199 protein-coding genes, 7 tRNA genes, 2 pseudogenes and 1 riboswitch (1 of these 209 cut by a window edge) are annotated in these 230686 nt (G+C 70.5%); of the genes and pseudogenes, 63 read left to right on the forward strand and 145 right to left on the reverse strand.

Features of this window, described 5'->3' with window-relative positions:
• Window positions 1-441: 441 nt before the first annotated feature.
• Window positions 442-891: a PTS sugar transporter subunit IIA gene (locus EHO50_RS00010; protein WP_128427522.1), complete on the forward strand. Its 450-nt coding sequence runs from the start codon at window positions 442-444 to the stop codon at window positions 889-891.
• A gap of 82 nt (window positions 892-973) precedes the next feature.
• On the forward strand, window positions 974-2644 hold the full coding sequence (gene ptsP / locus EHO50_RS00015) for a phosphoenolpyruvate--protein phosphotransferase (RefSeq protein WP_128427525.1): 1671 nt from the start codon (window positions 974-976) through the stop codon (window positions 2642-2644).
• A 71-nt stretch (window positions 2645-2715) separates the two neighbouring features.
• Here the strand turns inward: ptsP and EHO50_RS00020 are convergent, their stop codons facing one another.
• Both EHO50_RS00020 and EHO50_RS00025 read right to left on the reverse strand, forming a co-directional pair.
• Window positions 2716-3609 (reverse strand): hypothetical protein, encoded by an 894-nt coding sequence (locus EHO50_RS00020; protein WP_128427527.1) that lies wholly within the window; start codon window positions 3607-3609, stop codon window positions 2716-2718.
• Window positions 3610-3757: 148 nt separating this feature from the next.
• Entirely contained in the window at window positions 3758-5725 is a 1968-nt protein-coding gene (locus tag EHO50_RS00025) for an acetoacetate--CoA ligase (protein ID WP_128427530.1), read from the reverse strand.
• A 211-nt stretch (window positions 5726-5936) separates the two neighbouring features.
• On the opposite strand from EHO50_RS00025, the gene EHO50_RS00030 reads away from it, so the two are divergent.
• Window positions 5937-8303, forward strand: coding sequence for a glycoside hydrolase family 31 protein (locus EHO50_RS00030; RefSeq protein WP_128427532.1), 2367 nt, complete (start codon window positions 5937-5939; stop codon window positions 8301-8303).
• A gap of 2 nt (window positions 8304-8305) precedes the next feature.
• Here the strand turns inward: EHO50_RS00030 and EHO50_RS00035 are convergent, their stop codons facing one another.
• Both EHO50_RS00035 and EHO50_RS00040 read right to left on the reverse strand, forming a co-directional pair.
• Complete coding sequence (locus EHO50_RS00035) at window positions 8306-8842, reverse strand: NUDIX domain-containing protein (RefSeq protein ID WP_128427535.1); 537 nt, start codon at window positions 8840-8842, stop codon at window positions 8306-8308.
• 50 nt (window positions 8843-8892) lie between these two features.
• On the reverse strand, window positions 8893-9699 hold the full coding sequence (locus EHO50_RS00040) for a M15 family metallopeptidase (RefSeq protein ID WP_128427537.1): 807 nt from the start codon (window positions 9697-9699) through the stop codon (window positions 8893-8895).
• 157 nt (window positions 9700-9856) lie between these two features.
• Between EHO50_RS00040 and EHO50_RS00045 the strand changes: the two genes are divergently transcribed.
• From EHO50_RS00045 to glpK, 5 genes are all read left to right on the forward strand, one after another.
• A complete protein-coding gene (locus EHO50_RS00045; protein ID WP_128428896.1) occupies window positions 9857-10282 on the forward strand; it encodes a Zn-ribbon domain-containing OB-fold protein in 426 nt (141 codons plus the stop codon).
• Window positions 10279-11469, forward strand: a complete 1191-nt coding sequence (locus EHO50_RS00050) for a lipid-transfer protein (protein ID WP_181449529.1) — start codon at window positions 10279-10281, stop codon at window positions 11467-11469. The genes EHO50_RS00045 and EHO50_RS00050 overlap by 4 nt, the downstream gene beginning before the upstream one ends.
• Window positions 11470-11635: 166 nt before the next feature.
• Window positions 11636-13288, forward strand: a complete 1653-nt coding sequence (locus tag EHO50_RS00055) for a GGDEF domain-containing protein (RefSeq protein ID WP_128427543.1) — start codon at window positions 11636-11638, stop codon at window positions 13286-13288.
• Window positions 13289-13771: 483 nt separating this feature from the next.
• Window positions 13772-14497 (forward strand): MIP/aquaporin family protein, encoded by a 726-nt coding sequence (locus EHO50_RS00060; RefSeq protein WP_128427545.1) that lies wholly within the window; start codon window positions 13772-13774, stop codon window positions 14495-14497.
• Window positions 14498-14519: 22 nt separating this feature from the next.
• Window positions 14520-16031: a glycerol kinase GlpK gene (gene glpK, locus EHO50_RS00065; protein WP_128427548.1), complete on the forward strand. Its 1512-nt coding sequence runs from the start codon at window positions 14520-14522 to the stop codon at window positions 16029-16031.
• A gap of 127 nt (window positions 16032-16158) precedes the next feature.
• On the opposite strand, the gene EHO50_RS00070 is transcribed toward glpK, so the two are convergent.
• From EHO50_RS00070 to EHO50_RS00090, 5 genes are read right to left on the reverse strand one after another with little or no spacing between them, the layout of a single operon-like run.
• Window positions 16159-16764: a GTP-binding protein gene (locus tag EHO50_RS00070; protein ID WP_128427550.1), complete on the reverse strand. Its 606-nt coding sequence runs from the start codon at window positions 16762-16764 to the stop codon at window positions 16159-16161.
• Window positions 16745-20398: a hydantoinase B/oxoprolinase family protein gene (locus EHO50_RS00075; protein ID WP_128427552.1), complete on the reverse strand. Its 3654-nt coding sequence runs from the start codon at window positions 20396-20398 to the stop codon at window positions 16745-16747. The genes EHO50_RS00070 and EHO50_RS00075 overlap by 20 nt, the downstream gene beginning before the upstream one ends.
• A 24-nt stretch (window positions 20399-20422) precedes the next feature.
• A complete protein-coding gene (locus tag EHO50_RS00080) occupies window positions 20423-20818 on the reverse strand; it encodes a DUF742 domain-containing protein (RefSeq protein ID WP_128427555.1) in 396 nt (131 codons plus the stop codon).
• A 9-nt stretch (window positions 20819-20827) separates the two neighbouring features.
• Window positions 20828-21265 carry a roadblock/LC7 domain-containing protein gene (locus EHO50_RS00085; RefSeq protein ID WP_128427557.1) on the reverse strand — a complete coding sequence of 146 codons (438 nt, stop codon included), beginning with the start codon at window positions 21263-21265 and terminating at the stop codon, window positions 20828-20830.
• On the reverse strand, window positions 21262-24108 hold the full coding sequence (locus EHO50_RS00090) for a sensor histidine kinase (RefSeq protein ID WP_128427560.1): 2847 nt from the start codon (window positions 24106-24108) through the stop codon (window positions 21262-21264). The genes EHO50_RS00085 and EHO50_RS00090 overlap by 4 nt, the downstream gene beginning before the upstream one ends.
• A gap of 421 nt (window positions 24109-24529) precedes the next feature.
• On the opposite strand from EHO50_RS00090, the gene EHO50_RS00100 reads away from it, so the two are divergent.
• The 4 genes and pseudogenes from EHO50_RS00100 to EHO50_RS00110 all read left to right on the forward strand — a co-directional run bounded on the left by EHO50_RS00100 (window position 24530) and on the right by EHO50_RS00110 (window position 27926).
• Window positions 24530-25177: a hypothetical protein gene (locus EHO50_RS00100; protein ID WP_128427565.1), complete on the forward strand. Its 648-nt coding sequence runs from the start codon at window positions 24530-24532 to the stop codon at window positions 25175-25177.
• A gap of 444 nt (window positions 25178-25621) precedes the next feature.
• Window positions 25622-26015: pseudogene (locus EHO50_RS44760) on the forward strand (N-methyl-L-tryptophan oxidase); the annotation flags it as partial.
• Window positions 26016-26075: 60 nt separating this feature from the next.
• On the forward strand, window positions 26076-26270 hold the full coding sequence (locus EHO50_RS00105) for a hypothetical protein (protein ID WP_128427568.1): 195 nt from the start codon (window positions 26076-26078) through the stop codon (window positions 26268-26270).
• A 96-nt stretch (window positions 26271-26366) separates the two neighbouring features.
• A complete protein-coding gene (locus tag EHO50_RS00110) occupies window positions 26367-27926 on the forward strand; it encodes an APC family permease (protein ID WP_128427571.1) in 1560 nt (519 codons plus the stop codon).
• A gap of 63 nt (window positions 27927-27989) precedes the next feature.
• Here the strand turns inward: EHO50_RS00110 and EHO50_RS00115 are convergent, their stop codons facing one another.
• From EHO50_RS00115 to EHO50_RS00130, 4 genes are all read right to left on the reverse strand, one after another.
• Window positions 27990-32762, reverse strand: a complete 4773-nt coding sequence (locus EHO50_RS00115; protein WP_128427573.1) for a coiled-coil domain-containing protein — start codon at window positions 32760-32762, stop codon at window positions 27990-27992.
• A 66-nt stretch (window positions 32763-32828) separates the two neighbouring features.
• Entirely contained in the window at window positions 32829-33710 is an 882-nt protein-coding gene (locus EHO50_RS00120; protein ID WP_128427576.1) for a hypothetical protein, read from the reverse strand.
• 52 nt (window positions 33711-33762) lie between these two features.
• Window positions 33763-35289: a hypothetical protein gene (locus tag EHO50_RS00125; RefSeq protein WP_128427578.1), complete on the reverse strand. Its 1527-nt coding sequence runs from the start codon at window positions 35287-35289 to the stop codon at window positions 33763-33765.
• An 82-nt stretch (window positions 35290-35371) separates the two neighbouring features.
• Window positions 35372-36064: a GntR family transcriptional regulator gene (locus EHO50_RS00130; RefSeq protein WP_128427581.1), complete on the reverse strand. Its 693-nt coding sequence runs from the start codon at window positions 36062-36064 to the stop codon at window positions 35372-35374.
• Between the two features lie 130 nt (window positions 36065-36194).
• On the opposite strand from EHO50_RS00130, the gene EHO50_RS00135 reads away from it, so the two are divergent.
• From EHO50_RS00135 to EHO50_RS00155, 5 genes are read left to right on the forward strand one after another with little or no spacing between them, the layout of a single operon-like run.
• The gene (locus tag EHO50_RS00135; RefSeq protein ID WP_128427584.1) at window positions 36195-37493 is read left to right on the forward strand and encodes an MFS transporter; all 1299 of its coding nucleotides are present in this window, start codon (window positions 36195-36197) and stop codon (window positions 37491-37493) included.
• A 29-nt stretch (window positions 37494-37522) separates the two neighbouring features.
• The gene (locus tag EHO50_RS00140; RefSeq protein ID WP_128428897.1) at window positions 37523-38338 is read left to right on the forward strand and encodes a putative hydro-lyase; all 816 of its coding nucleotides are present in this window, start codon (window positions 37523-37525) and stop codon (window positions 38336-38338) included.
• A 30-nt stretch (window positions 38339-38368) separates the two neighbouring features.
• The gene (locus EHO50_RS00145) at window positions 38369-39127 is read left to right on the forward strand and encodes a LamB/YcsF family protein (RefSeq protein ID WP_128427588.1); all 759 of its coding nucleotides are present in this window, start codon (window positions 38369-38371) and stop codon (window positions 39125-39127) included.
• Window positions 39124-39741, forward strand: a complete 618-nt coding sequence (locus EHO50_RS00150) for a 5-oxoprolinase subunit B family protein (RefSeq protein ID WP_128427590.1) — start codon at window positions 39124-39126, stop codon at window positions 39739-39741. Before EHO50_RS00145 ends, EHO50_RS00150 begins: the two co-directional genes overlap by 4 nt.
• Window positions 39738-40607: a 5-oxoprolinase subunit C family protein gene (locus tag EHO50_RS00155; protein WP_128427593.1), complete on the forward strand. Its 870-nt coding sequence runs from the start codon at window positions 39738-39740 to the stop codon at window positions 40605-40607. Before EHO50_RS00150 ends, EHO50_RS00155 begins: the two co-directional genes overlap by 4 nt.
• A gap of 240 nt (window positions 40608-40847) precedes the next feature.
• Here EHO50_RS00155 and EHO50_RS00160 read toward each other — a convergent pair.
• From EHO50_RS00160 to EHO50_RS00185, 5 genes and pseudogenes are all read right to left on the reverse strand, one after another.
• A pseudogene (locus EHO50_RS00160) lies at window positions 40848-41687 on the reverse strand (SGNH/GDSL hydrolase family protein); the annotation flags it as partial.
• Window positions 41684-42871, reverse strand: coding sequence for a glycosyltransferase (locus EHO50_RS00165; protein WP_128427599.1), 1188 nt, complete (start codon window positions 42869-42871; stop codon window positions 41684-41686). The pseudogene EHO50_RS00160 and the gene EHO50_RS00165, both read right to left, overlap by 4 nt.
• Window positions 42872-42879: 8 nt before the next feature.
• Entirely contained in the window at window positions 42880-44010 is a 1131-nt protein-coding gene (locus EHO50_RS00170; protein ID WP_128427601.1) for a glycosyltransferase family 4 protein, read from the reverse strand.
• Between the two features lie 210 nt (window positions 44011-44220).
• Entirely contained in the window at window positions 44221-45639 is a 1419-nt protein-coding gene (locus tag EHO50_RS00175; protein ID WP_128427604.1) for a HEAT repeat domain-containing protein, read from the reverse strand.
• Between the two features lie 301 nt (window positions 45640-45940).
• A complete protein-coding gene (locus tag EHO50_RS00185; protein WP_128428898.1) occupies window positions 45941-46333 on the reverse strand; it encodes an ankyrin repeat domain-containing protein in 393 nt (130 codons plus the stop codon).
• A gap of 368 nt (window positions 46334-46701) precedes the next feature.
• Between EHO50_RS00185 and EHO50_RS00190 the strand changes: the two genes are divergently transcribed.
• Window positions 46702-46896 (forward strand): hypothetical protein, encoded by a 195-nt coding sequence (locus EHO50_RS00190; protein ID WP_004002760.1) that lies wholly within the window; start codon window positions 46702-46704, stop codon window positions 46894-46896.
• Between the two features lie 40 nt (window positions 46897-46936).
• The gene (locus tag EHO50_RS00195) at window positions 46937-48571 is read left to right on the forward strand and encodes an ABC transporter ATP-binding protein (protein ID WP_128427606.1); all 1635 of its coding nucleotides are present in this window, start codon (window positions 46937-46939) and stop codon (window positions 48569-48571) included.
• A gap of 121 nt (window positions 48572-48692) precedes the next feature.
• Here the strand turns inward: EHO50_RS00195 and EHO50_RS00200 are convergent, their stop codons facing one another.
• Window positions 48693-50192 carry an SCO1417 family PLP biosynthesis transcription factor gene (locus EHO50_RS00200; protein ID WP_128427609.1) on the reverse strand — a complete coding sequence of 500 codons (1500 nt, stop codon included), beginning with the start codon at window positions 50190-50192 and terminating at the stop codon, window positions 48693-48695.
• 64 nt (window positions 50193-50256) lie between these two features.
• Here EHO50_RS00200 and yczE point away from each other — a divergent pair, with 64 nt between their 5' ends.
• The 4 genes from yczE to EHO50_RS00220 all read left to right on the forward strand — a co-directional run bounded on the left by yczE (window position 50257) and on the right by EHO50_RS00220 (window position 53836).
• Window positions 50257-50973, forward strand: a complete 717-nt coding sequence (yczE, locus tag EHO50_RS00205) for a membrane protein YczE (protein ID WP_181449530.1) — start codon at window positions 50257-50259, stop codon at window positions 50971-50973.
• Window positions 50970-51740, forward strand: a complete 771-nt coding sequence (locus tag EHO50_RS00210; protein WP_128427612.1) for a glycerophosphodiester phosphodiesterase family protein — start codon at window positions 50970-50972, stop codon at window positions 51738-51740. The genes yczE and EHO50_RS00210 overlap by 4 nt, the downstream gene beginning before the upstream one ends.
• A gap of 57 nt (window positions 51741-51797) precedes the next feature.
• Window positions 51798-53183 (forward strand): MFS transporter, encoded by a 1386-nt coding sequence (locus EHO50_RS00215; RefSeq protein WP_128427614.1) that lies wholly within the window; start codon window positions 51798-51800, stop codon window positions 53181-53183.
• A gap of 278 nt (window positions 53184-53461) precedes the next feature.
• Window positions 53462-53836, forward strand: a complete 375-nt coding sequence (locus EHO50_RS00220; RefSeq protein ID WP_003977404.1) for an RNA polymerase-binding protein RbpA — start codon at window positions 53462-53464, stop codon at window positions 53834-53836.
• A gap of 218 nt (window positions 53837-54054) precedes the next feature.
• Here EHO50_RS00220 and fxsA read toward each other — a convergent pair whose 3' ends face one another.
• The 4 genes from fxsA to EHO50_RS00240 form a co-directional block, all read right to left on the reverse strand.
• Window positions 54055-54609 (reverse strand): FxsA family membrane protein, encoded by a 555-nt coding sequence (gene fxsA, locus EHO50_RS00225; protein ID WP_128427616.1) that lies wholly within the window; start codon window positions 54607-54609, stop codon window positions 54055-54057.
• A 119-nt stretch (window positions 54610-54728) separates the two neighbouring features.
• Window positions 54729-55547: a polyprenol monophosphomannose synthase gene (locus EHO50_RS00230; protein WP_128427618.1), complete on the reverse strand. Its 819-nt coding sequence runs from the start codon at window positions 55545-55547 to the stop codon at window positions 54729-54731.
• 561 nt (window positions 55548-56108) lie between these two features.
• Window positions 56109-57722 carry an amidohydrolase gene (locus EHO50_RS00235; RefSeq protein ID WP_128427621.1) on the reverse strand — a complete coding sequence of 538 codons (1614 nt, stop codon included), beginning with the start codon at window positions 57720-57722 and terminating at the stop codon, window positions 56109-56111.
• Between the two features lie 58 nt (window positions 57723-57780).
• Window positions 57781-58221, reverse strand: a complete 441-nt coding sequence (locus EHO50_RS00240; protein ID WP_016434164.1) for an Lrp/AsnC family transcriptional regulator — start codon at window positions 58219-58221, stop codon at window positions 57781-57783.
• A 267-nt stretch (window positions 58222-58488) separates the two neighbouring features.
• Here EHO50_RS00240 and EHO50_RS00245 point away from each other — a divergent pair, with 267 nt between their 5' ends.
• The gene (locus tag EHO50_RS00245) at window positions 58489-58926 is read left to right on the forward strand and encodes a hypothetical protein (protein WP_128427623.1); all 438 of its coding nucleotides are present in this window, start codon (window positions 58489-58491) and stop codon (window positions 58924-58926) included.
• Between the two features lie 46 nt (window positions 58927-58972).
• Here EHO50_RS00245 and EHO50_RS00250 read toward each other — a convergent pair whose 3' ends face one another.
• The 3 genes from EHO50_RS00250 to EHO50_RS00265 form a co-directional block, all read right to left on the reverse strand.
• Window positions 58973-60079, reverse strand: coding sequence for a phosphotransferase family protein (locus EHO50_RS00250; RefSeq protein WP_128427626.1), 1107 nt, complete (start codon window positions 60077-60079; stop codon window positions 58973-58975).
• 12 nt (window positions 60080-60091) lie between these two features.
• On the reverse strand, window positions 60092-61201 hold the full coding sequence (locus tag EHO50_RS00255) for an Rv3169 family protein (protein ID WP_484422061.1): 1110 nt from the start codon (window positions 61199-61201) through the stop codon (window positions 60092-60094).
• 350 nt (window positions 61202-61551) lie between these two features.
• Window positions 61552-62724, reverse strand: a complete 1173-nt coding sequence (locus EHO50_RS00265) for an acyl-CoA dehydrogenase family protein (RefSeq protein WP_128428901.1) — start codon at window positions 62722-62724, stop codon at window positions 61552-61554.
• Between the two features lie 341 nt (window positions 62725-63065).
• Between EHO50_RS00265 and EHO50_RS00270 the strand changes: the two genes are divergently transcribed.
• Entirely contained in the window at window positions 63066-64316 is a 1251-nt protein-coding gene (locus EHO50_RS00270; protein WP_128427631.1) for a glycoside hydrolase family 18 protein, read from the forward strand.
• 55 nt (window positions 64317-64371) lie between these two features.
• Here the strand turns inward: EHO50_RS00270 and EHO50_RS00275 are convergent, their stop codons facing one another.
• From EHO50_RS00275 to EHO50_RS00295, 5 genes are all read right to left on the reverse strand, one after another.
• Window positions 64372-65031 (reverse strand): TetR/AcrR family transcriptional regulator, encoded by a 660-nt coding sequence (locus EHO50_RS00275; protein ID WP_128427634.1) that lies wholly within the window; start codon window positions 65029-65031, stop codon window positions 64372-64374.
• A gap of 148 nt (window positions 65032-65179) precedes the next feature.
• The gene (locus EHO50_RS00280) at window positions 65180-65320 is read right to left on the reverse strand and encodes an SCO1431 family membrane protein (protein WP_128427637.1); all 141 of its coding nucleotides are present in this window, start codon (window positions 65318-65320) and stop codon (window positions 65180-65182) included.
• 70 nt (window positions 65321-65390) lie between these two features.
• On the reverse strand, window positions 65391-66761 hold the full coding sequence (locus EHO50_RS00285) for a peptidase C39 family protein (protein ID WP_128427640.1): 1371 nt from the start codon (window positions 66759-66761) through the stop codon (window positions 65391-65393).
• A 248-nt stretch (window positions 66762-67009) separates the two neighbouring features.
• Window positions 67010-68551 (reverse strand): amino acid permease, encoded by a 1542-nt coding sequence (locus EHO50_RS00290; RefSeq protein ID WP_128427642.1) that lies wholly within the window; start codon window positions 68549-68551, stop codon window positions 67010-67012.
• Window positions 68552-68588: 37 nt separating this feature from the next.
• On the reverse strand, window positions 68589-69542 hold the full coding sequence (locus tag EHO50_RS00295; RefSeq protein ID WP_181449531.1) for a hypothetical protein: 954 nt from the start codon (window positions 69540-69542) through the stop codon (window positions 68589-68591).
• 242 nt (window positions 69543-69784) lie between these two features.
• Between EHO50_RS00295 and EHO50_RS00300 the strand changes: the two genes are divergently transcribed.
• Entirely contained in the window at window positions 69785-70405 is a 621-nt protein-coding gene (locus tag EHO50_RS00300; RefSeq protein ID WP_128427644.1) for a uridine kinase family protein, read from the forward strand.
• Between the two features lie 430 nt (window positions 70406-70835).
• A complete protein-coding gene (locus EHO50_RS00305; protein WP_128427646.1) occupies window positions 70836-72701 on the forward strand; it encodes an AAA family ATPase in 1866 nt (621 codons plus the stop codon).
• A 1152-nt stretch (window positions 72702-73853) separates the two neighbouring features.
• On the opposite strand, the gene EHO50_RS00310 is transcribed toward EHO50_RS00305, so the two are convergent.
• From EHO50_RS00310 to EHO50_RS00350, 9 genes are all read right to left on the reverse strand, one after another.
• Window positions 73854-74942 carry a hemolysin family protein gene (locus tag EHO50_RS00310; protein WP_128427649.1) on the reverse strand — a complete coding sequence of 363 codons (1089 nt, stop codon included), beginning with the start codon at window positions 74940-74942 and terminating at the stop codon, window positions 73854-73856.
• Window positions 74939-76264: a hemolysin family protein gene (locus EHO50_RS00315; protein WP_128427652.1), complete on the reverse strand. Its 1326-nt coding sequence runs from the start codon at window positions 76262-76264 to the stop codon at window positions 74939-74941. The genes EHO50_RS00310 and EHO50_RS00315 overlap by 4 nt, the downstream gene beginning before the upstream one ends.
• Window positions 76265-76488: 224 nt before the next feature.
• Complete coding sequence (locus EHO50_RS00320; protein ID WP_128427654.1) at window positions 76489-76947, reverse strand: PH domain-containing protein; 459 nt, start codon at window positions 76945-76947, stop codon at window positions 76489-76491.
• 19 nt (window positions 76948-76966) lie between these two features.
• Window positions 76967-77818: an ATP phosphoribosyltransferase gene (hisG, locus tag EHO50_RS00325; RefSeq protein ID WP_128427657.1), complete on the reverse strand. Its 852-nt coding sequence runs from the start codon at window positions 77816-77818 to the stop codon at window positions 76967-76969.
• A 48-nt stretch (window positions 77819-77866) separates the two neighbouring features.
• Complete coding sequence (locus EHO50_RS00330; RefSeq protein ID WP_031486114.1) at window positions 77867-78139, reverse strand: phosphoribosyl-ATP diphosphatase; 273 nt, start codon at window positions 78137-78139, stop codon at window positions 77867-77869.
• A gap of 34 nt (window positions 78140-78173) precedes the next feature.
• The gene (ribH, locus tag EHO50_RS00335; RefSeq protein WP_126390041.1) at window positions 78174-78659 is read right to left on the reverse strand and encodes a 6,7-dimethyl-8-ribityllumazine synthase; all 486 of its coding nucleotides are present in this window, start codon (window positions 78657-78659) and stop codon (window positions 78174-78176) included.
• Window positions 78660-78685: 26 nt separating this feature from the next.
• Entirely contained in the window at window positions 78686-79984 is a 1299-nt protein-coding gene (locus tag EHO50_RS00340) for a bifunctional 3,4-dihydroxy-2-butanone-4-phosphate synthase/GTP cyclohydrolase II (RefSeq protein ID WP_128427659.1), read from the reverse strand.
• Window positions 79981-80622 carry a nicotinamide mononucleotide transporter family protein gene (locus EHO50_RS00345; RefSeq protein WP_128427662.1) on the reverse strand — a complete coding sequence of 214 codons (642 nt, stop codon included), beginning with the start codon at window positions 80620-80622 and terminating at the stop codon, window positions 79981-79983. The genes EHO50_RS00340 and EHO50_RS00345 overlap by 4 nt, the downstream gene beginning before the upstream one ends.
• On the reverse strand, window positions 80619-81236 hold the full coding sequence (locus EHO50_RS00350; RefSeq protein ID WP_128427664.1) for a riboflavin synthase: 618 nt from the start codon (window positions 81234-81236) through the stop codon (window positions 80619-80621). The genes EHO50_RS00345 and EHO50_RS00350 overlap by 4 nt, the downstream gene beginning before the upstream one ends.
• A gap of 146 nt (window positions 81237-81382) precedes the next feature.
• Window positions 81383-81513, reverse strand: a riboswitch (FMN riboswitch).
• Between the two features lie 402 nt (window positions 81514-81915).
• Here EHO50_RS00350 and EHO50_RS00355 point away from each other — a divergent pair.
• Together EHO50_RS00355 and EHO50_RS00360 are read left to right on the forward strand one after the other, a co-directional pair.
• Window positions 81916-82806, forward strand: coding sequence for an RNA polymerase sigma-70 factor (locus tag EHO50_RS00355; protein WP_128427667.1), 891 nt, complete (start codon window positions 81916-81918; stop codon window positions 82804-82806).
• Between the two features lie 183 nt (window positions 82807-82989).
• On the forward strand, window positions 82990-83757 hold the full coding sequence (locus EHO50_RS00360; RefSeq protein WP_128427669.1) for an SDR family oxidoreductase: 768 nt from the start codon (window positions 82990-82992) through the stop codon (window positions 83755-83757).
• A 1072-nt stretch (window positions 83758-84829) separates the two neighbouring features.
• Here EHO50_RS00360 and EHO50_RS00375 read toward each other — a convergent pair.
• Window positions 84830-86386, reverse strand: coding sequence for an ROK family transcriptional regulator (locus tag EHO50_RS00375; RefSeq protein WP_128427672.1), 1557 nt, complete (start codon window positions 86384-86386; stop codon window positions 84830-84832).
• Window positions 86387-86506: 120 nt separating this feature from the next.
• On the opposite strand from EHO50_RS00375, the gene EHO50_RS00380 reads away from it, so the two are divergent.
• Window positions 86507-87721, forward strand: a complete 1215-nt coding sequence (locus EHO50_RS00380) for an MFS transporter (protein WP_128427675.1) — start codon at window positions 86507-86509, stop codon at window positions 87719-87721.
• 109 nt (window positions 87722-87830) lie between these two features.
• Window positions 87831-88445: a dihydrofolate reductase family protein gene (locus tag EHO50_RS00385; RefSeq protein WP_128427677.1), complete on the forward strand. Its 615-nt coding sequence runs from the start codon at window positions 87831-87833 to the stop codon at window positions 88443-88445.
• Here the strand turns inward: EHO50_RS00385 and EHO50_RS00390 are convergent.
• The 4 genes from EHO50_RS00390 to EHO50_RS00405 all read right to left on the reverse strand — a co-directional run bounded on the left by EHO50_RS00390 (window position 88390) and on the right by EHO50_RS00405 (window position 92480).
• Entirely contained in the window at window positions 88390-89709 is a 1320-nt protein-coding gene (locus EHO50_RS00390) for a CynX/NimT family MFS transporter (protein ID WP_246100980.1), read from the reverse strand. The genes EHO50_RS00385 and EHO50_RS00390 overlap by 56 nt on opposite strands.
• A gap of 82 nt (window positions 89710-89791) precedes the next feature.
• Window positions 89792-90967, reverse strand: a complete 1176-nt coding sequence (locus EHO50_RS00395) for a hypothetical protein (protein WP_128427679.1) — start codon at window positions 90965-90967, stop codon at window positions 89792-89794.
• A gap of 183 nt (window positions 90968-91150) precedes the next feature.
• On the reverse strand, window positions 91151-91900 hold the full coding sequence (locus tag EHO50_RS00400; protein ID WP_128427681.1) for an isochorismatase family protein: 750 nt from the start codon (window positions 91898-91900) through the stop codon (window positions 91151-91153).
• A 1-nt stretch (window position 91901) separates the two neighbouring features.
• On the reverse strand, window positions 91902-92480 hold the full coding sequence (locus EHO50_RS00405; protein ID WP_128427683.1) for a cysteine hydrolase family protein: 579 nt from the start codon (window positions 92478-92480) through the stop codon (window positions 91902-91904).
• A gap of 173 nt (window positions 92481-92653) precedes the next feature.
• Here EHO50_RS00405 and EHO50_RS00410 point away from each other — a divergent pair, with 173 nt between their 5' ends.
• Window positions 92654-93643 (forward strand): GlxA family transcriptional regulator, encoded by a 990-nt coding sequence (locus EHO50_RS00410; protein WP_128427686.1) that lies wholly within the window; start codon window positions 92654-92656, stop codon window positions 93641-93643.
• Window positions 93644-93649: 6 nt separating this feature from the next.
• Here EHO50_RS00410 and EHO50_RS00415 read toward each other — a convergent pair whose 3' ends face one another.
• Window positions 93650-94789 (reverse strand): glycoside hydrolase family 6 protein, encoded by a 1140-nt coding sequence (locus EHO50_RS00415; protein WP_128428904.1) that lies wholly within the window; start codon window positions 94787-94789, stop codon window positions 93650-93652.
• Between the two features lie 172 nt (window positions 94790-94961).
• Here EHO50_RS00415 and EHO50_RS00420 point away from each other — a divergent pair, with 172 nt between their 5' ends.
• Window positions 94962-95648 (forward strand): DUF5995 family protein, encoded by a 687-nt coding sequence (locus tag EHO50_RS00420; protein ID WP_128427689.1) that lies wholly within the window; start codon window positions 94962-94964, stop codon window positions 95646-95648.
• Window positions 95649-95736: 88 nt separating this feature from the next.
• Complete coding sequence (locus EHO50_RS00425) at window positions 95737-96666, forward strand: LLM class F420-dependent oxidoreductase (RefSeq protein ID WP_128427692.1); 930 nt, start codon at window positions 95737-95739, stop codon at window positions 96664-96666.
• 23 nt (window positions 96667-96689) lie between these two features.
• Here EHO50_RS00425 and EHO50_RS00430 read toward each other — a convergent pair whose 3' ends face one another.
• Both EHO50_RS00430 and EHO50_RS00435 read right to left on the reverse strand, forming a co-directional pair.
• A complete protein-coding gene (locus EHO50_RS00430) occupies window positions 96690-98390 on the reverse strand; it encodes a flavin monoamine oxidase family protein (RefSeq protein WP_128427695.1) in 1701 nt (566 codons plus the stop codon).
• 58 nt (window positions 98391-98448) lie between these two features.
• Window positions 98449-99237 carry a carbon-nitrogen hydrolase family protein gene (locus tag EHO50_RS00435; RefSeq protein ID WP_128427698.1) on the reverse strand — a complete coding sequence of 263 codons (789 nt, stop codon included), beginning with the start codon at window positions 99235-99237 and terminating at the stop codon, window positions 98449-98451.
• A gap of 308 nt (window positions 99238-99545) precedes the next feature.
• On the opposite strand from EHO50_RS00435, the gene EHO50_RS00440 reads away from it, so the two are divergent.
• Window positions 99546-100118 (forward strand): Repetin, encoded by a 573-nt coding sequence (locus EHO50_RS00440; RefSeq protein ID WP_128427702.1) that lies wholly within the window; start codon window positions 99546-99548, stop codon window positions 100116-100118.
• Here EHO50_RS00440 and EHO50_RS00445 read toward each other — a convergent pair.
• Window positions 100087-101283, reverse strand: coding sequence for an MFS transporter (locus EHO50_RS00445; protein WP_128427705.1), 1197 nt, complete (start codon window positions 101281-101283; stop codon window positions 100087-100089). The two genes, EHO50_RS00440 and EHO50_RS00445, sit on opposite strands and share 32 nt — an antisense overlap.
• Before the next feature lie 276 nt (window positions 101284-101559).
• Between EHO50_RS00445 and EHO50_RS00450 the strand changes: the two genes are divergently transcribed.
• Window positions 101560-102039 carry a hypothetical protein gene (locus tag EHO50_RS00450; RefSeq protein WP_128427707.1) on the forward strand — a complete coding sequence of 160 codons (480 nt, stop codon included), beginning with the start codon at window positions 101560-101562 and terminating at the stop codon, window positions 102037-102039.
• Window positions 102040-102094: 55 nt separating this feature from the next.
• Here the strand turns inward: EHO50_RS00450 and EHO50_RS00455 are convergent, their stop codons facing one another.
• From EHO50_RS00455 to rpe, 6 genes are all read right to left on the reverse strand, one after another.
• Window positions 102095-102547: an Lrp/AsnC family transcriptional regulator gene (locus tag EHO50_RS00455; RefSeq protein WP_015661832.1), complete on the reverse strand. Its 453-nt coding sequence runs from the start codon at window positions 102545-102547 to the stop codon at window positions 102095-102097.
• Window positions 102548-102557: 10 nt separating this feature from the next.
• The gene (locus EHO50_RS00460; RefSeq protein WP_128427710.1) at window positions 102558-104027 is read right to left on the reverse strand and encodes an amino acid permease; all 1470 of its coding nucleotides are present in this window, start codon (window positions 104025-104027) and stop codon (window positions 102558-102560) included.
• A gap of 421 nt (window positions 104028-104448) precedes the next feature.
• Entirely contained in the window at window positions 104449-105891 is a 1443-nt protein-coding gene (locus tag EHO50_RS00465) for a GuaB1 family IMP dehydrogenase-related protein (protein WP_164904770.1), read from the reverse strand.
• 131 nt (window positions 105892-106022) lie between these two features.
• Window positions 106023-106337 (reverse strand): barstar family protein, encoded by a 315-nt coding sequence (locus EHO50_RS00470; RefSeq protein WP_128427715.1) that lies wholly within the window; start codon window positions 106335-106337, stop codon window positions 106023-106025.
• A 79-nt stretch (window positions 106338-106416) separates the two neighbouring features.
• On the reverse strand, window positions 106417-107460 hold the full coding sequence (locus tag EHO50_RS00475) for a sugar-binding transcriptional regulator (protein WP_128427718.1): 1044 nt from the start codon (window positions 107458-107460) through the stop codon (window positions 106417-106419).
• Between the two features lie 78 nt (window positions 107461-107538).
• Window positions 107539-108225, reverse strand: coding sequence for a ribulose-phosphate 3-epimerase (gene rpe / locus EHO50_RS00480; RefSeq protein WP_128427721.1), 687 nt, complete (start codon window positions 108223-108225; stop codon window positions 107539-107541).
• A 134-nt stretch (window positions 108226-108359) separates the two neighbouring features.
• On the opposite strand from rpe, the gene EHO50_RS00485 reads away from it, so the two are divergent.
• Window positions 108360-110579 carry an MMPL family transporter gene (locus EHO50_RS00485; protein WP_128427724.1) on the forward strand — a complete coding sequence of 740 codons (2220 nt, stop codon included), beginning with the start codon at window positions 108360-108362 and terminating at the stop codon, window positions 110577-110579.
• A gap of 125 nt (window positions 110580-110704) precedes the next feature.
• On the opposite strand, the gene EHO50_RS00490 is transcribed toward EHO50_RS00485, so the two are convergent.
• Window positions 110705-112141 (reverse strand): RsmB/NOP family class I SAM-dependent RNA methyltransferase, encoded by a 1437-nt coding sequence (locus EHO50_RS00490; RefSeq protein ID WP_128427727.1) that lies wholly within the window; start codon window positions 112139-112141, stop codon window positions 110705-110707.
• Window positions 112142-112277: 136 nt separating this feature from the next.
• Entirely contained in the window at window positions 112278-113210 is a 933-nt protein-coding gene (gene fmt, locus EHO50_RS00495; RefSeq protein WP_128427729.1) for a methionyl-tRNA formyltransferase, read from the reverse strand.
• 316 nt (window positions 113211-113526) lie between these two features.
• Between fmt and EHO50_RS00500 the strand changes: the two genes are divergently transcribed.
• Entirely contained in the window at window positions 113527-114069 is a 543-nt protein-coding gene (locus tag EHO50_RS00500) for a hypothetical protein (RefSeq protein WP_128427732.1), read from the forward strand.
• Between the two features lie 218 nt (window positions 114070-114287).
• Here the strand turns inward: EHO50_RS00500 and EHO50_RS00505 are convergent, their stop codons facing one another.
• Window positions 114288-116444 (reverse strand): primosomal protein N', encoded by a 2157-nt coding sequence (locus EHO50_RS00505; RefSeq protein WP_128427735.1) that lies wholly within the window; start codon window positions 116442-116444, stop codon window positions 114288-114290.
• Window positions 116445-116776: 332 nt separating this feature from the next.
• On the opposite strand from EHO50_RS00505, the gene EHO50_RS00510 reads away from it, so the two are divergent.
• The 4 genes from EHO50_RS00510 to EHO50_RS00525 are packed head-to-tail and all read left to right on the forward strand — an operon-like array spanning window position 116777 to window position 121858.
• Window positions 116777-118084, forward strand: a complete 1308-nt coding sequence (locus EHO50_RS00510) for a helix-turn-helix domain-containing protein (RefSeq protein ID WP_128427738.1) — start codon at window positions 116777-116779, stop codon at window positions 118082-118084.
• Window positions 118085-118140: 56 nt separating this feature from the next.
• Window positions 118141-118854: a toll/interleukin-1 receptor domain-containing protein gene (locus EHO50_RS00515; protein WP_128427741.1), complete on the forward strand. Its 714-nt coding sequence runs from the start codon at window positions 118141-118143 to the stop codon at window positions 118852-118854.
• Entirely contained in the window at window positions 118851-120755 is a 1905-nt protein-coding gene (locus EHO50_RS00520) for a hypothetical protein (protein ID WP_128427743.1), read from the forward strand. The genes EHO50_RS00515 and EHO50_RS00520 overlap by 4 nt, the downstream gene beginning before the upstream one ends.
• The gene (locus tag EHO50_RS00525; protein ID WP_128427745.1) at window positions 120752-121858 is read left to right on the forward strand and encodes a hypothetical protein; all 1107 of its coding nucleotides are present in this window, start codon (window positions 120752-120754) and stop codon (window positions 121856-121858) included. The genes EHO50_RS00520 and EHO50_RS00525 overlap by 4 nt, the downstream gene beginning before the upstream one ends.
• Before the next feature lie 63 nt (window positions 121859-121921).
• Here the strand turns inward: EHO50_RS00525 and metK are convergent, their stop codons facing one another.
• From metK to pyrR, 13 genes are all read right to left on the reverse strand, one after another.
• The gene (gene metK / locus EHO50_RS00530; protein ID WP_128427747.1) at window positions 121922-123130 is read right to left on the reverse strand and encodes a methionine adenosyltransferase; all 1209 of its coding nucleotides are present in this window, start codon (window positions 123128-123130) and stop codon (window positions 121922-121924) included.
• Window positions 123131-123369: 239 nt separating this feature from the next.
• Complete coding sequence (coaBC, locus tag EHO50_RS00535) at window positions 123370-124572, reverse strand: bifunctional phosphopantothenoylcysteine decarboxylase/phosphopantothenate--cysteine ligase CoaBC (protein WP_128427749.1); 1203 nt, start codon at window positions 124570-124572, stop codon at window positions 123370-123372.
• A 118-nt stretch (window positions 124573-124690) separates the two neighbouring features.
• Window positions 124691-124963, reverse strand: coding sequence for a DNA-directed RNA polymerase subunit omega (rpoZ, locus tag EHO50_RS00540; protein ID WP_003988945.1), 273 nt, complete (start codon window positions 124961-124963; stop codon window positions 124691-124693).
• 84 nt (window positions 124964-125047) lie between these two features.
• On the reverse strand, window positions 125048-125605 hold the full coding sequence (gene gmk / locus EHO50_RS44470) for a guanylate kinase (RefSeq protein ID WP_128427752.1): 558 nt from the start codon (window positions 125603-125605) through the stop codon (window positions 125048-125050).
• Window positions 125606-125664: 59 nt separating this feature from the next.
• Window positions 125665-125988 (reverse strand): integration host factor, encoded by a 324-nt coding sequence (locus EHO50_RS44475; RefSeq protein ID WP_003977346.1) that lies wholly within the window; start codon window positions 125986-125988, stop codon window positions 125665-125667.
• A 320-nt stretch (window positions 125989-126308) separates the two neighbouring features.
• Window positions 126309-127154: an orotidine-5'-phosphate decarboxylase gene (pyrF, locus tag EHO50_RS00555; protein ID WP_128427754.1), complete on the reverse strand. Its 846-nt coding sequence runs from the start codon at window positions 127152-127154 to the stop codon at window positions 126309-126311.
• Window positions 127151-128266, reverse strand: coding sequence for a quinone-dependent dihydroorotate dehydrogenase (locus tag EHO50_RS00560; RefSeq protein WP_128427757.1), 1116 nt, complete (start codon window positions 128264-128266; stop codon window positions 127151-127153). The genes pyrF and EHO50_RS00560 overlap by 4 nt, the downstream gene beginning before the upstream one ends.
• A gap of 51 nt (window positions 128267-128317) precedes the next feature.
• Window positions 128318-131626, reverse strand: coding sequence for a carbamoyl-phosphate synthase large subunit (gene carB, locus EHO50_RS00565; protein WP_128427759.1), 3309 nt, complete (start codon window positions 131624-131626; stop codon window positions 128318-128320).
• Window positions 131619-132776, reverse strand: a complete 1158-nt coding sequence (carA, locus tag EHO50_RS00570; RefSeq protein ID WP_128427762.1) for a glutamine-hydrolyzing carbamoyl-phosphate synthase small subunit — start codon at window positions 132774-132776, stop codon at window positions 131619-131621. The genes carB and carA overlap by 8 nt, the downstream gene beginning before the upstream one ends.
• A complete protein-coding gene (locus tag EHO50_RS00575) occupies window positions 132773-133360 on the reverse strand; it encodes a PH-like domain-containing protein (protein ID WP_181449532.1) in 588 nt (195 codons plus the stop codon). The genes carA and EHO50_RS00575 overlap by 4 nt, the downstream gene beginning before the upstream one ends.
• Entirely contained in the window at window positions 133357-134643 is a 1287-nt protein-coding gene (locus tag EHO50_RS00580) for a dihydroorotase (RefSeq protein WP_128427765.1), read from the reverse strand. The genes EHO50_RS00575 and EHO50_RS00580 overlap by 4 nt, the downstream gene beginning before the upstream one ends.
• 5 nt (window positions 134644-134648) lie before the next feature.
• A complete protein-coding gene (locus EHO50_RS00585) occupies window positions 134649-135629 on the reverse strand; it encodes an aspartate carbamoyltransferase catalytic subunit (RefSeq protein ID WP_128427767.1) in 981 nt (326 codons plus the stop codon).
• Between the two features lie 78 nt (window positions 135630-135707).
• A complete protein-coding gene (pyrR, locus tag EHO50_RS00590; protein WP_128427770.1) occupies window positions 135708-136277 on the reverse strand; it encodes a bifunctional pyr operon transcriptional regulator/uracil phosphoribosyltransferase PyrR in 570 nt (189 codons plus the stop codon).
• A 254-nt stretch (window positions 136278-136531) separates the two neighbouring features.
• Here pyrR and bldD point away from each other — a divergent pair, with 254 nt between their 5' ends.
• Complete coding sequence (gene bldD / locus EHO50_RS00595) at window positions 136532-137035, forward strand: transcriptional regulator BldD (RefSeq protein ID WP_004002691.1); 504 nt, start codon at window positions 136532-136534, stop codon at window positions 137033-137035.
• A gap of 170 nt (window positions 137036-137205) precedes the next feature.
• On the opposite strand, the gene nusB is transcribed toward bldD, so the two are convergent.
• The 19 genes from nusB to EHO50_RS00695 form a co-directional block, all read right to left on the reverse strand.
• Complete coding sequence (nusB, locus tag EHO50_RS00600) at window positions 137206-137640, reverse strand: transcription antitermination factor NusB (RefSeq protein ID WP_128427773.1); 435 nt, start codon at window positions 137638-137640, stop codon at window positions 137206-137208.
• Window positions 137641-137642: 2 nt separating this feature from the next.
• Window positions 137643-138209: an elongation factor P gene (efp, locus tag EHO50_RS00605; RefSeq protein WP_062722568.1), complete on the reverse strand. Its 567-nt coding sequence runs from the start codon at window positions 138207-138209 to the stop codon at window positions 137643-137645.
• 51 nt (window positions 138210-138260) lie between these two features.
• Window positions 138261-139367, reverse strand: a complete 1107-nt coding sequence (locus EHO50_RS00610) for an aminopeptidase P family protein (protein WP_128427776.1) — start codon at window positions 139365-139367, stop codon at window positions 138261-138263.
• Between the two features lie 190 nt (window positions 139368-139557).
• Window positions 139558-140469 carry a Pro-rich N-terminal domain-containing protein gene (locus EHO50_RS00615; RefSeq protein WP_128427778.1) on the reverse strand — a complete coding sequence of 304 codons (912 nt, stop codon included), beginning with the start codon at window positions 140467-140469 and terminating at the stop codon, window positions 139558-139560.
• Between the two features lie 192 nt (window positions 140470-140661).
• Window positions 140662-141753: a 3-dehydroquinate synthase gene (aroB, locus tag EHO50_RS00620; RefSeq protein WP_128427780.1), complete on the reverse strand. Its 1092-nt coding sequence runs from the start codon at window positions 141751-141753 to the stop codon at window positions 140662-140664.
• Complete coding sequence (locus EHO50_RS00625) at window positions 141750-142265, reverse strand: shikimate kinase (RefSeq protein ID WP_128427783.1); 516 nt, start codon at window positions 142263-142265, stop codon at window positions 141750-141752. Before EHO50_RS00625 ends, aroB begins: the two co-directional genes overlap by 4 nt.
• On the reverse strand, window positions 142262-143446 hold the full coding sequence (gene aroC, locus EHO50_RS00630) for a chorismate synthase (RefSeq protein WP_128427785.1): 1185 nt from the start codon (window positions 143444-143446) through the stop codon (window positions 142262-142264). The genes EHO50_RS00625 and aroC overlap by 4 nt, the downstream gene beginning before the upstream one ends.
• 184 nt (window positions 143447-143630) lie before the next feature.
• Window positions 143631-143972, reverse strand: a complete 342-nt coding sequence (locus EHO50_RS00635; RefSeq protein WP_128427788.1) for a hypothetical protein — start codon at window positions 143970-143972, stop codon at window positions 143631-143633.
• A gap of 51 nt (window positions 143973-144023) precedes the next feature.
• Window positions 144024-144863 carry a shikimate dehydrogenase gene (locus EHO50_RS00640; protein WP_128427791.1) on the reverse strand — a complete coding sequence of 280 codons (840 nt, stop codon included), beginning with the start codon at window positions 144861-144863 and terminating at the stop codon, window positions 144024-144026.
• On the reverse strand, window positions 144844-146553 hold the full coding sequence (mltG, locus tag EHO50_RS00645) for an endolytic transglycosylase MltG (RefSeq protein WP_128427793.1): 1710 nt from the start codon (window positions 146551-146553) through the stop codon (window positions 144844-144846). Before mltG ends, EHO50_RS00640 begins: the two co-directional genes overlap by 20 nt.
• 124 nt (window positions 146554-146677) lie before the next feature.
• Entirely contained in the window at window positions 146678-147142 is a 465-nt protein-coding gene (ruvX, locus tag EHO50_RS00655; protein WP_128428906.1) for a Holliday junction resolvase RuvX, read from the reverse strand.
• Window positions 147143-147177: 35 nt separating this feature from the next.
• Window positions 147178-149850, reverse strand: coding sequence for an alanine--tRNA ligase (gene alaS, locus EHO50_RS00660; protein WP_128427796.1), 2673 nt, complete (start codon window positions 149848-149850; stop codon window positions 147178-147180).
• Window positions 149850-150209, reverse strand: coding sequence for a hypothetical protein (locus EHO50_RS00665; RefSeq protein ID WP_128427799.1), 360 nt, complete (start codon window positions 150207-150209; stop codon window positions 149850-149852). Before EHO50_RS00665 ends, alaS begins: the two co-directional genes overlap by 1 nt.
• A gap of 7 nt (window positions 150210-150216) precedes the next feature.
• A complete protein-coding gene (locus EHO50_RS00670; protein WP_128428907.1) occupies window positions 150217-150663 on the reverse strand; it encodes a DUF948 domain-containing protein in 447 nt (148 codons plus the stop codon).
• Between the two features lie 226 nt (window positions 150664-150889).
• Complete coding sequence (rpsD, locus tag EHO50_RS00675) at window positions 150890-151504, reverse strand: 30S ribosomal protein S4 (RefSeq protein WP_015661793.1); 615 nt, start codon at window positions 151502-151504, stop codon at window positions 150890-150892.
• 302 nt (window positions 151505-151806) lie between these two features.
• Window positions 151807-153162, reverse strand: a complete 1356-nt coding sequence (locus EHO50_RS00680; RefSeq protein ID WP_128427801.1) for a replication-associated recombination protein A — start codon at window positions 153160-153162, stop codon at window positions 151807-151809.
• Window positions 153163-153230: 68 nt separating this feature from the next.
• Window positions 153231-153887, reverse strand: a complete 657-nt coding sequence (locus EHO50_RS00685) for a vitamin K epoxide reductase family protein (protein WP_128427804.1) — start codon at window positions 153885-153887, stop codon at window positions 153231-153233.
• Between the two features lie 187 nt (window positions 153888-154074).
• Window positions 154075-155337 carry a histidine--tRNA ligase gene (hisS, locus tag EHO50_RS00690; RefSeq protein WP_128427806.1) on the reverse strand — a complete coding sequence of 421 codons (1263 nt, stop codon included), beginning with the start codon at window positions 155335-155337 and terminating at the stop codon, window positions 154075-154077.
• A gap of 11 nt (window positions 155338-155348) precedes the next feature.
• Window positions 155349-156056: an MBL fold metallo-hydrolase gene (locus tag EHO50_RS00695; protein ID WP_128427809.1), complete on the reverse strand. Its 708-nt coding sequence runs from the start codon at window positions 156054-156056 to the stop codon at window positions 155349-155351.
• Between the two features lie 181 nt (window positions 156057-156237).
• Here EHO50_RS00695 and EHO50_RS00700 point away from each other — a divergent pair, with 181 nt between their 5' ends.
• Both EHO50_RS00700 and EHO50_RS00705 read left to right on the forward strand, forming a co-directional pair.
• Window positions 156238-157062, forward strand: coding sequence for a peptidylprolyl isomerase (locus tag EHO50_RS00700; RefSeq protein WP_128427812.1), 825 nt, complete (start codon window positions 156238-156240; stop codon window positions 157060-157062).
• Window positions 157063-157197: 135 nt separating this feature from the next.
• Window positions 157198-158427, forward strand: a complete 1230-nt coding sequence (locus tag EHO50_RS00705) for a DUF349 domain-containing protein (protein ID WP_128427814.1) — start codon at window positions 157198-157200, stop codon at window positions 158425-158427.
• Between the two features lie 90 nt (window positions 158428-158517).
• Here EHO50_RS00705 and relA read toward each other — a convergent pair whose 3' ends face one another.
• From relA to ruvC, 8 genes are all read right to left on the reverse strand, one after another.
• Window positions 158518-161052: a GTP pyrophosphokinase gene (gene relA, locus EHO50_RS00710; RefSeq protein ID WP_128427816.1), complete on the reverse strand. Its 2535-nt coding sequence runs from the start codon at window positions 161050-161052 to the stop codon at window positions 158518-158520.
• A gap of 580 nt (window positions 161053-161632) precedes the next feature.
• Window positions 161633-162172 (reverse strand): adenine phosphoribosyltransferase, encoded by a 540-nt coding sequence (locus EHO50_RS00720; protein WP_128427819.1) that lies wholly within the window; start codon window positions 162170-162172, stop codon window positions 161633-161635.
• Window positions 162169-163287, reverse strand: coding sequence for a protein translocase subunit SecF (gene secF / locus EHO50_RS00725; protein WP_128427821.1), 1119 nt, complete (start codon window positions 163285-163287; stop codon window positions 162169-162171). The genes EHO50_RS00720 and secF overlap by 4 nt, the downstream gene beginning before the upstream one ends.
• 1 nt (window position 163288) lies before the next feature.
• Window positions 163289-165028: a protein translocase subunit SecD gene (gene secD, locus EHO50_RS00730; protein ID WP_128427824.1), complete on the reverse strand. Its 1740-nt coding sequence runs from the start codon at window positions 165026-165028 to the stop codon at window positions 163289-163291.
• 131 nt (window positions 165029-165159) lie between these two features.
• On the reverse strand, window positions 165160-165657 hold the full coding sequence (gene yajC / locus EHO50_RS00735; protein WP_128427826.1) for a preprotein translocase subunit YajC: 498 nt from the start codon (window positions 165655-165657) through the stop codon (window positions 165160-165162).
• 175 nt (window positions 165658-165832) lie between these two features.
• Complete coding sequence (gene ruvB, locus EHO50_RS00740) at window positions 165833-166903, reverse strand: Holliday junction branch migration DNA helicase RuvB (RefSeq protein ID WP_128427828.1); 1071 nt, start codon at window positions 166901-166903, stop codon at window positions 165833-165835.
• An 88-nt stretch (window positions 166904-166991) separates the two neighbouring features.
• Window positions 166992-167597: a Holliday junction branch migration protein RuvA gene (gene ruvA / locus EHO50_RS00745; RefSeq protein WP_128427829.1), complete on the reverse strand. Its 606-nt coding sequence runs from the start codon at window positions 167595-167597 to the stop codon at window positions 166992-166994.
• Window positions 167594-168136 carry a crossover junction endodeoxyribonuclease RuvC gene (gene ruvC, locus EHO50_RS00750; protein WP_128427830.1) on the reverse strand — a complete coding sequence of 181 codons (543 nt, stop codon included), beginning with the start codon at window positions 168134-168136 and terminating at the stop codon, window positions 167594-167596. The genes ruvA and ruvC overlap by 4 nt, the downstream gene beginning before the upstream one ends.
• Window positions 168137-168455: 319 nt before the next feature.
• Between ruvC and EHO50_RS00755 the strand changes: the two genes are divergently transcribed.
• On the forward strand, window positions 168456-168761 hold the full coding sequence (locus tag EHO50_RS00755) for a hypothetical protein (RefSeq protein WP_128427831.1): 306 nt from the start codon (window positions 168456-168458) through the stop codon (window positions 168759-168761).
• A gap of 100 nt (window positions 168762-168861) precedes the next feature.
• On the opposite strand, the gene EHO50_RS00760 is transcribed toward EHO50_RS00755, so the two are convergent.
• The 7 genes from EHO50_RS00760 to pgsA all read right to left on the reverse strand — a co-directional run bounded on the left by EHO50_RS00760 (window position 168862) and on the right by pgsA (window position 174889).
• Window positions 168862-169614 (reverse strand): YebC/PmpR family DNA-binding transcriptional regulator, encoded by a 753-nt coding sequence (locus EHO50_RS00760; protein WP_128427832.1) that lies wholly within the window; start codon window positions 169612-169614, stop codon window positions 168862-168864.
• A 48-nt stretch (window positions 169615-169662) separates the two neighbouring features.
• Window positions 169663-170271, reverse strand: coding sequence for a pyridoxal 5'-phosphate synthase glutaminase subunit PdxT (pdxT, locus tag EHO50_RS00765; RefSeq protein WP_128427833.1), 609 nt, complete (start codon window positions 170269-170271; stop codon window positions 169663-169665).
• Window positions 170272-170295: 24 nt separating this feature from the next.
• On the reverse strand, window positions 170296-171201 hold the full coding sequence (pdxS, locus tag EHO50_RS00770) for a pyridoxal 5'-phosphate synthase lyase subunit PdxS (protein ID WP_128427834.1): 906 nt from the start codon (window positions 171199-171201) through the stop codon (window positions 170296-170298).
• A gap of 127 nt (window positions 171202-171328) precedes the next feature.
• Window positions 171329-171871: a LemA family protein gene (locus tag EHO50_RS00775; protein ID WP_128427835.1), complete on the reverse strand. Its 543-nt coding sequence runs from the start codon at window positions 171869-171871 to the stop codon at window positions 171329-171331.
• Between the two features lie 200 nt (window positions 171872-172071).
• On the reverse strand, window positions 172072-173256 hold the full coding sequence (locus tag EHO50_RS00785; RefSeq protein WP_128427837.1) for a glycosyltransferase family 4 protein: 1185 nt from the start codon (window positions 173254-173256) through the stop codon (window positions 172072-172074).
• Complete coding sequence (locus EHO50_RS00790) at window positions 173253-174179, reverse strand: phosphatidylinositol mannoside acyltransferase (RefSeq protein ID WP_128427838.1); 927 nt, start codon at window positions 174177-174179, stop codon at window positions 173253-173255. The genes EHO50_RS00785 and EHO50_RS00790 overlap by 4 nt, the downstream gene beginning before the upstream one ends.
• Window positions 174176-174889 (reverse strand): phosphatidylinositol phosphate synthase, encoded by a 714-nt coding sequence (pgsA, locus tag EHO50_RS00795; RefSeq protein ID WP_128427839.1) that lies wholly within the window; start codon window positions 174887-174889, stop codon window positions 174176-174178. The genes EHO50_RS00790 and pgsA overlap by 4 nt, the downstream gene beginning before the upstream one ends.
• Window positions 174890-175192: 303 nt before the next feature.
• Here pgsA and EHO50_RS00800 point away from each other — a divergent pair, with 303 nt between their 5' ends.
• Window positions 175193-177391, forward strand: a complete 2199-nt coding sequence (locus EHO50_RS00800) for an elongation factor G-like protein EF-G2 (RefSeq protein WP_128428908.1) — start codon at window positions 175193-175195, stop codon at window positions 177389-177391.
• A gap of 208 nt (window positions 177392-177599) precedes the next feature.
• The gene (locus tag EHO50_RS00805) at window positions 177600-179261 is read left to right on the forward strand and encodes a hypothetical protein (RefSeq protein ID WP_128427840.1); all 1662 of its coding nucleotides are present in this window, start codon (window positions 177600-177602) and stop codon (window positions 179259-179261) included.
• Window positions 179262-179398: 137 nt separating this feature from the next.
• Here EHO50_RS00805 and EHO50_RS00810 read toward each other — a convergent pair whose 3' ends face one another.
• Window positions 179399-179947, reverse strand: a complete 549-nt coding sequence (locus EHO50_RS00810; RefSeq protein WP_128427841.1) for an HIT family protein — start codon at window positions 179945-179947, stop codon at window positions 179399-179401.
• 78 nt (window positions 179948-180025) lie between these two features.
• Here EHO50_RS00810 and EHO50_RS00815 point away from each other — a divergent pair, with 78 nt between their 5' ends.
• Window positions 180026-180685 (forward strand): potassium channel family protein, encoded by a 660-nt coding sequence (locus EHO50_RS00815; protein ID WP_128427842.1) that lies wholly within the window; start codon window positions 180026-180028, stop codon window positions 180683-180685.
• 31 nt (window positions 180686-180716) lie between these two features.
• On the opposite strand, the gene thrS is transcribed toward EHO50_RS00815, so the two are convergent.
• From thrS to EHO50_RS00830, 3 genes are all read right to left on the reverse strand, one after another.
• Window positions 180717-182693, reverse strand: coding sequence for a threonine--tRNA ligase (thrS, locus tag EHO50_RS00820; RefSeq protein WP_128427843.1), 1977 nt, complete (start codon window positions 182691-182693; stop codon window positions 180717-180719).
• Window positions 182694-182932: 239 nt separating this feature from the next.
• Window positions 182933-184162 carry a hypothetical protein gene (locus EHO50_RS00825; protein ID WP_128427844.1) on the reverse strand — a complete coding sequence of 410 codons (1230 nt, stop codon included), beginning with the start codon at window positions 184160-184162 and terminating at the stop codon, window positions 182933-182935.
• Window positions 184159-184725: a DUF4365 domain-containing protein gene (locus EHO50_RS00830; RefSeq protein WP_062707797.1), complete on the reverse strand. Its 567-nt coding sequence runs from the start codon at window positions 184723-184725 to the stop codon at window positions 184159-184161. The genes EHO50_RS00825 and EHO50_RS00830 overlap by 4 nt, the downstream gene beginning before the upstream one ends.
• A gap of 168 nt (window positions 184726-184893) precedes the next feature.
• Here EHO50_RS00830 and EHO50_RS00835 point away from each other — a divergent pair, with 168 nt between their 5' ends.
• Window positions 184894-185622, forward strand: a complete 729-nt coding sequence (locus EHO50_RS00835; RefSeq protein ID WP_128427845.1) for a 3'-5' exonuclease — start codon at window positions 184894-184896, stop codon at window positions 185620-185622.
• A 59-nt stretch (window positions 185623-185681) separates the two neighbouring features.
• Here the strand turns inward: EHO50_RS00835 and EHO50_RS00840 are convergent.
• Together EHO50_RS00840 and EHO50_RS00845 are read right to left on the reverse strand one after the other, a co-directional pair.
• Window positions 185682-185753: transfer RNA gene (locus tag EHO50_RS00840), tRNA-Val, on the reverse strand.
• 60 nt (window positions 185754-185813) lie between these two features.
• Window positions 185814-186275, reverse strand: coding sequence for an SRPBCC family protein (locus EHO50_RS00845; protein WP_128427846.1), 462 nt, complete (start codon window positions 186273-186275; stop codon window positions 185814-185816).
• 99 nt (window positions 186276-186374) lie between these two features.
• Between EHO50_RS00845 and EHO50_RS00850 the strand changes: the two genes are divergently transcribed.
• Complete coding sequence (locus EHO50_RS00850; protein WP_128427847.1) at window positions 186375-188831, forward strand: SCO7613 C-terminal domain-containing membrane protein; 2457 nt, start codon at window positions 186375-186377, stop codon at window positions 188829-188831.
• A gap of 69 nt (window positions 188832-188900) precedes the next feature.
• On the opposite strand, the gene EHO50_RS00855 is transcribed toward EHO50_RS00850, so the two are convergent.
• From EHO50_RS00855 to EHO50_RS00885, 7 genes are all read right to left on the reverse strand, one after another.
• Window positions 188901-191636, reverse strand: coding sequence for an exo-rhamnogalacturonan lyase family protein (locus EHO50_RS00855; RefSeq protein ID WP_128427848.1), 2736 nt, complete (start codon window positions 191634-191636; stop codon window positions 188901-188903).
• A gap of 98 nt (window positions 191637-191734) precedes the next feature.
• A complete protein-coding gene (locus EHO50_RS00860) occupies window positions 191735-192334 on the reverse strand; it encodes a hypothetical protein (RefSeq protein WP_128427849.1) in 600 nt (199 codons plus the stop codon).
• A 16-nt stretch (window positions 192335-192350) separates the two neighbouring features.
• Window positions 192351-193223 (reverse strand): carbohydrate ABC transporter permease, encoded by an 873-nt coding sequence (locus tag EHO50_RS00865; protein WP_128427850.1) that lies wholly within the window; start codon window positions 193221-193223, stop codon window positions 192351-192353.
• Window positions 193220-194176 (reverse strand): carbohydrate ABC transporter permease, encoded by a 957-nt coding sequence (locus EHO50_RS00870; RefSeq protein ID WP_128427851.1) that lies wholly within the window; start codon window positions 194174-194176, stop codon window positions 193220-193222. The genes EHO50_RS00865 and EHO50_RS00870 overlap by 4 nt, the downstream gene beginning before the upstream one ends.
• A 14-nt stretch (window positions 194177-194190) precedes the next feature.
• Window positions 194191-195477, reverse strand: coding sequence for an ABC transporter substrate-binding protein (locus EHO50_RS00875; RefSeq protein WP_128427852.1), 1287 nt, complete (start codon window positions 195475-195477; stop codon window positions 194191-194193).
• A gap of 542 nt (window positions 195478-196019) precedes the next feature.
• Window positions 196020-196091 (reverse strand) — tRNA-Val (locus tag EHO50_RS00880).
• A gap of 88 nt (window positions 196092-196179) precedes the next feature.
• Window positions 196180-196638: a TIGR02611 family protein gene (locus EHO50_RS00885; RefSeq protein ID WP_128428909.1), complete on the reverse strand. Its 459-nt coding sequence runs from the start codon at window positions 196636-196638 to the stop codon at window positions 196180-196182.
• A 191-nt stretch (window positions 196639-196829) separates the two neighbouring features.
• Here EHO50_RS00885 and EHO50_RS00890 point away from each other — a divergent pair, with 191 nt between their 5' ends.
• Window positions 196830-197243 (forward strand): SsgA family sporulation/cell division regulator, encoded by a 414-nt coding sequence (locus EHO50_RS00890; protein WP_004002642.1) that lies wholly within the window; start codon window positions 196830-196832, stop codon window positions 197241-197243.
• Between the two features lie 382 nt (window positions 197244-197625).
• Entirely contained in the window at window positions 197626-198186 is a 561-nt protein-coding gene (locus EHO50_RS00895; RefSeq protein WP_128427853.1) for a CGNR zinc finger domain-containing protein, read from the forward strand.
• Window positions 198187-198297: 111 nt separating this feature from the next.
• Here the strand turns inward: EHO50_RS00895 and EHO50_RS43850 are convergent, their stop codons facing one another.
• Together EHO50_RS43850 and EHO50_RS00900 are read right to left on the reverse strand one after the other, a co-directional pair.
• Window positions 198298-198450: a hypothetical protein gene (locus tag EHO50_RS43850; RefSeq protein WP_164904719.1), complete on the reverse strand. Its 153-nt coding sequence runs from the start codon at window positions 198448-198450 to the stop codon at window positions 198298-198300.
• 154 nt (window positions 198451-198604) lie between these two features.
• The gene (locus tag EHO50_RS00900; RefSeq protein WP_128427854.1) at window positions 198605-199048 is read right to left on the reverse strand and encodes a hypothetical protein; all 444 of its coding nucleotides are present in this window, start codon (window positions 199046-199048) and stop codon (window positions 198605-198607) included.
• A 265-nt stretch (window positions 199049-199313) separates the two neighbouring features.
• Here EHO50_RS00900 and EHO50_RS00905 point away from each other — a divergent pair, with 265 nt between their 5' ends.
• On the forward strand, window positions 199314-199838 hold the full coding sequence (locus tag EHO50_RS00905) for a DsbA family protein (RefSeq protein WP_181449533.1): 525 nt from the start codon (window positions 199314-199316) through the stop codon (window positions 199836-199838).
• Between the two features lie 53 nt (window positions 199839-199891).
• Here EHO50_RS00905 and EHO50_RS00910 read toward each other — a convergent pair whose 3' ends face one another.
• The 3 genes from EHO50_RS00910 to EHO50_RS00920 all read right to left on the reverse strand — a co-directional run bounded on the left by EHO50_RS00910 (window position 199892) and on the right by EHO50_RS00920 (window position 202653).
• A complete protein-coding gene (locus tag EHO50_RS00910) occupies window positions 199892-200716 on the reverse strand; it encodes a GNAT family N-acetyltransferase (protein WP_128427856.1) in 825 nt (274 codons plus the stop codon).
• A gap of 72 nt (window positions 200717-200788) precedes the next feature.
• Window positions 200789-201610, reverse strand: a complete 822-nt coding sequence (locus EHO50_RS00915; protein WP_128427857.1) for an aminotransferase class IV — start codon at window positions 201608-201610, stop codon at window positions 200789-200791.
• Window positions 201607-202653, reverse strand: a complete 1047-nt coding sequence (locus tag EHO50_RS00920; RefSeq protein WP_128427858.1) for a chorismate-binding protein — start codon at window positions 202651-202653, stop codon at window positions 201607-201609. Before EHO50_RS00920 ends, EHO50_RS00915 begins: the two co-directional genes overlap by 4 nt.
• 178 nt (window positions 202654-202831) lie before the next feature.
• On the opposite strand from EHO50_RS00920, the gene EHO50_RS00925 reads away from it, so the two are divergent.
• From EHO50_RS00925 to EHO50_RS00945, 5 genes are all read left to right on the forward strand, one after another.
• Window positions 202832-202904, forward strand: a tRNA-Gly gene (locus tag EHO50_RS00925).
• A 39-nt stretch (window positions 202905-202943) separates the two neighbouring features.
• Window positions 202944-203017, forward strand: a tRNA-Cys gene (locus EHO50_RS00930).
• Window position 203018: 1 nt separating this feature from the next.
• Window positions 203019-203090 (forward strand) — tRNA-Val (locus EHO50_RS00935).
• 19 nt (window positions 203091-203109) lie between these two features.
• Window positions 203110-203181: transfer RNA gene (locus tag EHO50_RS00940), tRNA-Val, on the forward strand.
• Between the two features lie 46 nt (window positions 203182-203227).
• Window positions 203228-203299: transfer RNA gene (locus EHO50_RS00945), tRNA-Val, on the forward strand.
• A 53-nt stretch (window positions 203300-203352) separates the two neighbouring features.
• Here the strand turns inward: EHO50_RS00945 and EHO50_RS00950 are convergent.
• The 4 genes from EHO50_RS00950 to EHO50_RS00965 all read right to left on the reverse strand — a co-directional run bounded on the left by EHO50_RS00950 (window position 203353) and on the right by EHO50_RS00965 (window position 206305).
• Window positions 203353-203655: a TFIIB-type zinc ribbon-containing protein gene (locus EHO50_RS00950; protein ID WP_128427859.1), complete on the reverse strand. Its 303-nt coding sequence runs from the start codon at window positions 203653-203655 to the stop codon at window positions 203353-203355.
• A gap of 80 nt (window positions 203656-203735) precedes the next feature.
• Window positions 203736-204776 carry a phosphotransferase gene (locus EHO50_RS00955; protein WP_128427860.1) on the reverse strand — a complete coding sequence of 347 codons (1041 nt, stop codon included), beginning with the start codon at window positions 204774-204776 and terminating at the stop codon, window positions 203736-203738.
• An 856-nt stretch (window positions 204777-205632) separates the two neighbouring features.
• Window positions 205633-205830, reverse strand: coding sequence for a hypothetical protein (locus EHO50_RS00960; RefSeq protein WP_128427861.1), 198 nt, complete (start codon window positions 205828-205830; stop codon window positions 205633-205635).
• 235 nt (window positions 205831-206065) lie between these two features.
• Window positions 206066-206305, reverse strand: coding sequence for a hypothetical protein (locus EHO50_RS00965; RefSeq protein ID WP_062702992.1), 240 nt, complete (start codon window positions 206303-206305; stop codon window positions 206066-206068).
• A 196-nt stretch (window positions 206306-206501) separates the two neighbouring features.
• Here EHO50_RS00965 and EHO50_RS00970 point away from each other — a divergent pair, with 196 nt between their 5' ends.
• Window positions 206502-207905: a serine/threonine-protein kinase gene (locus tag EHO50_RS00970; RefSeq protein WP_164904771.1), complete on the forward strand. Its 1404-nt coding sequence runs from the start codon at window positions 206502-206504 to the stop codon at window positions 207903-207905.
• Between the two features lie 70 nt (window positions 207906-207975).
• Here the strand turns inward: EHO50_RS00970 and EHO50_RS00975 are convergent, their stop codons facing one another.
• The 10 genes from EHO50_RS00975 to EHO50_RS01020 form a co-directional block, all read right to left on the reverse strand.
• Window positions 207976-208368 (reverse strand): NUDIX domain-containing protein, encoded by a 393-nt coding sequence (locus EHO50_RS00975; RefSeq protein ID WP_128427863.1) that lies wholly within the window; start codon window positions 208366-208368, stop codon window positions 207976-207978.
• 11 nt (window positions 208369-208379) lie between these two features.
• Entirely contained in the window at window positions 208380-209198 is an 819-nt protein-coding gene (locus EHO50_RS00980) for a TrmH family RNA methyltransferase (protein WP_128427864.1), read from the reverse strand.
• A gap of 76 nt (window positions 209199-209274) precedes the next feature.
• Window positions 209275-210507, reverse strand: a complete 1233-nt coding sequence (gene cobA, locus EHO50_RS00985) for a uroporphyrinogen-III C-methyltransferase (RefSeq protein ID WP_128427865.1) — start codon at window positions 210505-210507, stop codon at window positions 209275-209277.
• 229 nt (window positions 210508-210736) lie between these two features.
• On the reverse strand, window positions 210737-215080 hold the full coding sequence (cobT, locus tag EHO50_RS00990) for a nicotinate-nucleotide--dimethylbenzimidazole phosphoribosyltransferase (RefSeq protein ID WP_128427866.1): 4344 nt from the start codon (window positions 215078-215080) through the stop codon (window positions 210737-210739).
• Window positions 215081-215448: 368 nt separating this feature from the next.
• Window positions 215449-216660: a precorrin-6y C5,15-methyltransferase (decarboxylating) subunit CbiE gene (cbiE, locus tag EHO50_RS00995; protein WP_128427867.1), complete on the reverse strand. Its 1212-nt coding sequence runs from the start codon at window positions 216658-216660 to the stop codon at window positions 215449-215451.
• A 115-nt stretch (window positions 216661-216775) separates the two neighbouring features.
• Window positions 216776-217408 (reverse strand): GNAT family N-acetyltransferase, encoded by a 633-nt coding sequence (locus EHO50_RS01000; RefSeq protein WP_128427868.1) that lies wholly within the window; start codon window positions 217406-217408, stop codon window positions 216776-216778.
• A gap of 142 nt (window positions 217409-217550) precedes the next feature.
• On the reverse strand, window positions 217551-218384 hold the full coding sequence (locus EHO50_RS01005) for a MetQ/NlpA family ABC transporter substrate-binding protein (protein WP_128427869.1): 834 nt from the start codon (window positions 218382-218384) through the stop codon (window positions 217551-217553).
• Window positions 218385-218452: 68 nt separating this feature from the next.
• Entirely contained in the window at window positions 218453-219178 is a 726-nt protein-coding gene (locus EHO50_RS01010) for a methionine ABC transporter permease (RefSeq protein WP_128427870.1), read from the reverse strand.
• The gene (locus tag EHO50_RS01015; protein WP_164904720.1) at window positions 219175-220218 is read right to left on the reverse strand and encodes a methionine ABC transporter ATP-binding protein; all 1044 of its coding nucleotides are present in this window, start codon (window positions 220216-220218) and stop codon (window positions 219175-219177) included. The genes EHO50_RS01010 and EHO50_RS01015 overlap by 4 nt, the downstream gene beginning before the upstream one ends.
• Window positions 220219-220603: 385 nt before the next feature.
• Window positions 220604-221251 carry an HAD-IA family hydrolase gene (locus tag EHO50_RS01020; RefSeq protein ID WP_128427871.1) on the reverse strand — a complete coding sequence of 216 codons (648 nt, stop codon included), beginning with the start codon at window positions 221249-221251 and terminating at the stop codon, window positions 220604-220606.
• Between the two features lie 155 nt (window positions 221252-221406).
• On the opposite strand from EHO50_RS01020, the gene EHO50_RS01025 reads away from it, so the two are divergent.
• Both EHO50_RS01025 and EHO50_RS01030 read left to right on the forward strand, forming a co-directional pair.
• The gene (locus EHO50_RS01025; protein ID WP_128427872.1) at window positions 221407-221766 is read left to right on the forward strand and encodes a hypothetical protein; all 360 of its coding nucleotides are present in this window, start codon (window positions 221407-221409) and stop codon (window positions 221764-221766) included.
• A 1-nt stretch (window position 221767) separates the two neighbouring features.
• Entirely contained in the window at window positions 221768-222190 is a 423-nt protein-coding gene (locus tag EHO50_RS01030) for a hypothetical protein (RefSeq protein WP_128427873.1), read from the forward strand.
• Here EHO50_RS01030 and EHO50_RS01035 read toward each other — a convergent pair.
• From EHO50_RS01035 to EHO50_RS01045, 3 genes are all read right to left on the reverse strand, one after another.
• Complete coding sequence (locus EHO50_RS01035) at window positions 222180-222677, reverse strand: GNAT family N-acetyltransferase (protein WP_128427874.1); 498 nt, start codon at window positions 222675-222677, stop codon at window positions 222180-222182. The genes EHO50_RS01030 and EHO50_RS01035 overlap by 11 nt on opposite strands.
• Before the next feature lie 45 nt (window positions 222678-222722).
• Window positions 222723-223232: a sigma-70 family RNA polymerase sigma factor gene (locus EHO50_RS01040; RefSeq protein ID WP_128427875.1), complete on the reverse strand. Its 510-nt coding sequence runs from the start codon at window positions 223230-223232 to the stop codon at window positions 222723-222725.
• Between the two features lie 74 nt (window positions 223233-223306).
• Window positions 223307-224479, reverse strand: a complete 1173-nt coding sequence (locus EHO50_RS01045) for a glycerophosphodiester phosphodiesterase (RefSeq protein ID WP_128427876.1) — start codon at window positions 224477-224479, stop codon at window positions 223307-223309.
• Between the two features lie 370 nt (window positions 224480-224849).
• Here EHO50_RS01045 and EHO50_RS01050 point away from each other — a divergent pair, with 370 nt between their 5' ends.
• The gene (locus EHO50_RS01050; RefSeq protein WP_128427877.1) at window positions 224850-225524 is read left to right on the forward strand and encodes a lysophospholipid acyltransferase family protein; all 675 of its coding nucleotides are present in this window, start codon (window positions 224850-224852) and stop codon (window positions 225522-225524) included.
• Between the two features lie 94 nt (window positions 225525-225618).
• Here EHO50_RS01050 and EHO50_RS01055 read toward each other — a convergent pair whose 3' ends face one another.
• From EHO50_RS01055 to argH, 5 genes are all read right to left on the reverse strand, one after another.
• Window positions 225619-227142, reverse strand: coding sequence for an MFS transporter (locus EHO50_RS01055; RefSeq protein ID WP_128427878.1), 1524 nt, complete (start codon window positions 227140-227142; stop codon window positions 225619-225621).
• On the reverse strand, window positions 227139-227690 hold the full coding sequence (locus EHO50_RS01060; protein WP_220096409.1) for a TetR/AcrR family transcriptional regulator: 552 nt from the start codon (window positions 227688-227690) through the stop codon (window positions 227139-227141). Before EHO50_RS01060 ends, EHO50_RS01055 begins: the two co-directional genes overlap by 4 nt.
• Window positions 227691-227792: 102 nt before the next feature.
• Window positions 227793-228764 (reverse strand): aldo/keto reductase, encoded by a 972-nt coding sequence (locus tag EHO50_RS01065; protein ID WP_128427880.1) that lies wholly within the window; start codon window positions 228762-228764, stop codon window positions 227793-227795.
• An 86-nt stretch (window positions 228765-228850) separates the two neighbouring features.
• Window positions 228851-229681, reverse strand: a complete 831-nt coding sequence (locus EHO50_RS01070) for an alpha/beta fold hydrolase (RefSeq protein WP_246100981.1) — start codon at window positions 229679-229681, stop codon at window positions 228851-228853.
• A gap of 190 nt (window positions 229682-229871) precedes the next feature.
• Window positions 229872-230686 carry the 3' portion of an argininosuccinate lyase gene (gene argH, locus EHO50_RS01075; RefSeq protein ID WP_128427882.1) on the reverse strand. Its footprint extends 616 nt past the window's final position, so the window shows 815 of its 1431 coding nt (coding positions 617-1431); its start codon lies beyond the right edge, outside the window — the gene reads right to left on this strand; it ends in the stop codon at window positions 229872-229874.

Raw genomic sequence — 230686 nt, forward strand, 5'->3', positions numbered from 1 at the left:
CTGATGGCCGGAGACGGGGTATCAACATATCTGGCGTTGATTTTTGGCACGCTGTTGAGTTCTCAAGGAACGGACGCTTCCTTTGTACTCACCCTCTCGGGCTTTCCTCCGGGCGCTTCCCTTCGGTGTTCCAAACTCTATCAGTGTTTTTCCGGCTCTCTGACCACCGTTCTGCGGACATGCAGAAGGTGACCCCGAGATAGGATCTGACAAGTTTGGGTGCTGCCAGGCCTGGACGCGTATCGCGTCGCTCAGCCCCAAGCAGGAGTACGACTGTACACGCGGCCGCGGAGCGGGTGCAAATCGGTTTGAGGTATGGTCTAGACCACTCCGAAGTGCTCGCGCGGAACCTGCACTTCATGTGACATACCCTGCTGAACAGTGTGCCGCCCGCACAGGCAGCGACGGCCCATATCGATCTCCACCCCTGGGAGGCTTCCCATGACCACCGTGACGTCCCCACTGGCAGGACGCGCCGTCGGACTGGCATCCGTGCCGGATCCGGTCTTCTCCGGGGCCATGGTCGGCCCGGGCACCGCGATCGACCCAGTTCGTGAACCCTCCGAAGCCGTATCGCCCGTGGACGGAGTCATCGTCTCTCTCCACCCGCACGCCTTTGTCGTTGTCGACGAGCAGGGGCACGGTGTGCTCACTCATCTCGGTATCGACACCGTGCAGCTCAACGGCGAGGGTTTCGAACTCCTCGTGAACAAGGGCGACACCGTGACGCGCGGCCAGGGCATCGTGCGCTGGAACCCGGTAGCCGTCGAGGCAGCCGGTAAGTCCCCGGTGTGCCCGATCGTGGCCCTCGAGGCCACGGCCGAGGCCCTCTCCGATCTGCGTGACGACGGCGATGTGAAGGCCGGCGACAGTCTCTTCCTCTGGAAGTGAGGTCGGCGCCGTCGTATGGCGGCAAGTAGGCACGACAACCACCGCGGCGGCGGGACCCGCCGCACTAACGGAGACGGGTGAGATGGAGACAACGCTGCGAGGCGTCGGCGTGAGTCACGGTGTGGCGATCGGCGAGGTTCGGCACATGGGAACGGCGGTCCTCGAGCCGCCTGCCAAGCAGATTCCGGCCGAGGAAGCGGAGCGTGAACAGGGGCGCGCTCGTAAGGCCGTGGAGGCTGTGGCAGCCGACCTGATGGCGCGCGGCAATCTGGCTGGGGGCGAAGCCCAGGCGGTGCTCGAGGCACAGGCCATGATGGCCCAGGACCCTGAGCTGATGGCGGATGTGGACCGGCGTATCGCCGTCGGCAGCACGGCCGAGCGCGCCGTGTACGACGCTTTCGCCGCGTACCGCGAGCTGCTGGCGGGTGCCGGCGAGTACCTTGCCGGTCGCGTGGCTGACCTCGACGACGTGCGGAATCGTATCGTCGCTCGTCTGCTCGGGGTCCCGATGCCGGGTGTCCCGGACAGCGACGAGCCCTATGTCCTTGTGGCGCGCGATCTCGCCCCGGCGGATACGGCCCTGCTGGACCCGACCCTCGTTCTCGGCTTTGTCACCGAGGAGGGCGGGCCGACCAGTCACAGCGCGATTCTGGCGAGGGCGCTCGGTGTGCCGGCCGTGGTCGCGCTGCCGGGTGCCGGTGAGCTCGCCGAGGGCACGGTCATCGCCGTGGACGGCAGCACCGGCGACATCTTCGTGAACCCGAGCGAGGAGAAGAAGGCGGAGCTGGAGGCGGCTGCGGCCGCGCGCAAGGCCGCGCTCGCGGCGTCGACGGGTCCGGGTGCCACCGCCGACGGCCACAAGGTGCCGCTGCTGGCCAATGTCGGGGGTCCGTCCGACGTCCCGGCCGCTGTTGAGGCGGGCGCTGAAGGTGTCGGTCTGTTCCGTACCGAGTTCCTCTTCCTCGACGACAGTAAGAAGGCGCCGTCGGAGGAGAAGCAGGTCGAGGCCTATCGGCAGGTTCTCGAGGCCTTCCCCGAGGGTCGTGTCGTCGTACGTGTGCTGGACGCGGGCGCGGACAAGCCGCTGGACTTCCTGACGCCGGCCGATGAGCCGAACCCGGCGCTGGGTGTGCGCGGTCTGCGGACGCTGTTGGACCACCCCGAGGTGCTGCGCACCCAGCTGACGGCACTGGCGAAGGCGGCGGAGGGGCTTCCCGTCTACCTCGAGGTCATGGCCCCGATGGTGGCGGACCGTGCCGATGCGAAGGCGTTCGCCGACGCGTGCCGTGCGGCCGGGCTGCAGGCGAAGTTCGGTGCGATGGTGGAGATTCCGTCGGCCGCGCTGCGGGCGCGTTCGATTCTGCAGGAGGTCGAGTTCCTGTCGCTGGGAACGAACGACCTCGCGCAGTACACCTTCGCCGCAGACCGTCAGGTGGGTGCGGTGTCCCGGCTGCAGGACCCGTGGCAGCCCGCTCTGCTCGACTTGGTCGCGCTGTCCGCCGAGGCGGCGAAGGCCGAGGGCAAGAGCTGTGGCGTTTGTGGTGAGGCGGCGTCCGATCCGCTGCTGGCGTGTGTGCTGACCGGTCTGGGTGTGACCTCCCTGTCCATGGGTTCGGCGTCGATTCCCTATGTCCGGGCGACGCTGGCGAAGTACACGCTGGCGCAGTGCGAGCGTGCCGCTGCGGCTGCGCGGGCGACGGACAGCGCCGAGGAGGCGCGCAATGCGGCTCAGGCGGTGTTGTCCGGCGAGTAGCCGATGCGGGACGGCCGGCACGCCGGTTTGTGAGGGGCGCTCCACCTGCGGGTGGGGCGCCCCTCCGGCGTTCAGTGGTGGTGTCCCGGCGGCGCTTCCTCACTTCCGAGATCCGGTGGCACGCAGTAGTCGACGCCTGATTCCGGGGAGATGAGGTCGCCGGACTCGATGTCGGTGCAGTAGGCGTCGAATACCTCGCCCGCGGTGAGGGGTTCCAGCCCGTCTCCGCGCAGGCGCCATCCGTAGATACGGTCGGATGTGTCGGGGGCGCTGGTCCGCATCACGAGTCCACCGGGGCTCTGGGTGGCGATGCCGAGGGCCAGGACGGTCGTGAACTCCAGGGCTTCGGCCTCGTCGAGGTGGGTGGCGCCCTGGGCGTCTTCGTCGGCGTGCAGGACCGCGACAAGTGTTTCCGGGGGCCCCGTGACGCTGCAGACGAGGTGTCGGTTGCCCGGCTGGGCCGTATCCAGGATGCGGACGAGGAGGTTCGATGCACGGGTGAAGGCCGCACGGCCGATGTCCTCGCCGCAGGTGGCGCAGGCGCCGAGTCGTGCCAGGAGTGTGGACGCGTACTCCCACGTGGCTTGTCGGACGGCTTCGTCGACGAGGGCCGGGACGAGGTCTGCGAGGGACTGGCCCTCGTAGGGGACGGTGGGTCCGGTGGCCGCGAGTTCGGCGGTGAAGCGGGTGCGGCTCGACGGGATGTCGGGGTCGAGGCCCGTTTCCGCGCAGAACTCGGCGTATTCGTCCGGGTCGAAGAGGGCGATCGTCGTATGGCTGCCTTGGGAGGCCCGTGTCCTGAGGAGGGCCTCCATCTGTTGCAGATAGATCTTGTGGTCGTCGAACGTGAAGCTGCGGTAGCGCCGCATGGCACGGAAATCGTGCTCGTCGGTCAGCAGGCCGATCGTGCCGGCGATCTCGCGGCGCAGGATGCGTCGCATCGTCTGGTGGTCGGTGTGCACCATGTCTCCCCCTGTGCGCAGTCGATCAATGCTCACTCACAGTAACCGTGAGCACTGACAACGCCGTCTGTGCAAGGGGACAAAGAGCTGGGCAAGGCGAGCTCACGCAGGTCACAGCGGCTCCGACACCGTGACCTGCACATGACTCCCGTCAGGCTCGCTTGCGGGCGAGCTGCTCGTAGAAGTGCAGAAGGTCGAGGTTGTCGATGGAGCCCGGGTTGACTGCCTTTTCCAGCGGTGTGCCCTGGAGAAGGCGCTTGACCGGGACCTCGATGCGCTTGCCGGTGAGGGTGTGTGGGACGCCGGGGACCTCGATGATCTCGTCTGGGACGTGACGTGGTGAGAGCTGTTCGCGGATGGTCTGCTTGATTCGGCTCAGGAGGGTCTCGTCGAGCACGGCTCCGGGGGCCAGGTGCACGAACAAGGGCATCCAGTAGCCGCCGTCGGGCTGCTCGATGCCGATGACGAGGGATTCCTTGATCTCGGGGAGGCGCTCCACGGCTTCGTAGATGTCGGCCGAACCCATGCGCACGCCCTGGCGGTTGAGTGTCGAGTCGGAGCGTCCGTGGATGACGACGGAGCCGCGTGAGGTGACGGTGATCCAGTCGCCGTGGCGCCATACGGCGGGGTATGTGTCGAAATAGCTGTCGTGGTACCGGCTGCCGTCGGGGTCGTTCCAGAAGTAGATCGGCATGGACGGCATGGGGTTGGTGACGACGAGCTCGCCCACCTCGTCGACGAGGGGTTTGCCGCTGGGGTCCCAGGACTGCAGGTCGGTGCCCAGGCTGGGCGCTTGGAGCTCGCCGACGTACACCGGCAGGGTGGGCACGGCTCCAGCGAAGCAGGAGCACACGTCCGTGCCGCCGCTGACGGAGGCGATCCAGAGGTCGTCGCGGACCTCGTCGTGCAGCCAGCGGAACCCGTCGGGCGGCAGGGGTGAGCCGGTGGTGGCGACGCACTGCACCTTGGTGAGGTCGAAGTCGCGTGCAGGGTGCACGTCGGCCTTGCGGCAGGCCATGACGTACGCGGCCGAGGTGCCGTAGAGGGTGGCTCCCGTGCGTTCGGCGACTCGCCATTGGGCGCCCGTGTCGGGATAGCCCGGGCTGCCGTCGTAGAGGACGATCGTGGTGCCGGTGAGGAGGCCGGAGACGAGGAAGTTCCACATCATCCAGCCCGTCGACGTGTACCAGAAGAAGCGGTCTTCGGGGCCCAGGTCGCAGTGCAGGCCGAGTTGTTTGAGGTGCTCGACGAGGATGCCGCCCTGGGACTGGACGATGGCCTTGGGGAGGCCGGTGGTGCCGGAGGAGTAGAGCACCCACAGGGGGTGGTCGAAGGGCACCTGGTCGAAGACGGGTTCCTCGTCGGCGGCGGTGAGGGCCGACCACTCCAGTGCGCCTTCGGGGGCCTCGGTGCCGAGCAGGGGAATGTGCACCACGGCGCGCAGGGTGGGCAGCTCGCGGCGCAGTTCGGCGACGGTGTCGCGGCGGTCGTGCTCCTTGCCGCCGTAGCGGTAGCCGTCGACGGTGAACAGGACGACCGGTTCGACCTGCTGGAAGCGGTCGAGGACGCTGCGGGCGCCGAAGTCGGGGGCGCAGGAGGTCCATACGCCGCCGACTGCGGCGGTGGCGAGGAGGGCGACGACGGCCTGCGGGATGTTCGGGAGGTAGCCGCTGACGCGGTCTCCGGGGCGTACGCCGAGGGCGCGCAGCTCGGCGGCGAGGGAGCCGACCTGGCGGCGTAGCTCGGACCAGGTCACGGGGCTGGGCTGGTGGGATTCGTCGACGTACAGGAGGGCGGGTTCCTCAGCACGGGTCGCGGCGGCGCGCAGGGCGTGCTCGGCGTAGTTCAGGGCCGCGCCGGGGAACCACTCGGCGCCGGGCATCGAGCGGTCGCCCAGCACGCGCGCGTAGGGGGTGGAGAAGCGTACGTCGAACCACTCCGTGACGGCTTTCCAGAAAGTGTCCAGCTCGTCGACCGACCAGCGGTGCAGGGCCGCGTAGCCGCCCTCGGCGGGTGCGCCGTGGCTTTCGGCGGCCCAAGCCTGGAACTTGCTGACCCGAGCCTGGGCGATGCGTTCCGGATCTGGCTGCCAGAGCGGCTGGGGGTTCACGGTCGACATGGGGCGGCTCCCGGACTGTGCGCGTCGTGTGCGTCCTCCGCGCACGGCGGGGTGTGCGCGTGACGCGGATGACACGGACGATGCCATGTGATCGACTTCTGCACCAGGGTGCGCCCCACACAGTCCGTGTCGTGAAGATGTGGTCCCGGCACAGGTGAACGGCAGTTGAACGGCACGCGTGTGTGGGGCGGTCAATGGCAGGCTGAGCAGCATGGACGGTCGTGACCTGGTGCGTTCGATGAAGGTGGTCGGTTCTGTGGGAGCGGCCCAGGGGTTGCGTACCGTACGGGCGGCGTGGCGCCGGAGGCGTGTCGACGCCGCGGGGTTGCCGCCTCGGGGCGCCGAGCGGGCTCGGGTGCCCGGGCCCGTGCAGGAGGTGCGGCCCGGTCCGGGCGGCGGTGTCATCCGGTTCAGCCGGTCCGAGCTGCGCATCACCGTCGCCGCGAACGGCGCCGTCTTCTGGGGCTGGGACGGGGCAGCTCCCGAACCGTCGTACGCGCTCGCGGGCCGCTGCCCGGAACCGGATCCCCGGGCGATGCTGGAGCCCGACAAGGACGGTGGCTGGCGGGTCGTGGCCGAGCGGGTGACCCTCGTCATCTCGCGGCACGGCACGGTGGAGGTGCAAACGCCCGGTGGAGTGACGCTCCGCCGTGATCTGCCGCCGCGTTGGTGGGAGCCCGTGGACGGTGGGGCGGCACGGTGGATGCAGCGGTCGGAGGTGGCCGCGGACGCACGCTTCTTCGGGCTCGGGGGACGGGCGTCGGGGCCTCGGCTGAAAGACGGAAAGTACCGGCTGTGGAACACCGACCCCGGCCGCGCCTTCGGCCCTGGCGACGACCCCCTGTACATCACCATGCCCGTGCAGCTGGTGGTGGCCGATGCGGGCACTCACCTGATGTTCCACGACACGTCGTGGGACGGCACGGTGACGCTGCGGCAGGGCGAGGAAGGTGCCGGCTCAGGGCATGACCGGGCGGGGACCAGCGAACTGCGGATGGACGGCGGTCCGCTGCGCTGCTGGGTGATGGTGGGCACTCCCGCGCGCGTGCTGCTCGTCTGGGCGTCTCTCACCGGTGCGGCGGCACTGCCGCCCGCGTGGGCGCTGGGGCACCATCACGCGCGGTGGGGCTTCGGCAGCGAGCAGGAGGTGCGGCGGATCGCTTCGGGCTACCAGGAGCGGGACCTGCCGCTGGACGCGGTCCATCTGGACATCGACCACTACGACGAGCACCAGGTGTTCACGGTCGACCAGGAGGGCTTCCCCAAGCTGCCGCAGCTCGCCGAGGAGTTGCGGCGGGACGGCATCCGCCTGGTGTCGATCGTCGACCCTGCGGTCAAGGCCGCGCCGGGCAATGCCGTGTACGACAGCGGGACGGCCGAAGACGCGTTCGTCAGGGACGCCTCGGGGCAGCTCGTGCGGGGAGTGGTCTGGCCCGGGGAGGCGGTCTTCCCGGACTTCACGCACGCGCGCGTGCGGCAGTGGTGGGGTGGCCTCTACGAGGAGCGGCTGGCACAGGGGTTCTCGGGTTTCTGGCATGACATGAACGAGCCGACCTCGTTCGCCGCCTTCGGGGAGTCGACGCTGCCGCGTTCGGCCCGGCACTCCCTCGAGGGGCGGGGCGGTGACCATCGGGAGACGCACAACGTCTATGGCCTGTGCATGGCGAGGGCAGGCTACGAGGGCGTTCGCGAACTGGCGCCCGAGGAGCGGCCCTTCGTCTTCTCGCGCTCCGGATGGGCCGGCATGCAGCGCTACGGGGGGACCTGGTCCGGGGACGTGGCCACGGGCTGGCCCGGGCTGCGAGCGTCGCTGTCGCTGGTGATGGGGCTCGGGCTGTGCGGGGTGCCGTACTCGGGGCCGGACGTCGGCGGCTTCGACGGGAGTCCGGCGCCGGAGTTGTATCTGCGGTGGTTCCAGTTGGCCGCGTATCTACCGCTGTTCCGCACGCACGCGAGTCTGCGCGCGGGGCGCAGGGAACCGTGGGAATTCGGCTCCGAGGTGCTGGAGCACGCGCGCGTAGCGCTCGTCGAGCGTCGGAGGCTGCTGCCGTACTTCGTGACGCTGGCGCATCTGGCCCGGCACACCGGGGCGCCTTATGTACGTCCGCTGTGGTGGTCGGCGCCCGACGACCGCGCGCTGCGCGACTGTGAGGATGCGTTTCTGCTGGGCGACTGCCTTCTGATCGCGCCGGTGCTGGATCCGGGAGCGGACCGGCGAGCGGTACAGCTGCCCCGCGGACGCTGGTACGACACGGCGACGGAGCAGGTGTACGAGGGGCCGGGGCAGGTTCTCGTCGACGCACCCCTGTCTCGGATCCCGGTGCTCGCGCGCTCGGGCGCCGTCGTCCCCGTACGAGGGGACGACGGCGGGCTGGAACTGGAGGTGTGGGCGCCCGCCCAGGGACGTACCGGGGGCGGGCTGGTGGTGCCGGATGCGGGTGACGGCTGGGACGAACCGGAGATCGAGCGTTACGTCACCCGCTGGGAGGGCCGGAAGCTGGTCGTCGAGCGGGAGCTTGATGACGGCGTGATCCCGTCACCTCATCCGGTGCGCATACGAGGGCTCGGCGAGCGTTGAGGTCAGACGTAGCGGCCCTCGAAGAACGCCCGGACGGCCAGCGTGTGCAGCGGGAAGGCCAGTTCCTCCGGCCTGCGCAGGAGGTGCCAGCCTTCGGTCTCGTCCGTGGCGGCCGACGTCGGCAGGCGGTCGGCGGGCCGTTCCGGCAGGAGGCCGAACAGCAGCAGATGCCCGTCGGGAGAGCTCATCGCGTCGACGAGGCGTACGTCGCGGCCGGCCGCATCGATGCCGGTCTCTTCCTTGAGTTCGCGGACGACGGCCTGCCGCCAGTCCTCACGGTCGTCGATGTAGCCGCCGGGCAGGGCGATGCCTCCGCGCGCGGGGGCAACGGTTCGGGTGATGACGACCAGGGCGGTGCCCTTCGTGTCGTACACGGGCTGGAGTGCGATCGCTACCGGAAGCGGGTTGCGGTAAGCCACGGTGCCGCACGCCGGGCAGGTGCGGGGCCAGCCGGAGACGCCCTCTCCGTAGGGCGCGCCGCAGCTCGAACAATGGGAGTCTGCAGCGGAGTTGGGGGCGGAGTGCTGAGTTTCGGACACGCGGCGGACTGTATCCGATCAGTGGAAGGGCGTCTTCCGGGGGCCGGTCACTACTGCCGTGTAAGGGATTTCCTGGAGACCGGGAAGTCGAAGTAGGTGTCCGGATAGGGCTCCGGCTTGTAGGTGTAGTGCCACCACTCTTCGGCGAGGTTCACGAACCCGAGGGCTTCGAGGGTGCTCTTGAGCAGCAGCCGGTTGGCGCGCTGTTCGCCCTGGATGCGCTGGTCGAGGGTGTGGGAGAGGGTGTCGAAGCAGTCGAAGCCGGTGCCCATGTCGACGGAGTTGTCGGGAAAGCGCTCGCCCTGGGGTGCGTAGCAGGGCACAAGGGGCTCTCCTGGGACGTACGGCCTGGTGGGCTTTGCGGGCAGCCGGACGATCGTCAGGTCCATGGTCGAGCCGCGGCTGTGGCCGGATTTCTCGGCGATGTAACCGTCCACGAACAGACGGGTCTTGTCGACGTTCGGGTAGAACTCGTCCTTCGTGGTCTGGTCGTCGAGGTCCTCGGCCCAGCGCACGAAATGGTCGACGGCGCGCTGCGGCCGGTAGCAGTCGTACACCTTGAGCGTGTAGCCCTGGCGCAACAGCTGCTTCTGAGCCTTGTGGAGCGCTTCGGCGGCGGGTCGGGTGAGGATGCAGAGGGGCTGTCGGTAGCCGTCGATGCGCTCGCCCACGAAGTTGTGGGGGGTGAAGTACCGCATCTCCTGAACGATGGTGGGGTCCACGGTTCTCAGCGCCACGAAGTCCTTCGGCGCTTTGGGCTCGGTCTTCGCCTGGGCGGCGTGGGGGGCGACGGTCACGGCCAGCACGGTGGCGAGCGTGGTGACCAGTCCTCGTACCGCGGTCGAGAGTCGTGTCATGTCTTTTGCATCTATCAGGAATGTGTTCCGCCGGGGAAGTGATCGGATGCAGTCCACCCGTAAGGCCGTCCTGCCGGTTTCCGGTTGCCCGTGGCACACTTCTGACGTCCCGTCAGATCTGTTGCCAGGAGGGGCTATGCCACGCACGCGCACGCCTGTGGTCGCCGGGTGGTTCGCCGGTGACGGGGACGACTTCCGGCTCCTCGGCACCCGTTGCTCGAACTGCACCTCGGTCTTCTTTCCGCGCGAGGACGCCCACTGCCGCAACCCGGGCTGCGCGGGCGGCGATCTGGAGGAGGTTCCGCTGTCGCGGCTCGGGCGCGTCTGGTCGTACACGGACAGCCGGTATCGACCTCCGTCACCCTATGTGACCGATCCGGAACTTCCGTGGGAGCCGTACGCGTTGATCGCTGTGGAGCTGGAGTCCGAAGGCCTCGTGGTGCTGGGGCAGGCGGTTCCCGGGGTCACCGTCGCCGATCTGACGGTGGGCATGGAGGTGGAGGTCGTTCCCGGCGTGCTCCATGAGGACGCGGAGACGATCTGGACGACCTGGCAGTGGCGGCCGACGGGGGTGGCGGAATGACGGAAGAGGTGGCGGTGCTCGGCGCGGGCATGCATCCCTGGGGCAAGTGGGGGCGCAGTTTCGTCGAGTACGGGGCCGCGGCGGCCCGCGCGGCACTCGCCGATGCGGGACTGGAGTGGCGGGACATCGGGTCGATCGTCGGTGCGGACACAGTGCGAGGCGGCTATCCGGGGTATGTCGCCGGGGCCACGTTCGCGAAGGCGCTGGGCTGGCAGGGCGCCCGGGTCACGAGCGTGTACGCGGCGTGCGCGTCCGGGGCGCAGGCCGTCAACACCGCTCGGGCACAGATACTTTCGGGGCTCGCCGACGTGGTGCTCGTAGTGGGCGCCGATGCGGCCCCCAAGGGCTTCTTCCGGCCCGCGGGCGGTGACCGGCCCGACGATCCGGACTGGCTGCGTTTCCGCGTCCTCGGTGCGACCAATCCGGCGTACTTCGGGCTGTACGCGCGCCGGCGGATGGCCGTGCACGGGGACACACCCGAGGACTTCGCGCAGGTCAAGGTGAAGAACTCCGCACTGGGTGCGCTCAATCCGTATGCGCGCTACCGCAAGCGGGTCACCGCCGAGGAGGTCGCCGCCTCTGCGGTGGTCGCCGATCCGCTGCGGCTGCTCGACATCTGCGCGACCTCGGACGGTGGGGCGGCGCTCGTGCTGGCCGGCATGGAGTTCGCGCGTCGGCACGGGGCCCGGGATCCGGTGCGGATCCGGGCGGTGTCCACCGTGACGCCGCGGTACCCCAACACCGTCCTGGATCTGCCCGACATGGCGACGGACTCCTTGGTGGCGGTGCAACCGGCGGCCGAGACGTTCCGGGAGTCGATCGCGCGCGCGGCCTACGAGGAAGCGGGCATCGGCCCCGAGGAACTCTCTTTCGCGGAGGCGTACGACCTGTCCACGGCCCTGGAGTTGCAGTGGTACGAGGATCTGGGGCTGTGCGGCGCGGGAGAGGCTGCGAAGCTGCTGCGGGAGGGTGCGACGGCGCTGGGGGGACGCATACCCGTGAATGTGAGCGGCGGGCTGGCCTCCTTCGGAGAGGCGGTGCCGGCCCAGGCGATCGCCCAAGTATGCGAACTCACCTGGCAGTTGAGGGGCACCGCCGGTGACCGGCAGGTCGCCGGGGCGCATGTGGGGATCGCGGCGAATCAGGGGCTGTTCGGGCACGGCTCGGCGGTGATCGCGGTGCGGTGATCGCGGCGGTGCTACGGACACGAGCGTTCGGCTCTACGAGCGTGGTGTCGCCGTCGTACGAGCAAGGAAGGTGAGGCCTGTCTACGCTGTGTGACCCACCCGGAATGCTGCGTGAACGTCTCATGAACTGGGCTCGGGCCTCTGCCGGCGGCGAGATCATGCTCCCGTGCCCTCCTGGACGGATACTCTCCGCTTCGCTTTTCAGCCGGTGGTCAATCTGACGACCGGAGGAGTCGCGGGGCTGGAGATACTCGCCCGCCCGGAGACCGGCGACGTCCTGGCCGAGGCCCGCCGCGATCCCGAACTCGACGGCCAACTCGCCGTGTTGGCGTTCCGTACGGCGGCTCGCAAGGAGACCTTACTGCCGCTGTACGTCAACGTTTTCGCCGGCACCCTCGCCGACCTGGGCGGACTGACACCGCTGCACGACGCCGTGCGCGCTGCGGGGCGGCTGCCGTGGGAGGTGACGATCGACGTCGGTCCGCCGTACACGCACGTGCCCCAGCACGCGCTACTGGAGGCCATCGGCGCATTGCGGGACCAGGGGTTCCGGATCAGCGCGGACGGCATCGGCGACGGGGACGTGCCGCTGCGGTTGCTCACCGACATGACACCGGACCTGGTGAAACTCGACGCGTCCCTGCTCCCTCGGCCGGCGGCGGTGCGGGGGATGCGGACGCTGTGCGAGCAGTTGGGAGCGCTCCTGTGCGTCGAGGGCGTGGAGACGGAACTGCAGTGCGCGTCCGCACGGTCGGCCGGCGCGCAACTGGCTCAGGGTGAGTTGTTCGCTCCACCGGCACGGCTGCCTGCAGCGGAGGTATACGTTCCGCCACGCTCCCCCGGACTGGCGGTGACGCCGCGCTCGGGGCCGTCGGTGCGGGAGTTCGTGCGGCCGGCCGCACTGCTGCCCGCCACCGCGTCCGCGGGCCAGGTGCGAGCGCTGCTGACCGGTTCGCCGGACGTGTCCGGGGTGCTGCTGGTGGACAGGAACGGCGTCCCGGTGCGGTCGGTGCACCGCTCCCGGTTCCTGCTGTCGATGTCGGGGCGGTACGGCCATGCCCTGTATGCCGACCGGCCGGCGGCCAAGCTGGGGGATCCGCCGCGCACGGTGGGCGTCGACGCCACCGCGTGGGAGGTGCTTGACGTGGTCGCGGTCGGCGACCGGGACCGTACCTCGGACGATGTGGCCGTGGTCGACCGGTACGGCCGGTGCGTGGGCGTCGTACGGCTCGCGGACCTCGTACGGGCCCTCGCCGAGACCCGGGTCGAGGAGGCCGCGGGGCTCAATCCGCTGACGCGGCTGCCCGGTTCGGACGCGATCACCGATGAGGTGGACCGGCGGATCGCGGACGGACGGACGTTCGCGCTGAGTTGGCTGGATGTGGACCACTTCAAGCAGGTCAACGACGGGGCCGGGTTCGCGGCGGGCGACGAGCTGATCCGGTCGGTCGGACGGGCGCTGCAGCACGCGGCGTCCGGCAGTACCCGTGTGGGGCACATCGGCGGAGACGACTTCCTGGTGCTCGCGGATCCGGAGGGGCTCAATCCGCTGGCCGCTTCCGTGCTGGACGCGCCCTGGTCCGCAGGTGGCCGTCCCGTCACGCTTTCCCTGGCCACGGTCCTGTGCGAGGCCGGGAGCGTGACGGACCACCGCCAGGCGGCCGCCTGTCTGGCCCCGCTGAAGAAGGCCGCGAAGTCACTGAGCGGGGCGAGCTGGGTGCTGGGCCGCGCGGGGCTGTCCGGGCACGAGGTCCTGCGTGGGGAGGAGGCGGCGACGGCCCCGGCCGAGTGGGCGGTGGCGGACCCGAGCAGGGGGTGAGACGCTTTCCCTACGAGGTCGTCGGAGGCCGAAGGGCGTCCGTGCGGCCTCACCACAGCCATGGTCTTCGACCCCTGCCGGGTTCAGCGGGAACTGGCCTCCCCGCCGGCCTCAGCAGAGCCTCGGAGTCCGTCCCACCTCCGATCGGGCGTGCCACGAGCCGCGTGGGCGACGGTCCAGGACCCGTCGGTGCGCCCCCAACCATTGGCGTCGGCGACCTTGACGCCCCCTGGACGCCGGTGAACACTTCCCGGTGTCGGTCGACATCGCCGTACATTCTCGGCGTATCCACGCACTGCGCCGCGCGGTTCCACCTGGACCATGGCTCCCTTCCCCCACGGGCGAGTCGGCTGCGACGGCACGCTCGTCACGGACGCCGGGCGGGGCGCGGGACCTCCCTGCCTTCGGCTGAAGTCGCCGTGGGAAACGCACCCCGCACGGAGAACCGGGGCCGATCGTCCCGGCCAGGCCCTAGGAGCCGCCATGAGCAACGGAGACATATTCCTCGGTGAGGTCATCGGAACCGCGATCCTGATCCTCTTCGGGGCCGGAGTCGTCGCCGCCGTCGTACTCAACTATTCGAAGGCGAAGGACGCGGGGTGGGTCGTCATCGCGTTCGGCTGGGGATTCGGCGTGATGGCCGGCGCATACACCGCGGCACCGCTGTCCGGCGGACAGCTCAACCCGGCCGTGACGATCGGTATCGCCATCGACACCGGGGAATGGGACAAGGTCCACATCTACATCGCCGGCCAGATGGTCGGCGCGATCCTCGGTGCGGTGCTGTGCTGGCTGGTCTACTTCGCGCAGTTCCAGGCCAACGCCGACGAGGACATCGCTCAGCCAACCCTCGGGATCTTCTCCACCGCGCCCGCGATCCGCAATGTCGTGGCCAACCTCATCACCGAGATCATCGCGACGATCGCGCTGGTGCTGCCGATCCTCGCCTTCGGCCTGACCAAGGGGCTCGGCGTGTCCGGCACCGCGATTCTGATCGTCTCGTTCCTGGTGGTCGGCATCGGTCTGTCGCTCGGTGGTCCCACCGGATACGCCATCAACCCGGCCCGTGACCTGGGCCCTCGCATCGTCCACGCCCTGCTCCCGATCCCCAACAAGGGCACCTCGGACTGGGGTTACGCGTGGATCCCGGTGGTGGGACCGCTGATCGGCGGTGTGCTGTCCGGGCTCATCTTCAACGCAGCCTTCTGAAGGAACCGACGAAGGGGACGTCATGACGGACAAGTTCGTCGCCGCTATCGACCAGGGCACGACCTCGAGCCGCTGCATCATCTTCAACCAGGACGGCGCCATCGTGGCCGTCGACCAGCGCGAGCACCGCCAGATCTTCCCCAAGCCCGGCTGGGTGGAGCACGACGCCACGGAGATCTGGTCCAAGGTGCAGGCCGTGGTCGCCGGGGCGATCGCCAAGGCGGGGCTGCGCGCCGACCAGCTCAGCGCCCTGGGCATCACCAACCAGCGCGAGACGACGGTCCTGTGGGACCGCGCGACGGGCAAGCCGGTGCACAACGCGATCGTGTGGCAGGACACGCGTACTGCGGCGCTGTGCAACCAACTCGGTGGTTCGGATGGGCAGGATCGTTTCCGCGAGCAGACCGGGTTGCCGCTGGCCAGCTACTTCTCCGGCCCGAAGGCGGCCTGGCTGTTGGACAACGTGCCCGGCCTCAGGGCCCGCGCCGAAAGTGGCGAGATCGCCTTCGGCACCATCGACTCCTGGCTGATCTGGAACCTCACCGGCGGCACGGACGGCGGGCACCACGTCACCGACGTGACGAACGCCGGGCGCACCATGCTGATGAACCTGGAGAGCCTGCAGTGGGACTCCTCGATCCTGTCCGCCATGAACGTGCCCGAGGCCATCCTGCCGGAGATCAAGTCCTCTGCCGAGGTGTACGGCACCGCTGTCGGGCAGCTGTCCGGTGTGCCGGTCGCCTCGGCCCTGGGCGACCAGCAGGCGGCAGTGTTCGGGCAAGCCTGCTACGACGTGGGCACGGCGAAGAACACGTACGGCACGGGCAGCTTCCTGCTGCTCAACACGGGCAACCGGCCGGTGCCGTCGAAGAGCGGGCTGCTGACGACCATGGGCTACAAGATCGGCAGCGAGGCGCCCGTGTACTGCTTGGAGGGGTCGATAGCGATAACGGGCGCGCTGGTCCAATGGTTCCGGGACCAGCTCGGCATCATCCGCACCGCCGACGAGATCGAGTCCCTGGCGGCAAGCGTCGAGGACAACGGAGGCGCGTACATCGTGCCCGCCTTCTCCGGCCTGTTCGCCCCGTATTGGCGCTCCGACGCGCGCGGTGTCATCACCGGACTGACGCGGTACGTCACCAAGGCGCACCTCGCGCGGGCGGTGCTGGAGGCGACGAGCTGGCAGACGCGCGAGGTCGTGGACGCCATGTATCAGGACTCCGGGGTGCAGATCACGACCCTGAAGGTCGACGGCGGCATGACGAAGAACAACCTGCTCATGCAGCACCAGGCGGATGTGCTCGACGTGCCCGTGATCCGGCCCAAGGTCTCCGAGACGACCTGTCTGGGTGCCGCCTACGCGGCAGGACTGGCCACGGGCGTATGGAACGACCTGGACGAGCTCAAGGCGCACTGGGCGAAGGACGCCGAGTGGACGCCCTCCATGACTGCCGCCGTGCGTGACCGCGAGTACCACAACTGGCACAAGGCGGTGGAGAAGAGCTTCGGCTGGCAGGAGGACGGCGACAACTGAGGGAGACGGCGAGAGCCGTGATCGGTGCACGCGTGCGTGCGCTCCGCTCGAGCCACGCGCGCGTGCCCTTGAGCCGCGGCTCGTACCCCGGTCGGCGGGGGTACGGGCCGCACCCCTGCGTCGGGCTTCAGGTGCTCACCGTCTGACGGCGGTCCGCCTGGTAGGCCATCGCGTGCTGGACGACGCCGATGAGGGTCTCCTTGACGGACTCCCGGTCACGGGCGTCGCACAGCAGCAGCGGTACGCCGTCGTCGAGATCGAGGGCCTGCCGGATGTCCTCCGCCGGGTAACGGGCGGCTCCCTCGAAGCAGTTGACGCCGACGAGGAAGGGTATGGAGCGCCGTTCGAAGTAGTCCACGGCCGCGAAGCAGTCCTCGAGACGGCGGGTGTCGGCGAGGACGACGGCGCCGAGCGCGCCCTCCGAGAGCTCGTCCCACATGAACCAGAACCGCTCCTGGCCGGGCGTGCCGAAGAGGTACAGCACCAGGTCCTCGCGCAGCGTGATGCGGCCGAAGTCCATGGCGACGGTGGTGGTGCGCTTGCCCTCGACACCGCTCGTGTCGTCGACCGGGCGCCCGGCCTCGGTGAGCAGTTCCTCGGTACGCAGCGGCCTGATCTCGCTGACCGCGCCGACGAGGGTGGTCTTGCCCACGCCGAAGCCGCCGGCCACCAGGATCTTGAGCGTGACGGGCTCGACCGGAGGCTTCCCGCGCTCAGAACGCCCGAAGATCATCGATCTCTTCTCCTGCTTGATGGGGGTCGCGCGACGGTGGGCCGTAGCCTCCGCCGCCGGGGGTTTCGATGACGAGTACGTCGCCGGGGCCGACGTCGGCCGAGTCGCTTCCGGCGAGTTCGGTGATGGTCCCGTCCGCGCGTTCGATGCGGTTGGCTCCCAGCGCGCCGGGGTCGCCGCCCGCCATGCCGTACGGCGGGACCCTGCGGTGCTGGGACAGCGTGGAGACGGTCATGGGCTCGTGGAACCGGATGCGGCGCACGGCGCCGTCCCCGCCGCGCCATTGCCCGGCGCCGCCGCTGCCGTGCCGTACGGCGAACTCGTCGAGCTGTACCGGCAGTCGCCACTCCAGCACTTCGGGATCGGTGAGCCGCGAGTTGGTCATGTGGGTCTGTACGACGGGCGCGCCGGGGAAGCCGTCGCCCGCGCCGGATCCGGAAGCCACGGTCTCGTAGTACTGGTGGCGTTCGTTGCCGAAGGTGACGTTGTTCATGGTGCCGGAGCCCTCGGCCTGGACGCCCAGTGCGGCGTAAAGGGCGCCGGTGATCGCCTGGGACGTCTCCACGTTGCCCGCGACGACCGCCGCCGGGGGTTCGGGAGCGAGCATGGAACCGGGCGGCACGATGATCTCGAGGGGGCGCAGGCAGCCGTCGTTGAGCGGGATGTCGTCGGCGACCAGGGTGCGGAAGACGTACAGGACTGCCGCGTTGACGACCGAGAAGGGGGCGTTGAAGTTCGTGGCCAGCTGGGGGGAGGTGCCGGTGAAGTCGACGGTGGCGGAGCGGTTCTCGCGGTCCACGCGCACGCGTACCCGGATGACGGCGCCGGAGTCGGTCTCGTAGGCGTACTCGCCGTCGTCCAGGGCGTCGATCACGCCGCGTACTGCTTCCTCCGCGTTGTCCTGGACGTGCCGCATGTACGCCTGGACGACGTCGAGGCCGAAGTTCTCGATCATGCGGGCGACTTCGTCGACGCCCTTCTGGTTGGCCGCGATCTGGGCGCGCAGATCGGCGAGGTTGGTCTTCGGGTTGCGGGAGGGGTAGGGCGCCTCGGTGAGCAGGCGCAGGGTCTCCTCCTCGCGGAAGCGGCCATTGTCGGCCAGCAGCCAGTTGTCGAAGAGGATTCCCTCCTCCTCGATGGTGCTGCTGTCGGCGGGCATGGAGCCGGGGGCGATGCCGCCGATCTCGGCGTGGTGGCCGCGTGAGGCGACGTAGAAGAGGATTCCGGGCTCACCCTCCGTGTTCGCTGTGCTGTCCGTGTCGAAGACCGGGGTGATCACGGTGACGTCGGGCAGGTGGGTGCCGCCGTGGTACGGGTCGTTGACGGCGTACGTGTCGCCGGGGCGCATCCGGGAGCCGCGGCGTCGGATGACCTCCTTGACGCTGGTGCCCATCGAGCCCAGGTGGACGGGGATGTGCGGGGCGTTGGCCACCAGGTTTCCGTCCGGGTCGAAGAGCGCGCAGGAGAAGTCCAGGCGTTCCTTGATGTTGACGGACTGGGCGGTGGACTCGAGGCGGGCGCCCATCTGTTCGGCGATGGACATGAAGAGGTTGTTGAAGACCTCGAGGAGAACCGGGTCGGCTTCTGTGCCGATCTCGGAACTCTGCGTAATCGCCGCGCGTTCCATGACCAGATGCCCGTCGTCGGTCGTCGCGGCTTGCCAGCCGTCGTCGACGACGGTCGTCGCACTGGCCTCGGTGATGATCGCCGGGCCGGTGACGGTCTGGCCGGGAGGCAGGTCCTCGCGGCGGTGGAGGGGTACGTCGCGCCAGGTGCCGCCCGTGTGGAGGCGGACGGTCTGCGGGGTGGCCGGGCTGCCTTCAGGGGTGGCTTCGTAGGGGGCGAGAGCGGAGAGATCGGGGGGTTCGGTGATGCCAGTGGCTTCGACGGAGAGGGCTTCGACAACGATCGGGCGGTCGAGGGTGAAGGAGTACGTGGCGCGATGACGTTCTTCGAAGGCGCGCCTCATCCTGTCGGGCTCGGTGAGTTCGACGATGAGGGTGGTGTCGGTGCCGTCGTAGCGGAGTTGCGCGCGGCGGGTGACCTTGATGTGGTCCTCGGGGACGCCCTCGTCGAGGAGTTCGGTGCGGGCAGCGGATTCGAGGTCGTCCGCGGTCTTCAGGACACCGGGCATGGAGGTGGCCTCCAGGGGTGCCTCGGCGGACTGTTCACGCATGGCCGTGGTGTCGGCGAGGCCGATGCCGAGCGCGGAGAGGACGCCGGCCATGGGCGGGACGAGGACGGTGCGGATGCCGAGCGAGTCGGCGACCATGCACGCGTGCTGGCCGCCCGCACCACCGAAGGTGGTGAGGGCGTAGCGCGTGACGTCGTGTCCCTTCTGGACGGAGATCCGCTTCACGGCGTTGGCGATGTTGGCGACCGCGATCTGCAGGTAGCCCTCGGCGACCTGCTCGGGGGTACGGTCGTCGCCGGTCTGCTCGCGGATGTCGCGCGCGAGGGCGGTGAAGCGCTCACGGACGAGGTCGCTGTCGAGGGGCTGGTCACCCTCGGGGCCGAACACCTTGGGGAAGTGGGTGGGTTGGATGCGGCCGAGCATGACGTTGGCGTCGGTGACCGCGAGCGGGCCGCCGCCCCGGTAGCAGGCGGGTCCCGGGTCCGCGCCCGCCGAGTCCGGCCCTACGCGGTAGCGGGAGCCGTCGAAGTGCAGGACCGAGCCGCCGCCTGCCGCGACGGTATGGATGTCCAGCATGGGGGCGCGCAGGCGGACGCCGGAGATCTGTGTGGTGAAGACCCGTTCGTACTCGCCGGCGAAGTGCGAGACATCGGTGGAGGTGCCGCCCATGTCGAAGCCGATGACGCGGTCGAAGCCGGCGAGCTGCGACATGCGTGCCATGCCGACGATGCCTCCGGCGGGGCCGGAGAGGATGGCGTCCTTGCCGCGGAACTGCCCGGCTTCGGCGAGACCGCCGTTGGACTGCATGAACATCAGCCGTACGCCTTCGAGTTCGTCGGCGACGTGCTGGACGTAGCGGCGCAGCACGGGCGAGAGGTAGGCGTCGACGACGGCGGTGTCCCCGCGCGGGACGAGTTTCATCAGAGGGCTGACCTCACTGGACAGCGAGATCTGCGGGAACCCGATGCGGGCGGCGAGGTCGCCGACGGCTTGTTCGTGGGCGGGGTGGAGGTGGCTGTGCATGCAGACCACGGCGACGGCACGGATCCCGTCGTCGTACGCCTCCCGAAGGGGCCCGGCGAGGGCGTCCAGATCGGGAGCGTGCAGGACGGTACCGTCGGCGGCGATGCGTTCGTCGATCTCGACGACTCGTTCGTAGAGCAGCTCGGGGAGCTCGATACGGCGGGCGAAGATGCGGGGCCGGTTCTGGTAGGCGATGCGCAGGGCGTCGCGGAAGCCGCGGGTGATGACCAGCAGGGTTCGCTCGCCCTTGCGCTCGAGAAGGGCGTTCGTGGCGACCGTCGTGCCCATTCGGACCGCCTCGATGGGCTGGTCCTGGGAGCCGTCCAGCAGTTCGCGTACGCCCGCGACGGCCGCGTCGGAGTATCGCGCCGGGTTCTCCGACAGGAGTTTGTGGGTCAGCAGACGGCCGTCCGGGCGTCGCGCGACGATGTCCGTGAAGGTGCCGCCACGGTCGACCCAGAACTGCCAGCCTGTCACGTCACTACCCCGCTTCCACGCCGCTCACAGCGCCCGCAGGCCGTTGATCACGTCGCGCAGAATACTCTCGTCCACCAGCTCGGCAGGCGGTACGGGCCGGTTCACATGGACGAATTCCCCGTCCACGAGATCCCCGATGAGGACCCGTACGACGCCGATGGGCAGATCGAGCTCGGCGGAGAGTTCGGCAACGGACTGCGGGGCGTCACGGCACAGATCGACGATGTCCACGTGCTCAGGGGACAGCATCGAGTCCGCTTCCGGATCGTCCGCGTGCTGTTCCGCCACGACCACCGCGATCAGGTCGAGTCGGTGCTGGGCCGCACTGGTGGTGCGGCCGCGTGTCATGGCGTACGGACGGACGACCGGCCCGGCCTCGTCGTCGAACCAGTGGCTTCTTCCCTGACCGTCAGCGCTCATGCCATCCCACTACCCGCCCGAGGACAGATCGGTGCGCGGAGCGGTTCCCAGATGCACGCCGACCCGCTTGACGAGGAGCGTCATCTCGTACGCGACCAGCCCGACGTCCGAGTCGGCGTCCGAGAGTACGGCGAGGCAGCTGCCGTCGCCTGCGGCCGTCACGAACAGGAAGGCGTCATCGAGCTCGACGACCGTCTGCCGGACGTTGCCCGCCTCGAAGTGGCGGCCCACGCCCTTGGCGAGGCTGTGGAATCCCGACGCGACGGCGGCCAGGTGCTCGCTGTCCTCCCGGGTCAGGTCCTTGGACACCCCCGTCGGCAGGCCGTCGCCGGAGAGCACGAGGGCCTTACGGATGCTGGCGACGCGGTCCACCAGGTCGTCGAGGAGCCAGTTGAGCTCGCCGGACTGGTTGGTCGCGGTGTGGCCGGTCGCCTTCGGTGCGGTCATCGACCGTCCCCCTTAGTCATTCCTTGTGCTGTGCCGCTGTGGGCGTCGTCGCCCGCGGCGTTCTCCTGGCGGCCGCGCTGCCAGCCGCGCTGGAGCGATGCCATCCGGCTGCGTACCTCGTCCGCGTCGCGCTCGACGAGTTCCGTGCTCTCCTCGGTGCGCCGAGCGGGGCCCTGCTTGAGCTGCGGAGCCAGGCTGGCCTGTCGTACGCGCCGGGGCAGGGGACCCGAGCCTGAGCCGCTCTCCCGCTGTGCCGCAGCCGTGCTCGCAGCGGAGTGGCCGGGCCCACTCGATGCGATCGCGGCACGCCGCGTGCGCCTCGGGAGGGCTGCGGGCTCCGGCGGCTCGCCTCGGTCGTGCGCGGCGCTGGGCGGTGTGTCGGCGCGGTCGCCGATCCGGTCCTGGGCACCGGTCAGCTCGCCGCGGGGTCCAGTACCGCGGCGACGGGTCGGCAGCGGGGCGAGGCCGTTCGGCTCAGGGCGGCTCGGGCCTGCCGAAGGCTCCGCGTCCGTCTCCTCTCGCCGGGAACGCTGCTCGGTGACCGGGCGCCCGTGCGAACTGACCAGCTTGGGCGTCCGACGGCGGGGCAGCGGGACCGGAGCGCTCACGTCGTCGTCCGTGTCGGACCGGTCCGGTCCGCCGTGGATGCCGGAGACCGGGTGTTCGCCGAGCGAGCCCGGGGCCTCGTCCTCCACATGGGCGAGAGCGCGGCGCGGGCGGAAGAGGCCGCCGCGTTCGCTGTCCTCGTCTTCGAGCGGGTCCGGGAAGTCGCTGAGCGCGTCCAGGTCGACGGGGGCCTCCAGCTCGACCGGGCCGTCCAGGAGCGAGGCGGGCAGGCCGGGCACGCGGGCCGGCACATGGGCGAGGGCGGCGCGACGCGCCTCCTCCAGCTCGGCCTCCTTCGACGGAGTGGGCCGGTCGAGACGGAACCCGATGCCGTTGGTGTCCGGGACGTCGTCCGTGAGCAGCGCGTCAGGGATGAAGACGACGGCTGTGGTGCCGCCGTACGGCGACGGCTGCAGCGAGACCCGGACGTTCTGCCGTTGGGCGAGCCGGCTGACCACGAACAGGCCCAGCCGGTCGGTGTCGGACAGCTCGAACTCGGGCGTCTCGGCGAGCCGGAGGTTGGCGTCGAGCAGGGCGTCGGCCGCCATGCCCAGGCCTCGGTCGTGGATCTCGAGGGTGAAACCGTTGGCTACGCGCTCACCCAGGACCTGGACCGCGGTGTGCGGCGGGGAGAACACCGTGGCGTTCTCCAGCAGTTCGGCCACGAGGTGCGTGAGGTCCGCGACGGCCGGTCCGGTGACAGCGACGCGGGGCAGACGTCGGACCTCGATGCGCTCGTAGTCCTCGACCTCGGCGACCGCGGCGCGTACGACGTCCATGAGCTGGACGGGCTTGCGCCACTGTCGGGAGGGGGCAGCGCCGGAGAGGATCACCAGGCCTTCGGCGTGCCGGCGCATACGGGTGGTCAGGTGGTCGAGGCGGAAGAGGTCGGCGAGTTCGTCGGTGTCCTCGGTCCGGCGTTCCATGGTGTCGAGGAGGGTGAGCTGCTTGTGGAGGAGGACCTGGCTTCGGCGGGCGAGGTTGACGAAGACCTCGGCGACACCGGCGCGCAGTTCGGCCTGCTTGACGGCGGCCTCGACGGCGGCGCGCTGCAGGGTGTTGAGGGCCTGGCCGACCTCGCCGATCTCGTTCTTGTCGTATTCCAGTCGTGGGACCTCGGTCTCCACGTCGACCTGTTCGCCGGAGGAGAGGCGGCGCATCACACTGGGCAGGCGCACGCCGGATGCCTCGTGGGCCTCCAGTCGCAGCTGCCGCAGATCGCGGATGAGGCCGCGGCCGATGCGCACGGACAGGAAGAGCGAGAACAGCAGGGCGAGCAGCCCGAGGACACCGGCGACGGCGGCCTTGAGGATGACACCCATCGCGACAGGGCTGACGCGGTCCTGATAGCGGGCGCCCGCCTCGTCGTTGAGCTTGCTGAGCTCGTCGAGGACGCTGCCGGCGGCGGTGTCCCAGCTCTTGGCGTCGACCCTGCTGGGCCTTCCTGCCTGGGACAAGATGACGGCCTGTTCGGCGACGCGCAGTGGAGCAGTGGAGGCGTTGTCCCAGAAGCGCTCGTAGCGTTCACGCTCGGACGAGGGCAGGTCCGACAGGCTGATGTCGTACATGAGGGTGCGCTGGGCCACGAGGTCGGAGACGGCGCGTATCTCTTCGCGGGACAGCTTCCCGACCACCAGGGCGGAACTCAGCAACGCGTCCTCGCGAGAGAGCAGTTCGCGGGCGCGGGTCACGTTGAGCAGGGCGCGGGCCTGCTTGTCCATCGCCACACTGTCGATCCCGTCGAGGGAGCCCAGCAGGGCGTAGCAGGGGTCGACGAGCCGGTTGTACAGGCCGAGGGCCTGGGAGCGGGTCACCGTTCCGTCCTCGACGCTGCGGCGCAGGGAGTTGATGCCGTCGAAGGCGTCCAGGACGGCATTGAGACGCTCGGCGTCGCCCTCGTCCATCCCGTCGCGGACGTCGGGGTCCTTGGCGTTCTTGCGGATCTCGGCTACGGCGGCGTCGGTGGCGCTCCGGGTTTCCCGCAGCGCGGACAGTGCGTCCGAGGCCCGGCGGTCGGCGAGATAGACGAGAGCCTGGCGGCGTTCCTGCTGCAGGACACGGACGGCGTCCTCGGTGGAGTAGCCGATCTTCTCGACGAGGGACGACACCGTGAACAGCTGGGCCACACCCCGCCCCGTGAGTACCGTGGCGAAACCCCAGATCGCGGTCAGGGACACCAGCGGCACGAGAAGCAGCGCCACCATCTTCCGGCGGATCGACTTCCCGCGAAAGCGCATGGCCTCCCCCAGCTCAAACCCCCATTGGTCAGGGGGCACACATGTGCGTCAACAATTGGCGCGAGCCTACTACCGACGCACAAGTAACTCGAAGAGCCATCCGGAACCTGAACTTCCGCACCGGCGACGAGACATGGGGAGTTGTCCGGCCATTGCGGGAGATTGCCTCCCCTGATCCCGGGGCGCCGCCGAGGACGGATCCGGCCGGTCTCCCAGGCCAGTTGGCCAGAAATTTATCTTCCTCGGGAATCTTCGGTACGCGTCGATCGTCCTTCTCTATGGGAGATGGGGGCGGAATGAGCCACAGGAGCCGCATCCAGTCCCCGGGCGGCGTAAAACAGCGCAAGCCGGGCAGCCACTGGGGAGCCGCGTCTTCGGACACGGGGCAAGCGGTCTGCTGGCGGTGGGGAGTGACACGGTGATGGGCACGGCGGAGCGGCGCGTAGCGCCCGAGGACGAGGCGGCTGCGCGTGTGACGGCGCGGCGCGGCCCCGAAGCACTGGATCGCGACATTCCGGCGGGTGGAGGCCGAGAGACGGGTAGCCGTGATGTTCCGGCGGTCACAAGTGCGGTGACGACGGATCAGCACGATGTTTCGGCCGGCTCCGGTGGCAAGGCAGCGACGGCCAGAAGCCTGGCCGGGGCTGCCGACGGCGGGGCGGCACCGGAGTGGTCGGCATACCGGCCGTTGTGGGTCGAGGAGCCCGCCCGGCGGCGCAGGATGCCGGATCCGGTGCGGACGGCTTCGGTGCGGGCGGTGCTGATCATCGCGGTGACGCTGATACAGGCGATGGTGGCCTTCCTGTGCACCCTGGCGGGGTCGTGGCTGGCGTTCCCGATGGTGATCAGCAGTGTGGTCAGCACGGTGGTGGCGACCTGGGGCGCGCTCGACGTCTGGGTGACCCGCCAGGTGTGGAACCAGCGCAATGGAGTGGTCTCGACACCGAGCAGCACAGCGCGCATCCTGCGACGCGAGCGGCGCCGGGTTCGACGCCAGACGCGGGAGGCCGAGCGGGCTCAGGAGCGAATACGCCGACGGGGCGGGGCCAGCCAACTGTCGCACTCCTGAACGTGGTTGAACGACCCAGCACCGAGGGCTGAGGAGCGGCTCCCAGGGAGCCTGCCGAGCCAAGCCGGGCCTGCCGAGCCAAGCTTGGGTCGGGCCGAGTGTCGGTCCGGGCCGCCGGGTCCGTTGAGCAGTCCCGCAGCGGCAGGCCCGAGGCCACTCCGAGGGGGCCACCCCGGACGCCGGAGTTCGACCATGATCGGCCGTGGTTGGTTGCTCCGCGGACCAGCGCGCGCCGCGCGTGGGCGGTCCACGGAGGGGACGGCGGTCTTCGTACGGCTACACGCTGGGCCGCTGTGCCGCGTACGCGTGGCCGCCTGCCCTGTCCTGCCCTGGCAACTGGTGCCCCGTGCACATCGAGTACTTCGGCGAGAAGGTGCCGCCCACGTCGCCGAAGAGCCGATCTTCGACCCCGAGATGACCCGCATCCGTCGATAGGGGATGCCGGTGTCCCGCTCCTACGACGTGATCGTCATCGACCTCGGCGGCATGGGTAGCGCCACCGCCCACCACATCTCCTCGCGCGGCCCCCTCGTGCTCGGCCTGGAGAAGTTCGGCTCGGTACACAACCGCGGCTCCAGCCACGGCGGTTCACGCAGCACCCGGCAGCCGTACTTCGAGGACCCGACGTACCTCCCGCTGCTACTGCGCGCCACGAGCTGTACGACGGGGCTGGGGGCGCCGCAGGCCGGGACACCGCCACCTCCGCGGCAGCCTTATGGTCGGACGCTCCGGCAAGCCGACCGTCTTCGGCTCACTGCGCTCGGCCCCAACAGTGGGACTGCGGACTGCGCACGAGATGGTGGATGCCCACGCGATCCGCCGCCGCCTCCCAGCCCTCGCGTGGCGAACATGGTCGACCTGATCCCGTGTCCCGCCAACGGCTTCCTGGCCAGGGTCATTGCAAGCAGCGAGCGGCAAGGGCACGGTGCGGGCGATCGGCACCGGCGGCCACGCCTCGACCAGGGGCTTTGCCCGGCCCAAGGCATCGCACGAGATCATGTCGCGCACTCGGAGCCTCGGAGCGGCGGAGTACCACGAGGCGAAGCACATCTGGCGCAACGCCAATACCTCTCCGCAGGGGTGGTTCGCCTGACTCGCGGGTAGCAGCAGGTTCATCACCCGTCCTTGATCCCGGCTCCCCGCAACGAGCCACTCCCCTCCCTTTCCCCGGTCCCCGAGGAGTCCGCTCATGTCGACCATGGAGCAACCAACCAGTCCACGCAGTCACGACGACGCCGAACTCGCCGAGTTCGGCTACAAACCCGAACTCAAGCGCACCCTCGGCAACTTCCACACCTTTGCCGCCGGGATCAGCTACATCTCGATCCTGACCGGCACGTTCCAGCTGTTCTACTTCGGCTACGGCAGCGGCGGCCCCGCCTACTGGTGGTCTTGGCCGATGGTGTTCGTCGGCCAGTTCATGGTTGCCCTCTGTTTTGCCGAGCTGGCCGCCCGCTATCCCGTCGCGGGCTCCGTCTACAACTGGTCGAAGAAGATAGGCAATCCGCATCTGGGCTGGCTCGCCGGCTGGATGATGTTGATCGCGTCCATAGTGTCCATCTCGGCCGTGGCGCTGGCCTACCAGTTGACGCTCCCCCAAATCTCGTCGGCCTTCCAGATCGTGGGGGACGGCACCGGCAAGTACGACGTGGCGACCAACGCGGTCATCCTGGCCGCGGTGTTGATCCTCTTCACCACCTTGGTGAACGCCTTCGGCGTCAAGTTGATGGCGAGGATCAATACGGCGGGCGTGTTCATCGAGTTGATCGCCACTGTCGTACTGATCGTCCTGTTCGCCATCCACATCACCCGCGGCCCGCAGGTGGTCATGGAGACGAACGGCACCGGTGCGGGCTACGGCACCGGATACCTGGGCGCGTTCCTTGTGGCCTCGCTGGCGTCCGCGTACGTCATGTACGGCTTCGACACGGCGTCCTCCCTCGGTGAGGAGTGCCTGGACCCGTCTCGCAACGCGCCGCGCGCCATCATCCGCGCCATCGTGGCCTCCTTCGTCCTCGGCGGCCTGATCCTGCTGCTCGCGCTGATGAGCGTCTCCAGCCTGAAGGGCGAGAAGTTGTCCACGGACGGCCTGCAGTACGTCGTGCTCAACGTCCTCGGCCCCACGGCTGGCAAGGCGATGCTGTGGTGCGTACTGATCGCCGTGACGGTGTGCGCTCTGGCGGTCCACACGGCGGCGATCCGGCTGGCGTTCGCGATGGCCCGGGACAACAACCTGCCGGCGTCCTCACTGCTGGCGAAGGTCAGCCCTCGCTTCCAGACCCCTGTGCTGCCGACCGTGATCATCGGGGTCCTGGCCCTGGCCATCCTGGTGGTCAACATCCGCCAGCCGCAGATCTTCACCGTCGTGACCAGCATCGGCATCATCATGATCTACCTCGCCTACCTCGGTGTGACCGCGCCGATGCTGGTGGCGCGGCTGCGCGGCAAGTGGCGGCCCGCGGGCGACGGCAAGTTCTCCCTGGGCCGGTGGGGGCTGCTGGTCAACATCGTCGCCGTGGTGTGGGGCGCGGGCATGACGCTCAATCTGATCTGGCCGCGCGCCTCGGTCTACAACGCAACGGCCCCGTACCACTGGTATCTGCAGTGGGGCGCGGTGCTGTTCGTCACCGTCATCGCGGGCGGCGGCTTCGCCTACTACTGGTTCGTCCAGCGGCACCGGACGGGCGTCCTCGCCGAGCACAGCCTGGAGGGCGCGGCCACGCCGACCAAGGAGGTCAACTCGCCGTGAGTTTCGGCGAATTCAAGCTCTACCGCCCGTCCGGCACCGTGAAGAGGGACGCGGACAGCTCGGTCACGTTGTCGGTGCGGGCCGTTTGAACATCCGTGTCGCCGTGATCTCGCTGTGCCCCGCTTCCCCCGCCTGGGGCTGCTGCGGCAGTCCCGGGCGGAGGTGTTCCTCCACGCTGATGTACTTCAGTCCCGCCCTGAGGTCGGCGTCGTTGCGCAGTCGGATGACCAGCGGGAACTCTGCCAGCGCTGTCGTGTCGAACAGGCCGGTGGTGTACAGGAGTTGGACGCCGAGTGCGTCCGACACGGCTCGCTGGAGCTCCAGCAGATACGTCGCGTTGGCGCGCCCGATCGGGTTGTCCAGGAACAGTGTCCCGGCGTGCCGGTGCTTGTCGCGGCCCCGGTCGTTCGACCGTAGCGCCGCCATCGTGCAGTACAGCGCGATGGCGGCCGTGAGCAGCTGGCCACCGGAGAACACATCGCCCATCTGTCCGACGGGCACTCGCTCGGCACGCAGCACGGCGTCCGGCTTCAGGATCTCGACGGCGACGCCCTTCGGCTGGAGCGCAGCGGCAACACCCCGAAGCAGCAGGGACATGCCGTCCCGCCGCAGGTCGGAGTTCTTCTTCACCGCCGCCCGTGTCGCCTCGTCGATGACCTCGCCCAGCCGTTCGGTGAGCGTGGCCTGGTCGGGCTCCTCGAAGCGGATGCGCAGGAACTCCTGGCCGGACCACTCGCCGAGCCCCTCGGGCAGCCGGGAGAGCCGCTGGGCGGACCTCAGGGTGGCCAGCGCCGACTCGACCAGGCCCCGGAGCCGGTCCACGATCGAGTCCCGGTTCCGCTCCAACTGGGCCAACTCATCGGTGAGCACGCGGAGTCGGGGCGCGAAGGCGTCCGCCCATTTCTGCGCGTGCTCGGGCAGCGCGGAGGCGGGCAGTTCGCGGATCTGCTGGCGAGCGGGGGTGCGGACCTGCTCGTAGCGCGTGGAGTTGGCGTGCCGTACGAGCACGTCACTCGCCTCGCGTACGGCGCCCTCGGCGGCGGAGAGGTCGGCGGCGCAGCCGCGCAGCGAACGGCGGGCCTCCGCGGCGGATTGGCGGGCCTCGTCGAGGCTGCCGGGGTACGGCTCGGTCTCCTCCTGCTCCTCCTCCAAGGTGTGCTCGCGCAGCAGGTCCCGCAGCATCGCGGCGATCTCGTCGAAGCCGCCGGCCGCGTCCTCGGCGGCGCGGTGCGCTTCGAGGAGCTCCGCATGTGCCTCGCGGGCCTGCGTCAACGCCTCGGTGCGGGAGGCAAGTTCGGCGGTCGCCGTGCGCAGCAGTGCCTGCGCGTGCTCGGCATCGCGCGGCTGGAGTTCCTCGGAAAGCTCGGTGTGCGCTTCGCCGTCCTCGGGAGCGTGCCGCTCGGCCTCGCCGCGCAGCCGGCCGAGTTGCTCGCTCGCGCTGGACATGCGGGTCTCCAGGAGCTGGACCAGCTCCTCCGCGCGCGCGGCGGCCGCTTGCCGGGAGGGCCCGTCGGAGCCGTCGGGTGATTGAAGGAGCTGTTCGGCCCGGGTACGGACCTTGTTGCTGAGCCGGTCGAGTTCCGCGCGCGCCGCGCTCTCGTCGCTCTCCGCGCGGGCCTGCTCGGCGCGCAGATCGGCGCCCACACCGACCTTCTCGTACACCTGGGAGGCGGCCCGGTACGCCTCACGCAGGGCGGGCAGGGACGCCTTCGGGGCGTCGGCGCCCGTGTCCGGTACGTCGTCCGGGGCGCCCGCGATCTCCGAGCGCTCGGCGCGCAGGGCGCGCGCGGTGCGGCGCGCGTCGTCGGCGGCGCGCTGGGCGGCACGGCGGTCCTCGTCGGCGGCGCGGGCCCGTTCCAGGCAGGTCTGGGCGCGGGCCTCGGACTCGGTGGCTTCGTCGGCGAGTTCACGCAGCTTGACCTGCCAGCCGGCCCGCTCGCGCAGCCGGAAGGCCAGCCCGGCCAGGGCGTCTGCGGCGCGCCGCGCCTTCTGTGCGGCCTCCTGCCGCTCGTCGCGCACCTGGGCGGCCTCGGCGGCGGCTTCGTCAGCCTCGGCCCGTACTGTCCGCGCCTCGGCCAGCTCGGCCTCGGACTCCTCGGCGAACGCGCGCGCCTCCCGGGCCGCCTGCGCCAGCTCGACCAGCCGCCCGGCGGGACAGCCGGTCCGCCACGAGGCGAGCCGTGCCGCCAGCTCTCGGTCCTTGCCGAGCCGCGCGGCGAGCGTGCGGATCTCCTCGTCCCGCTCGGTCGCCCGGGCGCGCAGCGCCTGCCGCTCCTCGTCGGCGGCATGCTCGTCGTGCATGGCGGGGTTCGGCGGTACGAGGAACACGTCGGGAGAGGGGCCGTGCTGGGAATCCGGCGCCGGGGTCGGAGCGAGCAGGGCGGCTGCCGTACCGACCGCCACGGCCGACCGGGGCAGCAGTGCGGCGTCGCTCAGCACCTCGCGGGCACGCGCATGCGTGTCGGGGTCCGTGATGATCACGCCGTCGACCAGTTCGGGTCTGGCGGCCAGCACGCGCGCGTGGTCGGTGGGGTCGACCGCCTGGGCGAGGTAGCGCCAGCCCGGCAGCGCGGGGATGCCCTGCTCGCCGAGGAACTCCACGGTGGCCAGCACGTCAGGGCCGGGCGGCAGCAGCCCGCCGTCACCGAGCGCGCCGAGGATCCGGGCGTCGTCGGCGGCTGCCGTACGCAGGTCGAAGAGCTGCCGCTCGGCGGTGGAGACGCCGTCGTCGAGCAGCTCGCGCAGTTCGTCGGCGAAGCGGTCGAGTTCCTCAGGCGTGAGGGTGCCGTCGGTGAGGGGGTGGGAAGCGTTGGGGTCGGCGGGCCCTCCGGCGCCGGCGCTGCCCGTCCGGGCGCGCGACGCCGTGTCGGAGCCGGTCCGCAGGTCGTCCCCTGCGGCCGCCGCCCCGGCCTGGGCATCGACCGCCCTGCCGGACTCGCCGTCCCCTCCCGCCCGGGGCGCGGGCACTACGGCCCGCTCCGCGCCCGAGGTTGACGGCAGGCTCAGCAGCTCGGCCAGCCGCTCCTCCCCCGCCAGCGCCTCGGCGAGGCGCTGTTCCGCCTCGTACGACCGCTCCGCCGCCGTGGCCGCATCCGCCGCGCGAGCCGCCGTCAACTCCGCGCGGGACTCGGTCGAGGCAGCCTCACGCGCGTGCTCCGAGGCTCGCCGGGAGGCCTCGCGCGCGGTGTCCCAGGCGGCGACGGCCGTCTTCTCGGCGTCGCTCGCGGCGAGGGCCGCGCGGGCCGGGTCGGCGTCGGGTGCACTGTCGTCCAGCCACCCGGCGCGCACGGCCTCGGCGGTCTCCTGCTCGACCTCGGACAGCCGCTGCCGCAGATGCCCCACCTCGCTGCGGGCCCGCTGTGCCTCGGTGGCGGCGGCGGTGGAGTCCCGGTACGCGGACTCGCTGACCTCCTGGAGCGCGGCGGACCGCTCCTCCCCCTCGTTGGCGAGGGTCTCGGCGCTCTCCGCGGCCGAGTGCAGGGCCCGTACGAGATCGACGGCGGCCTTGGCGCGAGCGGCGAGCGCGGGGGCCGCGTCCCGCTCGGCCTCCTGGATCGCGGCGGCCACGCGTGCCACGCGGTCGGCGGCGGCGCGGTGTCGCAGGGCCGTCTCGGCGGCCTGCCAGGCGGAGTGCAGCGTGCGTGCTTCGGCGAGCTCGCGCTTCTGGGCGGCCGCCGACTTCTCGGCCGCGGCGAGCGCCAACGAGGCGTGGCGGTAGGCGAGTTCGGCGGCGATCAGGGCGCTGCGCTCGCGCGCCGCCTCGGAGTGGGTGACGGCGTACGCGGCGGCGGTGACCCGCTGCGCGAGGTCGCCCGCCCGGACCCGCTCCTGGACACCGCGCGCGGACAGCCGCCGGGCCAGGGTCCGCGTCCGCCGCTCGGCGCCGGCGTGGATGTCACGCGCGCGTGAGCGTGCGTCGGCGGCTTCGACGATCCGTCCGAGCAGGTCGACGGACCCGGCGGTGAAGTCCCGCTCGGCGATCAGCTCGGCGCGTCGGCCCAGCTTGTTGCCGAAGCCGCTGACCAGGTCGGCGAGGCCGTCGGTGTCACGCGTGTCCGTCACGGCCCGCAGCAGCAGGTCGGTGAAGTCGGAGTCCTTCTTGACCGCGAAGAGGCCGGCGGCCTCACCCTCGTCGGCGTTCATCTCCCGCTGGTAGCGGAAGAGCTCGGGGTCGAGGCCGAGGTCGCCGAGGTGCTCGATCCAGCGGTCGTGGATCTCCTCCCAGTGCACCTCCAGATGCGGATACGCCTTGCCCGCCTCCGTGATGGCGTCCCGGAAGCCCTTCATGGTGCGGCGGCGCCCCTGCGCCCCCGACTGGCCCTCGACGGGCGGCCGTACGGAGGTGGCCTCGGCGACGGGCAGGTTGTCCAGGCTCAGCCCGGGCCCCGGGCGGAAGGAGTACCAGGCCTCGGCGAACTTCCGCGGGTCGTTGGAGACCTGGCGCCCGCGCCACTCACTCACCTTGCCGACCACGACGCACTCACCGGTGAGCGTGTGCTGCCACTCCAGCGCGACATGCCCGCAGTCGTCGGCGAGCAGGAACTTCCGCAGCACACCGGAGCTGGCGCCGCCGAGGGTGTTGCGGTGGCCCGGCAGCATCACGGAGAAGATCAGCTTGAGCAGGACCGACTTCCCGCCGCCGTTCTCCAGGAAGAGCACCCCGGCGGGCGCGGGCCGACGCGGCGGACCGACGGGCTCCTCCTCGAAGAACTCCGCCTGCGTCGGGGCGGGGTCGGGCACGGGCTCGCCGACACCGCGCAGGTCCAGCACGGTGTCGGCGTAGCGCGCACCGGCCGGTCCGATGGAGTAGAGGCGGACCCGGGACAGCTCGTACATGGCGGACTCTCGTAAGTCTTCGTCAGATCAGGGAAGTTCGGGGGCGGGGAGCGAGGGGCGACGGCGTCAGGCGGAGTGGAACGGCAGCCCGGCGTCGGCCACCAGCTCCAGGTCGTCCGTGTCCTCGGCGGGCAGCAGGCTCGGCGTGCCGTCGGTGACCGGGACCACGCCCAGCTCCAGCAGCTCGGCCATGGCGGCAGTGCCCGCCATGTCACGCACCTGGAGCTGGTAACGAGCCGTCGTGCGGTACGTGCCGCCGTTGTCGTCGCCGGTGCGCTGCAGGAACCCGGAGTCGGTGAGGAAGGCGGCCGCCTTGCCGACGATGCCGGTGGTCGAACCGGCGAGTCTGCGCGCGTCCTTGGTGGCGCCGGTCGCGCTGCGTCTCACCCAGATCCGCCAGGCGGCCTCCAGCCCGGGGGCGTCCGTCGCCGGATCGGTGTTCTCGCCCTGCTCCTCGGCACGCTCCTCCAGCCGTCGGCAGGCCTGGCGTACGAAGGCGTCGACGCCGTTGACCGTCACGCGCCCGATGTAGCCGTCGTCGGCCAGGTCCTCGGGCCGCGGGAACGCCATGGCGGCGATGGCGAGATGGGCCAGCCCGTGCAGGAAGCGGTCGCTGCCGTCGGCGGACGTACGACGTGCGTAGTCGCCCATGCGGACGGCGAACACGGAGTCCTCGGCGGCCGTCACGGCCATCCCTGCGCGCGGGGACACCTCCAGCACGACCAGCCCCAGCCCGGCGGCCACGGCGTCCGCGAGCCGTGCGAACGGGGGATCCTCCCGGTATCGCCGCAGCAGCTCCGTGTACTCCTGATCCCGCGCGGGCTGCAACTTGGGCTGCAGCCCGAAGGCGACCAGCCGAGCCGCGTCGGCGGCATCGGCGGGGGTGACGGCGGCGGTCGCCGACGGGGCGGCGGCCTCCGGCTCACTCCGATCGACGTGCTCGGTCACGGCTTCGGCTCCTTGGTGGGGTGTTGCTCATACGTACGGTTCTCGGCGCGGCTCATGCTGCTTCCGTTCTGCCGGCGGCCATCCCCGCCGCATCCAGCAGAGCCGTCCCCACGATCAGGTCGGCCCCGCCGAACTCGGGATCGTCCAGCTCCGTCCCGTCGTCCACGGCGAAGAGCAGCTTCTCCTCGCCCTGGCGATAAGCCGTGCCGACCGGCGGGCTGGCTGCATGAACTGCCAACAAGGCGACCAGGTACGGCAGATCAGGGTCCTGGCGCCGCGCCTGGGCCAACAGCCCGGACAGCCGCCGCGGAGCATCCGCCGGCAGATCCAGCAACTCCATCGCGGCCGCCAGCTGCTCCTCGCTGAACCGGCTGTCGTCCGGCGTCGCGATGAGGTCGGGCTCGGGCATCTCGGCGCCCAGGTGCTCCCGCTCCACGGGCGGCGTCAGCAGTATGTCGACGAGATCGGCGACCCGCACGGACACCGGCGTACGCATGCCCGTACCGCGCGCGAAGAAGGCGTCCGTGACCCGGACGGACTGCTCCAGGGGCAACGGCAGGACAGGAGCCAGGAGGTGCCCGTACAGGTCTGTCCCCGACGTCGTCATGGGCGCCGCGAAGGCCTGCCGGTCCTGCTCGGCGCGGAACAGCGGCCCGGCCTCCAGCAGCCGGGACTGCAGCTGCGTGTGCCGTCGGATGCAGTCCTTGACGATGTCGACGAGCTCGGCGGCGCGGCGCTTGTGCTCCGGGTCCTCGGTCTCGTCGCGTGCCTTGCGGATGTTGGTGAGGATCGCGTTCTCATGGCGGTACCGGTCGGCGACGTGGTCGAGTGCCTCGGCGATCATGTCCGGTACGGCGTTCAGCCAGTCGACCGCGCGGACGTTGCGCCGGGTCGCGTCCAGAGCCCTGCGGAGCGTCTCCGAGTACTGCACGGTCCGGTAGCGGGCCTGCTCGGCGGCCAGCTGCGCGTCGGCGAGCCGGCCGCGGTTGATCAGCACCTCCAGCTTGACCTCGGCGGCGATCTGCGCGCTGGTGACGTCGGTGTCGAGGGCGCCGACGAGAACGTTGACCGCCTCGTCCGTCGTACGGAGATACACCGTCCCTCCCGGGCCGGGCACCTCCTCGATCAGCTTGAAGTCGTAGTCACGGCGGACATAGCTGCCGTCCGACGCGAACGTGCCGTATACGGCCCGGAAGCCTCGGTCCACACTCCCGACGTTGATCAGGTTCTCGAGGACCCAGCGGGCCACGCGCTCGTGCTCGGCGACGGGGCGCTGCGGGGCCTGGGCGGCGATGCGCGGGATGAGGCGGGCGACGATCTGGTCGTGGTCGGCGCCCGTGTCGAAGTCCATGTTGAGTGTGACCAGGTCGATGGCGGCGAGTGCCACCTCCGCCATGCCGTACACCGAGTACTCGCCCGCGAGGTTGGCCTTGCGCGCGTCGAGGTCGTGCAGCGGCGCGGTGCAGGCGAGCGCGCGCAGCCGCCGCGCCAGCCCCTCGTCGGCGGCCGGGCCCGGAGCTGGGCGCGGCCCCGCGCTGAGCTGGGGCGGAACACGGTCCGTCGATGCAGGCGAAGTCACGGTGCACAGACTAGGTCCTGGGTCTGACATCGACCCAAACGAACGCGTTGCGCCGGGGAAGCCGGAATTGCAGGTCGTGCGGCTACGGGGCGCTCACCCGCCGCCGGTAGACCTCCACGACCCGCTCCAGCGAGTCGTCGAGATAGACCGCGAGCACCTTCTCGGCCTCACCCTTGTCGCCCGCCTCCAAGGCCCGGAGGATCTCCCGGTTGCGCGCGAGGTATGGCTCGTGCAACCGCTGCGGATCGTCGACGACGTGGAAGGCCAGACGTAGCTCCGCGAAGACGCTGCGCATCAGCTCGTCGGTACGGGCGCTCCCGGCGAGGGAGACCAGCTCCCGGTGGAAGTGGATGTTGGCCGTCCCCAGCCCTTTCCAGTCACCTTCGCGCACCGCGCGCTGCCCTTCGGCGACGGCTTGCGCGGGACCCTCCAAGGGGTACGGCGGCTCGCCGAGCCCGCGGACGACGGCGCATTCGACGAGCCGCCGGGTGCGGTAGATGTCCTCGACGTCCTCCACCGTCAGGACCCGTACGAACACGCCCCGGTTCAGCTCGTGGACGAGCAGCCGTTCGTGGGTGAGCAGCCGGAACGCTTCGCGCAGTGTGTTGCGGGACACACCGAGCGCCCCTCCGATGCTGTCCTCCGACAGCCGGGTGCCGGGCGGGAAGAAGCCCTCGGCGATGCGGCTTCTGAGGATGTCCGAGACCCGCTCCGCCGTGCTCGTGCGCCCCAGGAGGGCACGGTCGTCGGCCAGTCCGCCCAGCTGCTCTGCCATGCCCGGAATTCAACCGCAGACACGAGAACGAAACAACACGGGTATTGAAGGATCGTTCAACGATCCTCTACCTTACTGCTCACCGTTCAGCTCAGTTCCGCACCCTCCGTCCCCCCTCTGCGAGGTGCCCATGAGCACGACCCCTCCACCGCAGGCTCTGACAGACGCCCACCCCACCACTGACGAACGCGCCGCCGACGACGGCGCGTTCGCATGGCTGCGCGCACTGGGACCGCGCGGCCGCCGCGCCTTCGCGGGCGCTTTCGGTGGGTATGCCCTGGATTCGTACGACTACTTCACCCTGCCGCTGAGCATGGTGGCGCTGGCCGCGTACTTCGGCCTGGACAGTGGCCAGACCGGCCTCTTCACCACCGTCACGCTCGTGGTCTCCGCGATCGGCGGTGCCCTCGCAGGCGTGCTGGCCGACCGGATCGGCCGGGTCAAGGCGCTGATGATCACCGTGATCACCTACGCGGTCTTCACCGTCGCCTGCGGTTTCGCGCCCAACTACGAGACGCTGCTGGTCTTCCGTGCCCTCCAGGGTCTCGGCTTCGGCGGCGAGTGGGCGGTCGGCGCGATCCTGGTCGCCGAGTACGCGAGCGCCAAGCACCGGGGGCGCACGCTCGGCGCGATCCAGAGCTCGTGGGCCGTCGGCTGGGCGCTGGCCGCGATCATGTACACCCTGGTCTTCTCGCTCGCCGACGACGATCTGGCCTGGCGCGTGATGTTCTGGACCGGCGCTCTGCCCGCGTTGCTCGTCATCTGGATGCGGCGCCGGGTGCACGACGCCCCCGAGGCGGTGGCCGTCCGCGAACAGAGCGCCGAGAAAGGCTCCTTCACCGCGATCTTCAAGCCCGGCCTGCTGCGTACGACGATCTTCGCGGGGCTGCTTTCCACCGGCGTCCAGGGCGGCTACTACACCCTCGCCACCTGGGTGCCGACCTATCTGAAGACCGAGCGCGAGCTGTCGGTGGTCGGCACCGGCGGCTATCTGACGTTCCTGATCTCGGGTGCCTTCATCGGCTACCTGACCGGCGGTTACCTCACCGACCGGCTGGGTCGGCGGCGCAACATCTGGCTCTTCGCGCTGCTGTCGGCGGCCTGCATCCTGGCGTACGCGAATATCCCGGACGGCGCCAACACCCTGCTCCTGGTGCTCGGTTTCCCGCTCGGGTTCTGCATGTCGGCGATCTTCAGCGGCTTCGGGTCCTACCTGAGCGAGCTGTACCCGACGGCGGTGCGCGGCACGGGACAGGGCTTCACGTACAACACCGGCCGCGCGGTGGGCGCCGTCTTCCCCACCACGGTCGGCTTCCTGGCCGACAGCTGGGGCGTGGGCGGCGCGCTGGTCTTCGGCGCGATCGGTTACGGCATCGCCGCGCTGGCCCTGCTCGGGCTGCCGGAGACGCGCGGGAAGGAGCTGGTGTGAACCGTTCGCAGGACCGCGCGCTCACCCTCGTGACCGAAGACCGCCCGCTCACCCTCGTCGACGAGCACGCGCACGCGTGGAGCCCGAAAACCGCGCGCGCCCGCTTCCGGGAGGGCCTCACGGGCCCCACGGCCGGGGTCGCGGCGGGCCACACCCAGGTCAACCTGATCTCGGTGCCCGCCGACTGGGCGTACGACATGCTGCTGTTCTGCCAGCGCAATCCCAAGCCGTGCCCGGTGCTCGACGTCACGGACGCCGGTTCCTGGTCCACCGTTCTCGCCGACGGCGCCGACCTGCGCACCGATCTGCCGCGCTACCGGGTGTGGCGGGACGGCGAGTTGGTGGAGGAGCCGACGGATGTGCGAGCGCACTGGCGCGGCGACCTGGTGTCGTTCCTGATCGGCTGCAGCTTCACCTTCGAGTGGGCGCTGACCGAGGCGGGCGTCCCGATCCGCCACATCGAGCAGGGCCGCAACGTCCCCATGTACGTGACCAGCCGCCAGTGCCGACCGGCGGGGCGGCTGCACGGCCCGATGGTGGTGTCCATGCGCCCGGTGCCGCCGCAGCACCTGGCCGCGGCGCTCCGGGAGACCGGCCTCCTCCCGGCGGTGCACGGCAGCCCCGTGCACTGCGGCGAGCCCTCGGCGCTGGGCATCACGGATCTCGGCCGCCCCGACTTCGGCGATCCGGTGGACGCCGAACCGGACGACATCCCGTTGTTCTGGGCCTGCGGAGTGACCCCGCAGGCCGCCGTGATGGCCTCGCGCCCGCCGTTCGCCATCACGCACGCACCGGGCCAGATGTTCCTCACCGACGCGCGCGACGAGCAGTACCGCATCGCTTGAAAGCGCCTGACACGAGAGACAGAAGGATCCATGAGCTCGATCGATCTCAACGCCGACCTGGGCGAAGGCTTCGGCCGCTGGCAGCTCACCGACGACGAACGGCTGCTGTCCGTCGTCACCAGCGCCAACGTCGCCTGCGGCTTCCACGCCGGGGACGCGGCCACCATGCGGCGCGTGTGCGAGCAGGCGGCCGAGCGCGGGGTGCGGATCGGCGCCCAGGTGTCCTACCGGGACCTGGCGGGGTTCGGGCGGCGCGCGATGGACGTGCCGCCCGCCGAGCTGGCGGCCGAAGTGGCTTACCAGATCGGCGCCCTGGAGGTCTTCGCGCGAGCGGCGGGCACGCGCGTGTCGTACGTCAAACCGCACGGTGCGCTCTACAACCGCGTCGTGCACGACGAGGAGCAGGCCGGCGCGGTCGTCGACGGCGTGCTCCTCGCGGACGCCACGCTTCCCGTGCTCGGCCTGCCCGGCTCTCGGCTGCTGGAGCTGGCCGCCAAGGCCGGACTTCCAACCGTCACGGAGGCGTTCGCGGACCGCGCGTACACCGACCAGGGCACGCTCGTGCCGCGCGGCCAGGACGGCGCCGTGGTCACCGACCCGGAGGCCGTCGTGGAGCGCTCGGTGGGCCTGGCCCGCTCGGGCGTGGTCACCTCCCGCGCCGGGACGCAGATCGAGGTACGCGCGCGTTCCCTGTGCCTGCACGGAGACACGCCCGGCGCCGTCGAGCTGGCCCGCCGGGTGCGGGCGCGGCTGGAGGAGTCGGGTGTCCGGGTGGAGGCCTTCGTATGAGGGCGCTGCCCGTCGGCGACGACGCCCTGCTCGTCGAGGTGGCCTCGGGCGAGGAGGCCCAGGCACTGCACGCGGAGCTGCTTCGGCGCCGTACCGAGGGCTCGTTGTCGGTCCGCGAGATCGTCCCCGCGGCCCGGACCGTGCTGCTCGACGGCCTCACGGACCCGGCCCGCCTGGCCTCCGAACTGACCAGCGCCGAAGTCCCGCCCGCTCCCCCGCACGCGCGTGACGTCGTCGAACTCCCGGTCCGCTACGACGGCCCGGACCTGGCCGAGGTCGCCGCGCACTGGGGCGTCAGCCCGCACGAGGTGACCCGGATCCACGCGGGCACCGAATTCAGCGTCGCATTCTGCGGTTTCGCCCCCGGGTTCGGCTATCTCACCGGCCTGCCGCCGCGCTACGACGTCCCGCGCCGGGCCACTCCGCGAACGGCCGTACCGGCAGGTGCGGTGGCGCTGGCGGGCCCGTACACGGGCGTGTACCCGCGTTCGTCGCCGGGTGGCTGGCAGCTGATCGGCACCACGGACACCGTGCTGTGGGACCACACGCGCGTGCCGGCCGCGTTGCTGTCACCGGGCACGCGCGTGCGCTTCGTTCCGGTGGGGAGCTCATGACCGACCGCGCGCTCTCCGTCGTACGCGCCGGGGCGCTCACCACCGTCCAGGACCTCGGTCGCCCCGGGCATGCCCACCTCGGCGTGCCCCGGTCGGGGGCGCTGGACGGGCCGGCGGCGGCGCTGGTCAACCGGCTGGTCGGCAATGCCCCCGAGGCGGCAGTCCTGGAGACCACGCTCAACGGCTGCACGGTGCGGCCTCGTTCGGCGGTAACCGTGGCGGTGGGCGGCGCGCCCTGCCCCGTCACGGTGGACGGGCGCCCGGTCGCCTGGGGCGCTGCGGTGCGCGTGCCCGCCGGTGCGCTCCTGGACGTAGGCGCGGCCATCTCCGGTGTACGCAGCTATGTGGCCGTCTCCGGCGGCATCGCCGTCGAGCCGGTCCTCGGCAGCCGCTCCACGGACCTCCTGTCCGGCCTCGGCCCGCCGCCCCTCACGGACGGCGCGGTGCTGCCCCTGGGCCAACCGGCAGAGCTTCACGCACGCGTGGACGTCGCCCCGCAGCCGGCGCCCCCGGCCGAACTGGTCCTGCGCGTGACGCCGGGCCCGCGCGACGACTGGTTCACCCCCGCCGCAGTGCATGTCTTCACCTCCCGCCTGTACAGCGTCTCCCCCGCGAGCAACCGCATCGGGCTGCGCACCGAGGGCCCCGCCCTGGAACGGGCCGTGACCAGCGAACTCCCCAGCGAGGGCGTCGTCCTGGGCGCGGTCCAGGTGCCGCCCGACGGCCGGCCGGTCGTGTTCCTGGCCGACCACCCGACGACGGGCGGCTACCCGGTGATCGCCGTCGTCCGCGCGGCCGACCTCCCGGCAGCCGCCCAGGCGGTGCCGGGCACCCCCGTCCGCTTCGTGGCCGTACGCCGTCGCTGACTCCCGCCACGCGCGCGTGCGTTACGCCGCCTCCGGTGCGGGCTGCTGCTCCGGGACCGAACGCTGTCCGGGCACCGACAGCCCTTCGGGCAGACACCGCTGCCCCGGCACGGACCGCTGCCCCGGCGTCGGCCAGCGCTCCGGCGACGGCCAGCGCTCCGGCGACGGCTGATGCTCGGGCAAGGGCATCTGATACTCAGGCAAGGTCTTCGGATCCGACACCGGCCGATGGCCGGGCGACGGCATCGGCTCCGGCGCCGACAGCGAGGCCAGCGCCCTGGACACCGCCTGTGCCGCACGCAGGTCCAGCCGCCCGCTGGTGCCCTTCGCGCGGTGCCGCATCTCGGTGGCGGCGAGGCGCAGCAGCTGGGGCAGCAGGTCGTTGCACCGCCGGATCACCCATGCGGTGCCCGCGGTGGCCAGCCACAGCAGGCTCGCCGACTTGGTGGGCGGCGGGAACTCGGGCTCGGGCGAGGGCGCCGGCTGAGTCGCGATGCCCCTGTGCGCCAGCATCGCGTGGAAGCGCAGGGCGATCTGCCGGTGCCCGCGCTCTCCGGGATGCAGCCGGTCCGAGCTCCACATCGTGCGTTCCATGATCCAGGCGTCGTCGACCGCGTGCAGATGCACCACCCCGTACCGTTCGGACAAGGTGTGGACCACCGTGTTCACGGCCCGCTGCCTCCGAGCCAGCGGGTTGCCCAGGACCGCGGGCAGTCCCAGCATCGTGCCCGGGTCGGGCAGGCAGGCCGTGAGCAAGGCCGTGCCCTGCCGGGTGAAGGACGCGTAGACCTTGTCGAGGCGTTCGGCGATCTTCTCTATGTCGAAGGTGCTGCGCAGCGTGTCGTTCACGCCCACCAGGACGGACGCGACGTCCGGGCGCAGGGCCAGCGCGGCGGGCAGCTGGGTCTCCAGCACGTCCCGCGTCTGTGCCCCGCTGACCGCGAGGTTGGTGAACTCGGCGGACGGCTCGGACAGCCCGCCGGCGAGCAGCGCGGCCCAGCCGCGCCACCCGTTCCCCACGGGATCGCCCACCCCCTCGGTCAGCGAGTCCCCGAGGGCGACGTAGCGGAGCGGTCTCATGCCGCCCCCTCCGCACGCGCGAAGGGACGCACCGGCACCGCCGCGTCGTGCGCGGTGAGGAAGGCGTCCACCGCCGTGCCCCATCCGAAGCACTCGGCACGCGCGCGTGCCGCTTCCCGCCGCTCGCGTTCGGGACGGTCGAGCAGCATCTCCACGGCGTCCGCGAAGGCGTCCCCGTTGTCCGCCGCGGTGGCCCCGGCGGAGCCGATCACCTCCGGCAGCGCGGACGACGCGCTCGCCACCACGGGCGTACCGCAGGCCATGGCCTCCAGCGCGGCGAGCCCGAAGGTCTCGGCGGGCCCGGGAGCCAGGCAGATGTCGGCGGAGGCCTGGAGGGCGCCGAGCAGGCTGCGGTCGGCGACATGCCCGAGGAAGGTCACCGGCAGGTCGCGCTCCTGCGCCCGCTGTTCGAGCCGCGCCCGCAACGGGCCGTTCCCGGCCACCACGAGCACCGCCCGCACACCGCGTCCGCGAAGCGACTCCAGGGCGTCCAGCGCGGTGCCGGGCCGCTTCTCCACGGAGAGCCGGGAGCACATCACGAGCAGCTTCTCGTCGGCACGCGCGTGTGTCTCACGCAGCGCGGCGTCGCGCAGGGTGGGACGCCGGTTCATCAGGTCCACGCCGAGCGGTGCCCGTACGACGTTGCGGGCGCCGATCCGCACGAACTCCCGCTCGGCGAACTCGGTGGTGCACACGACCTTCGAGTACGTGTGGGCCGTACGGACGTTGAGCGCGTCGGCGGCGCGCCGGGACAGGTTCTCCGACAGGCCCCAGGTGCGCAGCACACCGTCGGCGGTCTCGTGGGAGACCATCACGGCGGGGACCCGGGCACGGCGGGCCCACCTGCCGGTCCAGCGCAGCGTCGTACGGTCGGAGACCTCGAGGCGGTCGGGGGCGAGCTCCTCCAGGAGCGCCGCGACCCGCCGCTTGTCGACGAGCACGCGGTAGCCACCTGTGCCGGGCAGCATCGGGCCGGGCAGGGTGATCACGCGGCCCTGCTCGGTCTCGCAGTCGCTGTACTTCTCGCCCGGCACGACGAGGACGGGGTCGTGGCCCGCCAGCTTGAAGCCCTTGCCGAGCTCACGCAACGCGGTACGCAGCCCGCCGGAGGCGGGGGCGACGAAGTTCGCCAGCCGGACGATGCGCAGCGAGGTGTTCGCCGAAGTGTGCGTCCTGGTGTTCATCGAGGTGTTCACACCGCCACCGCCGGCCTCCGTGCCTTGAGCACGGCCTCGTAGTGGGTGATGAGCTGGTCGCCGATGGTGGCCCAGGTGCGGCCCTCGACCGTGGCGCGTGCGGCGGACGCGTACGCGGCCCGCAGCGCGGGGTCGGCGGCCAGGGCCCGCACGGCGTCCCGTACGGCGTCGGCGTCGCGCGGCGGCACCAGGAGCCCGGTGCGGCCGTGGTCGACCAGGTCCAGCGGTCCACCGGCGGCGGGCGCGACGACCGGCACACCGCTCGCCATGGCCTCCTGCACGGTCTGGCAGAAGGTCTCGAACGGGCCTGTGTGGGCGAAGACGTCGAACGAGGCGAAGATCCGGGCGAGGTCGTCCCCGCCGCGGCGGCCCAGGAAGACCGCGCCGGGCAGCGCCTCGGCGAGAGCGGGCTGGCTCGGCCCGTCGCCGACGATCACGACCTTCACGCCCGGCAGGCCGCACACGCCGGAGAGCAGCTCGATGTGCTTCTCCGGGGCGAGCCGCCCGACATAGCCGACGATGATCTCGCCGTTCGGGGCGAGTTCGCGGCGCAGCGCCTCGTCACGGAGTTCGGGGCGGAAGCGGGCGGTGTCCACGCCGCGTGCCCACAGCTTGAGCCGGGGCACCCCATGGGTCTCGAGATCGCGCATGGACGCGCTGGACGGGACGAGGGTGAGGTCGGCGGCGGAGTGGACGGACCGTATGCGCCGCCAGGCCGCGGCCTCGCCGGCACCCATGTAAGTGCGGGCATATCCGGCCAGGTCGGTCTGGTAGACGGCGACGGCGGGGATGCCGAGCCGGGCGGCGGCGGCCATGCCGCGGACGCCGAGGACGAAGGGGCTGGCCAGGTGCACGATGTCGGGCTGGTGCTGGATCAGCGCGGCGGCGAGGCGCCGGCTGGGGAGCGCGACCCTGACCTGGGGATAGCCGGGGAGCGGGAGGGAGGGGACATGGACGACGGGGCAGGGCGCCAGAGAGGCGGCTGCCTTGTTCCCGGGGGCGGGGGCCGGGGCGACGACGATGGGGGCGTGACCGCGATCGACGAGGTGTCGGGCGGTCTGGAGCGCGCAGTGGGCCACGCCGTTCACATCGGGGGGAAAGGATTCGGTCACGATGACGACTCGCATACCGGTGTTGTCGCCGCACTGGACGTGGCCGCGTCAAAGTGGATCTTTCCGAACGACAAACGTCCCATGAGCGTTCCGCTGCGCCCCCGAGCGGGTCAGGTCACGTCCATGCGCACCCGACCCGCAGGTCATCCGGAGTTCACCCGGCAGGCGGATCTCCGCGACATTCACAACCCGAACACATGTCCCACCCTCCTTGAAACCCGGTGATCAGCCAGTGGTCGCGTCCGGCCCGAACCGGCTGCGTACGGCCGTCTGGACCTCGTCCTCCTCGGCCGGGTCGGCGGCGAGCCGGCGCAGTCGCTCGACCACCCGCGTGTCGCCGGTCTCCGCGTGCCGGGCGGCGATCTCTCGGGTGGACTCCTCGCAGTCCCAGAGGCACTCGACGGCGAATCCGGACGGGAACGAGGGGTCGGTTGCGGCCAGGGCACGAGCGGTGCGGCCGCGTAGATGCGAGGAGGCGGTCTCGCGGTAGATATGGCGCAGCACGGGGGCGGCGCAGGCGATGCCGAGCCGTCCGGTGCCGTCGACGAGGGTCCACAGGGTGGGCGCGTCGGGGCCGTCGCCACGTACGGCCTCTCGTAGGGCGGCCAGGACGAGGTCCTTGTCCTCGGCTCCGCCCCGGCAGGCGAGCATGCGTCCGGCGGCGGCGCCGAGCGGGTCGGGCCGTCGGGCCCAGCCACGCGCGCGGTCGACGGCGGCGATGCTGCGCATCCGCTCGAAGGCGTCGAGGGCGGCCTCCACGACGGCCGACGATCCGGTGATCACAGCCGCCTCGATCAGATCGAGGGCGCCCGGATCGTTGCTGTCGGCGAGGTAGCGCAGGGCGGTGCAGCGGGCTCCGTCGGTGCCGTCCTTGGCGGCGGCGACGATCTCGGGCCGGTCCTCGGGGCCCGCGACGGCCATGAGGCACCGAGCGGCGGGCACATGGAGTGCGGCTCCGCGCTCGAGACCCTGCTGGGCCCACTCGAAGACCGCCTGCACGCTCCACCCCGGACGGGGCCCGGTAGGTCGCATCTGCCGCTGCCAGCGGTCGAAACAGCCGGCCTCCTGAGCGGCACGCACGCGCGTGGCGATCGATTCGCGCGGATCCTCGGCCCACAGCCGCCACGGCCGTGGCTCAAAAGCATCGCGTACGACGGCGGCCAACTCGGCCTCGCCCTCGGGATCGGCCGGGAACCGCGCCAGGACGGGCGCGGCGAGGGCACGCAGCCCGGCGTCGTCGTCCCTGAGCGCCAGTTCGTCCAGCGCCCAGGCCCAGTTCGAGCCCGCTGCGGCATACCTGCGCAGCAGTTCGAGGGCGTCCCGCCTGCCGTAGGAGGCGAGGTGACCGAGGACGGCCAGGGCCAGGCCCGTGCGTGACTCCTCGGTGTCGAGGGCGTCCTCGACGTCGAAGAGGTGCGCCTCGATCTCGTCCAGCTCGCCGTTCAGGTCGAGGTAGAGACGGGCGTAGTACAGGGAGCGGTTCTCCACCTGCCAGTCGTGGCGGGGGTCCCGCAGCACACAGTGGTTCAGAGCCGCGAGCGCCTCGGCGCGCGGCGCGGTGAGCGCGTGCAGTGTGCCGTCGCCGCGACCCCGCTGGAGCAGGCCGAGCAGCGTACCGCTGGGCGCTATGACCGGTTCGAACATGGGAAACAGCCTCACATCAAGCGTCGACGCAACCGGGGATCTTGCTTCACCTGGCCGCGTGACAACACGTCGGGGCGCCCGCCGTTTCCTGCTTGCTGTAGACCATTTTCCTCTGCCTCTCGTCAGTGGCCCTCGCGGACCGCATCACGGCCCGCGCGGTGCGGCAACACCTGCCCAGCCATCGCGTCCGTGAATCACGACGTCATGATGACTCGGCACTTCCATCTGCCGCGACCGAAATTTCGGCGGCCCTGTACCGCCTCCCCCGTTTTCCGTGTTTTAGCTGGTCAGAAAGCTCGGCTCAGTGCACGCCGAACAGTTCGAGCAGTTCCGTCTTGCCGAACATACGGGCCGTGTCAACGGCCGACGGGGTGCCCGCGGCCGGGTCGGCACCGGCCTCCAGCAGCACCTTGATCACTTCCGTCGCACCCTTGAAGACGGCACCGGCGAGGGGAGTCTGGCCCAGGTCGTTGACACGGCCGGCCTCGGCACCCCGGACGAGCAGGGCGCGCACCGCGTCGGCGTGGCCGTGGTAGGCGGCGAGCATCACGAGGGAGTCGCCGCGGTCGTTGGTGAGGTTGGCCGGAACACCGGCGTCGACATACGCCACGAGCGCCTCCGTCTGCCCCTGCCGGGCCAGATCGAAGATCTTGGTCGCCAGCTCCACGACCTCGGGGTCGGGGGCTTCAGTCATCGGCGGACCGCCTCTCACTACGAACACGGGGACTGCGGGAACCACAGGCACTACGGAACTACAGGTACTACGGGAACTGCGGGCACTACGGGAACTGCGGGGAGCACGGGTACGGCCGGCGAGCGGTCTCGGCCGTACGAGTGATTCGCCAGGGTACTGGCTCGCGCGGCACATGACCCGATGCGTCCGCGGCAAAGATCATCGCAGACACGGCAGGACGCAACGGCCCTGCTCATCCGATCAGCGACACTCCGCCATCAGAAGGAAATCTGCCGAATTTCACCCAGTTGCACCTTTTATCGTATGGATACATCCTGTGAGCCTGGAAGTACTCATGGTGACTGTCCCCACCAACCAGGAGCGCTCACATGATCCTCTCCATCTCAGGCGTCGTTCTGCTCGGCATCGTCGTCTTCATCTTCTTCCGCAAGGACGGACTGAAGGCGTCGCACGCCCTCATCTCGGCTCTGTTCGGCTTCTATCTGGCGAGCACCGCCATCGCCCCGAGCATCAAGGCCGGCGGCGAGAGCCTGGCAAGCCTTTTGGGCGGCATCCAGTTCTGACGCCGCCTCTCCCGCCCGTACGCACCACCAGGAGACAGCAGTGGCCCGCCGCCCCCTCCCCCGCATCCTGAGCACAGGCAGCGCGCAGATCGCCCGGAACCGGGAGCTGGCCCGGGCGCAGATCGCCCGAAGCCGGGAGCTGGCCCGGACGGCGGCCGACAGCGCCTCCGACGTCCTCCACCCGTTGATCACGATCACCCGTGGACTGCGCCGGCTGGCCTCGGCCGGGCGGCGCAAGTGGGCCGACACCCCCAAGGACAGGCGTGGACCGCTGCTGTTCCTGGTGGCCTCGGTGATCCTGGTCGTGGCACTGGTGCCGTACGGGCCGCTGCTCGCCGTCATCACCCTGATGGCGGCGGCAGCCTGGCAGGGCCGCGACCGGGGGCCGTCGACGCCCGACGGGCCCGACGAATCGCAGACGGAGCGGCTGAGGTCGCTGTACGAGGCGCTGGTCCCGTACTTCTCCGCCGCCGAGGACCCTGCACCGCTCTACGCCCACGGCGGCGAGTGGGAGAAGGCCTTCCCGGAATACGAGTTCGACGGCACGGGACGCGTCAGCAGTCTGCTGATCCGCTACCCGGCCTACTTCACCGACGGCGAGGCCCAGGCCCGCGCGCGGATCGAGCATCTGCTGACCACGAAGTCCGGCCGTGGCCGCGAGTACCACTTCGCCTGGGACGAGGAGGGCAACGAGCTCACGGTCACCGTCCTCGCCCCGCTGCCCACCGGCGTCGCCGCCCAGCGATTCGTCACGAGCCCCGGCGAAACGGTGCTCGGCTTCACCGACCCGACACAGGTCCAGCGCAGGCTCCCCCTCACCTTCGGCGCGGAACAGCGCGACGTTCCGCCGGTCGTCTGGCGCACCGGCATCCGCTCCACCGAGCCCCACCTGCTCGTCATCGGCCAGCCCGGCAGCGGCACCTCGACCCTGCTGCGCTCGATCGCCCTGCAGGCCCTGCAGTACGGCGACGTCGTCATCGTCGAGGGCGGCAGCACCGGCGAGTACGCCTGCCTGATCGGACGGGACGGCGTCCTGGCCGTCGAGTGCGGGCTGGCCGGGGCGCTGGCGAGCCTGGAGTGGGCCGCTACGGAGACGGAGCGACGCCTGATCGCCACCAACCGGGCCCGTCAGATCGGCAACCCTCCGCCGGAGGACACCAAGCGCCCGCTGTGGATCCTCCTGGACCGCCCGACCGCGTTCTCCCACCTCGCCGCCGCGGACGACCGCAAGGACCCGCAGTCCCTGCTCCAGGTACCCCTGCGGCACGGCCGGGCGGCGGGCGTCACGGTGGTCGTGGCCGACCAGTGGGACAGCATGGACGCGCTCAGCGATGCCGTACGGCAGCACACACGCGCGCGTGTCGTGCTCGGCCCCGCGACGGCGCAGCAACTGGAGTCGGTCCTGGGCGCTCCCCCGCACACCACCCCGGTCGCCGACGTCCCACCCGGCCGCGGCTATGCCCGCCTGGGCACGGGCCCGGTCCACCGCCTCCAGGTCCCGGCGACCCCGGACCCGTACGACGACGCCACCAGCGAGGCCCACCGGCAGGCGGTACTGGACCTGTTGCCGGCGCGGACGACGCCGCTGGAGGCGGAGCCGCTGGGAAGGCTGGAGAAGACGGAAGAGACGCCGGAGCCGGTGCCGGCGGACGCTGTGGTGGCCGAGACTTCGTAAGGTCGGCGCAGTTGGGGGCAAATCGTGCCGCTGGGGCGGCGCCCGCCCCGAAGAAGGGCGGAACCCCGCCGGCGCCGGGCTGCGCGACCCACCACCGCCCGGCCCTCAACGCCGGGCGCCGTCACGCAACGAACGGCCGCACGGACTCCCCCGCCCCCGTCACCCCGCTCTCCACCAACCGTGCCGCCGCCGCCAACCTCACCGCGGCCTCCTCCGCCACCGCACCCCCCACGGTGAACGGCAGCCGCACATACCCCTCGAAAGCGCCGTCCACCCCGAACCGAGGCCCGGACGGTACCCGAACCCCGACCCGCTCCCCGACTTCGGCGAGCCGCGATCCCGACAGGCCGCCCGTCCGCACCCACAGCGTGAGTCCGCCCCTCGGCACCTCGAACTCCCACTCGGGCAGCTCCCGCCGTACGGCCGCGACGAGCGCGTCCCGGTTCTCCCGGGCCTGGCCACGCCGCAGCTCCACGGCCTGCTCCCAACCCCCCGTGCCGAACAGCCAGTTCACGGCCAGCTGCTCCAGCACAGGCGTCCCCAGGTCGGCGTACGCGCGCGCGGCCACGAGGCTGCGGATCACATCCGGAGCCCCCCGCACCCAGCCGATCCGCATCCCGGCCCAGAAGGCCTTGCTGGCCGACCCGACGGTGATGACGGTCGACCCGGCGGGGTCGAAGGCGCACACCGGTCGCGGCATCTCGAGAACGTCATCGAGCCACAGCTCGGTCATCGTCTCGTCGGCGACGAGCACCGTTCCCGCCGACCGTGCCGCGTCCACCAGCCGCCGCCGCTGGTCCTCGTCGGCCAGCGCCCCGGTCGGGTTGTGGAAGTCGGCGACGACATAGGCGAGCCGGGGCGCGGCCTCGCGCAGCACCTGCCGCCAGCGGTCCACGTCCCAGCCGGCCAGCCCCTCGGCCATGGCGACGGGCACGAGCCGGGCGCCCGCCTCCCGCATCAGCTGGAGGATGTTGGCGTACGACGGTGACTCGACGGCGATCCGCTCACCGCGGCCCGCGAACAGATGGCAGATCGCGTCCATGGCACCCATCGCGCCGGTCGTCACCATGATCTGCTCGGGCATGGTCGCGATCCCGCGCGCCGTGTACCGGTCGGCGATCATCGCGCGCAGCGCGGGCAGCCCGGCCGGATAGTCGCCGTGGGTGTGGGCGTACGGGGGCAGCTCCTCCAGGGCGCCCTGGACGGCACGGGTCAGCCACGGCTCGGGCGCGGGCAGCGCCGCGGTGCCCAGGTCGATCATGGAGCCGAGTGCCTCGGGCGGCAGGGGCTCCAGACCACGGGCGGGCAGCGGGTTCCCGGCCGGTACGGCGGTCCAGCTCCCGGCCCCGCGCCGCGACTCCAGGAACCCCTCGGTGCGCAGCGCCTCGTACGCGGCGGCCACGGTCGTACGGCTCACCGACAGGGCGAGGGCCAGCTCACGCTCGGCGGGCAGCCGCGCGGCGACCGGGACGCGCCCCTCCAGTACGAGCAGTCGGATGCCGTCGGCCAGGGACCGGTACGCGGGCGGGCGCTTGGTGCCGGGCCCGGCGGGGCGGTCCTGCTGGGAGGTGAGGAGCCGGGCGAGTTGCGCGGCCCCCACTACGGAAGTCCACTGCGCCATGATTTCCAGTCCACCTTCCCCGAATTGGCCATGGATGGTGTTGCTTACCAAGCCACAGGGTGTCATGCATCAGTCCACTACCACCACAGGGGGGCACGTCTTGTCCACGCAGGGGCATCCCACAGAGCGGTTCACACAAGGGCATCTCATACGGCGGCTGTCACAGCTCTACGTCGGGCTCGCGCTGTACGGCGCGAGCTCGGCGCTGCTCGTCGAGGCGGGCCTGGGTCTGGAGCCCTGGAACGTGCTGCACCAAGGCCTCGCCGAGCTCACCGGCCTGACCATCGGCGTCGTATCGATCTTCGTCGGCGCGGCGGTGCTGCTCCTGTGGATCCCGCTGCGCCAGCGCCCCGGCCTCGGCACCGTCTCCAACGTCTTCGTGGTCGGCATCGCCATGGACGGCACACTCGCCCTCGTCCCCGAGGCGCACACCCTGGCCGTACAGATCCCCCTCCTCGTGACCGGCATCGTGCTCAACGGTGTGGCCACCGGCCTCTACATCGCCGCCCGCTTCGGCCCGGGCCCCCGGGACGGCCTCATGACCGGCCTGCACCGGCGCACCGGCCGCTCGATCCGCCTGATGCGCACGGCCGTGGAGATCACGGTCGTGGTGACCGGCTTCGCCCTGGGCGGCACGGTCGGTGTGGGCACCGTCCTGTACGCGGTGTCCATCGGCCCGCTCGCCCAGCTCTTCCTGCGCGTGTTCGCCGTCCCCTCGGCATCGGACGGCAGCGCGGTCGTTGCCACCGGGCAACCCCGGCGCGCGATACTGCGTCCGTGAGCACCACGCGGATACGCCACCCCTACCTCGACCACCCCGGCCCGATCCCCTTCGCCCACCGGGGCGGGGCGGCGGACGGCCTGGAGAACACCGTGCTGCAGTTCCGGCGGGCGGTCGACATGGGCTACCGGTACATCGAGACCGACGTCCACACCACGCGCGACGGCAAGCTCGTCGCCTTCCACGACTCGACGCTGGACCGGGTGACGGACGGGGCGGGCCGGATCTCGGACCTGCCCTGGGGCGACGTACGGCACGCGCGCGTGGCGGGCAAGGAGCCGGTACCGCTCTTCGAGGAGCTCCTGGAGACCTTCCCCGACGTGCGCTGGAACGTCGACCTCAAGGCGGAACCGGCGCTCCACCCCTTCCTGGAGCTGATCGAGCGCACCAACTCCTGGGGCCGGATCTGCGTCGGCTCCTTCTCCGAGGCCCGCGTGATCCGCGCCCAGCGGCTGGCCGGGCCCCGCCTCGCGACGTCGTACGGCACCCGGGGTGTGCTCAATCTGCGGTTGCGCTCGTGGGGCGTGCCGGCCGCGCTGCGCCGCTCGGCGGTCGCCGCCCAGGTTCCCGAGACACAGTCCGGGATCCAGGTGGTGGACCACCGCTTCGTACGGGCCGCCCACGCGCGCGGGCTTCAGGTGCACGTGTGGACCATCAACGATCCCGATGCGATGCACCGGCTCCTGGATCTGGGAGTCGATGGCATCATGACCGATCACATCGACACATTGCGCAAGGTCATGGAGGACCGCGGCGTCTGGGTCTGACCCCCGTCCCCGTCTCCACCCGCGCGCGGGATCATCACGGGGAAGCGAGGGCGCGGGGTGGGCACCGGAACCGTGCGGACAGAGTCGGCCGACGAGGCCGCCGGGCGCCGGCGCGAGCAGCGCGGCTGGTACTTCTACGACTGGGCGTGCTCCGTCTACTCGACGAGCGTGCTCACCGTGTTCCTGGGCCCCTATCTGACGTCGGTCGCCAGGGAGGCGGCGGACGCGGACGGGTTCGTCCACCCCTTGGGCATACCGGTGCGGGCGGGATCCTTCTTCGCGTACTCGGTGTCCCTGTCGGTGATCGTGGCCGTCCTGGTGATGCCCCTGGTGGGCGCGGCAGCGGACCGCACCGGCCGCAAGAAGCCTCTCCTCGCGACCGCCGCCTATGTGGGGGCCACGGCCACCACAGCCATGTTCTTCCTCGACGGCGACCGCTATCTGCTGGGCGGCCTCCTACTGGTCGTCGCGAACGCGGCGCAGTCGGTCGCGATGATGCTCTACAACTCCTATCTCCCGCAGATCGCGCCGCCCGAGGAACGCGACGCGGTCTCCTCCCGGGGCTGGGCCTTCGGTTACGCATCGGGCTCGCTGATGCTGATCGTGAACCTGGCCCTGTACCTGGCCCACGACTCCTTCGGCGTCTCCGAGAGCATGGCCGTCCGCATCTGTCTCGCGTCGGCGGGCCTGTGGTGGGGCGCCTTCACGCTCATCCCGCTGCTACGGCTGCACGACCGCAGGTCCGCCAAAGCCGCAGCCACAGCCAGCGGCACGAACGAGGAGACGGCCAAGAAACCGACCGCCCCAGGCTTCCGGCAACTCGCGGCGACCGTCCGCGACATGCGCCGCCACCCCCTGACCCTCGCCTTCCTGCTCGCCTACCTCATCTACAACGACGGCGTCCAGACCGTGATCTCGCAGGCCTCGGTCTACGGCTCCGAGGAACTGGGCCTCGAGCAGTCCACGCTCATCGGCGCCGTACTGCTGGTCCAGGTACTGGCGGTGGTGGGCGCGCTCGCGATGGGGCGGCTGGCCCGGATCTACGGCGCGAAGCGGACGATCCTCGGCTCGCTGGTCGCGTGGACGGTGACGCTGGCGGCCGGGTACTTCCTGCCGGCCGGAGCACCGGTGTGGTTCTTCGTGCTGGCGGCCGGCATCGGGCTGGTCCTCGGCGGCAGCCAGGCTCTGTCCCGCTCCCTTTTCTCCCATCTCGTCCCGCCGGGGAAGGAGGCCGAATACTTCTCGGCGTACGAGATGAGCGACCGCGGCATGAGCTGGCTCGGCCCGCTTCTGTTCGGGCTCACCTACCAGCTGACCGGAAGTTATCGGGACGCGATCATCTCCCTGGTGGCCTTCTTCATCATCGGATTCGCCCTGCTCGCGAGGGTTCCGGTGCGCCGCGCGATCAGCGACGCGGGCAATCCGGTCCCGACAACGATTTAGCGTTCCGAGTGAAAGGGCGGTAGTGTACGCGTTTGGCCTGCCAGGCGTACCGTTACTGCGCGTCAAAGATGCCGAAACGCTGGGTTACATCTGCTAGCAGATGTGACAAACCGGGCGCCGGTGGGTACGACATTGGTCAGCAAGGCTGCGGCTACGACGGCGACGCATCACCCGGAACGGGACACCGATCGGGAATCTTTACCGCCGACCGGACGTTGACCGGATGACGACGACAGCGACACCTGTCCTGTGGGCGACAAGCCCGGGAGGCACGATTCATGAGTGAGCGAGCTCTTCGCGGCACGCGCCTCGTGGTGACCAGCTACGAGACGGACCGCGGCATCGACCTGGCCCCGCGCCAGGCCGTGGAGTACGCATGCGAGAAGGGGCACCGGTTCGAGATGCCCTTCTCGGTCGAGGCGGAGATCCCGCCGGAGTGGGAGTGCAAGGTCTGCGGGGCCCAGGCACTCCTTGTGGACGGCGACGGCCCTGAGGAGAAGAAGGCCAAGCCCGCGCGTACGCATTGGGACATGCTGATGGAGCGGCGTACCCGTGAGGAACTCGAAGAGGTCCTCGAGGAGCGCCTTGCTGTACTGCGCTCCGGGGCGATGAACATCGCGGTTCATCCCCGGGACAGCCGCAAGTCGGCCTAACCCCTGCGAGCCCCCCACGGGGCTTGGGCGGGGATCGACCAGGCAACGCCTGTAACCGCGGGCGCCGTACGTGAAGTCGACGTACGGCGCCCGCGGTTTGGCGTGCCCAAAAATGACTTGGCCTGCCAAAAACATCTGGTGTGCCAAGAAAGAAGCCCGGCGCTCGGTGGCACCGGGCTTCTCTCCATGTCTGTCAGGCGGGTCAGCGGCGGGGTCTGTCAGCGGGTCAGCGGCGGGCGCGGGCCCTCCGGCGCGTCCCCCGGCTCGTCCCTGATGACCTCACCCTGCACGACCTTGCCGTCGGGACGGTGTATACGCACCTGCTGGTACGCATCGCCGAACGAACCCGGGGTCGCCTCACGCAGCTTCCGGTCGAATGTCCGCTCCGCATAGCTGCTCAGGGCCTTCTGGACCGGCGGGATCAGCAGGAGCAGGCCCACCGCGTCCGAGATCAGACCAGGCAGCATGATCAGCAGGCCGCCCAGCATCATCAGGCCGTTGCCACCGCCGCTCGCCGGGGTGCCGCCGCGTTGCAGCGCCTCGTTCAGGGCCTGGAAGGCGCGTCGGCCCGCCCGCTTGATGACCACCGAGCCGAGCACGAGGCCGGCGAGCAGCAGCAGGAACACCAAGAGCCCGCTCGCCGCGTCCGCGACCACGGTCAGCAGCCAGATCTCCAGCACCAGCCACGCCGCGATGCCCAGCGGCAGAAAAGTCCGCACTCGGGAGCGCCGAGGCCGGGCGGGATAGGTGGGGGTCGGTGCGCCAGTCGTCATGAGTCCAGTGTGCCTGGGCCCGGCTCAGAGCGGGATAAGGGGACGACCGAGGCCGCCTGCGCGGTCGTAGGTGACACCTGTGGCACCTGTGGCACCTGTGACCGCTGCTGGGCCGCAGGTTACGACTGGGACGGCCGCGACGGCGACGACGGCTTCGTGCGCCCCATCAGCTTGCCCACCCGCTCCCGCGCGCCCCACGACGTGACCCGCCACAGCGCCTCGACCAGGATGTCGCGACTCATCTTCGAGTCACCGAGTTCGCGCTCGACGAAGGTGATCGGCACCTCGACGACATGGAAGCCGGCCTTGACCGCACGGCGGGCGAGGTCGACCTGGAAGCAGTAGCCCTGAGAGGCGACGTCGTCCAGGCCGAGGCCCTCGAGGGTCTCGCGGCGGAAGGCGCGGTAGCCACCGGTGATGTCGCGCAGCGGGAGATCGAGGGCGAGACGGGAGTAGAGGCTGCCGCCGCGGGAGATGAACTCGCGGGACTTCGGCCAGTTCACGACCCGGCCGCCCGGTACCCAGCGGGAGCCGAGGACCAGGTCGGCACCCTTGAGGGCGGTCAGCAGGCGGGGCAGTTCCTCGGGCTGGTGGGAGCCGTCGGCGTCCATCTCGATCAGGACGCCGTATCCCTTCTCGATGCCCCAGCGGAAGCCGGCGAGGTAGGCGGCGCCGAGGCCCTCCTTGCCCTTGCGGTGCAGGACCTGGACGTGGTCGTCCTCGACGGTCAGTTCGTCGGCGAGCTTGCCGGTGCCGTCGGGGCTGTTGTCGTCGGCCACGAGCACGTGCGCCTCGGGGACCGCCTTGCGGACCCGGCCGACGATGCTCTTGATGTTCTCCGCCTCGTTGTAGGTCGGAATGATCACCAACGCCGTGCCGAGCGGCCCGAACTGCTTCCCCCGGTCCTGTGCCGCGAGGGTCCCGTCGCCGTCGTTCACTGCTGCCCCTTCATGTCCCGTACGCAGACGTCCACCATAGTGGTCGCGGCCTGCGCTGACGCGACCACACGTTCGTATGGTGGTGTCGATTCCACAAGAGCGGGGTAAGTACAGCTTTTCGTGTGACTGTGCGCCGACTCGCGCCTTCTGCTGCGGATGGGGGCCCGGCGCCCTTCGGGCCGACCTGGGACCCGCTGGCTGCGGGTCGACCGAAAGCCGTTGTCTACTGAGCGCCCGGGCCCCACCCGGGTCACACCTCCCCGACCGGCCGGAACGTTCCGTCGTCGCCGCGCGAGCGCTGAGCCTGGCTCCCAGTGGCGGTGCCCCGGTGCGGCACACCGTCCCTGACCCAGCGGCTTTGCGACGGGTTCGGGGAAGTTCCGCGGTTCCCCGGTCGGGCGTCCGGTGGTGGACTCGGCCGAACCTATCGGCCCCGGGCCTCCGCCTGTCAACAGCCGTTTGACCTGCGGTTATTCACTCAATCCCCTGGTCAGCGCGGAGGATGCGCAGGTCGCACGACGGGGTGGTGCGGACCGATCGGGTTCGCGCCACCCCGGGAGATCACTCGCCCGGCCGTACGAAGACCGTTCGTCCGCCCACCACCGTGCGCAGGCAGAGCGGGAGCGGGCGGCCCGGCGTCAGGTCGGGCAGGCCGGGGGTGCCGGAACGGGGGTCGGTGGACCAGCGCGCGACCCGGTCGTCGGGGGCCTGGACCACCAGTTCCTCGGTGCGCCACACCGCGTAGTCGGCAGGCGCGCCCGGCACCAGGACGCCCGCGTCGTCGCGCCCGATCGCCCGCCATCCGCCCCGTGTGTGCGCCGTGAACGCGGCCCGCACGGACACGCGGTGCTCCGGCGTGTGGTGGAAGGCCGCGGCGCGGACGGTACCCCAGGGGTCGAGTGGCGTGACGGGGCTGTCGGAGCCGAAGGCGAGCGGGACGCCGGCGCGCAGCAGGGCCGCGAAGGGGTTGAGGGAGCGGGCGCGTTCGGCGCCCAGGCGCTGGGCGTACATGCCGTCCTCGCCGCCCCACAGCGCGTCGAAGGCGGGCTGGACCGAGGCGGTCAGGCCGAGTTCCGCGAAGGCGGCGACGGTCTCCGGGGTGAGCATCTCCGCGTGCTCCACGCGGTGGCGGGCGGCGCGGATGCGGGCGAGGCCGAGCTTGTCGGCGGCGGCGCGTACGCCCTCCACGACGGCGGTCACGGCGGCGTCGCCGATCGCGTGGAAGCCCGCCTGGAGGCCGGCCTCGGTGCAGGCGGTGACATGGGCGGCGACGGCGGCCGCGTCCAGGTAGGCGGTGCCGGTGTGGGCGGCGTCGGCGTACGGCTGGTGCAGGCAGGCGGTGTGCGAGCCGAGGGCGCCGTCGACGAAGAGGTCGCCCGCCGCGCCGATCGCGCCCAGCTCCCGCGCCTTGTCGACTCCTTCTTCGGCCCCCTCCGCCCAGTAGCCGACGACCCGGGGGCCCGGCTCGTCGGCGGCGAGCCGCAGCAGCCCGGTGAAGTCGTCCTCGGAGGAGATGTCGGGCCCGCCGCACTCGTGGACGGTGCCGATGCCGAGGGAGGCGGCGTGGGCGAGGGCGGCGCGCTGGGCCTCGATGCGCTGAGCGGGGGTGATCGCGGCCAGCGCGGTGGCGCGTACGGCGTGATGGGCGCCGGCGACGAGCGGGGCGTCCACCGCATCGAGGTTCCCCGGCGTCATCTCCAGCAGAGCCGTGGTGACGACGGCCGAGTGGACGTCGATGCGGGAGAGGTAGAGCGGGCGGCCCCCGGTGGCCTCGTCGAGTTCGGCGCGCGTCGGGGGGCGGCCGCCGGGCCAGCGGGAGGCGTCCCAGCCGTGGCCGAGGAGGATCCGGTCCTGCGGGCGGGCGGCGGCGAAGTCCCGCACCAGAGCGAGAGCCGCCTCCAGGGAGGGCGCGCCGGACAGATCGAGGCCGGTCAGGGCGAGGCCCGTGGCGGTGGTGTGCACATGAGCGTCGGTGAACGCCGGCGTGACCAGAGCACCGTCCAGATCGACGATCTCGTCCACACCGTCGGCGAAGGCATCGGCGGCCCCCTCGGACCCGACCCAGGCAACCTGCCCACGCTCCACGACCATCGCGGTGGCGAAGGGGTCGGCGGGGCTGTGGACCTCTCCGCGACGGAGGAGGACGGTCTTCGGCGGGGCGCTGGACTCACTCATGGAGAACAGTCTCGCGCCTCACCCCGGACGGCTTTGGGCAGGGGCGCCCTCAACGCCCTCAGACTCTCGGCGGCCGCGCCTCGTACGGCGTCGACAGCACCACCGTCGTCCGGGTGGACACCCCCGCCAGTGAACGCAGCCGAGCGAGCAGTTCCTCAAGTTCGTGCGGCGTGGCCACCCGCACCTTGAGGATGTAGTTCTCGTCCCCCGCAACACTGTGGCAGGCCTCGATCTCGGGCACGCCGGCCAACCGGTCCGCGATGTCGTCCGGCGCACTGGGATCGAACGGCTTCACCGAGATGAACGCGGTCATGGGCAGCCCCACGGCCTCGGGGTCGACGACCGCGGCGTAGCCACGGATGACGCCACGCTGCTCCAGTCGGCGCACCCGCTGGTGCACGGCCGACGTGGACAGACCCGTGGCCTTGCCCAGGTCGGTGTAGCTCATCCGCCCGTCCTTGACGAGCAGCTGCACGATTTGTCGGTCCAGCTCCTCCATGACGCAGAACCTACAGTGCGGTTGATCTCCTCGGATACCTGAGCAGCCCAGGTCATGCCCGGTTTGTGATGTCGCCGAGAGGCGTCTGTGGGCCGACTGAGGGACAAACCGGCCGCGCCGGGCACCTGCGGGCGGCATGTGACGAACGCCACAGGCCTCGAACAGGCTCCGTGATGTTCTCGTGATTACCGCCGAGACCGGGCGGGAAGTGCTTGCTGTGGTCGAGGCCGCAGCGCCTTCACGGCCCAGCCCGAGGGGGAGAAATCCATGCAGAGTCTTAAGCGTCCTGGTCGTACCGCACCCAAGCGGCTCCAGCCGGTCGTCGAGCCCGCTCCGGAGGGCGTCGAACCCGACGCCTTCGACGAGGAAGAGCTCGACGCGTACGACACCTTCGAGATGTACCGGGTGATCTGCCCGGACTGCGCGCAGCCCATCGCCCTGCTGGCGGACGAGGAGGTCCTGCCGGAGCACGCGCTGTGCGCCTCGCCGTGGAACCCGTTCGGTCTCACGGTCTGTGCCGGTACGGGCCGCCTGGCCGCCGAGGCCCGTTCGGCGGACGAGTCGGCGGAACCTCAGGAGCAGGACACCGCCCTTCTGTTGACGCTCCCTCAGGGGCTGAACTGGCGGACCCAGCCGTTCTCGCACGTCGGTGGCCCGGGCTCGCGCCCCATCAGGGTCCCGGTCATGCGGCGCCACGCCGCCTGAGCGCACAGCAGCTGAGCGCAGACCAGCTGAGCGCTCACCGCCACCGTCACATCGCGCGATCCCAGTAACTGCCCTGCACCATGGCTCGCAGGCTGCCGTGGTGCAGGATCAGTGTGTCCGGGTCCGCCGGTACGGCGACTTCGCCGAAGTGGGCCTGGCGGTAGGCGATGCGCAGCATGACGACGGCATGCCTCAGCGCGGCGTAGAGCGTGTAGAAGTCCATGCCGCGCGGGGTGTGACCGGTGAGGTCGGCATAGCGGGCCTCGACCCGGTCGCGACGCAGGAAGTCCGGCAGCCCGCGCTGCCCGAAGGCGACCGTCAGGTCCTGGAAGAAGCGGTGCAGGTACACGGTCCAGCCGAGGTCGACCTCGCGCGGGGCGAGTGCCGCCATCTCCCAGTCGAGGACGGCCGCGGGTTCGAAACCGTCGTAGATGACGTTCCCGATGCGTGCGTCGCCCCAGTTGAGCACCGGCGTGCCCGGATCGCGGGGCCAGAGCTCCTCCAGGCGGTCGAACGCGTCCTCGATCAGCGGTGAACGGGCGAGTCCGTCAACCACCCATTCGTAGTACGCGCGTTGCGCCGTGACATGGCGACGCAGTGCGTCACCTTCACCTGGAAGGGCGAGGAACTGGGCCTCCCCTGCCGGTATTTGGTCGTGCAGCCGGGCCAGCAGCCCGACCGTCGCCGCTTCGAGATGCTCGCGTTCCTCGTCGCTCGCCGCGTGCAGCCAGTTGCCCTCGTAGGTGTACGGCATGACGTCCGGCGGCACGCGCCCCGCGACTCGCTCCATGACGAAGAAGGGCGCCCCCAGCGGGCCGGGGTCCTCCTCCAGCCAGAGCATCTTCGGTACGGGGAGGTCCGTGTGCTCGGCCACGACGCGCATCGTCCGGTACTGCCGCGGCATGTCGTACACCGGGAAGACGGTGTACGCGGCCGGGTCCGCCGCGAGCCGCAACGCGCAGGCCCGCACCGGTGGTTCGGGGTGCTCGATGTCGAAGAGCAGGGTCTCGCTGGACATGCCGTTCGACTCGGGGGCGGTGACGCCGACCGCCTTGGCGCCCGGCAGCCGGGTGCCGAGCCAGGCGGTGAGGCGGCGGGTGATCTCCTCCGGGTCACGGGTGGTCGTGCGAGGGCGGGGTGCCGTGGCTGCCATGTCGCAAACCCCCTACGGTGCAACCGACTTGAAGTCCGTGAAGCCGCTCGGGTGGTGCCGTCCGAACGAGCCGTGCTCGAAGATGCCGTGACCGACCCGGCCGTCCAGCCGGAAGCGCGCGGCGTGATCGGTGACTCCGTACGCGGCGAGGGGGTGGGCGGTGGGGTCGGAGAGGTCGTAGGTACGGCGGTCGGTCCAGCCGCGTCCCCGCCAGGTGCCGTGCTGCCAGTCGTCGGCGGGCGGGTAGCCGGCGCCGATCGCGAGGGGGGACGAGGTGAGGATCTCCACCTCCAGTTCCTGCGGCTTGCGTATGTCGCCGACGTGGATGAGGGCGCGTTCGGGGTGGCGGGTGCCCGGGCGGTAGGTGATCTCGGCCTGGGGCCAGCCGAGTTGGCGGTCGCGGTGGCCGGGGCGGACCATCGTCGCCTCGCTGAGGGAGCGGTATCCCTCCGCGTCCTCCTGGACGATCACCATCAGGAACCGGTCCTCGAAGCGCACCGGACACCAGATCCAGTGGAAGCCCTCGGTCGGATGCTCCTCGGCGAATCGCCCGCCCTCCTCCCCCGGTACCGGCCGCACGCCCCAACTGCGGTCGCGGGTGCCGGTCCAGCCGGCAGGAGTGACACGGAACTCCGCACCGCCCGCGCGCACGACGCCCGCCACGCCCCCCGCCTGCACGAAGCGGCGCCCTTCGAGGCTGAGCCGGTCGCCGCGTCGCTGCAGGTGGTGGGGTTCCCAGAGGGCGGGGAAGTCGGCGGTCCAGGTGATGTCGTACGACAACTCCTCGTCGTCGCAGGTCAGGCGCAGCCGTCGCAGCGGCTCCCCGACCTCGATGCGCAGCGGACCGACGGCGAGCCGCATCCGGTCCTCGCCGAGCGCGTCCGACGCCCGGACCGCGTGCAGGGTGTTTCCCACCCTCAGCGTCGCGTACGCGTCGATCACCCCGAGGTTCGGGTACACCCCGAGGCCGAGGATCAGCAGGGCACGCCCCTCATGGTCGAGGACGTGGAAGATGCAGCGGTCGTATGCGTTGCGGTCGCTGGTCGCGACGTACTTCATGGACAGGGGCACCTGGTGCACCGGGTACTCGTCGAGCGGTACCGGGCGGTCGTCGTCGGCCACGGCAAACCTCCCTGGAGGCGGGTGGCCTGACGGTACGTCAGACGGCGTGACCTGACCAGAGAGGGAGCCGGACGTCCGTGAACTCACGCCCGATTCCGGCTGGCGGTGACTTGTCCCCCCACCTCCGCGTTGCCCTGGTATGCCCCCCACCTATTCGGCGACCGGGCCTCAGCGCCGCATCTTCGTTCCGCGGCCCGCGGGAACGCTTCCGCCGGCGCCTCCGCAGCAGCCGGATCCGCCCATCTACCGCGAGCTGATGCGCACCTGGGCCGACCGCGGCCGCACCCTGCCCGGGCGCCACGACCCGGAGTGGATCCGGCTCGCGGCGCCGCAGGTCAAGCACGGTCAGTTCAGCGTCCCTCGGGACCTGCTAGGTGACGGGCGATGACCATCCGCTGAATCTGGTTCGTGCCCTCGACGATCTGCAGGACCTTGGCCTCGCGCATGAAGCGCTCGGCCGGGAAGTCCGCGGTGTAGCCGTACCCGCCGAGGATCTGCACGGCGTCGGTGGTGACCCGCATCGCCGTGTCGGTGCAGTGCAGCTTGGCCATGGCCGCCTGCTTGGCGAACGGCCGCCCCGCGTCGCGCAGCCGTGCCGCCGCCAGATACAGCGCGCGGCCCGCCTCGATCTGGGTCGCCATGTCGGCGAGCATGAACCGCAGGCCCTGGAAGTCGGCGATGGGCTTGCCGAACTGCCGTCGCTCGGTCGCGTACGTCACCGCCTCGTCCAGCGCGGCCTGCGCCACGCCGATCGCACAGGCCGCGATGCCGAGCCGCCCGGAGTCGAGCGCGGACAGGGCGATCGCGAAGCCCTGGCCCTCGTCGCCGATGCGCCGCTCGTCGCGGATCCGGACGCCGTCGAAATGGACCTGGGCCGTGGGCGAGCCCTTCATGCCCATCTTCTTCTCGGGAGCGGCCGCACTCAGCCCCGCCGCGTCACCGGGCACCAGGAACGCGGTGATCCCGCGCGGCCCCTCCTCGCCGGTGCGCGCCATGACGGTGTAGAAGTCGGCGATGCCGCCATGGGTGATCCAGGCCTTGGTGCCGGTGATCACCCAGTCGTCGCCGTCCCGTACGGCCCTGGTGCGCAGCGACGCCGCGTCCGATCCCGACGACGGCTCGGAGAGGCAGTACGCCCCGAGCAGCCCGCCGCCGAGCATCGCGGGCAGGTGCTCGACCTGCTGCTGCTTGGTGCCGTAGGCGGCGAGGGCGTAGGAGGACAGGGTGTGCACGCTGACGCCGAGGCCGACGGTGAGGCGGACCGCGGCGAGCTCCTCGAGGACCTGGAGGTAGACCTCGTACGGCTGGTCGCCGCCGCCGTACTCGGAGTCGTACGGCAGACCGAGCAGCCCGGATTCGGAGAGCAGGGTGAAGACCTCGCGCGGGAAGCGTCCGGCGTCCTCCTCCTCGGCCGCCTTCGGGGCGATCTCGCGCTGCGCGATGTCGCGGACGAGCGAGATCAGATCCCGGGCCTCGTCCGTGGGCAGTTGACGGTCCACCGGCTGCGGGGCGCGGTCGGGCATGGCGACGCTCTCCTCCCGTTCGGGAAAGTCGACGGTCACGCGCCTTGGGTGGGGCGGCTCCGCCTGGTGTCTCGGGTACCGGCCGATGCTCCACTCCCGGATCGCGGAAGCTGCTGACCAGCGGCTCTGCGGTGAGTATGCCCGATCGGGAACATCGAGTCACCAGTTAACGACCGCTTACTCCAAGAAACTTTCCGACTCCGTCCCGACTCTCCGAATTGGTCCGAACCATTGACCAAATGGTCTAGTCCTCCTACCGTTTCGGTCCAACGCTTCCCGCGTTCATGCCAATCAGCGTGCGATGCGTGCGATCCCCTCTGTCCCCTGCGAGGAGACACCCGATGCACACCCCGCTCCCTTCCCGTGCTCGCGGCCGCGTGCTGCTGGCCGCCGTATGCTCCGCCGCCCTCGGCGCCACCCTGCTCGCCGGCGCCGGCCAGGCGACCGCCGACCAGAACGGCCCCGACCAGGACGGCGACCGCAAGGCGGCCGGCTCGAAGGTGGTCGGCTACTTCACCGACTGGGGCATCTACGACCGTCAGTACTTCGTCAAGAACATCGAGACGTCCGGCTCGGCGAAGAAGCTCACCCACATCAACTACGCCTTCGGCAATGTCGTCGACGGCAAGTGCGCGCTCGGCGACTCCTGGGCGGACACCGACAAGCCGTTCACCGCCGAGGAGTCCGTGGACGGCGTCGCGGACACCGCGGGCCAGCCGCTGAGCGGCAACTTCAACCAGCTGCGCAAGCTGAAGAAGCTCCACCCGAACCTCAAGGTCGTCTGGTCGTTCGGCGGCTGGAGCTGGTCCGGCGGCTTCGGCGAGGCGGCCAAGGACCCGGCGGCCTTCGCCCGGTCCTGCTACGACCTGGTCGAGAACTCCAAGTGGGCGGACGTCTTCGACGGCATCGACATCGACTGGGAGTACCCGAACGCCTGCGGCCTGACCTGCGACACCAGCGGCCGGGAGGCATTCCCTGAGCTGATGAAGGCGCTGCGCGCCAAGTTCGGCAAGCGGAACCTGGTCACCGCGGCGATCACGGCCGACGCGAGCGAGGGCGGCCGGATCGACGCGGCGAACTACGCGGGCGCGGCCCGGTACGTCGACTGGTACAACCCGATGACGTACGACTACTTCGGCGCCTGGGCCACCACCGGCCCCACGGCACCGCACTCGGCGCTGAACTCCTACCCGGGCATCCCCCAGGAGGGCTACAACACGGCCGCCACCATCGCCAAGCTCAAGGGCCTGGGCATCCCGTCCGCGAAGCTGCTGCTGGGCATCGGCTTCTACGGCCGCGGCTGGACCGGCGTCACCCAGTCGGCGCCCGGCGGCACCGCCACCGGCCCGGCGAAGGGCACCTACGAGGACGGCTTCGAGGACTACAAGGTGCTCAAGCAGACCTGCCCGGCGACCGGCACGGTGGGCGGCACCGCGTACGCCAAGTGCGGGGACGACTGGTGGAGTTACGACACCCCGGCGACCATCGCGACCAAGATGAAGTACAAGGACCGGCAGGGGCTTGGCGGGACCTTCTTCTGGGAGCTGAGCGGGGACACCGCGAACGGTGAGCTGATCAAGTCCATCAAGTAGCCGGGCCCACGGGGGACTTGGGGCGGAGGACCACGAGCCTCCGCCCCTTGCCGCGTCAGACCTCCCGGCGCGCGGGCTCCGGGGCCGGGTAGGAGGGGTCCATCTCCTCGATGGCGCGCATGGCGCCGCCCAGCGTCTTCACCAGCAGCTCACGCATGGTGTCGCGGTTCAGTTCGGGGCTGTCTATCCATTCGAGGGTGGCGCCCTCGACGCTGCACACCCAGGCGAGCAGACCCATGCGGGCGAGCGGGGCGATGTCGGTGCGGCCGTACGCCCCCTCGGCGAGGGTCGACACGATCGCCTCGCGCACCCCGTCCCGGATGGCGTGCACCTCGGTGTCGAAGCCGACGCCGCCGCTGACGATGGTGCGGTAGGCGGCCTGGTTGTGCTCGGCGTAGCGGAGATAGCTGTCGATGGTGCGGTGGACCCGGTCCACCGGCTGGAGTTCGAGCCCGCTCGCGGCGAAGGTGACCAGATCGGCGACGGAGTCCTGGATGATGGCCAGGTAGTACCCGCGCTTGGACTGGAAGTAGTAGTAGATGAGCCCCTTGGCGACATGGGCCTGCCGGGCGATGTCGTCCATGGAGAGCGCGTCGTACGACGTGTCGGCGAACAACTTCCGCCCGATGGTGATGAGTTCGGCACGGCGCGCCACCGAACGCTCGGTGCCGCGGGCCCGGGGACGGGCCGCGTCGCGCTGTTGACTAATATTCAATTTAGACCCTGGATTTCCAACGGGCTGCGGGACATCGGCAGTATGGCAGACGTACACCGGCTGGCCGTTCGAGTCTGATCGACTCTGATGGGAACGCTCGACTGCACGGTCGGCATATGTCCGATCAAAGCGCCCGGTGTGGGTCAGGTCACAGCAGGCCGAGCTGGGTGACGAGCATCGCGACGACCACGACGAGGGTCCAGCCCATGATGTGCTCGACGAGCTTCGGGCCGTCTCCCTTGGGGCCGCCGGTGCGGACGCGGGCGGCGGTGGCTGAGTGCGCGGTCATATGCCCACCTTGCCACCGGGAACGGCTTTTGCGGCAGAGACGTTGCTCACAGCGCAAAGGCCCCAGCGGCTCAGCGCACGCCCACCGCCGCGAGCGCGGCACGCTGGCGCGGGGTCGGAGACGCCGGGAAGTAGAGGTAACAGACGCCGCCCGAGCCGGAGACCTCCTTGCCGCCGGCGTCATACCGCTTGGTCCTGAGCCAGACGTTCTCCCATTCGCGCCGCTTGTAGACGCGCCGCACCGCCTCGTTGCTCGGTGAGTGCGGGTCGTTGGCGATCACGTCGCCGTCGGCGGTGAAGCCGATGACGGTCATCAGATGCCCGGCGGTGCCGTACCCCGCCCCGGTCAGCTCCCCCTCCAGGAAGGACTGGGACGTCATGGCCGGGATGCCGGCCGCGATCAGCGTCGCCAGATCGGTGAGTGAGCCGAGCCGGGTGACCACGCCCTGGAGGCCCTCGAAGGTGGCCGCGTAGGCGGCGTTGAACGGCCAGTTCCCGCAGCCGTCGTACTGGTAGTCGAAGGTGAACCGGGCCGCATGGCAGACCTGCGGGTCGGCGTACGCCGGGTCGACCCAGGCCAGCTGCTCCTGGGTGAGCCGGCCGCCCCAGTACTCGACGATCATCTGCGAGGAGGTGGGGCTGCACCAGGCCTCGCCGCCGTTGTCGTACTCCGGGTACTGACCGACATGGGTCTCCTGCGAGTAGCGCGGGACGGTCAGCTCGTGGGCGAGACCGGGGGCGGAGGCCGGGACGGTGAAGCGGTCGGGAACGTCGGAGCCCATCGCGCCGACCCGCCAGACGGTGGGGGTGAGCTTGGTCCCGGGCTTGCGATAGAGGGTCAGCCGCAGCCGGTACGAAGCCAGGCGCAGGCCTGTCGCCGGGTCGTCGATGGCGAACGTGTCCGTCCAGACGCTGCTCCTGCCGTCGCTCTGGTCGTCGACCGAGGTCCGCCGGATGTCCTGGTCACCGGCGGCCCAGCGGCCCAGCACGTACCAGGGGGTGACGGTGCCGTCGGAGTACGTCCCCCGGAGTTCGATCTGGAGCCAGGTGCCCGTGGGGGTGTGCGCGTTCCAGGAGGCGATCGCCTCGGTCGAGGGGACGGTGAGCCGGTGGACCGGGGAGGTCCAGGTCGCGTACTCCCAGCGGGCGCTCTTGCCGGTGTGCGGGTCCGTGTAGTCGGTGGTGCCGGCGGGCGTGGCGATCACGATGCCGGGGCGGGCACCCGCGACGGCACGTGTGCCCTCGGCGGCACCGCTGCGCCAGTCGGTGTACGTGGTCCAGGCGCGGTTGTCGACGGCGCGGGCCGGGGCCTGCTCGGGGTCCGCGCCATCGGCGGTGGTGTCGGCGGCGACCGCAGGGCCGGCACTGCCGCCGCCGACGACGGCTGCGGCGACCGCGGCGACCAGGACGGTTCTGCGGGACGGCTGTTCGGCGCTGCTCATGGGCGGAAGACCCCCAGGTGTCCGAGTCGGGCGGGTCCAGGGCACGGCTGTCCGCCAACTATGGCCGCAGGCGGCGGCGTCTTCCAGCACTGCGGTCCCTGGCGCGTCTACGAATATTGGTGTCGACCACTGGCAGGGCTACTGCCGACGGTTCCGCCGCGCCCCGAAGGGGCGCGGGGAACTGCGCGACCAGCCACGACGGGCCTGCAGACGCTCGACCGCCTGGAGGCCCTACCGGTGATGCGTCGTCAGACGAGGTCCATGGCGGCGACCTCATCCGGGCGGCCGTAACTGACCGGGCCGTGGAAGCGGCGGCGGGCGGCGGCGAACCACCACACCGTGGCCACGGCCAGGACCACGCCCAGCGCGATCGGCGCGTAGTTGAACGAGTGGGCGGTGATCGGCGAGGCCTGCGGCAGCATGAACAGGACACTGCTGAGCAGGATCCAGGTCACCGCGACGACCCCGACCGGCCGTCCCCAGCGGCCCAGGTGCCAGGGCCCTGGCTGGAACTCGTCGCCCAGTCGCAGCCGGAGCAGGATCGGGACGGCGTACGCGAGGAAGAGTCCGACGACGTTGACGCTGACGATGGCGGTGAACGCCGTGTGCGACCACCAGCCGGGCAGCACCAGCGCCAGCGAGCAGGCCACCGCCAGCCACACCGCCTTGACGGGCGTGCGCGTGCGCGGCGAGACCGAGTGCCACCAGCGGGAGCCGGGCATCGCGCCGTCCCGGGAGAAGGCGAAGATCTGCCGGGTGTTGCTGGTGAGGTTGGCGAGCCCGCAGAAGAGCATGGCGCCGATGACGATCAGCAGCACCACCTTGGCGGTCCCCAGTCCCAGCCCGTCGATCAGGATCTGTACGGGAGGCGCGTCGGCGCTCGCCACACGGTCGTAGTCCCGAATGCTGTAGACCAATGCGAGCATCAGCAGCAGTCCCGCGATCGCCGAGTATCCGATCGCCCGCGTGATCCCCTTCGGCGCGTTGACCGTCGCCCGGACCGTTTCCTCGGACATGTGGAAGCTGCCGTCGAAGCCGGTGAAGGTCCAGCTGGTGACCAGCAGACCGAGCATCCCGCCGTAAAGCCCGTTCGTGAAACCGGTGTTGTTCGCGAAATGCGTGACGAACGACGCCGACTGATGATGTTCGGGCATGACGATCAGGGCGGTCACGATAACCACGAGTCCGCTCAGCAGCCACCACACGGAGATCCGGTTCAGTACGGCCACCAGGTGCACGGTGTAGGTGTTGGCGAGCCCTTGGAGCACGATGATCAGCGCCGTGATCAGCACCGTCCGGTGCAGCGTCGGTTCGTACGAGGGCCACTGCAGGGCGATGAAGGCCTGGAGGAAGGTGGCAGCGGCGTACCCGGTGGCCGCTGTGCCACCGACCTGGCCCACGAAGTTCAGCCAGCCCGTGTACCAGGACCAGGCCCCCTTGTGCCGCTTGGCGAGCTTTCCGGCGGAGAAATAGAGCGCGCCGCTCGTCGGATAGGCCGAGGCGACTTCTGCCATCGCTGCTCCCACGAAGAGCACCATGACAGAGACGCCGATCCAGCCGAAGACGAGAATGCTCGGGCCGCCCGCGTTCAAACCGAACCCGAAGCCCGAGAAGATTCCGGAGATGATGTTGATGATGGTGAATGAGATGGCGAAATTGTCGAATGCCTGAAAGCGTCGCGTGAGTTTTCTCGGATAACCCATCGCATGCAGGGTCGCATCGTCGTCGAGCGCGATCGGAACCGCGCCCCCGCGCGCTTTGGCACGCGGAGCCGATATCCCTTCTGACACGGGTTGGACCTTTCTCTTGGTGGGGGGTTGCGGTCCGTCAGACGCTCGGCACGGGCAGCCCGCAGGCGCGGCGCGCCCGGGAGAGCTGTCCGGCCGGGTCGCCGAAGGCGGACCAGGGCATCCGGGAGGCGTACGGCCCCATCGCCGCGAAGACGGCGCGTGCCTCCTCCTCGCACCGGGCCATGACCAACGCGTGTGCGAGGTAGGCCAGGTCGAGGACCGGAGTGAAGCGGTATTCGGCCACCGCCGGAAGCCAGTTCTGGTGGATCGCCAGCGCGGTCGAGCGCCACTGCGGCTGCTCCCAGACGCGGTCGGCGAGCAGCTGGGTCGGGTCGTAGCTCGCCACCAGGGCGACCAGCGGGAGCAGCCGCAGCGGCGAGTCGGCGGGCGCGCGCTGGCCGAGGAAGGCGGCGACGTCCCAGGCGGCGGTCACGGAGCCGCCGTGCCGGGTGAAGAAGCAGGCCAGAAAGCGGTGGTGGGCCTCACGGTGCCAGGGGTCGAGCGAGAGGACGTGGGCGAACAGGCGCCACGGTCCGGGCGGCGCCGTGAGCAGCCCGTGCGGCGCCTGGTCGCGCAGTCGGTGCAGCCGGGCCATGGCCAGCTTGGCCACCCAGGGTGTGGGGTCGGCGGGGTCCGCCGTCGCGGCCCGGTCACAGGCGGCCAGCGCTATCCGTTCCAGCGCCTCGGCCCGGGAGTCCCGCGCGTCGGCCGCGCGCAGCGCCCGCAGCACGGCCACCCGCGCCCACAGCAGCGCCGCCTCGGGGCCGGGCTCCTCGGCAAGCCAGCGCTCGACGAGGTCGGAGTCGGCGGCCTCGGAGGCGAGCACGAGAGAGCGGTGGGCGCGCAGACCGAAGTCGCCATGGGTTTCGGCCAGCGCGTCGCGGGCGCTCAGATAACGGCCGGCGCGTACATCGACGCATACGCTCGCGAGCAAGCGGTCGTCGGCCGCCGGATGCCACACATACTGCCCTTCGAATAACCCCGCGGCCATGTGTCCCAGCCCATCCCCCGTTACGGCACCTCACAGTTGCGCACCTGGCACCTTACTCAGCATGGGTCTCAACCGGAACGCACATTTCGCTGTGGCGGCCGGAGTTTTTCGGCGGCATTGCGGGCATCCGGCAGCTAGTTCAAAGCGACACCTTTTCTCATCCCGTCCCACCACCCGCTTTCACCCGCTACTAGAATGTTCCAACGAAATATGCCCACCCTCGCTGCACTTCAGGAAAAACGATTCACGACCTCGCCACGCGGCTCCGCCGCCTCCCCCCGTCCTGCGGACCGGTCCGCCTCATCGGCGTGGACGGGCACGCCGGCTCCGGAAAGTCCACGTTCGCCGGGCAGTTGGCCCGCGCGCTCGGCGACGCCCCGGTGCTGCACCTCGACGACATCGCCAGCCACGACGAGTTGTTCGAGTGGACCGAGCGCCTGCTGACCCAGGTGATCGAACCGCTCGCCCACGGCGAGACCGCCCACTACACGCCCTACGACTGGCGGGCCCGCCGCTTCGGACCGCCCCTCGCCCTGCCGCCCGCCCCGGTGATCGTCATCGAGGGCGTCGGCGCCGGCCGCCGCGCACTGCGCCCGCACCTTGCCCGGCTGCTGTGGATGGAGCTGGCCCACGAGGAGTCGTGGACCCGGGGGCGCTCGCGGGACGGGGAGGAGCAGCGGGAGTTCTGGGACAGGTGGGTCAGGGCGGAGCGCGAGCACTTCGCACATGACCCGTCCCGGCCGTTCGCCGATCTTCTGGTTCGGCAGTGCGGCAAGGGATATGAGGTGATTCCTGGGCCTGCTGGGACCGTTGGACCGGACCAGTCCATCACGCACGGTGACGGGCCATCGGCAATGTGCTGAACTTGTGAAGAGCCTTGCGGGAGAAGTTCCCGGAGTGCTTCAACTCGGCTTGACCCGGGGCCCGTACAGGTCTTACGTTCTCAATGTGCGGCTATTCGAAGCCGCCCACACACGCGAAGCCCCCGGTTGTTCCCCCGTGATCGGGGGCTTCGTTCTGCCCTCACCCCTTTTCCCGGGCGCCGAGAGGCGCGATTCGCTCACCCTCGGTCACCGAGTGCGGTGGGCCCGATCTGCTCCCACCTCGCCAAACGGCCCGTGCGGCACTCTGGGGTGGGCTGCACCCTCGCAGGTACGATGCCCTCGGTGCGCCCTACGGACGGCTGCTCTGCGCACCGTTGCAACTCCGGTCCGCGGTACGGCGGTTCGATCAAGGCGGTCGACGCGCGACCGGTCGGCCAACCGACGGGGGCACGGTTTGTGGGGGGACGTGATGGACTTCGGCACGCAGGGCCCCGAGGCCCCGGCCGACCTCGCTTGGCTGCGAGGCGTGGACGCCTACACGATGGGGGCGTATCCGCAGGCGGAGGAGGAGTTCCGTACCGCGGTGCGGATCGATCCCGGGATGGCCGACGGCTGGCTCGGGCTGCACGCGCTGCGCGTCGACACGACGACCGCGCTGCTGCGGATGTTCCGGCACCGGGAGCGCTTCGGGGAACAGCGCACCCGGCACCGGCGGACGCTCAACTCCTGGTACTGGCTGGGCTGGTGGGTGCAGCCGGTCCTGGAGAGCCCGCGCGATCTGCTGCTGGCCCACGCCTCGCACTGGCTGGACGGCCGGCACGTCCCTGAGCTGGACCGCGCGCTGGCCGGGCTCCCGCCCGTGGACACCGACCACCAGGTCCGCTTCCTGCACGCCTGCCGCGCCTACCTCGTCAAGGACTGGGAGCAGCTAGTCCGGCACACCGACCCGCTGCTCGACGACCCGCTGCTCGGCATCGAGGCCGGCTTGTTCGGCGGGATGGCGCGGGTACGGCTGGAGACGTACGGGCAGGCCGAGCCGCTGTTGTCGGCCGCGCTGATGCGCTGCCGCAGCGAGCAGCCGCAGCGCAAGGAGCTGCGGTACTGGCTGGCCCGGGCGCACGAGGGCACGGGCCGGTCCGCGGCCGCCCTCCCGCTCTACCGTGCCGTGCACCGTGTCGACCCCGCCTTCATGGACACCTCGGCCCGGCTCGCGGCGATCGCCGAGGGCGACGGCTACGACGACGCCGCCGACCTCGCGGCGATCACGCTCACCGGGGTCGGGCAGGACGTGGTCGAAGGTCCCGACGGGTTCGATCCGCTCTTCGGCATCGAGGGACGGGACCTGAGGCTGCCGGACCCCGACCTGCCGCCCGCCGGTCCACTGCCGTCGGTGGTCGATCCGGCGGTGCGCGAGAAGACGGCCGTATCGCAGCAGCCGCTGCCCGCCGGGCCCACCGACCCCGGGTTACTCGAGGAGGCGCTCGCCGAGCTCGAGCGCATGGTGGGGCTGGAGCCCGTCAAACGCCAGGTCAAGGCGCTGTCCGCCCAGTTGAACATGGCCCGGCTGCGCACCGGGCAGGGCCTGCCGGTGCAGCCGCCCAAACGGCACTTCGTCTTCTCCGGCCCGTCCGGCACCGGCAAGACCACGGTCGCCCGCATCCTGGGCCGCGTCTTCTACGCCCTCGGGCTCCTCGGCGGCGACCACCTCGTGGAGGCCCAGCGAGCCGATCTGGTCGGCGAGTACCTGGGCCAGACGGCCGTGAAGGCCAACGAGCTCATCGACTCCGCGCTCGGCGGTGTCCTGTTCGTGGACGAGGCGTACTCCCTGTCCAACTCCGGCTACGGCAAGGGCGACGCCTACGGCGACGAGGCCCTCCAGGTACTGCTGAAGCGGGCCGAGGACAACCGGGACCACCTGGTGGTGATCCTGGCCGGCTATCCGGAGGGCATGGACCGTCTGCTGGCCGCCAATCCGGGCCTGTCGTCCCGCTTCACGACCCGCGTCGACTTCCCGTCCTACCGGCCCCTCGAACTCACCTCGATCGGCGAGGTGCTCGCCGGGGACAACGGGGACGTGTGGGACGAGGAGGCACTGGACGAGCTGCGGTCCATCGCCGGGCATGTGGTCGACCAGGGGTGGATCGACGAGTTGGGCAACGGGCGGTTCCTGCGGACGCTGTACGAGAAGAGCTGCGCGTATCGGGATCTGCGGTTGACGACCTATCCGGGGGCGCTGACCAGGGACGACTTGTCGACACTCCGGCTGCCGGACCTGATGCAGGCGTACGGGGAAGTGCTGTCGGGCCGGGGGCCGCAGGATCCATCGGCGATGTGACGGGCGCCGACCAGCGCTCGGCGCCGTAGCTGCTGCCGGGGGTGGGGGCACTCGCCCGCGCTTGCGGGGTGCGCCGTCCGTGGAACGGGTGCCATCCCAGCGCCACGACTGCCCGCAGGCTGCGTGGGGATGCAGATGCCGCCAGGTGGGCACGGCCCCGGCGGCACGGCTGCGAGAGGCAGGCGCCACCCTTGCCCACCACCCAGCGGCGCGGACGCCCGCAGCTGCCGGGTACGCAGGGGCGGGTCCCGCCAGGTGGGCACCGCCCCCGCAGCATGGCCGGCCACAGGCCGTGCGGGATGCCAGGACCGCCGCACGGGTGCCGCCCCAGCCGCAGGACCGCCCGTAAGCGGCGCGGGATACAAGCACGCAAGTAGAGGCCGCCCCGGCGGCACAACTGCGAGAGGCAGGCGCCACCCTTGCCCACCACCCAGCGGCGCGGACGCCCGCAGCTGCCGGGTACGCAGGGGCGGGTCCCGCCAGGTGGGCACCGCCCCCGCAGCATGGCCGGCCACAGGCCGTGCGGGATGCCAGGACCGCCGCACGGGTGCCACCCCAACCGCAGGACCGCCCGCAAGCAGCGCGGGATACAAGCACGCAAGTAGAGGCCGCCCCCGCGGCACAACTGCGAGAGGCAGGCGCCACCCTTGCCCACCACCCAGCGGCGCGGGCACCCGCAGCCGCCGGGTACGCAGGGGCGGGTCCCGCCAGGTGGGCACCGCCCCCGCAGCATGGCCGGCCACAGGCCGTGCGGGATGCCAGGACCGCCGCACGGGTGCCACCCCAACCGCAGGACCGCCCGCAAGCAGCGACGGATGCAAGCACACAAGTGGACGCCGCCCCCGCGGCAGGACCGCGAGAGGCAAGCGCCGCCATGGGCCACCACCCGGCGGCGCGGACGCCCGCAAGCGCGGGTACGCAGGGGCGGGTGCCGCCGGGTGGGCACCGCCCCCCGCAGCACGGCCCGCCACAGGCCGTGCGGGATGCCAGGACCACCCGCACGGATGCCACCCCAGCCGCAAGACCGCCCGCAAGCAGCGCGGGATACAAGCACCGCCAGTGGACGCCGCGCCCGCGGCACGACCGGCCGCGGGAACGGCGTGGCTCAGCCGGCCGTTCTTGCGGCTCCCCAGTCCTCAGGGGCGGTGTCTCTCAGCCGGCCAGCGCCCCTTCCGGCTCCCCGCTGCTCACCCGCGGGCCCGTGACCCGCACCTCCGGCAGCTCCCGGTGCGCCGGGTCCCGTACCTCGCCGACCAGCAGCTCCAGTACGTCCTCCAGCGCGACGAGTCCGAGCACCTTGCCGGAGGCGTCCGCCACCTGGGCCAGGTGGGTCGCGGCGCGGCGCATCACCGTCAGGGCGTCGTCCAGCGGCAGTTCCGAGCGCAGCGTCGTCATCGGGTGCCACACCTGCTGCGGCACTGCCCGTTGCGACTCCTCCAGATCCAGTACGTCCTTCACATGCAGGTAGCCCATGAAGGCGCCGTTCTCCGCCGCCACCGGGAAACGGGAGTACCCCGTGCGGGCGGTGAGCGCGACGATCTGGCCGGGGGTGACCGACGGGCTGACGGTGACGAGGGACTCGCGCTTGAGGAGCACGTCCGTCACGGGGCGGGAGCCCAGTTCCAGCGCGTCCTCCAAACGTTCCTGCTCCTCGGGGTCGAGCAGGCCGGCCTGGCCGGAGTCCTCGACGAGGCGGTTGAGCTGTTCGCTGGTGAACACCGCCTCGACCTCGTCCTTCGGCTCGACGCGGAAGAGGCGGAGGATGGCCCGGGCGACCGCGCCGAGGGCCACGGTGATGGGCCTGCAGAAGCGCGCGAAGTAGACCAGGCCGGGGCTGAGCCACAGCGCGACCTTCTCCGGCGCCGCCATCGCCAGGTTCTTCGGCAGCATCTCGCCGATGACCAGGTGGAAGAAGACCACCGCGGCGAGCGCGATGACATAGGTCAGCGGATGGATCAGGCCGTGCGGCAGATGGATCCACTCGAACACCGGCTCCAGCAGATGCGCCACCGTCGGTTCGGCGACCGCGCCGAGCGTCAGTGAGCACACGGTGATGCCGAACTGGGCCGCCGCCATCATCTGCGGCAGCCGCTCCAGGCCGTACAGCACCTGGCGGGCCCGTGCCGTGCCCAGCGGTTCGATCTGGCTGCGGCGGACCGAGACGAGAGCGAACTCGGCGCCGACGAAGAAGCCGTTGGCGAGCACCAGCAGCGCGGCGAAGAGGAGTTGGAGCACGCTCATCGGGCGACCTCCACCACGGCGCCGGTCCTGACCAGCCGGACCCGCTCGGCCCGGTAGTGGCCGACCCGGCGCACCGACAGCCGCCAGCCCGGCAGTTCCGCCTTGTCGCCGACGGCCGGGATACGCCCGAGCAGGTCGGCGACCAGTCCGGCGACGGTCTCGTACGGGCCCTCGGGCACGTCGAGTCCTATGCGCTGGAGGATGTCGACGCGGCAGCTGCCGTCGGCGTCCCAGGCGGGCCGGCCGTCCTCCGGCGGGGCCGCGGCGAGTTCGGGCACGTCCTGGCCGTCGTGCTCGTCGCGGACCTCGCCGACGATCTCCTCGACGATGTCCTCCAGCGTGACCACACCGGCCGTGCCGCCGTACTCGTCGACGACGACGGCGATGGGCTGCTCGCTGCGCAGCTGGGCGAGGAGGGGCTGGACCGGCAGGGTCTCGGGGACGAGCAGCGCCGGTCGGGCGATGCGGCCGACCGGGGTGCGCAGACGCTCACTCGAACGGATCGCCAGCGCGTCCTTCAGATGGACCATGCCGACGATCTCGTCGATCTTCTCCCGGTAGACCGGGAAGCGGGACAGGCCCGTGGCGCGGGTCAGGTTGACCACGTCCTCGGCGGTCGCCGACGACTGGAGCGCGCTGACCTTCACGCGCGGCGTCATCACGTGCTGCGCGGTGAGCTCGGCGAGCGACAGGGTCCGTACGAAGAGGTCCGCGGTGTCCTGCTCCAGGGCGCCGGCCTGCGCGGAGTGGCGGGCCAGGGAGACGAGTTCGCCGGGGGTGCGGGCGGAGGCCAGCTCCTCGGCGGGCTCGATGCCCATGGCGCGGACGAGGCGGTTGGCGACGGAGTTCAGCGCGGCGATCACCGGGCGGAACAGGCGGGCGAAGACGTGCTGCGGGCCGGCGACGAAGCGCGCGACCTGCATCGGCCGGGACACCGCCCAGTTCTTGGGCACGAGCTCGCCGATCACCATCTGCACGGCCGAGGCCAGCAGCATGCCGACGACGACGGCCACCCCGGACACCGCGCCCTCGGGAACGCCGATCGCGGTGAACGGGCCGCCCAGCAGCTCCGCGAGCGCCGGTTCGGCGAGCATGCCGACGACGAGGGAGGTGATGGTGATGCCGAGCTGGGTGCCGGAGAGCTGGAAGGACAGCTCCTTCAGCGACTCGACGACCCGATGGGCCCGTCGGTCGCCCTCGGCGGCGGCCTTCTCGGCGTCCGTGGCCTCGACCGTGACCAGGCCGAACTCGGCGGCCACGAAGAAGCCGTTGGCGAGGATCAGGAGGAACGCGGCTGCCAGAAGCAGCAAGGGGATGCTCATGATGCCGCCGCCCCGGTATGTCGGGAGGGGGCGGCGCAGGTACTACAGGACGATCCGTCCATCGCTGGAGGGAATCACTCCTCGGGTAGCAGGGGGCCTCTGAAGACCGGATGGAACATCAGTGGCGGAGGCGCCAGAAAACGCCTCCGCCAACAGATTAATCAAGACATGGCGATTTACGGCAGGGTGAACGTCTCGGAGTGAGCCCCGATGGCCCTGACGAGTCAGCCCTGATGATCCTGGGGGTCCTTGATGGCGCGGGCTTCGGCGAGCGCCCGCAGGGCGCGCGCGTCGGCGATGGCACGCTGTTTGGCGATACCCGGCTGGATGCCGAGCGCGGGCAGGCTGGTGCCGTCGCTGAGGTTGAGGAACACCCAGGGATCACCCGGGCGGAGGTTCACCTGGAGGATCTCGGCCCACTCCAGACGGCGCCTGCTCGCGATGTTCACCACGGTGACACCGGAGTCGTCGGCGACGACCTTGACGCGCGCCAGCATGGCCAGCACGCCGAACATGAGCGCGCCGGTGAGGATGAAGCTGAGGCGTTCGCCCGGGCCGAGCTTCTCCAGCAGCAGCGCGACCGCCGTGATGACGACGAAGATCGCGGTGCCTGCGGTGAGCAGGACGGCCCGGGTGCGGCCCGGCCGGAACGTGACGGGCAGGGTGGGCAGTTCGGAGGACATCGGTGTACGGCCCCTCGGGTCAGAGGCGGCAGGCGTGGATGGCCGTCGTGAGGATGGCCCGGGCGCCGATGTCGTACAGGTCGTCCATGATCCGCTGGGCCTCCTTGGCCGGAACCATGGCCCGGACGGCGACCCAGCCCTCGTTGTGCAGCGGGGAGACGGTCGGCGACTCCAGGCCCGGGGTGAGGGCGACGGCCTTCTCGAGCTGCTCGACGCGGCAGTCGTAGTCCATCATCACGTAGGTCCGGGCGACCAGGACGCCCTGGAGGCGGCGCAGGAACTGCTGCACCTTGGGCTCCTCGCCGTCCGCGCCGGTGCGGCGGATGACGACGGCCTCGGACTTCATGATCGGGTCGCCGACGACTTCCAGGCCGGCGTTGCGCAGTGAGGTGCCGGTCTCGACGACGTCCGCGATGACCTGGGCGACACCGAGCTGGATGGCGGTCTCGACGGCGCCGTCGAGGTGGACGACGGAGGCGTCGATGCCGTGGTCGGCGAGGTGCTTGGCGACGATGCCCTCGTAGGAGGTGGCGACCGTCTTGCCGTTCAGGTCCGCGAGGTCGTGGCCGACGATGCCCGGCTTGGTGGCGAAGCGGAAGGTGGAGCGGGCGAAGCCCAGCGGCAGGATCTCCTCGGCGTTGGCGCCGGAGTCGATCAGCAGGTCACGGCCGGTGATGCCGATGTCGAGCTGCCCGGAGGAGACGTAGATCGCGATGTCGCGGGGGCGGAGGTAGAAGAACTCGACCTCGTTCTCCGGGTCGACGATCCGCAGTTCCTTGGACTCGCGCCGCTGTTGGTAGCCGGCCTCATGCAGCATCTCCGCCGCAGGGCCGGACAGTGAACCCTTGTTGGGGACGGCGATGCGCAGCATGAGGTCGGCTTCCTTCGTTCGCTCTTACGGTGTGCGGGTTGCTGGTGCTCAGAGGTGGGCGTAGACGTCGTCCAGGGAGATGCCGCGAGCGACCATCATCACCTGGACGTGGTACAGCAGCTGGGAGATCTCCTCGGCAGCCGCTTCCTTGCCCTCGTACTCGGCGGCCATCCAGACCTCGGCGGCCTCCTCGACGACCTTCTTGCCGATGGCATGGACGCCCTTGCCGACCAGTTCGGCGGTGCGGGAAGTGGCGGGGTCGCCGTTTGCGGCCTTGTGCTGGAGCTCGGTGAAGAGCTCCTCGAACGTCTTCTTGGACATGGTGACGCTCAGCCTATGCCACATACGGGTTTCGTCAGCGCCATGGTTCAGATACTGAGCGGAGCGTGGCTGCCGTGGCCACCGCCGCCGTCACCGCCTCGTGTCCCTTGTCCTCGTTGGAGCCTTCGATGCCCGCCCGGTCCAGGGCCTGTTCCTCGGTGTCGCAGGTCAGCACGCCGAAGCCGATGGGGACGCCGGTCTCGACCGAGACCTGGGTCAGGCCCTGGGTCACGCCCTGGCAGACGTACTCGAAGTGGGGGGTGCCGCCGCGGATGACGACGCCGAGGGCCACGATCGCGTCGTAGCCGCGGCCCGCGAGGACCTTGGCGACCACCGGGAGTTCCCAGCTGCCGGGGACCCGGAGCAGGGTCGGCTCGTCGATCCCCAGGTCGTGCAGGGCGCGCAGCGCGCCGTCCACCAGACCGTCCATCACCTTCTCGTGCCACTGCGCCGCGATGACCGCGACCCGCAGGTCACCCACATTGCGTACGGACAGCTCCGGTGCGCCCTTGCCGCTCACGTTCTCAGGTCTCCTCGGTTGTGCTCTTACTGGTTGGTGCAGGTGGACAGGGAGGCCGCGGGGGCCTTGTCCAGCCAGGGCAGGTCGTGTCCCATCCGGTCCCGCTTGGTGCGCAGGTAGTGGAGGTTGTGTTCGCCCGCCTGTACAGGCATCGGCTCGCGCTCGGTGACCTTGATGCCGTGCCTCACGAGGGCGTCGCTCTTGTCGGGGTTGTTGGTCATCAGGCGGACGCTCGTCACGCCGAGGTCGGCCAGGATCTGCGCGCCGGCGCCGTAGTCGCGGGCGTCGGCGGGCAGGCCGAGTTCGAGGTTGGCGTCGAGGGTGTCGCGGCCGCGCTCCTGGAGTTCGTACGCGCGCAGCTTGGACAGCAGGCCGATGCCGCGTCCCTCGTGTCCGCGCAGGTAGACCACCACTCCCCTGCCCTCGGCCTGGATGCGCTGCAGGGAGGCGTCCAGCTGGGGGCCGCAGTCGCAGCGCAGGGAGCTGAACACATCGCCGGTGAGGCATTCGGAGTGGACGCGGACCAGGACGTCCTCGCCGTCGCCGATCTCGCCGTGCACGAGGGCGACGTGCTCGACGCCGTCGACGGTGGAGCGGTAGCCGTACGCCGTGAAGGTGCCGTGGGCGGTGGGGAGCCGGGTCTCGGCCTCACGGCGGACGGTGGGCTCGGCGGAGCGGCGGTAGGCGATCAGGTCCTCGATGGAGATGATCGTCAGGCCGTGCTTGCGGGCGAACGGGATCAGCTCGGGCAGCCGCAGCATCTCGCCGTCCTCGCCGGCGATCTCGACGATGGCACCGGCCGGGCGCAGTCCCGCGAGCCGGGCGAGGTCGACGGCGGCCTCGGTGTGGCCGTTGCGTACGAGGACGCCGCCGGACCTGGCGCGCAGCGGGAAGATGTGGCCGGGGCGAACGAGGTCCGACGGCTGCGCGCTGCCGCTCGCGAGCAGTTGAAGGGTGGTCGCCCGGTCGGATGCCGAGATGCCCGTGGTCACTCCGTGCTCGGGCGAGGCGTCCACGGAGACCGTGAACGCGGTCTTCATCGACTCGGTGTTGTCGTCGACCATCTGCGGGAGTCCCAGCCGGTCGAGCTCCTCGGGCTCCATGGGGGCGCAGATCAGGCCGCGGCACTCACTCATCATGAAGGCGACGATCTCGGGGGTCGCGTGCTCGGCGGCGACGACGAGGTCGCCCTCGTTCTCCCGGTCCTCGTCGTCGACGACCACGACCGGGCGGCCCGCGGCGATGTCGGCGATGGCCCGCTCGATCGGGTCGAGCGTGAGGTCCTCGAAACCGTCGGTGCTGTACAGGATCGGTGCCGTGGTCATGCCGGCGCTCCTTCCAGGACGGGCCGCGCGTCCCTGCGGGAGCGCAGCCACCAGTCGCGCATGCCCCACAGGACGAGTGCGCCGTAGATGACGTAGACGAAGCCGGAGAAGGCGTAGCCGTTGGCGAAGTTGAGGGGCACGCCGACCAGGTCGACGAGCAGCCAGGCGAACCAGAACTCGACCATGCCGCGCGCCTGGGCGTACATGGCGACGATGGTGCCGACGAATATGTAGGCGTCGGGCCAGGGGTCCCAGGACAGGGTGGGGTACGCCTTGAAGAGCAGCGCCACCGCGACGGTGCCGGCGGCGGCCGCCGCGACCATCGCCCCGCGCTCGCGCCAGGTGGCGAACCGTACGGCGATGTGGCCGTCCTCCGTCTGGCCCTTGCCGCGCTGCCACTGCCACCAGCCGTACAGCGCGACGACCATGACGACCGCCTGCTTGCCGGCGCTGCCGGTGAGGTGGCCGAAGAAGGCGCCGAAGAGGATCAGGCCGGCGAGGAACTGCACGGGCCAGGTCCATATGGAGCGCCGCCAGCCGAGGGCTAGGGCGGCCAGGCCGAAGAGGTTGCCGATCATGTCCGACCAGAGGATGTGCTGGCCGAACAGGACGAAGGCCTCGGAGTTCAGCGAGTTCACTTGGCCGTCGCCCCTTCGGAGGTGAGCCGGTCGCCCAGCATCCGCTCGACGTACTTGGCGATGACGTCGACCTCGAGGTTGACCGGGTCGCCGGGCTGCTTCTGGCCGAGCGTGGTCAGGTCGAGGGTGGTGGGGATGAGGCTGACGGTGAAGTAGTCGGGTCCGGCGTCGACGACGGTGAGGCTGATGCCGTCGACGGTGATGGAGCCCTTCTCGACGACGTACCGGGAGAGATCCGCGGGGAGCGAGATCTTGACGATCTCCCAGTTCTCGGAGGGCTTGCGCTCCAGCACCTGACCGGTGCCGTCGACGTGCCCCTGCACGATGTGGCCGCCGAGGCGCGCGCCCACGGCGGTGGGGCGCTCGAGGTTGACGCGGGAGCCGACGGTGAGGACGCCCAGGCTGGAGCGGTTCAGGGTCTCGGCCATGACGTCCGCGGTGAACTCGTCGCCCTCGTGGTCGACGACCGTGAGGCATACGCCGTTGACCGCGATGGAGTCTCCGTGCTTCGCGCCTTCGGTGACGACGGGGCCGCGCAGTCGGAAGCGACAGGCGTCGTCGAGGCTCTCGACAGCCGTGACGTGGCCCAGCTCTTCGACGATTCCGGTGAACACTTCCCGGGTCCTCCTGCCTCATTCGGGCACGGACTCCGGGGCTGTCGATGACGACAGAATGTACGAGCAGGGACACCGGGGGCGACGCCGGACAGGGCTCGCCGCAATGACGAACCGGTACGGCGGCGCGCACGAATGCCCGCCCGCCGCGCACTGCCTCCCATCCGGACTTTAACCGTCGGTCCAGGAATTTCACCTGGTCAACCGGCCGCTGGAGGCGACCGGGTCGCGGACTGTAACCGCCGGTTCGGACTTTCACCGACCCCGGAGTGCGCTGCTTCTGGTACAGGGCCAGTGTGCCACGCCTGATCGGGGTCCATGCAGGCGAATGCTGTGGGGTGCCTCACAGGTCGTATGGCTGGATTTCCGCGACTCGACCTCGGTCCAGATTGGTCCATACCTATTGACTCACTGGTCTAGTCCTCTCTAGGGTCGGCGCAACTTCCCCGGACAGGACCGACTTCGGGGTTCGGGAACCCCTCGGGGAACCCCTTCCCCCTGTGCGGCCTCTTCGAGTTGGAGAGCGCACGGACATCGATGACCGGGTGTGCGGCAGGACCTCGGGGCCCGCCGGACACCGCGCAGACGGCCCGGCGGCGGTGACGACGGCCCTTGCCCGCCGCCGGGTCTCCCAAGGCCCGGTCCTGGTGGCTGCGGCGGCTCTGGCAAGGTGAACGGCATGACGACCGCGAGCGCCGACGAGTTCGAGACCCACCGGCCCCGGCTGTTCGGCCTGGCGTATCGGATGCTGGGCTCCGCCGAGGAGGCCGAGGACACCGTCCAGGACGCGTATCTGCGTTTCAGTGGCGCCGACCGCAGCGCGATCGAGCATCCGGCCGCCTGGCTCGCCAAGGTCGTCACCAACCTCTGTCTCACCCGGCTGACTTCGGCCAGGGCCCGGCGCGAGCAGTACGTCGGGCCCTGGCTGCCGGAGCCCGTGGTCACCTCGGACGGCACGCTCGGACCGCTGGAGTCCGCCGAGCAGCGCGACGCCGTGTCCATGGCGATGCTGGTGCTGTTGGAGCGGCTCACACCGACCGAGCGGGCCGTGTATGTGCTGCGGGAGGCGTTCGCGTACGGCCACCGGGAGATCGCCGGGGTGCTGGATCTGACCGAGGCCAACTGCCGTCAGCTGTACCGGCGGGCGGTGCAGCGGGTGGGTGAGGCGCGGTCGCGGTTCGAGTCGACTCCCGAGCGGCGGGAGGAGCTCGTCACGTCCTTCGTCGCGGCGGCCCGCGACGGCGACCTCAGCGGGCTCGAGAAGCTGCTGGCGGCCGACGTCGTCTGGTCGAGCGACGGCGGCGGCAAGGTCACGGCGGCCCGGCGGCCGATCGAGGGCCGGAAGAAGGTGTTCAACTTCCTGGTGGGCGCGACGCGGACGTTCCTGGCCGGCCTGGAGTTCACGGCTGTCGAGGTCAACGGCTCGACCGCGCTGGCCGCGTGGACGGGCGACACGCTGCTCTCGGTGGTGGCGTTCGAGCTGCGGGACGGCGCGATCACGCAGGCGTGGGCCGTGGTGAACCCGGACAAGCTGGAGTTCGTACGGCGGCAGCTGGCGCGGGCGGTGTAGGGGGCGCCGCGGAGACCCTCAGGATGTCTGGTGTCTGGTGTCTGGTGTCTGCTGCCTGGTGTCCGGCGTCGGGGGTCGGGCATCGGGCATCGAGGGCTGTCACATTTCACGCGGGTACTCGGTCTCAGCTGAACAAGGGGCGCTCCGTCCGGGAGCGCCCGGCGTCCGAAGGGGCTGAACAGCATGACCACGATCCTGGTGACCGGCGGTACCGGAACGCTCGGCCGGCTCGTCACCGAGCGGCTGCGCGCGGACGGGCACGAGGTGCGGGTACTGAGCCGGCACGCCCAGCCGTACGCCGTCGATCTGCGCAAGGGTGGCCCCGGCCTGGACGCGGCGGTGGAGGGCGTGGACACGATCGTGCACTGCGCGAGCTCGCCGAGCGGTGGTGACCAGGAGGCGGCGGCGCATCTGATCGCGGCGGCGCGCAAGGCGGGCGTACGGCACCTGGTCTACATCTCGATCGTCGGTATCGACCGGGTGCCGTTCGGCTACTACAGGACCAAGCTCGCCGTGGAGACGCTGATCGAGGAGTCGGGGCTCGGCTGGACCGTGCTGCGGGCGACGCAGTTCCACGACCTGTTGGTACGGCTGTTCGGGATCCTCTCCAAGCCGCCCGTCATGCTGCTCCCGGCCGGCGTGAAGGACCAGCCCGTGGAGGTGGCGGAGGTCGCGGACCGCCTCGCCGAACTGGCCCTCGCGGCCCCGGCGGGGCGGGTCGATGACATGGGCGGCCCCGAGGTGCGGACCCTCGACTCACTGGCCCGCGCCTACCTCAAGGCGACGGGCCGGAAGCGGGCCGTGGTGAGCGTGCCGCTGCGGGGCAAGGGGTACCGGGGGTTCCGCTCGGGCGGGCATCTGGCGGCGGAGCGGGCGGTGGGCAAGGGGACGTTCGAGGAGTATCTGGGGCGGGAGATCGGGGGGCGGGAGATCGGGGGGCGAGGGGTCTGACTGGACGGCGCGGGCTGGCTGGGCCGGGGGCAAGCGGACGGGGAGGTTGACCGGGCGGGGGCCGATCACACGGGGAGGCTGACCTGGCTGGGGGTCGAGCACAGGGGGCTGACCGGAGCGGGGGGCGGCACAGAGGGCTGACCGGACCGGGCCGACCGCACGGGTCGTCTGACCTGCGGTTCCAAGGGGCGCGGGTGGCCTGGCGGCCGTCCGGGGTGGGTGCGGGCGGCGCCTGAACGGTGGTGCGGCGGGGGCAGCAGCGCGAGCGGCGATTAGGCACGGGAGCCAGCACCGCGAACAGCGGCCCGGCGCAGAAGCCAGCAGGGCTGGCGCGGCATGTTGGTCGTGGAGCCGACGCCTCCCGCGCCCGCGGCGCCCGGAAGCTGTAGCGCGCCCGGTGCGGCGCGGTGAGCAGAGGCCGCGGCCGCCCCGTCCGCTTCCGTACGGCCCCCTTCCCATGGTCCGGGGGCCGCGGGCGCGGGTGGCCTAGTGGCCGTTTCAGGGTGGGCGCGGGCGGCGCCTGAGCGGTGGTGCGGCGGGGGGCAGCAGCGCGAGCGGCGATTAGGCACGGAAGCCAGGAGCGCGGACAGCGGCCCGGCGTAGGAGCCAGGAGCGCGAGCGGCGCCCGGCGCAGAAGCCAGCAGGGCTGGCGCGGCATGTTGGTCGTCGAGCCGACGCCTCCCGCGCCCGCGGCCCCCGGAGCTGTAGCGCGCCCAGTGCGGCGCGGTGAGCAGAGGCCGCGGCCGCCCCGTCCGCTTCCGTACGGCCGCCTTCCCATGGTCCGGGGCGGGGCAAGCAGCGCCTGAGCGCCGGTGCGGGGGCGGGCTGGCCCTGACCGGCGGTTTCCGGGGGCCGGCACGCCCGCACCGGCGGTTCCGGGACGGGCCAGACCCTGACCGACCGGCCCAGGGACAGCCACATCCTCACCGGTGGGTCCAGGGACGAGCCGGCCCCACCGGCGGTTTCGGGGCCGGGCCACACCCTCACCGGGACTTCCCGGGCAGGTGCCTCGGCCTGCCCTCCAACGGCCAGCGGCTTGTCAGGCCGGCGCGGGTACAAGCAGCCGTGCGGGTCACCGGTCCGGTGGCGCGAACAGCTCGTCCTGCGCGGCGTCCCGCGCGGTGAGCAGCGCTCCGCGCAGCACGGCGCCGCCGCCCAGACCGCTGGATCGCACCACCGTCACCAACGGCGACATCCGCCGGATCCGCTCCTCCACCCGCCGGGCCAGTACGTCCCCGCCTGCCTGCCCGACCTCTCCGCCGAGGACCACACAACCGGGGTCGAGGATCGCGACCACGGAGGCGACGCCGATGGCGAGGCGGTCGGCGAGGGCGTCGAGGAAACGGTCGGCGGGGACCGTGTGGTGAGGCTGGTCGGCGGACGCCGCGCTGTGCGGTCGGTCGACAGGGGCCGTGTCGTGGACGCGGGACGGTTCGGCGAGCGCAGCGGGCGGCTCGGTGGTGGAATGTCGTTCGGCTCGCACCGAGGAGTCCGACGGGCCCGGTGCCCCTGTGCCGCCGTCCATGCCGGCGATCGTCCGCGTCACCGCTGCTCGCTCGTCGGCGGACGAGGCAGGGCTCGCGACACTCGAGGCACGGTCCCCCTCAACCCGCCCCGTGCCACCCGAGACACCGGTCGCCTCATCCCGCCCCGAGCCGCCCGACGCATGCGTCGCCCCTCCCCGCACCACCCGCCGGTCCCCCGCCCCCGCGGCCCCACCCCCGGCGACCAACGCCACGGCGCCCCTCACCACCCCCGCCGCCAGCGGCTCATGCACGGTGACGTCCTCGATGCTCAAGCCGTACGAGGCCGCGAGCTCCACCACCGCGGCCGATCCCGCCAGCGAGTGGAATCCTCCCTCGCAGTCCACCGCCGAGGGCAGCCCGGAAGTCCCCGGCACCGGCAGGAAGCCGATCTCGCCGGTGCCGCCGGAGGCGCCGCGGCGCAGGGCGCCGTCGAGGACCACGGCCGCGCCGGTGCCGTGGCCCAGCCACAGCAGGACGAAGGTGTCCCGGTCCTGGGCCACTCCGTCGCGCTGTTCCGCGAGGGCGGCGAGGTTGGTCTCGTTCTCGACGTTGACGCGGGCCTCGGGGAACCGTTCCTGGAGGGCCGCCACCAGGCGGCGGTGCCATTCGGGCAGGCCCGTGGAGTCGCGCAGCTCGCCGCTGACCGGGTCGATGAGGCCCGGGGCGCCGATCCCCACCGTATGGAGCCGGTCCGCCCCCGCCTCCTTCACGACCCGCTCCACCAGCGCCACCGCCTGTTCCACGGCGGGCCCGGTGCCCGTGTCGCCGCCGATCGGCACCGAGGCCTCGGCGAGTACGGCCCCGACCAGGTCGGACACGACCACCGAGACGCCCTCGGTACGGATGTCCAGCGCCGCCAGATGGGCGCGGTCGGCGACGATGCCGTACAGCTTGGCGTTCGGCCCGCGACGCTGTTCCCCCGCCTCGCCGACGACCCCGATCAGGCCGGCGGCGGTGAGGCGTTCGACGAGGTCGGCGACGGTCGGCCGGGACAGGCCGGTCAGCTGCTTCAACTGCCCTGCCGTCAACGGGCCTTCCTGCTGGAGCAGGCGCAGGGCGAGCCGGTCGTTGATGGCCCGGGCGGTGCTCGGGGATGCGGGCATGCCGGGATCCTCCCACGGCTGGTTTATCCGCTATCTATCAGGCAGGGTCCCTGATAGTTTACGGCGGCGATCGCAGGCCCGGAACCGACGGTGGGCCGAGAACCAGGGAGGGGCCGCAGAATGAGCGCAGTGGTCGACGAACAGCGGCTGGTGAAGCGCGCCCGGTACGCCGTGGCGGCCGTCTTCGCCGTGCACGGCGCTGTCACCGGCTCGTTCGCGACGCGGGTGCCGTGGATCCAGGACCATGCCGGGGTCAGCGCCGGCCAGCTGGGGCTGGCGCTCGCCTTCCCCGCGCTCGGCGCCTCCGTGGCGATGCCGCTGGCGGGCGGCATCAGCCACCGCTTCGGCGCCCGGAACGCCTTGCGCGCACTGATCGCCTGCTGGACGCTCGCCCTCACGCTGCCCTCCCTCGCCCCCAACCTGCTGACCCTGTGCCTGGCCCTGTTCACCTTCGGCGCCACGGCGGGCATGGCGGACGTGGCGATGAACGCGCTCGGCGTCGAGGTCGAGAACCGCCTGGACCGGTCGATCATGTCGGGGCTGCACGGCATGTGGAGCGCGGGCGCCCTGATCGGCTCGGCGGTCGGCACGCTCGCGGCACACCTGGGCAGCGACGCCCGGCTGCACCACGCGCTCGCCGCGGCCACCCTCACCTTCCTCGGCGTCCTGGCCTGCCAGTGGGTGCTCGACCTTCAGCCCGCCGAGGACGAGGAGCCGCCGCCCCGGTTCGCGCTGCCGCCCCGCTCGGCGCTGCTCATCGGCGCGGTCGGGTTCTGCGCCGTCTTCGCGGAGGGCGCGAGCCTGGACTGGTCGGCGGTCTATCTGCGTGACCAGCTGGACACGTCGGCCGGTCTCGCGGCGGCGTGCACGACCGGCTTCACCCTCACGATGGCGCTCGCCCGGATCGCCGGCGACAAGGTGGTGGACCGCTACGGCGCCGTGCGCACGGTCCGGTCCGGCGGCGTCCTCGCCACGCTCGGCGGCCTGCTCATCGTCGTGTCGGACCAGCCAGCCGTGGCGATGGCCGGGTTCGCACTGCTGGGTCTGGGCATCGCGGTGGTCGTCCCGCTGTGTTTCGCGGCGGCGGGCCGCAGCGGCCCCAACCCCAGTCAGGCCATCGCGGGCGTCGCGACGATCACGTACACCTCGGGTCTCGTCGCCCCCGGCGCGATCGGCGGGCTCGCCCAGGCGACCAGCCTGATGGTGTCGTTCTGCGTGGTCACCGTCCTGGCCTCCGGCCTCGCCGTGTTCGCGGGCGTCCTGCGCGCCGGCGACCGCGACCGCCCGAAGGTCAGCCGACCGGACGACGCAGCGGTTCCCGAGCCGCGCTCCTGAGGGCCGCGACCGCGGGCTGCCCGATCGGACGCCTGGTGTCGAATGCGCCGGTTCCCGATCGACGTGAGGGTGAAGGCAGCACATCCCAGGACTCCAGGAGCACCCCATCGTGACCGTAACCGCGGATATGGCCATCTCCCTCGACGGCTACGTCGCCGGCACCGACGTCTCCATCGACAACCCGGGAGGCAACGGCGCCGAGCCGCTCTTCGAGTGGATCCACAACCTGGCGAGCTGGCGGGAGCGCCAGGGCATGACGGGTGGGGAGGAGAACCGCGACTCCGAGCTGATGCGCGAGTGGTTCGACGCCACCGGAGCGGTGGTCATGGGCCGGATGATGTACGACACGGGCGAGGAGTTCTGGGGCGACAACCCGCCGTTCCGGACCCCGGTCTTCGTACTCACCCACCGCCCCCGGCCGACCCTGGTGAAGGAGGGCGGCACCATCTTCACCTTCGTCACCGACGGCATCCACAGCGCGCTTGACCAGGCGAAGGCCGCCGCCGGGGACAGGAACGTGGACATCGCCGGGGGCGCGAGCACGGTGCAGCAGTACCTCAGGGAGGGGCTCATCGACGAGCTGCAGCTGCACGTGGTGCCCGCGCTCCTCGGAGACGGGCTGCGGCTTTTCGAGGGGCTGGGCGCCGGGCGGCGGGATCTCACGCCGGTCAGGGTGGTCGAAACGCCCCTCGCCACCCATCTGAAGTACCGGTTCGTGAAGTGACGGGACCCACTGTGCTCGTACGGCACCCACTTTGCTTGTACTTGTAGGGGACCGTCTGCGGCGCCGGATCGTCTTCGCGGCGGCTCGGGCGTACGTGGCCGGGGCGGGCGGCGAGGAGTCCTGCGATCGCCTCCGGTACCACCAGGGCGATCAGGACGGTGAGAGGCACCCGCCAGCCGTCGGTGGCGTTGTGGAGCACCCCTATGGCCAGCGGGCCGAGGCCGGCCAGCAGGTAGCCGATGGTCTGCGCCATTCCCGAGAGGTCGGCGGCGGCACGCGGGCCGTCCGTGCGCAGCCCGAGCAGCGTGATGGCCAGAGGGAAGGCGCCGCCGGTCGCCGCGCCGAGCAGGCACACCCACACCCAGCCGAAGGCGGGGGCCAGCAGCAGTCCGGCGAGCGAGATCAGTTTGGCCACGATCACGGCCACCACGAGGAGCCTCTGGCTACGCATTCGGGCGGCGACGACGGGGACGACGAACCCCAGCGGGATGCCGATGGCCAGCATCACCGACATCATCAGCCCGGCCTGGCCGCGTGTGTAGCCGCTCGCGTGCATGATCTGCGGCAGCCACGCCACCAGCACGTAGAACATCAGCGACACCAGCCCGAGGAACGCCGACACCCACCAGGCCAGCGCGCATCGCAGTAATGATCCGCCAGATCCCCCTGTCGTCCTCGGCGCGGCAGGCGGCTGCGACCCGCGATGCCTGCCGCGCGCTCCGGGGGCGGCAAGCAGCCACCACACCGCCGCGGCCAACGCAGCGGGCACCGCCCACACCGCGAGGGCCGGCTGCCATCCGGCTGCGGTGCACAACGGCACCGCGACCGCGGCGGCGAATGCGCCGGAGACGGCCATCAGGGTCATGGCGAGGCCGGTGAACAGGCCGATGCGCTGGGCGAAGTGGTCCTTGATGACCGCGGGCAACAACACGTTCCCGACTGCGATACCGGCCCCGGACAACACCGTTCCGGCGAAGAGCGCCGTCGGCCACGGGACCGCCCGCACCACGGTGCCGAGCGCCAGAACACCGACGGCGGCGCACACGGCGGCGTGTGTTCCCAGCCGGCGGGCCAGGCGGGGTGCGAGCCAGGCGAAGACGCCCAGGCACAGGACCGGCAACGTCGCCAGCACGCTGACCTGGGTGTCGGAAAGGGTGAGTGCCTCCTGCACGTTCCCGATGAGCGGCGTCGTCCCCGTGATCGCCGCGCGGAGATTGATGGTCAGCAGAATCAGGCCGGCGATGAGCCACAGCCTGGTTTTCACGTGTGTTTCCCCCCATGGACGTGAGGGCGGCCCTCTCCTCGGTCCCAGGAGAGGGCCGCCGAGCTCACGAAATGCGTTCCGGTCAGACACTCACGCCGTGGTTGACCGGACACTTCGCCTTGCCCGCCGTACGGAACGCCGCCGCACCGGCAGCCCCGCCGGCGACGGGCGTGCCGAGTTCCTTCAAAATCTCGTCGGACAGCAGGTCCTCCTTGCCCTTCAGGGCGTCGGCGACCTTCGTGTCGGAGACGAACACCAGCTCCGCGGCGATGTTGTCCTGAACGATCCGCGCCAGGTTGTCCAGAGCCACCCCGATCGGGTCCGACGGCAGCTGCGCCGTGGGGATGTCGATCAGGTGGGTGTCCACCTTCTTCTGGTTCATCATCGGCTTGATGATGATCTCGGCCTGGTTCAGCACCGACGTCGTCCAGATCGACAGCACCACCGTGTACAGCTCGGCCCAGGCGGCCTCGCCGATCTGCGCCCGCCACTTCCTGCACAGGCCCTGCACGCCGGAGATCTGCGCCGCGGCGGCATGCTGCATGTTGATCCGGATCGACGGGTAGACGCGCTTCGCGAAGACCTGGAACGAGGCGATGTCGAAGGCGCGGGCGCGGATGGAGTCGGCGATGAACGTCAGCGCCTCGTCGAGGATCTTCGCGCAGGAGTCGTGCAGTTCCTGCGGCAGGTTCGCGGCGGCAAGGTTGTTCTTCGCGGTGGTCAGCTTGTCCGCGAACGCCTGCAGCGGCGTCGTCCAGGCGTCGGTGGCGGGGCCCTTCATCGCCACCATGTCGAGGTCGTGGGGATCGATCCGGTCGGCATTGGCGACGTTGGGGACCTTGTCCGACAGGTACTCCGCGAGCGTGGAGTAAATGCCCAGCGGGACGTGGGCGATGGACTTCGCCAGCTCGAACTCCTCCGCCACGGGGTGCTCGACGTACTGCTTGCCCTTGTGGATGAGGGTGAAAGTCCCGCCCTTCGCGTCGTTCTGCACGACGATGACGGGGCCGAGATTCTTGACCAGGTCGGCCTTCAGCGCCGCGTAGTTGGTGCGCATCGCCGCGTTCACCGCGCGGATGGAGTCCCGGGCGGCGGTCTGGGTGCCCGCCGCGTCCACTACGCCGACCGCGTCCACCGCTTCCGCGGCGGGAGCGGCGTCGAGGACGTTTGCCGCGTTCGGCTGGGCAGCCGTATAACCCAGGAACGTCGCGGCGCCGAGGCCGCCCGCGCCGCCTATGAATGTCCGTCGTGTTGCCATGACTTGCTCTCCGTAACGAATCGGTCGTCAGGTGTTCCCGCCGTGGGGAGCGGTGGCGTGGGGGGAACTGACCCGCCGGGAGCCGCGAAGGGCCGGGACGCGGGGAGCAATGCAAGGAAAGGAAGGTTCCCTCTCCGACAGCGTGGGGCTGCTGGGAGGCCGGAGAGGGAGAACTGCGGGGTGTTACGTCAGCGCGGTGTGGGTGGGAACGACGACTCCGTACAGGTCGGCGATCGTCGCCAGCGCGCTTTGGTGGATCTGCTCGGCGGACAGCCCGCCCCCGACCGACGGCAGCGGCCGGGTGGCGCAGGCATCGGCGACCACGGTGGGCTTGTTCCCGCGCAGGAACGCGCCCTCGGCGGTGAACGTCACGCACATGTGCGTCATGAACCCGGCGATCACGAGGTTCTTGCTCCCCGCCTGGTCGACGAGCCTGCCGAGGTCGGTGTTCACGAAGGCGTTGGGGACCTTCTTCACCACGGTCCGCTCGCCCTTCACGGGCCTGACCTTGTCGTGGATCCGGCCGATCGGCCGGCGGATGTCGTACGGGGTGTTCTCCCCGCCGTCGTTGACGATGTGGATGACCTTCCCGCCCGCCTGGCGAGCCGCGTGCAGCAGCTCGGCCGCGGCGTCCAGGGCCGCCTGCCAGCGGGTCAGTTCCATCACACCTCGGGTGTAGGTGTTCTGGTAATCAACCATGATCAAAGTGGCGGAGGCGAGCGAAGCGGGCTGGTCGGCCAGGCCGTTGAGCCCCCGCAGGGTCGTCGTGCCCGACGCGTCCGCGTCCGCCGCCCGCGCGGGGGTGTCGCCCAGCCGGGTGGCGCCGAACACCCCGGCGCCGCCGACGACGGCCGCACCGCCGACCTTCAGGAACCCACGGCGGGACCTGCTGCCCTGCTTCTCCTCCCGCCGCCTCTGTTCCCGCTCCGTCATGTCAGGCCAGCTCTTTGCCGGAGGCGACGACCACTCCGTACGCGTCGGCGATGGCCGCCAGCGCGCTGCGGTGCAACTCGTCGGCGGACACGTCCACGATCGACCGGGTGGCGCACGCGTCCGCCGGAACGGTGGGCTTGTTGCCGCGCAGCGCCGCCGACGCCGACGTGTACGCGATGCACATGTGGGTCATGAACCCGGCCACGATCACGTTCTCGTTCCCGGCTTCGTCCACGAGCTTGCCGAGTTCGGTCCCGTGGAAGGCGTCCGGAGCCTGCTTGACGACCACGGGCTCACCGTCGATCGGCGCCACATCGGGGTGGATCCGGCCGATGTCCGTACGGATGTCGTAGGGCGAACCCTCGCCGCCGTCGTGCTGGACATGGATGACCTCGGCTCCGGCCCGGCGGGCACGGGACAGCAGGTCCGACGCCGCTGCCAAGGCGGGCTGCCAGCCGTCGAGTTCCATCACACCGCGGGTGTAGGTGTTCTGGTAGTCGACGAGGATGAGGGTCGAGGACGCGAGGGCCGCGGGGGTGGTGTCGGCGCCACCGAGTTCGCGCAGCGTCTTGCTTGCCACAGGTCTTCTCCAGGTTTCTTCCGGGGACAGGATTCTTCCGGGGACTTGAGTAAGTTGTTCAACAGACTGTTGAACACACATGCGACGCTATGGCGCGAACCGGGGTGTCGGCAATGACGCGCTATTTGCAGAAACCGACGCCCGTGTCCGTGAGCGAAGCGGGGGATTGCAGGGTGGGGACCGTGAACCGGTTGATCGTGATCGTGCTGTTCAAAGGCGTCGACCTCCTCGACGTCACCGGCCCACCGGAGGTGTTCTCCCTCGTCCCGCGCGAGACGACGGAGCGGGTCGGCTACGAGGTCGTGCTGGCCGCCGAGACACTGGAGCCGGTGACGACGGCGGCCGGCGTGCGGATCCTTCCCGACACCACGTTCGACGAGGTCTGCGCACGGGCGATCGACACACTGCTGGTGCCCGGCTCGGTCGAGGTCGAGGGCGACGGTGAGCGCCGCATCCACCCCGTCGTCGAGCCCGGCACGGTGGCCCGGGTGAAGGCGCTGGCCACCCGCGCCCGGCGCGTGGCCTCGGTGTGCGTCGGTGCGCACATCCTGGCCGCCGCGGGGCTCCTCGACGGCAAGCGCGCCACCACGCACTGGTCGACCGCGCAGCGGCTCGCCGCCGACCATCCGGCGGTGCGGGTCGACCCTGATCCGATCTTCATCCGCGAGGAGGGCGAGGTCTGGACCGGTGCGGGGATCAGCGCCTGCCTGGACCTGTCCCTCGCGCTGGTCGCGGAGGACTTCGGCGAGGCGGTCGCGCTGCGCGTCGCCCGCCAGCTGGTGATGTACCTGAAACGACCCGGCGGGCAGTCCCAGTTCAGCGTGCCGTTGGAGCAGTTGTCCACGACGCGGCGCATCGAGGACCTCCGGCATCACATCCTGAACAACATCGGCCGGCGCCTGACCGTCCCGGACCTGGCCGCGTACGCGCACGTCAGCGACCGGCAGCTCACCCGGATCTTCAAGACCGAACTCGGCACGACCCCGCACGCCTACATCGAGGCGGCCCGGGTCGAGCTGGCCGGCAACCTCCTGGAGACCACCGACGACACGCTCGAACGGGTCGCCTCCCGCTGCGGGTTCGGCACCGTCGACACCCTCATCCGTGCCTTCCGCCGCCGCCTCGCCACGACGCCGAGCGAGTACCGGGCCAGGTTCCGGTGATGGGGCTCAGCGCGCCAAGTCATAGGCGTACGACGCCGTGAACGTCCCCGGGCTCCCCTTGCACCCGTCCGACTCCCCCGGCAGCTTCACCCACAGGTAGCCGTCGATCCGCGCCTCACCGGTGCTGAGCGTGGGCACCCGCCCCAGCTTGCGGCCGGCCGGATCGCACCACTCGCCGTCGGCCGGAGCTCCGGCGCCGTTGCGGCTGGTGTCGATGACGGCGCCCAGGCCCGCCGGGCCGCCGAGGGCGTCGAGGACCTGTCGGTCGTAGGCGATCTCGTCCGCCGTGGCGTGGAAGTTGGAGACGTTGCTGAAGATGCCGTCGGAGGACGCGGCCGAGGCGGCGCCGGCCTGCTTCAGCCGCTCCCCCTGCTTCGCGGGCGTGTTCCAGCCGGAGTGTCCGGCGTCGTAGTAGACGCGTGCCTTCGGGTTCGCGGCCTTGAAGGCGCGGCCCGCGCGGGCCAACGAGGCGAAGCGGTCGGCGCGTTCCCCGCCGGAGAGGCACTCGGACTGGGCGATGGAGTCGGGCTCCAGGATCACGATGACATCGCCGGAGCCCAGTCCCGCGGCGAACCTGTCGATCCAGGCGTCGTAGGCGTCGAGGTCGGGCGCCCCGCCCTCGGAGTGCCCGCCGCAGTCACGGTCCGGTATCGCATACGGCACGACGACCGGCACCCGCCCCAGCGCGGACCCGCCCGAAGTGACCGCGCGGACCCGGGCGGTGATGGTGTCCGGCGTGAAGTCGGCGAACCACACCGCGGCCGGCTGGGCGGCGATCCGGGACTCTATGACGGCGTGGCGCGGGTCGCCGGCGTTGTCGCGGACCCACTCGAGGACCTGGGAGTCGGGGTGGCGGTAGAGGCGGGCGGACACCACGGCAGGCTGCTGCTTCCGCTCGGTCGTGGTCGGCGAGGGCGTGCGGGGCGTAGCGCCGGCTGTCTTCCTCGGAGTCGGTGAAGCAGGCGTCGGCGAAGGGGACTTGGGCAGTGACGGGGAGGCCGAGGGGACGAGTGGCAGGGACTGAAGGCTCGGCGAGCGCGTCGTCTCGGGCGGCCCGGCCTCGTCGGAGCCCCGGCTGCCGTCGAGCGCGGAGATCATGCCGGTCGCGGTGCCGACGGCGACCACGACGGAGGCAGCCACGACCATGGCATGGCGCCGGGCCGCCCTCCTGCGCTCGGACCTGCGTGCGGCCAGTCGCTGGGCACGTAAGCCTGGCACCGTCCCGCTCCCCTCCCCCACAGCGAGCGCGTTCCCCCGTTCTGGGGAAGCGCCGGGCCCGCCGACACTCCCGCCAGCCTAAAGCTGGGACTCTGCCCCCATGGCGCAATGCGAACAATTCACCACACCCGTGGACGCGGTCATCTCCCGTATGCGCGCCCTCGATGCGGCCCTGCCCGAAGCCGACGGAGTCGCGATCTTCAACCGCGTCTACCTCACCGTCACGGAGGCGGTCGACCGGCACATCGACGGCGGCCGGTTCACGGACGCGCGGGCCGCGATCACGCTGGACGTGCGGTTCGCGGAGCGGTATCTCGCGGCGGTGAGAACGGCGGACGAGGAGGGGCGTCCGCCCGCCTGCTGGCGGCCCCTGTTCCAGATGCGCCGCCATCCCGGCGTACGACCGCTGCAGTTCGCGCTCGCGGGCATCAATGCGCACATCGGGCACGACCTGGCGCTCGCCGTGGTGGACGCCTGTCGTAGCCTCGACTGCGAACCCGCCGATCTGGAGGACGAGTTCGATCGCGTGGGTGATCTCCTCGTCTCGCTGGAGGAGCGCATCCGCGAAGATCTGATGCCGGGTCCCGACCTGCTCCAGATCGCCGACCCGCTCACCCATCTGCTCGGCTCCTGGAGCCTGGAGCGGGCCCGCGACGCCACCTGGTCGGCGGCCCGTGCCTTGTGGGCGCTGCGCCGACTGCCGGACGTCGCCGAGGAGTTCACCGAGCGGCTGGACGGGGCGGTCGGGTTCGCGGGACGCATGCTGCTCACGCCACTGCCGGACTGATCCGGCCACTCCTGTGCCGAGGCGCCTCAACTCGTAGATGAACGTTGTACGTTCGACATGACTGGACCTCTTGCAAAGGAGCACAGGCATGGCGACTCGGCTCGGACTCGCACTCCCCCAGAACAGGCAGTACGACCTCGGCAGGGACGTGCCGGACGTGGCGCGCGCCGCCGAGGCGGTCGGCTACGAGAGTCTGTGGGTGTACGAACGGGCCCTGTTCCCCGAGCCCGCCACCCAGGGCCTGTACGGCATCGAGGGCCTGCCCTGGCCGGACGACTACCGCGGGGTCGCCGACCCGCTGGTCACGCTCACGCTGGCGGCCGCGGCCACCGAGCGGGCCCGGCTCGGCACCAGTGTGCTGGTGGCTCCGCTGCACGTGCCGTTCCAGCTCGCCAAGTCGCTGGCCACCCTGGACGCGGCGAGCGGCGGGCGGGTCGTCGCGGGCCTCGGCACCGGCTGGTCGCACGACGAGTACGCGGCCGCCTCCGTCCGTCCCTTCGAGGAGCGCGGCCAGGTCCTCGACGAGGTGATCGAGGTGTGCCGCGCGGTCTGGGGGCCGGATCCGGTGTCGTACGACGGCCGGATCACGAAGATCGCCCCGGCCGTGGTCGGCCCCAAGCCCGCCCGGCCCATCCCGATCCTGCTCGCCGCCGGAAACCGTAAGGCGCAACGCCGGCTCGTGGACCACGCCGACGGGTGGATGCCCGTCGCCCTGAGCGCCGAGTCGCTGGCCGAGCAGTGGCAGCAGCTGCAGGACCTGGCCGCCGAGCGGGGTCGCACGGAGCCCATCCAGACGGTGGTGCGCACCAACGCGCGCTACTCCGCCCAGGGGTACGACGGCGCCGACCGTCAGCCCTTCCACGGCAGCGTGGACCAGATCGTCGAGGACCTGGCCGCGTACGCCGAGGTAGGCCTGGACGAGATCTTCGTCGACCTTCAGAGCACCGTGCGCGACGCCCAGGAACTCAAGGACGTCGCCGCGGAGGTGTACGAGAAGGCGCGGGCAGCCGGGATCTGATCCTCTTCCGCCGGCTCGGTCGCTCAGTCCTCGGGCAGCTCGACCGGCGCGATCTCGTCGTAGACGTCGCCCGGCCCCGGGTTGGTCGGGTCGCTCGCCCCGCCGAAGTGGTGCATGACGCCCCAGACCGCGTTCAGCGCGGTCTGGATCGCGCCCTCGGCCCAGCCGGCCGTCCAGGAGATGTCGTCACCGGCGAGGAAGATGCCCCGCTTGTCCTCGGCCAGCCGGTCCTGCATGAAGTGCGTGAACAGGCGCCGCTGGTAGCGGTAGTGGCCGGGCAGGTTCGCCTTGAACGCGCCCATGAAGTACGGCTCGTTCTCCCACGACACGGTCACCGGGTTGCCGATGATGTGCTTCCGGATGTCGACCTTCGGGTAGATCTCGCCGAGCGACTTCAGCATGACCTCCATCCGCTCGTTCGCGGACAGCGGCAGCCACTTCAGGCTGTCGTCGCACCAGGTGTACGACAGGCAGATGACGGCCGGCTTGTCCGGACCGTCGTCCAACAGGTAGGTCCCTCGGGTCATACGGTCGGTGAGCGTCATCGACATGACGTCCCGCCCGGTGTCCTCGTCCTTGTCGAGCCAGAACGGGCGGTCGACCGGCACGAAGAGCTTCGAGCTCTCCATGTAGTGGGTGCGCTCGATGGCGGTCCAGTGGTCGATCGGGAAGAGCGAATCGTCGCAGGCGATCTTCGACAGCAGCATCCAGGACTGCGCGGTGAAGACGGCCGCCTGGTACGTGCGGATGTCGCCGTTCGCGTCGGTCACGGTGATGCGGTTGCCCGCGGTGCGGTGCAGCCGGGTCACGGCCGGGCGGGGCTCGCCGTTCTCGTGCAGGCTCGCCAGCGAGGTGCCGTGGGTCCAGTGGACGATCTTCTCCGGCTCGCGCTCCCAGAGCCTGAGCGGCAGCTGCTGGGAACCGCCGACGATGCCGCGGTGGTGGTCGTCGGCCTCGGTGTAGACGACGCGCAGGATCTCCAGGATGGAGTTGGGGAAGTCGGTGTCCCAGCCGCCGGTGCCGAAGCCGACCTGGCCGAAGATCTCGCGGTGCCGGAAGGACTTGAAGGCCTCGGAGTCGCAGAGGAAGCCGTAGAAGGTCTGGTTGTCGAGCTTCTCGACGAGCTTCGCCCAGATCTCGCGGATGCGCGGCACGTCCCGCTCGCGCATCGCCTGGTTCATGTCGGAGAAGTCGGCGCCCTCTTCGAGGCACTTGTTCCAGGCGGCGGCGACGTCCCGGTAGACCTGCGGGAGGTCCTCGATCGTCTCGGCGTAGTGCGACTCGCCCTTGAGGTCGACGACCGTCGAAGGGGTCGCCTCGGCAAGGGGGTTGGGGAACGGGCGGGTCTCCAGACCGACCAGGTCGATGTAGTGCTGGAGCGCCGTGGAGGAGGGCGGGAAGCGCATCGCGCCCATCTCCGCGGTCAGTTCCTCGGTGTTGGGGCCGTCGAAGCCGACGGTCCGCAGCCGGCCGCCGATCTGATCGGCCTCGTACACGACGGGCTTGAGGCCCATCTTCATCAGCTCGTAGGCGGCCACGATGCCGGAGAGCCCGCCGCCGATGACCGCGACCTCGGTGCCGTGCTCGGTCGCGGGTATCTGGCCGAGCCCCGCCGGGTGGGCGAGGAAGTCGTCGTACGCGTACGGGAAGTCCGGGCCGAACATGGTGATCGGCGGCTGCTGCTCGTCGGCGTGCTGGACGGCGTTGGGCACCGTGGACGTCATGGGGTTCGGGCTCCTTGCACAAACTGGCACAGACAAAGACTGCGGGGGCGGCTGAGGCTCAGATCAGGGACCCGTAGAGGCCGGGGCGGCGGTCCTTCAGGTACGGGTTCTCCTCGCGGGAGGTGGCGAGGAGGACGGGGTCGACGTCGGCGAGGACGAGCTCCTCACCGCGGCCGGCGCGGGTGCGCGCGACCCCGTCGGGACCGGCGAGGGTGGAGAGGCCCACGAACTCGAACTCCCCTTCCTGGCCGACCCGGTTGACGTACGCGACGTACATCTGGTTCTCGAAGGCCCGCACCGGGATCATCGACTCGGCGACGAACTGGAACGGGTGCATCTGCGCCGTCGGGACGATCAGGAGGTCGGTGCCGGCGAGGGCGTGGGCGCGGACGTTCTCCGGGAACTCGACGTCGTAGCAGATCAGGATGCCGACCCGCAGGCCGTCGAGCTCGGCCTGGACGACGGGCTGGTCCCCCGGCGCGAAATGGTCGCGCTCGAAGCAGCCGAAGAGGTGGGTCTTGCGGTAGTTGGCGAGCCGGGTGCCGTCGGCGGAGATCAGCTGGGCGGAGTTGAAGACGGCGTCCCCGGCCCGCTCGGGGTAGCCGTAGGCGATCGCCAGGCCGTGCCGTGTCGCGGTCTCGGCGATCGCGTCCGCGCAGTCGCCGTCGGCGGGTTCGGCGAGGCGGGCGATGTCGTCGCCTATCGCGTACCCGGTCAGGAACATCTCCGGCGCGACCAGCAGCCCGGCGCCCGCGGCGGCGGCACGGCCCGCGGCCTCGTCGAGGACCTTGAGGTTCTCGACGGTGGAGCCGGGGCGGCCGGAGCTCTGGAGCAGGGCGGTGCGCATGCGTGTTCCTCACCGGGCGGAAGGGGGGCAGGGGGCCGTGTAGGGGCCACGTAGACGGTACGGGCGGCTGAGCAGGGCGGACAAGAAGGAGCCGTTGCGCGCCGGTGAGCGGTTCGTTGCGTGCGCCAGGGCGTCGGCGGCGATTCGTTGCGCGACCTCGGTCGTAGCCCCGGTCCTCCTCGAAGCGCACGCCCGAACGGTCTCCCCCGCCGGACGGCTGAGGCGGGGTCCCGTCCCCGGCGCGATGTGGTCCGGGCGTGGCGCCGGGAGAGTGGGGACTGTCCACTTGAACTGCGGAAAGGACCGCCATGAAGCGCCGTACGAAGATCGTCGTGCTCGGCTCCGCACTGCTGCTCACCGCCGGGGCGGCGGCCTCGGCCGCGACCGCCTCGGACGAACCGCGACAGCGAGCGGCCGCCGCGTCCGACGCACCGGGTCAGCGGGAGGCCGCCGCGCTCACCGGTACCGCCAAGCTGTACCGCTCTGCCGGGGACGACATCACGTTCTCGTTCGACGCGCATCTGGCGGCGAAGGACACCGCCGACCCGACGAAGGCCACCGGCTCCTTCGAGTGGAGCCACTACCTGAACGGCGAGGGCGCCCGGGCGAAGGCGAAGGTCGACTGCCTGCTGACCGGCGGCAAGGTGGCCGTCGTGTCCGGCGTCATCACCTCCTCCGACCTGCCGGGCGCCAAGGGCAAGCGGGTCGGCATCACCGTCCACGACGTCGCAGGCCGGGACCGGCTCGGCTACAGCTGGGCGTCCACGGGCAGCCCCGTCGAGACGAAGGAGCTGCCCAAGTGCGTGGGCTCCGCCCCCTTCGAGAAGGTCAAGAAGGGGACGGGCGACTTCACGGTCGTACCGTGGCGGCCCGACTTCTAGCCAGCGCCAGCGCCGTCACCAGGTAGGGGATCGCCAGCACCGCGAACACCGTGCTGTGCGCCAGGTCGGTGCCGAGCAACGCGTACACGCCGAACGTGGCGACCGTGCCCAGCTCGGTGCCCAGGCTCGCGACCGAGGTGAGGGTGGCCCGGCGGGACTCGTCGATACGGTGCTGGAGGCGGACGTCGGCGAGCACCTCCGCCAGCTGGAACCCGCCGAAGGCGAGGCCGACCAGTGCGATGCCGGCCGTGGTGCCGGCCGCGGCTCCCACGGCCAGGGCGAGCGCGGCGCCCGCGAGCAGCGCCGCGAGCCCTCTTGTGCCGAGGCGTTCGGCCGGTCCGGTCAGCAGGCTTCCGGCGGTGACGCCCGCCCAGATCAGCAGGATCAGATAGGGGACGGTCGCCTCGGCGACGCCGATGTCCCGGACCAGCAGCGGGGTGTACTCGTCGAGCGCCCCCCATACGGCGGCGACGGCGGGGATCAGCAGCAGCGCACCACGCACGGAACGGTCCCTGCGGACCTCGGCCAGTCCGGTCCGCAGGGTCGTCGCCCAGCTGTCGCCCCCGTTCTCCGGCCGCACCCGGTGCTCCGGGAACCGGCTCGCCGCGGCGGCGGTCAACAGACAGGCCAGTACGCTCGCCGCGCCGACGGCAGGGTAGCCGCCCAGCGCGATGACAGGCCCGGCGAGTCCGGCGGAGGCCATCGTCCCCATCAGTCGCGCGGCCCGGGCCCGGCCCATGACCCGCGCATACCGGTCGGAGGCACCCAGCCGGTCCAGCTCGTCGTACACCAGCGCCTCCAGCGCACCGGAGCCGAGCGCTCCGCCCGCACCCCACAGGACGAAGCCGACCGCGAAGGCCCAGTACGACGGGAGCAGTACCCACAGCCCGAAGCCGACGGCCGTGAGCAGCGGGCCGAGCCACAGCAACAGCCGGCGCGACACCGCGTCGGCCCAGACGCCGGAGGGGACCTCCAGGAGGATGCCGGTGATCGACCACAGGGCGAACAGGGAGGAGATCTGCCAGAGCGACAGTCCGGTGTCGGCGAACAGCAGCGCGTACACCGGGTAGAGCAGGACGAAGTCGTCGAGGAACGAGTAGCCGTACAGCGTCGCCGTGAGCCGCCGGACACCGGAGGCGGGCACACGCGCAGGTGAGAGTGTCATGAGGCCTTCCCGCAGGGACTGTTCGGACACCGGGGGTACGGCGTCCGAGGCGGCCCTCGGGAGGCACGGCTGGTGGATCAATGTCGCCAGGTCATGGCATCGATGGTAGGCGGGCCGAGCCCAGGAGCCCAGGCGATGTCACCGGCAAGGAGGAGAGGGACGCAACGCGCCTCCGCCGAGCGGCGAGGGACGTCCGCCCGCCGGAGGAGGCCGGCGAGCGTGGCAGCAGGCAAGACTGCTGGGCGAAAGCCGAACCGTCAGCCCGAGGGGGCCCTCATGGACGCCGCCGCCGAGATACTCGACCTGCCGTTCGTCGACGCGCACACGTCGGTCGTCGCCGCGCCGCCGGACGCCGTCTGGCGTGCCCTCTGCGAGACGGTGGGCCACCAGTTCGCCGACCGGTCCACCGAGACCGTCGCCCGCCTGCTCGACTGCGCCGACCGCACCACTTCCGGGCCCCGGCCACCGGCCGAGGGTTCGACGATCCCCGGGTTCCATGTGGCCACGGCGGTGCCGGGGAGGGAGCTGGCCCTCGCCGGAAGCCACCGCTTCTCGACGTACGCCTTGATCTTCCGCCTGGAGGAGGCCGACGCGGGGCAGACCCGGGTGCGCGCCGAGACCCGGGCCGCGTTCCCGGGCCCGACAGGCCGCGTCTACCGGTTCCTCGTGATCGGAACGCGCGGCCACACACTGGTCGTGCGGCGCATGCTGAGGAAGGTGCGCGAACGTGCCGCTCAGGGGCGCGGGGCTGGATAGAAGGGCGGCTCCGCCGCGTGGGCGCGACGAGCCCCCACCGCCCCAAGCCGACTCGCTACGTAGGCGACCCGGAAGAAAACCGCCGCAACAACGGCGACAACACCAACACCGACTTGGTCCGCTCCACGAACGGCTCCCCGGCGATCCGCTCAAGGACCCGCTCGAAGTGCCGCATGTCGGAGGCGAAGACCTGCACGACCGCGTCCGCCTCACCGGTGACGGTGGACGCGGCCACGACCTCCTGATACCGCTCCAGCCCCCGCTGGATGGTCTCCGGCGAGGTGTTGCGCCGGCAGTAGATCTCGACGAACCCCTCGGTCTCCCAGCCGAGCGCCGCCGGGTCCACCCGTACGGTGAATCCGGTGATGGCTCCGGTGGCGCGCAGCCGGTCCACGCGCCGTTTCACGGCGGGCGCGGACAGGCCGACGAGCTGCCCGATGTCCGCGTAGGAGCGGCGGGCGTCCTCGGCGAGGGCGTGCACGATGCGTTCGTCGAGATCGTTCAGCACTGCGGGTTGTTCACTTCACTTCTGGTGTTGCAAGACGGGAACGGCGATAGCCGTAGAGGAAGTAGAACACGAGACCGGCGGCCATCCAGCACCCGAAGACGACCCAGGTCACGGTGTCCAGGCTGAACATGTTGTACGCGCAGAACAGGAAACCCAGCACCGGCAGCACCGGCCCGAACGGCACCCTGAACGTGCGCTCGAGCTCCGGCCGCCGGTAACGCAGGACGATCACCGCGATGTTGACCAGCCCGAAGGCGAACAGCGTGCCGATGCTGGTGGCGTCGACGAGCTTGCCCAGCGGGATGAGGGCGGCGAGGGCGCCGCAGAACAGGGACACGATGACGGTGTTGAGGCGGGGCGCCCCGGTCTTCTTGTGGACCTTGCCGAGCGCCTTGGGCACCAGGCCGTCGCGGGACATCGCGAAGAGGATGCGGGTCTGGCCGTAGAGCACGGTGAGCACGACGCTCGCGATGGAGATGACCGCGCCGAGGGCGAGCAGGGTGCCCCAGAAGGACTGGCCGCTGACGTCGTTCATGATCGCGGCCAGCGAGGCCTCGGAGCCCTCGAACTTGGTCCAGTTCCAGGCGCCGACGGCGACGCCCGCGACGAGCACGTACAGCGCGGTGACGATGATCAGCGAGAGCATGATCGCCCGCGGCAGGTCCCGCTTGGGGTCCTTCGCCTCCTCGCCGGCGGTGGAGGCGGCGTCGAAGCCGATGTAGGAGAAGAAGAGCGTGGCACCCGCGGCGCTCACGCCCGCCATGCCGAGCGGCATGAAGTCGGCGTAGTTGCCGGACTTGAAGCCCATGAAACCAACCGCGCAGAACAGCACCAGCGCGACGATCTTGACGGCGACCATGATCGTGTTGGCGCGGGCGGACTCGCGGACGCCGCCGAGCAGGAAGGTCATCGCGAGCAGCACGACGATCAGCGCGGGCAGGTTGATGACCCCGCCCTCACCGGGCGCCGAGGACAGCACGGCCGGGATGGTGACGCCTATGGTCCCGTTGAGCAGCTCGTTGAGGTACTCGCCCCAGCCGACGGCGACGGCGGCCACCGACACGCCGTACTCCAGCACCAGACACCAGCCGCAGACCCAGGCGACCAGCTCGCCCATCGTTGCGTACGCATACGAGTACGAGGAGCCCGCGACCGGGATGCTGCCCGCCAGCTCGGCGTACGACAGGGCCGAGAACAGAGCCGTGAGGCCGGCGATCACGAAGGCGAGGGTGACCGCGGGACCGGCCTCCGGGACGGCGTCGCCGAGGACGACGAAGATACCGGTGCCGAGGGTGGCACCGATGCTGATCATGGTGAGCTGCCACAGGCCCAGGGAGCGCCGCAGAGACCCTCCATCACCCTGGCCACCCTCCGCGACCAGGTGTTCCACGGGCTTGCGACGCATGAGCCGCGCACCGAGGCCCGGGGACGGTGGGCCTGCTTGGGTGCGGTCTTGCGGGGGTGCGCCTTGGTCGAGCACGCGCTGACTCCTTCGTCGCTGCCTCTCAGGGCGGCGGGGACCGGCGGCACCCTGCGACAGCAGGAACCCACCGAGCGGGGTCCCTGCCACGCCACGTACGAGGCGACAGCCTATGAGGAGCGGCGTTGCCGTTGTAATGCAGCAACCTTGCGCGTGTCCGCAAGATCATTGCGTTCCTGGGGGCTGGGTGGGTGTTCGTTGCGCGGCGGCTTTCGACCGTTGCACAAGTGCCCTCACCCGTTGAGTACGTGCAGCGGATGTCCCTCCAGGGGCGCGGGGAACTGCGCGACAAGCCACCGACTACCCGCACCCGCCCGAATACAGCTGAGCCCGAGCTATCAGGCGAAGGGCCGGCACGCGAACCGGCCCCCGATTTTCCCGGCGAACGGGACAACGGGGGCCGTGAACAAGGGAGTTGGTGTCAGCTCCAGCTGGCGTGCAGCGGCTTGCCCTCCGCGTAGCCGGCCGCGCTCTGGATGCCGACGACGGCCTTCTCGGCGAACTCCTCCAGGGAGCCCGCGCCGGCGTAGGTGCAGGACGACCGCACGCCCGCGATGATCGAGTCGATCAGGTCCTCCACGCCCGGGCGGACCGGGTCGAGGAACATGCGGGAGGTGGAGATGCCCTCCTCGAACAGGGCCTTGCGGGCACGGTCGTACGACGACTCCTCGGACGTACGGTTGCGCACGGCACGCGCGGACGCCATGCCGAAGGACTCCTTGTACGCACGCCCCTGCGCGTCGTGCTGGAGGTCGCCCGGCGACTCGTAGGTGCCGGCGAACCAGGATCCGACCATCACGTTGGACGCACCGGCCGCGAGCGCCATGGCGACGTCGCGCGGGTGCCGGACACCGCCGTCGGCCCACACGTGCTTGCCGTACTTCTTCGCCTCGGCGGCGCACTCCAGCACGGCCGAGAACTGCGGCCGGCCGACGCCGGTCATCATGCGGGTCGTGCACATCGCGCCCGGGCCGACCCCGACCTTGATGATGTCGGCACCGGCCTCGATGAGGTCCCGGACGCCCTCGGCGGCGACGATGTTGCCCGCGACGATCGGCACCTGCGGGTCGAGCGCCCGCACGGTCCTGATCGCGGCGATCATCGACTCCTGGTGACCGTGCGCCGTGTCGATGACGAGCGTGTCGACGCCTGCGTCGAGCAGCTGCTTGGCCTTGCCCGCCACGTCGCCGTTGATGCCGACGGCGGCCGCTATGCGCAGCTTGCCGTTCGCGTCGACGGCCGGGGAGTACAGGGTGGCGCGCAGGGCGCCCTTGCGGGTGAGGATGCCGGCGAGGCGGCCGTCGGAGTCGACGGCGGGGGCGTAGCGCCGGTTGTGGTGGTCGAGGGTGTTGAAGGCCTCGCGCGGGTCCTGGTCGGCGTCGAGGAGCAGCAGGTCCCGGGACATGACCACTTCGAGCTGGGTGAAGCGGTCCACGCCGGACAGGTCGGAGTCGGTGACCACGCCGATCGGCTTGAAGTCGTCGTCGACGACCACACCGGCGTTGTGCGCGCGCTTGGGCAGCAGGGCCAGCGCGTCGGCGACGGTCTGGTGCGGGGCCAGCACGATCGGGGTGTCGAGGACGAGATGGCGGCTCTTCACCCAGGAGACGACCTCGGTGATGACGTCGATCGGGATGTCCTGCGGGATGACCACGAGGCCGCCGCGCCGGGCCACGGTCTCGGCCATACGCCGGCCGGCGATGGCGGTCATGTTGGCGACGACCAGCGGGATCGTGGTGCCCGTGCCGTCCGGGGAGCTGAGGTCCACACCCTGCCGCGAGCCGACCGCGCTGCGGCTCGGGACCATGAAGACGTCGTCGTACGTCAGGTCGTACGCGGGCTGGATGTCGTTGAGGAAACGCACGTGCTGCACATCCCAGTCGATCAGAGGTGGCCCCCGGACAGGTCAGCCAGGGGGAAGAGCACGTACTTCATTGTCCCATGCTGACCGGATTGCGATGCACGGTCGCTTCATACGAGCAGGTCAGAGGGCCCCTAGGAGGATCCTCCGAGAGCAACCGTCACGGAGAGTGCCGGCGTCCGGTCCACCGCCTCCGAGAAGACCTCCTGCGCGGTCTCCCACTCGTCGGGCCGCGCCTTCGCGTACGGCCGCCAGTTCCGTACGACGATCAGCAGCCCTCGCTCGACGGCGTCCGCCGGCCAGACGGTGGGGTCGGAGAGGGAGTCGGCCAGGGCGTCCCAGTTGCGGCCGAACCAGTCGGGCAGGTCCAGGGCGCGGGCGCAGCGGTCCATCAGGCCCGCCTTGTCCGTGACCCCGTCGAGGTCCAGCGTGACCACGAGCTCCGTCATCCCAGTACCGCCAAGGTCGTAGTGATCGTCGATGAACGAAGGGGCGGCCCGGGCGGGCCGCCCCTGTGCTGACGTCTCGTCAGTGTCCGTCCGGGTCGGACCGGTTGAGCGCGGGCTTCGGCGTCTGGCCCGCCGTCATCAGCACGTCCGCCGCCGCCGTGTCCGTCACCAGGCTGGTGACGAGCCCCGACCGCAGCACCGCGTCGATCGCGGCCGCCTTGCGCTGCCCGCCCGCGATGGCGACGACCTCGGGGATACGGCGGAGCTGGTCGGCCTTGACCGTGATGCACCGCTCCCCCAGGTCCCGTCCGACCCGGCGTCCCTCGGCGTCGAAGAGGTGCGCGGACATCTCGGCGGCGACGCCGAGGGAGGCGTAGTGCGCCCGCTCCTCGTCGCTGAGCATGTCGTGCACCGTCGAGATGCCGGGCTCCCAGGAGCCGATGGAGACACAGGCGACCGTGACCTTGTCGAAGTACTCGAAGGCACGGGCGATCCCGGTCTGGTGGCGCAGCGCCACCGCGGTGGCCGCGTCCGGCAGCAGCATCGGCGCGTAGATGGGGTGCGCGTCGCCGCCGGATACCTGCGCGGCACGGCGTACCGCCTCGACCGAGCCGCGCTCGGCGGTCCCGGCGTCGTACACACCGGTCAACTGCACCACCGTGCAGGGCGGCAGCCGGTCGAGGGCGGCCGCCATATGGATGGTGGACCGGCCCCAGGCCAGGCCCAGCACATCCCCCTCGTTCACCAGTTCGCCGAGCAGGTCGGCGGCCACCTCTCCCAGGTTCTCCGGGTCGGGCGACTCCTCGGCCTCGGCCGGGGACTCGACCACGACGGCATGCCTGAGGCCGTACCGGGCGCGCAGCGCGTCCGAGCGCTCCGCGTCCAGCTCGGCCGGCACACGGATCTCGATGCGCACCAGATCCCGTTCGAGAGCGGTCTCCAGAACCCGGGCCACCTTGAAGCGGCTGACGCCGAACTCCTCCGCGATCTGGATCTTGGACTTGCCCTCGAGGTAGAAGCGGCGGGCCATGGCCGCCGCCTGCACCAGCTCAGCGGGTCCCATCCGCATGGCTGACCGGCCCGCCGACATACCCGACACGGCGATCTCCTCACTGCTGTTCACACTCTGGATTCGCCGTTCATCCTTGCAGATCCGGCGCTCTTGATCCGCCCTGATGGGCGCCGTTCACGTTGTCTTGGCTCAGTGGTCGCATGCCCAGGCTGCGGTCTTCGTGACCGCCTCCGCCTGAGCGCGCAGTGCCCGGACCGCTTCGGCCGGGTCCTCGGCCCCGTACACCGCCGAACCGGCGACGAAGACATCGGCGCCCGCCTCGGCACACCGCTCGATGGTCGAAGCGGCGACACCGCCGTCCACCTGGAGCCACAGCTGAAGGCCGTGCTTGCTGATCAACTCGCGGGTGCGGCGAATCTTCGGCAGCATGATGTCGAGAAACGCCTGACCACCGAAGCCCGGCTCGACCGTCATGATCAGCAGCATGTCGAGCTCCGGGAGGAGATCCTCGTACGGCTCGATGGGCGTCGCGGGCTTGAGCGCCATGGAGGCACGCGCGCCCTTCGCCCGGATCTCGCGGGCCAGCCGCACCGGTGCCGCGGCGGCCTCGACATGGAAGGTGACGGAGGAGGCCCCCGCTTCCACGTACTGGGGCGCCCACCGATCGGGGGCCTCGATCATCAGATGGCAGTCCAGCGGAGTGTCCGTCGCACGGGCCAGCGACTCTACGACCGGCACGCCGAGCGTGAGGTTCGGGACAAAGTGGTTGTCCATGACGTCGACGTGGAGCCAGTCGGCTCCTTCGACCGCCTTGGCCTCGTCGGCGAGGCGGGCGAAGTCGGCGGACAGGATGCTGGGGCTGATCTGCGGGGCCATGACCCAAGACTGCCATGCCGGAGCACGAATGTTCGCGCCGGTACAGACCTGAGACGTTCATCGGATGTTGTGTCCGGTTCGTGCATGCCATGCTGGGCGGCCAACCTGCTCCACATCCGGCTGCGGGGGTGGCCATGACGGAGACCCAGGGGAACTCGGAGCACCCGGAGAACCAGGAGAACCAGGAGAACCAGGAGAAGCGCCAGTCCCGGTCGGCCCGGCGGGGCATCGCGCATCTGGTCTGCGGGCGACGCGCCAAGTGGGTGGTGCTCGTCCTGTGGCTGGCGGTGCTGTTCCTGACGGCGCCGTTCGCCCAGAAGCTGACCGACGCGCAGGACAACGACGCCGCCTCCTGGCTGCCGGGGTCGGCGGAATCCACTCAAGTCCTGGAAATCTCCGAGAACTTCAGGCCGGAGCAGATCCCCGCGGTCGTCGTCTACGCCCGCGACAGCGGCCTGACGGCGCAGGACCGGGCGGCGATCGCCGAGGACGTGGCCGAGCTGAAGCAGCTGACCGACCACGGCATACGGGGCGCCGAGACGCGGGGGCCGGTCTTCGACCGCGAGGCGGACCCGCGCGCGGCCCAGGTCCAGGTTCCGATCACCATGGACGAGAAGGGCTGGGAGCGCATCGCGCCCGCCGTCGACTCCATCCGGGACGTCGTCGACGAGGGCGGCGGGCCGGCCGTGCACATCACGGGCCCGGGCGGCACGTCCGCGGACTTCGCGGAAGCGTTCGAGGGCATCGACTCCACGCTGCTGCTGTCGGCGATGACGGTAGTCATCGTCATGCTCCTGCTGACCTATCGCAGCCCGACCCTGCTCCTGGTCCCCCTCATCGCCGTGATCGTCGCCCTGTTCACCGCACAGGCCTTCATCTATCTCCTGGCGGAACACGGGGGCCTGACGGTCAACGGCCAGAGCGCAGGCATCCTCACGGTGCTGGTCTTCGGGGCAGGCACGGACTACGCCCTCCTGCTCGTAGCCCGCTACCGCGAGGAACTGCGCCGCCACGAGGACCGCCACGAGGCGATGGCCCTGGCCCTGCACCGCGCGGGCCCGGCGGTGATCGCCTCCGGCGCGACGGTCGTCCTGAGCATGCTGGTGCTGCTGGCAGCGGAGATGAACTCGACGAGAGGCCTCGGCCCGGTGGCCGCGATCGGCGTGGCGGTGGGCCTACTGGCCATGCTGACCCTGTTCCCCGCTCTCCTCGTGATCTGCGGTCGCTGGATCTTCTGGCCGGTGATCCCGCACCTGGGCACGGAGAACCCTGACAAGCGAGGCGTCTGGGCCCGCATGGGCCGCCGTATCGCCCACCGTCCGCGCATGGTCTGGGCCGTCACGGCAACAGCCCTCGCAGTCTGCTCCCTCGGCATGATCCAAATGCGCGCGGAGGGGCTGAGCAACGCCGACGCGTTCACCGACAAGCCGGACTCGATCACCGGCCAGGAGGTCTCCGAGCAGTACTTCCCGGCCGGCAGCGGCGACCCGCTGGTCATCGTCAGCAACCAGGCGCAGGCCGTGCAGGTGGGCCGCACGGTCGCTGAGACACGGGGCGTCGTCCCCGACTCACTGGGCCTCCCCCCGGGCACGAAACCGTCGTACGACGGCAAGGTGCTCTTCGAAGCGACGATGACCGCCCCCGCCGACAGCGAGGCCGCGAAACAGACCGTCGAACGCGTCCGCGACGCCGTCCATGCCGTGCCGGACGCGGACGCCCAGGTGGGCGGCGGTACGGCCGCCTTGCTGGACATGGACAAAGCAACGACCCACGACAACATAGTGATCATCCCGCTGGTCCTGGTCGTGGTCCTGCTGATCCTCTGCGCCCTGCTCCGCGCCCTGATCGCCCCACTCCTGCTGGTCGGCACGGTGATCCTGTCGTTCGCCGCCGCGCTGGGCATCAGCGCCCTGGCCTTCCGCCACCTCTTCGACTACGCGGGCGAGTCGACCGACTTCCCGCTGTTCGTCTTCGTCTTCCTGGTGGCGCTGGGTATCGACTACAACATCTTCCTCACGACCCGCATCCGCGAGGAGGCAACCCACCAGGGCACCCGCCCCGGCGTCGTCACCGGCCTGGCCGCCACCGGCGCCGTCATCACCTCGGCCGGCCTGGTCCTCGCCGGCACCTTCGCCGCCCTCGGCACCCTTCCCATGGTCGCCTTCGCCGAAATCGGCTTCGCGGTCGCACTAGGGGTACTCCTGGACACGTTCATCGTCCGCTCGGTCCTGGTGACGGCCCTGTTCCTGGACGCGGGCCCGAAGGTGTGGTGGCCGCATCGACTGGCGCGGGAGGACGGGGGTGCGGCGGCAGTTCCGGAGGCGGAGGAGGGGGTTGCTGAGCGGGGCGGTTGACCGGCATTCGGCAACGCCGGTCCGCATGACCCAGCCCGTCCGGCGTTTGAGGACAGGGCCCCTTCAGGGCCGAAGCGGGGTCTGGGGCGGCAGCCCCAGCGGGGCCCGCACGCAGACGCCCCGCCTCACCCCACCTTCTGAACGCTCCGGACCTTCCGAATCAACGCCAAATACATCGCATCCGTCCCATGCAGATGAGGCCACAACTGCACATCGGGCCCCTCCCCCAACTCCGGCACCCCGGGGAACAACGCCCGAGCATCGATCAGCTCACCATCAGCCCGCTGCTTCAACACGTCATCCACAACGGCCCGCGTCTCAGCAAGATGCGGCGAACAGGTGGCGTACCCCACCACCCCGCCCACCCGCACAGAATCGAGCGCGACCTGCAGCAACCCCCGCTGCAGAGGCGCAAACCCCTCCAGGTCCTCCGGCCGCCGCCGCCACCGCGCCTCCGGCCGCCGCCGCAACGCCCCCAGCCCGGTGCACGGAACATCCATCAGCACCCGGTCAAAACTCCCGTCCCGCCAGGCCGGCCGCGTCCCATCCGCAGCGATGACCTGATAGGGCCCCGGATTACCCTCCAGAGCCTTGGCCACGAGCCCCGCCCGATGCGGCTGCTTCTCCGAGGCGAGCAGCATGGCCCCCCGCTCGGCGGCCAACGCCCCGAGCAGCGCCGCCTTTCCCCCGGGCCCGGCACACCCGTCGAGCCACCGCTTGTCAGGCCCATCCAGCGGAGCATTGGCAAGGGCGAGCGCAACCAGCTGACTCCCCTCGTCCTGCACCCCCGCACGCCCTTCCCGTACGGCCTCGATCGCACCGGGCTCCCCGCCCTCGGCCAGCCGCACCGCATACGGCGACCACCGCCCCGGCACAGCGGCCTCCTCACCGAGCAGCTCCGCGGTCGTCGCGCGCCCCGGCCGCGCGACCAGCGTCACCTCCGGCCGCTCATTGTCGGCCTCCAGCAACCGCTCGATGCCGGCCCGGCCACCACCGAGCGAGTCCCACAGCGCCGAGACGACCCAGCGCGGATGCGAGTGCACGACGGAGAGATGGTCCTCGGGATCCTCGTCGTAGGGCGGAGCGACCCGCTGGATCCACCCGTCGAGATCGTCCTGCGCGACCTTCCTCAGCACGGCATTGACGAACTTGGCCCGCCCGTCACCGAGCACGACACGCGCGAGCTCCACGGACGCGGACACGGCGGCATGCGGCGGAATCCGCGTCCCGAGCAGCTGATGCACACCGAGGCTGAGCACATCGAGCACCGGCGGGTCGACCTCACGCAGCGGCCGGTCCACACACGCGGAGATGACCGCGTCGTACGTCCCCTGCCGCCGCAGCGTCCCGTACACGAGCTCGGTGGCGAGCGCGGCGTCCCGCCCGTCGAAGTCGCCCTTCTCCCGGGCCTTCCGCAGCAGCGGCGGCAGTACGAGGTTGGCGTAGGCGTCCCGCTCGTCCACGGCACGCAGCGCCTCGAAGGCGAGAACGCGGACGGGGTCCTTCTTGGGCCGTCGGTAGGGCTTGCCGGGTTTGCGGGGCCGACGGGAGGTGTCGCTCACGAAAAAGGTGCTCCGGATTGCTGGATGAGATGTACGACCAGCCTACGTCGCACCACCGGCAAGGCGTACGGCTGGTTACGCCCCGAGGCCATCCCGTCGGTCAGGCCTCGATGGCCCATTGGCCAGGCCCCTCTGGTCAGACCCCGAGGATCTCCCCGTCCCCGATCCGCACGCCCCGCGCCCAGTCCGCGGCCCGCATCGGCTTCTTGCCCTGAGCCTGCACCCACAGCAACTCGACGGCGTACGACCCGGTCCCGACGTACACGTTGTTCTTCCCGACCATCAGCGCACCGGGGGCGAGATCGTCCCGCCCGGGCACCGGCTGCACCTGGATGAGCTTGAGCCGCTCGCCGCGGAAGACGGTCCAGGCACCCGGGGCAGGGGTGCAGCCGCGCACGACACGGTCGACGCGCAGGGAGGGCGCGGTCCAGTCGATGTGGGCGTCCTCGACGTTGACCTTGGGTGCGAGGGTGACCCCCTCGGACGGCTGCGGTACGGCCTTCAACGTGCCGTCCTCGATCCCGTCCATGGTCGCGGCGAGCAGCCCGGCGCCCGCGAAGGCGAGGCGGGTCAGCAGGTCGCCGCTGGTGTCGGTGGCCCGGACCTGCTCGGTGACGGTGCCGTAGACGGGCCCGGAGTCGAGCCCTTCCTCGATGAGGAAGGTGGAGGCCCCGGTGATCTCGTCGCCCGCCATGATGGCGTGCTGCACGGGAGCGGCACCGCGCCAGGCGGGCAGCAGCGAGAAGTGCAGGTTGACCCAGCCATGGGCCGGGATGTCGAGGGCGACGCGCGGCAGCAGGGCGCCGTAGGCGACGACGGGACAGCAGTCGGGCGCGATCTCCCTGAGCCGCTCGAGGAACTCGGGGTCGCGCGGCTTGGCGGGCTTGAGCACCTCGATCCCGGCCTCCACGGCCCGCTCGGCCACCGGACTCGCCACCAGCCTGCGCCCACGCCCGGCCGGCGCGTCGGGCCGCGTGACGACGGCGGCCACCTCGTGCCGCCCGGAGGCGATCAGAGCGTCCAGTGCGGGAACGGCGACCTCGGGGGTACCGGCGAAGACAAGCTTCATGGGTGGGTACGGGCCTCTCGGGCGGGGTTGGTTGGGCAACGCACAAGTCTATGGGGGCGGGGCGCGGGGGCTCACGTCGGCAGCACGACGAACGCACGCGCTCCCCCCTACGCGCGGACAATCACGCATCGGCCCCCGCACGGAAAGACGCCGACGGCGTACATCCCACCCAGGGGCGTAGGCATATGCCCACACGCCCCCACTGCGTGACCCGCGGAGCACTCCCGCGTTGGTCAAGAAAGAGTTGACCACAACGGGCCGCACGCACCGCACCCGCGGCCCTCTCCTTTTATACGCCGGTTCGAGAGGCTTGTTCATGGCCGACCACGCAACCCACGACGCCCAGGCTCGGGCCAGCCTGCACTTGCTGGTGCGGGACATCGAGCGGGTCCGCCGGCAGGTGGACGCACTGCGCACGCTCACCGCCCAGCTGGGCAACGTCTACCGCCCGCGCCGCTCCGGCCCCTCCACGGGCTTCGTCGTCTACGGACGCGCCCCCGCCCCGACGGTCCGTCTCGCCCAGGAGCTGCGGGACAGTGTCGAAACCCTGGTCACGGCAGCCGTGGACTTCGACCGCTCACTCGGCTTCTCCTGGGACGCGGTGGGTTCCGCCCTCGGCGTCACCAAGCAGGCGGTCCACCGCCGCTACGGCGCCCGCCGCGCCGCCGCCCAGTCGGCGGCGGAGAACGAGCGGACGACCGACCCTTCGGGATCCCGGACGGTCAACGTCACCACCGCCCTCCCCACGGTGCCGACGGTCCCCGCGGCCCGCTCCATGCCGACACAGCCGACGGCCGGCAGCCCCGCTCTCCGAGACGAGGCCCGACCCACGGCGTTCCCCGGCCCGCGCAACGGCTGACGTCCCCTCACTCTGCCCTCCTGGAACGCAACCGGGAGGGCAGCGGCATGCCGGGAGCCGGAAAGCCGGACTCATGGCCAAGGGATCATCTAGGGGACGGTCGGCATCATGCACCCGGCACCCCTGCACCAGGCCCCAGCCCCAGGCACCCGGCATCAGGCCCCAGACACCCGGCACCCGGCACCCGGCACCCGGCACCCGGCACCCGGCAGGCAGTGTCACCCGATGTCAGGCGGATCAATCCGAACCCGCACCGCGACCGCGTCCCCACCTGCCCGCGCCATCCGCGCCGCCTGCGCGGCCTTCAACGCGGCAGCCAACGCGGCCCCACGCCCAGGCGGCACCCGGATCAACGCCCGGTCCCAGTGCTCCCCGGGCGGCGGTGCCCCCACGCGCCGGGGCCGCCCCGCCGCCGTGACGGGCAGCGGCACTGGCCCCAACACCTCGGCTTCCGGCGGCAGTTCGACGGTACGGAGGAACTCGGCGACCGCTTCCCCCGGCGCGGCCACGGAAGCCATCCGGGACACCGGCGGAAACCCCAGCTCGGCCCGCTCGGCAAGCTCCCGCACCGCATGCCCGACGGGATCCCACCGCACCAGCGCCTGCACAGGCCGCAGCGTGGGCTCAGCAACGACGACCACGGTCCCCCCGGCACTCTGCGGCCGTACCAGCGAGGCAGCCGCGATCCAGCGGCGCAGCGCGTCCTCCCCCGCCCGCAGATCGGGCCGCCCGAGCATGGCCCAGCCGTCCAGCAGCAGGGCCGCCGCATATCCGCCCTCGGCGACGGGCTCGGCCCCCGGCGTGCTCACGACCAGCGAGGGCGTGCCCGGCACGGTGTCCAGCACATGCTCCCGCCCGGAGGTGCGCACCGGAACGGCGGGAAAGGCCCGCCCCAACTCCTCGGCGGTCCGCCGCGCCCCCACCACCTGAGCCCGCAACCGGAACCCTCCGCACTCCGGACAGTGCCAGCCACCCTCGTCACGTCCGCACCACCCACACCGCAGATCGCCCCCCGAGCCCTGCGCCTCCAGGGGCCCGGCACAGTGCAGGCACCGAGCGGGCGCCCGGCAGTTGGCACAGGCCATCCGCGGCACGTACCCGCGCCGGGGCACCTGCACCAGGACCGGGCCCTGCCGCAGCCCCTCCCTCACCACCTGCCAGGCGAGAGTCGGCAGCCGAGCGGCTCGAGCGGCCTCGTCCCGCGCAAGATCCGCGTCCCCCACGGTCCGTACGAGCGGAGCCGCGCCCCGTACCCCCTCCCGGCCGGCGACGAGTGGCCGGGCCCAGCCGCTCTCCACCAGCTGGGCGGCCTCGACGGTGCAGCTCCAACTCCCCAGCAGAAATCCACACTTGTCCTGCGCGGCCCGAAGCAACAGCACTTCTCGCGCATGAGGCTGCGGGGCATGCTGCTCGCTGTGGCTGTCGTCGCCGTCGTCCCACAGCGCGACCAGCCCGAGGTCCTGCACCGGTGCGAACATGGCGGCCCGGGTTCCCACGACCGCCCGCACGGCCCCCCGCCGCACCGCGAGCCACTCCCGATACCGCTTCTCGGGCCCGGCGTCGGCGGTCAACACCGCGTGCCGCCCCGCCCCCATCAGGGCGGTCAGGGCAGCATCGACCCGCGCGACGGCGCGTCCGTCCGGCAGGACGACCAGCGCACCACGCCCGGAAGCCAGCGTCGCGACGACGGCTCGGGCCAGTTCCTCACTCCACTCGGGCCCCGGCAGCGCATTCCACACGGCCCGCGGCGCACCCCCGGAGGCCAGCGCCTCCAAAAAGACGGCGCCCCGCTCATATCGCCCCCAGGACCCCACCTCGGGCGCACCAGGAGCCGGAAGTGCCTCCGGCGAAGCCCGCCGCTCGGCCCGCGCACTGCGCGGCGGCACGGCCAGCTGCAACACATCGGCAAGCCCACCGGCATACCGATCGGCAACGGCCCGAGCGAGCCCCAGCAGCTCCTCGCTCAACACCCGCTCAGGCGACACGACCTGCGCGAGCGCCGCAAGGGGCCCCGAGTAGTCGGACTCGGCAACCCGCTCGACCAGGAACCCGTCGATGAGCCCCCCGCCCTCACGCCGCCCCTCCCGCACCCGGTGCCGCCCGGCCCCGAACCGCACCCGCACCCGCACCCCGGGCTGCGCATCGGCGTCGAGCTCCTCCGGCACGGCATAGTCGAAGTACCGATCAAGATGCAGCACCCCCTTGTCGACCAGCACCCGCGCCACGGGCAACTCCTTGGCCAGCGCGGCCCCCCGCCACGTCCGCGGCTTGGCCTTGGGCACCTTGGCCTTCCGCACACTCTCCCGAATAAGCGCAAGCTGCTCGGGCGGCGCCCCCTCGGCCCCACCACCCATCTGCCCGTTCTCGCTGCTCACGCTTGCATTCTTACCAAACACCACTGACAACCGACGGCGCCGGAGCTCCTCCACGGCAGCGGAGCGCACTCTGCACGGACCATTCGGCCACACCGCCCGCCGTCGGACCGGGAGATCATCAGCGTACGAATCCGCAAGCGCGACTCGTCGGCCATTTCCGTGATCGTTTCAGCCGCCGACTTCGAGCCACGCTTTCCGGCACCCTCCGGCCCGGTATCAGAACTGGAAACGGGAAACTCCGCGGCCCGCCTTGCTCGAGTCGTTCACCAGGCCGACGCTGAGGTGACCGGACGGCCCGAGTGAACAGGGACGTCGACTCAAGGGGGGTTCAGGTGCTGGAGCAGCCACCTGTGTTCGGCGCGGAGTTACGGCGTCTGCGCATCGCGGGCGGACTCACACTGGCGCAGCTCGCATCCGCGGTGCACTACAGCAAAGGGCAGCTCAGCAAGATCGAGACGGGTCGCAAGCGCCCTTCCCCCGAACTGGCCCGCCTGTGCGACGCCGCACTCGGCGCACACGGCACTCTCGCCGCCCTGGCCCCGGCACGGCCGCAGAGGGATACCGCAGGTACCGCGCCCCGGTTGGACGAGGATCCCGCGGAGCCCCCGAGGTCCCCGGCTTCTCCGTCACGTCGACAAGTGATGGCCGTGGGAGCCGCGGCGATCCTGGCGGTCGGACACACCGATGACCTGATGGCGGCCGGCACCCGGTTCCCCGACACACCGGCATTCGACGTCACGGTCCCCGGCGAGCCCCTGTTGAGCGTCCACCGCGCCCTGCTGGACCAGTACCGCCGCCTCGGCCAGATGTCGCCCCCGAGCGTGCTGCTTCCCGTCGTGGCCGAACAGACGTGTGCACTGCGTGCGCTCGCCTCGCGGACGGGCTCCCGGCCGGGCCGTGAACTGCTCGCCCTTGCCGCGCGTTTCGCCGAGTACACGGGCTGGCTGTCCCAGGAGGCGGGCGACGAGAACGGCGCACTGCGCTGGACCGCCCATGCCGTGGACCTGGCCGAGGCTTCCGGCGACCAGGATCTGGCGTCGTACGCCCTGGTACGCCGAGCACTGATCACGTACTACCGCGGAGAGCCCGACGACACCGTCGCCCTGGCCGAGGGCGCGCGCTCCGACCGTCTCCCTCCGCGCATCCGAGGCCTGGCCGCCCAGCGCGAGGCACAGGGCCACGCGCTCGCCGGCGACCATGACGCCTGTATGCACAGCCTGGACCGAGCGCGCACACTCCTCGCCAAGGACCCTGGCCCGGCCCCCGGAGCCCCGGTCCTGGGCACGACGCACCTCATCGACCCCGTCCCCATGATCACCGGCTGGTCCCTGGTCGACCTCGGCAGGCCACAGGCGGCATCCGAAATCCTCGACCGTGAGTGCGCACGACTACCCCCCGACGCCTGGCGCACCCAAGTCCGCTACGGCGTCCGCCGCGCCCTCGCACACGCTCTGGCCGGAGAGATCGACCATGCCTGCCGGCTCACCGAGCAGCTACTTCCGCTCGCCGTGAACGTGTCGTCCGCGACCGTCGCAACGGACCTGCGCCGTCTGTCGCGCACGTTGTCCCGCCATCCCCGCAACCGGTCGTACCTGACCGTCGCCTCACGTCTCACCGCGGTCCTCGCCCCAGCTCCCTGAGCCACGCATTTCGCGTTCCCGTCCTGCGCCCTTACCTACAGAGAGGCCGATTTGCCATGCCCGACGTCTTCATCAACTACCGCACCGGCGACGGCCACCAGGCCGCCGCCACCATCGAGGAAGCCTTGTCCGCACGGTTCGGGAAGGAGCGGATCTACTACGCCAGCAAGTCGATCCCGCCCGGGACGCCCTTCGACGGACATCTGATCCACGGTGTGCGGCGCAGCGGAGTGCTGCTGGCCCTGATCGGCCCGGGCTGGATCGGGCACGAGGCGTTGCAGAGCGACGGCGACTGGGTGCGCAGGGAGATCCAGGAGGCGTTCCTGTGTGACATCCGCGTCATTCCCGTCCTGATAGGCCGCAGGACCGAACGCCCCGCGAAGGACGATCTCCCTGCGCCGCTGAGGAAGCTCGCGGACTGCCAGAGCCTGCGCTACGACCACCAGAACAAGGAGTACGACCTGAAGCAGATCGGGGACACCTTGGCGAAGCTCGTGCCGGAACTCGCCGCGGCCGACCGAGAGGCGTCCACGGAACAGCCGTCCTCGGCCTCGAACCACAACACGACTGGTGACGTCTACGGAGCGTCCGTTCAAGGGAGCACGGTCAACGGCGACGTCAGTGCCGTCCGGGAGGCTCATGGCCCGGTGCACATCGGCCCGAGCAACGTGCGCATGGGCGACGGCGGCAACTATTTCCAGGGCGGCAACGCAGGCGGCATCCGGCAGAACTTCGGGCGCTCGCGTCCGGAGGAGGACGAAGAGAAGTGAGCGACCGGAACGGCGACAGCTACACCGTCCACAACTACTTCGGGGACCCGCCCCTCCTGAAGACGCCCAAGGTCACGCCCCGCCGTGTCGCCGAGGACCAACTCATCAACCTGCAGCGCCAATTCGCGCGCCCGCCCGGCATCAATGACGCATACGACGTCCTGGTGGGCGAGCACACCGTCATCGTGCACGGGGAACCCGGCAGCGGCAGGAGTTCGGCGGCACAAGTCCTCCTGTGCGAGCTCCCGCGCGACGGAGGCACGTACCACGAACTCACGCCGGAGAAGCCCGAGACGCCTTCAGGGCGCTGGCTCTCCCCCGACCTCGTCGGTGGGCGCGACCGGATGCTCCTCGACCTGTCCTCGGCGGACGACCGGACATGGCAGGCCGTCCACTCGGAACTGTCCGGATTCCGCCATGAGGTCCTCCGCAAGGGCGCGTTCCTCGCGATCGTGCTGCCCCATCAGTCAAGGGAGCAACTCTCCCCCCAGTTCTCGCAGTTCAGTAGGAAGATCGGCCGGCCGAACACATGGGAAGCCGTGAACCGGCATCTGTGGCTCGCCGAAGTCGAGGGGAACGTCCGTGATCTGGCTCCCTCCGCCTTGCACACGTACCTGGACACCGCCCCTCCCATGCGCGATCTGGCCCGGCTGGCCGAGCGTATTGCGGCTGCCCGTGGACACGGCGACTTCGCCGCGTGGTGCGAAGCCGCCCTCGCGGCTCAGACGGACCGTACAAGTGACGTAGCCGAGGCTCTACGACGAGTGCGCAAGGGCAGAGAACGTGCCCTGTTCCTCACCGCGGCCATGCTGGAGGGCGCACGGGCCGAGGTCGTGCACCGCGCGACGAACCTCCTCGTGCAGGAGGCGGGTTCGGCCCATGACGACCGCCCGCTCCTGGAACACAAGAGCCTTTCCGTACGGCTGGAGACAGTCGGAGCCGAACTGGGCTCGGACTCACGGGTGCGCTTCACTCAGCCACACTTCGCGGAGACCGCGCGTGACTACTTCTGGGCCAACCTGCCCGACGTTCGGGAGCCGCTGAGCACCTGGCTGAAGCAGGCCGTGAGGCTGCGGGATCTGGACGAGACGGACCTGGCGAACCTCGTGGTCCGATTCACCGACCTGTGCCTGAGCACGGGCGAGTCCGAACGGCTCACCGCCCTCGTCGAGCAGTGGACGCAGGACTCGGCACACCGCACGACCGAGGTACTAGCTGCCGCCCACGTCCTCCAACGCGGTGTCGAACACGAGCAGTGGGACGCCGAGTTCCGATCGAAGATCTACACCTGGAGCACCGGGAGGCCCCCGAAGCATCTACGCGAAGTTCTGGTCGAGGTCTGCACAAAGGTGATGTCGATCCACCACCCGGAACCCGCACTCGTACGACTCCACCATCTCGCCCGCAACGAGCCGCACCCAGGTGTCGTGGCCCGCCGGGCCCTGCTCGACTACGTGAGTCAGGATGTCCGACTGCAACGGCGTCTGCTCGCCAGGCTGGCCACCGCACAATCCGAGCGGTACCACCGCGCCGACGCGGATCTGTTCCTGGACCTCGCGGGGTTCCCCGACAACTTCCTGCTCGCTGCACCGACGCGGGAATGGCTCACTACCTGCTGGCGCATGGCCTTCGAGCTGCTCACCCCGCAGCGCTGGACTCGATGCACCGCAAACTGGCTGGCCACAGCGGACCAGGTCGACGGCGAAGCCCTTGTGGAAGCGGCCCTGAACATCCTCGTGGACGCGTCCGACGCGCGCTATCCGGTGCTCAGCCGTATCTACGCCGATGCCCGCCGCAATGTCTCACCCGGACTGGCTTCCCGCCTCCTGCAATCGATCAACACCGCACAGCGCGCCCGCTTCACACGGCCGGCGCCCGACCCGGAGGTGTCCCCGTCATGAGCTCCGGCCAGAAGACCGTCTCGGCCTTCCTCAGCCTGATCAGCGCACTGCTCGTCCTCATCCTCGGGCTGACACTGCGCTGGCCCCTGTGGATGTGGCTGAGCGCGAGCGCGGTGCTCCTCGCCGCATGGTCCATCGCGACGTACTCGGCGATCCGAGCCCGCAAGCGCGATCCGTTCCCGCCCGGATCCCTGATCGAGCAGCCTGCTCCCCCACCCGTGGAACGTCAGGAGCAGTACGTGAGCCGGATCCCGCTGCCCAGCGGCGAGGCCGACTACGACTTCCTGTTCTCGGCCCGAGTCCGCTGGATCCCGGTCGACCCCATGGCAAGCGACCAGCTGATCAACCCGGGCGCGTTGGCCGTGGAGTCGGTACTCGCCCGCGCCGGACGGATCACGTCCGCCATGCACCCCTTCAGAAGCTCTCTCGTCCAGCATCAGCTCAACGCCGCACTGGGCGTCATGGAGCCGGACCGCGACGGCTATCTGCACGCCATGGCCCTGGAAGTCGAACTCACCCTCGATGAAGAGGACCAGGAACGGCTGGACAGGTTGGCGGCGATCCGCAAGGACGAGGCCGTGTGGGAACACCAGCGCAAGTACGAGCAGAACAAGCGCGAGTACCTGGGCGACGACGTGCTCACGAGCACCGGCAGCGCGGTCGTGTGGTGGCTGGCGAAGAACGACGACCACGTCGAGAAGACCGTCAAGGACATCGGCCTCTTGGCCAGGCTCTCCTCGGCGGCGAACGACCGGGAGGTCGACGAACCCTTCCGTTACCTGGTCCCGGAGGCGTTTCCGTCTCCCCCGGAGCCGGACTGGGCAACGGCTCGGCACATCGGGCCGGAGCCCCCCTTCGAGGACCGCGCCGTCACTCCTGCGGACGTCTTCTCCGACTTCTTCCGACAGGTCGGATTCCGCCCCGGCGAGGACGAGGGCGCGCTCATCGCCGATCAGGTCGCGGATGCGATCGCCTCCCGGGACACGGTGACCGCCGAGGAGATACGTCGTCGTTTCGGCGGCAGTCAGGCGCCTCCGCATGCGAACGGCACCGGACCGGTTCACCAACCCGAGGACGACACCGACCAGCCGTACGACGTCTGACGAGCGCCGAGGCCCGGCCCCCCGAAGGGAACCGGGCCTCGTCAGAAACCGGGGCGTCAGGCCTTACAGCCCCACAGCCTTCTGCAGCGCCTCCACCCGGTCCGTCCGCTCCCACGTGAACTCCGGCAGCTCACGGCCGAAGTGGCCGTAGGCCGCGGTCTGGGCGTAGATCGGGCGGAGCAGGTCCAGGTCGCGGATGATCGCGGCCGGGCGCAGGTCGAAGACCTCGTCGATGGCCTTCTCGATCTTCTCGGCGTCGATCTTGGCCGTGCCGAAGGTCTCGACGAACAGGCCGACCGGCTCGGCCTTGCCGATCGCGTACGCCACCTGCACCTCGCAGCGGGAGGCCAGGCCCGCGGCGACGACGTTCTTGGCGACCCAGCGCATCGCGTACGCCGCCGAGCGGTCCACCTTGGACGGGTCCTTGCCGGAGAACGCACCGCCGCCGTGGCGGGCCATGCCGCCGTAGGTGTCGATGATGATCTTCCGGCCGGTCAGGCCCGCGTCACCCATCGGACCGCCGATCTCGAAGCGGCCGGTGGGGTTGACCAGGAGACGGTAGTTCTCGGTGTCCAGCTTGATGCCGTCGTCGAGGAGGGCCTTCAGCTCGGGCTCGACCACGAACTCCCGGATGTCGGGCGCGAGGAGCGAGTCGAGGTCGATGTCGCTCGCGTGCTGCGAGGAGACCACGACCGTGTCCAGGCGGACCGCCTTGTCGCCGTCGTACTCGATGGTGACCTGCGTCTTGCCGTCCGGGCGCAGGTAGGGGATCGTGCCGTTCTTGCGGACCTCGGAGAGGCGCTTGGACAGGCGGTGCGCCAGGAAGATCGGCAGCGGCATCAGGGTCGGCGTCTCGTCCGAGGCGTAACCGAACATCAGGCCCTGGTCACCGGCGCCCTGGCGGTCCAGCTCGTCCTCGTCGCCCTCGACCCGGGACTCGTAGGCCGTGTCCACGCCCTGCGCGATGTCCGGCGACTGGGCGCCGATCGAGACGGAGACGCCGCAGGAGGCGCCGTCGAAGCCCTTCTTCGAGGAGTCGTAGCCGATCTCGAGGATCTTGTTGCGGACCAGCGTCGCGATGTCCGCGTACGTCTTGGTCGTAACCTCTCCGGCCACGTGCACCAGGCCGGTCGTGATCAGGGTCTCGACGGCGACCCGAGAGGTCGGGTCCTCGCGCAGAAGCGCGTCGAGAATGGTGTCGCTGATCTGGTCAGCGATCTTGTCGGGGTGACCCTCGGTCACGGACTCCGAGGTGAACAGGCGACGGGACACAACGCTCCCTGTGGTTGCAGCGGCTGCTGGCTGATCATTGGCGGACGGGACGGGGGCTGCGCCCGGCGTCGTCCGAGGACAGTTTATCTGTCGCGTTCGGCTACAGGCCCCCCGTCTCGCCTCTCGGGAGCGCTGTGACCTGCGGCACGGGCATTCTGCCCAATGCCACACGCCCTTGGCCAGGGGCGCCACACCCGAATCGAGCAAGGCTCGACAGAAGCCCGCAGCGCATCAAACATTCACCCCAGTCGCCGCGCCACCAGGTCCCACACAATTTCGGCCAAGGCCTCCTTGGGCCCGTGCGGTACGGGGGTCTCGCTGCCGTCGGCGCCCAGAACGACCGCTTCGTTCTCCTCCGAGCCGAAGGTCTTGCGCTCGCCCACCTCGTTCACCACCAGGAGGTCGCACCCCTTGCGTGCCAGCTTCTTGCGGCCGTTGGCCATGACGTCGTCCGTCTCGGCGGCGAAGCCGACGATCACCTGGCCGGGGCGGGCGCGGTCGGTCGAGATCTCCGCGAGGATGTCCGGATTCCGCACCATGACGATGGGCTCCGGGTCCTGACCGTCCTTCTTCTTGATCTTTCCGGCGGCGTACGTGGCCGGGCGGAAGTCCGCGACCGCCGCCGCCATCACCACCGCGTCGGCGTCCGCGGACGCCTTGAGGACCGCTTCCCTCAGCTGTACGGCCGTACCGACCTGCACGACGTCCACGCCCGCCGGGTCGGGCAGCCCGGTGTTCGCCGCCAGCAGCGTGACACGGGCGCCGCGGGCGGCGGCGGTGCGGGCGAGGGCGTAGCCCTGCTTGCCGGAGGAGCGGTTGCCGAGGAAGCGGACCGGGTCGAGGGGCTCGCGGGTGCCGCCGGCGCTCACGACGACGTGCCGGCCCTTGAGGTCCGGCTCGGTGGCGCCCCGGGCCAGGACCCGGCGACAGACCTCGAAGATCTCCGCAGGCTCGGGCAGTCGGCCCTTGCCCGTGTCGACGCCGGTGAGGCGGCCGACGGCGGGCTCGATGACGACGGCGCCGCGGCGGCGCAGCGTCGCCACGTTCTCCTGCGTGGCCGGGTGTTCCCACATCTCGGTGTGCATGGCGGGCGCGAAGACGACCGGGCAGCGGGCGGTGAGCAGGGTATTGGTCAGCAGGTCGTCGGCGAGGCCGTGCGCGGCCTTGGCGAGCATGTCGGCCGTGGCCGGTGCGACGACCACCAGGTCGGCCTGCTGGCCGATGCGCACGTGCGGAACCTCGTGGACGTCGTCCCAGACCTCCGTCGAGACGGGGTGGCCGGACAGGGCGGACCAGGTGGCGGCCCCGACGAAGTGCAGCGCGGAGGCGGTGGGCACGACCCGGACGTCATGCCCGGACTCCGTGAGTCTGCGCAGCAGCTCACAGGCCTTGTATGCGGCGATGCCACCGCTGACCCCCAGAACGACCTTGGGCTTGTCCACCGCGGGCCTCCCACTCGTTGAACCGACGACTCGAACCGACGACTCCATGACACACCACAGGCCCGACAGTCACGCTGCCGGGCCTGTGGAAAAGCCAGCTCAAAGCTGAAAATACTACTTACTGCGCCGGGCCCTCGACGGCCTCGGACGTCAGCAGACCCGCGTTGATCTCGCGCAGGGCGATCGAGAGCGGCTTCTCGTGGACGTGGGTGTCGACGAGCGGACCGACGTACTCGAGGAGGCCCTCGCCGAGCTGCGAGTAGTACGCGTTGATCTGGCGGGCCCGCTTGGCCGCGTAGATCACGAGGCTGTACTTCGAGTCGGTGGCCTCGAGGAGCTCGTCGATCGGCGGGTTGATGATGCCCTCGGGCGCGGAGATGGAAGAGGACACGCTCTACCTTCCGATGGATGGGAAAGATTCAGTGTGAATGATCAAGCCTGAGCGAAACGGCCAAGCTTCAACGATCAATCACGATCACACAACGTCCATCAAGGCTAGCAGCTCGCGCGCCACGTCCTCGACGGAGGTGTTGACCAAGGTCACATCGAACTCCGGCTCGGCCGCCAGCTCGATCTTCGCCGCGTCCAGGCGGCGCTCGATCACCTCGGGCGGCTCGGTGCCACGTCCGGTGAGTCTGCGCACGAGCTCCTCCCAGGAGGGAGGAGCCAGGAACACCAGCTGAGCCTCGGCCATGGACTCGCGGACCTGCCGGGCGCCCTGGAGGTCGATCTCCAGGAGCACCGGCTCACCCGCCTCCAGCCGCTCCAGCACAGCCGCACGCGGCGTGCCGTAACGGTTACCGGCGAACTCGGCCCACTCCAGCAGCTCGCCGTTGGCGATCAGCTTGTCCATCTCGTCGTCGGTGACGAAGAAGTAGTGGACTCCGTGCCGCTCGCCGGGACGCGGCTTGCGGGTCGTCGCCGACACCGAGAGCCAGACCTCGGGGTGTTCCTTGCGCATATGGGCGACGACCGTGCTCTTGCCGACCCCGGAGGGGCCGGAGAGCACGGTCAGTCGCGGACGTTCACTCATGCAGCGATTATTCCAGCAATCCCGGAGTGCCCGGGACTCCCGGTCCGGAGTACCCGGACTCAGGAGCCGGTGCTGCCGAACTCACGCTCCAGGGAAGCGATCTGGTTCGAACCGAGGCCACGCACGCGGCGGCTCTCGGAGATGCCGAGTCGCTCCATGATCTGCTTGGCGCGGACCTTGCCCACGCCCGGCAGGGACTCGAGCAGGGCGGAGACCTTCATCTTGCCGATGACGTCGTTCTCCTGGCCCTGCTTGATGACCTCGTGAAGGGAGGCGCCGGAGTGCTTGAGTCGATTCTTGACCTCGGCCCGCTCCCGGCGAGCCGCGGCGGCCTTTTCGAGCGCGGCTGCGCGCTGTTCAGGGGTAAGGGGCGGAAGAGCCACGCCTACGTCACCTCGGATGTTGAACTGTCGGATACGGACCGGTGAGGAACCTAGTCGCCCCACACCTGGGGAGCTACGAGCAACACGCTGCCCGTTCTCCCCCACTGCTTTAGGAGTGTGGGAGGTGTCCCCACTCGTCGGAGACTAGCGGCCAAGTCCGCCAGAGTCAGCGAGAACAGCGGAAAAGTCCTGGTCAGCCTCCGTCAGGCCAGACATTTAGGACATAATGCCCCGGATTTGAGGATGTATTCAGACTCAAGTCGCCCCCGGGCCACTCATCGGAGGACTGACGCGAGCGACTCGAACGTCTCTGACGACAGTCAGTCGACCGACACAGCCGCTCGGATCTCCTCAGCGAAGCGTGACGCCGCGTCACGCAACGCGACGACGTCGGGTCCGTGCCGCAGCACACCCCGGCTGACATTCGGGACGACGTTGCGTACCGCAGCACCGAAGACCCGGGGAAGATCGGCCGGGGTTGCTCCCTGTGCTCCGATGCCGGGCGCGAGGAGCGGACCGTTGATGTCGAGGTCGTAAGTCGACAGGTCGCCGAGTGTGGCTCCGACGACGGCCCCGAAGGAACCCAGAGGCTCCTCCCCCGCGTTCTCGACAGCCAGGTGCCCCAGCATCGTCGCGCCGACGTTCCGGCCGTCCGCGCGGATCGCGTGCTGGACCTCGCCGCCCTCCGGGTTCGAGGTCAGCGCGAGCACGAACAGACCGGTGCCGCTCTCGCGCGCGAGCGCGATCGCCGGCGACAGCGACCCGTAGCCGAGATACGGCGAGACCGTCAACGCGTCCGAGAACAGCGGGGAGTCCTTCCGCAGGAAGGACTCGGCGTACGCGGCCATGGTCGAGCCGATGTCGCCGCGCTTGGCGTCCATCGCGACCAGCGCACCGGCCGCCCGCGCCTCCTCCACCGACTTCTCCAGCACCGCGATGCCACGGGACCCGAAGCGCTCGAAGAACGCGCTCTGCGGCTTGAGCACGGCGACCCGGTCGGCCATCGCCTCGACGACCGTCCGGCTGAACCGCTCCAGGCCGGCCACGTCGTCGTTCAGGCCCCACTCGGCGAGCAGGGACGCGTGCGGGTCGATTCCGACGCACAGCGGGCCACGCTCGTCCATCGCGCGGCGGAGGCGTGCACCGAAGGGTTCCAGAGCAGTCATGCGGCTTCCTCGGCCTTCCTGACGTCGGCGCCGACCGCGTCGGCGAGGGTGGCGTACGGGCTGGTGCGCAGGCGCGCGGCCAGCCCCTTGTGGATGGCGCGACCCCAGAAGGGCCCCTCATAGATGAAGGCGCTGTATCCCTGGACCAGCGTGGCGCCCGCCAGGATCCGCTGCCAGGCGTCCTCGGCGTTCTCGACGCCGCCGACGCCCACGAGGGTGATCCGGTCGCCCACGCGCGCGTACAGGCGCCGCAGCACCTCCAGGGAGCGCGCCTTCAGGGGCGCGCCGGAGAGACCGCCGGTCTCCTTCACCAGGGAGGATTCGGATTTCAAACCGAGCCCCTCGCGCGCGATCGTGGTGTTCGTGGCGATGATCCCGTCCAGGCCCAGCTCGACGGCCAGGTCGGCGACCGCGTCCACGTCCTCGTCGGCGAGGTCGGGCGCGATCTTCACCAGGAGCGGGACACGGCGGTTCGCGACAATACGGTCAGCGGCCTCGCGCACGGCCGTCAGCAGCGGCCGCAGCGCCTCGGTGGCCTGGAGGTTCCGCAGGCCTGGCGTGTTCGGCGAGGAGACGTTGACCACCAGGTAGTCGGCGTACGGCGCCAGCCGCTCGGTCGACTTCACGTAGTCGCCGACGGCCTCCGCCTCCGGGACGACCTTGGTCTTGCCGATGTTGACGCCCACGACGGTCTTGAACAGGGGCCTACGGGAGGCCAGACGGGCCGCGACGGCCAGCGAGCCCTCGTTGTTGAAGCCCATGCGGTTGATCAGCGCCCGGTCCTTCACGAGCCGGAACAGCCGCTGCTTGGGGTTGCCCGGCTGCGCCTCCCCCGTCACCGTGCCGATCTCGACGTGGTCGAAGCCCAGCATCGACATCCCGTCGATGGCGACGGCGTTCTTGTCGAAGCCGGCGGCGAGGCCGAAGGGGCCGTGCATGCGCAGCCCGAAGGCCTCCGTGCGCAGCTCCTTGTAGCGGGGCGCGAGCGCGGCGGCGACGAAGGTGCGCAGCACGGGGATCCTGACGGCGAGTCGGATCCAGCGGAAGGCCAGGTAGTGGGCCTTCTCGGGGTCCATTCGTTTGAAGACGAGATTGAAGAAGATCTTGTACATGATTCCCTCATGAAGAGGGGGACACCGTTTCCGGTGTCCCCCTCAGGGCTGCTAGTCGCGGGCCGCGGTCAGGTGTTCCGCGTGTTCCTGGAGCGAACGGACGCCCACATCACCGTGGTTGAGGGCGTCGATGCCCTGGACGGCGGCGGCGAGTGCCTGGACCGTGGTCAGGCAGGGCACCGAGCGCGCCACGGCCGCCGTACGGATGTCGTAGCCGTCGAGGCGGCCGCCGGTGCCGTACGGGGTGTTGACGATGAGGTCGACCTCGCCGTCGTGGATGAGCTGGACGATGGTCTTCTCACCGTTGGGGCCGGTGCCCTCGGACTGCTTGCGCACGACCGTGGCGTTGATGCCGTTGCGCTTGAGGACCTCGGCGGTGCCGGACGTGGCGAGCAACTCGAAGCCATGGGCGACCAGTTCACGCGCCGGGAAGATCATCGATCGCTTGTCGCGGTTGGCGACCGAGATGAAGGCGCGGCCCTTGGTGGGCAGCGGACCGTAGGCGCCCGCCTGCGACTTGGCGTACGCCGTGCCGAAGACGGAGTCGATGCCCATGACCTCACCCGTGGAGCGCATCTCCGGGCCGAGGACCGTGTCGACGCCGCGCCCGTGGATGTCGCGGAACCGCGACCACGGCATGACGGCCTCCTTGACGGAGATCGGCGCGTCGAGCGGGAGCTCGCCGCCGTCGCCGTTCGCCGGGAGGAGTCCCTCGGCGCGCAGTTCGGCGATGGTCGCGCCCAGCGAGATCCGGGCGGCGGCCTTCGCCAGCGGCACCGCGGTCGCCTTCGAGGTGAAGGGAACCGTACGGGACGCGCGCGGGTTGGCCTCCAGGACGTACAGGATGTCGCCGGCCATCGCGAACTGGATGTTGATCAGGCCGCGGACCCCGACGCCCTTCGCGATGGCCTCCGTGGAGGCCCGCAGGCGCTTGATGTCGAAGCCGCCCAGCGTGATCGGCGGCAGGGCGCACGCCGAGTCGCCGGAGTGGATGCCGGCCTCCTCGATGTGCTCCATGACGCCGCCGAGGTAGAGCTCCTCGCCGTCGTAGAGGGCGTCGACGTCGATCTCGATCGCGTCGTCCAGGAACCGGTCGACGAGGACCGGCCGCGAGGGGCTGATCTCGGTCGACTCGGCGATGTAGGACTCCAGCCGGGTCTCGTCGTACACGATCTCCATGCCGCGCCCGCCGAGCACGTACGACGGCCGCACCAGGACCGGGTACCCGATCTCGTCGGCGATGGCCTTGGCACCGGCGAAGGTGGTCGCGGTTCCGTGCTTGGGGGCCGGTAGGCCTGCCTCGGCGAGCACGCGCCCGAACGCGCCGCGGTCCTCGGCGGCGTGGATGGCCTCGGGGGACGTACCGACGATCGGTACGCCGTTGTCCTTCAGCGCCTGCGAAAGACCCAGCGGGGTCTGGCCGCCGAGCTGCACGACGACACCCGCGACGGGACCGGCCTGCTGCTCGGCGTGGACGATCTCCAGCACGTCTTCCAGCGTCAGCGGCTCGAAGTACAGGCGGTCGGAGGTGTCGTAGTCCGTGGAGACGGTCTCCGGGTTGCAGTTGACCATCACGGTCTCGTACCCGGCGTCGCTCAGCGCGAAGGAGGCGTGGACGCAGGAGTAGTCGAACTCGATGCCCTGGCCGATGCGGTTCGGGCCGGAGCCCAGGATGATGACGGCCGGCTTCTCACGCGAGGCGACCTCCGTCTCCTCGTCGTACGAGGAGTAGAAGTACGGCGTCCTGGCCGCGAACTCGGCGGCACAGGTGTCGACCGTCTTGTAGACCGGGCGGATGCCCAGCGCGTGCCGCACCTCGCGCACGACGTCCTCGCGCAGCCCGCGGATCTCGCCGATCTGCTGGTCGGAGAAGCCGTGCCGCTTGGCCTCGGCGAGCAGCTCGGGGGTGAGCTCCGGCGCCTCGGCGAGCTCGTCGGCGATCTCCTTGATGAGGAAGAGCTGGTCGACGAACCAGGGGTCGATCTTCGTGTACTCGAAGACCTCCTCGGGCGTGGCGCCCGCGCGGATGGCCTGCATGACCGCGTTGATACGGCCGTCGGTGGGCCGTACGGCCTCGCGCAGCAGCTCGGCCTTGTCGCCGGGCTCGCCGACGAAGGTGAACTGGCTGCCCTTCTTCTCCAGCGAGCGCAGCGCCTTCTGGAAGGCCTCGGTGAAGTTGCGGCCGATGGCCATGGCCTCGCCGACCGACTTCATGGTGGTGGTCAGCGTGGAGTCGGCCTGCGGGAACTTCTCGAAGGCGAACCGCGGGGCCTTGACGACCACGTAGTCGAGCGTCGGCTCGAAGGAGGCCGGGGTCTCCTGCGTGATGTCGTTCGGGATCTCGTCGAGGGTGTAGCCCACGGCGAGCTTGGCGGCGATCTTGGCGATCGGGAAGCCGGTCGCCTTGGAGGCGAGGGCCGAAGAACGCGACACGCGCGGGTTCATCTCGATGACGATCACGCGACCGTCCTCGGGGTTCACCGCGAACTGGATGTTGCAGCCGCCGGTGTCGACGCCGACCTCGCGGATGACGGCGATGCCGATGTCGCGCAGGGTCTGGTACTCGCGGTCGGTGAGCGTCATCGCGGGCGCGACGGTGATCGAGTCACCGGTGTGCACGCCCATGGGGTCGAAGTTCTCGATGGAGCAGACGACCACGACGTTGTCGTGCTTGTCGCGCATCAGCTCCAGCTCGTACTCCTTCCAGCCGAGGATGGACTCCTCCAGGAGCACCTCGGTGGTCGGCGAGAGCGTGAGGCCCTGGCCGGCGATGCGGCGCAGCTCCTCCTCGTCGTGCGCGAAGCCGGAGCCGGCGCCGCCCATGGTGAAGGACGGGCGGACGACGACCGGGTAGCCGCCGAGCGTCTCGACGCCCGCGAGGACGTCGTCCATGGAGTGGCAGATGACCGAGCGCGCGGACTCGCCGTGGCCGATCTTCTGTCGTACGGCCTCGACGACCTCCTTGAACAGGTCGCGGTCCTCGCCCTTGTTGATGGCCTCGACATTGGCGCCGATCAGCTCGACGCCGTACTTCTCGAGCGTGCCCGCCTCGTGCAGCGAGATGGCCGTGTTGAGGGCCGTCTGGCCGCCCAGGGTGGGCAGCAGGGCGTCCGGGCGCTCCTTGGCGATGATCTTCTCGACGAACTCCGGGGTGATCGGCTCGACGTAGGTGGCGTCGGCGATCTCCGGGTCGGTCATGATCGTCGCCGGGTTGGAGTTCACGAGGATGACCCGCAGGCCCTCGGCGCGCAGGATGCGGCACGCCTGGGTGCCGGAGTAGTCGAACTCGGCGGCCTGGCCGATGACGATCGGGCCGGAGCCGATGACCAGGACGGACTGGATATCGGTGCGCTTAGGCACGCTGGCCCTCCATCAGGGATACGAAGCGGTCGAACAGGTAGGCGGCGTCGTGCGGGCCCGCTGCCGCTTCGGGGTGGTACTGGACGCTGAAGGCCGGCTTGTCGAGGAGGTGGAGGCCCTCCACCACGTTGTCGTTGAGGCAGACGTGGGAGACCTCGGCGCGGCCGTAGGGGGTCTCGGAGACCTTGTCGAGCGGGGCGTCCACGGCGAAGCCGTGGTTGTGCGCGGTGACCTCGACCTTGCCGGTCGTGCGGTCCTGCACCGGCTGGTTGATGCCTCGGTGGCCGTACTTCAGCTTGTAGGTGCCGAAGCCGAGCGCGCGGCCCAGGATCTGGTTGCCGAAGCAGATGCCGAAGAGCGGGGTGCCGCGCTCCAGGACCGCCTGCATGACGGAGACCGGGTGGTCGGCGGTGGCCGGGTCGCCCGGGCCGTTGGAGAAGAACACGCCGTCCGGGTTGACGGCGTAGACGTCCTCGACGCTCGCCGTCGCGGGCAGCACGTGCACCTCGATGCCCCGCTCGGCCATCCGGTGCGGGGTCATGCCCTTGATACCGAGGTCGACGGCGGCGACGGTGAACTTCTTCTCGCCGATCGCCGGGACGACGTACGCCTCCTTCGTGGCCACCTCGGCGGAGAGGTCGGCGCCCTTCATCTCAGGTGCCTGGCGGACCTCGGCGAGCATGGTGCCCTCGTCGGGCAGCGCGTTGCCGGAGAAGATGCCGACGCGCATGGCGCCGCGCTCACGCAGGTGACGCGTCAACGCGCGCGTGTCGATGCCGGAGATCCCGACGACGCCCTGGTGGCGCAGCTCGTCGTCCAGCGAGCGCCGGGAGCGCCAGTTGGAGGGCACGCGCGCGGGGTCGCGCACGACGTACCCGGCGACCCAGATCTGCTTGCTCTCCGGGTCCTCGTCGTTGACGCCGGTGTTGCCGACGTGCGGGGCGGTCATCACGACGACCTGGCGGTGGTACGACGGGTCGGTGAGGGTCTCCTGGTAGCCGGTCATGCCGGTGGAGAACACGGCCTCGCCGAAGGTCACCCCCACGGCCCCGTAGGCGCGGCCGCGGAACATGCGGCCGTCCTCCAGGACGAGTACGGCGGGAGCCGCCTTGTGCCTCTGCGAGGCGGTCCCCTGGATGGAGGTCGTCATCGTTCGGCGCCTTCCGTGCTGTTGGTGTTGATCATGGAGTTAATGAGGTCGACCCACTCGTTGTGCTCGGCCGCGTGGTCCGAACGGAACCCGGAGTCGATCAGCCGCTCGCCGTGCGCCCATGTCACGACCAGCAGACCGCCCTCGGTGAGGACCTTGCCGGCGATGCCCTTGTCGAGCCGGGCCTCACGCAGCTGTGCGGCCGGGACGAAGAAGTCGGGCGCCCCGGGGCGTACGACGTCCAGTCCCGCGTCCGTCAGCGTGAGCTCGACCCGGCTGCGGGTGCCCAGGCCGTGCGCCACGATGCGGTCCAGCCACTGACCGGCGGTGGTCGAGCCGTGGTAGCGGCCGCTCATGCTCAGTCTGGCCGGGCCGGGGTCGTCCGGCGCGCTGGGCAGCTCGGGCAGGTCGCCCTGGAGCGTGCCGCGCCACTTCCAGCCCTCGCGCATCAGCCAGTAGACGAGCGCGACGAAGAGGAGGAGTCCGACGACCCAGCCGATGCGGGCGGCCCAGTCGGTCACTTCGGCCGACTTCTCTTCGACCGCGAGTCCGGTGCCGGCTGCGAGCAGTGTTGCAGGTGTCACGTGAGCTTCCCGTCGACGAGCGTGGCCTTGCCCCGGAGCCACGTGTGCGTCACACGGCCCGGCAGCTCACGTCCCTCGTACGGAGTGTTGCGGCTGCGCGAGGCGAAGCCCGCGGGGTCCACGGACCCACGGTATTCCGTGTCGACGAGCGTGAGGTTGGCGGGCTCACCAGCCGAGACGGGGCGGCCGTGCCCCTTCGCCTGCCCGATCTCGGCGGGCTTGAAGGACATGCGCTCGGCGACCCCGGCCCAGGTGAGGAGCCCGGTGTCCACCATGGTCTCCTGCACCACCGACAACGCGGTCTCCAGGCCGACCATGCCCATGGCGGCCGCGGCCCACTCACAGTCCTTGTCCTCGTGCGGGTGCGGGGCGTGGTCGGTGGCCACGATGTCGATCGTGCCGTCGGCGAGCGCCTCGCGCAGGGCCAGCACATCGCGCTCGGTACGCAGCGGCGGGTTCACCTTGTAGACCGGGTTGTACGTCCGCACCAGCTCGTCGGTGAGGAGGAGGTGGTGCGGGGTGACCTCGGCGGTGACGTCGATGCCCCGGGACTTGGCCCAGCGCACGATCTCGACGGAGCCTGCGGTCGACAGGTGACAGATGTGCACGCGGGAGCCGACGTGCTCGGCCAGCAGGACATCCCGGGCGATGATCGATTCTTCGGCCACCGCGGGCCAGCCACCGAGCCCCAGCTCGGCGGAGACGACACCCTCGTTCATCTGGGCGCCCTCGGTCAGCCGCGGCTCCTGCGCGTGCTGGGCGACGACGCCGCCGAAGGCCTTCACGTACTCCAGCGCCCGGCGCATCATCACGGCGTCGTCGACGCACTTGCCGTCGTCGGAGAAGACGGTGACGCCCGCGGCCGACTCGTGCATGGCGCCCAGCTCGGCGAGCTTCTTGCCCTCCAGGCCGACGGTCACGGCACCGATGGGCTGCACATCGCAGTAACCGTGCTCCTGGCCGAGCCGGTAGACCTGCTCGACGACACCGGCCGTGTCGGCGACGGGGAAGGTGTTGGCCATGGCGAACACGGACGTGTAGCCGCCGCCGGCCGCCGCGCGCGTGCCGGTCAGCACGGTCTCGGAGTCCTCGCGCCCGGGCTCACGCAGATGGGTGTGCAGGTCGACCAGGCCCGGCAGCAGCACCTTGCCCGCCGCCTCGACGACCTGGGCGCCCTCGGCGGACAGCCCGCTGCCCACGGCCTCGATGACGGAGCCGTCGATCAGCACGTCCTGCGGCTCGCCGCCGAGCACCTTCGCACCACGGATCAGGATCTTGCTCATCTGTCTTACTTCTCCTCGGTGGTACGGGCGGGGGTGAGGGCGGGTTCGTTGCCCCCGAGCAGCAGATACAGAACGGCCATCCGGATGGACACTCCGTTTGCGACCTGCTCGACGACGGTGCAGCGCTCGGAGTCGGCGACCTCGGCGGTGACCTCCATGCCGCGGACCATCGGGCCGGGGTGCATCACGATGGCGTGCTCGGGCATCTTGGCCATGCGGTCGCCGTCGAGGCCGTAGCGCCGCGAGTACTCGCGCTCGGTCGGGAAGAACGCGGCGTTCATGCGCTCACGCTGCACGCGCAGCATCATCACCGCGTCGGACTTGGGCAGCGTGCTGTCGAGGTCGTACGACACCTCGCAGGGCCAGGTCTCGACGCCGACCGGCACGAGGGTCGGCGGGGCGACGAGGGTGACCTCGGCGCCGAGGGTGTGCAGCAGGTCGACGTTGGAGCGGGCGACCCGGCTGTGCAGGACGTCGCCGACGATCGTGATGCGCCTGCCGTCGAGGTCCTGCCCTATCCCGGCGTCCCGCCCGACGAGTCGCCGCCGCATGGTGAAGGCGTCCAACAGGGCCTGGGTGGGGTGCTGATGGGTGCCGTCGCCGGCGTTGATGACGGCCGCGTCGATCCAGCCGGAGTTGGCGAGGCGGTACGGGGCTCCGGAGGCGCCGTGCCGGATGACGACGGCGTCGACGCCCATGGCCTCCAGGGTCTGGGCGGTGTCCTTCAGGGACTCGCCCTTGGACACGCTCGAACCCTTGGCGGTGAAGTTGATGACGTCCGCGGAGAGGCGCTTCTCCGCGGCCTCGAAGGAGATACGCGTGCGCGTGGAGTCCTCGAAGAAGAGGTTCACGACGGTGCGGCCGCGCAGGGTCGGCAGTTTCTTGATCGGCCGGTCGGCGACCCGGGCCATCTCCTCGGCGGTGTCGAGGATCAGGACGGCGTCGTCGCGGGTGAGGTCGGCGGCCGAGATGAGATGACGCTGCATCTGTCAGGCTCCGTAAGGCAGTTCGGGAGATTACGGGCAGGTCCGGGCACGCCGAAGGGAGGCGTCCCCGCCGACTTGCTACTGGGTCTGCTTGGCGCCGAGCAGTACGGTGTCGCGACCGTCCTCCTCGGCGAGCTGGACCTTGACCGTCTCCCGCAGCGACGTGGGGAGGTTCTTGCCGACGTAGTCGGCGCGGATGGGCAGTTCGCGGTGGCCTCGGTCGACGAGGACCGCGAGCTGGACCGCGCGCGGACGGCCGATGTCGTTCAGGGCGTCGAGAGCGGCACGGATGGTGCGCCCGGAGAAGAGGACGTCGTCGACGAGGACGACGAGGCGGCCGTCGATGCCGTCACCGGGGATCTCGGTGCGGGCCAGCGCACGCGGCGGGTGCATGCGCAGGTCGTCGCGGTACATGGTGATGTCGAGCGAGCCGACCGGGACCTTGCGCTCGGTGATCTGCTCGAGCTTGGCGGCGAGCCGCTGGGCGAGGAAGACGCCGCGGGTCGGAATGCCGAGGAGCACCACGTCGTCGGCGCCCTTGGCGCGCTCGACGATCTCATGGGCGATGCGGGTCAAGACCCGCGCGATGTCAGGGCCTTCGAGGACGGGCCGGGCATCGGACGCTTGCGCGTCCTGCTGCTTGTCCATACGAAAAGGACCTCCTTCTCCGCCTCACGGGACGGACCTTAAAGGACGTCTGGTTTGCGCCATCTACCGTAGCAGGCCGGGGAGGCACCCTCATTCACCCCCTTGGCCCAATCGGCCACCGATAGCACGGAAGCGTCGGTGTGGACCATTCGGCTTGCCGCGCCAGAGTAACGCTGCGTAACCTCACAGTGAGTTACCAACTGCGCGGCATGGAACCCAAGCCAGTCGCGTCGACACAGTGTCCGGGGAGCTATATGTCCAGCGAATACGCCAAACAGCTCGGGGCCAAGCTCCGGGCCATCCGCACCCAGCAGGGCCTTTCCCTCCACGGTGTCGAGGAAAAGTCCCAGGGACGCTGGAAGGCCGTCGTGGTCGGTTCGTACGAGCGCGGCGACCGCGCCGTGACCGTGCAGCGCCTCGCGGAGCTGGCGGATTTCTACGGCGTTCCGGTGCAGGAACTGCTGCCGGGCACCACGCCGGGCGGCGCCGCCGAGCCGCCGCCGAAGCTGGTCCTGGACCTGGAGCGGCTTGCCCACGTGCCGGCCGAGAAGGCGGGTCCGCTGCAGCGCTATGCGGCGACCATCCAGTCGCAGCGCGGTGACTACAACGGCAAGGTGCTCTCGATCCGCCAGGACGACCTGCGCACACTCGCCGTCATCTACGACCAGTCCCCCTCGGTCCTCACCGAGCAGCTGATCAGCTGGGGTGTGCTGGACGCGGACGCGCGCCGCGCCGTCTCCCACGCCGAGGAGAGCTGAGCACTCCAGGGGTTCGACCCAGTTCGCAGAAACGTGCCGCCGGGGTGGCCGGAACTTTAGGGTTCCGGCCACCCCGGCGGCGTTCTGAGGGCCTCGTGGGGCGTAGTCGTACCGGAATGCCGGAGGGCCCGCAGCGCCACCGCTGCGGGCCCTCCGGCGATTTTCCCTGCTTACGCCTCATCCCGGCGCAGCGAGGGCTTCAGGTCCTTGAGCCGGCCGAGCAGCCCGTTGACGAACGAGGGCGACTCGTCCGTGGAGAACTCCTTCGCCAGCTGCACCATCTCGTCGAGGACGACCGCGTCCGGGGTCTCGTCGACCCAGATCAGCTCGTACGCGCCGAGGCGCAGGATGTTGCGGTCCACGACCGGCATCCGGTCGAGCGTCCAGCCGACCGAGTACTGCGCGATCAGCTCGTCGATGCGCTGCGCGTGCTGCGCGTAGCCCTCGATCAGCTGCATCGTGTACTCGCTCACCGGCGGCTGCCGGGTGTCGGCCCGGGAGAGCCGGATCCAGTCCGCGAGGACCGTCAGGACGTCGGCCCCGCGCTGGTCGCCCTCGAAGAGGATCTGGAAGGCGCGCTTGCGGGCCGTGTTGCGGGCAGCCACGGTTAGCTGTTCACCCGGCCGAGGTAGTCGCTGGTGCGGGTGTCGACCTTGATCTTCTCACCGGTGGTGATGAAGAGCGGGACGTTGATCTGGTGACCGGTCTCCAGGGTGGCGGGCTTGGTGCCGCCGGTGGAGCGGTCGCCCTGGACGCCCGGCTCGGTCTCCTGGATGACGAGCTCGACGGCGGCCGGCAGCTCGACGAAGAGCACCTCGCCCTCATGCTGCGCGACGGTGGCGGTGAAGCCCTCGATCAGGAAGTTGGCGGCGTCACCGACGGCCTTGCGGTCGACCATGAGCTGGTCGTAGGTCTCCATGTCCATGAAGACGAAGTACTCGCCGTCCATGTACGAGAACTGCATGTCGCGCTTGTCGACGGTGGCCGTCTCGACCTTCACGCCGGCGTTGAAGGTCTTGTCGACGACCTTCCCGGAGAGCACGTTCTTGAGCTTGGTGCGCACGAAGGCCGGGCCCTTGCCGGGCTTGACGTGCTGGAACTCGACGACGGACCAGAGCTGGCCGCCTTCGAGCTTGAGCACCATGCCGTTCTTGAGGTCGTTCGTGGAAGCCACGGTTGCGGAATCTCCTGGACTGACGTGGACGACCCCGGCGCACGCTCCTGTCTAAAGGGCGAGCAGCTCCTTGGTCGTGATGGTGAGTAGCTCGGGTCCGCCGTCCGCCTCGGGGCGGACGACGAGCGTGTCATCGATCCGGACGCCGCCCCGGCCCGGGAGGTGGACCCCCGGTTCGACGGTGACCGGCACGCAAGCGTCCAGTTTACCCATGGCCGCGGGAGCCAACTGCGGGTCCTCGTCGATTTCGAGTCCCACACCGTGCCCAGTCAGGGCCGGAAGGCCCTGGGCGTACCCCGCCGAGTCCAGCACCTGACGTGCCGCGCGGTCAACATCGCGGTACGCGGCGCCGGGTGCCAGCGCCTCCCGTCCGGCGCGCTGGGCGGCGAAGACGAGGTCGTACAACTCGATCTGCCAGTCGGCGGGGGACGTACCGATGACGAAGGTACGGCCGATCTCGCACCGGTAGCCGCGGTATGTGGCCCCCAGACAGACGGAGAGGAAGTCGCCCTCCTCGACGCGGCGGTCGGTGGGCCGATGGGCTCGTCGGCCGGCGTTCGGGCCGGTGGCGACGGAGGTCCGGAAGGCGGGGCCGTCGGCACCGTGATCGACCAGGCGCCGTTCGAGTTCCAGGGCGAGGTGGCGTTCGGTGCGGCCGACGAGGATGGATTCGAGCAGTTCCCCGAGCGCCTGGTCGGCGATCTCCGCGCCGATCCTGAGGCAGGAGATCTCCTCCTCGTCCTTGACCACCCGGAGCTGCTCCACGGCTCCGCCGAGGTCGGCGAGGCGCAGGCGCGGCACGACCGAGCGGATGGCCCGGTGGCGGGCCACGGTGAGGTGGTGCTCCTCCACCGCGAGGGAGACCCCGCCCTGCGCTGCCGCGAGGTCGGCCGCGGCGACGGCGGGGTCGCCTCCGGCGCTGGGGAGGGTGTGGATCCGCAGTGCCTCGTCGGGGCGGCCCTCGGTGGGGCGGTCGTCGGGAGGTTCGGCGCACACGAGCAGGTCTTCGGTCTTGCCGAGGAGCAGCACGGAGCCGTGCGGGGCGGCGCCCGCGAGGTAGCGGACGTTGGCGGGGCGGGAGATCAGCGCGGTGGCGCTGCCGCTGGCTTGGCAGCGGTCCCTCAGCCGGGATCGGCGGGTGGCGTACACCTCTGACATGACCCGAGCGTAAGAGCTTCGCGGGGTTGGCGCCGGTTGAGGGCGTCTGAGTGGGCGGTGCCCGGATTGTGCCGGCCGGGAGGGTGCCGTTCGGGGGACGGGGTGCCATGCGAGGTTGTGTGCCGTCTGCGGGTGAGTGGGGGCTTGTCGCGCAGTTCCCCGCGCCCCTCAGGGCGTCCAGTCACCTTGGCTACCAGTTCGGGGGGCTTGCGATGGACCTTGCCAGTACGTCGTCCAGTACCTGGGCCGTCTGTGGGACGTCGAGCTGGGAGTTGTCGATGATCGGCAGGCCCGAGCCGTACCAGCCCGCCATGCGGCCGTGGATGCGGGCGACCTCCTCGTCGGTGAGGCGGCGGTTGCCCGTGCGCTCGGCGTTGCGCTCCAGGACGATCTCCAGGCCCGGAAGCAGGACGACCGGCAACAGTCCCGGGCCCACGTGGCGCTTCCAGCCGCCCAGGCCGACCACCGGGCGGTCGGGGAAGACCGCGTCGTCGAGGATGCAGGAGATGCCGTTGGCCAGGTAGTTGCGCGCGGCGAAGCCGCAGGTGCGGCGGGCGAGGCGGTACTGGGCCTCGGAGTTGTCGTTCCACCCGGACTGCGGGTCGGCGAAGCCCGAGCGGACCCATTCGCGTACGTCATCGAGGCTGATGTGGGCCGTGGGGACCCTGCGGTGGTCCGCCCAGTATTTGGCGACGCTCGTCTTGCCGGCTCCCGCCGGCCCGATGAGCAGTACCGCGAGAGTCGTGGCCGACGGGTCGGGTGCCGCCGTCGCGGGCGGGGTGCTCGGCATGGCGACGGGGCCGCCGGGCGGCAGCGGTACATGGCCCGTGGTGTCGGGCGTCGGCGGGGCCGGAGCCTGGACGTGCTGGGGCGCGGGCGGGACCGGTCCGGCGGGTGTGAAGCCCGGTGCAGGTGCCGGGGGCGGCGGGGGCACGGGGGCCGACCCCTGGTGGGGGGCGGATCCCTGCGGGGCATGGCCCTGGTGCTGGGCGGGTGCCTGGGGCGCGCCCGGGTGGTGCTGCCCCGGGTGTTGTGCGGCCTGCGACCAGCCGTGCCCCGGCTGGTGGGGCGGCGGCAGCGGAGAACCCACTGCGTGCTGCATCCGGTGCCACTCCATCTCGTCTTCCATGGCCATTGGCGCTGGCAGCAGGGCACGAACCCCGCTTCCGCTACCGAACGGTACCGCCCCCGGCCGCCGTTTGGTGAACGGCCGGGGGCGGTCTGAAGTGCCCATCGCCACATGCGAATCGGACGGAAAGGTGGTTCGGCGGACTTAAAAGGCGGTTCGGCGGACTTACTGGCCGACTTCGCCGTACGCGGCGAGCAGGACGGCCGGGTCCGGCCCCTCCAGGACGGTCGGCTTGGCCAGGCCGTCCAGCACGATGAAGCGGAGCAGGTCGCCGCGGGACTTCTTGTCGACCTTCATGTTCTCCAGCAGCTTGGGCCACTGGTCGTGGCGGTAGAACAGCGGCAGGCCGACCGATTCGAGGATCGTGCGGTGGCGGTCGGCCGTCGCATCGTCCAACCGCCCGGCGAGACGGCCGAGTTCGGCGGCGAAGTGCATGCCGACGGAGACCGCCGCGCCGTGCCGCCACTTGTAGCGCTCGTTCTTCTCGATGGCGTGGCCGAGCGTGTGGCCGTAGTTGAGGATCTCCCGCAGCCCCGACTCCTTCAGGTCCGACGAGACGACCTCGGCCTTGACCCGGATGGAGCGCTCGATCAGCTCGGCGGTGTGCGGGCCGGCCGGGGTGCGGGCGGCTTCGGGGTCGGACTCGATGAGTTCCAGGATCGCCGGGTCGGCGATGAAACCGGCCTTGATGATCTCGGCGAGACCGGAGACGTAGTCGTTGACGGGCAGCGAGTCCAGCGCGGCCAGGTCGCACAGCACACCGGTCGGCGGGTGGAAGGCGCCCACGAGGTTCTTGCCCTCGGCGGTGTTGATGCCGGTCTTGCCGCCGACGGCCGCGTCGACCATGGCGAGCACAGTGGTCGGGACGGCGATCCAGCGCACCCCGCGCAGCCAGGTCGCCGCCACGAACCCGGCCAGATCGGTGGTCGCGCCGCCGCCGACGCCGACGATGACGTCGGAGCGGGTGAAGCCGGACTGGCCCAGCGCCTTCCAGCAGTAGGCGGCCACCTCGGCGGTCTTGGCCTCCTCCGCGTTCGGCACCTGGATCGCGACCGCCTCATAGCCCTGCTCGGCCAGGTCGGCCCGCAGCGCCTCGCCGGTCTCGGCCAGCGCCTCCGGGTGGACGACGGCCACCCGCTTGGCCTTGCTGCCGATCAACCCGCCCAGCTCGCCCAGGAGTTGACGGCCCACCAGGACCTCGTACGGGTCGGTCCCCGCGGTGCCGCCGACCTGGATCCGGGTGACTGCCTCGCTCATGCTTCCTTCAACTCCAGTGTGTCCAGGGCGATTTCGGTGACCTCTTCGGGCGTACGGCCATCGGTGGCGACGACGGCCGTGGCGACCTCCTCGTACAGGTGCCGACGGGCCTCCATCAGCTCGCGCCACTGCTTGCGCGGGTTGACCGCCAGCAGCGGGCGGGCCGCGTTCAGCCCGGTCCGCTTGACCGCCTCCTCGACGTCCATCGACAGGTACACGACCCGCCGGCCCGCGAGCAGCGCGCGCGTGTCCGCGTCCAGGATCGAACCGCCACCCAGCGCGAGAACACCGTCGTGTTCGGCCAGAGCCCGGTGCACCGCCTGCTTCTCGACGGCACGGAAGGCGGACTCACCCTCGTCGACGAAGATCTCGGCGATGGTCCGGCCCTGCTCGGCCACGATGTCGTCGTCGGTGTCCCGGTAGGTGACGCCCAGCCGCTCGGCCAGCAGCTGCCCGACGGTCGACTTGCCCACCCCCATCGGGCCGACCAGGACGACCAGCGGCCCGCTCATCGGATGGCGAGGTTGTCGAGGTACGACGTCACGTTGCGGCGCGTCTCGGCCACGCTGTCACCGCCGAACTTCTCCGCCACCGCGTCCGCGAGCACCAAGGCAACCATGGCCTCGGCGACGATGCCGGCGGCCGGGACCGCGGACACGTCGGAGCGCTGGTGGTGCGCCTGCGTGGCCTCGCCAGTGGTGACGTCCACGGTCTGCAGGGCGCGCGGCACGGTCGCGATCGGCTTCATCGCGGCACGGACCCGCAGCAGCTCACCGGTGGTGAGGCCGCCCTCGGTGCCGCCGGAACGGCCGGAGACACGGCGGATGCCCTCGGGCGTGTTCACGATCTCGTCGTGCGCCTTGGAACCGGGCACCCGCGCCAGCTCGAAGCCGTCACCGATCTCGACACCCTTGATCGCCTGAATGCCCATGAGCGCGCCCGCGAGTCGGGCGTCCAGCTTGCGGTCCCAGTGCACGTGCGAGCCCAGGCCGACGGGGACGCCGTACGCGAGGATCTCGACCACGCCACCGAGGGTGTCGCCGTCCTTGTGGGCCTGGTCGATCTCGGCGACCATCGCCTTCGACGCGTCGGCGTCCAGGCAGCGCACGGGGTCGGCGTCCAGCTTCTCGACGTCGGCCGGGGTCGGGTAGACGCTCTGCGGCGCCTTCGCCGAGGCCAGCTCCACAACGTGGCTGACGATCTCGATGCCGGCCGTCTCCTTGATGTACGACCGGGCGACCGCGCCCAGCGCCACACGGGCCGCCGTCTCCCGCGCCGAGGCACGCTCCAGGATCGGCCGGGCCTCGTCGAAGCCGTACTTCTGCATGCCCGCGAGGTCGGCGTGGCCGGGACGCGGGCGGGTCAGCGGCGCGTTGCGGGCGAGGCCCGCGAGGATCTCCGGGTCGATGGGGTCGGCCGCCATGACCTGCTCCCACTTCGGCCACTCGGTGTTGCCCACCATGATCGCGACCGGGGAACCGAGGGTCAGGCCGTGCCGGACGCCGCCGAGGAAGGTGACCTCGTCGCGCTCGAACTTCATGCGCGCACCGCGTCCATAACCGAGCCGGCGCCGGGCCAGGTGGTCCGCCACCATCTCCGTGGTGATCGGCACGCCGGCGGGAAGGCCCTCCAGCGTCGCCACGAGTGCGGGACCGTGGGACTCCCCCGCGGTCAGCCAGCGCAACCTGCTCAACGGTGCTCCTCAGTGCTCGCGCCCTGGTACTGCCCTGCGTACGCGCGTCCTCGCGTACGTCGACGGCGCGACCAGGTGCGCGGCCCTGGCCCGCCACCTTCGATCCTCCCACGTCCGGGCCCGGAGCCCGGCCGCCGGTCCACCAAGCGGACGGCGGATGGACGTCGCCGCGCGCCGGAAGGGATCACGCGTGGCCGTTGCCCTGACCCTGTTGTGGCGCGTACGCGCCGAGGAAGTCGGCGCCGCTCGGCGACTGCCCCGGTTGTGGCGCAGCCTGCTCAGGAGCGTACGGCCCCAGATAGTCGGCGCCCCGCCCCTGCCCGTGCTGCACCGCCGCCTGGACAGTCTGTCCCCTGCGTACCGCCCGCCGGCGGTCGATCTTGCGCTTCAGCTTGAAGCCCCAAGACCCGACGACAAGGAGCACGACCAGGACAAGCACCGGGATCTGCACCCAGTCCGGCATGAACTGCAGGACGATCTCGAATATCTCGCCCTTGCCGGACGCCAGCGAAACACCAGTGGACACAGCTCGTACTCCCCCTCGGACCGCTCCGCCCCCTGCGGAACTCAGCGGATCCTAGCGGCCCGCGAGCGCGCGCTCCCCCGCTTTTCGCATGGCCTCCAGGGGCGCCGGCACACGGCCCGTCATCTGCTCCACCTGGAGCACAGCCTGGTGCACCAGCAGGTCGAGACCGCTGACGACGGCTCCGCCGTACATGGACCAGCGAGCCGCGAGGGCGGTCGGCCAGGGGTCGTAGAGCACGTCGAACAGCGTGGCGGGGCGCTCCGGTACGGCGGCGGCGAGTGCGTCGGTCGTACCGGCCGGGGTGGTCGCGATCACCAGCGGCGCGCGCAGCGCCCGGTCCGCGTCGGCCCAGTCCGCCGTACGGAGTTCGACGTCGAGCCGCTCGCCCCACTGCCGCATCTCGGCGGCGCGGGCCTCGCTGCGTACATACGCCACGACCTCACCGGTGCAGATGCGCGCGAGCGCGGCCAGCGCGGAGGAGGCGGTGGCGCCGGCGCCGAGGATGGCCGCCGAGTCGACCTGTTCGATGCCGCGCTCCCGCAGCGCGGCGACCATGCCGGGGATGTCGGTGTTGTCGCCGACGCGGCGGCCGTCCTCGGTGAAGACGATCGTGTTGACCGCCTCGACCGAGGCCGCCGTCTCGCTGATCTCGTCGAGCAGCGGGATGACGGCCCGCTTGAGCGGCATGGTCAGCGACAGCCCGGCCCACTCCGACCCGAGTTCCGCGAGGAAGCCGGGCAGAGCGGCCTCGTCGATCTCGAAGCGGTCGTACGACCAGCCCGTGAGCTTCAGTTCCTCGTAGGCCGCCCGGTGCAGCACCGGGGAGAGGGAGTGGGCGATGGGCGAACCGAGGACGGCCGCCCGGCGGGCGTCAGTTGCCCCTGCTCTCATTGAACTTGTCCTTGAGCCTGAGGAATTCATCGTGGGTCTTGGCGAATTCGGTCTTGTTCACACCGTCGGTCGCCACGAAGTAGTACCAGCCCTGGTCAGTCGGATTCAGCGTCCCCTTCAGCGCGCCGTCCCCCGGGTTTCCGATCGGGCCGGGCGGCAGACCCTTGTGGTAGTACGTGTTGTACGGGTCCGGGTTGCTCTTGATCTCCGACTCACTGATGTCGATGTTGCTCTGACCCTTCAGGTAATTGAAGGTCGAGTCGAACTGCAGGGCACCGTAGGTCTCGGGGTTCGCGAGGTCGAGACGGTTGTAGACCACCTCCGCCATCTTGCGGTAGTCGTCGTCGGTCTTGCCCTCGGCCTGGACGAGGCTGGCGACCGTGACGACCTGCAGCGGGTTGTCCAGCTTGAGCGCCTTGGCCTTGGACTCCAGACCCAGCGCCTCGTACCTGTCCGCGGCCCGGGTCACCATCTCCTTCAGCACGACCTCGGGCTTCATGCCCTTTGCGGCGGGATAGGTGCCCGGGTACAGGAAGCCTTCCAGCGGGTCCTTGATCTCGCCGTTGTCGTTCGCCCAGCTCGGAAGTCCGAGGCTCTTGTATTTCTCCTCAGCGGCCTTCTCGGTGGTGCCGGACGACAATTCGAGCTGCTCGTCGATCGCCTTGTAGACGACCGCATTCCGCTCGCCCGGCCTGACCAGAACGTTGTTCTGACTCTTGGGGTCGAGCATCATCTCGACGGCGCTCGCTGCGGACATCTGCTTCTTCAACAGATAGGCGCCCGCCTGGATCTTGTCTCCGTCGGGGTTCTCCGCCTGGGCGGAGACGAATGCGTCGACGCTCTTCACGACGCCGGCCGCCTTCAGCTTCTGACCGATCTCGGATCCGAACGCACCCTTGGGAATCTCGACGGTCACCGTCTCACTCGTGCCGTCACCCGCGAAGTCCGGCGCATCGCCGAAACGATCCTGGTAAAACTGGTACCCGAAATATCCGACTCCGGCCACGCCCCCGGTGAAGATCAGAACGACCACCAGACAGGCCATCCCGCTGCGCCGCTTCTTGGGCTTTCCGCCCCGGCCCCGGCGGTCACCGCGTCCACGGCCGCCTCCCGACTCGTCGTCCAAGTCGTCTTCGTCCTCGTCGCCGCCGCCGGCGAAGAAGGCGTGTTCGCCCTGGTCAGGACCCGGGTCCCAGTCGGTCTGCGGCGGCTCCGGCTCGGCCTGCCGCCGACTCGGCGGCGCCGGCGGGGGGTACGCGTCGGGTGTGCCGTAGTAGTCCTGCTGCTCACCGCCGTACGCCGCGGCCTGCTGCCCGTACGGGTCCGTCGGGTCGGGGTACTGGGCGTGGGCGTGTGTGCCGTTGGCCCAGCCGTTGTGGTCGTACGACTGCTGCCCCTGGCCCCCGTACTGCTGCTGTTCGTACTGCTGCGGGTACTGCCGGCCCTGCTCCGGGTACTGCTGACCCTGCTGCTGGTACTGCTGCGCCTGACCGTATGCGGCCTGCTGGCCGTTGCCCCAGTCGCCGTAGTGCTGCGGCTGCTGCGGCTGCTCCGGATAGTGCTGCGGCTGGCCGCCGTAGGCAGCCTGCTGGCCCGCATGGGCCTGCTGCCCTTCCCATCCGCCGTCCCCGAACAACGGGTCCTCGGGATGCCACGGTTCGGAGCCAGGGCCCCGGCCATACTCAGTCATCGATCCCCTAGAGCCGCGAGGCGGCGGTCACGCGGCTGGTGTAGCTCCGGCTCCCGTCCCGCCTCTCTTTGTGCCCCGGCTGTTCGAAAACCGGCGCATCGCGCGGAACGTTACCGTATCGCGATCAGATGACCACTTCGACGCCCTCTCCGGGAGCTTTACCTGACACCCGTTCGGATTCGAGTGCCTGCTGCAAGATGATCACAGCGGCTGCCTGGTCGATCACCGACCGGCCCTTCTTCGACTTCACGCCCGAGGCGCGCAGTCCCTGACTGGCCGTCACGGTCGTCATGCGCTCGTCCACGAGCCTGACCGGTACTGGCGCGATCATGCGGGCCAGTTCCTGGGCGAAGCCCCTGACCTTGACCGCGGCCGGGCCCTCGCCTCCCTTGAGGGAGCGAGGGAGACCGACGACGACCTCGATCGGCTCGTACTCCTCGACGAGTTGCCTGAGGCGGCGGTGGGCTGCCGGGATGTCCCTGCCCGGGACCGTCTCCACCGGGGTGGCGAGGATCCCGTCGGGGTCGCACGAGGCAACCCCGATGCGGGCGTCCCCGACGTCGATCGCCAGGCGACGGCCGCGGCGCATGCCCCGGCCGTCGCCACTCGCCTGTGTCTCGGCGCTCACTTGGCCGATTCCGCCACGAGGCGTTCGACGGCGTCGACGGCCTCGCCGACGGCGGCCGGGTTCTGGCCGCCGCCCTGGGCGACGTCCGGCTTGCCGCCACCGCCGCCGCCGAGGGTCTTGGCGGCCGTACGGACCAGGTCGCCGGCCTTGAGGCCACGCTCACGGGCGGGCTCGTTGGTGGCGATGACCGTGAGGGGCTTGCCGTTGTTGACCGTGAACAGGGCCACGACCGCGGCGCGCCCGCCCTGGATACGGCCGCGCACATCGAGGACCAGCTTGCGCAGGTCGTCCGGCGTGGTGCCGTCCGGGACCTGGCCGGTGACGACGGCGATGCCGCGGACGTCCTTGGCGGACTCGGCGAGACCGGCGGCGGCCTGCAGCACCTTCTCGGCGCGGAACTTCTCGATCTCCTTCTCGGCGTCCTTCAGCTTGCCGAGCATGGCGGAGACCTTCTCCGGGAGCTCCTCCGGGCGGCCCTTGATCAGCTCCTGGAGCTGGGCGACGACCGTGTGCTCACGGGCGAGGAAGTTGTAGGCGTCGACGCCGACGAGGGCCTCGATACGGCGCACACCGGAGCCGATCGACGACTCGCCGAGCAGCTTCACCAGGCCGAGCTGGGCGGTGTTGTGCACGTGCGTGCCGCCGCACAGCTCCTTGGAGAAGTCGCCGATGGTCACGACGCGGACGCGCTCGCCGTACTTCTCGCCGAACTCGGCGATGGCGCCCTGCTTCTTGGCCTCGTCGATGCCCATGACCTCGGCGTGCACGTCGAGGTCGCGGGCGAGGACCTCGTTGATCTTCTGCTCGACGTCGGTCATCACGGCCGTCGGCACGGCGGACGGCGAACCGAAGTCGAAGCGGAAGCGGCCGGGCTGGTTCTCGGAACCGGCCTGGGCGGCCGTCGGGCCGAGGGCGTCACGCAGGGCCTGGTGGGTGAGGTGCGTGGCCGAGTGGGCGCGGGCGATGGCCCTGCGGCGGAGCGAGTCGATGGAGGCGTGGGCCTTGGCACCGACCGTCACCTCACCGACCTGCACGACGCCCTTGTGGACGTACACGCCCGGCACCGGCTTCTGGCAGTCGCGGACCTCGATGACGGCACCGGTGTCGACCTTGATGCGGCCGGTGTCGCCGATCTGGCCACCGCCCTCGGCGTAGAACGGGGTGCGGTCGAGGACGATCTCGACCTCGTCGCCCTCGGTGGCGGCCGGGGAGGAGGCGCCGTCGACGAGGATGCCGACGATGGTCGACTCGCCCTCGGTGTCGCTGTAACCGATGAAGTCCGTCTCACCGACCTTGTCGGCGATCTCCCGGTAGGCGCCGGCGCCGGCGTGGCCGGTCTTCTTGGCCTGGGCGTCGGCCTTGGCGCGCTCCCGCTGCTCCTTCATCAGGCGGCGGAAACCGTCCTCGTCCACGGAAAGGCCCTGCTCGGCGGCCATCTCCAGGGTGAGGTCGATCGGGAAGCCCCAGGTGTCGTGGAGCAGGAACGCCTTGTCGCCGGGCAGCACGGCGGAACCGGCCGCCTTGGTCTCGGTGACGGCGGTGTCGAGGATGTTGGTGCCGGCCTTGAGCGTCTTGAGGAAGGCGTTCTCCTCGGCGAGGGCGACCTTCTCGATGCGCTCGCGGTCGGTGACGAGCTCGGGGTACTGCTGGCCCATCATGCCGATGACGACGTCGATCAGGTCCTTGACGACCGGACCGGTGGCGCCGAGCAGCCGCATGTTGCGGATGGCGCGACGCATGATGCGGCGCAGCACGTAGCCGCGGCCCTCGTTGCCGGGGGTGACGCCGTCGCCGATGAGCATCACCGACGTACGCATGTGGTCGGTGACCACGCGCAGGGAGACGTCCGAGCCGTGGGCGTCGCCGTACGCGACACCGGTCAGCTCGGTGGCCTTGTTGATGACGGCCATGGAGGTGTCGATCTCGTACATGTTCTGCACGCCCTGCAGAATCATGGCGAGACGCTCGAGGCCGAGGCCGGTGTCGATGTTCTTGCTGGGCAGTTCGCCGAGGATCTCGAAGTTGTCCTTGCCGACGCCCTCGCCACGCTCGTACTGCATGAAGACGAGGTTCCAGATCTCCACGTACCGCTCGTCGTTGACGGCGGGGCCGCCCTCGACGCCGAACTCGGGGCCGCGGTCGTAGTTGATCTCGGAACAGGGGCCGCAGGGGCCGGGGACGCCCATGGACCAGTAGTTGTCCTTCATGCCGAGGCGCTGGATGCGCTCCTTCGGCACACCGACGACCTCGTGCCAGATGCGCTCGGCCTCGTCGTCGTCCTTGTAGACGGTGATCCAGAGCTTCTCCGGCTCCAGGCCGTAACCACCCTTGTCCTGGGGGCTGGTGAGCAGCTCCCAGGCGTGCTTGATGGCGCCTTCCTTGAAGTAGTCGCCGAAGGAAAAGTTGCCGCACATCTGGAAGAACGTGCCGTGGCGGGTGGTCTTGCCGACCTCTTCGATGTCGGGCGTGCGCACGCACTTCTGCACGCTGGTCGCGCGCGCGAAGGGCGGCTTGACCTCACCCAGGAAGTAGGGCTTGAAGGGCACCATGCCGGCCGGGACGAGGAGCAGAGTCGGGTCGTCCGCGATGAGCGACGCCGAAGGGACGACGGTGTGCCCGCGCTCCTCGAAGAAGCTCAACCAGCGGCGGCGAATCTCGGCCGACTCCATCAGTGGTCCTCATTCCGGTTGTACGAGTACGTCTGGTACGTCGATCCCTCGACGTACTTCGGGTTGTTGCGGTTCTCGATGGCGGTGTACCGCCGGGGCGGAAGGAGTTCCTGGTCGACGGGGGCGTTGATGCCCAGCGCGTCGCCCAGTTCCTCCTCCCGCTGGGCCATGTTGTCGCGGACGTCGAGCGCGAAGCCCACCGCGCGGTCCTTGAGCCGGTGGCCGGCCTCGATCGCCTTGTTCGCCGCGCTCGCGGCGAGGTTCTCGGGGGTCAGCTGCTTCAGCTTCCGGTTGACCTTGGTGGTGGCCCACACACCGGCGGCGACGCCCGTGGTGAACCAGAACGTACGGCGGAACATGCTGGGCTCAGTCCCTCTTTCCGCGGAGGTTTCGCTTCTCCCGTCGCGCGCCCGGAACCGTGCGGCCCACGATCACGGTGCGTCGGGGCGCCTTGGCGGGTGCGTCGTCCTTGCGGCCGCCGAGGGCCCGGCGCACGCCGTAGCCGAAGGCCGCGACCTTGACCAGGGGGCCGCCGAAGGTGGAGGCGACGGTGGTCGACAGCGCGGAGGCGTTCGACGTGACCTCCTGGACGTCGGAGGCGATCGCGTCGACCCGGTCGATCTGGGTCTGCGCGGAGCGCACCGCCGTGGAGGCCTCTGCCAGGAGCGGGACGGCCTGGTCGGTCACGTCCGCGACGAGCTTGGTGGTCGCCTTGAGCGTCTGGGCCAGCCTCGCCAGCGCGACGGCGAGGAAGGAGACCAGGATCGCCCAGAACACGGCCACCAGGATCCCGGCAACCTCTCCACCGGACACTGTGTGCACCCGCTCCCTGAAACGTGCCTCTACATCGGTCTACATCGAAAAAGTCGTGCACCGAGCCTATCGCGCCGGGGGTGCCGCTCTGCACCGGATTACCGCCCGCGCGCAGCCGAGTTGCCGGAAGTCCATCCGTGAACATGCGAAAGCCCGCCGCCTCGCCCGCCCAAAAGGGCGGGGAGACGACGGGCTCAGGCGCAGAAGTCCTACGGCCGCTGAAGGATCAACGGGCGTAGTACTCGACGACGAGCTGCTCGTCGCAGATCACCGGGATCTCCTTGCGGTTCGGCTCACGGTCCAGGCGGAACGCCAGGGCCTTGAGGTTCACCTGGAGGTAGCGCGGGGTCTCGCCCTCGGGGGCGAAGCCGCCCTCACGGGCGATGGAGAAGAGGGTCTTCTCGCGGCTGCGCTCGCGGACCATCACGACGTCGTCGGGACGGACGCGGAACGACGGCTTGTCGACCTTCTGGCCGTTGACCTCGATGTGGCCGTGCACGACCATCTGACGGGCCTGGTAGATGGTGCGGGCGATGCCCGAACGCAGGACCAGGGCGTCGAGACGGCGCTCGAGCTCGATGATCAGGGCCTCACCGGTCTTGCCCTGAACCTTGGAGGCACGCTCGTAGGCGCGGACGAGCTGACGCTCGGACACGTCGTACTGCGCACGCAGACGCTGCTTCTCGAGCAGACGGACCTTGTAGTCCGAGTTCTGCTTGCGGCCACGGCCGTGCTCACCCGGCGGGTAGGGACGGGCCTCGAAGTACTTGACGGCCTTCGGGGTCAGCGCGATGCCGAGGGCACGCGACTTCTTGACCTTGGGGCGGGACTGGTTCGCCACAATCTCTCATTTCTCAGTGTTCGGCTCGTCAGGGTTGAGGGAGGTCGCATCCGCAGCCGGGGAAACCCTCCGGGTCCGTTACCGGGCCTGGTGGGCAGCCGCTCCCTGGTCTGGGCACATACGTGCAGCACGCGAGTGGCCCACCGACCGTTCCCGTCGTGCGACGAGTGGTGGTGGGCTGCCCGCGACACCAATCGAACGGTGCGCGACGCTCCTGGAGCCGGTCCGAAGACCGGATCTCCGGCTGACCGTCCCGTTCTGACTGCACGGGACACAGCACTTCGAGGGATTCTACAGGGCGCTCAGGACCGCCTGCGACCGAGGTGCTTCCTGGTCCACTCCACGGCGTCGGCGTACCGCGCCTCGGCGCCGTGCCGGGTGGGCTCGTAGTACTCGCGGTCCTTGATGGCGTCCGGGGCGTACTGCTGGGCGGCGATGCCCTCGGCCAGGTCGTGCGGATACACGTACCCCTGCGCGTGCCCGAGCTTGGCGGCGCCCTTGTAGTGCCCGTCGCGCAGGTGGGGCGGGACCGGGCCGGCCAGTCCCTTGCGTACGTCGTCCAGGGCGGCGCCGATCGCGGTGGTCGCCGAGTTGGACTTGGGGGCGAGGGCGAGGGCGATGGTGGCGTGGCTGAGGGTGAGGGCAGCCTCGGGGAAGCCGATCATGGCGACGGCCTGGGCGGCGGCGACGGCGATCGGCAGGGCGTTCGGGTCGGCGAGGCCGATGTCCTCGCTGGCGGAGATCATCAGGCGGCGGGCGATGAAGCGCGGGTCCTCGCCGGCCTCGATCATGCGGGCCAGGTAGTGGAGCGCCGCGTCGACATCCGATCCCCGGATGGACTTGATCAGGGCGCTGGCCACGTCGTAGTGCTGGTCGCCGTCGCGGTCGTACTTCACGGCGGCCCGGTCGACCGTCTCCTCCAGCGTGGTGAGGGCGATCTCCGTCTCGCCCTTGTCGAGGGCGGCACCGGCGGCGGCCTCCAGGGCGGTCAGGGCGCGGCGGGCGTCGCCGCCGGCGATGCGCAGGAGGTGGGCCTCGGTGTCCTCGGGGAGGGAGACGGCGTCCTTGAGACCGCGCTCGTCGCTCAGCGCACGCTTCAGGAGGCCGCGGATGTCGTCGTCGGTGAGGGGTTCGAGGGTGAGGAGGAGGGAGCGGGACAGCAGGGGGGAGATGATCGAGAAGTACGGGTTCTCGGTGGTCGCCGCGATGAGGGTCACCCAGCGGTTCTCGACGGCCGGGAGAAGGGAGTCCTGCTGGGCCTTGCTGAAGCGGTGGATCTCGTCGAGGAAGAGGACGGTCTCCTTGCCGAAGCCGCCGGTGGCGCGGCGGGCGCCGTCGATGACCGCGCGGACCTCCTTCACCCCGGCGGTGATGGCGGACAGCTCGACGAAGCGCTTGTTGGTGGCCTTGGAGACGACGTACGCCAGGGTCGTCTTGCCGGTACCGGGTGGGCCCCAGAGGATCACCGAGGAGGGCCCGGCGGGGCCGCCGCCGGATTCGCCGACGAGTCGGCGCAGCGGCGAGCCCGGCTTCAGCAGGTGCTGCTGGCCCACCACCTCGTCCAGGGTGCGCGGGCGCATGCGCACCGCCAGGGGACTGCCGGCGGGGTCCTTCTCCTGGCGTTCTTCTGCGGCGGCGGTGAACAGGTCGGGCTCCACGCTGAAACCCTAATTCACCGCACTGACAATCCCGCCGGGCCCCGGAGAAGGCCCGGCTGGGCCGGCCCTCAGCTGGTCCAGAAGTCCCACCAGCGGGTCAGGATCAGCATGCCGATGATTCCGATGTGCAGGACGGGCATGACCCAGGTGAACTCGCCGAAGAAGCTCTTCAGCCAGTTCGGCGCGGGCAGGAAGCCGTTGCGGATGTTGAACGACGTCACGTACCAGAACATGATGATCGTCGCTACCCAGGCCAGCGAGCACCACAGGCACAGCGCGTTGATCCGGTAGAGCGACTGGAACATCAGCCAGGCGCAGAAGCCCACGCCGAAGAGGGTGCCGGCGTTGAAGGTGAGCCAGTACCAGCGCGGGAAGCGGGCGCGGCCGAGCAGGCTCATGCCGACGCAGATGACGATGCCGTAGGCGACCAGGCCGAGCATCGGGTTGGGGAACCCGAAGGCGGCGGCCTGCTTGCTCTCCATGACACTGCCGCAGGAGACGACGGGGTTCAGGCTGCAGCCCGGGGTGAACGTCTTGCCCTCGACCTTGGCCTCGAGAAGCTTGAACTTGTCGATCGTGATGACCCACGCGGCAAGCAGTCCCGCCGCGCCGGTGATCACCAGCATCAGGGCGAACGCACGGCTGCCGCCCGCCGACCGAGGCACCGCCTCGGCACGCTCCGGCTCGGGCTCGGTGGAGACGTCTTTGACTGTCGTCTTGCTCATCACGCCGATTCCGTCACTTGAGACTTGGAGTTTCTCCGGACACGGCACATTGTGCCGCACACGCACGCGGGCCCACCGTTCGCTGGGCATAAGGAAAGGCGCGCGATCGTGTATGGGCGTTCGGTTCAGGACACCGACGGGAACGGCAAAGGGCGGGGACCCGAACCGGTCCCCGCCCTTTCGGAATTCAGCCCAGCCGGGCTTCCAGCTCGGCCACGATCTCGTTGACGCCGATCGCCGCCTGCTCACCGGACTCCATGTCCTTGAGCTGTACGACGCCCTCGGCGAGGTCGCGTTCGCCGGCGACGATCGTGTAGCGGGCGCCGCTGCGGTTGGCGTTCTTCATGGCGCCCTTGAGGCCCTTGGCGCCGTAGGAGAAGTCCGCCGCGATGCCGAGCTTGCGCAGCTCGGTGACCTTGGCGAACAGGATGCGCCGGGCCTCCTCACCGAGCGGCACCGCGAACACGCTGGTGGACGACGGGAGTTGGAGCTCCACGCCCTCCGCCTCCAGGGCGAGGACGGTGCGGTCCACGCCCAGGGCCCAGCCGACGGACGGCAGCGCGGGGCCGCCGATCATCTCGGACAGGCCGTCGTAGCGTCCGCCGCCGCCCACCGCGGACTGGGAGCCCAGACCGTCGTGGACGAACTCGAAGGTCGTACGCGTGTAGTAGTCCAGGCCGCGCACCAGCTTCGGGTCGTCCTCGAAGGAGACGCCCGCGGCGGTGATCAGTTCACGGACCTCCTCGTGGTACGCCTTGCAGGCGTCGCAGAGGTAGTCGCGCAGGAGCGGCGCGTCCCCGAGCTGCTTCTGGACCGACTCGCGCTTGTCGTCCAGGACGCGGAGCGGGTTGATCTCCGCGCGACGACGCGTGTCCTCGTCGATGTCCAGGCCGCGCAGGAAGTCCTGCAGCGCCGCTCGGTACACCGGGCGGCACTCCTTGTCGCCCAGGCTGTTGAGCAGGATGCGGAAGTTGCTGAGGCCGAGCGAGCGGTAGGCCTGGTCGGCCAGGATGATCAGCTCGGCGTCCAGCGCCGGGTCCTCGGCGCCGATCGCCTCGGCGCCGACCTGGGAGAAGTGCCGGTAACGGCCCTTCTGGGGGCGCTCGTAGCGGTAGTACGAGCCCGAGTACCAGAGCTTGACCGGGAGGTTGCCCGCCTTGTGCAGGTTGGCCTCCAGCGCCGCCCGCAGGACCGATGCCGTGCCTTCGGGGCGCAGGGCCAGCTTGTCGCCGCCCTTGGTCTCGAAGGCGTACATCTCCTTGGTCACGATGTCGGTGGACTCACCGACACCACGCGCGAACAGCTCGACGCTCTCGAAGCCGGGCGTCTCGATGTAGCCGTAGCCGGAGTTGCGCAGGGGAGCCGCGATCGCCTCACGGACCGCCAGGTACTTGGCGGAGTCCGGCGGGATCAGGTCGTACGTGCCCTTGGGGGCCTTGAAGGTGCTCACGGAAGGTCTCGTCACATTCCTCGTCGGGGAGCGTCGGCGCTCCCGAGGCCGGCGGCCACCTGCCGCAGATACGGGTTGGTGGCGCGCTCCTGGCCGATGGTCGTCTGGGGGCCGTGGCCGGACAGCACCACGGTCGAGTCGTCGAGCGGCAGGCACACGCGGGCCAGCGAGTCGAGCATCTCGGCCATGTCACCGCCGGGCAGGTCGGTGCGTCCGATGGAGCCGGCGAACAGCAGGTCGCCCGAGAAGAAGATCGGCGGGATGTCCGCCGCCTCGGGCAGGCCGAAGGTCACCGACCCCTTGGTATGGCCCGGCGCGTGCGCGACGGTCAGCTCCAGGCCGGCCAGCTCCAGCTTCGCGCCGTCGGTCAGCTCCTTGACGTCGTCCGGCTCCCCGATGGTCAGCTCGCCCATCAGCTGCATCCCGATGGAGCGGCCGAGGGCCTTCTCGGGGTCGCTCATCATGTACCGGTCCTCGGGGTGGATCCAGGCCGGTACGTCGTGCGCACCGCACACCGGGACGACCGAGGCCACGTGGTCGAGGTGGCCGTGGGTGAGGACGACGGCGACGGGCTTGAGCCGATGCTTCTTCAGTGCTTCCTCGACTCCGGGGGCCGCTTCGTGGCCCGGGTCGATGATCACGCACTCCTCACCGGCGGCGGGGGCGACGAGATAACAGTTCGTCCCCCAGGCCCCGGCGGGGAACCCGGCAATGAGCACGATCGTCCTTACGTTTGTGTCGACACAGGTGGTTTGTCGGCAGGCTCCGCCTGTCGTCAGAGCCTACCGGCGCTGCCGATTCCTCAGCGAACCCATATACGGTACGGGGCACACGCGGGCGATCGGCTCAATGGACGCACGCGTACCGGTCGACACACACGACGCATGAGGAGAGAACCCGGTGGTCAGCCAGGAACAGCGGCGGCGTCAGCTCGCCCGGGAGAAGTTCTTGCGGCAGCAGGAGCGGCGCACGTCCGCCCGGCGCAAGGCGCGCATGCGCAACTCGGTGATCGCGTCAGCGCTCGGGGTTGTCGTCATCGGCAGCCTCGCGCTGTACACGACCGGGGTACTCAAGGGCGACGACAGCAAGGAGAACGCGGGCGCGGAGGTCACGCCGAGCGCGACTCCCAAGGCCACGGACCCGTGCGAGAAGCCCGCCGCGGGCAAGGTCAAGACGGCGACCTGGAAGAAGGAGCCGGAGCTGACCGTCGACAAGTCGGCGAAGTACACGATGAAGCTGGCGACGACGTGCGGTGACATAGACATCGCGCTGAAGGCCTCGGCCGCGCCGCACACCGTGAACTCGTTCGACTTCCTCGCCGGCAAGGGCTACTTCGACCACTCCAAGTGCCACCGGCTCACCACCGAGGGCATCTACGTGCTCCAGTGCGGCGACCCGACGGGCACCGGCACCGGCGGTCCCGGGTACACGATCCCGGACGAGAACCTGAAGGACAAAAGCCTGAAGGACAACATCTACCCGGCGGGCACCGTCGCGATGGCGAACACCGGGCAGAAGCACTCCGGCGGCAGCCAGTTCTTCCTCGTGTACCAGGACAGTCAGCTTCCGCCGAGCTACACACCGTTCGGTACCGTTTCCGAATCCGGCATGAAGGTACTCAAGAAGATTGCCGACGCCGGCGCGCAGCCCGCGGACCCGACGACCCAGAACACCGCACCCAACGCGACGGTGGTCATCAACAAGGCGACGGTCACCAAATCCTGACCGCCAGCTGCGTAATTTCGGTCGCGCGGGATGCGGACAGGCAACCCGCCGGTCGCCTATGTTGGCCGTGACGAAACTGTGGACGATGCCCGGGGGAACACAAGCCCCTCGCAGGCATCATGTGGAGGAGGCGCTGTGAGCAGCGACCCGTGGGGCCGCGTCGACGAGACGGGGACCGTGTACGTGCGTACGGCCGACGGCGAGCAGGTCGTCGGATCCTGGCAGGCCGGCTCCCCTGAGGAGGCGTTGGCCTACTTCGAGCGCAAGTACGAGGGCCTGGTTGTCGAGATCGGCCTCCTCGAGAAGCGGGTGAAGACCACCGACCTGTCGGCGAAGGACGCGCAGACCGCGATCGACCACATCCGTGAGCAGGTCGACGCGCACCACGCGGTCGGCGACCTGGCCGCCCTGCGGACCCGCCTGGACAAGCTGGTCGAGACCGTCGACAAGCGCCGCGAGGAGCGCAAGCAGCAGCGGGCGAAGCAGTCCGACGAGGCCCGGCACGCCAAGGAGGCGCTGGTCACCGAGGCGGAGGAGCTGGCCCAGTCCGACCAGTGGCGGGCCGCCGGTGAGCGGCTGCGGGCCCTGGTGGACACCTGGAAGGGCCTGCCGCGGCTCGACCGCAAGTCGGACGACGAGCTGTGGCACCGCTTCTCGCACGCCCGGTCGGCGTTCTCCAAGCGCCGCAAGGCGCACTTCGCGCAGCTGGACGCGCAGCGCGAGGAGGCCCGCAAGACCAAGGAGCGGCTGGTCGGCGAGGCCGAGGCGCTGTCAGGTTCGACCGACTGGGGTCCGACGGCTGCCCGTTACCGCGAGCTGATGTCGGAGTGGAAGGCCGCCGGCCGCGCCCAGCGCGAGCACGAGGACGACCTGTGGAACCGCTTCCGCGGCGCCCAGGACATCTTCTTCGCGGCCCGCAGCTCGGTGTTCGCCGAGCGGGACGCCGAGCAGACCGAGAACCTGAAGCTGAAGGAGGAGCTGGCCGAGGAGGCCGAGAAGCTCCTGCCGATCGGTGACCTGAAGGGCACGCGTGCCGCCTTCCGCTCGATCAACGAGCGCTGGGAGGCCATCGGCCATGTGCCGCGCGACGCCCGCCCCAAGGTCGAGGGCCGGATGCACGCCGTCGAGCGGGCCATCCAGGAGGCCGAGGAGACCGAGTGGCGCCGGACCAACCCGGAGGCACGCGCGCGTGCTGAGGGTCTGACCGGTCAGCTCCAGGCCGCCGTGGACAAGCTGAAGGGCCAGATCGAGCAGGCGCGTGCCCAGGGCAACAACGCCAAGGCCGACAAGCTCGAGCGTGAGCTGGAGGGCCGCCAGGCGCTCCTGGACCAGGCGCTCAAGGGTCTGCAGGAGTTCGGCGGCTAAGGGCAGCTGGCGAGCCGGCGAATGCCGTTACGACGAGAAGGGCCCCGTACATCGCGTACGGGGCCCTTCTCGTCGTACTCCTGCAGATGACTACGCCCGGCTGCGCGCCGACGTCACCCGGTACACGTCGTACACGCCCTCCACTCCCCTGACCGCCTTCAGGACGTGCCCGAGGTGCTTCGGGTCGCCCATCTCGAAGGTGAAGCGGGAGGTGGCGACGCGGTCGCGGGAGGTCTGGACGGCCGCGGAGAGGATGTTGACGTGCTGGTCGGAAAGGACGCGGGTGACGTCCGAGAGGAGCCGGGAGCGGTCCAGGGCCTCGACCTGGATGGCGACCAGGAAGACCGAGGACTGGGTGGGCGCCCACTCGACTTCGAGGATGCGCTCGGGCTCGCGGGACAGTGACTCCACGTTCACACAGTCGCTGCGGTGAACCGATACACCACTACCGCGCGTGACGAAGCCGATGATCGGATCGCCGGGTACCGGCGTACAGCAGCGGGCCAGCTTGACCCACACGTCCTCGACGCCCTTGACGATGACGCCGGGGTCGGCGCTGGAGCGGCGCTTGCGGCTTCGACCGCGGGTCGGCGGGACCGACTCGTCGATCTCCTCGGTGGCGGCCTCCTCGCCGCCGAGCGCCTGGACGAGCTTCTGTACGACGTTCTGGGCGGAGACATGGCCCTCGCCGATCGCCGCGTACAGCGCGGAGATGTCCGGGTAGCGCATCTCGTGCGCGAGCGTGACCAGCGAGTCGCCGGTCAGGATGCGCTGGATCGGCAGGTTCTGCTTGCGCATCGCGCGGACGATGGCGTCCTTGCCCTGCTCGATCGCCTCGTCGCGGCGCTCCTTGGAGAACCAGGCGCGGATCTTGTTGCGGGCGCGCGGCGACTTGACGAAACCCAGCCAGTCGCGGGAGGGACCCGCGCCGGCTGCCTTGGAGGTGAAGACCTCCACCAAGTCGCCGTTGTCCAGGGTGGATTCGAGGGGTACGAGCCTGCCGTTGACCCGCGCTCCTATGGTGCGGTGGCCGACCTCGGTGTGGACCGCGTAGGCGAAGTCGACCGGAGTGGCCCCCGCCGGGAGCGCTATGACGTCGCCCTTGGGGGTGAAGACGAAGACCTCGTTGCGGGACAGGTCGAAGCGCAGGGACTCCAGGAACTCGCCCGGGTCCTCGGTCTCCTTCTGCCAGTCCAGCAGCTGGCGCAGCCACGCCATGTCGTTGAGGTGGTCGTCCTTGCCCTTGCCGGACGACTTGGGGGCATCGGTGCGGACCTTGGAGGCGCCGGCGACGGCCTCCTGCTTGTACTTCCAGTGCGCGGCGATGCCGTACTCGGCACGGCGGTGCATGTCGAACGTGCGGATCTGGAGCTCGACGGGCTTGCCGTTGGGCCCGATGACTGTCGTGTGCAGCGACTGGTACATGTTGAACTTGGGCATCGCGATGTAGTCCTTGAACCGGCCCGGGACCGGGTTCCATCGCGCGTGCACGGTGCCGAGGGCGGCGTAACAGTCGCGGACCGTGTCGACCAGTACGCGGATGCCCACCAGGTCGTAGATCTCCGCGAAGTCGCGACCGCGGACGATCATCTTCTGGTAGACGCTGTAGTAGTGCTTCGGGCGGCCGGTGACGGTCGCCTTGATGCGGGCGGCGCGCAGGTCCTGCTGGACCTCGTCGGTCACTATGGCCAGATACTCGTCACGCTTCGGTGCCCGCTCGGCCACCAGCCGTACGATCTCGTCGTACATCTTGGGGTAGAGGATCGCGAAGGCGAGGTCCTCCAGTTCCCACTTGATGGTGTTCATGCCGAGGCGGTGGGCGAGGGGCGCGTAGATCTCGAGGGTCTCGCGCGCCTTCTTCTCCTGCTTCTCGCGCTTGAGGTAGCGCATGGTGCGCATGTTGTGCAGGCGGTCGGCGAGCTTGATGACCAGGACGCGCGGGTCCTTGGCCATGGCGACGACCATCTTGCGCACGGTCTCGGCCTGCGCGGCCTCGCCGAACTTGACCTTGTCGAGCTTGGTGACGCCGTCGACGAGGAGGGCGACGGAGTCGCCGAAGTCGCGGCGGAGCTGGTCGAGGCCGTACTCGGTGTCCTCGACGGTGTCGTGCAGCAGGCCCGCCATCAAGGTGGCCGGATCCATGCCCAGCTCGGCGAGGATGGTGGTGACCGCGAGCGGGTGCGTGATGTACGGGTCGCCGCTCTTGCGCTTCTGGCCGCGGTGCCAGCGCTCGGCGACCTGGTAGGCCTTCTCGATCTGCCGGAGCGTGGCCGTCTCGATCTTCGGGTCGTTGCTGCGCACTATCCGCAGCAACGGCTCCAGGACCGGGTTGTACGGGTTGGAGCGCTGGACTCCGAGGCGGGCGAGGCGGGCGCGGACGCGGTTGGAGGAGCCGGTGCGGGCGGGCTGTCCGGTGTTCGGGCGGACTGCCGGTGCGGGGCGCTCGGGTGGGGCGGGCTTGGGTCGCGACTGGTCGGCCGACTTGTCGACGGGCGCGGACTGGGCATGCTCGACCGTCCCGCGGCTGTCGTTCTTCGCGTGCGACGCGTTCGGCGCGGGTTTCGCCGCGGGCGCCGAGGCGGACTCGGGCTTTGCGGCGGTCAGGTGCTGGGCCTCGTCTGGCAAGAGGGCTCCTCGTGCGCGATCCGGGTCCCCCGGTCAGGCTCCGGACCCCCATGGTAGCGATCCTGCGCCCCAGGATCGCCTTCAGCCCGATGTGAGGGCCGTCTACCGGAGAAACGCGAGGGACTGCCGCAAGATTCCGCCGGAGACCTCGCCCCGGTGTCCGGCGGGTGACGCCCGCCCTACGTCCGCCTGTCACACGGCTCTCGTACGCCTCCTGCGGGCGGCCTTTGCGCGGCTCGGGACGCAGGATTCGAGCCATCGCGCGCCCAATCGCGCCTCCATCCCCCGCCCGGCGGCGCTCCAGGGCGAAGGGCGTGCGCGCATCGCGGCTGCCCGGCGCATGGCCTTCTCGCACACGCCTGACGTATGACCCCCTCCCGTGCGCCCGGCGTGCGCCTCCGTCGCACGCGGCCACGCGGCCCGCGTCTGTGGTCTCGCCGCATACGGCCACCACCGGCAAGACCTGTCGTGGGCACAAGCCCCTCGACACACGCATGCCGCGCGTCTGTGTGCACAGACGCGCGGCATGTTCTGCGATGCGATGCGATGCGTGCTCACGGCTTGCGCGCGAGCACCTGGCTCAGACCAGCAGCAGCGACTCCAGCGGGGCCCCCGCCAGGGACGGTTCCAGACGGGCCCGGCCGCCGAGGAAGCCCAGTTCCATCAGCACGGCCAGGCCGGCCACGTCGGCACCGGCCCTGCGGATCAGCTGGATCGAGGCCTCCGCGGTGCCGCCCGTCGCCAGGACGTCGTCGATGACCAGGACGCGGTCGCCCGCGGTCAGGTCCTCGGCGTGCACCTCGATCTCGGCGGAGCCGTACTCCAGGTCGTACGCCTGGCTGAGCGTCGCCCCGGGGAGCTTGCCCGCCTTGCGCACCGGGATGAAACCGATGCCCGCGCGGACGGCGACCGGGGCGCCGAGGATGAAGCCTCGGGCCTCGAGGCCGACGATCTTCGTGGCGTCGGTGTTCGCGGCGATCTCGGCCAGTGCGTCGGTGAGCGCCGTGAACGCCGCCGGGTCCGCCAGGAGCGGGGTGATGTCCTTGAACATCACGCCCGGCTCCGGGTAGTCCGCCACGTCACGGATGCGGCTGAGCAGCAGCTCCTTGATGTCGGTCATCGACGCTTCCCCGAGGGTCGGCCGCGGCCCCGGCTACGGGACACGGGCTGGTCGCGCGGACCGACGACCGCGGGGGCGGCGTCCTCGCGGTCGTCGTCGAGCGGCTCGTCGGCGGCCGAGGCGTTCGGGGCCTCGCCCTGTGCGGCGGCCTGGGCCCGCTTGGCGAGCACGCGCTTCTTCAGGGCCTTCATCTGCGGCTCGCGCTCCTTGAGGTCGGCGACGAGCGGCGTGGCGATGAAGATCGAGGAGTACGCACCGGCGGCGAGACCGACGAACAGCGACAGCGAGATGTCGTTGAGCATGCCGGCACCGAGGAAACCGCCACCGATGAACAGCAGGCCCGCCACCGGCAGCAGAGCGACCACCGTGGTGTTGACGGAGCGGACCAGGGTGCTGTTGATCGAGCGGTTGGCGATGTCGCTGTAGGTCCAGCGGGTCTGCTTGGTGATGTCCTTCGTCTGCTCCTTGAGGCTGTCGAAGACGACGACCGTGTCGTAGAGCGAGTAACCGAGGATCGTCAGCAGACCGATCACCGTGCCGGGTGTGACCTCGAAGCCGACGAGGGCGTAGATGCCGACCGTGATGGTGATGTCGTGGATCAGCGCGACGAACGCGGCGAGTGCCATGCGCCACTCGAACGCGATCGCCAGATAGATCACCACCAGGACCAGGAAGATCCCGAGGCCCTGCCAGGCCTTGTTGGCGATCTGCTCACCCCAGCTGGGGCCGACGAGCTCGCCGGTGACGTCCTTCTCGGCGACGCCCAGGTCCTTGGCCAGCTCCGCGGAGACGTTGTCGGCCTTGTTGGTGTCGATGCCCGCGACCTGGATGCGCAGGCTGCCGTTGCCGAGCTTCTGGACGATGGCGTCGTGGCCGGACGCCTCCTCCGCGTACTTCTCCGCCTGGGAGACCGAGGCGGCGGTCTTCGCCGGGGTGGTGAAGACCGCTCCGCCCTGGAACTCGATGCCCATGTTCAGGCCGCGCACCGCCAGGCCGACGATGGCCGTGATGGTGATCAGGATGGAGATGCCGTACCAGATCTTGCGGTTGCCGACGAAGTCGTAGCCGACCTCGCCACGGTGCAGTCGGGCGCCGAGGTTGCCGAGCTTCGACATCTCACGCCTCCTTCGTCTCGACGGGGGCGGAGGGACGGCGCGTGCGGCGCAGCGGCGGACGGGCACCCAGTCGCTTGGGATCGAGGCCGGACCAGCTGTGGCCGCTGCCGAAGAACTTGCTGCGGGCCAGGAGCGTCAGCAACGGCTTGGTGAACAGGAACACCACGACCACGTCGAGCAGCGTGGTCAGGCCGAGCGTGAACGCGAAGCCCTGGACCTTGCCGACGGTGACGATGAAGAGCACCGCGGCAGCGAGGAACGACACGAAGTCGGAGACCAGGATGGTGCGCCGGGCGCGCGGCCAGGCCCGCTCGACGGCGGGGCGCAGCGTGCGGCCCTCGCGGATCTCGTCGCGGACGCGTTCGAAGTACACGATGAACGAGTCCGCTGTGATGCCGATGGCGACGATGGCGCCACAGACGGCCGGGAGGTTCAGCGCGAAGCCGATGGCCGGGCCGAGCAGGGCCATGATCACGTAGGTGAGGGCGGCCGAGACCAGCAGCGAGGCGACGGCGACGAGCGCGAGGCCCCGGTAGTAGACCACCAGGTAGAGGACGACCAGGGCGAGACCGATCGCGCCGGCGATCAGACCGGCGTGCAGCTGCTCGCCACCGAGCGCGGCGGTCACCGTGGTGACGCTGTCCTCCTTGAAGCTCAGCGGCAGGGCGCCGTACGACAGCATGTTGGCGAGGGCCTGGGAGGACTCCTGGGTGAAGTTGCCGGAGATCTCCGCGTTGCCGCCGGTCAGGGCCTGGTTGACGGACGGGTCGGAGACGACCTCGCCGTCCAGGACGATGGCGAACTGGTTCTGCGGCGGCTGGTTCTTGGCCAGCTTGCCGGTGATGTCGCCGAACTTCTTGCGGCCGTCGGACGTGAAGTCCATGGTCACGGTCCAGCCGGCGCCGGTCTCCGTGTTAAAGCGGGCCTGGGCCTTCTTCACGTCGGTGCCGTCGACCTCGGCCGGGCCGAGGATGTACTTCTGCCACTGGTCGGACGAGTTCTTGCCGCAGGCCACCGTGGGGTCGGTGGGCTTGGCGCCCTTGCCGGCGTCGGCGCGGGCCTTCTCGTTCACGCAGTTGAGCGCGGCGTACTGCGCCTGAAGTTTGCTCGTGGCGTCGTCGGAGCCGCTGCTGGGGGACGGGGAGGCGCTGGCGGAGGCGTTCGTGGACGGCGTGGCGTCCGCCTTCAGGGCTTCGCTGGCCGCGCGGCCCTGCGTGGTGGAGGTCGCCGTCGGCGTGGCCGAGGGGGAGGACGAGGAGGTCGCCTTGTCGGTCGCCCCGCCCGAGGAGCTCGCGGAGGCGCTCGGCGACGGGCTGGGCGTCGCGGCGGCGCCGGAGAGCTCGGTGGCGAGCACCGGGCGGAAGTACAGCTTCGCGGTGGTGCCGACCTGGGCCCGGGCCTCCTTGGCGTTGGTGCCCTTGGGGATGTTGACGATGATGTTCTTCGTGCCCTGGGTCTGAACCTCGGTCTCCGAGACACCGAGACCATTGACACGGCGGTTCATGATCTCGACCGCGGTGTCCATGTTGGTCTTGTTGATCGCGGATTCCTGGCCCGGCTCGGTGACCGCGCGCAGCGTGATGCTCGTGCCGCCGGCCAGGTCGATGCCGAGACGCGGGGTGGTCTGCCCCGTGGCGAACATCCCCGCGGTGAGCCCCACGATGGCGATCAGGATGAGGGCCAGCGAGCGCCCTGGCTTGCTCTGGGCGCTCGCGTTCCGGCCCTTCTTAGGTGCTGCCACCTTCTCGTACTCCCTCTCGGGCCGCCTCGCGCCAGGTCAGCGGGCGAGCGGCCATGACTGGTGTCGGGATCCCGTGCGAGATCGGCATGTTCCGGGGCGCGCAGGCATGGCCCGCGCGCCCCGGGACACGGCTACTTCGCGTCGGACTCGCCGTCGGTCTTCTTCGGCTCGTCGTCCGTCTTCGCCTCGGCGGCCGGGGCGTCGTCGGACGTCTCCTCGGCCTCGTCCTTCTTGCCGAGGTCGACAGGCTTGTCGTCGGAGGCGGCGGCAGCGTCGGCGGCAGACTCGTCGGTCTCGGTGAGGGAGGAGGCGTCGTCCGGGACGACGTCGGACTTCAGGTCGTGCTCGACGCCGTGCACGATGCGGTTGTACTCGTCGTCGGAGAGGACGGCACCGATCGCGTTCTTGGCGAAGAGGAGCTCAACGCCCGGGCCGGCGTCAAGGAGGACCGTGTCGTCACTGACCTCCTTGACCGTCGCGTACATGCCCCCGATGGTGCGGACGCCGCTGCCGGGCTGCATATGGTTCCGCATGTCGGCCGCCTGCTGCTGCTTCTTCTTGGCCGACCGGGTCATCAGGAACATGGCCCCGATGAGCACGATGAACGGGAGGAGGGTCACGAGACTCACGGGTCGGTACTTCCTTCACACGACCGCGATGGTGAGCGGCCTGATGGTTGGGGGTATGTATGCCGTCGACAAAGGCGGCATCGGCGGAGTCTAAGCGAGTCCGCATGCATGGAACAACGCTCAGCATGGCACCGGGGTTCCTGGTCCGGCCAATGCCCTCGCCGTCACCGCACCATCACGCCCCGAACAGATCCTGTTGTCCGTTTCCCCCCGCTTGTGCCCGAGGCGGTGTGAGGCCGAGATGCGCCCATGCCGCGGGTGTGGCGACACGACCACGCGGAGTGCGGGCGAGCAGGCCCTCCCGTACGAGGAAGGGCTCGGCGACCTCTTCGACGGTCTCGCGCTCCTCCCCCACCGCGACCGCGAGCGTGGACAGGCCGACCGGGCCGCCGCCGAACAGCTTGAGCAAGGCCTCCAGAACACCGCGGTCGAGCCGGTCGAGGCCGCGGGCGTCGACCTCGTAGACGGCCAGGGCGGCTGCCGCGATGTCCCTGGTGATGATCCCGTCGGCCTTGACCTGGGCGTAGTCGCGGACGCGGCGCAGCAGGCGGTTGGCGATGCGGGGCGTGCCGCGGGAGCGGCCGGCGATCTCGGCGGCGCCGTCGGCCTCGATCTCGACGTCGAGCAGGTTGGCCGAGCGGTGGATCACGCGCTCCAGCTCGGTCGGTTCGTAGAACTCCATGTGCGCGGTGAAGCCGAAGCGGTCGCGCAGCGGGGGCGGTAGCAGACCCGCGCGCGTGGTGGCGCCGACCAGGGTGAACGGCGGGAGTTCGAGCGGGATGGCGGTGGCGCCGGGGCCCTTGCCGACGATGACGTCGACGCGGAAGTCCTCCATCGCCATGTAGAGCATCTCCTCGGCGGGCCGGGACATGCGGTGGATCTCGTCGAGGAAGAGGACCTCGCCCTCCTGGAGGGAGGAGAGGATCGCGGCGAGGTCGCCGGCGTGCTGGATGGCGGGCCCGGACGTGATGCGGATGGGGGCGCCCATCTCGGCGGCGATGATCATGGAGAGGGTGGTCTTGCCGAGGCCCGGGGCGCCGGAGAGCAGTACGTGGTCGGCGGTGGCGCCACGCGCGCGTGCGGCCCGCAGGACGAGGTCGAGCTGCTCGCGGACCTTCTCCTGACCGATGAACTCGTCCAGATCCTTGGGTCGCAGCGCGGCCTCGACGGCCTGGTCCTCACGGTCGGCGGACGGACCGACGAGCCGCTCGGCGGCGGGGGTGTCGGTCGTGTCGTCCCAGTTCATGGAGTGTGCCTCGGGGGTCGCGGTGGGTGTCGGAGGAGGGGTCTGGTACGCAGGTTCTGTCGTACGCCGGTGTCGTCGGGGCGGTCGATCAGCGCGCTCTGTTGAGGGTCTGCAGGGCCGCCTTCAGCAACTGGCCGACCTGGGGCGTCCCCGCGGCCGCTTCGGCCTGCGGGGCTACGGCGGACACGGCCTCGTCGGCCTCGCGGGTCGCGTACCCGAGGCCGATCAGGGCGGCGTGCAGCTGATCGCGCCAGCCTTGAGTGACCGGTGTGCCGACGGAGGGCGCGCCGAGCGGTTCGCCCAGGCGGTCCTTCAGTTCCAGGAGCAGTTTCTGGGCGCCCTTCTTGCCGATGCCGGGGACGGCGACGAGTGCCTTCTCGTCGCCGGTGGAGACAGCTCGGCGCAGGGCGTCCGGCGTGTGGACGGCCAGCATGGCCTGGGCGAGGCGTGGGCCGACGCCGCTCGCGGTCTGCAGCAGTTCGAAGATCTGGCGCTCGTCGTCGTCCGGGAAGCCGTAGAGGGTGAGCGAGTCCTCGCGGACGACGAGGGAGGTGGCCAGCTTGGTCTGCTGGCCCATTCGCAGGCCCGAGAGGGTGTTCGGCGTGCACTGGACTGCGATGCCGATCCCGCCCACCTCCACCACCGCGGAGTCGGGGGCGAGTGCGGCGACGGGGCCGCTGACGAACGCGATCATGCGAGACGGCCTTTCGATGAAGCCTTGGCTGAGTGCAGGGCGACGGCCTGCTGGAGTCGGTTCTGCGCGGGTGCGCGCCAGATGTGGCAGATGGCGAGCGCGAGGGCATCGGCGGCGTCGGCCGGCTTGGGCGGTGCGTCGAGCCGGAGCAGGCGGGTGACCATGGCGCCCACCTGTGCCTTGTCGGCTCGGCCGCTGCCGGTGACGGCGGCCTTGACCTCGCTGGGGGTGTGCAGCGCGACGGGGATGCCACGACGGGCGGCGCAGAGCATTGCGACCGCGCTGGCCTGGGCTGTGCCCATCACCGTACGGACGTTGTGCTGGCTGAACACGCGTTCCACGGCGACGAATTCGGGCTGGTGCTCGTCGAGCCAGGCTTCGAGGCCCTGTTCGATGGCGACGAGGCGGTGGCCCAGGTCCGCGTCCGGGGGCGTACGGACGACGCCGACGCCTCGCATCGTCAACGGGCGGCCGGCAACGCCCTCGACGACACCGACACCGCATCGGGTCAGTCCGGGGTCCACACCGAGTACGCGCACCTGACTCCTTCACTTCCCTCGTCTGCGTTTTCAGTTCCCTGTCCGTCCTGCGCAGCCAGGCTATCCGGCGGCACTGACAACGCGACGCCGGCCGGACCGGGTCACAGAGCAAGATCAAAAGGAAGGCAAAGGATCATGACCTGATGCCCCGACAAGACCGGCATGTCAGCAGAAAGCGGAGCGGCGCCGACCATTCTCCTTTGCTTCGCACACTTGATCGCTTATAGCTTCCGGAGCGTCGCGGACGGCAGACCACCGTCCGCGTTGTCGCGAACTGCACGTTCGCGTCGATCACTTGCACAAGAGAATCGGGGATTCCATGCGCAACATTGCGAAGGCTGCTGCCGTGACCGCGTCCGTCCTGCTGGCGGGTGTGGCCGTGGCGACTCCCGCGCAGGCGGCCACCAGGGCGAAGCACGAGGGCCGCAGCGGCTGCTTCAACTACTCGTGGGGCGACGGCGTTTCGACCACCACCGTCTACTACCACAACATCTGCAACCACAAGGCCACCATCAACATCTGGTGGAAGGACGGCGCAGTCGACTACATGAAGGCCGACACCGTCAAGGCCGACGGCAAGGGCAGCATGAAGCACACCGGCGACCTCAAGAGCGTCAGCGGCTGAACGGTCGCCTGACGCAGGGCCACACATGAGAACGGCCCGCCGAAGTCCTCTTCGGCGGGCCGTTCTCATGTCTCTGCTGTCTCTGCCGGAATGCCCGGCGTCAGGCGTCGACCTTCTCCATGATCTCGTCGCTGACGTCGAAGTTGGCGAAGACGTTCTGGACGTCGTCGCTGTCCTCGAGCGCGTCGATCAGCTTGAAGATCTTCTTGGCGCCCTCCTCGTCCAGCTCGACCTGGACGGACGGCACGAAGCTGGAGTCGGCGGAGTCGTAGTCGATGCCGGCCTCCTGGAGGGCGGTACGGACCGCGACCAGGTCGGTGGCCTCGCTGATGACCTCGAAGGACTCACCGAGGTCATTGACCTCCTCGGCGCCCGCGTCCAGGACGGCGGTGAGGACGTCGTCCTCGGTCAGCTCGCCCTTGGGGACGATGACGACGCCCTTGCGGCTGAACATGTACGACACGGAGCCGGGGTCGGCCATGTTCCCGCCGTTGCGGGTCATGGCGACGCGGACGTCGGAGGCGGCGCGGTTGCGGTTGTCGGTGAGGCACTCGATGAGCACCGCGACGCCGTTCGGGCCGTAGCCCTCGTACATGATCGTCTCGTAGTCGGCACCGCCGGCCTCGAGGCCGCCACCGCGCTTGATCGCGGAGTCGATGTTCTTGTTCGGCACCGACTGCTTCTTGGCCTTCTGGACGGCGTCATAGAGCGTCGGGTTGCCGTCGAGGTCGACGCCGCCCATGCGCGCCGCGACCTCGATGTTCTTGATCAGCTTCGCGAAGAGCTTGCCGCGCTTGGCGTCGATCACGGCCTTCTTGTGCTTCGTCGTGGCCCATTTAGAGTGGCCGGACATCTGCCTGTCTCCTTCGCGTAACCCATCTATGAACGAACGCCAGAGATCCTACAAGGACTCCGCTGTCCGGTCCGCGCGCACCATGTCGACGAACAGGCCGTGCACACGGTGGTCGCCGGTCAGTTCGGGGTGGAACGACGTGGCCAGCGCATTGCCCTGGCGGACCGCGACGATGTGGCCGCCGTGCTCGGCGAGGACCTCGGCCTCGGCGCCGACGGACTCGACCCAGGGGGCGCGGATGAAGACGCCCTCCACAGGATCGCCCTCGACGCCGTTCACGTCGACCGCCGCCTCGAAGGACTCGTTCTGTCGGCCGAAGGCGTTGCGGCGCACGATCATGTCGATGCCGCCGACGGTCTCCTGGCCCGAGCGCGGGTCGAGGATCTTGTCGGCGAGCATGATCATGCCGGCGCAGGTGCCGTAGACGGGCATACCGCCCTGCACGCGCGCGCGGAGCGGCTCCATCACGCCGAACAGGACGGCCAGCTTGGAGATGGTCGTGGACTCGCCGCCGGGGATGACGAGGCCGTCGACCTCGGCGAGCTCTTCGGGGCGCCGCACCGGCCTGGCCACGGCGTCGGCCGCGGCCAGGGCGATGAGGTGCTCCCGTACGTCGCCCTGGAGGGCCAGGACGCCTATGACGGGTGCGTCAGTCATGTACGTGCAGTCCTTGGAGGGTGCTTACCAGCCGCGGTTGGCGTAGCGCTCGGTCTCGGGGAGGGTGTCGCAGTTGATGCCGACCATGGCCTCGCCGAGGTTGCGGGACGCGTCCGCGATGATCTTCGGGTCGTCGTAGAAGGTGGTCGCCTTGACGATGGCGGCGGCGCGCTTGGCCGGGTCGCCGGACTTGAAGATGCCGGAGCCGACGAAGACGCCCTCGGCGCCGAGCTGGCGCATCAGCGCGGCGTCGGCGGGGGTGGCGACACCGCCGGCGGAGAACAGCACCACCGGGAGCTTGCCGAGCTCGGAGACTTCCTTGACCAGCTCGTACGGGGCGCGCAGTTCCTTGGCGGCGGCGTACAGCTCGTTGTTGTCGAAGCCGCGCAGCTTGGCGATCTCGTTCTTGATCTGGCGCAGGTGGCGGACGGCCTCGACGACGTTGCCGGTGCCGGCCTCGCCCTTGGAGCGGATCATGGCCGCGCCCTCGGCGATGCGGCGCAGGGCCTCGCCCAGGTTGGTGGCGCCACAGACGAAGGGGGTCGTGAAGGCCCACTTGTCGGAGTGGTTGACCTCGTCGGCCGGGGTGAGGACCTCGGACTCGTCGATGTAGTCGACGCCGAGGGACTGCAGGACCTGGGCCTCGACGAAGTGGCCGATGCGGGACTTGGCCATGACCGGGATCGAGACGGCGTCGATGATGCCCTCGATCATGTCCGGGTCGGACATCCGGGCCACTCCGCCGTCCTTGCGGATGTCGGCGGGGACCCGCTCCAGGGCCATGACGGCGACGGCGCCCGCGTCCTCGGCGATCTTCGCCTGCTCCGGCGTGACGACGTCCATGATCACGCCGCCCTTGAGCTGCTCGGCCATGCCGCGCTTCACGCGCGCGGTGCCGGTCTCGGGAGCCTGGTTTGCGGAAGTGGACACGGGTGACCTCACTCGGTGAAAAAGGGGTTACTGCAAGCACCGAGGAAACGGGAGTGGACCAGGCCACAGCAAGGGCCAATGGGAAGCCGGTGGATCCTTTTCCGGCCCGTTGGCACGAATGCGCTGGTCAGGCGGCCCTGTCGACCAACGCCACGGGCGGCTCGTCGTCCATCTCGAAGGCCAAGGGGAACGGGGCGTGGCCCGCCAGGCGGAACCAGCGGACCTTCCTGTGCCGGCGCAGCGCCCGGGCCGCCCGTACGGCGTCGTTGTGGAAGCGGCGGGCCATCGGTACCCGGCGGACCGCCTCGGTCAGCTCGCGGGCCGCCTCCTCTCCCCCGGGCGCCTCCCGCACCGCCTGCACCTGCTGGGTCTCGGCGAACACGGCCCGCAGCGCCTGGCTCAGGTCGCTCTCGGCGACCTCCCGCTGCTCCTCCTCGGCCTGCCGGGCGGCGTGGGCGGCCTCGTACAGGACGATCGACGCGGCCGGATCCAGCACGCCGGAGGTGGCCAGTTCCTGGGCGACCGAGGCGCGGCGCAGCAGCTGTGCGTCGAGGGCGGCGCGGGCCGCGTCGATTCTGGCGTGCAGCCGGTCGAGGCGGCCCGCGGTCCAGCTCAGGTAGAGGCCGATCGCGACGAGGGCTACGAGGATCCAGATCAGAGTTGCGGTCACGGGCCGCAGACTAGCTCCGCGGGGTGAGCCGGGTTCTCCTCGGGGCGTCGGTGTCGGGTCGGGGCGTCGGTGTTGCCGTCACTGGGGGCTGCCGCCCCCAGACCCCCGCTTCGGCCCTGAACGGGCCTCGTCCTCAAACGCCGGACGGGCTGAATTGCCTGGACCGGCGCCGAGCACAAACCGTCGGCGCGCGCTCGCCCTCAGTCCCGCGCCAACCCCAACCGAGCCCGCAGACCGCTTCCGCTGCCCCCGGCCCGTTCGTCCGCCGCCACCGCAGCCACCGCAGCCGCCCCCGCCGTCACCGTCTCGTACACCGACAGGATGTCCGCCCCGACGGTGGACCAGTCGAAGCGGCGGACATGCTCGCTGCCCCGCTCCCGCAGCTCGGCCAGGCGGGCCGGATCCTCCATGAGGCGTACCGCTGCCTCGGCCAGGGCGTCCGCGTCCTCGTTGGTGAAGAGTTCGCCCGCCGCGCCCTGGTCGAGGACCTGGGCGAAGGCGTCCAGGTCCGAGGCGAGGACCGGGGCGCCGGCCGACATTGCCTCGACCAGGATGATCCCGAAGCTCTCGCCGCCGGTGTTGGGCGCGACGTAGAGGTCGACGCTGCGCAGCAATCGGGCCTTGTCCTCGTCGCTGATCATCCCGAGGAACTCGACGCGGGAGCGGAGCTCCTTGGGCAGCGACTCGACCGCCTCCTCCTCATCACCCCGGCCCGCCACCAGGAGCCTGGTCTGCGGGCGGGCCGCGAGGATCTTCGGCAGGGCCCTCATCAGCACCGGCAGGCCCTTGCGGGGCTCGTCGATACGGCCGATGAAGCCGATCGTGCCGCCCTGCCACTCGGGGTTGGGCTCGGCCTTGGCGAAGAAGTCGACGTCGACGCCGTTGGGGATCACCACCGCGTCGCCGCCCAGATGTTCCACCAGCGTGCGGCGGGCGTACTCGCTCACCGCGATCCGGGCGCTGATCTTCTCCAGGGCCGCCTGGAGGATCGAGTACGCGGCGATCATCGCCTTGGACCGGGGGTTGGAGGTGTGGAACGTGGCGACCATCGGGCCCTGAGCCGCCCAGCAGGTCAGCAGGCCGAGGGACGGTGAGGCCGGCTCGTGGATGTGGACCACGTCGAACTCGCCGTCGTGCAGCCAGCGGCGTACGCGGGCCGCCGAGAGGAAGCCGAAGTTCAGGCGGGCGACCGAGCCGTTGTACGGGACCGGCACGGCGCGGCCCGCCGAGACCACGTACGGCGGGAGCGGGGTGTCGTCGTCGGCCGGGGCCAGGACGGACACCTCGTGGCCGAGCCGGATGAAGTACTCGGCGAGGTCGCGGATGTGGAACTGGACGCCGCCCGGCACGTCCCAGGAGTACGGGCAGACGATCCCGATCTTCACGGACGTTCCCCGTCCCGGGCGTCGGACGGTCGTGGTTCCAGGTCGGCGAGCCACAAGCGCTGGAGCATGTGCCAGTCCTCCGGATGTTCGGCGATCCCCGTGGCGAAGGCATCGGCCAGCGCCTGTGTCATGACAGACGTCTTCTCGGCCCGGGTACCTGTCCCGGGCACCTCGATCGGAGGATGCACCCGCCCCTGCATGACCGGTGAGTCGTCGTACCAGAGCGTGACGGGGAGCAGCAGCGCCCCGGTCTGCTGGGCCAGCAACGCCGGTCCGGCGGGCATGCGTGCCGTGTCGCCGAAGAACTCGACCTCGACGCCGGACGCCGACAGGTCGCGGTCGGCGACCAGGCAGACCAGACCGCCGTCGCGCAGCCTGCGGGCCAGCGTGCCGAAGGCGGTGCCGCCGCTGTGCGGCAGGACCTCCATGCCGAGGCCCTCGCGGTAGGCGACGAAGCGGTCGTAGAGCGTCTCGGGCTTGAGGCGTTCGGCGACCGTGGTGAACGGCGTCTCGAGCTTCGTGGTGACCCACGCGCCCGCGAGGTCCCAGTTGGCCAGGTGCGGCAGGGCGAGAACGACGCCGTTGCCGGCGTCCAGGCCGTCGGTCAGGTAGTGGACGTCCTTGACGTCGAAGCCGCCCTTGACGCGCTCGGCGCTCCAGGCGGGCAGCCGGAAGGACTCCATCCAGTAGCGCAGGTACGACCGCATGCCCGCGCGGGAGAGCTCGGCGAGGCGCTCCGGGGTCGCGTCGGGCACCACGCGCGCGTAGTTGCTCTCCAGCCGCTGCACGCCCTTGCCCCGCTGCTTCCAGGTGAGGTCGGCGATGGTGCGGCCGAGCCGTACGGCGACCGGCTCGGGGAGCTTCTTGACGGTGCCCCAGCCGAGGCCGTACAGCGCGTCCGTGAGCCGATCCTGGGCACTCACTTGGCTGCCTCGCTCCCTTGAGAGGCGTTCCGCTGAGAGGCGTTCTGCGGCTTCTCCTGCGCTGTCTCCGCCGCTGCCCCCGCCTCCGCCTCCGCGGACTCGCGGCGGACCGTGACGACCCGCTGGATCAGCGTGACGAGGCTGCCTACGGCGACGATCCACAGGGCGACGGGCAGCAGGTACTGGATGCCGGGTACCCCGAACTTGTGCAGGCCCGCCAAACCGGCCGCTACCAGGGAGATCACCAGGCGCTCGGCCCGCTCGACGAGACCGTTGACCGCGACCGGCAGGCCGATCGATTCGCCACGTGCCTTGGTGTACGACACCACCTGGCCGCTGGCCAGGCAGAAGATCGAGACGGCGCACAGGACGAGGTCGTTGCCCCCACCGGCGTACCAGAGGATGAAGCCGCCGAAGATCGCGCCGTCGGCCACCCGGTCGAGCGTGGAGTCCAGGAAGGCGCCCCAGCGGCTGGAGCGGCCGAGCTGGCGGGCCATGTTTCCGTCGACGAGGTCGGAGAACACGAAGAGCGTGATCACGACCGTGCCCCAGAAGAACTCGCCCATGGGGTAGAAGACCAGCGCGCCCGCGACCACACCGGCGGTGCCGATGAGCGTGACAGTGTCGGGGCTGACGCCCCGCCGGATCAGAAACGCGGCGAACGGTGTGAGGACACGCGTGAAGAATGCACGCGCGTACTTGTTCAGCATGGCCTTCCCGAGGGTCGGTGTGGCGCCGTGCGGCCCTTGCTGGCCACCGGCTGGCCCATCGTAGCCACGCGCGCGTGCGGGCGACCGCCGGGCACTCGTACACAGGTCTGGCGGCCCGGCCCGCCGGTGCGCGGGGGCGCGATCGCGTCCGCCGTATGGACGCACCGTGAAGGCAGTGGAAAGCTCGAAGAACCGCGGGCGTCACCGGAGCCGCCATCGCTGGGGCACCTCCCGGGCGAAGCCTGGGGGAGGATCCGTATGCCCGCGCCCACAGTGACCTCACCGTGCACGGGAGGCAGGATCATGGGCGACAAGGCGAGCGCACACCCCGGAGCCGCCGGCAGGGCTACGGCGGCCGACCACCCCGCGTCCGTACGGAATGTGGTGCTGGTCGGCCACTCCGGATCGGGCAAGACCACATTGGTGGAAGCCCTCGCACTCACGGCAGGGGCGGTGAACCGGGCGGGCCGCGTGGAGGACGGCGGCACCGTCTCCGACTACGACGAGATCGAGCACCGGCAGCAACGCTCGGTGCAGCTCTCCCTGGTGCCGGTCGAATGGGACGGCATCAAGGTCAACCTTCTGGACACCCCCGGATACGCCGACTTCGTCGGGGAGCTCAGGGCCGGTCTGCGAGCTGCGGACGCGGCCCTTTTCGTCGTCTCGGCCTCGGACGGCGTGGACGGCTCGACCCGCATGGTGTGGGAGGAGTGCGCGGCGGTCGGCATGCCCCGCGCGATCGTCGTCACGCACCTGGAGGCCGCGCGGGCCGACTACGAGGAGATGACGCGGATCTGCGCGGAGGCGTTCGGCGGGGACGACCCCGACGCCGTACTCCCGCTGTATCTGCCGCTGCACGGCCCGCAGGGCCCGGACGGGCACGCGCCCGTGACCGGTCTGATCGGGCTGCTGTCGCAGCAGCTGTTCGACTACTCCTCCGGGGAGCGCAAGGGGTCCGAGCCGGGCGAGGACCAGTTGCCGCAGATCGAGGAGGCGCGCAACCGGCTGATCGAGGGGATCATCGCGGAGAGCGAGGACGAGACCCTCATGGACCGGTATCTGGGCGGCGAGCAGGTCGACGTCAAGACGCTGATCGAGGACCTGGAGCGAGCCGTCGCGCGCGGCACGTTCTTCCCCGTCCTGGCCGCCGCCCCGGCCGTCGACGGCGCCCGGCAGGGGCTGGGCACGATCGAGGTGCTGGAGCTGATCACGCGGGGCTTCCCGACCCCGCTGGAGCGCGAGGCACCGCGGGTCACCACCGTCGACGGCAAGCCGCGCGAGCTGAAGCTGTGCGACCCGAACGGGCCGCTGGTCGCGGAGGTCGTGAAGACGGCGTCCGACCCGTACGTCGGCCGGGTGTCGATGGTGCGGGTCTTCTCCGGCACCCTGCGCCCCGACGAGACGGTCCATGTCTCCGGGCACGGGCTGACCGACCGCGGGCACGAGGACCACGACGTCGACGAGCGGATCGGCGCCCTGTCCGCGCCGTTCGGCAAGCAGCAGCGCACCCTCACGCACGCCATCGCGGGCGACCTGGCGTGCGTGGCGAAGCTGAGCCGCGCGGAGACCGGCGACACGCTGTCGGCCAAGGACGACCCGCTCCTGATGGAGCCCTGGCAGATGCCCGACCCGCTGCTGCCGCTCGCCATCCAGGCGCACAGCAAGGCCGACGAGGACAAGCTGTCGCAGGGTCTGTCCCGGCTGGTCGCCGAGGATCCGACGATGCGGCTCGAACAGAACCAGAACACCCACCAGGTGGTGCTGTGGTGCCTGGGCGAGGCGCATGCGGACGTCGCTCTCGAACGGCTGCGCAGCCGCTACGGCGTCCAGGTCGACGTCGTGCCGCACAAGGTCTCCCTGCGGGAGACGTTCGCGAACAAGTCGGCGGGCCGCGGTCGGCATGTGAAGCAGTCCGGCGGGCACGGGCAGTACGCGATCTGCGAGATCGAGGTGGAGCCGCTGCCGGGCGGCTCGGGCATCGAGTTCGTGGACAAGGTCGTCGGCGGCGCGGTGCCACGGCAGTTCATCCCGTCGGTGGAGAAGGGCGTAAGGGCGCAGGCGGCCAAGGGAGTTGCGGCCGGGCATCCGCTCGTCGACATCCGGGTCACGCTGCGGGACGGCAAGGCGCACTCGGTGGACTCCTCCGACGCCGCGTTCCAGACGGCCGGCGCGCTCGCGCTGCGCGAGGCTGCGGCCGACACGAAGATCCATCTGCTGGAGCCGGTGGCCGAGGTGTCCGTCCTGGTCGGCGACGACTACGTCGGCGCCGTGATGAGCGACCTGTCCGGGCGGCGCGGCCGCGTCCTCGGCACCGAGCAGACCAGCGGTGGCCGCACGCTCATCAAGGCCGAGGTGCCCGAGATCGAGATCGGCCGGTACGCCGTCGATCTGCGGTCGCTGTCGCACGGCACCGCACGCTTCAACCGTTCGTACGCGCGGCACGAACCGATGCCGCCGCAGGTCGCCGAAAGGATTCGTGAAGAGGCGCGCGACGCCTCGTAGTTGACCCCCGGCGCCGCCGAGCGGCTTCTCACGGCGGCGCCGACAAGCGGCCTTTGCGGAACGCTCCCCTCCGCGTCGGCGGGCGGCATTGGGCCGTCCGCCGACGATTGTCGGTGGCGGAGGATACGCTGATCAGTGATCAACAGGTGTGCGCAGCACGGAAGTCGGGAAGGCCGCAGAAGCGACAGTGCGGCGATCGGGGGCGGGAATGACCGTTGAGAGCGGTTACGCGGACATCTTCGGTCCGCAGGTTCCGCGCACGGCCGGCGAGGGACAGACGGCGACGTTCGCGCTGGCCTCGGCGGCCTATCGGGACAATCCGTTCGAGGAGATCAAGAAGGCCGACAACGAATGGCATCAGACCGACGTCAAGGAAGGCCGCAAGTGGGCCAAGATCTTCCGGCCCAACCTGGGTGAGGCCTTCTCGCGGGCGGTGGTCGACCGCATGCTCGGCAGCGGCCGCAAGCCGCTCATCCAGTCCTTCGGCACCGAGCCGCAGGTCGTCGTCGACCACTGTCTGGCCGCCAACAACATCCGCAAGGACCGCGACCGGCTACTGAGCGCCATCATGGTGATCTGCGGTGTGCTCTTCCTGCCCGGGCTGCTGATCTGGCTGCTGATCTTCACGCTGCGCACCACCATGACCAAGGGGGACGCGAAGCGGGGCGGTGCGCTGGCCTCGGCGCTGCTCGTCGCGGCGGGCGCGCTCGCCGTGCTCTTCCTGATCCGTATGCCGTTCACCGGCTTCTGGGCCTGGTACGCGCGCGCATCGGTCGTGATGCCCGTGGTCGGCTGGTTCTGGGCCAAGCTGGTCTGCGAGCGCACGGCGAAGGACCTGCGGGAGCGGTGGGACAGCCTGCTGGCAGGCAGCAGCGTCGGCGCGAAGGTTCCGGAGGCGGTGCCGAGCAGCCCCGGTGAGACCGCGGCCGAGCAACTGCGCCAGTCCCTCGCCAAGCTCAGCGCGGAGCAGCAGTCCAACTCCGTGTTCTACGCCGGGCCCAAGGGGATACTCGGCATGGGCACCCGCTGGGGCAGCTGGCAGCTGGCCGAGAACCTGGTTCCCGCCCACGCCGACCGGGAGATCCACCCCTTCCGCAGCTGGGACGTCATCCGCGCGATCCATGACCAGCTGCGCATGCTGGAGCGCGGTCCGTTGAACACCGGCGGTTTCCCGAAGCCCTCGATACGGCACTGGATCGTCACGCCGATCGCCGAGGGCGCGAAGGCGGTGTCCCGGCCGGAGGGCACGGATGTCGACGCGTACCAGGTCAAGCAGCACGCGATACAGGACATCTGCAACAAGCAGCAGTTCGGCAGCGGTGACCGGCACTACCTGGGCGTCCAGTGGACGCTGTGGGACGGGCAGTTGATCATCACCATGCTGATCACGGTGACCGTGCTGCACGAGACGTTGCGCATCGAGGTGACCGGCCATGCCCTCGGCCCGGTCAACGGACTGTTCACCACGAAGCCGGAGGCGCCGTCGAAGGAGGTCGCCAAGTCGCTGAAGCCGTGGGAGACCCGCAAGGTGAGCCTTCCGCTGGTGAACACCGACGAGGTGGTACGGCTGGCGGTGCGGGCCCCGATCTCCTGGTATCCCCCGCTGCTGAACTGGCTCGGCGGGACGATAGGTCTGCCCGAGCCGTTCGGGCTCCGGCACGCGTGGGCGGATCAGCCGTGGCGACACCGCTTCATGGCCGACGACGCGCTGCGGGCCGCCACGCCGGTGCTGCGGGTGGTGCATGCCGCGGCGATCAAGGTGCTGGACGAGAACGGGGTGGACACGGAGAAGTTCGGTACGCGCTCGGCGTTCCTGAGTACGGCTGTGCAGGACGCGTCGCCGAGGAAGGCCGACGTGTACGACGCGTAGGCTTCCGGCGGTTGAGCCGTGTGAGGTGGGTCTGGGTGGCCTTCCCTGGGGGCTGCGCCCCCAGACCTCCCTTCGGCCTGAACGGCCTCGTCCTCAATCGCCGGACGGGCTGATCGGTGTCGCCCCCGGCCGAGACATCACGCCGTCGGCCACGCCTCCGCCAGCATCTTGCGCGTGTCCGCCAGCAGCTGCGGCAGCACCCGTGTGTGGCCCACCACCGGCATGAAGTTCGTGTCGCCGCCCCAGCGCGGGACGATGTGCTGGTGGAGGTGGGCCGCGATGCCGGCGCCGGCGACGGAGCCCTGGTTCATGCCGATGTTGAAGCCGTGGGCGCCGGACGCGGTCCGCAGGGCCGTCATCGCCTGCTTGGTCAGGGCGGCTAGCTCGATGGTCTCCGGCTCGGTGAGGTCGGTGTAGTCGGCGACATGGCGGTAGGGCACGACCATCAGATGGCCGCCGTTGTACGGATACAGGTTGAGAACCGCGTACACCTGCTCACCGCGCTTGACGATCAGCCCGTCCTCATCGGACTTGGCCGGGATCGAGCAGAAGGGGCAGCCGTCGTCGGCTCCGGGGCCGGTCGGCTTGTTCTCACCCTGGATGTAGGCCATCCGATGGGGCGTCCACAGGCGCTGGAACGCGTCCTGGATCCCCACTCCCCACTGCTGCTCCGGCTCACTCGTCATGCGTGCAGCATATGGCTTCGTCCGTTCGCGGCGTGTCGCCGGGGCTGGCACCCGATCGCCCCGGGCCAAGCTGGGCCGGTGGACGATGACAGTCGTTTGGCCCGCTGGCGGCGGCACACCGAGATCGCTCTCTTCGTGGCATCGCAGATCTTCCTCGCCTCCTACGCGGTCCGCGTCCTGGGCCATGGTCATCTGTCGGAGGCCGAACTCGACCTCTGCCTCGCGCTGATGTTCGCCGCGTGGGCCATGTTCGGCTTCGACTACGCCGTGTGCTGGCGGCTCAGCGGGCAGCGCCTAGCCTTCGTACGGACGCACCTGCTGGACACCGTGGTGCTGGTGCTGCCGTTGTTGCGGCCGCTGCGGGTCGTGAAGGTGTACGAAGCCGTCCAGCGCCGGCACGGACGGCCCCGGCTCTCCCTGCACGCGCGCGTGATCGTCTACGCCGGGCTGTCCACCCTGCTGCTGGGCTTCACCGGCGCCCTGGCCGTCTACGACCAGGAGCGCGGGGCGCCGGGCGCGACGATGCGGAGCTTCGGGGACGCCGTGTGGTGGACGTGCTCGACCCTCGCCACGGTCGGCTACGGCGACGTCACTCCCGTCACGTCGCGCGGGCGGGTGATCGCCGTCGGGGTCATGGCCGTGGGGCTGGGCCTGCTCGGGGCCGTGACCGGCACGTTCGCCTCATGGCTCCTGCAGGTCTTCTCCCACGAGGACGACGAAAGGCCCCCGGGAGGCTGAACTCCCCGAGGGCCTTCGTCACATACGAGCGTCAGACCTGCGCCCGCTCCTCGACCACCGTCGCGATCTTCGCGATGGCCTCGTCGAACGGGATGCCGTTCTCCTGCGAGCCGTCGCGGTAGCGGAAGGAGACGGCGTTGTTGGCCATGTCCTCGTCGCCCGCGATGACCATGAAGGGCACCTTCTGCTTCTGGGCGTTGCGGATCTTCTTCTGCATACGGTCGGAGGAGGAGTCGACCTCGACCCGCAGGCCCTTCTTCTTGGCGGCCGCGGCGAACTTCTCCAGGAAGTCCACGTGCCCGTCGCCGATCGGGATGCCGATCGCCTGGACCGGGGCCAGCCAGGCCGGGAAGGCGCCCGCGTAGTGCTCGAGCAGAACCGCGAAGAACCGCTCGATGGAGCCGAACAGCGCGCGGTGGATCATGACCGGGCGCTGCTTGGAGCCGTCCGCGGAGGTGTACTCCAGGTCGAAGCGCTCCGGCAGGTTGAAGTCGAGCTGGATGGTCGACATCTGCCAGGTGCGGCCGATGGCGTCCTTGGTCTGGACGGAGATCTTCGGGCCGTAGAAGGCGGCGCCGCCCGGGTCCGGAACCAGGGGCAGGCCCTGCTTCTCGGCGACCTGGCGCAGCGTCTCGGTCGCCTCCTCCCAGACCTCGTCGGAGCCGACGAACTTCTCCGGGTCCTTGGTGGACAGCTCCAGGTAGAAGTCGGTCAGGCCGTAGTCGCGCAGCAGGCCGAGGACGAAGGTGAGCGTCTTGTCGAGCTCCTCCGACATCTGCTCGCGCGTGCAGTAGATGTGCGCGTCGTCCTGGGTGAAGCCACGCGCACGCGTGAGGCCGTGCACCACGCCGGACTTCTCGTACCGGTAGACGGTCCCGAACTCGAAGAGGCGCAGCGGCAGTTCACGGTAGGAACGCCCGCGCGCGTCGAAGATCAGGTTGTGCATCGGGCAGTTCATGGGCTTGAGGTAGTAGTCCACGCCCTCGTCGAGCTGCATGGGCGGGTACATGCCCTCGGCGTACCAGTCCAGGTGGCCCGACGTCTCGAAGAGCTTCCCCTTCGTCGCGTGCGGGGTGTAGACGAACTCGTAGCCCTCTTCCTCGTGACGGCGCCGCGAGTAGTCCTCCATGACGCGGCGGACGATGCCGCCCTTGGGGTGGAAGACGGCGAGGCCGGAGCCGATCTGCTCCGGGATGGAGAACAGGTCGAGCTCGTTGCCCAGCTTGCGGTGGTCGCGCTTCTCGGCCTCGGCGAGGAAGTCGAGGTAGCCCTTGAGCTCGTCCTTGGACGGCCAGGCGGTGCCGTAGATGCGCTGGAGCATCGGGTTCTTCTCGCTGCCGCGCCAGTAGGCGGCGGCGTTGCGCATCAGCTTGAACGCCGGGATCGCACGGGTCGACGGCAGGTGGGGACCGCGACAGAGGTCCTTCCAGCACAGGTCGCCGGTCTTGGCGTCCAGGTTGTCGTAGATCGTCAGCTCACCGGCGCCGACCTCGACGTCCGCGCCGTCGTCGGACGAGGCGGAGCCCTTGAGGCCGATCAGCTCCAGCTTGTAGGGCTCGGCGGCGAGCTCCTCGCGGGCGGCGTCGTCGGTCACGACACGGCGGGCGAACTTCTGCCCCCGCTTCTGGATCTCCTGCATCTTCTTCTCGATGGCCTTGAGATCCTCGGGCGTGAACGGCTTCTCGACGTCGAAGTCGTAGTAGAAGCCGTCCTTGACGGGCGGGCCGATGCCCAGCTTGGCCTCGGGGAAGAGCTCCTGCACGGCCTGCGCCATCACGTGCGCGGTGGAGTGGCGCAGGATGTTGAGGCCGTCCTCGGAGGAGATCTCGACGCCCTCGACCTCCTCCCCGTCGACGAGCACGTACGACAGGTCCCTGAGCTCGCCGCCCACGCGCGCGGCGATGATCGAGCGCTCGCCGCCGAAGAGGTCGGCGGCCGTAGTCCCCGTCGTCACCACGCGCTCTTCCCGCTCGGAATCGCGTTGGATGATCACACGGACGTCTGACACCGGTCTCTCCTGACTGAAGGTGGGGTGCGGCGCCATACCAGGAGCGCGCGCATTACGCGATCGTACCGACCCCGGACGGCTGACCGCGAAACGGTCACATCAGCGGTCAGCCCTCCGCTGGGAGTGCCGTCATGGGGTCGTCGGTCGTCTGCAGCGTCGTCGTGGCTGGTCGCGCCCACGCGGCGGAGCCGCACACTGATACAGCCCCGCGCCCCTTCGGGCGCTGCGACCGTCCCCCTTCAGTCCCCGCCGTCCTCTCCCCCACACGCCTCCTCGAAGAAGTCGAGGTCCTCCTGCAGCGACTTCATCAGCCGGTCCCTCTCCGCCTCGTCCACCTGTACCGGTACGACCCCGGAGGCCCCGCTGACCTTGCGGAAGCCCCCGCGGCTCTCCAGCCGCCCGTGCACCCGCACCGGCAGCCCGACGAGGTGTGCGTGCCCGGCGATGCGGTACGCCTCTTCGTCCAGCGTCAGCCGGACGTGCGGAATCTCGGCGCCCGCGAGGACGCGCAGCCGCACGGTGCCCTCCCCGCGCGGCCCCGACCTGCGCATGCGTACGACCGCACCGGTGATCCGCACCGGCACGGACGGCTCCTCGTGCAGATAGCGGGCCCCTGCCTCGCGCAGCACGGGCAGGTCGCCCGGCGAGAACTCGACGGGCTCCACGCCGGCCGCGCAGTCCTCGGGCACGCCGGCCGCGGGCGCCCACTCGACGGCGATGCGTGCGCCCTCGGTACCGCGGACCAGGGCGATCAGCGCTTCGGTGAGCTCGCGGCTGACGCCCGCCTCGACGGCGCCGTCGAAGGCGTCCATGCCGCCGGTGGCCCGCTGGTAGTCGATGGCCTCGCGGGCGGCGTACAGAGCCTGGTGGAGGCGTACGGCGAGCGGGCGCCCCGTGGCGACCGGCACGAAGGCGGCAAGGCCGGGGCCTGAAGCCGCGGAGCCGACGAGGACGTTCTCCAGCATCGCAGCGGCCGAGCGGCGGTGCCGGGCGCCGTAATAGCCGGCACGCGCGCGTGTGGCGAGCGCCGCGGCGAGGAGCATCTGGCGGGCGGCGGTGCGCAGTTCCTCCTCGACGGTCCAGGGCGCGGCCCCGGCCGGCCCGCTCGGCGCGTCCCGCCACCAGCGGACCTCGTCGCTGGGCACCGCCAGCCCGATCAGCACCTCGCGCGCGGAGGGCATGCCGCTGCGGGAGAGGGCGTCGAGCGCCTCGCCGAGCAGGTCGTCGCTGTCGGGGAAGGCACGGGACTCGGGGACGAGCAGGCTCGTGCCGTTGCCGCCCGGTCCGGGCGGGGTCCAGCGGCCGTAGCGCCCGGCCGCTCCCCCGCGTCGCTGCCAGCCGTGCCGGTGCAGCAGGGCACTGAGCACGGCGGGGTCGACCTCGCCGGGCTCGGGGGGACGGTCCCAGGACGCTTCGACCGGGTGCGGCCGCGCTGGTCGTACCGGTTCCTCCAGGGGGCGGTGCGTCATGGTCTGCCTCCCGTCCCGACCCGCGTCATGATCTCGCAGAGGGCCCGGTCGTCGAAGATGCGTGAGGTCGGTATCCGCACGCTGGTCCGGCGCCGGCCGGTGATCGCGTGGCCGGCCAGGTTGACCCAGTAGCAGCAGTGCCGCAGATCGAGCCGGTCGTGGCCGGCGCGCAGCCACTGTTCCTGCGACCGCGGAACGATCATCACGACCAGGATCTTGTGCACCGAGACCGGGGTGCGGGCGAGCTTCGCCAGGTGGTCGTTGTCGAGGGTGAAGGAGAAGAAGCGGCCGGGCGGGTTCGGCGCGAGCTGGTACGTGGCCTTGAGCTGGACCTTGATGGTGACCTCGTCGTCGACCGTGTGGCCGGGCGCGCTGTGGCTGACGTGCCAGTCGATGCCGTTGTCCGGAAACGGCTGCGACAGGGAGCACCCGGCAGCCGCCGCGACGGCGTGCAGATAGCCCACCTGCAGTGTCTCCATGCAGGCGGTAGTGGCGAGTGAACCGCGATGGGGGCCCGTTCGTTCGGGCAGCAGCCCGCCCCGCTCGGGCTGCGCTATCGCCATGACCAACAGCCTTCCAAGCAAAGTGAATCCCCGCGCCGGGCCGCTGAACTGCAGCGACCCGCACTCCTGTTGTGTCCTTCCGGCGTACGGCGCAAACGGCCCGGGTATCACCAAACGGGCAGAAGACGGTGCGTCAGCTGCCAAGGGTGAACGAGGGGTTGTGTAGGTATGGCGTGCTGGTATGAGGGCCCGCTGGCGGCATTCGACACAGAGACGACAGGCGTGGACGTCGAGACCGACCGGATCGTTTCGGCGGCCGTCGTCGTCCAGGACGCCCCGGGCACCCGGCCGCGGGTGACCCGGTGGCTGGTGAACCCGGGTGTGCCGGTGCCGGAGGCGGCGACGGCGGTGCACGGACTGACGGAGGAGCATCTGCAGCGCAACGGCCGCTGGCCGGCGCCGGTGATGCATGAGATAGCCGAGGAACTGGCCGGACAGGCCACGGCGGCCCGGCCGCTCGTGGTGATGAACGCGCCGTTCGATCTGACGCTGCTGGATCGCGAGTTGCGCCGTCATCGCGCCTCGTCGCTGGACCGCTGGTTCGAGACGACGCCGTTGTTGGTGCTGGATCCGCGCGTCCTGGACAAGCATCTGGACCGCTATCGCAAGGGTCGCCGCACCTTGACCGACCTGTGCGCGCACTACGGCGTCACGCTGGACGGCGCGCACGACGCGGCGGCCGACGCACTGGCCTCGCTGGAGGTCGTACGGGCCGTGGGGCGCCGTTTCGCGGCCAGGCTCGAGCGCCTGTCGCCCGCCGAACTGCACACGCTGCAGGCGGTGTGGCACGCGGCACAGGCACGCGGGTTGCAGGCGTGGTTCGCGCGCAGCGGCGTCGAGGAGGCGGTGGACCCGGCGTGGCCCCTGCGGCCGGACCTGCCGGCGGCAGCCGCCTAGGTACGCGAGGCGAGGCGCACAAAAAAGCCGGTCCGCTGCTGCGGACCGGCCTTTCCCGGTGGGCGATACTGGGTTCGAACCAGTGACCTCTTCGGTGTGAACGAAGCGCTCTCCCACTGAGCTAATCGCCCGGGAACGGACTGAACAATACAGGTCCCCGCGCGTTTCCTTCAAACCGCTTGATGACCGTCTTAATGAGGGCCTTGCCGGCGGCCGGCCAAGTACGCCACCAGCCCTCGCCGCCCAGCCCGCATCATCAGCCAGTGGTTGGCGCGGAAGACGGGCCGCCCGGGCACGGCGAACCGCCTCAGCAGCGGCTTGTTCACGTCGACGACCTGCTCGTAGCGGGCGATGCTCCCGGTCCCCTCCGCAGTGAGGGTCCAGCGCGCCCAGCCGTCGATGTCCCCGGACATGGCGATCTCCAGCACTCCCGCCTCCCGGTCCCGCCGCACCTCGCGTGCGGTGAAGACCATGTCGTACGGCAGGACGGAGCGGATCGTGATCACTCCGGTGGTGTCACTGAGTTTGGTCACCGCACGCACCTGCGGCCACCAGCGGGGGTAGTCCTCGGCCTGTTCCAGCACGTCGTAGACAGTGGCGGGCGGCGCGGGCAGGGCCCACAGGCTGCGGAAGCGGTAGTGGCTCCAGTCCATGGGCCGAGTGTGCCCGACCGGCGCGTTCGTGCGGTACATGAGTACGTTCTGAGTACGCACACTCATGCCGTACGGCGTGACGCGGACCACACTCCAGGCATGACGCACTTTCCGCCACCGGCCGAGGAGTTGCGGCTCCTCGACCTCGAGCTGCACCAACTGGACGCCCGCCGGGCCCAGTTGATGCACCGTCGGGCCTGGCTGGTCACCGCGCTGCAAGCGGCGACGGCCCAGTCGGCCCCGGCCCCCTTCGCGCCCCCGCGCCCCGAGACCTCGGCACCCCGGGTCCAGAACGTCCTGCTGGTGCTGGGCGGTGTCCTGCTCACCATCGCCGCGATGGCGTTCACGCTGGTCAGCTGGGGGCACATGGGGATCGCCGGGCGGGCCCTGGTGCTCGGCGGGGTCACGGTGGCGGTGCTCGCCGCGCCGGTGCCGCTGCTGAAGCACGGGCTGCGGTCGACGGCCGAGTCGGTGGCGGGCCTCGGGCTGGCGTTGACCGTGCTCGACGCGTACGCGCTGCACGAGGTCGGGTTGGCCGACGTGGACGCCGTGGGCTACGTCGCGGCCGCGTCGGCGGTACTGGCCGCCCTGTGGACGGCGTACGGCCTGCTGCCGCGCACCTCCGAGCTGCGTCTGCCCCTGCCCGCCGCACTGGTCGCCGCCCAACTCCCGCTCACCCTGTGGGCGGTGGCGGCCGACGCGGGCCTGTACGGGATCACGGCCGCCGTGCTGGTGACGGCCGCGTTCGACACGGGTGTGGCGCTGCGGGTGCCTGCCGGGTCCGTACGGATCACCGCCGTGATCGGTGCGTACGGCATGGGCGCCTGGGGTGTGTGGGCCGCCGGCTGGCTGTCCTGGACGGCCACCGGCCCGAGCGCCGCCGCCCGTGCGGCGGCGCTCCTCCTCTTCGCGGCGGGCATCGCGCTGACGGCGGCCTGGCAGCAGGTCGCCGAGAAGCAGGCGGGCGGCCTCGCCGTCGCCGCCGGTCTCCTCACGGTCGCCGCGCTCGGCGGCACGGCCCGCTCCGTGCTGCCGGACGCGTGGACGGTCCCGGCGTATCTGGCGTGCGGGATCGCGCTGCTCGCTGCGGTACGGGTGGAACGGCTGCCGGAGACGGTACGGCGCGGGTTCGCCCGGGCCTCCGCCGCCGTACAGGGGCTTGCCCTGCTGTGGACGCTGCCCCTGGTGGGGATCGCGCTGCTGGGTCCGGTCACGTGGGCGGAGCGGGTGTGGTCCGGGGCGCCGGGTGGCGTACGGGAGGCGGTGACGGTCGGCGCGCCGTGGCCGTCGGACGCGGAGACGGTGCCCGTCGTCCTGGCGGTTGTCGCCGTCGTCCTGCTCCTCGCGGCGCGTGACACGCTCTGGCGGCCTCGGGCCCTCACCGGTGCGCCGGCACTGGCCTGGGCGACGGCGCTGGTCCTTCCGGCGGTGCTCGAAGTCCCCTATGCGGTGGGCCTGGTGGCTCTCGGCGCCACGACGGCCGGCGCCCTGGCGGCAGCGGCTTGGATACGGCTGTCCGAGCGCCCGGAGACGGAGAAGCCCTCGGCTCCCCCGACGACGGAACCGACCCCTGCGGAGCCGATCACTGTCGACTTCCCCACCCCTCGAACGACCGCCCTGGTCCTGGCCCTCCTCACCTCCCTCCCCTTCGCCTTCCTCTCCCTGGCCACCGAGGCGGCCACCCTCACCGTGCTCACAGCCCTGACGGCGCTCTTCGCGGCAGCCTCCTGGAAGCCGCACCTCGCCCCGGTCACGGCCCCGACCGCGCTCGCGTACGCCACCGCGCTCGCCTGCGCGACAGGTGCCGCGGCCGGCTGGGAGCCGCAGTACACCGCCCTGCTGGTCCTGGCGGTCCCGACGGCCGCGGCGCTGCTCGCGGCACGGCTCGGTGACGCCCGGGGGACGGCGCCGGTCGAGGTGGCAGGGGCGCTCGCCGGACTGCTCGCCGTCGGACTGGCCGCGGTCTCGGCCGACCTGCCGATGCTCGCCCTGGTGCTGGCGCTCTGCGGTCTGATCACCGCCGGCACGGCGATCCGCGCCGACCGCCGCCCCGTCGCCTACGCCTCCGGCGCGCTCTTCGTCCTGGCCGCCTGGGTGCGTCTGGCGGCCTGGGACATCGGGACGCCGGAGGCGTACACGCTGCCGGTCACCGTCCCGGCCCTGCTCGTCGGCGCCCTGCGCAGGCGCCGCGATCCGCAGGCCTCGTCCTGGACGGCGTACGGCCCCGGACTCGCCGCCACCTTGGTGCCGAGCCTCCTCGCGGCCTGGAGCGACCCGCACTGGACGCGCCCCCTGCTGCTGGGCCTCGGGGCCCTGGCGGTCACCCTGCTGGGCGCCGGGCACCACCTCAAGGCGCCGCTGCTGCTCGGCGGCACGGTGCTGGCCCTGGACGCCCTGCATGAACTCGCCCCGTACATCGTCCAGGTGACCGACGCACTCCCCCGCTGGGTGCCGCCGGCCCTGGCCGGCCTGCTGCTGCTCGCGCTCGGAGCGACGTACGAGCAGCGCATCAGGGATGTCCGCCGAGTACGGGACGTCTTGACGAGGATGGAGTGAAGCGCCCCTGAAAGGGGCGCGGGGAACTGCGCGACCAGCCCCATCGGACCCGCAGTTCCCCACAACCTGCTACGGCATCCTGTCTCCCAGCAACGCCAGGTTCTCGATCGCGGCGAGCCCGTACAGCGCCGTGTCGTTGGTGGACACCCAGCTCGCCTCACTGCCCGGAACCAGCGCGGCCGGACCGCTCAACTCCTCCGTCTTCCACGGCGCCGACTCCTTGTACCCGTCGGAGTTGTAGAACTTCTCCCACGCCCGCTTGGCAAGCTTCTCGTCCCCGGTCTTCACAGCCGCGTACGCGTCAAGCCGCGAGTGCCCCTGGAAGAGCAGCAGGCTGCCGAAATTGGAGCCATAGCGCGCCGCCTGCTCCGCCTTCGTCGCGTTGAAGTAGCGGCAGTAGTCGAAGTACGCCTCGTTGAACTTCGGCATGTCGACGAGGTCGATGAGCTCGGCGCACAGCTCGTTGAGACCGAAGACGGCGGAGAGGTGCGAGACGCCGACCACCGGCTTGTCCGCGATGGCGAACTTGCCCGTGTCGAGGTCGTACAGGCCGGTGCCCTGCACGAAGCCGTTCGGCTGGGCGGCGATCGTCTCCATGGTCGACAGCACGCGTCCCTTGGCCTTCTCCCACTTGGGCCCCTTGCGCTCCCACTCCGTCAGCCACGCCGAGACGAGCCCGCTCCAGTCCGTGCCGAAGCCGATCGACAGCGCGTGCCGGTCGGGCGTGTACGGCTCGGTGCGGATCTTGCGGATCGGGTCGAGGACGAGGAACGTCTCGTCGGAGTCGACGTTGGCGTGCATGAGGTCGCCGACGCGTTCGTCGGCGGTGAGGAAGTAGTAGTAGCGGCGGTAGGTGGTGTTGGCGATGCGTTGCTGCTTGGCACTGTCGGCGTAGTGCTGGACGCCGTGCCGGGTGCCGAGCCCGGCCCACTTCCCCAGGTGATAGACGTCGACCTCGCCCGTGTGGCGGGTCATCGCCTCGGCGAACCGGAAGATGTCCGCACGGCCGGAGCGCAGATACGCGAACCACAGCCAGAGGTCCGGCGAGAGCTCGGAGTTGTCCCAGGCGTAGCCGCCGATGTCGTAGCGCCACTGGTGCCTGACGGTGTCGTAGGTGTGCATGATGTCGCCGTAGTCCCAGAAGCCGTACCAACGGCGCATCTCCACCTGGTCCTTGTAGTAGGTGAAGAGGAAGTCGAGGTGGTCCTCGATCTTGGCCTTGGCCGGGGTGGAACGGTCCGGCTCGGAGTACAGCCCCGGACCGAAGACCTTGGCCTTGATGAGCTGCTTGGGTGGGGCGGCGAGCTGCGGCAACACCCGTACGGCCTCGATCTGCTCGGCCAGGGCCTGTGCTGAAGGCGTCGACTCGTTGGCCCAGAAGAGGAGTTCGGAGGTGCGGGCGATGCCGTAGGGCGTCCCGAACTCCGGCTCGTAGTCCTCGTAGGTGATGTTGAGGCCCTCGAGCTGCTCGGGGAAGGTGTCCTGGCCCATGCCGTCGTGGTAGAAGCGCAGGTCCATGGGCTGTGCCTCGGGCGACCAGAGCCACATGGTGACCTCGGCCTCTTCGGTGTGGGCGTCGCGGATGTCGAGCTGGGCGGGGAACTTCTCCCAGAAGTCCCGCAGCCCGAAGGAGAATCCGCCGCTGACGCCACCGACGTATCCGAAGCCGGATGCCCGCTTGCCGCCGCCGGCGCCGATCCAGCCGTGGCCCTTCTTGGTCCTCTTGCGCAGGGTGAAGCCGTCGGCGGACAGCTGGGAGAGGGTGTAGTCGCCCCACTCGGGTATGTACTGCAGCCGGGTCGTCACCCGCTGGTCCCAGGTGGACGGATTGGGCAGCTTCTGGCCGGCGAACTGCGCCGCCTGCACGGCCGCCCCCGGGTCGCGGCGCAGTCCGGTGATGCCCTTGACGGCCTCGCGGAGCATGCCGGTGCCCTCGCCGCCGATGCGGATGTGGCGGTCGTAGGACGCGTCGCGCATCGGCACGGTGAAGCGCACGCCGATACCGCGGATGAAGTCGCCGCTGGCCTTGCCCGGCTCCTGGGTGCCGTCGTAGGTGACGGTGTGCACCATGCGGAAGGAGTCGGCGCCCGCGTAGAAGTAGAGCCGGATGGAGAAAGGCAGCCAACTGCGGCTGCCCTTGCGGTGCTTGCCGTCGATGCGGACGACCGCGCGGACCGGGCCCTCCTGCTCGACGGTGACGTCGGAGATGGCCCCCTCGAAGCGCTCGGTCTTGACCGCGCCCTGGTCCTCGTCCTCGATCTCCGGCTGGCGGATGAGCACGAGCCGGCCGTTCTTGGCGATCTCGGTGGAGCCGCGGGTGACCGACTTGATGATCGTGGCGCCGGACTTGCCGATCTTCGCCGTGATGACGCCGGTCGAGACGTCGATGGTGCCGCCGCTCTTGTCGACGGTGACCTTCTTGTCCGGTACGGCGGCCTCGCCGGCGGCGAGGGTGAGCTTGCCGGTGCCCGAACTCACCGCGTGGGCCGTCCACTTGAGCGAGCCGTCCGGCCAGTAGGCGATCGGCCAGGACTGCACGGGCACGGACTTGCCGTCGGCGTCCGTCACCGCGAACGCCTGGCCCTCCTGGTACGCGCCCTTGGGCCACGGCACACCCAGGGTGGAGCCGGGCGCGGCGCCCAGGCCGCCGTCCTCCAGCCAGTCGAGGGTCACGGGGTCGGCATCGGCGTCGGCGGCTCTCGGCGCGGCCTGCGCGTCCTTGGCTCCCAGTGCCCAGCTGAACTGCGCGGCGGCACCGGCGACGGCGGCCGCCTTGAGGATGGACCTGCGGGGGATGGGGGACATGGCCTTTCCTTCCGTGCGGGATGCAGGGGGTGGGCAGGGGCATGACAGAGAGAGGTACGGCGCCCGGGGCACCGACCTTGTGTGACGGGCACCGCCTCTCAGCGCTGCCGGTACCGCTCCTCCACGGCGACGGCGGCCGCCGCGATGGCCCCCAGGACGGGGACGGCCAGCGGTGCGATGAACGCGGCGGACAGGGCTACGACGCCCAGCCCGCCGACGATCAGAAAGGACCCGGCGGGATCGAGCACGGTCCGGCGACCGGCGTCCGCGAGCAGCGCCCGCCAGGACGCGCCCGGCGTCCAGACGGCCGCCGCCCGCAGCAGGGCCACGACCAGTCCGATCAGGGCGAGGATCCCCACGGCGCCGACGAACGGCCCGCCGGGAATCCCGGCCCGCGCGGCCAGGACGTCCACCCAGACCGCCGCGGCGGCCGCCCAGCCGGCGAGCCCGACGACCCACCCGCCGCGCACGGCCGTGCGGAAGTCCGAGACGAACTCCCGCCAGCCGCCGTCCTCATGACGGGTACGTCGCTGCAGATGCCGTGCGCCGGCGGCGAACGCGGCGGGGTAGGTGACGACCCCGAGGCAGGCCACGGCGATCCACACGCCGGTGAGCAGAGCCTCGGCGAAGACCGCGAAGCGCTCGCCGAACACGGACTCCCTGCGCGAGGAGCGGGCCTTCACTCGTGCTTGCGCCATGACCGCCTCAGCTCCCTCACTTCAGTCCGGACGTCGCCATGCCGTCGATGAGGTAGCGCTGGAAGGCCATGAAGAAGGCGATGACCGGGATCAGCGCCACCAGCGACATCGCGATCATGCTGCCGTAGTTGGAGATGCCCTCCTGGTCGCGGAACATCATCAGGCCCAGCGAAACGGTGTACTTCTCGGGGGTGTTGAGGTAGATCAACGGGCCCATGAAGTCGTTCCACGCGTTGATGAAGGTGAAGATGGCGCTGGTGATGAGGGCGGGACGGGTAAGCGGCAGCACGATGGACCAGTAGGTCCTCAGGTGACCGCAGCCGTCGAGCTTGGCGGCCTCGTCCAGCTCGCGCGGCAGCCCACGCATGAACTGGACCATGAGGAAGACGAAGAACGCCTCCGTGGCCAGGAACTTGCCCGCCACGAGCGGCACCAGGGTGTCGGTGAGTTCGAGGTTGCGGAAGAGCACGTACTGCGGGATGAGCAGCACGTGATACGGCAGCAGCAGCGTGCCGATCATCAGCGTGAACAGCAGGTTCCGCCCCGCGAACCGGATCTTGGCGAAGGCGTAGGCGGTCAGCGAGCTGGACACCACGACACCGGCCACGGCGAGAACCGCGTACATCAGCGAGTTCAGGAAGAAGCTGCTGATGGAGATGCCGGAGATGCCGTCGGCGAGCCCGGAGAAGTTCGCCCAGACCGGCTCTGTGGGCAGCAGGTCGAGGCTGGCGATGATGTCCTTGCTCGGCTTGAACGAGGCGCCGACGACCCAGATCACGGGATACAGGACGACCGCGAGGACGGCGAGCGCGCCCAGGTGCCAGGCGATCGATCCGGTGCGCCGCCGCTCGCTCGCGGTGCGTACGACAGGGGTGGTGGCACTGGTCACTTGGCGGCCTCCTCGTAGTGCACCCACTTCTTCTGCGACCAGAACAGGACCGCCGTGACGAGCGCCACCGCGATCACCAGCGTCCAGGCCATCGCGGAGGCGAAGCCCATCTGGGCCTCCTTGAAGCCCTTCTGGTAGAGGTAACAGGTGTAGACCAGCGTGGCGTCGGCGGGTCCGCACCGGGTGTCGGAGACGACGTAGGCGGAGCCGAACACCTGGAACGCATGGATGGACTCCAGCAGCACGTTGAAGAACAGCACCGGGGAGATCATCGGCAGCGTGATGTTCCAGAACCGCCGGAGCGGACCGGCTCCGTCCACCTCGGCGGCCTCGTACAGCTCCCGCGGGACCTGCTTGAGACCGGCCAGGAAGATGACCATCGGCGCACCGAACTGCCAGATGCTCAGGGCCACCAGGGAGTAGAGGACGTAGTCCGGGTTGCCGATCCAGCCTCCGACGTCGAGACCGAAGATCTTCTGCGAGCGATCCACTATGGCGTCGTCCGAGAACAGTGCCCGCCACACGAAGCCCACGGACACGCTGGCGCCGATGAGCGAGGGCATGTAGAACGCGGCCCGGTACAGACCCTGCCCGCGCCGCTTCTGCGCGAGCAGCAGCGCGACGCCGAGCGCGAGCAGCAGCTTCAGCGGGGTGGCCACGACGACGTACTTCAGCGTGACCTCGACCGACTTCTGCCAGCGCGGGTCCTGGAACATCGTCGTGAAGTTGTCCAGCCCCACCCACTTGGGCGGCGTGAACAGGTTGTAGCTGGTGAACGCGTAGTACAGCGACGCGATCATCGGCCCCGCCGTGAGCAGCAGGAACCCCGCGATCCACGGCGACATGAAGAGGTAGCCGGCGAGGTTCTCGCGGCGCCGCCCGCGCCGCCCGGCGGCAGGAGCGGCGGACCGCTTCTTCGCCGGGCGCGCGGGCGCTTCCTTGACGAGCGTCATGGTGGTACGTCCCCTCAGCCCGCGAACGCGGCCTTGGCCTCGCTGAACAGCGCTTTGGCGGCGTCAGCCGGCTTGGTCTTGCCCTGGGTGACCTCGCCGCCGAGGCGCAGGAAGGCGGCCTCGATGACATCGGCGCCGGACGGGTGCGGGGTGATCTTCCCGAGCACCCCGGCCTTGGCGACCTCGTCCTCGTAGGCCGCGACGCCCTTGTTGTTGGCGTCGGTGGGCTTGAACGCGTCGTACTGCTCGGTGGTGGCGAGGATGCCGCGGTCGTAACCCATGATCTTGCCGACCTCGGGGTCGTGGACCATGAAGTCGATGAACTGGGCGACTTCCTTGGGGTGCTTGGTCCCGGAGAAGGCACTGAGCATCAGCGAGCCGAGGTACTGGCCGGTCTGCTTGCCGTCCGTGGTGGGGATCGGCGCGAGCCCGTAGTCCGACTCGCCCTCGCCCTCGTAGCGGATGGAGAAGTTGTCCCAGGTGAACTCGGACGCGGCGAGCCCCGCCGAGAGAGCGGACTTGGGCTTGACCTGCTCGACCTTCTTCGGGTCGGCGATGAGCCCGGATCTCACGCGCTTGTAGCCGTCCTCCCACCACTGCGTCAGATCGTCCTCGGTGAAACCGAGATCGGAGTCGGTGAAGAAGGCCTTGCCGTTCTGACGCAGGTACAGGTCGTAGAGGTACATGATGCTGCAGTAGCCGGTGTCACCGGCGATCTTCAGCTTGTCCTGGATCGTCTGCAGCGCGTCGAAGTACTCGTCCCAGGTCCAGCCGAACTTCGCCTCCACGCCCGCCTTCTTGAAGGCCTTGACGTCGATGACGAGTGCCATGGTGTTGGCGCCGACGGGTATGCCGATCTGCTTGCCGTCGACCTGACCGTTCGCCAGAACGCCGTTGCGGAAGTTGTCCAGGCTCAGATTCCCGGCGTCCGCCTGGGTCTTGAGATCCAGCAGAACACCGCGCTTGTCGTACTTGCGCAGGAAACCGACCGCATTCTGGAAAACGTCCGGCGGATTCCCGCCGGAGGCCTGGGTCTGGAACTTCTCCCAGAACGCTTCGTAGTCGGTGAATTCAGGCTTGATCTTGATCTTCGGGTACTTCTTCTCGAAGAGCGCGATCGTCTTCTTGATGGCGATGGTGCGCGGCTCGCCACCCCACCATGCGTAACGGAGTGTCACGGTCCCGTCTCCGGAACCACTGTCGCCGCCGCATCCGGTCGTCGCAGCGAGCCCGAGCGTGGCCGCCGAGGCCCCGGCCACCTTCAGGATCGTACGCCTCTCAACATTCCTGCTGGTTCCCATGGTTGGGCCCCCTCCCCGCAGCGTCATTGCCGCCTGCATGAATCGTTTCAAGTAAGCGCTTGCTGGCACAAGCTACGAGGGGCCTCGGGGTGCGTCAATGATTCGGACAGGAATTTCTTGTGGGTTTGCGCGGCGAGTTGACGACGCGTGAGGGCGGGCCGGTCGGGTCGGCGGCTCGATGCCGCAGGTGAGAGGCGCGCGGTCGGTGGATCGAACGAGAAGTGGGCTGCCGTACGTCTGTGCCGGTCGGCCGAAAATCGTCCGGTCGCCGGTGAGTTGACGAGGCGCCATCTCTACTGGCCTCTACTCGCCCCGAGGCGGGGACTGGGCCTTACGAGGCGTCACCCACAAGGCGGGGGTTAGATGAGTTGCGCCCCCCTCGGCCGCACGCCGGGGAGCCTCCCGCCCGCCGGGCCGACTTCCCGCCCGCACACAGGAACAGCACCCGACCGCACCGCCGGAGGGCTCGCTCACGTGGACCGCCGCACCCGGAAACGACGGCGGCCCGCCTGCACAGTCGCAGGCGGGCCGCCGGATCCGGGTGGGCGATACTGGGTTCGAACCAGTGACCTCTTCGGTGTGAACGAAGCGCTCTCCCACTGAGCTAATCGCCCGGACGCAGGAAGAACATTACCCCATGTCAGGGGGTGCGTGTGACCAGCGCGAACCCGCACCGGCCGACGCCCGCACCCCCGTCGCGGATCACTGGTCCTTGATCTTCCAGGGCATGACGATGCCGAACTTCCACACGTAGATGCCGACGAGCACGGCAATGATCACGAGGCCGATCGACGTCAGGATGATGTTGCGGCGGCGCACCTTCGGATCGAGGGCCTTCTGGGCCGCCTCGGTGACCTTGCGCTTGGTCCAGCGCAGCACCAGCTGGGCCCAGACGAACTCGGTCGCCCAGACCGCCATGCCCCCGAAGATCACCACCCAGCCCGGACCGGGCAACGGCAGCATGATGATGCCGACGACCACTATCGCGAGGCCGATGATGAAGATGCCCACCTGCCAGCTCAGGTGCAGCACACGGCGCGCCTTGATGAACTCCGGCGCTCTCGAGCCGAGGCCCTGCTCGCTGTCGCCTTTCACACCATCCACTTCGGTCTCGTCAGCCGCCATGGCAACCCCGCCAGGCTCGTTACTCCCCGTATTCATACGGCCAAACCCTACCGGACGGAAACCAGTCACCGGAATGGGCGTACCTCGCGAACGGGTTCTCGGCCGGAAGAGTTACGTAAACACACGCAAAACACTCAGAGGGGTTTACAACGGCACCGTAGGTGGCATGTCGATTTCGCCGACGTGCGAATCCCCGAGCGCACACTGAGCGAAAGGCCCTGGCGCTTATGAACACCACGGTCAGCTGCGAGCTGCACCTGCGCCTCGTTGTGTCGAGCGAGTCCTCCCTGCCTGTCCCCGCAGGCCTGCGGTACGACACGGCCGACCCCTACGCCGTGCACGCCACCTTCCACACCGGAGCCGAGGAAACCGTCGAGTGGGTGTTCGCCCGCGACCTTCTTGCGGAGGGCCTCCACCGACCCACCGGAACCGGCGACGTCCGCGTCTGGCCGTCGCGCAGTCACGGCCAGGGCGTCGTCTGCATCGCCCTGAGCTCTCCGGAGGGCGAGGCGCTCCTCGAGGCCCCGGCACGGGCTCTGGAGTCCTTCCTGAAGCGAACGGATGCCGCTGTGCCGCCCGGCACGGAGCACCGGCATTTCGATCTCGACCAGGAGCTCTCGCACATCCTGGCGGAGAGCTAGGGCGAGGCCCCACAAAGCCGCCCGGCGCCGTCGACTCGGGGAGACGGCTCGGGCCAAGACAACTGCATACGGCACACAGCAGCGCCGTCTTCGCTCCGCGGGGGCGGCGTTGGTGTGCTCTGTGGGAGGGGTGGGGGTGGGGGCTGTGTGGCGCGAGGGTGGCTTCGGGCCCGGCCCGGGCGGAGGCCGGCCCCGGCCCGGCCTGTTCGCGCCCCGCCCGTCCCGTCCTGGCTCGGCTCGCTCGGCGGGAACCGTCGGCGCCGTTGTGGCGTTGTATTCGAAGCCGCGTGCGAGCGCGGCCGGTGTGGGGGCCCTGTGAGCCACTACCATCGGCCAGCATCGGCGGGCACCCCGCCCGACCCCCCAGGCCAGGGAGCGAAACGTGCTGATCACCCATGACACCCGGTGTGCGCTCGATGCCGTGGTGGATCTGGTGAACACCGCACCGGATGACGACGGGACTCCGGACAGGCTGCCGGACGTCGCGGCTCTCGGGGATTTCGTACGAAAGCACGAAATCAGCGATGTCGGGGTTCTCTCGGAGTTCGATCTGTCGGCGGTGCGCAAGGTGCGGGGCCGGTTCGCCGCGATCTTCGCGGAGCCGGACGCCCGACGCACGGCCGGGCTGATCAACGAGCTGGTCGCCGCCGCGGGCACCACCCCCCGCCTCACGGACCATGACGGCTACGACTGGCATGTCCACTACTTCGCCCCCGGTGCCTCCGTCGCCGACCACCTGGCGGCCGACTGCGGCATGGCGCTGGCGTTCTTCGTGGTGGCCGGGGAGCAGGAGCGGCTGCGGCGCTGTGAGGCGCCGGACTGCCGGCACGCCTTCGTGGATCTTTCCCGCAACCGTTCCCGGCGGTACTGCGACAGCCGTACCTGCGGAAACCGTCTGCATGTGGCCGCCTACCGGGCGCGCCGCAAGGAAGCGGCCGGCTGAGCGGCAGCGGTTGGTCGTCGGCGCTTGGTGGGCGGCGCCTGGTTACGGACCGACACGACCCGTCTGTCGACGCGGGCCCCGGCGGGTGGCGCCGGGGGCCGCGGGTACGGCTCAGAGCAGCAGCAGATCGTGCAGCGCAGCCATGAGCAGCAGACACCCGATCACCGCAAGGAAGATCATCAGCGGTGGCTGGGAAAGGGCGAAGAGGCACCCGCGAGGCTCGTCCTGAGGTGACGCGGCCTCGCTCTGTGTCGTGTCCAGCATCTCTCGGCGATGATGGCGCAGTTGCCCCTCGCCGCGCGATCAACACGCCCGGAATGAGCGGGAGTTCGCCGGATTCCGCGATGTCCGGTTCGAGTCGTGATCGTTTACGGCCGGGCGGCGACCCACTGTGTCGTTTCAGTCCGACATGCGGGCGTCATATGCCGTGCTTCTTGAGGATGGCCTCGATGTCGCTGAAGTCGTCGCCGGCATCGGCTCGGGGTGCGGTCTTGGGCCGGGCCGCCTGACGGGAGCCCGGTCCCAGCGAGGGCGCCGAAGCCGTGGGCGCCACCGCCTCGCTCCGTCCCGCGGCGCGGGCCTCCTTGCGCTCCTTGCGGGTCCCGCCTCGGCGGCGCTCCACCGCGCGTGTGCTCGCGAACAGCAGCCAGGACAGGCCGAGCACTCCGAAGCCCGCCCAGGCCGTCGGGCTGAACGCGGTGTCCGCGAGCCACTCGACGACCCCGGTCATCACCAGGCCGAGGGGCACCAGGGAGTACGCGACCATGCGCGCGGCGGCGAGGAAGCGCTTGCGGTACGCCGTGACCGCCGCGATGCCCAGGCCGGCCGCGGCGACGGCTGAACAGACGGTCTCGGCAATCATCCGGTCCTCCAGGCAGGCTGGGTCGGGTCAGGACACTTCGTCGCTTCCATCCTGCACCGTGGCACACCCGCCCGGCCATGCCTGGGCCGGACATCAGGGACATCTCCGGGTCGCCTCCTCCGCAGGTGCCGGTACAGAGGTGCCGGTACACAGGTGCCGGTCACAGTCGTACGGCCAGGGCCGACGGGCACGAGCCCAGGGCCGACGGCCGCCGAAGCACCAGGTCGGATTGGGTCGTCCGCGCCGGTGCTGGGAGACTGGGCCCATGAGCGACTCCTCCCCCGACCGCCCCGCCGCCCCCGTTCTCGACGTCTGGTGCGAGCTGCAGTGTCCCGACTGCCACAGCGCCCTCGACGATCTCCGTGCCCTGCGCGCCCGCTACGGAGACCGGCTGGAGCTGCGGCTGCGGCACTTCCCGCTGGAGAAGCACAAGCACGCCTTCGCCGCCGCGCAGGCCGCCGAGGAGGCGCTGGAGCAGGGGCAGGGATGGCCGTACGTCGAGGCCGTGCTGGGCCGGGTCGAGGAGCTGGACCGTAAGGGAGAACCCTTCCTGGTCGAGGTGGCCAGGGAACTCGGCCTGGACGCCGAGGAGTTCGACACCGCGCTGATCGACGGTCGGCACATCCTGATCGTCGACGCCGACCAGGCCGAGGGCAAGGCGATCGGCGTGACCGGCACCCCGACGTATGTGATCGGCGGCGAGCGACTCGACGGCGGCAAGAGCCAGGAGGGGCTGCGCGAGCGCATCGAGGAGATCGCGGACCGGCTGCTGGCCGAACAGAGCGCCTGATTCTCGACCGGGGCCTGAGCCGGGTTCGCCCGCGATCTTCGACCGCCGGACTGCTACAGCAACGTCTTGTACATGGCGTACTGCCTCGTCTCGTAGCCGAGTGACTCGTAGAGCCGCTCGGCAGGGGTGTTGCCCGCGAAGACATTGAGGCCGATGCCCCGGTGCCCCGCGGCGATCGCCTGGGCCTCGGCCAGCAGCATCAGCGTGCGGCCGTGTCCCTTGCCGCGGTGGGCCGCGTCGGTCTCGACGTCGAAGACGTAGGCGCCGCCGTTCCGCGCCGCCACCCACAGCGTGCCCACCGGGGTGCCCTCGTGCTCGAGGACGCTCAAGAACGCATCCGGGGTGCGCAGCCCGTCCGGCAGCAGCGCGGCGTGGTCCCGCTCGGACTTGGCCCGGGCCTCGGCCTCCGGGACCCCGCGCTCGGCCCAGCTACGGATGTAGCCCTCATGGCTCTTGTCCAGCCAGGGCCCGTACTCGGCCTCCGTCATGGGTCGGGCCCGGCTGCCCGGAGGCAGATCGGGCGGCGTGTCACCGAGCGCCTTCTGCATGCCGCGGTTGCGTACGACGTAGCCGAGCGCCGTGGCGAGACGCAGCGCCGGTGCGGCGTCACCGGGGATCGTCACCTCTACGCGCCGGCAGCCCCAGCCTCGTGCCACCTCCTCCGCGGCGAGGGCGGCCACCGTGCCGCGGCCGCGGCGCTGGTCCGGTTCCTCGATCCGCAGCTTCATTATTCGGGCCACCGCGTCACCGAAGACGGGATGGGTGCCGAGGCGAAGGGCGCCCACGGGACGGCCGTTCACACACACCTGATAGCGGCGCGACCGGGTCCCGTCCTCGTTGTGCTGAAGCGGCTCGGTCGGCCGCAGGGTCGTGGTCATCAGGGACGTTCTACCCGCCTCGACGCCCGAGGACAGCCGAATTTCCGCGACCGTTCCGTTCACCCGTGCCCGTCACGGATCCAGGTCCTCCCCGGACCGCTCGTCGAAGATCCGCACGGCCTTGGCGGTCACCGGCCCCGCCGAGCCGGGCAGTTCGCGCTCGTCGACCCTGCGCAGGGCCTGTACGTCCCGCAGGGTGGAGGTGAGGAAGACCTCCTCGGCCCGCTCCAGGACGTCCAGCGGCAGGTCGGTCTCCTTGGCGCCGGTCCACTCGATCGTGAGCGCGCGCGTGATGCCCGCGAGGCAGCCCGAGGCGAGCGGCGGGGTGTGGATCTCGCCGTCCAGGACGACGAACACGTTCGAGCCGGTGCCCTCGCAGAGTTGCCCGACCGTGTTGCCGAACAGGGCCTCGGTGGCGTCGTGTTGGCGGGCGCGGGCGAGGGCGACGACGTTCTCGGCGTACGAGGTCGTCTTCAGGCCGGTGAGCGCGCCGCGTTCGTTGCGGGTCCAGGGGACGGTGATGGCGGCCGTGGCGTCGGGGCGGCGGGTGGTCTCGCCGAGGGCGACCACGAGGGTCGGGCCGTGCTCGCCGCGGTCGGAGCCGAGGGGACCGTGGCCGCCGGTGTAGGTGATGCGCAGCCGGCCGAGCGGCATCGGGTTGGCCTCGATGACGGCGGCGCAGGCGCGGCGGACCTCGTCGTGGTCGGGCTCGGGCAGGCCGAGACCGCGCGCCGAGCGCGTCAGCCGGTCGAGATGCCGGGTCAGCGCGAACGGACGGCCGTCCACCGCCTTCACGGTCTCGAAGATGCCGTCGCCCACGGTCAGCCCGTGGTCGAAGACGGAGACACGGGCGGACTCGATGTCCTGCAGCCCACCGTCGAGCCAGATCCTCACGATGACAGTCCCTCTCCACTCACCTCATACGCTCCCGACGCTACCGCGAGCAGCCGGGACGCCTTCAGCTCGGTCTCCCGCCACTCCCCCTCCGGGTCCGACCCCCAGGTGATCCCCGCACCGGTACCGAACCGCAGCGCCCCCGCGACCCGGTCGATCCAGAAGGTACGTATCCCGACGGCGAGCTCGCCGACGCCCCGGTCGGCGTCGACCCAGCCGATGCCGCCGCAGTACGGTCCGCGGGGCGCCGTCTCCAACGCGTCGATGATCCGCAGCGCACTGGACTTGGGCGCACCGGTGACCGATCCGGGCGGGAAGGCGGCGTCGAGCAGCTCTGGCCACCCGGCGTCGGCACGCAGCTCACCACGCACGGTCGACACCAGATGGACAAGCCCAGGATGCTTCTCGACGGCGCACAGGTCGGGGACGGTCACGGTCCCGGTGGCACACACCCGGCCGATGTCGTTGCGCACGAGGTCGACGATCATCACGTTCTCGGCGAAGTCCTTCTCCAGAAGGTCCGCCTCGGTCCGCCCGGTGCCCTTGATCGGCCCGGACTCCACGACCCGCCCCCGCCTGCGCAGGAACAGCTCGGGGGACGCGGTGGCGATCTCCACACCGTGCTCCGGCAGCCGGATCGTTCCTGCGTACGGCGCCGGGTTGCCGCGGGCGAGCAGCGCGGTGAGGGCGTCCACGTCGGCGTCCGGGCCGATCGGCGCGCTCAGCACCCGGCAGAGGTTCGCCTGATAGACCTCGCCGGCCGCGATGTACTCGCGCACACGCCGTACGCCCGCGATGTACGCGGCACGATCAAGTGAGGACGTCCAGTCACCGGCCGCCGGGCCCTGCCACCGCCCCGGCACTGGGGCGGGAACCGGCTCCTCTCGTACGTCCCGGAAGCGGGCGCAGGTCAGACCGCCCTCGAAGTCGGCGCAGACAGCCCAGAAACCACGGGAGTCCAGGGCCGCTGGGTCGCTGGTGACGTCGAGGAGGCCGGTGGCGACGCGGTCGCCGAAGCGGGCGAGAGGAGGGAGGTCGAGCACGCAGTCGAGTCTATGGCGGGTGTCCTGCGGGTGACCTGACCACGTCCCTTCGGGAGGCGTCGGCAGGTCCCTGAGCAGGTGCAGCGCAGCACGCTGCACAAACGTGTTTTTGTGCTGGCCGGGGAATCCGCTAGAGTTCAACACGTCGCCGGGACGCGGAAGCGGACCGAAACGACAAGCGGACGTAGCTCAGTTGGTAGAGCGCAACCTTGCCAAGGTTGAGGTCGCGAGTTCGAGCCTCGTCGTCCGCTCGAAGGAACAAGGGGATCTTCCCGAACCCCTGCACTCCTGGTGGAGTGGCCGAGAGGCGAGGCAACGGCCTGCAAAGCCGTCTACACGGGTTCAAATCCCGTCTCCACCTCCAAGGACGATTAGCTCAGCGGGAGAGCGCTTCCCTGACACGGAAGAGGTCACTGGTTCAATCCCAGTATCGTCCACTGGATCTTCGGATCCCCCGCGCGATTAGCTCAGCGGGAGAGCGCTTCCCTGACACGGAAGAGGTCACTGGTTCAATCCCAGTATCGCGCACGCAGTAGCTCGTGATCTTCGCATCGATGGTCGATCACGGTCCCGAGGACGATTAGCTCAGCGGGAGAGCGCTTCCCTGACACGGAAGAGGTCACTGGTTCAATCCCAGTATCGTCCACACTCCGAAGCCCCCGGTCGATGACCGGGGGCTTCTTTGCGGCCTGGCGCGGCTCAGCTGGAGAACAGCATGTGGCCGAAGCTCTTGTGCCGCTTGTGGCCGTAGTGACCGCCGTGACCGCCGTGGTGGCCACCGTGCGGGGCTCCCCAGGCGGGGGCCTGCGGTGCTGCGGCCGGGTAGGCCTGCGGGGCGGCCGGAGGCGGTGGGGCCGGCTGGGACCACTGGGACTCCAGGCGGGTCAGCGACTCCAGCTCGCCGTAGTCGAGAAATATCCCGCGGCAGCCGCTGCACTGCTCGATCTGGACGCCGTTGCGGTTGTACGTGTGCATCGGCGCATGGCACTTCGGACACTGCATGGTCGGCTCAACTCCTCGCCGGTAGGTCCTGCTTCGCGTATCGCCAGGACAGACTCTGTCCGGCTGCGGTCGGTTGCACCCTACTTTGCGTATCCCTGGGTCAACTCAGGGGGGAGCGAAGCCATTCGGTCACAGGCGTCGACGAGGGACTGCTCGACCTCGTCCAGGAGGCGGCCCTCGGCCAGGGCCTTGGTGATTGCCCGGGCGGCGGTCTGCACGGTGAGGGCGCGGGCCGGGACGTCCAGCGCGGGCCAAGGGTCGCCGTGGGCGGGGACGGCCGGACCGCCGGCTGCGCGGTACGCGGCGAGGAAGCGGTCCCATTCGTCGGGCGGCAGCAGCCCACAGGCGTACCAGGCGGCCGGCCGCCCGAGATCCCAGGCCGGCACGCCTACGCCGAGATCGTCGACGTCGATGAGCAGCCAAGGGCCGTCGGGGGCCGGGTGCCGGACGAGTTGGCCGAGGTGGAGGTCACCGTGGCAGAGGGTGGTGCTGTCGGGTTGGGGGGCCTCGGCGCGGGCCCAGGCGGGGAGGGTGTGCCAGGCGCGGAGAACGGCGGTGGTGTCGGGGGGCAGGTCTGTGGCGGGGGGCAGGTCTGTGGCGGCGGTCTGGTCTGTGGCGGCGGTCTGGTCTGTGCCGGCGGTCAGGTGGTCTGTGCCGGAAGTCTGGGCTGCCCCGGCCGCTGCGCGGAGGCGGGCTACGGCGAGGGCTGCTTTGGCGGGGCCGCGCATGGCGGGCAGGGGTGTGGGCGCGGGGGTTCGGTGGAGCCGGGCCAGAAGGGTTGCCGCCTCTTCCCAGGGGGCCGCGTCGGGATCTTCCGGGTCCACGGGGGTGCCGTACGGCCAGAAGGTCACGAGCCTGCCGTGCAGGTCGACGGGCGTGGGGCTGAGCGGGGGCAGGAGCAGGTCGGGGAGGTGGGTGGCGGTGGTGAGGCGGGGGGTCAGGTCGCTGGGGGTGATGTCCGGGGCGTGGGCCTTGGCGACTGTGTCGGCGTGCCGGACGACGGTGGCGTCGGGGCGGTCGGCAAGGGTGACGGTTGCTCCGCAGGGACAGGCGGTTGTGCGGGAGTGGGCCGCCGCTTTGGCCTGTGCGGTGAGGTGGGGGAGGAGGGGGTTGGGGGTCACTGGGGTCCCTTGGGTGCGGAGGATCTGGGCCGAGGGTACGCGGGGTGGCGGGCGGGTCGGCTCGGCCGGATGACCGGGGCGGCTGCGTCCAGGCTGGAGATTTCGCCCCCGCCGCCCCTACCCGTCCCGTCCTTGAAGGGGCTCCGCCCCTTCGACCCCGCTCCTGGGGGCTGCCGCCCCCAGACCCCCGCTTCGGCCCTGAACGGGCCTCGTCCTCAAACGCCGGACGGGCTGGAATGGCTGGGCCGGCGTTGGGAAGTGACCGTCAGCTCTGTGAGGCACGGCTCCCAGCGGGTGGGCGGGGGCTAGGGACGGTACGAGCTCGGCCTCACACGCCGGACAGGCTGAAATGCCCGGACCGGCGCCGGGAAGTGACCGTCAGCACCACGAAGCACAGCCCCCAGCGGGTGGTACGGCCTCGCCCTCACACGCCGGACAGGCTGAAATGCCTGGACCAGCGCCGGGAAGCGACCATCAGCACCACGAAGCACAGCCCTCAGCGGGTGGGCTGGGGCCAAGGACGGTGCGTGCTCGTCCTCGGACACCAGACGGGCTGGAATGGCTGGCCGGCGCCGAGAAATGATCGTCCGCACCGCGAGGCGAAGCCTGTCCTCGGGCGTCGGACGGGCTGAATGGTGCCGACCGGTGTTGATGGGGCCCCGGCCCGGCGCCGAACGCAGGTGCTGCGCGAATCCCCACCACACCGCGGCGGCGCCGCAGGCATGAGGGAAAAGCAATGCCGGCGCAGCTCCCCAGCTGCGCCGGCATTTGTGCCGTCCGCCGCACCCCCGTCCCCACGGGGTTTCATGGGTGGATGTCCCCGCCCGGACCGCTCTTCCGGGCCTGGGGTCGCCGCTCAGCGCCCCAGCATCACGCCCACGGACGACGCCTGTGTGGCCACCGTCTCCCAGCCGTCGAAGACGACGAGGAGGAGGGCCGCCAGGGGAAGGGCCATGAGTGTCGCCACCAGGGGGTGGCGGCGACCCTGACGACGGGGGCGCAGCGCCGTGCGCTCCTGCATGCGGATCAGTGTCCGCGGTGCCGTCTGGGCCATGGTCCCTCTCCTGACCTGTATCAGTTGTCGTTGGCAGCGGCGGGTGTCTGACCTCGGGGGACGAGTGCTGCCACCCGCCGCTTGACTTCAAATCTAGGCGGCCGGGCCGCCCCGGGCGTCATGCCCTCGTACCGATTGCCGGGCCTCCCGGAGGATGAGCCATGACCTGCGGAGTACTCCCCAGGGTGGAGACGAGGTCCTAGGTCTCGGGGTCTTCCCCGAGGGGACGCCCGGTCTACCCCGATTTCTCCGAGCTGTCCTCACGCGGCACCGGCTGCTCGACCAGCGCCAGGACCCGGTTCGCCATGAACCGGGCCGTACGCACCACGGAGCCGTTCCGGGTGACTTCGCTCACTTCCACGACACCTCGACGCACCGCCGTCTCCACCCGGCGGCCCGCCCTGCTCGCCACCACCTCGTACGTGCGCGTCGTATCCCCCGCGTCCACGACTATCTCCACGCGATCACCCTTCACGGGCTCAATCCCCCTTCTGTGATGGGTGGTTGGGGGACGAAACAGGCCGAAGTCGCCCTGTTCACCAGCCCCCTGACCACCCTTCAAGTCTCCCACCCACCACTGACAATCCATCGCCCCGAGAGGGCGCGGCCTCTGCGCACGGCGGCCCACGGAAACGTAAGCTGTGGCTCGTCACACGGACCGGGCAGCGGGGATGAACATGGCGATGATGCGCCTGAGGCGCGAGGACCCGCGCGTCGTCGGCTCGTTCAGGCTTCACAGAAGGCTCGGCGCGGGCGGCATGGGCGTCGTCTACCTGGGCTCCGACAAGAAGGGGCAGCGGGTCGCGCTGAAGGTGATCCGGCCCGACCTGGCGGAGGATCAGGAGTTCCGCTCGCGGTTCGCGCGTGAGGTCTCGGCGGCGCGGCGGATTCGCGGAGGCTGTACGGCACGGCTCGTGGCCGCCGATCTCGAAGCGGATCGGCCGTGGTTCGCGACGCAGTACGTGCCCGGGCCCTCGCTGCACGACAAGGTCGCCGACGAGGGCGCGCTCGGTGCGGCGGAGGTCGCCGCCGTCGGGGCCGCCCTGTCCGAGGGGCTGGTCGCCGTCCACGAGGCGGGTGTCGTGCACCGGGATCTCAAGCCCTCCAACATCCTCCTCTCCCCCAAGGGCCCGCGGATCATCGACTTCGGTATCGCCTGGGCGACGGGGGCCTCCACGCTCACGCACGTCGGTACGGCCGTCGGCTCCCCCGGCTTCCTCGCCCCGGAACAGGTGCGCGGCGCCGCCGTCACCCCGGCCACGGACGTCTTCTCCCTCGGCGCCACCCTCGCCTACGCCTCGATGGGGGACTCGCCCTTCGGGCACGGCAGTTCCGAGGTGATGCTGTACCGCGTCGTACACGAGGAAGCGCAGCTGTACGGCGTACCGGACGCCCTGGCCCCGCTGGTCCGGGCGTGTCTGGCGAAGGATCCGGAGGAGCGGCCCAGCACGCTGCAGCTGTCGCTGCGGCTCAAGGAGATCGCGGCCCGCGAGGCCCAGGGACTTTCGGACGTACGCCCGCCCGCGCCGCGCAGCGCGGAGACGGACCGGCCGACCGGGCGGCTCGCCGACACCTATGCGGAGCCGCAGCGCGCCCAGCGACGTCCCCAGGGCACTCCCCCGGCGCGCGGCACCGGCGCCTCGCGGGTGCCCGGCCCCGCGCGCGAGGGGGCAGCGCCGAGGAGCAACGGCGCCGCGCCCGGCGGTACCGCGTCGTCCAGGTCCGGGGCCCGACCGGTGCCGGGGGCACGGAACGCCCCGCGTTCGGGCAACGGCAGCCGGCCCACGCCACGCGGTGGCACCGGCCGTCCGGCGCCGCGGAACACGGGGACGGGTCGCCGGCCCGCCAACCCGCAACTGCTCCGGCAGCGGCTGTTCGTGTTCGTCGTGGTGACGCTGCTCGTGGCGCTCGGGATCGCGGCGGCTCAGGGCTGCCAAGGTCCGCAGCGCGGGCTCGGCGGCGACGGGGACGACGTCGTACGGCAGCCGCAGGAGCAGGTGGAACAGGGCTATGAGCCGCCGGACGGGGATTTGACGTCCGATCGGTACGAGTCGACCTTCGACATCTCCGAGTAGGAGACGTTCCCGGAAGGCCTCACGGGCGGGCGTCAGGAGCGGGCGTCGGAGGTGGGCTTCAGAGCCGGTGTCACAGGTCGGGCAGGATCCGTTCGAAGAACTCCCGGTCGCCGTCGAAGACCGGGTCCAGGGACAGGAACTCCTCCGGCGTGACCCAGCGTGCCTCGCCGACCTCGCCCGGGTCGGGGACCACGTCGCCGGTGTCGGCCCGGGCCGTCCACCAGTGGAGGCGGAAGGAGCCGTCGTCCGTCTCCGACTCCCAGACCTTCGCCAGGGGTACGACGGTCAGGCCGACCTCCTCGCGGACCTCCCGTACGACGGCCTCCCGCTGGGTCTCCCCCGGCTCGATCCTGCCGCTGACGGGCTGCCAGTAACCGGGGCGCCGCACGGCGGGGCCGCGGCGGATGGCGAGCACGCGGTCGGCGCGGAGCAGGACCGCGACGATCGCCTCGCGCTGCGCCATCGCCGTACGGCCTAGGCCTGGGGGCGGCCCGTGGCCACGGCGTAGAACGCGACGGCGGCCGCCGCGCCGACGTTGAGGGAGTCGACGCCGTGGGACATCGGGATGCGGACCCATTCGTCGGCGGCCACCAGGGCCTGGGTGGACAGGCCGTCGCCCTCGGCGCCCAGCATCAGCGCGACCCGGTCCATCCTGTGCGGGGCCGCCTCGTCCAGGGACCTTGCCTTCTCGTCGGGAGTGAGGGCGAGGAGCGTGAAACCGGCCTCGCGGACCGACTCCAGGCCCTTGGGCCAGGTCTCCAGACGGGCGTAGGGCACGGAGAAGACCGCGCCCATGGAGACCTTGACGCTGCGGCGGTACAGGGGGTCGGCGCAGTCCGGGGAGAGGAGCACCGCGTCCATGCCGAGGGCGGCCGCCGACCGGAATATGGCGCCGATGTTGGTGTGGTCGTTCACGGATTCCATGATCACGACACGGCGGGCGGTCTGCAGGAGTTCGGCCGCCGTGGGCAACGGCTTGCGCTGCATGGAGGCCAGCGCGCCGCGGTGCACGTGGTAGCCGGTGACCTGCTCGGCGAGGTCCGGGCTGACGGCGTACACCGGGGCCGGGAGCTCGTCGATGACGTCGCGCATGACGTCGACCCACTTGGCCGAGAGCAGCATCGACCGCATCTCGTAGCCGGCTTCCTTCGCCCGTCTGATGACCTTCTCGCCCTCGGCGATGAACAGGCCCTCGGCCGGCTCGCGCTTGCGGCGCAGGTCGACGTCGGTCAGGCCCGTGTAGTCGCGCAGGCGCGGGTCGTCGGGGTCATCGACGGTGATGAGATCGGCCACAGGGTGATACTGCCTTGTCCTGGGTGCGGTGCCAACGGCTTGGCACGGTTGGGTTACCGGCGGTTACGTCAAGGGCTCACGCGGAAGGGTTCGGTCCTACGTTCACGACCTCGCCGATGACGATGACCGCCGGGGGCTTCACCTCGTGGGCGAGCACCGCTTCGCCGGCCGTCGCGAGGGTCGCGTCGACCCGGCGCTGGGCGGCCGTCGTGCCCTCCTGGACCAGGGCGACGGGCGTGTCCGGGGACTTGCCGTGCGCCACGAGGGTCTCCGCGATCTTGCCGATCTTGTCGACGCCCATGAGGATCACGAGGGTTCCGGTCAGCTTGGCGAGGGACGGCCAGTCGACGAGGGAGCGTTCGTCGTCGGGGGCCACGTGCCCGCTGACCACGGTGAACTCGTGGGCGACGCCGCGATGGGTGACCGGGATGCCCGCCGCGCCCGGCACCGAGATCGAGCTGGAGATGCCGGGGACGACGGTGCAGGGGATGCCGGCCTCCGCGAGTGCCTGGAGTTCCTCCATGCCGCGGCCGAAGACATACGGGTCACCGCCCTTGAGCCGTACGACCGACTTGCCTTGCTTGGCGTGCTCGATCAGGGCGTTGTTGATGGCCTCCTGGGCCATGAAACGGCCGTACGGGATCTTCGCCGCGTCGATCACCTCGACGTGCGGCGGGAGTTCGGCGAGCAGGTCGCGGGGGCCGAGTCGGTCGGCGATGACCACGTCGGCCTCGGCGAGCAGGCGGCGGCCGCGCACGGTGATCAGGTCCGGGTCGCCGGGGCCGCCGCCGACCAGGGCGACTCCGGGCGTACGGGTGCGGTGGTGCGGGGCGACGAGGGTGCCGTCGCGCAGGCCCTCGACGACCGCGTCGCGGATGGCGGCGGTGTGACGGGGGTCGCGGCCGCGCGCGTCGGTGGTGAGCACGGCGATCGTGACGCCCTCGCTGTGGCCCGTCGCCGGGGTCCAGGCGGTGGCGGCGTCGGCGTCGTCGGAGCGGACGCACCAGACGCGGTGGCGCTCCGCTTCGGTCGAGGCACGGGTGTTGGCGTCCTTGTCGCCGGTGGCGATCAGGGCGTACCAGGCGTCGGCGAGGTCGCCTTCCTCGTACGGGCGCTTCTCCCAGGTGATCTCGCCCGCGTCCGCCATGGCTTCGACCGAGGGGGTTGCTTCGGGGGATACGAGGAGGATGTCCGCGCCTGCCGCGATCAGTGCCGGGAGGCGGCGCTGGGCGACCTGGCCGCCGCCGAGGACGACCACTTTGCGGCCGGTGAGGCGGAGGCCTACGGGGTAGGCGGGGTTTTCGGCCATGAGGGTGCGGCTCCTCTGTACGGCGGTGCAGTGGCCCTGACGTGCGGATTTTACGGGGCGGATGGGGAGGGTGGGGCAGGTGTCCGTTGGCTGGGCTTCGTCGCCGGGTGCACGGCTGTGGGTGGTTGTGCCCACCCGTTCCGCCTGCGGAACGCCTGCCCACAACCACAACCACAACCACAACCACTCGGCAGGGCGCCCGGTGCTGTCGTACCGAATGCCCCCGCGCCTACTTCTCAGTTACCCCCGCGGAATCGAACGTCGCCACCTCGTGCATCGCCCTCGCCGTGCTCTGCACCAACGGCAGGGCCAGCAGCGCGCCCGTGCCCTCGCCCAGCCTCAGGTCCAGGTCGACCAGGGGCCGCAGGCCCAGCTTGTTGAGGGCGGCCACGTGGCCGGGCTCGGCGCTGCGGTGGCCCGCGATGCAGGCCGCGAGGACCTCGGGGGCGATCGCGCGGGCGACCAGGGCGGCGGCGCCGGCGCTGACGCCGTCCAGGATCACCGGCGTGCGCAGGGACGCGCCGCCCAGCAGGAGGCCGACCAGCGCGGCGTGCTCGAAGCCGCCGATCGCCGCCAGGACGCCGATGGGGTCGGCCGGGTCGGGCTGGTGAAGCTCGATGGCCCGGCGGACGACCTCGGTCTTGCGGGCGAGGGTCTCGTCGTTGATGCCGGTGCCACGGCCCGTCACCTCGGCCGGGTCCGTGTCCGTGAAGACCGAGATCAGGGCGGCCGAAGCGGTCGTGTTGGCAATGCCCATCTCGCCCGTCAGCAGGGCCTTGTTACCGGCCGCCACCAGGTCACGGGCGGTCTCGATGCCGACCTCGATGGCCTGCTTGGCCTCCTCGCGGGTCATCGCGGGGCCGGTCGTCATGTCGGAGGTGCCCGCGCGGACCTTGCGGGGCAGCAGGCCGGGGGTGGCCGGGAGGTCGGCCGCGACGCCGACGTCCACCACGCACACCTCGGCGCCCACCTGGCCCGCGAAGGCGTTGCAGACCGCGCCGCCGCCGAGGAAGTTGGCGACCATCTGGGCCGTCACCTCCTGCGGCCAGGGGGTGACGCCCTGGGCGTGCACGCCGTGGTCGCCGGCGAAGATCGCGACGGCCGCGGGCTCCGGGATCGGCGGCGGGCACTGGCGGGACAGGCCGGACAGCTGCGCGGAGATGATCTCCAGCATGCCGAGGGCACCGGCCGGCTTCGTCATCCGCTTCTGCCGCTCCCAGGCCTCGCCGAGCGCCTTGGCGTCCAGCGGGCGGATCTGGGCGACGGTCTCGGCGAGCAGGTCGTGCGGCTCCTCGCCGGGCAGGGCGCGACGGCCGTACGTCTCCTCGTGCACGACCCAGGAGAGCGGGCGGCGCTTGGACCAGCCGGCCTGCATCAGCTCGGGCTCGTCCGGGAACTCGTCGACGTACCCGACGCACAGGTAGGCGATGACCTCAAGGTGCTCGGGCAGGCCGAGGGCGCGGACCATCTCGCGCTCGTCGAAGAAGCTGACCCAGCCGACGCCGAGGCCCTCGGCGCGCGCAGCGAGCCAGAGGTTCTCCACCGCGAGGGCGGCGGAGTACGGCGCCATCTGCGGCTGGGTGTGCCGGCCCAGGGTGTGGCGGCCGCCGCGGGTCGGGTCGGCGGTGACGACGATGTTGACCGGGGTGTCGAGGATGGCCTCGATCTTCAGTTCCTTGAACTGCTTCGCCCGGCCCTTGGGGAGCGACTTGGCGTACGCCTCGCGCTGACGCATGGCCAGTTCGTGCATGGTCCGCCGGGTCTCGGCCGAGCGGATGACGACGAAGTCCCAGGGCTGCGAGTGGCCCACGGAGGGCGCGGTGTGGGCGGCCTCCAGGACGCGCAGCAGCACCTCGTGCGGGATCGGGTCGCTGCGGAAGCCGTTGCGGATGTCGCGGCGCTCACGCATGACCTTGAGGACGGCCTCGCGTTCGGCGTCGTCGTAGGCGGGCGCTGCCGGGCCGGTGGACTGTCTCACTTCTTCCACGGCCGTGCTCTCTTCTGCGGGGGCTTCTTGGTCTTCCTGGTCGGCGGCCCGGGTGTCCAGGTCCTCCGCGTGCTGTACGAGTTCGGGGTCGCCCTCACGGGGTGCGGGGACCGCGGCGACGGGATCCGGCGCCTCCTCTGCGGGGAGGAGCGTCGGCTGCGGCGGGGTCGGCGCGAGGTGCGGGGTGGTCGGCACCGAGCCCTCGACCGCTACGAACTGGCCCAACGGCTGGTCGGGCGTGGGCTCCAGGGGCGTGCCGGACGGCTGTACGGCCGTGGCCTCGCCCTCGCCCGGCTCCGTGGACTCGGTGGCGGCCAGGGGCTGGAGCTGCGGGCCGGCGGGTTCGGCGACGAAGGGCTGGGGGGGCTCGGCCGGTGCGGTGTCCGACAGGGTCGGTTGCGGGTCGGTGGAGTCCGGGGCGGCGACAGTGTCCGGGGCAGCAGCGTCCGAGGCGACCGCCATGGCGAGCGGTTGGGCGGCCTCGGCCGGCACGGCGCCGGCGTCCGGGGTCTGCTGGGCGTCCGGGACCTGGGCCGCGGGGTCCGCGACGTGGGGTTGCGCGTCGGGGGCGATGGGGGCGGTGGGGGTCACGGCTACAGCCTGTGCTTCGGCGTCCACGTCCGTCGGAGTGCCCTCCTGCGTCGGCTGCTGGGCCTGCGCGAGGTCGGGGTCCTGGACGGCTTCGGGAGCCTGCGGCTGCTGCGGGGCCGGCTCGTCGGCGGGCTGGGCGACCGGGACGGGGGGCTCGCTCTGCTGCTCGGCGGCGACCTGCTCGGCGGCGGCAGATTGCGGGGTCTGCGGGGTCGGTTCGGGGGTTACGACGGCGGAGGCTCCGTCGGTGGGTGCGGTGGCGGCGTCGGCCGGCTGCGAGTCCGGTGCGATGTGCTCGGCATCCACGGGCTGGGGCGCCTGCGCGGCGTCCGGTACGGGCGGGACGGGGGCGGCCTGCGGAGTCGCCTGGGCGTCAGCCGGGGCGGCGGGCTCGGGGGCCTGTGCCTCCGGGGACTCGGCGGGCTCGGCGGGCTCGGCGGGCTCGGCTGCGGCGGGCTCGGAGACCTGCGCCGGGGTCTCGGGCGCGGCACCCTCGGGCACGGCAGCCGATGGCTCGGGCGCGGCAGCGTCGAGAAGCTGGACGGCTTCGGGAGCGGCGGCGTCGGCGACCTGCGCGGTCTCGGGGTCGAGCACCTCGGGAACCTGCGCCGTCTCGGGGGCCGCCTCCTCAGCCACCTGGCCGATCTCAGCCTCGGGTGTAACGGAAGCCTGCCCGGCGTCGGCGTCGACCGCCTCGGAAACCTGAGCAGCTCCCGGCGCGGAATCCACGGCAACGGGGTCCGCCTCAGCTGCCGGGACCTCGGTCACCTGCGCGGCGGTGCTCACGGCAGTCGCGGCAGCCTCCGCGGCCTCGGCAGCCTCACCGGCAGTCAAGTCCCCCGGAGCCTGCCCGGGCTCAGCGACCTGGCCGCCGTCCGAAACATCGCCAACTACCGCGGCCTGCACGGGAACCGGGCCACCGTCACCTCCAGGCACCTGCGCGGCACCCGAGTCGGCGTCACTCGCCGGAACTTCCCCGGCGGCCGTGCCGACCTCACCCGCAGGCACCGCTACCTCGCCGGCACCGGAGTCGGCCGCATCCGTCGCAGCCTCGCCGGCATCCGCAGCAGGCGCAGCCGCCACGATCTGCTCGGCCTCGATGGCGGGCGCAGCGCCCGCAGTCTCGTCGGCACCCGGAGCAGCCGCGGCACCGGCGGCCTCTCCCGCACCCGCATCCTGCGTGGCCACCGGCATCTGAGGGGCGTCCTGGCCAGTCACCGCACCGGCCACCGGCGCGGCGTCGCCGGCCGACGGTTCCTGACCGCCGTACACGCCCTCCTGCGGGACCGGCGCACCGACCTCAGCGCCCTGAGCAGGGCCCGTCGCGGTACCGGCCTCCGTGGCCACGCGGGCCACCACCGCCTGCGCGACGCCCACCGGCTCGCCACCCGGCGGTCCGGTCGGGACAACCGTTTCGGCAGCCGGCACCTCGACGCCGACCGGCGCGGGGGCCGGCACCTGGGCCTGGACGGCGGCGTGGGCCGGGGCACCCCAGGGGGTCGCCGGCTGTGGGACCGCTGCCTCGTGGTGCTGGGGGGCGTCGAGGTACTCGGGGCCGGTCGGGGCCGGTCCGGGCCGGCCGGCGGGTGCGCCCACGGCGCCGCGGTCGGCGAGGGAGCGGACCGGGCTGGCGGAGGCGTCGGGGATGGGCGGGCCGAGGTGCAGAGGGCGTCGGGGCGTGATGGGCGGGATCGGCGTCGTGGGGGCCGTCGGGCCCGGGAGGCGGACGGCGCTGAGGTCGACCGAGCCGCTGTCGCGGCCGGAGATCTGGTGCGCGTCCGGCTCGTGCACGGCCTCGACGACCGGCTCCGGCGCGGGCGGGGCGACCTCGTTGCCCCAGGCGCCCTGGGAGCCGGGGAGCAGCAGGTCTTCGTCCTCGGCGGTGGTCTCGGAGAGGTAGGTGTACGTACCGTGCGCCGCGGGGACGCCCGGCTGCTCCACCATGCCTGCGCTCTCCGGCAGTCCCTCGCCCGGGACCTGGCCGGTGTCGGTCATGCGTACCCCTCGCCCATCGGTTAGTGCTTCTACGACCAGCTCACCGGGGACGGCGCACCGACCGCCCCCGCAGTGAAGAACGAGCGTGCATGCCCAGCGGCACGAACGACCCGTCCAAAAAAGGCGACAAAGCCATTGAGTGGCATTGTCGTGGCCGTTCGGCCGTCGCGACAGGCTGATCCGCGACAGGCCGCTGTGGACTGCGCCACGTTGCGCGTCCTCCGGTTTCGCCGTACCACACCCACCCCAAACGGGGCGTGTTTTTCCGGACATTGACCGACGAAGTGCCGGGCGACCGAGTGCGGTACAACGATCGGCCAGCCTACCGCGCGCGGTATGACAACAGGATCACGGGGACGGGTACGCGGTCACGCCGTGCGGTCGGGCAGTACCCCGCTGAGCAGGAACGCGACACTGCGCTCCCGCTCCGTCCAGGCCCGCGTGTCGAGTTCGACGGACTGGAGGAGGGCGCACTCGACGTCGTAGCCGTGTTGGGTCAGATCCCGTCCGACGAGCTCGGCGGCGTCGCGGGTCGCGGCATGCGTGACGATGCGCTGCGGGCGCCGGTCGGCGACGGCGGAGACGACGGCCGCTCCCCCGCCGCCGACGCGTACGACGTCCGGTTCGGCGAGGTTCTCCAGAGCGTGCGGGGCCGTGCCGTGGACGATCTGCAGCTGGACCCCGAAGCCGCGTGCGTTGGCCTCGGTGCGGGCGCAGGCCTGCGGGTCGCGGTCGACGGCGATGACGGCGGCGCCGGCCCGGGCCGCCTCGACGGCGAAGGCGCCGCTGCCGCAGCCGATGTCCCACACGAGGTCGCCGACGCGCGGGCCGAGCCGGGCGAGTTGGGCCGCGCGCAGCGGTTCCAGTTCGCCTTCGCCCATGAGGCCGCCGTAGGACTCGGCGGGCAGGGTCCAGCCGCGCGGCGCGGCGGACGGGTCGCGGCCGGCGATCCACCCGCCGCCCTCCGTCGCTGCCACGGTGCCGCCGATGACGATGACGACGTTCGGGTCGCGCCAGGTATGGTCGGGTGCCTTGTCGGAGGTGACGACGGTGACCTGCTCGCGTTCGGTGCCCAGTTCCTCGCAGATGACGAAGGTGCGGTGGACGCCCTCCAGGAGCAGGCCGAGTTCGGCGGGGCCGGCGCCCGGCGAGGTGAGGACGGCGACCTTGGTGTGGGCGCGGCACACATTCACCGCGCGTCGCAGGGTGCGGCGGTGTGCGACGACCACCTGTGCGTCGTCCCAGGGCATGCCGGCCCGGGCGAAGGCGGCGGCGACCGAGGAGACACCGGGGACGACCTCGACCTCCAGGCCGAACTCGGGTGCGCGCAGGGTCCGTACGACTCCGAAGAAGCCGGGGTCGCCGTCGGCGAACACCACCGCGGTGCCGCGGTGGGCGGCGATCCGGCGGGCGGCGAGGGAGACGCTGCCGAGGCGGATGCGCTCGGCGCCGGGCGGCACCTCGGGGAGCGCCAGGTGGTGGGCGGCACCGGCCACGAGCGTGGCGGCACCGAGGGCGGAGCGTGCCGCGGCGGTCAGCGGCGAGCCGTCCCAGCCGATCACCGTGACGCGGTCGGCCATCGTCGTCAGTCTCCTGGGTTCGCGCAGGTCGTCGTAGGTCAGCCCGAGGGGCAGGCTCCGTGAGGGTACCTGGTCGGCGTGTCGGCAGCTGCGGTGCCCGAGGATTCGCTTCCCGTCAGTTCCACTCGCCGAACGAGGTGAAGCCGCCGACGGTCTCGTCGCCGACGCCCTCCAGGTCCTCGGGCAGCAGGCTCCAGACGATGAGGTCGGTGCGGACGTCGGTCCACTCACCGCTGTCGGTTCGGGCGCGGGCTATCCAGGCGCCCCTCAGGACGCCCTCGCTGATACAGCCGATCTTCTGCGCCACCTGCTGGGAGGCGGTGTTGTCGGCGGCCGTGCGCAGCTCCAGCCGTTCGAACTTCTGGTCGTGGAAGAGCCACTGCGCGGTGGCGAGGGCCGCCTCGGAGGCGTAGCCCTCGCCGCGGGCCCAGGGCGCGATGACGTAGGAGATCTCGCTGGAGCGGACGCGCCAGTTGGTGTTCTGCAGGTGCACGATGCCGACGAGACGCTGGGTGAGGAACTCCGTGACGGCGAAGACGATGCCGCGTCCCTCGGTGCGTTCGGCGGGGGCGAGTTCGGTGATCCAGGCGCGGGCGTCGGCCTCGGTGTAGGGCTGTGGCACCGAGGTCCAGGCGGTGACGAGTTCGTCGTTCATCATCTCGGCGAAGGCCTCGATGTCCGGTTCCTCGAAGGGACGCAGCACCAACCGCTCCGTGCTGATGGAGATGTTGGGGAAGGTGCTAGTCATGCGCCGCTCCGTAACCTTCGGAAAACCTTCAGGGCCTGCTGAACTGCCCAGCATGCAGCATGAAAGCACTGAACTGCACCACGGGGTCCAGTCGTTGTGAAGGACTGGACCCCGTGCGTGGCGATACGCCGTATACGCGCCGTCAGAAGGCGGCGACGACCGCGCCGTCGTACTTGTCCTCGATGAACTTCTTCACCTCGGGCGAGGTGAGCAGCTTCGCCAGCTTCTGCACGCGCGGGTCGTCCTCGTTGCCCTTCTTCACGGCGAGGAAGTTGCCGTACGGGTTGTCCTTGGGCGACTCGGCGGCGATGGCGTCCTTGGCCGGGCTGAGGTCGGCCTCCAGCGCGTAGTTGCCGTTGATGACCGCGGCGTCGACGTCACCGAGGGAGCGCGGCAGCTGGGCCGCCTCGAGCTCCTTGAACTGAAGGTTCTTGGGGTTGGAGGCGATGTCCTTGGGGGTCGCTTCGTAGCCGACGCCCGCCTTCAGCTTGATCACGCCGTTGGCTTCGAGCAGCTTCAGCGCGCGGGCCTCGTTGGTGGTGTCGTTCGGGACGGCGACCGTGGCGCCCTTCTTCAGGTCCGTGAGCTTCTTGACGCCCTGGGAGTACACGCCGAGCGGCTCCAGGTGCACCGTGGCGTTCGGGACGGCCACGATGTCGGTGCCGTTCTTCTTGTTGAAGTCGTCCAGGTACGGCTGGTGCTGGAAGTAGTTGGCGTCGACCTCACCCTGCTGGACGGCCGTGTTCGGCGTCACGTAGTCGGTGAACTCCTTGACCTCGAGCTCGAGGCCGGCCTTCTTCGCGAGCTTGTCCTTGATGTACGTGAGGATCTCGCCCTGCGGGGTGGGCGTGGCGGCGACCTTCAGCGGGGCGCTCGCGTCGGAACCGGAGTCCTTGTCCGAGCCGCAAGCGGTGAGCCCGAGGGTGAGGGCTCCGGCGGCGAGGACGGCAGTGGTGAACTTGGCGGTGTTACGCACGAAAAGTGCCTTTCCTTATGGGTGGTGCGACCCCGTGATGGGTGCCACGGGGAGATCAGGGGGGAGGCTCAGACGGTCTTGCTCGTCGCCGTGGACGCCTTCAGCAGCCGCAGCTTCGGTGCCGCGCCCGAGTGGCCACCCCTGCGGTGCAGGGACCGGGCCGCGTAGTCGCCGGCGAACTGGATGAGCGAGATGACGACGGCCAGGATCGCGACGGTCAGCCACATCAGCTCGGTCTCGAAGCGCTGGTAGCCGTAGCGGATGGCGATGTCGCCGAGGCCGCCGGCGCCGACCGTGCCGGCCATGGCCGAGTAGCCGATGAGGGCGACGATCGTGGTCGTGGTGCTGGCGATCAGCGAGGGCAGGGACTCGGGTACGAGGACCTTGCGTACGACGGTCCAGGTGTTGCCGCCCATCGACTGCACGGCCTCCACGAGCCCGCCGTCCACTTCGCGGACAGCCGTCTCGACGAGGCGCGCGAAGAACGGGATCGCGCCGATCGCGAGCGGCACGATGGCGGCCTCGCGGCCGATCGTCGTCCCGGTGACCCAGCGCGTGAAGCTCATCAGCGCGACCATCAGGATGATGAACGGCATCGAGCGGGCGACGTTCACGATCTGCCCGATGACCTTGTTGGCGAGGACGTTCTGGAGCAGGCCGCCCCGGTCGGTGAGGACGAGGAGGATGCCGAGCGGGAGGCCGCCGACGACGGCGATGAGGGTGGACCAGCCGACCATGTAGAGGGTGTCCCAACACGCCTGCTCCAGCAGGGGCTGCATCTCGGACCAGGTCACTTGGCACCTTCCTTCAGCAGAACGGGCTCCTGGCCCAGTACGTCGATCTGCAGGCCCTGTTCGCGCAGGAAGCCGATCGGCACGACGTTGTCCTCGTAGCGGCCGGGCAGTTCGATGCGCATGCGGCCGACCTGGAGGCCGCCGACGGTGTCGATGGCGGCGCCGAGGATCGAGATGTCGATGTTGTAGGTGCGCGAGAGCTGGGAGATGACCGGCTGGGTGGCGGCCTCGCCCTGGAAGGTGACGTCGACGACGGTGCGGTCGTCGCCGGAAGCCTCGCCGCCCACCGGGAAGAGCGCGGAGGCGAGTTCGGAGCCGGGGGTCGCGAGCAGCTCGCTGACGGTGCCGGACTCGACGATGCGGCCCTGCTCCATGAGCGCGGCGGAGTCGCAGATCGACTTCACGACGTCCATCTCGTGGGTGATGAGCAGGACGGTCAGGCCCAGCTGCCGGTTCAGGTCGCGCAGCAGCTGGAGGATGGAGCGGGTGGTCTCCGGGTCGAGGGCGCTGGTGGCTTCGTCGGAGAGCAGCACCTTGGGGTCGCCGGCCAGGGCGCGGGCGATGCCGACGCGCTGCTTCTGGCCGCCGGAGAGCTGGGCGGGGTAGGCCTTGGCCTTGTCCGCGAGACCCACCAGGTCGAGGAGTTCGAGCGCCTTGCGGGAGCGCTCCTTGCCCGACTTGCCGAGGATTTCGAGCGGCAGCTCGACGTTGTCCTGGACCGTCCGGGAGGACAGCAGGTTGAAGTGCTGGAAGACCATGCCGATACGGCTGCGCGCCTGGCGGAGTTCCTTGCCGGCCCGGGGACCGCGTCCCGCGAGGGCCGTGAGGTCCTGCCCGGCGACGGTCACCGTCCCGGCGGTGGGGCGCTCCAGCAGGTTGACGCAGCGGATGAGCGAGGACTTGCCGGCGCCGGACTGGCCGATGACGCCGTACACCTCGCCTTCGCGGACGTGGAGATCGACGCCGTCGAGGGCGGTGACCTCGCGGCCGTGGGAGCGGTGAGCCCGGTAAATTTTCGTCAGGCCCGTTGTGGTGATCACTGGGGTTTCCGTCACTGTCGAGTGCGCGGCACGTCGTGGGTGCCGGGCACGTGGCGTTCGTGGTCGAAGGCAGCCAGAACGCAGCACGGTTCTCGGGGGCGCGGTGGAACCGGGGAGGAGAATCGTGTGCGCGGGGGCGGGGCTCAGTCCCGTACGCGGGGCGTACGCGTGGACATGAGCGGGCTCTCGCTTCGGGGCGCGAGGCGCGGGGTGGTGCAGGGGCCCTCTAGCAGGCGCACATTCGACACATACAACGAGCACCGGGCGTCATGGTCGCCTCGGTCGCAAAGGTGCGGCAGCTCGTCGTGGTCATGCGATCAGTAAACCAGACGTACGGTCCTTACCGACCGCCGCTGTCCGCATTCTGGACAGCAGCGGACAGGTGTCAGCCGCGTACGGAGATGTCGACTCCGGCGTCCGTGACCAGGGCGGACAGGGCCGACAGGTCCTGCACCACCAGGTCGGCATCGAGCTCGTGAGCCTGGTGGGTTGTGGTCAACGCCACGGTGGTCATCCCGGCGGCGCGACCGGCCGCCAGACCGGCGGGGGCGTCCTCGAAGACGACGCAGTGGGCCGGGTCGACGCCCAGTTCACGGGCGGCGAGGAGGTAGGGCTCGGGGTCGGGCTTGCCGCGCGTGATGTCGTCGGCGGTGACCATCGTCTTGGGGAGGACCTCGACCGCGTCGAGCCGGGCCTCGGCGAGGCGGCGCGTGGCGGAGGTCACGACGGCCCATCGTTCGGCGGGCAGCGAGTCGAGGAACGCCCTGGTGCCGGGGAGCAGGTGGACGCCGTCGTTCGGTACGTCCTCCACCTCCAGCGCCTCGATCCGCGCGAGGGCCTCCGGTACGACATCGGCGGGCAGCAGCTCGGCGACTATCTCGACGGCCGGACGCCCGTGCAGCTCGACCTTGCCGAACTCCTCCGTGACGCCGTACTCGTCGGCCCACCTCGCCCAACAGCGGTCCACGGAGGCGAGGGAGGAGACAAGGGTGCCGTCGTTGTCGAACAGGAGAGCGCGTGCATGGATCGTCATGGTCTAGACCCTACGGGGCCGCCGGAGTCCGGCGGACACGGCTCCGGGCGTCGATCATGGCCCGCGTGAACGCCGGACTCGTCGCCGACGAACCCGCCCGCCTGACCGCCGGGGCCGGGCGCATCAGGTCTTTTGGGCCGTATTAAGGTCGCTCCATGCTTGATGCCCTGACGCTGGTGACCGGTGTCGCCGCGCTGTTGCTCGCCGCCTGGTGCGGGTGGGCCGCGTACCGAGACCAGCCGACGAAGGACTGGCACTTCATCGGGATGGCCGTGGTGACGGTGCTGGCCCTGGTGCAGTTGGTGGTCGGGATCGTGCTGCTGGCGCGGGGCGAGAAGCCGGAGCAGGGCACGACGATCTTCGTGGCGTATCTGCTGGGCTCGTTCGCGTGCATTCCGGCCGCCGGCTTCATGTCGCTGGCCGAGCGGTCCAAGTGGGGTTCGGTGACGGTCGCCGCCGGCGGTGTGGTGCTGGCCGTGCTGGAGGTGCGGCTCTATGACATCTGGGGAGGCTGAGGTGGCCGTGACGCAGGAAAAGCCCACCATGACGCGGCTGATCAGCGGGCCCGGGATTCTGCTGGTGTGGCTGTACGGCGTGATGGTGGTCGGGGCGGTGTCGCGATCGGCGTACCAGATCGCGACGGAGTTCGACCGGGCGCCGCTCGCGTATGCGCTGTCGGCGGTGGCGGGGCTCGTCTACGGGTTCATCACGTACACGCTCGTCAGGGGCGGCGAGAAGGCCCGCAAGGCGGCGCTGGTGTGCTGCGCCGCCGAACTCGCGGGCGTCCTGATCGTCGGCACCTGGACCCTGGTGGAACCCTCGGCGTTCCCCGATGCGACCGTCTGGTCCGACTACGGCATGGGATATCTGTTCATCCCCGTACTGCTGCCGGTGTCGGCCCTGTACTGGCTCCGCAAGGCGCGCACCGTCAAGCGGTAGTGGCGTACGCCCCCGCCGGCTTCTCCAGGACGATCATCGGGACCCCGTCCGCCCCCTTCGACGTGCCCACCGCCTCGTAGCCCACCTTGCGGTACAGCCGCAGGTTGCCCTCGCTGCGGTGGCCCGTGAAGAGGCGGAACTTGGTGGCGCCCCGCTCCTCCGCCAGGGCGGACTCGGCCGCGCGGAGCAGTCGTGCGCCGATGCCGTGGCCCTGGAGACGGGGGTGGACGCAGAGCTTGCCGATGGCGGCGGCGCCGTCCGCGGTGACGCTGCCACGGACCGAGCCGACGACCTCCTCGCCGAGCCGCGCCACGAAGACACAGTCGCCGGCGACCTCCGCGCGCACCGAGTCCAGGGATTGGACCAGCGGGTCGATGCGGTAGTTGCCGTACAGCGCCGCCTCGCTCTGGAAGCACAGGTACTGCAGCCTGAAGATCTGCTCCGCGTCCTGCTCGGTCGCCGCAGAGATGGTCACGCTCATGCCCATGTGCGCACGCCTCCCGCTCACCTGATCGCCTGTTGTTCCTCACTCCTATCCCCGCACTCCGCGGGCCGCAACCTCCGGTGTGAGCAATCGACGCAGACATCCCAGGCATCTGGAACGTTCCGGGCCGAGACTGCCCTGTGAGATACCCAACTCCCCCGCGATTTCCCGGTATGTCAGGTCGTTCGGGGAGAGCAGGGCCTCCATGAGGCGGGGGCAGCGGCCGGGGAGGCGGCGTACCGCTTCACGCAGGGCCCGGCGGCGGGCGGAGGCGAGGGCGAGGTGTTCGGGGTCGTGACGCTCGCTGTCGGCGGCGGGCTCGCTCTCGTACGGCTGTTCTCGTCGCGTCGTACGACGGCTTCGGCGGGCCTCGGAGCGGACGGCCCGGCGCAGCCAGCCCTGCGGGTCCACGGGTGGGCCGTCCGAGTCGAGGTGTTCCAGGAGACGGAGCCAGACCGCCTGTTCCAGGTCGCCCGGATCCGTTCCGCAGGCGGGTGCCTCGGCGGAGGCCTCAGCGAGCAGCAGCGGGCGCAGGGCGGCAACGAGGTCGTCCGTCATATGCGGCACGACGCGGCCGCCCGGGCACAGGGTTGCCCGGGCGGCCGACAGTCACCCCAACCGGGGCGTGGCGCTCAGCCGTTGACGAAGTCCTCGCGGGCCAGCACGCCCGTGTCCGGGTTGTCGGTGAAGACGCCGTCGATGCCGGTCGCGAAGTAGACCTTGTAGGCGCCGAACACGTCTCCGTAGGCGTCCGCGTCGGTGCCCTTGCGGAAGCTCGCGGGGAGGAAGGGGTTCTCGTTGCGCATGGTCCAGGGGTGCAGGACCAGGCCGACCTTGTGCGCGTCGCTCACCAGCGTGGTGGGCGTGGTGAGGTTGCCGCTCGCGTCCTTCGGGATGACCAGGTCCAGGGTGGGGCCGATGCCCTGGGCGTAGGAGGCGATCTCGCGCAGGCCGGCCGGCTTGACCAGGTCGGCGACGGTGCGCGGGTCGCCCGTCTCGACGAAGTCCCAGGGGCGGGTGGCCGGGCCGGAGAGCAGGACCACCAGCGGGTTGTCGACCAGCTTGTTCAGGCGCTGGATGCTGGTCGGCTCGAAGGACTGGATGATGACGGGCGAGTTCCGCTTGTCCTTGCCGTGCTTGTGCAGCACCTTGGCGATCCGCTCCTCCAGGGCGAGGCCCTGCTTGCGGAAGTAGGTGGGGTGCTTGAGCTCGGGGTAGATCCAGACCTGCTTGCCGCGCTTACGGCTCTGCTCGTCCTGCCACTTCAGGACCTCCTCGAAGGTGGGGATCTCCCAGCGGCCGTTGTAGAGGGTGTTGTGCGGACGGTTGGCCGGGATGCGCTCGATCGCGCGCAGGGTCTTCAGCTCGGCGAGCGTGAAGTCCTCGGTGAACCAGCCGGTGGTGGAGACACCGTCGAGGAGCTTGGTCTTCTTGCGGTCGGCGAACTCGGGATGGTCCGCGACATCGGTCGTGCCGCCGATCTCCGGCTCGTGCCGGCAGACGAGGTGGCCGTCCTTGGTGGGGACCAGGTCACCCGCCTCGACGATGTCGGCGCCCATGTCGAGGGCCAGCTGGTAGGAGCCGAGGGTGTGCTCGGGGCGGTAGCCGCTGGCGCCGCGGTGGCCGATGATCGTCGGCTTGGGCAGGCTCTTCAGTCCACCTCCACCGCTGCCGCCGTGCCGGGCCTCGGCTGCTCTGGCCGTACCGGACAGCCCGAGGACCGCTCCGCCCGCGCCGAGCACGGCCGCGCCGAGAAGCATCCGCCGTCCGGTTACGCCCGCCTGCTCGTTCTCCTGGGTTCCCATGAGGGCCCTCCCTGACCTTCCGACCATTCAGTGCGCGCCGATCGTAGGTGCGCCTCCATGACGGATGGGAGACCTCCGGCCGAACTCGCGGGTGACGCTGAATGTCGTACGGGAAAGGTGGGGTGACGGCCCGTCGGAATGGGTCCGGCGGTGCGGGGAACGCGTCGGGTAGGCCCTCGGGGCGATGTCCGTCACATCATGGCGGGGGCGTTACGCACCGCCCACGCCGCGCCACCGCAGGTAAACGTACGTCAACAGTGCGTAAGGCCTCGGTGAAGTCGGCCCACCCGATGTGCGGGACCCGGGGAACCGCGAGTATCGTCCTCACCTGCACATACTCATACCGAATCCCTTGACACCGGAGGGCCCGTTGTCCCGCTTCGCGCTCATCAAGGCAATGCTCGGACCGATCATGCGCCTGATGTTCCGCCCACAGGTGGAGGGCGCGGAGCACATCCCGGGCGACGGTCCGGTCATCCTGGCCGGCAACCACCTCACGTTCATCGACTCGATGATCCTGCCGCTGGTCTGCGACCGTCAGGTTCTCTTCATCGGCAAGGACGAGTACGTCACCGGCAAGGGCCTCAAGGGCCGCCTGATGGCGTGGTTCTTCACCGGCGTCGGCATGATCCCGGTCGACCGCGACGGCGGCCGGGGCGGTGTCGCGGCCCTGATGACCGGGCGCCGCATCCTGGAGGAGGGCAAGGTCTTCGGCATCTACCCCGAGGGCACGAGGTCGCCCGACGGGCGGCTGTACCGGGGCCGCACCGGCATCGCACGCCTGACGCTGATGACCGGGGCGCCGGTCGTCCCGTTCGCCATGATCGGCACGGACAAGATCCAGCCGGGTGGGGCGGGGATGCCCCGGCCTCGTAAGGTGACGGTCCGCTTCGGCGAGGCCATGGAGTTCTCCCGGTACGAAGGGATGGACCGGGACCGTTACGTGCTGCGGGCGGTCACCGACTCGGTGATGGCCGAGGTCATGCGGCTGTCCGGGCAGGAGTACGTGGACATGTACGCGAGCAAGGCCAAAGAGGCGGCGTAGCGCCGTTCGAGTTCTCAGGTACGGCGGCTGCGGGTGATCTGTGGTTGCTCGTGCCCACGCGGCGGAGCCGCAAATCGATACAGCCCCGCGCCCCCTAAGCGGCGTTGTCCAGCCGTTGGCCGCGGAGGAGGAACCACGCTGCCACTGCCGCAGTGAGCAGCACCGCCGCGCCTACGCCCGACGCCAGCGCCAGGCCGTCCACGAAGGACTGGCGGGCCGCGTCCAACATCGCCTCGGACGTCTGCGCGGGCAACCCCGCTGACGCCTCCACCGCGCCGCCCAGTGACTCGTGTGCCTCCGCCGGGGTGCCCGCCGGGCCGGTGAAGTCCCGGTACACACCGGTCACGATCGAACCCAGTACGGCGATGCCCAGAGCGGCGCCCAGCTCGTACGCCGTCTCGGACACTGCGCTCGCCGCGCCCGCCTGCTCCTTCGGCACGCTGGAGAGGATCACGTCCGACGTCACCGTGAACGAGAACCCGGCGCCGACGCCGACCACCAGCAGGGCGGCCCCGAGCAGCGGGTAGCCCGTCGAGCGGTCGATCACCGTGAGCACGGCCAGGGCGAGGCCGATCGCCGCGAGGCCGCCGGAGACGACGGCCCGTACCGAGAAGCGGCGGGCCGCGCGGCCGGCGAGCAGGCCGGCCACCACCGCGCCGATCGCGGCGGGCAGTTCGGCCAGACCCGCCTCGAACGGCCCCCTGCCCTGCACGAGTTGCAGGAACTGGGAGAGGAAGAACACCAGGCCGGACAGGCCGAGGATGGTCAGCAGGTCGGCGAGCACCGCGCCGCTGAAGCCGCGGTGGCGGAACAGCCGCATGTCCAGCAGCGGGGTCGGCAGGGTGAACTGGCGGCGGACGAAGCCGTACAGCGCGGCCGCGCCCAGCAGGCCCGCGGCGAGCGTGGGCCACGTGAAGCCGTGGGTGGCGGCCTCCTTCACGGCGTACACGATGCCGACCATGCCGATGAGCGACAGTGCGACGCTGACCAGGTCCCACGGGCCGGAACTCGGGTTTCGCGATTCGGGCAGCAGCTTGATGCCGACGAGGACGAGGACCACCATCACCGGCAGGTTGATCAGGAAGACCGAGCCCCACCAGAAGTGTTCGAGCAGGAAGCCACCGGCGATCGGGCCTATGGCCGTACCGGCGGAGGCTGTCGCGCCCCAGATGCCGACGGCGAGGCTGCGTTCGCGCGGGTCGTGGAAGAGGTTGCGGATCAGGGCGAGCGTGGCGGGCATCAGGGTGGCGCCCGCGACACCGAGCAACGCCCGGGCCAGGATCATCAGTTCGGGTGTCGTCGCGTAGGCGTTGAGCACGGATATCGCGCCGAACGCGGTGGCGCCGAGGAGCAGGATCCGCTTGCGGCCGATGCGGTCGCCGAGGCTGCCCATCGACACCAGCAGGCCTGCGATGACGAAGGAGTAGACGTCGCCTATCCACAGCAGCTGGGTGCCGGAGGGCTTCAGGTCCTCGCTGATGTAGGGGGTCGCGAGGCCGAGGACGGTCGCGTCCACGGCCACCAGCAGCACGGCGAGCACGAGGACGGACAGCGCGAGCCAGCGGCCCGGGCGCTTCACCGCCTCGGTCGTGGTCGCCGGCTGCAGGGTGCTGGTCATGATTCCTCTCTTCTGAGCGCGCCGCCGAGCAACAGCTCGACGATCATGTGGTGGAAGTCGTTGGGGGCGACCTTGCCGCTCTGCACGACCCAGGCGCCGGAGGCGAGCAGCCCGAACAGGGCCTCGGTGAGCCACGCGGGCGTGAGGTCGATCCGGAACTCGCCGCTGTCCTGTCCGCGCCGGAACAGCGCGGCGATACGGCCGTCGATCCTGGACCAGCCCTCGTGCTGCTCCTCGCCCTCGAACAGTTGGTTCTCGGTGTAGAGGAAGGCGAGGAGTCCGGCGGCGGGCTCGATCTCGCGGACCATGCGGCGTACGGCGTCACTCGCCGCCCCCTCGTCCAGCCGCGCCGCGTCCACCGCTGCCTCGCACTCCGCGATACCGAGCGCCTCCAGCGCCCGCACGAGCGCGTCGCGCCCGGCGAAGTGCCGGTGCAGCGTGGCCCGGCTGATCCCGGCCGCCTTGGCGACCTCGTCCATGGTCGCGGTGGATTTGCGGGTCAGCAGGGCTGCGGCACTGCGCAGTACGTGGTCACGATCGACGGCCATGAGACAACCATAGCCCATGTGAGACATTGATGTCTCATACTGGGCGTGTGTGACTCACACCCACGACTCTTCCCTTGATCAGTGGCGCGTCAGCGGCGCGCGTCAGTGCCAGGGCAGCTGCCCGCGCCGCTCCCAGTACGCGCCCGGCTCTTCCACCAACGCACCGAGCCGTTCCAGCTGGCCCTCGTCGAGGTCGACCACGGCGGCATGCAGGTTGGACGCGAGCTGTACGGTCGTCGCGGCGCCGGAGAGGACCACGCCGGCCCAGGGCTCGCGCAGGATCAGGGCGAGGGCGACGGCGTCGCAGCCCAGAGACGTTTCTTCGGCTACGGCCTTCAGCGCGTCCGGGGCGTACGGGTCCGCGAGTCGCCCGTTGGCCATGCCCTCCTTGACGATCACCGTGAGCCCGGCGTCGTGGGCCTCGGCGAGGGCGGGGCCGGCCGAGGTCTCCAGGGCGTTGTAGGTCGACTGGACGGTACGGAAGAGGGGCTCGCCGTCGACTGTCACGGCGAGCGCGGCGCGGATCGCGTCGGCCTGGGCGGGGCCGCTGGTGGAGAAGCCGATGGCGAGGCCCTGGGCGGCGGCCTCGGCCAGCCTGGCGTGGAGGTCCTTGTCGGTGAGGGCGGGGCTGTCCGGGGTCACCGAGTGGATCTGGTACAGGTCGAGCCGGTCGCCGAGGAGGGCGTCGGTCTCGGCGCGCTGGCGCTCGTACGTCGCCAGGGTGTGGTCCTTGACCTCGTGCTTCTCGGCGTCGGTTGTCCAGCCGGCGGTGTAGGTGTAGCCCCACTTGCTGCCGACGACGATGTCGTCGATGTCGGGGCGGGCGTGCAGCCAGTCGGCGAGGAACTCCTCGGAGCGGCCGTAGGAGCGGGCCGCGTCGAAGTAGCGGACGCCCTGGGCGTAGGCGGCGTCGAGGAGTTCGTGGGTGCGGGTGCGCAGGGCGTCGACGGTGCGCTCGGCCGGGAGGTCCTCCTCCCGGCCGAGGTTGATGTACCCCGGGCGGCCCACGGCGGCCAGGCCGAGTCCCAGATGCGCGGTCGGCGTGGTCGTGGCGGCCAGACGGCTGAACGGCATGGCGGGCTCCGTGCACGGTCGACGGACGGGTGACCCGCACCAATCTACCGACGCCCGTCCGCCTCGGCCCGGACGGACGCGGCGGCTCAGCCCGCGCTGACGCAGCGCGGCCCGAAGGCCGGGTCGGCAGGACCGCTGCGCCCGAGGGCGTTGAGCACCCATTGCTGCACCAGCGGGGACTTGGGCGCCTGGTCGTGCTCGGTGAGGTCGAGCGGACAACGGTCCTGAAGCAGGACGTTGGTGACATAGGAGGCGGGCCCGCTGAGGAAGGAACTGGTGTACGGCAGCACGACCTCGTCGTACTTGGTGGCGATCGCCGTGTAGTCGGGGCCGACCGGGGTCTCCGGGGCGGAGTTGAGCTTCTGGAGGAGGCCCGAGCCGGCGGTCTGGTCGACGCAGGAGGGGCAGAGAGTGGCGCCGGCCACGAGGGCGAGCGGGTTGGTGGTGCCGTGGTTGGAGGGCACGATGCCGACGAGGTCGTCGACCTTGGTCGCGCCGCCCAGGAACTTGACGTAGTAGCGGGGCATCATGCCGCCCTGGCTGTGGCCGACGATGTCGGCCTTCTTGGCCCCGGTCGCGCCGAGCACGGCGTTCACGAAGTCGCGCAGTTCGGCCGCCGAGTCCGGGATCGGGGCGGTCTCCAGGTCCCCGTAGTCGAAGGAGAAGACGCAGTATCCGGCGTTCGCCAGGGCGGGCGAGAGGGTCAGCCAGTTCTCGTACGAGGTCTTGAAGGTGCCGTTCACCAGGACCACGGGCTGCGGATGGGCCGAATCCGGCTTGCAGGACCAGTCGTTGGCACCGGGCGGCGGAGTGCCGGCGGCGCTCGCGGGGGCCATGAGACCGAGGGCGCACAGGGCGGCGGTCGCGGCGGCGGCGAGGAGGAGGCGGGCGGTTCGTCTTGTGCGTCTCGCGCGCATGATGTCCCTTTCATGCTCGACCATGATCGACCGGCGTTCGGCAATGTCGACCGGGAACCGGAATACTTACTTCCGAGTAGGGGGAAGTCAATGATTCGGCCAGTGGCCGAATCCTTTCCGTTACCGGGCGCGCCGGGACAGCACGAAGGGCCCGGACGCGATGTCCGGGCCCTTCTGTCGACCGGGGATGCTAGGCGCGCTTGGCCGTGGCCCACTCGTGCTGGGCCGCCACGTCCGCCTTGATCTCCGCCAGTTGGACGGCCACCGCACTGGGTGCCGTGCCGCCGCGACCGTTGCGGGAGGCCAGGGCGCCGGGGACGTTGAGGACCGAGCGGACCTCGGGCGTGAGGTGGGACGAGATCTTCGCGAACTGGTCGTCCGTCAGCTCGTCCAGTTCCTTGCCCTCGGACTCGGCGACCTTGACGCACTCGCCGGCGACCTCGTGCGCGACCCGGAAGGGGACGCCCTGCTTGACCAGCCACTCGGCGATGTCGGTGGCGAGGGAGAAGCCGGCCGGGGCCAGTTCCTCCATGCGCTCGCGGTTGACGGTGAGGGTGGCCATCATGCCGGTGAAGGCGGGGAGCAGGACCTCCAGCTGGTCACAGGAGTCGAAGACCGGCTCCTTGTCCTCCTGGAGGTCGCGGTTGTAGGCGAGCGGCAGGGCCTTGAGCGTGGCCATCAGCCCCGTCAGGTTGCCGATCAGGCGGCCGCTCTTGCCGCGCGCCAGCTCCGCGATGTCGGGGTTCTTCTTCTGCGGCATGATCGACGAGCCGGTAGAGAACGCGTCGTGCAGGGTCACGAAGGAGAACTCCTTCGTGTTCCAGATGATGATCTCCTCGGCGATCCGGGAGAGGTTCACGCCGATCATCGCGGTGATGAAGGCGAACTCGGCGACGAAGTCACGGGACGCCGTGCCGTCGATGGAGTTGGCGGCGGACCCGTGCTCGAAGCCGAGGTCCTTCGCCACCGCCTCCGGGTCCAGGCCCAGGGAGGAGCCGGCCAGGG

It is taken from the genome of Streptomyces cyaneus, from assembly GCF_004028635.1.
In the GTDB taxonomy this organism is placed as follows: Bacteria; Actinomycetota; Actinomycetes; order Streptomycetales; family Streptomycetaceae; genus Streptomyces; species Streptomyces cyaneus.

What these genes read in the sequence shown, in the direction of transcription:
- EHO50_RS00010 (WP_128427522.1), top strand. Translation starts at nt 442, where the DNA reads ATGACCACCGTGACGTCCCCACTGGCAGGACGCGCCGTCGGACTGGCA.
- ptsP (WP_128427525.1), top strand. Translation starts at nt 974, where the DNA reads ATGGAGACAACGCTGCGAGGCGTCGGCGTGAGTCACGGTGTGGCGATC.
- EHO50_RS00020 (WP_128427527.1), bottom strand. Translation starts at nt 3,609, where the DNA reads ATGGTGCACACCGACCACCAGACGATGCGACGCATCCTGCGCCGCGAG.
- EHO50_RS00025 (WP_128427530.1), bottom strand. Translation starts at nt 5,725, where the DNA reads ATGTCGACCGTGAACCCCCAGCCGCTCTGGCAGCCAGATCCGGAACGC.
- EHO50_RS00030 (WP_128427532.1), top strand. Translation starts at nt 5,937, where the DNA reads ATGGACGGTCGTGACCTGGTGCGTTCGATGAAGGTGGTCGGTTCTGTG.
- EHO50_RS00040 (WP_128427537.1), bottom strand. Translation starts at nt 9,699, where the DNA reads ATGACACGACTCTCGACCGCGGTACGAGGACTGGTCACCACGCTCGCC.
- EHO50_RS00050 (WP_181449529.1), top strand. Translation starts at nt 10,279, where the DNA reads ATGACGGAAGAGGTGGCGGTGCTCGGCGCGGGCATGCATCCCTGGGGC.
- EHO50_RS00060 (WP_128427545.1), top strand. Translation starts at nt 13,772, where the DNA reads ATGAGCAACGGAGACATATTCCTCGGTGAGGTCATCGGAACCGCGATC.
- glpK (WP_128427548.1), top strand. Translation starts at nt 14,520, where the DNA reads ATGACGGACAAGTTCGTCGCCGCTATCGACCAGGGCACGACCTCGAGC.
- EHO50_RS00070 (WP_128427550.1), bottom strand. Translation starts at nt 16,764, where the DNA reads ATGATCTTCGGGCGTTCTGAGCGCGGGAAGCCTCCGGTCGAGCCCGTC.
- EHO50_RS00080 (WP_128427555.1), bottom strand. Translation starts at nt 20,818, where the DNA reads ATGAGCGCTGACGGTCAGGGAAGAAGCCACTGGTTCGACGACGAGGCC.
- EHO50_RS00085 (WP_128427557.1), bottom strand. Translation starts at nt 21,265, where the DNA reads ATGACCGCACCGAAGGCGACCGGCCACACCGCGACCAACCAGTCCGGC.
- EHO50_RS00090 (WP_128427560.1), bottom strand. Translation starts at nt 24,108, where the DNA reads ATGCGCTTTCGCGGGAAGTCGATCCGCCGGAAGATGGTGGCGCTGCTT.
- EHO50_RS00100 (WP_128427565.1), top strand. Translation starts at nt 24,530, where the DNA reads ATGGGCACGGCGGAGCGGCGCGTAGCGCCCGAGGACGAGGCGGCTGCG.
- EHO50_RS00110 (WP_128427571.1), top strand. Translation starts at nt 26,367, where the DNA reads ATGTCGACCATGGAGCAACCAACCAGTCCACGCAGTCACGACGACGCC.
- EHO50_RS00115 (WP_128427573.1), bottom strand. Translation starts at nt 32,762, where the DNA reads ATGTACGAGCTGTCCCGGGTCCGCCTCTACTCCATCGGACCGGCCGGT.
- EHO50_RS00130 (WP_128427581.1), bottom strand. Translation starts at nt 36,064, where the DNA reads ATGGCAGAGCAGCTGGGCGGACTGGCCGACGACCGTGCCCTCCTGGGG.
- EHO50_RS00135 (WP_128427584.1), top strand. Translation starts at nt 36,195, where the DNA reads ATGAGCACGACCCCTCCACCGCAGGCTCTGACAGACGCCCACCCCACC.
- EHO50_RS00145 (WP_128427588.1), top strand. Translation starts at nt 38,369, where the DNA reads ATGAGCTCGATCGATCTCAACGCCGACCTGGGCGAAGGCTTCGGCCGC.
- EHO50_RS00150 (WP_128427590.1), top strand. Translation starts at nt 39,124, where the DNA reads ATGAGGGCGCTGCCCGTCGGCGACGACGCCCTGCTCGTCGAGGTGGCC.
- EHO50_RS00155 (WP_128427593.1), top strand. Translation starts at nt 39,738, where the DNA reads ATGACCGACCGCGCGCTCTCCGTCGTACGCGCCGGGGCGCTCACCACC.
- EHO50_RS00165 (WP_128427599.1), bottom strand. Translation starts at nt 42,871, where the DNA reads ATGAACACCAGGACGCACACTTCGGCGAACACCTCGCTGCGCATCGTC.
- EHO50_RS00170 (WP_128427601.1), bottom strand. Translation starts at nt 44,010, where the DNA reads ATGCGAGTCGTCATCGTGACCGAATCCTTTCCCCCCGATGTGAACGGC.
- EHO50_RS00175 (WP_128427604.1), bottom strand. Translation starts at nt 45,639, where the DNA reads ATGTTCGAACCGGTCATAGCGCCCAGCGGTACGCTGCTCGGCCTGCTC.
- EHO50_RS00185 (WP_128428898.1), bottom strand. Translation starts at nt 46,333, where the DNA reads ATGACTGAAGCCCCCGACCCCGAGGTCGTGGAGCTGGCGACCAAGATC.
- EHO50_RS00190 (WP_004002760.1), top strand. Translation starts at nt 46,702, where the DNA reads ATGATCCTCTCCATCTCAGGCGTCGTTCTGCTCGGCATCGTCGTCTTC.
- EHO50_RS00200 (WP_128427609.1), bottom strand. Translation starts at nt 50,192, where the DNA reads ATGGCGCAGTGGACTTCCGTAGTGGGGGCCGCGCAACTCGCCCGGCTC.
- yczE (WP_181449530.1), top strand. Translation starts at nt 50,257, where the DNA reads ATGCATCAGTCCACTACCACCACAGGGGGGCACGTCTTGTCCACGCAG.
- EHO50_RS00220 (WP_003977404.1), top strand. Translation starts at nt 53,462, where the DNA reads ATGAGTGAGCGAGCTCTTCGCGGCACGCGCCTCGTGGTGACCAGCTAC.
- fxsA (WP_128427616.1), bottom strand. Translation starts at nt 54,609, where the DNA reads ATGACGACTGGCGCACCGACCCCCACCTATCCCGCCCGGCCTCGGCGC.
- EHO50_RS00235 (WP_128427621.1), bottom strand. Translation starts at nt 57,722, where the DNA reads ATGAGTGAGTCCAGCGCCCCGCCGAAGACCGTCCTCCTCCGTCGCGGA.
- EHO50_RS00240 (WP_016434164.1), bottom strand. Translation starts at nt 58,221, where the DNA reads ATGGAGGAGCTGGACCGACAAATCGTGCAGCTGCTCGTCAAGGACGGG.
- EHO50_RS00245 (WP_128427623.1), top strand. Translation starts at nt 58,489, where the DNA reads ATGCAGAGTCTTAAGCGTCCTGGTCGTACCGCACCCAAGCGGCTCCAG.
- EHO50_RS00250 (WP_128427626.1), bottom strand. Translation starts at nt 60,079, where the DNA reads ATGGCAGCCACGGCACCCCGCCCTCGCACGACCACCCGTGACCCGGAG.
- EHO50_RS00265 (WP_128428901.1), bottom strand. Translation starts at nt 62,724, where the DNA reads ATGCCCGACCGCGCCCCGCAGCCGGTGGACCGTCAACTGCCCACGGAC.
- EHO50_RS00270 (WP_128427631.1), top strand. Translation starts at nt 63,066, where the DNA reads ATGCACACCCCGCTCCCTTCCCGTGCTCGCGGCCGCGTGCTGCTGGCC.
- EHO50_RS00280 (WP_128427637.1), bottom strand. Translation starts at nt 65,320, where the DNA reads ATGACCGCGCACTCAGCCACCGCCGCCCGCGTCCGCACCGGCGGCCCC.
- EHO50_RS00285 (WP_128427640.1), bottom strand. Translation starts at nt 66,761, where the DNA reads ATGAGCAGCGCCGAACAGCCGTCCCGCAGAACCGTCCTGGTCGCCGCG.
- EHO50_RS00295 (WP_181449531.1), bottom strand. Translation starts at nt 69,542, where the DNA reads ATGGCCGCGGGGTTATTCGAAGGGCAGTATGTGTGGCATCCGGCGGCC.
- EHO50_RS00305 (WP_128427646.1), top strand. Translation starts at nt 70,836, where the DNA reads ATGGACTTCGGCACGCAGGGCCCCGAGGCCCCGGCCGACCTCGCTTGG.
- EHO50_RS00310 (WP_128427649.1), bottom strand. Translation starts at nt 74,942, where the DNA reads ATGAGCGTGCTCCAACTCCTCTTCGCCGCGCTGCTGGTGCTCGCCAAC.
- EHO50_RS00315 (WP_128427652.1), bottom strand. Translation starts at nt 76,264, where the DNA reads ATGAGCATCCCCTTGCTGCTTCTGGCAGCCGCGTTCCTCCTGATCCTC.
- EHO50_RS00320 (WP_128427654.1), bottom strand. Translation starts at nt 76,947, where the DNA reads ATGTCCTCCGAACTGCCCACCCTGCCCGTCACGTTCCGGCCGGGCCGC.
- hisG (WP_128427657.1), bottom strand. Translation starts at nt 77,818, where the DNA reads ATGCTGCGCATCGCCGTCCCCAACAAGGGTTCACTGTCCGGCCCTGCG.
- EHO50_RS00330 (WP_031486114.1), bottom strand. Translation starts at nt 78,139, where the DNA reads ATGTCCAAGAAGACGTTCGAGGAGCTCTTCACCGAGCTCCAGCACAAG.
- EHO50_RS00340 (WP_128427659.1), bottom strand. Translation starts at nt 79,984, where the DNA reads ATGACCACGGCACCGATCCTGTACAGCACCGACGGTTTCGAGGACCTC.
- EHO50_RS00355 (WP_128427667.1), top strand. Translation starts at nt 81,916, where the DNA reads ATGACGACCGCGAGCGCCGACGAGTTCGAGACCCACCGGCCCCGGCTG.
- EHO50_RS00360 (WP_128427669.1), top strand. Translation starts at nt 82,990, where the DNA reads ATGACCACGATCCTGGTGACCGGCGGTACCGGAACGCTCGGCCGGCTC.
- EHO50_RS00375 (WP_128427672.1), bottom strand. Translation starts at nt 86,386, where the DNA reads ATGCCCGCATCCCCGAGCACCGCCCGGGCCATCAACGACCGGCTCGCC.
- EHO50_RS00380 (WP_128427675.1), top strand. Translation starts at nt 86,507, where the DNA reads ATGAGCGCAGTGGTCGACGAACAGCGGCTGGTGAAGCGCGCCCGGTAC.
- EHO50_RS00395 (WP_128427679.1), bottom strand. Translation starts at nt 90,967, where the DNA reads ATGGCAACACGACGGACATTCATAGGCGGCGCGGGCGGCCTCGGCGCC.
- EHO50_RS00400 (WP_128427681.1), bottom strand. Translation starts at nt 91,900, where the DNA reads ATGACGGAGCGGGAACAGAGGCGGCGGGAGGAGAAGCAGGGCAGCAGG.
- EHO50_RS00415 (WP_128428904.1), bottom strand. Translation starts at nt 94,789, where the DNA reads ATGGTCGTGGCTGCCTCCGTCGTGGTCGCCGTCGGCACCGCGACCGGC.
- EHO50_RS00420 (WP_128427689.1), top strand. Translation starts at nt 94,962, where the DNA reads ATGGCGCAATGCGAACAATTCACCACACCCGTGGACGCGGTCATCTCC.
- EHO50_RS00425 (WP_128427692.1), top strand. Translation starts at nt 95,737, where the DNA reads ATGGCGACTCGGCTCGGACTCGCACTCCCCCAGAACAGGCAGTACGAC.
- EHO50_RS00430 (WP_128427695.1), bottom strand. Translation starts at nt 98,390, where the DNA reads ATGACGTCCACGGTGCCCAACGCCGTCCAGCACGCCGACGAGCAGCAG.
- EHO50_RS00435 (WP_128427698.1), bottom strand. Translation starts at nt 99,237, where the DNA reads ATGCGCACCGCCCTGCTCCAGAGCTCCGGCCGCCCCGGCTCCACCGTC.
- EHO50_RS00440 (WP_128427702.1), top strand. Translation starts at nt 99,546, where the DNA reads ATGAAGCGCCGTACGAAGATCGTCGTGCTCGGCTCCGCACTGCTGCTC.
- EHO50_RS00445 (WP_128427705.1), bottom strand. Translation starts at nt 101,283, where the DNA reads ATGACACTCTCACCTGCGCGTGTGCCCGCCTCCGGTGTCCGGCGGCTC.
- EHO50_RS00450 (WP_128427707.1), top strand. Translation starts at nt 101,560, where the DNA reads ATGGACGCCGCCGCCGAGATACTCGACCTGCCGTTCGTCGACGCGCAC.
- EHO50_RS00470 (WP_128427715.1), bottom strand. Translation starts at nt 106,337, where the DNA reads ATGACGGAGCTCGTGGTCACGCTGGACCTCGACGGGGTCACGGACAAG.
- rpe (WP_128427721.1), bottom strand. Translation starts at nt 108,225, where the DNA reads ATGGCCCCGCAGATCAGCCCCAGCATCCTGTCCGCCGACTTCGCCCGC.
- EHO50_RS00485 (WP_128427724.1), top strand. Translation starts at nt 108,360, where the DNA reads ATGACGGAGACCCAGGGGAACTCGGAGCACCCGGAGAACCAGGAGAAC.
- fmt (WP_128427729.1), bottom strand. Translation starts at nt 113,210, where the DNA reads ATGAAGCTTGTCTTCGCCGGTACCCCCGAGGTCGCCGTTCCCGCACTG.
- EHO50_RS00500 (WP_128427732.1), top strand. Translation starts at nt 113,527, where the DNA reads ATGGCCGACCACGCAACCCACGACGCCCAGGCTCGGGCCAGCCTGCAC.
- EHO50_RS00515 (WP_128427741.1), top strand. Translation starts at nt 118,141, where the DNA reads ATGCCCGACGTCTTCATCAACTACCGCACCGGCGACGGCCACCAGGCC.
- EHO50_RS00525 (WP_128427745.1), top strand. Translation starts at nt 120,752, where the DNA reads ATGAGCTCCGGCCAGAAGACCGTCTCGGCCTTCCTCAGCCTGATCAGC.
- gmk (WP_128427752.1), bottom strand. Translation starts at nt 125,605, where the DNA reads ATGAGTGAACGTCCGCGACTGACCGTGCTCTCCGGCCCCTCCGGGGTC.
- pyrF (WP_128427754.1), bottom strand. Translation starts at nt 127,154, where the DNA reads ATGACTGCTCTGGAACCCTTCGGTGCACGCCTCCGCCGCGCGATGGAC.
- EHO50_RS00560 (WP_128427757.1), bottom strand. Translation starts at nt 128,266, where the DNA reads ATGTACAAGATCTTCTTCAATCTCGTCTTCAAACGAATGGACCCCGAG.
- carA (WP_128427762.1), bottom strand. Translation starts at nt 132,776, where the DNA reads ATGACGACCTCCATCCAGGGGACCGCCTCGCAGAGGCACAAGGCGGCT.
- EHO50_RS00580 (WP_128427765.1), bottom strand. Translation starts at nt 134,643, where the DNA reads ATGAGCAAGATCCTGATCCGTGGTGCGAAGGTGCTCGGCGGCGAGCCG.
- EHO50_RS00585 (WP_128427767.1), bottom strand. Translation starts at nt 135,629, where the DNA reads ATGCAGCGTCATCTCATCTCGGCCGCCGACCTCACCCGCGACGACGCC.
- pyrR (WP_128427770.1), bottom strand. Translation starts at nt 136,277, where the DNA reads ATGGACAAGCAGCAGGACGCGCAAGCGTCCGATGCCCGGCCCGTCCTC.
- bldD (WP_004002691.1), top strand. Translation starts at nt 136,532, where the DNA reads ATGTCCAGCGAATACGCCAAACAGCTCGGGGCCAAGCTCCGGGCCATC.
- EHO50_RS00610 (WP_128427776.1), bottom strand. Translation starts at nt 139,367, where the DNA reads ATGTCAGAGGTGTACGCCACCCGCCGATCCCGGCTGAGGGACCGCTGC.
- EHO50_RS00615 (WP_128427778.1), bottom strand. Translation starts at nt 140,469, where the DNA reads ATGCAGCACGCAGTGGGTTCTCCGCTGCCGCCGCCCCACCAGCCGGGG.
- aroB (WP_128427780.1), bottom strand. Translation starts at nt 141,753, where the DNA reads ATGAGCGAGGCAGTCACCCGGATCCAGGTCGGCGGCACCGCGGGGACC.
- EHO50_RS00625 (WP_128427783.1), bottom strand. Translation starts at nt 142,265, where the DNA reads ATGAGCGGGCCGCTGGTCGTCCTGGTCGGCCCGATGGGGGTGGGCAAG.
- EHO50_RS00640 (WP_128427791.1), bottom strand. Translation starts at nt 144,863, where the DNA reads ATGAGAGCAGGGGCAACTGACGCCCGCCGGGCGGCCGTCCTCGGTTCG.
- mltG (WP_128427793.1), bottom strand. Translation starts at nt 146,553, where the DNA reads ATGACTGAGTATGGCCGGGGCCCTGGCTCCGAACCGTGGCATCCCGAG.
- ruvX (WP_128428906.1), bottom strand. Translation starts at nt 147,142, where the DNA reads ATGCGCCGCGGCCGTCGCCTGGCGATCGACGTCGGGGACGCCCGCATC.
- alaS (WP_128427796.1), bottom strand. Translation starts at nt 149,850, where the DNA reads ATGGAGTCGGCCGAGATTCGCCGCCGCTGGTTGAGCTTCTTCGAGGAG.
- EHO50_RS00665 (WP_128427799.1), bottom strand. Translation starts at nt 150,209, where the DNA reads ATGTTCCGCCGTACGTTCTGGTTCACCACGGGCGTCGCCGCCGGTGTG.
- EHO50_RS00685 (WP_128427804.1), bottom strand. Translation starts at nt 153,887, where the DNA reads ATGAGCAAGACGACAGTCAAAGACGTCTCCACCGAGCCCGAGCCGGAG.
- EHO50_RS00720 (WP_128427819.1), bottom strand. Translation starts at nt 162,172, where the DNA reads ATGACCGACATCAAGGAGCTGCTGCTCAGCCGCATCCGTGACGTGGCG.
- secF (WP_128427821.1), bottom strand. Translation starts at nt 163,287, where the DNA reads ATGTCGAAGCTCGGCAACCTCGGCGCCCGACTGCACCGTGGCGAGGTC.
- ruvB (WP_128427828.1), bottom strand. Translation starts at nt 166,903, where the DNA reads ATGAACTGGGACGACACGACCGACACCCCCGCCGCCGAGCGGCTCGTC.
- ruvA (WP_128427829.1), bottom strand. Translation starts at nt 167,597, where the DNA reads ATGATCGCGTTCGTCAGCGGCCCCGTCGCCGCACTCGCCCCCGACTCC.
- EHO50_RS00755 (WP_128427831.1), top strand. Translation starts at nt 168,456, where the DNA reads ATGCGCAACATTGCGAAGGCTGCTGCCGTGACCGCGTCCGTCCTGCTG.
- EHO50_RS00760 (WP_128427832.1), bottom strand. Translation starts at nt 169,614, where the DNA reads ATGTCCGGCCACTCTAAATGGGCCACGACGAAGCACAAGAAGGCCGTG.
- pdxT (WP_128427833.1), bottom strand. Translation starts at nt 170,271, where the DNA reads ATGACTGACGCACCCGTCATAGGCGTCCTGGCCCTCCAGGGCGACGTA.
- pgsA (WP_128427839.1), bottom strand. Translation starts at nt 174,889, where the DNA reads ATGCTGAACAAGTACGCGCGTGCATTCTTCACGCGTGTCCTCACACCG.
- EHO50_RS00800 (WP_128428908.1), top strand. Translation starts at nt 175,193, where the DNA reads ATGGGCGACAAGGCGAGCGCACACCCCGGAGCCGCCGGCAGGGCTACG.
- EHO50_RS00805 (WP_128427840.1), top strand. Translation starts at nt 177,600, where the DNA reads ATGACCGTTGAGAGCGGTTACGCGGACATCTTCGGTCCGCAGGTTCCG.
- EHO50_RS00810 (WP_128427841.1), bottom strand. Translation starts at nt 179,947, where the DNA reads ATGACGAGTGAGCCGGAGCAGCAGTGGGGAGTGGGGATCCAGGACGCG.
- EHO50_RS00825 (WP_128427844.1), bottom strand. Translation starts at nt 184,162, where the DNA reads ATGACGCACCGCCCCCTGGAGGAACCGGTACGACCAGCGCGGCCGCAC.
- EHO50_RS00830 (WP_062707797.1), bottom strand. Translation starts at nt 184,725, where the DNA reads ATGGCGATAGCGCAGCCCGAGCGGGGCGGGCTGCTGCCCGAACGAACG.
- EHO50_RS00835 (WP_128427845.1), top strand. Translation starts at nt 184,894, where the DNA reads ATGGCGTGCTGGTATGAGGGCCCGCTGGCGGCATTCGACACAGAGACG.
- EHO50_RS00845 (WP_128427846.1), bottom strand. Translation starts at nt 186,275, where the DNA reads ATGGACTGGAGCCACTACCGCTTCCGCAGCCTGTGGGCCCTGCCCGCG.
- EHO50_RS00850 (WP_128427847.1), top strand. Translation starts at nt 186,375, where the DNA reads ATGACGCACTTTCCGCCACCGGCCGAGGAGTTGCGGCTCCTCGACCTC.
- EHO50_RS00855 (WP_128427848.1), bottom strand. Translation starts at nt 191,636, where the DNA reads ATGTCCCCCATCCCCCGCAGGTCCATCCTCAAGGCGGCCGCCGTCGCC.
- EHO50_RS00860 (WP_128427849.1), bottom strand. Translation starts at nt 192,334, where the DNA reads ATGGCGCAAGCACGAGTGAAGGCCCGCTCCTCGCGCAGGGAGTCCGTG.
- EHO50_RS00870 (WP_128427851.1), bottom strand. Translation starts at nt 194,176, where the DNA reads ATGACGCTCGTCAAGGAAGCGCCCGCGCGCCCGGCGAAGAAGCGGTCC.
- EHO50_RS00875 (WP_128427852.1), bottom strand. Translation starts at nt 195,477, where the DNA reads ATGGGAACCAGCAGGAATGTTGAGAGGCGTACGATCCTGAAGGTGGCC.
- EHO50_RS00885 (WP_128428909.1), bottom strand. Translation starts at nt 196,638, where the DNA reads ATGAATACGGGGAGTAACGAGCCTGGCGGGGTTGCCATGGCGGCTGAC.
- EHO50_RS00890 (WP_004002642.1), top strand. Translation starts at nt 196,830, where the DNA reads ATGAACACCACGGTCAGCTGCGAGCTGCACCTGCGCCTCGTTGTGTCG.
- EHO50_RS43850 (WP_164904719.1), bottom strand. Translation starts at nt 198,450, where the DNA reads ATGCTGGACACGACACAGAGCGAGGCCGCGTCACCTCAGGACGAGCCT.
- EHO50_RS00900 (WP_128427854.1), bottom strand. Translation starts at nt 199,048, where the DNA reads ATGATTGCCGAGACCGTCTGTTCAGCCGTCGCCGCGGCCGGCCTGGGC.
- EHO50_RS00905 (WP_181449533.1), top strand. Translation starts at nt 199,314, where the DNA reads ATGAGCGACTCCTCCCCCGACCGCCCCGCCGCCCCCGTTCTCGACGTC.
- EHO50_RS00910 (WP_128427856.1), bottom strand. Translation starts at nt 200,716, where the DNA reads ATGACCACGACCCTGCGGCCGACCGAGCCGCTTCAGCACAACGAGGAC.
- EHO50_RS00950 (WP_128427859.1), bottom strand. Translation starts at nt 203,655, where the DNA reads ATGCAGTGTCCGAAGTGCCATGCGCCGATGCACACGTACAACCGCAAC.
- EHO50_RS00960 (WP_128427861.1), bottom strand. Translation starts at nt 205,830, where the DNA reads ATGGCCCAGACGGCACCGCGGACACTGATCCGCATGCAGGAGCGCACG.
- EHO50_RS00970 (WP_164904771.1), top strand. Translation starts at nt 206,502, where the DNA reads ATGAACATGGCGATGATGCGCCTGAGGCGCGAGGACCCGCGCGTCGTC.
- EHO50_RS00975 (WP_128427863.1), bottom strand. Translation starts at nt 208,368, where the DNA reads ATGGCGCAGCGCGAGGCGATCGTCGCGGTCCTGCTCCGCGCCGACCGC.
- cobA (WP_128427865.1), bottom strand. Translation starts at nt 210,507, where the DNA reads ATGGCCGAAAACCCCGCCTACCCCGTAGGCCTCCGCCTCACCGGCCGC.
- cobT (WP_128427866.1), bottom strand. Translation starts at nt 215,080, where the DNA reads ATGACCGACACCGGCCAGGTCCCGGGCGAGGGACTGCCGGAGAGCGCA.
- cbiE (WP_128427867.1), bottom strand. Translation starts at nt 216,660, where the DNA reads ATGGCCGACCGCGTCACGGTGATCGGCTGGGACGGCTCGCCGCTGACC.
- EHO50_RS01000 (WP_128427868.1), bottom strand. Translation starts at nt 217,408, where the DNA reads ATGACTAGCACCTTCCCCAACATCTCCATCAGCACGGAGCGGTTGGTG.
- EHO50_RS01020 (WP_128427871.1), bottom strand. Translation starts at nt 221,251, where the DNA reads ATGACGATCCATGCACGCGCTCTCCTGTTCGACAACGACGGCACCCTT.
- EHO50_RS01025 (WP_128427872.1), top strand. Translation starts at nt 221,407, where the DNA reads ATGCTTGATGCCCTGACGCTGGTGACCGGTGTCGCCGCGCTGTTGCTC.
- EHO50_RS01035 (WP_128427874.1), bottom strand. Translation starts at nt 222,677, where the DNA reads ATGGGCATGAGCGTGACCATCTCTGCGGCGACCGAGCAGGACGCGGAG.
- EHO50_RS01040 (WP_128427875.1), bottom strand. Translation starts at nt 223,232, where the DNA reads ATGACGGACGACCTCGTTGCCGCCCTGCGCCCGCTGCTGCTCGCTGAG.
- EHO50_RS01045 (WP_128427876.1), bottom strand. Translation starts at nt 224,479, where the DNA reads ATGGGAACCCAGGAGAACGAGCAGGCGGGCGTAACCGGACGGCGGATG.
- EHO50_RS01055 (WP_128427878.1), bottom strand. Translation starts at nt 227,142, where the DNA reads ATGACCAGCACCCTGCAGCCGGCGACCACGACCGAGGCGGTGAAGCGC.
- EHO50_RS01060 (WP_220096409.1), bottom strand. Translation starts at nt 227,690, where the DNA reads ATGGCCGTCGATCGTGACCACGTACTGCGCAGTGCCGCAGCCCTGCTG.
- EHO50_RS01065 (WP_128427880.1), bottom strand. Translation starts at nt 228,764, where the DNA reads ATGCCGTTCAGCCGTCTGGCCGCCACGACCACGCCGACCGCGCATCTG.
- EHO50_RS01070 (WP_246100981.1), bottom strand. Translation starts at nt 229,681, where the DNA reads ATGCGCGCGAGACGCACAAGACGAACCGCCCGCCTCCTCCTCGCCGCC.